The 227,290-nt window shown below is 67.6% G+C and carries 200 protein-coding genes, 1 pseudogene and 1 riboswitch (2 of these 202 cut by a window edge); of the genes and pseudogenes, 111 read left to right on the forward strand and 90 right to left on the reverse strand.

Annotation, left to right across the window (positions count from 1 at the left end; all coding sequences use genetic code 11):
- The 7 genes in view from ACSFBM_RS16660 to ACSFBM_RS16690 are tightly spaced (at most 38 nt apart) and all read left to right on the forward strand, a layout consistent with a single transcriptional unit that may run on beyond the window.
- Nucleotides 1-71 carry the 3' portion of a DarG family dialkylresorcinol biosynthesis protein gene (locus tag ACSFBM_RS16660; protein WP_435440115.1) on the forward strand. 325 nt of this gene lie to the left of the window's left edge, so the window shows 71 of its 396 coding nt (coding positions 326-396); its start codon lies beyond the left edge, outside the window; the stop codon is at nt 69-71.
- The gene (gene darH / locus ACSFBM_RS16665) at nt 68-1,048 is read left to right on the forward strand and encodes a BtrH-related acyltransferase DarH (protein WP_435485323.1); all 981 of its coding nucleotides are present in this window, start codon (nt 68-70) and stop codon (nt 1,046-1,048) included. Before ACSFBM_RS16660 ends, darH begins: the two co-directional genes overlap by 4 nt.
- On the forward strand, nt 1,048-1,956 hold the full coding sequence (locus tag ACSFBM_RS16670) for an ABC transporter ATP-binding protein (RefSeq protein ID WP_435485324.1): 909 nt from the start codon (nt 1,048-1,050) through the stop codon (nt 1,954-1,956). The genes darH and ACSFBM_RS16670 overlap by 1 nt, the downstream gene beginning before the upstream one ends.
- Before the next feature lie 10 nt (nt 1,957-1,966).
- A complete protein-coding gene (locus ACSFBM_RS16675; protein WP_435485325.1) occupies nt 1,967-3,124 on the forward strand; it encodes an ABC transporter permease in 1,158 nt (385 codons plus the stop codon).
- Nucleotides 3,125-3,162: 38 nt separating this feature from the next.
- The gene (locus ACSFBM_RS16680) at nt 3,163-3,393 is read left to right on the forward strand and encodes an acyl carrier protein (RefSeq protein WP_435440197.1); all 231 of its coding nucleotides are present in this window, start codon (nt 3,163-3,165) and stop codon (nt 3,391-3,393) included.
- Nucleotides 3,390-4,460, forward strand: coding sequence for a beta-ketoacyl synthase N-terminal-like domain-containing protein (locus ACSFBM_RS16685; RefSeq protein ID WP_435485326.1), 1,071 nt, complete (start codon nt 3,390-3,392; stop codon nt 4,458-4,460). The genes ACSFBM_RS16680 and ACSFBM_RS16685 overlap by 4 nt, the downstream gene beginning before the upstream one ends.
- Nucleotides 4,457-4,960 carry a hypothetical protein gene (locus tag ACSFBM_RS16690; RefSeq protein WP_435485327.1) on the forward strand — a complete coding sequence of 168 codons (504 nt, stop codon included), beginning with the start codon at nt 4,457-4,459 and terminating at the stop codon, nt 4,958-4,960. Before ACSFBM_RS16685 ends, ACSFBM_RS16690 begins: the two co-directional genes overlap by 4 nt.
- Nucleotides 4,961-4,969: 9 nt before the next feature.
- Here ACSFBM_RS16690 and ACSFBM_RS16695 read toward each other — a convergent pair whose 3' ends face one another.
- The 5 genes from ACSFBM_RS16695 to ACSFBM_RS16715 are packed head-to-tail and all read right to left on the reverse strand — an operon-like array spanning nt 4,970 to nt 10,679.
- Nucleotides 4,970-5,602 (reverse strand): HD domain-containing protein, encoded by a 633-nt coding sequence (locus ACSFBM_RS16695; protein ID WP_435485328.1) that lies wholly within the window; start codon nt 5,600-5,602, stop codon nt 4,970-4,972.
- A gap of 5 nt (nt 5,603-5,607) precedes the next feature.
- Complete coding sequence (gene mltB / locus ACSFBM_RS16700; RefSeq protein WP_435485329.1) at nt 5,608-6,708, reverse strand: lytic murein transglycosylase B; 1,101 nt, start codon at nt 6,706-6,708, stop codon at nt 5,608-5,610.
- A 53-nt stretch (nt 6,709-6,761) separates the two neighbouring features.
- Entirely contained in the window at nt 6,762-8,783 is a 2,022-nt protein-coding gene (locus tag ACSFBM_RS16705; RefSeq protein WP_435485330.1) for a transglutaminase TgpA family protein, read from the reverse strand.
- Between the two features lie 13 nt (nt 8,784-8,796).
- Nucleotides 8,797-9,762, reverse strand: coding sequence for a DUF58 domain-containing protein (locus ACSFBM_RS16710; protein WP_435485331.1), 966 nt, complete (start codon nt 9,760-9,762; stop codon nt 8,797-8,799).
- Nucleotides 9,759-10,679 (reverse strand): AAA family ATPase, encoded by a 921-nt coding sequence (locus ACSFBM_RS16715; RefSeq protein ID WP_435485332.1) that lies wholly within the window; start codon nt 10,677-10,679, stop codon nt 9,759-9,761. Before ACSFBM_RS16715 ends, ACSFBM_RS16710 begins: the two co-directional genes overlap by 4 nt.
- A 102-nt stretch (nt 10,680-10,781) precedes the next feature.
- Here ACSFBM_RS16715 and ACSFBM_RS16720 point away from each other — a divergent pair, with 102 nt between their 5' ends.
- Together ACSFBM_RS16720 and ACSFBM_RS16725 are read left to right on the forward strand one after the other, a co-directional pair.
- Complete coding sequence (locus tag ACSFBM_RS16720) at nt 10,782-11,735, forward strand: histone deacetylase family protein (RefSeq protein WP_435485333.1); 954 nt, start codon at nt 10,782-10,784, stop codon at nt 11,733-11,735.
- Between the two features lie 43 nt (nt 11,736-11,778).
- Nucleotides 11,779-13,065, forward strand: coding sequence for a mechanosensitive ion channel family protein (locus ACSFBM_RS16725; protein ID WP_435485334.1), 1,287 nt, complete (start codon nt 11,779-11,781; stop codon nt 13,063-13,065).
- A gap of 52 nt (nt 13,066-13,117) precedes the next feature.
- Here ACSFBM_RS16725 and ACSFBM_RS16730 read toward each other — a convergent pair whose 3' ends face one another.
- From ACSFBM_RS16730 to ACSFBM_RS16760, 7 genes are all read right to left on the reverse strand, one after another.
- Nucleotides 13,118-13,825 (reverse strand): VIT1/CCC1 transporter family protein, encoded by a 708-nt coding sequence (locus ACSFBM_RS16730; RefSeq protein ID WP_435485335.1) that lies wholly within the window; start codon nt 13,823-13,825, stop codon nt 13,118-13,120.
- On the reverse strand, nt 13,822-14,412 hold the full coding sequence (locus ACSFBM_RS16735) for a cytochrome b (RefSeq protein ID WP_435485336.1): 591 nt from the start codon (nt 14,410-14,412) through the stop codon (nt 13,822-13,824). Before ACSFBM_RS16735 ends, ACSFBM_RS16730 begins: the two co-directional genes overlap by 4 nt.
- 11 nt (nt 14,413-14,423) lie before the next feature.
- Nucleotides 14,424-15,224, reverse strand: a complete 801-nt coding sequence (locus ACSFBM_RS16740) for a hypothetical protein (protein ID WP_435485337.1) — start codon at nt 15,222-15,224, stop codon at nt 14,424-14,426.
- Nucleotides 15,225-15,310: 86 nt separating this feature from the next.
- Complete coding sequence (locus ACSFBM_RS16745) at nt 15,311-15,772, reverse strand: hypothetical protein (protein WP_435485338.1); 462 nt, start codon at nt 15,770-15,772, stop codon at nt 15,311-15,313.
- A gap of 48 nt (nt 15,773-15,820) precedes the next feature.
- Entirely contained in the window at nt 15,821-15,943 is a 123-nt protein-coding gene (locus tag ACSFBM_RS16750; RefSeq protein WP_435485339.1) for a hypothetical protein, read from the reverse strand.
- A gap of 180 nt (nt 15,944-16,123) precedes the next feature.
- Nucleotides 16,124-16,939 (reverse strand): YoaK family protein, encoded by an 816-nt coding sequence (locus ACSFBM_RS16755; protein ID WP_435485340.1) that lies wholly within the window; start codon nt 16,937-16,939, stop codon nt 16,124-16,126.
- 39 nt (nt 16,940-16,978) lie between these two features.
- Complete coding sequence (locus ACSFBM_RS16760) at nt 16,979-19,351, reverse strand: phosphoketolase family protein (RefSeq protein WP_435485341.1); 2,373 nt, start codon at nt 19,349-19,351, stop codon at nt 16,979-16,981.
- 284 nt (nt 19,352-19,635) lie between these two features.
- On the opposite strand from ACSFBM_RS16760, the gene ACSFBM_RS16765 reads away from it, so the two are divergent.
- Complete coding sequence (locus ACSFBM_RS16765) at nt 19,636-20,016, forward strand: hypothetical protein (RefSeq protein WP_435485342.1); 381 nt, start codon at nt 19,636-19,638, stop codon at nt 20,014-20,016.
- A 237-nt stretch (nt 20,017-20,253) separates the two neighbouring features.
- Here ACSFBM_RS16765 and ACSFBM_RS16770 read toward each other — a convergent pair whose 3' ends face one another.
- Nucleotides 20,254-20,637: a hypothetical protein gene (locus ACSFBM_RS16770; RefSeq protein ID WP_435485343.1), complete on the reverse strand. Its 384-nt coding sequence runs from the start codon at nt 20,635-20,637 to the stop codon at nt 20,254-20,256.
- 139 nt (nt 20,638-20,776) lie between these two features.
- Nucleotides 20,777-21,484: a Crp/Fnr family transcriptional regulator gene (locus ACSFBM_RS16775; RefSeq protein ID WP_435485344.1), complete on the reverse strand. Its 708-nt coding sequence runs from the start codon at nt 21,482-21,484 to the stop codon at nt 20,777-20,779.
- A gap of 480 nt (nt 21,485-21,964) precedes the next feature.
- Between ACSFBM_RS16775 and ACSFBM_RS16780 the strand changes: the two genes are divergently transcribed.
- The 10 genes from ACSFBM_RS16780 (at nt 21,965) to cydX (ending at nt 34,285) form a co-directional block, all read left to right on the forward strand.
- Nucleotides 21,965-22,714, forward strand: a complete 750-nt coding sequence (locus ACSFBM_RS16780) for an electron transfer flavoprotein subunit beta/FixA family protein (protein ID WP_435485345.1) — start codon at nt 21,965-21,967, stop codon at nt 22,712-22,714.
- Between the two features lie 2 nt (nt 22,715-22,716).
- Nucleotides 22,717-23,649 carry an electron transfer flavoprotein subunit alpha/FixB family protein gene (locus tag ACSFBM_RS16785; RefSeq protein WP_435437974.1) on the forward strand — a complete coding sequence of 311 codons (933 nt, stop codon included), beginning with the start codon at nt 22,717-22,719 and terminating at the stop codon, nt 23,647-23,649.
- 74 nt (nt 23,650-23,723) lie between these two features.
- Nucleotides 23,724-25,514: an acyl-CoA dehydrogenase gene (locus ACSFBM_RS16790; RefSeq protein ID WP_435485346.1), complete on the forward strand. Its 1,791-nt coding sequence runs from the start codon at nt 23,724-23,726 to the stop codon at nt 25,512-25,514.
- Between the two features lie 80 nt (nt 25,515-25,594).
- On the forward strand, nt 25,595-26,557 hold the full coding sequence (locus ACSFBM_RS16795; RefSeq protein ID WP_435440084.1) for an NAD(P)H-dependent flavin oxidoreductase: 963 nt from the start codon (nt 25,595-25,597) through the stop codon (nt 26,555-26,557).
- A 56-nt stretch (nt 26,558-26,613) separates the two neighbouring features.
- Complete coding sequence (locus ACSFBM_RS16800; protein ID WP_435485734.1) at nt 26,614-27,726, forward strand: acyltransferase family protein; 1,113 nt, start codon at nt 26,614-26,616, stop codon at nt 27,724-27,726.
- 157 nt (nt 27,727-27,883) lie between these two features.
- Complete coding sequence (gene cydD / locus ACSFBM_RS16805) at nt 27,884-29,578, forward strand: thiol reductant ABC exporter subunit CydD (protein ID WP_435485347.1); 1,695 nt, start codon at nt 27,884-27,886, stop codon at nt 29,576-29,578.
- Complete coding sequence (gene cydC / locus ACSFBM_RS16810; protein WP_435485348.1) at nt 29,575-31,302, forward strand: thiol reductant ABC exporter subunit CydC; 1,728 nt, start codon at nt 29,575-29,577, stop codon at nt 31,300-31,302. The genes cydD and cydC overlap by 4 nt, the downstream gene beginning before the upstream one ends.
- 42 nt (nt 31,303-31,344) lie before the next feature.
- Nucleotides 31,345-32,970 carry a cytochrome ubiquinol oxidase subunit I gene (locus ACSFBM_RS16815; RefSeq protein ID WP_435485349.1) on the forward strand — a complete coding sequence of 542 codons (1,626 nt, stop codon included), beginning with the start codon at nt 31,345-31,347 and terminating at the stop codon, nt 32,968-32,970.
- Nucleotides 32,967-34,121, forward strand: coding sequence for a cytochrome d ubiquinol oxidase subunit II (gene cydB, locus ACSFBM_RS16820; protein WP_435485350.1), 1,155 nt, complete (start codon nt 32,967-32,969; stop codon nt 34,119-34,121). The genes ACSFBM_RS16815 and cydB overlap by 4 nt, the downstream gene beginning before the upstream one ends.
- Nucleotides 34,122-34,135: 14 nt before the next feature.
- Nucleotides 34,136-34,285: a cytochrome bd-I oxidase subunit CydX gene (gene cydX, locus ACSFBM_RS16825; RefSeq protein WP_435442607.1), complete on the forward strand. Its 150-nt coding sequence runs from the start codon at nt 34,136-34,138 to the stop codon at nt 34,283-34,285.
- Between the two features lie 19 nt (nt 34,286-34,304).
- Here cydX and ACSFBM_RS16830 read toward each other — a convergent pair whose 3' ends face one another.
- Nucleotides 34,305-34,880 carry a GbsR/MarR family transcriptional regulator gene (locus ACSFBM_RS16830; protein ID WP_435485351.1) on the reverse strand — a complete coding sequence of 192 codons (576 nt, stop codon included), beginning with the start codon at nt 34,878-34,880 and terminating at the stop codon, nt 34,305-34,307.
- Nucleotides 34,881-35,109: 229 nt separating this feature from the next.
- Between ACSFBM_RS16830 and ACSFBM_RS16835 the strand changes: the two genes are divergently transcribed.
- The gene (locus tag ACSFBM_RS16835; RefSeq protein ID WP_435485352.1) at nt 35,110-40,959 is read left to right on the forward strand and encodes an autotransporter outer membrane beta-barrel domain-containing protein; all 5,850 of its coding nucleotides are present in this window, start codon (nt 35,110-35,112) and stop codon (nt 40,957-40,959) included.
- On the opposite strand, the gene ACSFBM_RS16840 is transcribed toward ACSFBM_RS16835, so the two are convergent.
- The gene (locus ACSFBM_RS16840; RefSeq protein WP_435485353.1) at nt 40,925-42,040 is read right to left on the reverse strand and encodes an AraC family transcriptional regulator; all 1,116 of its coding nucleotides are present in this window, start codon (nt 42,038-42,040) and stop codon (nt 40,925-40,927) included. The genes ACSFBM_RS16835 and ACSFBM_RS16840 overlap by 35 nt on opposite strands.
- A gap of 110 nt (nt 42,041-42,150) precedes the next feature.
- On the opposite strand from ACSFBM_RS16840, the gene ACSFBM_RS16845 reads away from it, so the two are divergent.
- The 15 genes from ACSFBM_RS16845 to ACSFBM_RS16915 all read left to right on the forward strand — a co-directional run bounded on the left by ACSFBM_RS16845 (nt 42,151) and on the right by ACSFBM_RS16915 (nt 55,458).
- Nucleotides 42,151-43,710, forward strand: a complete 1,560-nt coding sequence (locus ACSFBM_RS16845; RefSeq protein ID WP_435485354.1) for a long-chain-fatty-acid--CoA ligase — start codon at nt 42,151-42,153, stop codon at nt 43,708-43,710.
- A gap of 52 nt (nt 43,711-43,762) precedes the next feature.
- A complete protein-coding gene (locus tag ACSFBM_RS16850; RefSeq protein ID WP_435485355.1) occupies nt 43,763-44,956 on the forward strand; it encodes a lipid-transfer protein in 1,194 nt (397 codons plus the stop codon).
- 11 nt (nt 44,957-44,967) lie between these two features.
- Complete coding sequence (locus ACSFBM_RS16855; RefSeq protein WP_435485356.1) at nt 44,968-45,408, forward strand: MaoC family dehydratase N-terminal domain-containing protein; 441 nt, start codon at nt 44,968-44,970, stop codon at nt 45,406-45,408.
- Between the two features lie 10 nt (nt 45,409-45,418).
- Entirely contained in the window at nt 45,419-45,838 is a 420-nt protein-coding gene (locus tag ACSFBM_RS16860) for a MaoC family dehydratase (protein WP_435485357.1), read from the forward strand.
- A gap of 25 nt (nt 45,839-45,863) precedes the next feature.
- The gene (locus ACSFBM_RS16865; protein ID WP_435440071.1) at nt 45,864-46,694 is read left to right on the forward strand and encodes an SDR family NAD(P)-dependent oxidoreductase; all 831 of its coding nucleotides are present in this window, start codon (nt 45,864-45,866) and stop codon (nt 46,692-46,694) included.
- 61 nt (nt 46,695-46,755) lie between these two features.
- A riboswitch (cobalamin riboswitch) is annotated at nt 46,756-47,017 on the forward strand.
- Between the two features lie 153 nt (nt 47,018-47,170).
- Nucleotides 47,171-48,028, forward strand: a complete 858-nt coding sequence (gene cobM / locus ACSFBM_RS16870; protein WP_435485358.1) for a precorrin-4 C(11)-methyltransferase — start codon at nt 47,171-47,173, stop codon at nt 48,026-48,028.
- Entirely contained in the window at nt 48,025-49,011 is a 987-nt protein-coding gene (locus ACSFBM_RS16875; RefSeq protein WP_435485359.1) for a sirohydrochlorin chelatase, read from the forward strand. Before cobM ends, ACSFBM_RS16875 begins: the two co-directional genes overlap by 4 nt.
- Nucleotides 49,011-49,700 carry a precorrin-8X methylmutase gene (locus ACSFBM_RS16880; RefSeq protein WP_435485360.1) on the forward strand — a complete coding sequence of 230 codons (690 nt, stop codon included), beginning with the start codon at nt 49,011-49,013 and terminating at the stop codon, nt 49,698-49,700. Before ACSFBM_RS16875 ends, ACSFBM_RS16880 begins: the two co-directional genes overlap by 1 nt.
- Nucleotides 49,697-50,800, forward strand: a complete 1,104-nt coding sequence (locus ACSFBM_RS16885) for a cobalt-precorrin-5B (C(1))-methyltransferase (protein WP_435485361.1) — start codon at nt 49,697-49,699, stop codon at nt 50,798-50,800. The genes ACSFBM_RS16880 and ACSFBM_RS16885 overlap by 4 nt, the downstream gene beginning before the upstream one ends.
- A gap of 14 nt (nt 50,801-50,814) precedes the next feature.
- Nucleotides 50,815-52,122 (forward strand): precorrin-6y C5,15-methyltransferase (decarboxylating) subunit CbiE, encoded by a 1,308-nt coding sequence (gene cbiE, locus ACSFBM_RS16890; RefSeq protein ID WP_435485362.1) that lies wholly within the window; start codon nt 50,815-50,817, stop codon nt 52,120-52,122.
- A complete protein-coding gene (gene cobI / locus ACSFBM_RS16895) occupies nt 52,119-52,916 on the forward strand; it encodes a precorrin-2 C(20)-methyltransferase (protein WP_435485363.1) in 798 nt (265 codons plus the stop codon). Before cbiE ends, cobI begins: the two co-directional genes overlap by 4 nt.
- A complete protein-coding gene (locus ACSFBM_RS16900; RefSeq protein WP_435485364.1) occupies nt 52,906-53,643 on the forward strand; it encodes a cobalamin biosynthesis central domain-containing protein in 738 nt (245 codons plus the stop codon). The genes cobI and ACSFBM_RS16900 overlap by 11 nt, the downstream gene beginning before the upstream one ends.
- Nucleotides 53,640-54,044, forward strand: coding sequence for a cobalamin biosynthesis protein (locus ACSFBM_RS16905; protein ID WP_435485365.1), 405 nt, complete (start codon nt 53,640-53,642; stop codon nt 54,042-54,044). Before ACSFBM_RS16900 ends, ACSFBM_RS16905 begins: the two co-directional genes overlap by 4 nt.
- Before the next feature lie 71 nt (nt 54,045-54,115).
- Nucleotides 54,116-55,105: a precorrin-3B C(17)-methyltransferase gene (gene cobJ / locus ACSFBM_RS16910; protein WP_435485366.1), complete on the forward strand. Its 990-nt coding sequence runs from the start codon at nt 54,116-54,118 to the stop codon at nt 55,103-55,105.
- On the forward strand, nt 55,102-55,458 hold the full coding sequence (locus ACSFBM_RS16915; protein ID WP_435440061.1) for a (2Fe-2S) ferredoxin domain-containing protein: 357 nt from the start codon (nt 55,102-55,104) through the stop codon (nt 55,456-55,458). The genes cobJ and ACSFBM_RS16915 overlap by 4 nt, the downstream gene beginning before the upstream one ends.
- An 8-nt stretch (nt 55,459-55,466) precedes the next feature.
- On the opposite strand, the gene ACSFBM_RS16920 is transcribed toward ACSFBM_RS16915, so the two are convergent.
- Nucleotides 55,467-56,366 (reverse strand): LysR family transcriptional regulator, encoded by a 900-nt coding sequence (locus tag ACSFBM_RS16920; protein ID WP_435485367.1) that lies wholly within the window; start codon nt 56,364-56,366, stop codon nt 55,467-55,469.
- 103 nt (nt 56,367-56,469) lie between these two features.
- Between ACSFBM_RS16920 and ACSFBM_RS16925 the strand changes: the two genes are divergently transcribed.
- Nucleotides 56,470-57,348 (forward strand): aldo/keto reductase family oxidoreductase, encoded by an 879-nt coding sequence (locus ACSFBM_RS16925; protein ID WP_435485368.1) that lies wholly within the window; start codon nt 56,470-56,472, stop codon nt 57,346-57,348.
- A 133-nt stretch (nt 57,349-57,481) separates the two neighbouring features.
- On the opposite strand, the gene ACSFBM_RS16930 is transcribed toward ACSFBM_RS16925, so the two are convergent.
- From ACSFBM_RS16930 to ACSFBM_RS16990, 13 genes are all read right to left on the reverse strand, one after another.
- Nucleotides 57,482-58,210, reverse strand: a complete 729-nt coding sequence (locus ACSFBM_RS16930; protein WP_435485369.1) for a site-2 protease family protein — start codon at nt 58,208-58,210, stop codon at nt 57,482-57,484.
- Between the two features lie 10 nt (nt 58,211-58,220).
- Nucleotides 58,221-59,264 (reverse strand): DUF2167 domain-containing protein, encoded by a 1,044-nt coding sequence (locus tag ACSFBM_RS16935; protein WP_435485370.1) that lies wholly within the window; start codon nt 59,262-59,264, stop codon nt 58,221-58,223.
- An 86-nt stretch (nt 59,265-59,350) separates the two neighbouring features.
- Nucleotides 59,351-60,895, reverse strand: a complete 1,545-nt coding sequence (locus tag ACSFBM_RS16940; RefSeq protein ID WP_435485371.1) for an amidase — start codon at nt 60,893-60,895, stop codon at nt 59,351-59,353.
- Between the two features lie 58 nt (nt 60,896-60,953).
- Nucleotides 60,954-61,646 carry an urea ABC transporter ATP-binding subunit UrtE gene (gene urtE / locus ACSFBM_RS16945; RefSeq protein ID WP_435440055.1) on the reverse strand — a complete coding sequence of 231 codons (693 nt, stop codon included), beginning with the start codon at nt 61,644-61,646 and terminating at the stop codon, nt 60,954-60,956.
- Nucleotides 61,640-62,398 (reverse strand): urea ABC transporter ATP-binding protein UrtD, encoded by a 759-nt coding sequence (gene urtD, locus ACSFBM_RS16950; RefSeq protein ID WP_435440054.1) that lies wholly within the window; start codon nt 62,396-62,398, stop codon nt 61,640-61,642. Before urtD ends, urtE begins: the two co-directional genes overlap by 7 nt.
- Nucleotides 62,395-63,519, reverse strand: a complete 1,125-nt coding sequence (gene urtC / locus ACSFBM_RS16955) for an urea ABC transporter permease subunit UrtC (RefSeq protein WP_435485372.1) — start codon at nt 63,517-63,519, stop codon at nt 62,395-62,397. Before urtC ends, urtD begins: the two co-directional genes overlap by 4 nt.
- Before the next feature lie 3 nt (nt 63,520-63,522).
- A complete protein-coding gene (urtB, locus tag ACSFBM_RS16960) occupies nt 63,523-64,416 on the reverse strand; it encodes an urea ABC transporter permease subunit UrtB (protein WP_435440052.1) in 894 nt (297 codons plus the stop codon).
- 66 nt (nt 64,417-64,482) lie between these two features.
- A complete protein-coding gene (locus ACSFBM_RS16965) occupies nt 64,483-65,730 on the reverse strand; it encodes a transporter substrate-binding domain-containing protein (protein WP_435485373.1) in 1,248 nt (415 codons plus the stop codon).
- A 266-nt stretch (nt 65,731-65,996) separates the two neighbouring features.
- Nucleotides 65,997-66,596, reverse strand: coding sequence for an ANTAR domain-containing response regulator (locus ACSFBM_RS16970; protein ID WP_435440050.1), 600 nt, complete (start codon nt 66,594-66,596; stop codon nt 65,997-65,999).
- 12 nt (nt 66,597-66,608) lie between these two features.
- The gene (locus tag ACSFBM_RS16975) at nt 66,609-67,754 is read right to left on the reverse strand and encodes a transporter substrate-binding domain-containing protein (RefSeq protein WP_435440049.1); all 1,146 of its coding nucleotides are present in this window, start codon (nt 67,752-67,754) and stop codon (nt 66,609-66,611) included.
- A 130-nt stretch (nt 67,755-67,884) separates the two neighbouring features.
- Nucleotides 67,885-68,571, reverse strand: coding sequence for a Fe2+-dependent dioxygenase (locus ACSFBM_RS16980; RefSeq protein ID WP_435485374.1), 687 nt, complete (start codon nt 68,569-68,571; stop codon nt 67,885-67,887).
- 21 nt (nt 68,572-68,592) lie between these two features.
- The gene (locus ACSFBM_RS16985; protein ID WP_435485375.1) at nt 68,593-70,866 is read right to left on the reverse strand and encodes a TonB-dependent receptor; all 2,274 of its coding nucleotides are present in this window, start codon (nt 70,864-70,866) and stop codon (nt 68,593-68,595) included.
- Nucleotides 70,867-71,086: 220 nt separating this feature from the next.
- The gene (locus ACSFBM_RS16990; RefSeq protein ID WP_435440048.1) at nt 71,087-71,509 is read right to left on the reverse strand and encodes a cupin domain-containing protein; all 423 of its coding nucleotides are present in this window, start codon (nt 71,507-71,509) and stop codon (nt 71,087-71,089) included.
- 126 nt (nt 71,510-71,635) lie between these two features.
- Between ACSFBM_RS16990 and ACSFBM_RS16995 the strand changes: the two genes are divergently transcribed.
- The 29 genes from ACSFBM_RS16995 to ACSFBM_RS17135 all read left to right on the forward strand — a co-directional run bounded on the left by ACSFBM_RS16995 (nt 71,636) and on the right by ACSFBM_RS17135 (nt 113,907).
- Nucleotides 71,636-71,950, forward strand: a complete 315-nt coding sequence (locus ACSFBM_RS16995; protein ID WP_435440047.1) for a UBP-type zinc finger domain-containing protein — start codon at nt 71,636-71,638, stop codon at nt 71,948-71,950.
- A gap of 167 nt (nt 71,951-72,117) precedes the next feature.
- A complete protein-coding gene (locus ACSFBM_RS17000; protein WP_435485376.1) occupies nt 72,118-73,893 on the forward strand; it encodes a ShlB/FhaC/HecB family hemolysin secretion/activation protein in 1,776 nt (591 codons plus the stop codon).
- 13 nt (nt 73,894-73,906) lie between these two features.
- On the forward strand, nt 73,907-82,855 hold the full coding sequence (locus tag ACSFBM_RS17005; protein WP_435485377.1) for a hemagglutinin repeat-containing protein: 8,949 nt from the start codon (nt 73,907-73,909) through the stop codon (nt 82,853-82,855).
- Between the two features lie 170 nt (nt 82,856-83,025).
- On the forward strand, nt 83,026-84,582 hold the full coding sequence (locus tag ACSFBM_RS17010; protein ID WP_435485378.1) for an MFS transporter: 1,557 nt from the start codon (nt 83,026-83,028) through the stop codon (nt 84,580-84,582).
- Between the two features lie 88 nt (nt 84,583-84,670).
- Nucleotides 84,671-84,868 carry a hypothetical protein gene (locus tag ACSFBM_RS17015; RefSeq protein WP_435485379.1) on the forward strand — a complete coding sequence of 66 codons (198 nt, stop codon included), beginning with the start codon at nt 84,671-84,673 and terminating at the stop codon, nt 84,866-84,868.
- 31 nt (nt 84,869-84,899) lie between these two features.
- The gene (gene aroC / locus ACSFBM_RS17020; protein WP_435485380.1) at nt 84,900-86,012 is read left to right on the forward strand and encodes a chorismate synthase; all 1,113 of its coding nucleotides are present in this window, start codon (nt 84,900-84,902) and stop codon (nt 86,010-86,012) included.
- A 17-nt stretch (nt 86,013-86,029) separates the two neighbouring features.
- Entirely contained in the window at nt 86,030-87,205 is a 1,176-nt protein-coding gene (locus ACSFBM_RS17025) for an MFS transporter (RefSeq protein ID WP_435485381.1), read from the forward strand.
- Nucleotides 87,206-87,506: 301 nt separating this feature from the next.
- Nucleotides 87,507-90,557 carry a type VI secretion system Vgr family protein gene (locus ACSFBM_RS17030; RefSeq protein ID WP_435485382.1) on the forward strand — a complete coding sequence of 1,017 codons (3,051 nt, stop codon included), beginning with the start codon at nt 87,507-87,509 and terminating at the stop codon, nt 90,555-90,557.
- Between the two features lie 51 nt (nt 90,558-90,608).
- Nucleotides 90,609-95,465 carry an RHS repeat-associated core domain-containing protein gene (locus tag ACSFBM_RS17035; protein ID WP_435485383.1) on the forward strand — a complete coding sequence of 1,619 codons (4,857 nt, stop codon included), beginning with the start codon at nt 90,609-90,611 and terminating at the stop codon, nt 95,463-95,465.
- 28 nt (nt 95,466-95,493) lie between these two features.
- On the forward strand, nt 95,494-95,826 hold the full coding sequence (locus tag ACSFBM_RS17040; protein WP_435485384.1) for a hypothetical protein: 333 nt from the start codon (nt 95,494-95,496) through the stop codon (nt 95,824-95,826).
- A gap of 33 nt (nt 95,827-95,859) precedes the next feature.
- Nucleotides 95,860-96,354 carry a pentapeptide repeat-containing protein gene (locus ACSFBM_RS17045; protein ID WP_435485385.1) on the forward strand — a complete coding sequence of 165 codons (495 nt, stop codon included), beginning with the start codon at nt 95,860-95,862 and terminating at the stop codon, nt 96,352-96,354.
- 15 nt (nt 96,355-96,369) lie between these two features.
- Complete coding sequence (locus ACSFBM_RS17050; RefSeq protein WP_435485386.1) at nt 96,370-101,061, forward strand: RHS repeat-associated core domain-containing protein; 4,692 nt, start codon at nt 96,370-96,372, stop codon at nt 101,059-101,061.
- Between the two features lie 10 nt (nt 101,062-101,071).
- Nucleotides 101,072-101,590 (forward strand): hypothetical protein, encoded by a 519-nt coding sequence (locus ACSFBM_RS17055; RefSeq protein WP_435485387.1) that lies wholly within the window; start codon nt 101,072-101,074, stop codon nt 101,588-101,590.
- A 239-nt stretch (nt 101,591-101,829) separates the two neighbouring features.
- Nucleotides 101,830-102,306 carry a hypothetical protein gene (locus tag ACSFBM_RS17060; protein WP_435485388.1) on the forward strand — a complete coding sequence of 159 codons (477 nt, stop codon included), beginning with the start codon at nt 101,830-101,832 and terminating at the stop codon, nt 102,304-102,306.
- The gene (locus ACSFBM_RS17065; protein ID WP_435485389.1) at nt 102,293-102,859 is read left to right on the forward strand and encodes an RHS domain-containing protein; all 567 of its coding nucleotides are present in this window, start codon (nt 102,293-102,295) and stop codon (nt 102,857-102,859) included. Before ACSFBM_RS17060 ends, ACSFBM_RS17065 begins: the two co-directional genes overlap by 14 nt.
- Nucleotides 102,787-103,317: an RHS repeat-associated core domain-containing protein gene (locus ACSFBM_RS17070; RefSeq protein WP_435485735.1), complete on the forward strand. Its 531-nt coding sequence runs from the start codon at nt 102,787-102,789 to the stop codon at nt 103,315-103,317. Before ACSFBM_RS17065 ends, ACSFBM_RS17070 begins: the two co-directional genes overlap by 73 nt.
- Entirely contained in the window at nt 103,314-103,703 is a 390-nt protein-coding gene (locus ACSFBM_RS17075; RefSeq protein WP_435485390.1) for a hypothetical protein, read from the forward strand. The genes ACSFBM_RS17070 and ACSFBM_RS17075 overlap by 4 nt, the downstream gene beginning before the upstream one ends.
- A gap of 428 nt (nt 103,704-104,131) precedes the next feature.
- Entirely contained in the window at nt 104,132-104,515 is a 384-nt protein-coding gene (locus ACSFBM_RS17080; protein WP_435485391.1) for a VOC family protein, read from the forward strand.
- A gap of 385 nt (nt 104,516-104,900) precedes the next feature.
- Entirely contained in the window at nt 104,901-105,194 is a 294-nt protein-coding gene (locus tag ACSFBM_RS17085) for a hypothetical protein (RefSeq protein WP_435485392.1), read from the forward strand.
- A 111-nt stretch (nt 105,195-105,305) separates the two neighbouring features.
- Nucleotides 105,306-105,794, forward strand: a complete 489-nt coding sequence (locus ACSFBM_RS17090; RefSeq protein ID WP_435485393.1) for an RHS domain-containing protein — start codon at nt 105,306-105,308, stop codon at nt 105,792-105,794.
- Between the two features lie 388 nt (nt 105,795-106,182).
- Nucleotides 106,183-106,638 carry an SUKH-3 domain-containing protein gene (locus tag ACSFBM_RS17095; protein WP_435485394.1) on the forward strand — a complete coding sequence of 152 codons (456 nt, stop codon included), beginning with the start codon at nt 106,183-106,185 and terminating at the stop codon, nt 106,636-106,638.
- A gap of 202 nt (nt 106,639-106,840) precedes the next feature.
- On the forward strand, nt 106,841-107,131 hold the full coding sequence (locus tag ACSFBM_RS17100) for a hypothetical protein (RefSeq protein ID WP_435485395.1): 291 nt from the start codon (nt 106,841-106,843) through the stop codon (nt 107,129-107,131).
- Between the two features lie 78 nt (nt 107,132-107,209).
- On the forward strand, nt 107,210-107,605 hold the full coding sequence (locus tag ACSFBM_RS17105) for an Imm50 family immunity protein (RefSeq protein WP_435485396.1): 396 nt from the start codon (nt 107,210-107,212) through the stop codon (nt 107,603-107,605).
- Between the two features lie 141 nt (nt 107,606-107,746).
- Nucleotides 107,747-108,103, forward strand: a complete 357-nt coding sequence (locus ACSFBM_RS17110; protein WP_435485397.1) for a hypothetical protein — start codon at nt 107,747-107,749, stop codon at nt 108,101-108,103.
- A 480-nt stretch (nt 108,104-108,583) separates the two neighbouring features.
- The gene (locus ACSFBM_RS17115) at nt 108,584-109,621 is read left to right on the forward strand and encodes a sugar ABC transporter substrate-binding protein (protein ID WP_435485398.1); all 1,038 of its coding nucleotides are present in this window, start codon (nt 108,584-108,586) and stop codon (nt 109,619-109,621) included.
- A 26-nt stretch (nt 109,622-109,647) separates the two neighbouring features.
- Nucleotides 109,648-110,610 carry an ABC transporter permease gene (locus tag ACSFBM_RS17120; protein ID WP_435440023.1) on the forward strand — a complete coding sequence of 321 codons (963 nt, stop codon included), beginning with the start codon at nt 109,648-109,650 and terminating at the stop codon, nt 110,608-110,610.
- Entirely contained in the window at nt 110,610-111,407 is a 798-nt protein-coding gene (locus tag ACSFBM_RS17125) for an ATP-binding cassette domain-containing protein (RefSeq protein WP_435485399.1), read from the forward strand. Before ACSFBM_RS17120 ends, ACSFBM_RS17125 begins: the two co-directional genes overlap by 1 nt.
- Nucleotides 111,400-112,626 (forward strand): ROK family transcriptional regulator, encoded by a 1,227-nt coding sequence (locus ACSFBM_RS17130; RefSeq protein ID WP_435485400.1) that lies wholly within the window; start codon nt 111,400-111,402, stop codon nt 112,624-112,626. The genes ACSFBM_RS17125 and ACSFBM_RS17130 overlap by 8 nt, the downstream gene beginning before the upstream one ends.
- A 132-nt stretch (nt 112,627-112,758) precedes the next feature.
- Nucleotides 112,759-113,907, forward strand: coding sequence for an ATP-binding protein (locus ACSFBM_RS17135; protein ID WP_435485401.1), 1,149 nt, complete (start codon nt 112,759-112,761; stop codon nt 113,905-113,907).
- A gap of 9 nt (nt 113,908-113,916) precedes the next feature.
- Here the strand turns inward: ACSFBM_RS17135 and ACSFBM_RS17140 are convergent, their stop codons facing one another.
- From ACSFBM_RS17140 to ACSFBM_RS17170, 7 genes are all read right to left on the reverse strand, one after another.
- Nucleotides 113,917-114,558, reverse strand: coding sequence for an FHA domain-containing protein (locus ACSFBM_RS17140; RefSeq protein WP_435485402.1), 642 nt, complete (start codon nt 114,556-114,558; stop codon nt 113,917-113,919).
- 188 nt (nt 114,559-114,746) lie between these two features.
- Nucleotides 114,747-114,917: a hypothetical protein gene (locus tag ACSFBM_RS17145; protein ID WP_435485403.1), complete on the reverse strand. Its 171-nt coding sequence runs from the start codon at nt 114,915-114,917 to the stop codon at nt 114,747-114,749.
- Between the two features lie 134 nt (nt 114,918-115,051).
- The gene (locus ACSFBM_RS17150; protein ID WP_435485404.1) at nt 115,052-116,065 is read right to left on the reverse strand and encodes a Bug family tripartite tricarboxylate transporter substrate binding protein; all 1,014 of its coding nucleotides are present in this window, start codon (nt 116,063-116,065) and stop codon (nt 115,052-115,054) included.
- 13 nt (nt 116,066-116,078) lie between these two features.
- Nucleotides 116,079-117,488, reverse strand: a complete 1,410-nt coding sequence (locus tag ACSFBM_RS17155; protein ID WP_435485736.1) for a sensor histidine kinase — start codon at nt 117,486-117,488, stop codon at nt 116,079-116,081.
- 108 nt (nt 117,489-117,596) lie between these two features.
- Nucleotides 117,597-118,262, reverse strand: coding sequence for a response regulator (locus tag ACSFBM_RS17160; protein WP_435485405.1), 666 nt, complete (start codon nt 118,260-118,262; stop codon nt 117,597-117,599).
- 131 nt (nt 118,263-118,393) lie between these two features.
- Nucleotides 118,394-119,398, reverse strand: a complete 1,005-nt coding sequence (locus ACSFBM_RS17165) for a Bug family tripartite tricarboxylate transporter substrate binding protein (protein ID WP_435485406.1) — start codon at nt 119,396-119,398, stop codon at nt 118,394-118,396.
- A gap of 73 nt (nt 119,399-119,471) precedes the next feature.
- Nucleotides 119,472-120,278 (reverse strand): IclR family transcriptional regulator domain-containing protein, encoded by an 807-nt coding sequence (locus ACSFBM_RS17170; protein ID WP_435485407.1) that lies wholly within the window; start codon nt 120,276-120,278, stop codon nt 119,472-119,474.
- 198 nt (nt 120,279-120,476) lie between these two features.
- Between ACSFBM_RS17170 and ACSFBM_RS17175 the strand changes: the two genes are divergently transcribed.
- The 6 genes from ACSFBM_RS17175 to ACSFBM_RS17200 are packed head-to-tail and all read left to right on the forward strand — an operon-like array spanning nt 120,477 to nt 125,969.
- Nucleotides 120,477-121,400, forward strand: a complete 924-nt coding sequence (locus tag ACSFBM_RS17175) for a shikimate dehydrogenase family protein (protein ID WP_435485408.1) — start codon at nt 120,477-120,479, stop codon at nt 121,398-121,400.
- Nucleotides 121,401-121,429: 29 nt separating this feature from the next.
- Complete coding sequence (locus ACSFBM_RS17180; protein WP_435485409.1) at nt 121,430-122,263, forward strand: shikimate dehydrogenase family protein; 834 nt, start codon at nt 121,430-121,432, stop codon at nt 122,261-122,263.
- Nucleotides 122,264-122,279: 16 nt separating this feature from the next.
- Nucleotides 122,280-123,494, forward strand: coding sequence for a 3-carboxy-cis,cis-muconate cycloisomerase (gene pcaB / locus ACSFBM_RS17185; RefSeq protein ID WP_435485410.1), 1,215 nt, complete (start codon nt 122,280-122,282; stop codon nt 123,492-123,494).
- Nucleotides 123,491-123,958, forward strand: a complete 468-nt coding sequence (locus ACSFBM_RS17190) for a carboxymuconolactone decarboxylase family protein (protein WP_435485411.1) — start codon at nt 123,491-123,493, stop codon at nt 123,956-123,958. The genes pcaB and ACSFBM_RS17190 overlap by 4 nt, the downstream gene beginning before the upstream one ends.
- Nucleotides 123,955-125,208 (forward strand): multidrug effflux MFS transporter, encoded by a 1,254-nt coding sequence (locus tag ACSFBM_RS17195; RefSeq protein WP_435485412.1) that lies wholly within the window; start codon nt 123,955-123,957, stop codon nt 125,206-125,208. The genes ACSFBM_RS17190 and ACSFBM_RS17195 overlap by 4 nt, the downstream gene beginning before the upstream one ends.
- Nucleotides 125,205-125,969 (forward strand): alpha/beta fold hydrolase, encoded by a 765-nt coding sequence (locus ACSFBM_RS17200; RefSeq protein ID WP_435485413.1) that lies wholly within the window; start codon nt 125,205-125,207, stop codon nt 125,967-125,969. Before ACSFBM_RS17195 ends, ACSFBM_RS17200 begins: the two co-directional genes overlap by 4 nt.
- A gap of 20 nt (nt 125,970-125,989) precedes the next feature.
- Here ACSFBM_RS17200 and ACSFBM_RS17205 read toward each other — a convergent pair whose 3' ends face one another.
- Genes ACSFBM_RS17205 through ACSFBM_RS17220 form a run of 4 tightly spaced genes read right to left on the reverse strand, consistent with a single transcriptional unit; the run spans nt 125,990 to nt 129,705 of the window.
- Nucleotides 125,990-126,838, reverse strand: coding sequence for a fumarylacetoacetate hydrolase family protein (locus ACSFBM_RS17205; RefSeq protein WP_435485414.1), 849 nt, complete (start codon nt 126,836-126,838; stop codon nt 125,990-125,992).
- Nucleotides 126,839-126,875: 37 nt separating this feature from the next.
- Nucleotides 126,876-127,631 carry an IclR family transcriptional regulator gene (locus tag ACSFBM_RS17210; protein WP_435440006.1) on the reverse strand — a complete coding sequence of 252 codons (756 nt, stop codon included), beginning with the start codon at nt 127,629-127,631 and terminating at the stop codon, nt 126,876-126,878.
- 27 nt (nt 127,632-127,658) lie between these two features.
- Nucleotides 127,659-129,155 carry a bifunctional 3-(3-hydroxy-phenyl)propionate/3-hydroxycinnamic acid hydroxylase MhpA gene (gene mhpA / locus ACSFBM_RS17215; RefSeq protein ID WP_435485415.1) on the reverse strand — a complete coding sequence of 499 codons (1,497 nt, stop codon included), beginning with the start codon at nt 129,153-129,155 and terminating at the stop codon, nt 127,659-127,661.
- Nucleotides 129,148-129,705, reverse strand: a complete 558-nt coding sequence (locus tag ACSFBM_RS17220; protein ID WP_435485416.1) for a VOC family protein — start codon at nt 129,703-129,705, stop codon at nt 129,148-129,150. Before ACSFBM_RS17220 ends, mhpA begins: the two co-directional genes overlap by 8 nt.
- Before the next feature lie 148 nt (nt 129,706-129,853).
- Here ACSFBM_RS17220 and ACSFBM_RS17225 point away from each other — a divergent pair, with 148 nt between their 5' ends.
- The 7 genes from ACSFBM_RS17225 to ACSFBM_RS17255 all read left to right on the forward strand — a co-directional run bounded on the left by ACSFBM_RS17225 (nt 129,854) and on the right by ACSFBM_RS17255 (nt 138,650).
- Entirely contained in the window at nt 129,854-130,834 is a 981-nt protein-coding gene (locus ACSFBM_RS17225) for a Bug family tripartite tricarboxylate transporter substrate binding protein (protein ID WP_435485417.1), read from the forward strand.
- Between the two features lie 159 nt (nt 130,835-130,993).
- Nucleotides 130,994-132,877 carry a bifunctional sugar phosphate isomerase/epimerase/4-hydroxyphenylpyruvate dioxygenase family protein gene (locus tag ACSFBM_RS17230; RefSeq protein WP_435485418.1) on the forward strand — a complete coding sequence of 628 codons (1,884 nt, stop codon included), beginning with the start codon at nt 130,994-130,996 and terminating at the stop codon, nt 132,875-132,877.
- Between the two features lie 48 nt (nt 132,878-132,925).
- Nucleotides 132,926-134,341 (forward strand): MFS transporter, encoded by a 1,416-nt coding sequence (locus ACSFBM_RS17235; RefSeq protein ID WP_435485419.1) that lies wholly within the window; start codon nt 132,926-132,928, stop codon nt 134,339-134,341.
- A gap of 50 nt (nt 134,342-134,391) precedes the next feature.
- On the forward strand, nt 134,392-135,066 hold the full coding sequence (locus ACSFBM_RS17240; protein ID WP_435485420.1) for a DsbA family oxidoreductase: 675 nt from the start codon (nt 134,392-134,394) through the stop codon (nt 135,064-135,066).
- Between the two features lie 130 nt (nt 135,067-135,196).
- On the forward strand, nt 135,197-135,679 hold the full coding sequence (locus ACSFBM_RS17245) for a hypothetical protein (protein ID WP_435485421.1): 483 nt from the start codon (nt 135,197-135,199) through the stop codon (nt 135,677-135,679).
- Between the two features lie 32 nt (nt 135,680-135,711).
- Entirely contained in the window at nt 135,712-137,277 is a 1,566-nt protein-coding gene (locus tag ACSFBM_RS17250; RefSeq protein WP_435485422.1) for a DUF1800 domain-containing protein, read from the forward strand.
- A gap of 161 nt (nt 137,278-137,438) precedes the next feature.
- Nucleotides 137,439-138,650: a DUF1501 domain-containing protein gene (locus ACSFBM_RS17255; protein ID WP_435485423.1), complete on the forward strand. Its 1,212-nt coding sequence runs from the start codon at nt 137,439-137,441 to the stop codon at nt 138,648-138,650.
- Nucleotides 138,651-138,683: 33 nt separating this feature from the next.
- Here the strand turns inward: ACSFBM_RS17255 and ACSFBM_RS17260 are convergent, their stop codons facing one another.
- On the reverse strand, nt 138,684-139,130 hold the full coding sequence (locus tag ACSFBM_RS17260) for an SRPBCC family protein (protein WP_435485424.1): 447 nt from the start codon (nt 139,128-139,130) through the stop codon (nt 138,684-138,686).
- 188 nt (nt 139,131-139,318) lie between these two features.
- Between ACSFBM_RS17260 and ACSFBM_RS17265 the strand changes: the two genes are divergently transcribed.
- Nucleotides 139,319-139,531 carry a hypervirulence associated TUDOR domain-containing protein gene (locus ACSFBM_RS17265; RefSeq protein ID WP_435485425.1) on the forward strand — a complete coding sequence of 71 codons (213 nt, stop codon included), beginning with the start codon at nt 139,319-139,321 and terminating at the stop codon, nt 139,529-139,531.
- Nucleotides 139,532-139,659: 128 nt separating this feature from the next.
- On the opposite strand, the gene ACSFBM_RS17270 is transcribed toward ACSFBM_RS17265, so the two are convergent.
- On the reverse strand, nt 139,660-140,868 hold the full coding sequence (locus ACSFBM_RS17270) for an MFS transporter (protein WP_435485426.1): 1,209 nt from the start codon (nt 140,866-140,868) through the stop codon (nt 139,660-139,662).
- Nucleotides 140,869-141,009: 141 nt separating this feature from the next.
- On the opposite strand from ACSFBM_RS17270, the gene ACSFBM_RS17275 reads away from it, so the two are divergent.
- From ACSFBM_RS17275 to ACSFBM_RS17285, 3 genes are read left to right on the forward strand one after another with little or no spacing between them, the layout of a single operon-like run.
- Nucleotides 141,010-141,903, forward strand: coding sequence for a LysR family transcriptional regulator (locus tag ACSFBM_RS17275; protein ID WP_435485427.1), 894 nt, complete (start codon nt 141,010-141,012; stop codon nt 141,901-141,903).
- 27 nt (nt 141,904-141,930) lie between these two features.
- A complete protein-coding gene (locus ACSFBM_RS17280; protein ID WP_435485428.1) occupies nt 141,931-142,422 on the forward strand; it encodes a helix-turn-helix transcriptional regulator in 492 nt (163 codons plus the stop codon).
- Nucleotides 142,419-142,826: a VOC family protein gene (locus ACSFBM_RS17285; protein WP_435485429.1), complete on the forward strand. Its 408-nt coding sequence runs from the start codon at nt 142,419-142,421 to the stop codon at nt 142,824-142,826. Before ACSFBM_RS17280 ends, ACSFBM_RS17285 begins: the two co-directional genes overlap by 4 nt.
- Nucleotides 142,827-142,857: 31 nt before the next feature.
- Here ACSFBM_RS17285 and ACSFBM_RS17290 read toward each other — a convergent pair whose 3' ends face one another.
- Nucleotides 142,858-144,195 (reverse strand): aspartate aminotransferase family protein, encoded by a 1,338-nt coding sequence (locus tag ACSFBM_RS17290; protein ID WP_435485430.1) that lies wholly within the window; start codon nt 144,193-144,195, stop codon nt 142,858-142,860.
- A gap of 96 nt (nt 144,196-144,291) precedes the next feature.
- On the opposite strand from ACSFBM_RS17290, the gene ACSFBM_RS17295 reads away from it, so the two are divergent.
- Both ACSFBM_RS17295 and ACSFBM_RS17300 read left to right on the forward strand, forming a co-directional pair.
- Nucleotides 144,292-145,179 (forward strand): LysR family transcriptional regulator, encoded by an 888-nt coding sequence (locus ACSFBM_RS17295; RefSeq protein WP_435485431.1) that lies wholly within the window; start codon nt 144,292-144,294, stop codon nt 145,177-145,179.
- Between the two features lie 85 nt (nt 145,180-145,264).
- Complete coding sequence (locus tag ACSFBM_RS17300; RefSeq protein ID WP_435485432.1) at nt 145,265-146,095, forward strand: tRNA-uridine aminocarboxypropyltransferase; 831 nt, start codon at nt 145,265-145,267, stop codon at nt 146,093-146,095.
- Here the strand turns inward: ACSFBM_RS17300 and ACSFBM_RS17305 are convergent.
- Both ACSFBM_RS17305 and ACSFBM_RS17310 read right to left on the reverse strand, forming a co-directional pair.
- Nucleotides 146,092-146,310, reverse strand: a complete 219-nt coding sequence (locus ACSFBM_RS17305; RefSeq protein ID WP_435485433.1) for a hypothetical protein — start codon at nt 146,308-146,310, stop codon at nt 146,092-146,094. The genes ACSFBM_RS17300 and ACSFBM_RS17305 overlap by 4 nt on opposite strands.
- 238 nt (nt 146,311-146,548) lie before the next feature.
- Nucleotides 146,549-146,839 carry a DUF1330 domain-containing protein gene (locus ACSFBM_RS17310; RefSeq protein WP_435485434.1) on the reverse strand — a complete coding sequence of 97 codons (291 nt, stop codon included), beginning with the start codon at nt 146,837-146,839 and terminating at the stop codon, nt 146,549-146,551.
- A gap of 404 nt (nt 146,840-147,243) precedes the next feature.
- Here ACSFBM_RS17310 and ACSFBM_RS17315 point away from each other — a divergent pair, with 404 nt between their 5' ends.
- The 6 genes from ACSFBM_RS17315 (at nt 147,244) to ACSFBM_RS17340 (ending at nt 150,639) form a co-directional block, all read left to right on the forward strand.
- The gene (locus ACSFBM_RS17315) at nt 147,244-147,741 is read left to right on the forward strand and encodes a GNAT family N-acetyltransferase (RefSeq protein ID WP_435485435.1); all 498 of its coding nucleotides are present in this window, start codon (nt 147,244-147,246) and stop codon (nt 147,739-147,741) included.
- A 66-nt stretch (nt 147,742-147,807) separates the two neighbouring features.
- On the forward strand, nt 147,808-148,122 hold the full coding sequence (locus ACSFBM_RS17320) for a toxin-antitoxin system YwqK family antitoxin (RefSeq protein ID WP_435485436.1): 315 nt from the start codon (nt 147,808-147,810) through the stop codon (nt 148,120-148,122).
- A gap of 92 nt (nt 148,123-148,214) precedes the next feature.
- A complete protein-coding gene (locus ACSFBM_RS17325; protein WP_435485437.1) occupies nt 148,215-148,844 on the forward strand; it encodes a DUF2268 domain-containing putative Zn-dependent protease in 630 nt (209 codons plus the stop codon).
- Between the two features lie 67 nt (nt 148,845-148,911).
- The gene (locus tag ACSFBM_RS17330) at nt 148,912-149,331 is read left to right on the forward strand and encodes a hypothetical protein (protein ID WP_435485438.1); all 420 of its coding nucleotides are present in this window, start codon (nt 148,912-148,914) and stop codon (nt 149,329-149,331) included.
- Nucleotides 149,332-149,660: 329 nt separating this feature from the next.
- Nucleotides 149,661-150,074: a hypothetical protein gene (locus ACSFBM_RS17335; protein WP_435485439.1), complete on the forward strand. Its 414-nt coding sequence runs from the start codon at nt 149,661-149,663 to the stop codon at nt 150,072-150,074.
- A gap of 178 nt (nt 150,075-150,252) precedes the next feature.
- A complete protein-coding gene (locus ACSFBM_RS17340) occupies nt 150,253-150,639 on the forward strand; it encodes a hypothetical protein (RefSeq protein WP_435485440.1) in 387 nt (128 codons plus the stop codon).
- Nucleotides 150,640-150,727: 88 nt separating this feature from the next.
- Here ACSFBM_RS17340 and ACSFBM_RS17345 read toward each other — a convergent pair whose 3' ends face one another.
- The 10 genes from ACSFBM_RS17345 to ACSFBM_RS17390 all read right to left on the reverse strand — a co-directional run bounded on the left by ACSFBM_RS17345 (nt 150,728) and on the right by ACSFBM_RS17390 (nt 161,207).
- Entirely contained in the window at nt 150,728-150,964 is a 237-nt protein-coding gene (locus ACSFBM_RS17345; protein WP_435485441.1) for a hypothetical protein, read from the reverse strand.
- A gap of 110 nt (nt 150,965-151,074) precedes the next feature.
- Nucleotides 151,075-151,965, reverse strand: coding sequence for an NAD(P)-dependent oxidoreductase (locus tag ACSFBM_RS17350; RefSeq protein ID WP_435485442.1), 891 nt, complete (start codon nt 151,963-151,965; stop codon nt 151,075-151,077).
- Nucleotides 151,966-151,974: 9 nt separating this feature from the next.
- Nucleotides 151,975-153,423 (reverse strand): aldehyde dehydrogenase family protein, encoded by a 1,449-nt coding sequence (locus tag ACSFBM_RS17355; protein ID WP_435485443.1) that lies wholly within the window; start codon nt 153,421-153,423, stop codon nt 151,975-151,977.
- Nucleotides 153,424-153,466: 43 nt separating this feature from the next.
- Nucleotides 153,467-154,867 (reverse strand): amidase, encoded by a 1,401-nt coding sequence (locus tag ACSFBM_RS17360; protein WP_435485444.1) that lies wholly within the window; start codon nt 154,865-154,867, stop codon nt 153,467-153,469.
- 4 nt (nt 154,868-154,871) lie between these two features.
- On the reverse strand, nt 154,872-156,365 hold the full coding sequence (locus ACSFBM_RS17365) for an ABC transporter substrate-binding protein (RefSeq protein WP_435485445.1): 1,494 nt from the start codon (nt 156,363-156,365) through the stop codon (nt 154,872-154,874).
- A 46-nt stretch (nt 156,366-156,411) separates the two neighbouring features.
- Nucleotides 156,412-157,230: an ATP-binding cassette domain-containing protein gene (locus ACSFBM_RS17370; RefSeq protein ID WP_435485446.1), complete on the reverse strand. Its 819-nt coding sequence runs from the start codon at nt 157,228-157,230 to the stop codon at nt 156,412-156,414.
- Complete coding sequence (locus ACSFBM_RS17375) at nt 157,227-158,243, reverse strand: ABC transporter ATP-binding protein (RefSeq protein WP_435485447.1); 1,017 nt, start codon at nt 158,241-158,243, stop codon at nt 157,227-157,229. Before ACSFBM_RS17375 ends, ACSFBM_RS17370 begins: the two co-directional genes overlap by 4 nt.
- 7 nt (nt 158,244-158,250) lie before the next feature.
- Nucleotides 158,251-159,126, reverse strand: coding sequence for an ABC transporter permease (locus ACSFBM_RS17380; RefSeq protein WP_435485448.1), 876 nt, complete (start codon nt 159,124-159,126; stop codon nt 158,251-158,253).
- A complete protein-coding gene (locus ACSFBM_RS17385; RefSeq protein ID WP_435485449.1) occupies nt 159,123-160,073 on the reverse strand; it encodes an ABC transporter permease in 951 nt (316 codons plus the stop codon). The genes ACSFBM_RS17380 and ACSFBM_RS17385 overlap by 4 nt, the downstream gene beginning before the upstream one ends.
- A 39-nt stretch (nt 160,074-160,112) precedes the next feature.
- Nucleotides 160,113-161,207: a tartrate dehydrogenase gene (locus ACSFBM_RS17390; RefSeq protein WP_435485450.1), complete on the reverse strand. Its 1,095-nt coding sequence runs from the start codon at nt 161,205-161,207 to the stop codon at nt 160,113-160,115.
- 370 nt (nt 161,208-161,577) lie between these two features.
- Between ACSFBM_RS17390 and ACSFBM_RS17395 the strand changes: the two genes are divergently transcribed.
- Nucleotides 161,578-162,435 (forward strand): aldo/keto reductase, encoded by an 858-nt coding sequence (locus ACSFBM_RS17395; RefSeq protein WP_435485451.1) that lies wholly within the window; start codon nt 161,578-161,580, stop codon nt 162,433-162,435.
- A 15-nt stretch (nt 162,436-162,450) separates the two neighbouring features.
- Here ACSFBM_RS17395 and ACSFBM_RS17400 read toward each other — a convergent pair whose 3' ends face one another.
- The 7 genes from ACSFBM_RS17400 to ACSFBM_RS17430 form a co-directional block, all read right to left on the reverse strand.
- Nucleotides 162,451-163,947, reverse strand: a complete 1,497-nt coding sequence (locus tag ACSFBM_RS17400; RefSeq protein WP_435485452.1) for a nucleobase:cation symporter-2 family protein — start codon at nt 163,945-163,947, stop codon at nt 162,451-162,453.
- Nucleotides 163,948-164,116: 169 nt separating this feature from the next.
- Entirely contained in the window at nt 164,117-165,892 is a 1,776-nt protein-coding gene (locus ACSFBM_RS17405; protein ID WP_435485453.1) for an EAL domain-containing protein, read from the reverse strand.
- Between the two features lie 105 nt (nt 165,893-165,997).
- Nucleotides 165,998-166,762: a GntR family transcriptional regulator gene (locus ACSFBM_RS17410; protein ID WP_435485454.1), complete on the reverse strand. Its 765-nt coding sequence runs from the start codon at nt 166,760-166,762 to the stop codon at nt 165,998-166,000.
- A 13-nt stretch (nt 166,763-166,775) separates the two neighbouring features.
- On the reverse strand, nt 166,776-167,513 hold the full coding sequence (locus tag ACSFBM_RS17415; protein ID WP_435440773.1) for an aspartate/glutamate racemase family protein: 738 nt from the start codon (nt 167,511-167,513) through the stop codon (nt 166,776-166,778).
- Between the two features lie 26 nt (nt 167,514-167,539).
- Nucleotides 167,540-169,036: an NCS1 family nucleobase:cation symporter-1 gene (locus tag ACSFBM_RS17420; RefSeq protein ID WP_435485455.1), complete on the reverse strand. Its 1,497-nt coding sequence runs from the start codon at nt 169,034-169,036 to the stop codon at nt 167,540-167,542.
- A gap of 273 nt (nt 169,037-169,309) precedes the next feature.
- A complete protein-coding gene (locus ACSFBM_RS17425) occupies nt 169,310-170,254 on the reverse strand; it encodes an SMP-30/gluconolactonase/LRE family protein (protein WP_435485456.1) in 945 nt (314 codons plus the stop codon).
- Between the two features lie 376 nt (nt 170,255-170,630).
- Complete coding sequence (locus ACSFBM_RS17430; protein ID WP_435485457.1) at nt 170,631-170,924, reverse strand: AraC family transcriptional regulator; 294 nt, start codon at nt 170,922-170,924, stop codon at nt 170,631-170,633.
- Nucleotides 170,925-171,455: 531 nt separating this feature from the next.
- Here ACSFBM_RS17430 and ACSFBM_RS17435 point away from each other — a divergent pair.
- From ACSFBM_RS17435 to ACSFBM_RS17455, 5 genes and pseudogenes are all read left to right on the forward strand, one after another.
- A pseudogene (locus ACSFBM_RS17435) lies at nt 171,456-171,521 on the forward strand (ESPR-type extended signal peptide-containing protein); the annotation flags it as partial.
- Nucleotides 171,522-171,806: 285 nt separating this feature from the next.
- Nucleotides 171,807-177,734: an autotransporter-associated beta strand repeat-containing protein gene (locus ACSFBM_RS17440; RefSeq protein WP_435485737.1), complete on the forward strand. Its 5,928-nt coding sequence runs from the start codon at nt 171,807-171,809 to the stop codon at nt 177,732-177,734.
- 489 nt (nt 177,735-178,223) lie between these two features.
- Nucleotides 178,224-179,870, forward strand: coding sequence for a patatin-like phospholipase family protein (locus tag ACSFBM_RS17445; protein ID WP_435485458.1), 1,647 nt, complete (start codon nt 178,224-178,226; stop codon nt 179,868-179,870).
- A 447-nt stretch (nt 179,871-180,317) separates the two neighbouring features.
- Entirely contained in the window at nt 180,318-181,499 is a 1,182-nt protein-coding gene (locus ACSFBM_RS17450; RefSeq protein WP_435485459.1) for a carboxylesterase family protein, read from the forward strand.
- Nucleotides 181,500-181,607: 108 nt separating this feature from the next.
- Nucleotides 181,608-182,522, forward strand: a complete 915-nt coding sequence (locus ACSFBM_RS17455; protein ID WP_435485460.1) for a LysR family transcriptional regulator — start codon at nt 181,608-181,610, stop codon at nt 182,520-182,522.
- Between the two features lie 25 nt (nt 182,523-182,547).
- Here the strand turns inward: ACSFBM_RS17455 and ACSFBM_RS17460 are convergent, their stop codons facing one another.
- From ACSFBM_RS17460 to ACSFBM_RS17495, 8 genes are all read right to left on the reverse strand, one after another.
- The gene (locus ACSFBM_RS17460; protein WP_435485461.1) at nt 182,548-183,495 is read right to left on the reverse strand and encodes an acyltransferase domain-containing protein; all 948 of its coding nucleotides are present in this window, start codon (nt 183,493-183,495) and stop codon (nt 182,548-182,550) included.
- Nucleotides 183,492-184,382 (reverse strand): triphosphoribosyl-dephospho-CoA synthase MdcB, encoded by an 891-nt coding sequence (mdcB, locus tag ACSFBM_RS17465; protein ID WP_435485462.1) that lies wholly within the window; start codon nt 184,380-184,382, stop codon nt 183,492-183,494. Before mdcB ends, ACSFBM_RS17460 begins: the two co-directional genes overlap by 4 nt.
- Nucleotides 184,379-185,062 carry a malonate decarboxylase holo-[acyl-carrier-protein] synthase gene (gene mdcG, locus ACSFBM_RS17470; protein ID WP_435485463.1) on the reverse strand — a complete coding sequence of 228 codons (684 nt, stop codon included), beginning with the start codon at nt 185,060-185,062 and terminating at the stop codon, nt 184,379-184,381. Before mdcG ends, mdcB begins: the two co-directional genes overlap by 4 nt.
- The gene (gene mdcE, locus ACSFBM_RS17475; protein ID WP_435485464.1) at nt 185,037-185,774 is read right to left on the reverse strand and encodes a biotin-independent malonate decarboxylase subunit gamma; all 738 of its coding nucleotides are present in this window, start codon (nt 185,772-185,774) and stop codon (nt 185,037-185,039) included. Before mdcE ends, mdcG begins: the two co-directional genes overlap by 26 nt.
- Nucleotides 185,761-186,690: a biotin-independent malonate decarboxylase subunit beta gene (locus ACSFBM_RS17480; protein WP_435485465.1), complete on the reverse strand. Its 930-nt coding sequence runs from the start codon at nt 186,688-186,690 to the stop codon at nt 185,761-185,763. Before ACSFBM_RS17480 ends, mdcE begins: the two co-directional genes overlap by 14 nt.
- A complete protein-coding gene (gene mdcC / locus ACSFBM_RS17485; protein WP_435485466.1) occupies nt 186,687-187,004 on the reverse strand; it encodes a malonate decarboxylase acyl carrier protein in 318 nt (105 codons plus the stop codon). Before mdcC ends, ACSFBM_RS17480 begins: the two co-directional genes overlap by 4 nt.
- A gap of 12 nt (nt 187,005-187,016) precedes the next feature.
- Entirely contained in the window at nt 187,017-188,663 is a 1,647-nt protein-coding gene (gene mdcA / locus ACSFBM_RS17490) for a malonate decarboxylase subunit alpha (protein ID WP_435485467.1), read from the reverse strand.
- Nucleotides 188,664-188,945: 282 nt separating this feature from the next.
- Nucleotides 188,946-189,851, reverse strand: a complete 906-nt coding sequence (locus ACSFBM_RS17495) for a LysR family transcriptional regulator (protein WP_435485468.1) — start codon at nt 189,849-189,851, stop codon at nt 188,946-188,948.
- Between the two features lie 222 nt (nt 189,852-190,073).
- Between ACSFBM_RS17495 and ACSFBM_RS17500 the strand changes: the two genes are divergently transcribed.
- The 3 genes from ACSFBM_RS17500 to ACSFBM_RS17510 are packed head-to-tail and all read left to right on the forward strand — an operon-like array spanning nt 190,074 to nt 192,633.
- Nucleotides 190,074-190,691, forward strand: a complete 618-nt coding sequence (locus ACSFBM_RS17500; protein ID WP_435485469.1) for an FMN-dependent NADH-azoreductase — start codon at nt 190,074-190,076, stop codon at nt 190,689-190,691.
- 34 nt (nt 190,692-190,725) lie between these two features.
- Nucleotides 190,726-191,484, forward strand: a complete 759-nt coding sequence (locus ACSFBM_RS17505; RefSeq protein ID WP_435485470.1) for an NADPH-dependent F420 reductase — start codon at nt 190,726-190,728, stop codon at nt 191,482-191,484.
- 27 nt (nt 191,485-191,511) lie between these two features.
- Complete coding sequence (locus ACSFBM_RS17510; RefSeq protein ID WP_435485471.1) at nt 191,512-192,633, forward strand: sensor histidine kinase; 1,122 nt, start codon at nt 191,512-191,514, stop codon at nt 192,631-192,633.
- A gap of 76 nt (nt 192,634-192,709) precedes the next feature.
- On the opposite strand, the gene ACSFBM_RS17515 is transcribed toward ACSFBM_RS17510, so the two are convergent.
- Nucleotides 192,710-194,212, reverse strand: a complete 1,503-nt coding sequence (locus ACSFBM_RS17515; protein WP_435485472.1) for a sensor domain-containing diguanylate cyclase — start codon at nt 194,210-194,212, stop codon at nt 192,710-192,712.
- Between the two features lie 441 nt (nt 194,213-194,653).
- On the opposite strand from ACSFBM_RS17515, the gene ACSFBM_RS17520 reads away from it, so the two are divergent.
- Nucleotides 194,654-194,896 carry a hypothetical protein gene (locus ACSFBM_RS17520; protein WP_435485473.1) on the forward strand — a complete coding sequence of 81 codons (243 nt, stop codon included), beginning with the start codon at nt 194,654-194,656 and terminating at the stop codon, nt 194,894-194,896.
- 16 nt (nt 194,897-194,912) lie between these two features.
- Here ACSFBM_RS17520 and ACSFBM_RS17525 read toward each other — a convergent pair whose 3' ends face one another.
- Nucleotides 194,913-196,637 carry a CehA/McbA family metallohydrolase domain-containing protein gene (locus tag ACSFBM_RS17525; RefSeq protein ID WP_435485474.1) on the reverse strand — a complete coding sequence of 575 codons (1,725 nt, stop codon included), beginning with the start codon at nt 196,635-196,637 and terminating at the stop codon, nt 194,913-194,915.
- 188 nt (nt 196,638-196,825) lie between these two features.
- Between ACSFBM_RS17525 and ACSFBM_RS17530 the strand changes: the two genes are divergently transcribed.
- Entirely contained in the window at nt 196,826-198,868 is a 2,043-nt protein-coding gene (locus ACSFBM_RS17530; RefSeq protein WP_435485475.1) for a putative bifunctional diguanylate cyclase/phosphodiesterase, read from the forward strand.
- 48 nt (nt 198,869-198,916) lie between these two features.
- On the opposite strand, the gene ACSFBM_RS17535 is transcribed toward ACSFBM_RS17530, so the two are convergent.
- From ACSFBM_RS17535 to ACSFBM_RS17550, 4 genes are read right to left on the reverse strand one after another with little or no spacing between them, the layout of a single operon-like run.
- Entirely contained in the window at nt 198,917-200,143 is a 1,227-nt protein-coding gene (locus ACSFBM_RS17535) for a M20 family metallopeptidase (RefSeq protein WP_435485476.1), read from the reverse strand.
- 25 nt (nt 200,144-200,168) lie between these two features.
- Entirely contained in the window at nt 200,169-201,956 is a 1,788-nt protein-coding gene (gene uraD, locus ACSFBM_RS17540; RefSeq protein WP_435485477.1) for a 2-oxo-4-hydroxy-4-carboxy-5-ureidoimidazoline decarboxylase, read from the reverse strand.
- Nucleotides 201,953-202,915 carry an allantoinase PuuE gene (gene puuE / locus ACSFBM_RS17545; RefSeq protein ID WP_435485478.1) on the reverse strand — a complete coding sequence of 321 codons (963 nt, stop codon included), beginning with the start codon at nt 202,913-202,915 and terminating at the stop codon, nt 201,953-201,955. The genes uraD and puuE overlap by 4 nt, the downstream gene beginning before the upstream one ends.
- 14 nt (nt 202,916-202,929) lie before the next feature.
- Complete coding sequence (locus tag ACSFBM_RS17550) at nt 202,930-203,604, reverse strand: GntR family transcriptional regulator (RefSeq protein ID WP_435439488.1); 675 nt, start codon at nt 203,602-203,604, stop codon at nt 202,930-202,932.
- Nucleotides 203,605-203,696: 92 nt separating this feature from the next.
- Between ACSFBM_RS17550 and uraH the strand changes: the two genes are divergently transcribed.
- Entirely contained in the window at nt 203,697-204,047 is a 351-nt protein-coding gene (uraH, locus tag ACSFBM_RS17555) for a hydroxyisourate hydrolase (protein WP_435439489.1), read from the forward strand.
- Nucleotides 204,048-204,049: 2 nt separating this feature from the next.
- On the opposite strand, the gene ACSFBM_RS17560 is transcribed toward uraH, so the two are convergent.
- Nucleotides 204,050-204,559: a hypothetical protein gene (locus ACSFBM_RS17560; RefSeq protein WP_435485479.1), complete on the reverse strand. Its 510-nt coding sequence runs from the start codon at nt 204,557-204,559 to the stop codon at nt 204,050-204,052.
- Between the two features lie 53 nt (nt 204,560-204,612).
- Between ACSFBM_RS17560 and xdhC the strand changes: the two genes are divergently transcribed.
- The 4 genes from xdhC (at nt 204,613) to ACSFBM_RS17580 (ending at nt 209,878) form a co-directional block, all read left to right on the forward strand.
- Nucleotides 204,613-205,422, forward strand: coding sequence for a xanthine dehydrogenase accessory protein XdhC (gene xdhC / locus ACSFBM_RS17565; RefSeq protein WP_435485480.1), 810 nt, complete (start codon nt 204,613-204,615; stop codon nt 205,420-205,422).
- Between the two features lie 214 nt (nt 205,423-205,636).
- Nucleotides 205,637-206,842: a urate hydroxylase PuuD gene (locus ACSFBM_RS17570; RefSeq protein ID WP_435439492.1), complete on the forward strand. Its 1,206-nt coding sequence runs from the start codon at nt 205,637-205,639 to the stop codon at nt 206,840-206,842.
- A gap of 68 nt (nt 206,843-206,910) precedes the next feature.
- Entirely contained in the window at nt 206,911-208,260 is a 1,350-nt protein-coding gene (locus tag ACSFBM_RS17575; RefSeq protein ID WP_435485481.1) for a glycerate kinase type-2 family protein, read from the forward strand.
- A 175-nt stretch (nt 208,261-208,435) separates the two neighbouring features.
- Nucleotides 208,436-209,878, forward strand: a complete 1,443-nt coding sequence (locus ACSFBM_RS17580) for an NAD-dependent succinate-semialdehyde dehydrogenase (protein ID WP_435439494.1) — start codon at nt 208,436-208,438, stop codon at nt 209,876-209,878.
- Between the two features lie 26 nt (nt 209,879-209,904).
- Here the strand turns inward: ACSFBM_RS17580 and ACSFBM_RS17585 are convergent, their stop codons facing one another.
- The 5 genes from ACSFBM_RS17585 to ACSFBM_RS17605 all read right to left on the reverse strand — a co-directional run bounded on the left by ACSFBM_RS17585 (nt 209,905) and on the right by ACSFBM_RS17605 (nt 215,433).
- Nucleotides 209,905-210,621 (reverse strand): MgtC/SapB family protein, encoded by a 717-nt coding sequence (locus ACSFBM_RS17585; protein WP_435485482.1) that lies wholly within the window; start codon nt 210,619-210,621, stop codon nt 209,905-209,907.
- 142 nt (nt 210,622-210,763) lie between these two features.
- Nucleotides 210,764-213,532, reverse strand: coding sequence for a magnesium-translocating P-type ATPase (gene mgtA / locus ACSFBM_RS17590; protein WP_435485483.1), 2,769 nt, complete (start codon nt 213,530-213,532; stop codon nt 210,764-210,766).
- 209 nt (nt 213,533-213,741) lie between these two features.
- Nucleotides 213,742-213,939, reverse strand: coding sequence for a hypothetical protein (locus tag ACSFBM_RS17595; protein ID WP_435485484.1), 198 nt, complete (start codon nt 213,937-213,939; stop codon nt 213,742-213,744).
- A 370-nt stretch (nt 213,940-214,309) separates the two neighbouring features.
- Nucleotides 214,310-214,810, reverse strand: coding sequence for a glutaredoxin domain-containing protein (locus ACSFBM_RS17600; protein ID WP_435439497.1), 501 nt, complete (start codon nt 214,808-214,810; stop codon nt 214,310-214,312).
- Between the two features lie 101 nt (nt 214,811-214,911).
- Nucleotides 214,912-215,433, reverse strand: a complete 522-nt coding sequence (locus ACSFBM_RS17605; protein WP_435485485.1) for a Slp family lipoprotein — start codon at nt 215,431-215,433, stop codon at nt 214,912-214,914.
- Between the two features lie 222 nt (nt 215,434-215,655).
- On the opposite strand from ACSFBM_RS17605, the gene ACSFBM_RS17610 reads away from it, so the two are divergent.
- Nucleotides 215,656-216,117, forward strand: a complete 462-nt coding sequence (locus ACSFBM_RS17610) for a low molecular weight protein-tyrosine-phosphatase (protein WP_435485486.1) — start codon at nt 215,656-215,658, stop codon at nt 216,115-216,117.
- Nucleotides 216,118-216,124: 7 nt separating this feature from the next.
- On the opposite strand, the gene ACSFBM_RS17615 is transcribed toward ACSFBM_RS17610, so the two are convergent.
- From ACSFBM_RS17615 to ACSFBM_RS17645, 7 genes are read right to left on the reverse strand one after another with little or no spacing between them, the layout of a single operon-like run.
- Nucleotides 216,125-216,544 (reverse strand): acyl-CoA thioesterase, encoded by a 420-nt coding sequence (locus tag ACSFBM_RS17615; protein ID WP_435485487.1) that lies wholly within the window; start codon nt 216,542-216,544, stop codon nt 216,125-216,127.
- On the reverse strand, nt 216,544-217,845 hold the full coding sequence (locus ACSFBM_RS17620) for a TRAP transporter large permease (RefSeq protein ID WP_435439504.1): 1,302 nt from the start codon (nt 217,843-217,845) through the stop codon (nt 216,544-216,546). The genes ACSFBM_RS17615 and ACSFBM_RS17620 overlap by 1 nt, the downstream gene beginning before the upstream one ends.
- The gene (locus ACSFBM_RS17625) at nt 217,842-218,366 is read right to left on the reverse strand and encodes a TRAP transporter small permease (protein WP_435485488.1); all 525 of its coding nucleotides are present in this window, start codon (nt 218,364-218,366) and stop codon (nt 217,842-217,844) included. Before ACSFBM_RS17625 ends, ACSFBM_RS17620 begins: the two co-directional genes overlap by 4 nt.
- Nucleotides 218,367-218,424: 58 nt before the next feature.
- Nucleotides 218,425-219,477: a TRAP transporter substrate-binding protein gene (locus ACSFBM_RS17630; RefSeq protein WP_435485489.1), complete on the reverse strand. Its 1,053-nt coding sequence runs from the start codon at nt 219,475-219,477 to the stop codon at nt 218,425-218,427.
- A 37-nt stretch (nt 219,478-219,514) separates the two neighbouring features.
- Nucleotides 219,515-220,756 carry an alpha-hydroxy acid oxidase gene (locus ACSFBM_RS17635; protein WP_435485490.1) on the reverse strand — a complete coding sequence of 414 codons (1,242 nt, stop codon included), beginning with the start codon at nt 220,754-220,756 and terminating at the stop codon, nt 219,515-219,517.
- A 16-nt stretch (nt 220,757-220,772) separates the two neighbouring features.
- Nucleotides 220,773-222,398: an indolepyruvate oxidoreductase subunit beta family protein gene (locus ACSFBM_RS17640; RefSeq protein ID WP_435485491.1), complete on the reverse strand. Its 1,626-nt coding sequence runs from the start codon at nt 222,396-222,398 to the stop codon at nt 220,773-220,775.
- A gap of 11 nt (nt 222,399-222,409) precedes the next feature.
- Complete coding sequence (locus ACSFBM_RS17645) at nt 222,410-224,569, reverse strand: thiamine pyrophosphate-dependent enzyme (RefSeq protein WP_435485492.1); 2,160 nt, start codon at nt 224,567-224,569, stop codon at nt 222,410-222,412.
- Nucleotides 224,570-224,666: 97 nt separating this feature from the next.
- Here ACSFBM_RS17645 and ACSFBM_RS17650 point away from each other — a divergent pair, with 97 nt between their 5' ends.
- The 3 genes from ACSFBM_RS17650 to ACSFBM_RS17660 form a co-directional block, all read left to right on the forward strand.
- A complete protein-coding gene (locus ACSFBM_RS17650) occupies nt 224,667-225,587 on the forward strand; it encodes a LysR family transcriptional regulator (RefSeq protein ID WP_435439510.1) in 921 nt (306 codons plus the stop codon).
- Between the two features lie 55 nt (nt 225,588-225,642).
- Nucleotides 225,643-226,896 carry an NRAMP family divalent metal transporter gene (locus tag ACSFBM_RS17655; protein ID WP_435485493.1) on the forward strand — a complete coding sequence of 418 codons (1,254 nt, stop codon included), beginning with the start codon at nt 225,643-225,645 and terminating at the stop codon, nt 226,894-226,896.
- Nucleotides 226,897-227,076: 180 nt separating this feature from the next.
- Nucleotides 227,077-227,290, forward strand: partial view of a TSUP family transporter gene (locus ACSFBM_RS17660; RefSeq protein WP_435485494.1) — the beginning only. It continues 566 nt past the right edge of the window; 214 of the gene's 780 nt are visible here — the first part of the coding sequence; its start codon is at nt 227,077-227,079; the stop codon falls past the right edge of the window.

Here is a 227,290-nt window from a genome sequence, read left to right on the forward strand (position 1 = left end):
CGCCGGCCCAGCTCGCGCGCTACGGCGAAGCGCTGGGCCTGCCCGTTTCCACCTTGCAAAGCCTGCCGTGAACTTTCAACACCAACAGGCGGCGCACTGCGAAAGCGGCGTCATCTCCAGCCTCATGCGGCACCACGGCGCGCCGATGAGCGAGAGCATGGCGCTGGGCCTGTCGTCCGCCATTTCGTTCGCGTACCTGCCCTTCATCAAGCTGTCGGGCCTGCCGCTCATTTCGTACCGCATGCCACCCAGGGCGATCATCAAGGGCCTTTTGGCCCCGATGGCCGCGCGCTTTCGCTTCGAGACCTTCCGCAGCCCAGAAGCCGGCCAGAAGCGGCTCGACGCCTTGCTGGCCGACGGCCAGCTGGTGGGCCTGCAGACCTCGGTCTACTGGCTGCCGTACTTTCCGCCGAACATGCGCTTTCACTTCAACGCGCACAACCTGCTGGTGTACGGCAAGGACGGCGACGACTACCTGATCAGCGACCCGGTGTTCGAGGAGCCCGTGCGCTGCCCGAGCGGCGACCTGGCGCGTGCACGCTTCGCCAAGGGCGTGCTCGCGCCCAAGGGCCTCATGTACTACCCGCAGGCCATCGAGCGCAAGGCGGTCGACGCCGCCTCGGTCACCAAGGCCATCCGCAAGACCGTGCGTACCATGCTCGCGCCGATTCCGATCGTCGGCGTGCGCGGCATGCGCACGCTGGCCAGGCGCATGCAGAAGCTGTCGCCCACCGACCCGCGCAGCGTCGACTTCATCGGCCATGTGGTGCGCATGCAGGAAGAAATCGGCACGGGCGGGGCGGGCTTTCGCTTCATCTACGCGGGCTTCCTGCAGGAGGCAGCGCAGCTGCTCGACAAGCCGCAGCTGCAGCAGATGTCCGAGCGGCTCATCGCCATCGGCGACGGTTGGCGCGCCTTTGCGCTCAAGGCGGCGCGCATGGTGAAGGGGCGCGAGGCGGTCGACCCTGCGGCGCTGGCGGACAAGCTGCGGGAGCAGGCGCAGCAGGAAGAGACTTTCTTCCGCGACCTCAAGGCTGCCGTCGCCTGATGCTGGCATTGCAGCAGCTCGGCTACCGCTATCCGCACGCCGAGGCGGCGGCGCTCGCCGACGTGTCGCTGGAGGTGGCCAGAGGCTGCGTGCTGGGCTTGCTGGGCCCGAACGGCGCTGGCAAGACCACGCTCATCTCGCATCTGTCGGGCGCCCTTGCGGTGCAGTCGGGCGAGATCCTCATCGACGGCCAGCCGCTGCGCCAGGTGCGCGCAAGAACGCCCACGCGCATCGCCGTGGCGCCGCAGGAGCAGGCCTTCTATCCGATGCTCACCGTCGCGGAGAACCTCGCGGTGTTCGCGGCGGCGGGCGGCCTGTCGGGCGCGCGCAAGAAGCAGCGCGTCGATGCCTGCACGCAGTTCGCCCAGCTGGAACAGTTCGCAGGCGTTCGCGCCGAGCGCCTCTCGGGCGGTCTGAAGCGACGGCTCAACCTGGCGATCGCCTTGCTGCCCGAGCCTGAACTGATGCTGTTCGACGAACCCACCGTGGGCGTCGATCCGCAATCGCGCGCCTTCATCCTCGACGCCATCAAGAGCCTCGCGCAGGCCGGCGCGGCCGTCATCTACGCGTCGCACTACATGGAAGAGATCGAGGCCATTGCCGACCGCGTCGCCATTCTCGATCGTGGGCATGTGCTGCGCGAAGGGGCGCTCGATGACTTGCTCTCGAAGAGCGCCATGCTGCTCACGCTGGCCGCCGACGGGCTCGACGCCGACATGCTCTCGCGCTTCGGCACCGTGGAGCGGGACGGGGTGCAGTGGCGCATTCATTTGAACCCGCGCACCGGCCCCGCCACGGTGCTGGCCGCGCTCGAAGCCGCCGGCATCGAAGTGCGCCACGCCGAGTTCGGCCGCCACGACCTCGAGCAGCTGTTCATGGCGCTCACCCACCGCTCGCTGCGCGACTGAACGCCCACCCATGCTCCTCGCGCTCGTCAAGAAGGAACTGCTCGCCCTCGTGCGCGACATGCACGGCCTGGCCGCGTTGTTCCTCATGCCCATGGTCTTCATCGTGCTCATGTCGCTCACGCTGAAAGACATCTACCGCCCGCCGCTGGCCGAGCTGAGCTATGCGGTCGACATGCGCGACACGGCCACGCCCGCACAGTGGCTGCAGCAGCTCTGGCAGCGCAACCACGGCGCGCCGCAGCCGCTGGGCGCCGATTGGCAGGCGCGGCTGCGCAACGGCTCGCTGAAGTACGTGATCGTGATGGAGCCGGGGCTGTCCGAAGAGCTGGAGTCGGCCGCGCTCTCGACCCAGGCGCGTGTGCAATTGCTGACCGAACCCGGCATCGACGCCAACCTGTTCAACGCGCTGCGAGCCGAACTCATCGGTGCGTCGGGTGAGCTGAAGGCGCGGCTCGCACTGGCGGTGCCGGGCACGGCCGGCCCCGCGCCCGATGCGTCCATCCAGGCGATGGTGCGCGCCGAACGTTTCTCCACCGCCGGCCCTCGGCCGACCTCGGTGCAGCAGAACGTGCCGGCCTGGCTGGTGTTCGGCATGTTCTTCGTGGTGGCGTCGCTCTCCAGCCTGTTCGTGCAGGAGCGCAGCTCGGGCGCGCTTGGCCGGCTGCAGAGCCTGGGCGTGTCGCGCACCATGCTGCTGGCGTCGAAGGCGCTGCCTTACCTCGGCGTCAACGCGCTGCAGGCGGTGCTGATGCTGGCCGCCGGCATCTGGCTCATGCCGCTGATCGGCGGCGACGCGCTGTCGCTCGCGGGCATCCATTGGGGCGCGCTGCTGCTGTCGCTGGCAGCCGTGAGCCTGGCGGCGGTGAGCCTGTCACTCGCGCTGGCCTGCCTGGTGCGCAGCCATGCGCAGGCCGCCACCATCGGGCCCATGGTCAATGTGCTGATGGCGGCGGCGGGCGGCATCATGGTGCCCAAGTTCGTCATGCCGGGCTTCATGCAGCGGCTGGTCGAGATCTCCCCGATGAACTGGGGGCTCGAAGCGCTGCTGACCGTGCTGCTGCGCGGCGGCGGCGTGGCCGATGCGCTGCCGCAGATCGGCCGGCTGGCCGGGTTCGCGGCACTGATGTTTCTTCTGGCCGTTTTTCTGTTTCGCAGGCGCACACCGTGAGCACCGTCACCCCTGAATTCATCGCCGGCCTGAAGGCCATGGTGCTCGAAGCCGTTGAAAAAGATGCGCCCCCGGGCGGTCTGGGCGACGACGAGCCGCTGTTCGGCCCCGAGGCCCGGCTCGACCTCGATTCGCTCGATGCCCTGCAGGTGTCGATGACCATCCAGCAGCGCTTCGGCCTGCGCATGCCCGACAGCAAGGAAACGCGCCGTGCGCTGACCTCCATCGCGCACCTGGCGCAGCACCTCGCGCAAGCGGGCAAGGCATGAAAGATGTCTTCCTGGCCGGCATGGGCCTGGCCAGCGTGCTGGGCGACGACATGCCCGCCGCACTGGCGGCAATGCAGCGCGGCGGCGTACCACCGACACCGGTGACGGTGGCGCACGGCGTGTGCTGGCCCGTCTACAAGCTCGCGGCACAAGAGGGTGACTGGGCCGAGCGCGTGCGCCGCACCGTGCGCAGCGTGGTCGCGCAGACCGGCGACTGGGGCGCGCGCACTGCGCCGTTGTTCGTCGCCTCGTCCTCGCTCGACATCGGCGGCATGGAACACGTACCGCAGGATCAGCGTTTCGGTGGCGACCTGCAGGACTTTTCGGATGTGGTCGCACGCGCGCTCGACTGGCAGGGCCCGGTGTTCACCGTGTCCACCGCCTGCACCTCGGCGCTCAACGCCGTGCTGGCGGCCGCCGACCTGGTCCGCGGCGGCGATGCCGCGGAGGCGCTCGTCATCGGCGCCGAGATGGACAACCGCTTCACTGTGGCCGGCTTCGGCGCCATGCAGCTGCTGGCACCCGACCGCGCGCAGCCCTTCGGCGCGCAACGCAAGGGCCTGGTGCTTGGCGAGGCCGTGGCGGCGCTGCGCCTGCGTTGCGAGCCCGCGCGCTGGCAGGTCATGGGTGGGTCGAACGTGGTCGACGGCCGCAACCCGTCGGGCACCGAGGCCTCCGCCGTGCGCGCGATGTGCCGGGAGGCGCTGGCGCGCAGCGGCCTGCAGCCCGGCGACATCGACCTGATCAAGGTGCAGGCCGCGGGCAGCCCGGTCAACGACGCCATCGAGGCCGAGGCGCTGAAGCAGGTGTTCGATGCGTTGCCGCCGCTGGTGTCGCTCAAGTCGGCCCTCGGCCACACGCTGGGCGCCGCCGGTGCGGCGGAGCTGGCCTTGCTGATCGGCTGCATCGAAGGCCGTGCATGGCCCGTGCGGGACTACCCGCTCGACGCGTCGCTGGGCATCGCCTTGAGCGAGCAGGCGCCGCGCACGCTGCGCCACTTGCTGCTCAATGTGGTCGGGTTCGGCGGCGGCCATGCGTCGCTCGTGGTGAAGGACTGCGCCGCATGACGAGCGACACCGAGAGCGGCTGGCGCACCGTCGCCCACTTCGTGGCCGATCCGCTGTCCGAGGCATGGCGCGACGACCTGGCGCAACGACTCGGCCGGCGGCCGCGCCGTGTCGGCCTGTGGACCGAGCTGGCGATGTACGGCGCGCGAAGCTGCGTCGATGCGGCCGGCGAAGCCGCCTTGCCGGCCGGCGCGCGCATTCGCGTGGCGAGCCTGCGCGGTGCGTGGAGCGCGATGCATGCAGGGCTGTCGCAGCTGGACATGGGCCTGCCGATGCCGTTCACCTTCATGCAGAGCCAGCCCGCGCTGATGCTGGCCGAGGTGGGCCGATGCCTCGAATGGCAGGGCGACGCGAGCTTCATGCTGTGCCGCGATCCGCAGCGCCTGCTGCAGCTTGCGAAGCGGGGCGCTGCGCGCGACGGATTGCTGTTCGGCGTGGTCGAGGAGGCGCTAGACGGCACGCCGGCACGCTCCGAGTGGTGGCGGCTGGTGCCCGCCTGAGCGGATCGCTCAGCCCGCGATCGAGCGCTGCAGGTTGAGGCGCGCCCGCGCCTCGAGCAGCGCACGCATGCGCGGCGTGGCGTAGAGGGCCGGGCGGTCTAGAAAGCGCTGAAGAATCTCGCGCCGGCGCGGCAGGCGCACCTCGAGCGGCACGAAGGCGTATTCGACGCCCACCTGCTGCTCGTATTCGTCGAAGCGCGCGCGCTCGGCGCCGAGGATCGACAGGTCGATGTCGATCAGCAGCTCGGCATCGCGGCCTTCGGGCACCGCGTCGTGCCGCGTGGCCATCACCAGCGCATGAACCCGGTCGGCTGCTGCGTCGCCCGCGCCCGCCGCCCGCAAGGCCTGCCGCGCCCAGTCGGCGCTGCGCGCTTCGTTGTCGTGCGCGCGCACGTCGTAGACCGCGTCATGGAACCAGAGCGCCAGCGCCACTTCGCCGGGGCGCTCGGCCAAAGCCTTCTCGCGCTCGAACCAGGCCAGGCATTCGCCCAGGTGCTGCATCGTGTGGTAGTGGCGCTGGGGCTCGCCGTAGCGGCGCTGCAACTCCGCGCACAGCGCATCGTTCGGCGCGTTGTTCGTTGCGGTGACGCCCAGCGCCTGCCAGGCCTCGTTCCAGTTCGCGCGCAGCGCCTCGGGCGTCATGGCGTCTACTGCTCCATCGCCGCCTTGACCTCTTGCCCGAGGTCGAGCACGGACATGGCGTAGTAGCTGCTCCAGTTGTAGCGCGTGATCACGTAGAAGTTGCGTGTGCCGGCCACGTAGCTCGGCGGCGCGTCGGCGCCGTTCTGCAGCTCGATCAGCGCGAGCAGGCCCTTGTGCCGGATGCCGTCGCCCTCGGGCACGGCGCCGGCGGCCACGAAGCTGTCGGTGCTGAAGGTCGGCAGGATGTCGGGCGCCATCAGGATCGCCTTCTGCAGCCGCGCCTCGTCGAAGTGCACAGGGTAGATGGCCGGCATGCCGGGCTTCCAGCCGAAGCCCTTGAAGTAGTTGGCGACCGAGCCGATCACGTCGGCCGGGTTGTTGACGAGGTCGATGCGCCCGTCGCCGTCGAAGTCGACCGCGTACTTGGCGATGCTGCTGGGCATGAACTGCGGCATGCCCATGGCGCCGGCGTAGCTGCCCAGCGGCGTGAGCGGGTTGTCGGCGGTGCGGCTCTCGGTGCTCAGGAAGCTTTCGAGCTCGCCGCGGAAGAAGGCCTGGCGCTCGGCCGCGCGCGGGTGGCCGTCGGGAAAGTCGAAGGACAGCGTGGCCAGCGCGTCGATCACGCGGAAGCTGCCCATGTTGCGCCCGTAGATCGTTTCCACGCCGATGATGCCGACGATGATTTCCGGCGGCACGCCGTACACCTGCTCGGCGCGTGCCAGCGTGTCGGCGTTGGCGCGCCAGAAGCGCACGCCCGCCGCGATGCGCACCGGGTCGATGAAGCGGCTGCGGTAGGTCTGCCAGTTCTTCACCGTGCCGACCGGACCGGGCAGCATGAGCCGTGGCACGTTGGGCAGGAAGCGCGCGCTGCCGATGGTGGCGCGCACCCAGTCGCGGTCGAGGCCGCGGCGCGCGGCCACCTCGTCGGCGAACTGCATGGCGTCGTCTCGCGTGGCGTACGGCGTGCTGCCGCGCACCGGGTTGACCGCGGCCGTGCGGCCGTTGGAGGACTTCTGTGCTACAGCCCCCGTGGACCAGGCGCAGCAGGCGGCGAGGAGTGCGGCTGCCGCAGCGGCGCGCGACGGCGTGGGGAGAAAAAATCGCATGGGCCGATTGTGCCGCCCGCTCGCGCGGCGCCCGTTCGGGGACACAAGTGGTTTCAGCCGCGCGGGTCGGCGCTGGGCCAGGCGAGGCGGCGGAACTCGGCGCGCAAGGCGGACAGCGAGCCGGGCGTGGCCGCGGCGTAGCGCTGCGCCTCGAGCTTCAGCAGCCAGTCGCGCACGGCGTGCGCGGCGGGGCCGAAGCGCGCGTCTGCGGCCTGCGCCATCTGCCGCGGCGGGGCCGTCTCCGGCAATGGGAGGCCGGCCTTCGCGAGCCTTGCACGCGCCTGGCCCAGCAGGCGCAGCCAGGGGTCGTGGCGGCTGCGCTCCCACAGCGTCCATGCCGCGCCGGCCAGGCTTGCGCCGATCAGCAGGTAGAGCAGCACATAGGCCAGGTCCTCGAGGCTAGGCGCCTCGAAGCCGATGTTCTTCAGCAGGTTGAGCTGGCGGCTCTGGGTGTAGTTGAGCACCCACTGGTTCCAGCCGTTGTTGACGGCATCCCAGGCGGCGCGGATGTTCTGCGCGAGCGTGGGGCTCATGGCGCCGATGGCGCCGGCGAACAGGCCGGGCTGCGGTACCAGGCGCTGTTGCTGGCCGATGCGCCCGGGCGCGACCGACGCTGTCGGGTCGACCCGTGTCCAGCCGGTGCCTTCCTGCCACACCTCGGCCCACGCATGGGCATCGCTCTGGCGCACCACCCAGTACTTGTCCAGGCTGTTGAACTCGCCGCCCTGGTAGCCGGTGACGATGCGCGCCGGCACGCCCAGGTTGCGCATCAGCACCACGAAGGCCGAGGCGATGTGCTCGCAGAAGCCTTCCTTGCGGTCGAACCAGAACTCGTCGGCGGTGTCGTTGCCGTACACGCCGGGCTCCAGCGTGTAGGTGTAGCCGCCGGTGCGCAGGCGGCGCAATGCGGCCTGCACGAAGGCCTGCGCATCGGCGTGGGCCAGCGCGGGGTCGGTCCGCATGTCGGCGGCCAGCGCGGCGGTGCGCGGGTTGGCGCCCGGCGGCAGCGCCAGGTAGGCCTGCAGTTGGCCGCCGGTGCGCTTGAGCGGGCCGCTCGTGAACCGCGTGTAGCTCTCGGCGCGGTAGCGCACCAGGTCGTTGAGGGGGCGGTTCGCCAGCCATTGCAGGTCGGGCGTGCCGCTCACTTCGAAGCCGGGCGCATCGGGCGCCTTCTGGGCGGCGTCGAGCGTCAGCAGCCAGGGCCGGTTGCTGGCTTCGAGCGTGACCTCGTAGCGCACCGGCTCGCCGCTCACGCGCAGGTTGGAAGACCATTGCCCGCCGCGCGCCCACGACGGCAGCGCAGTCCATTCGCGGCCGTCGAACTGCGCGAGCACCGGGCCGCGAAAGTACAGCTGGCTTTGCGCAGGGGGGCGGTCGCCCTCGAACTTGATGCGCGCGGCGATGCTGTCGTCCAGCGCCAGCTCGGCGATGGTGCCCACGCGCATGGTGTTCGACAGGCCGGTGCGCCCCGTCATGGCGTCGCTCGGCGTGCCCCACAGCGGCGCGAAGCGCGGGAACAGCAGGAACAGCGCCAGCATGATCGGCGCGCCGGCCAGCGCCATCCATCCGGCGGTGCGCGCGGCCTGCATCAGCGGCGGCCGCCCCACCGGCATGTGCGCATTGACCAGCGCCGTCAGCAGGCCCAGCAGCGCCAGCAGCATGGTGAAGGCGGTCAGCAGCGACTGCGAGTAGAAGAAGTTCGTGAGCATCGTGAAGAAGCCCAGGAAGAAGATCACGAAGGCGTCGCGCCTGGCTCGCAGCTCCAGCGTCTTCAGCGCCAGCAAAATCACCACCAGCGTCACGCCCGCGTCGCGGCCCAGCAGGGTGCGGTGCGTGGCGTAGGTGGCGCCCAGCGTCATCGCCAGCAGCGCGATGCGCCACCACTTGCCGGGCAGCGGCTGCGCCTGCACCGCAAGCATGCCGCGCCAGAACAGGACCATCGCGGTGATGGCGGTGCACCACCAGGGAAGGTTCTCGACCTGCGGCAGCACGATCAGCGCGATGACGGCCAGCAGGAACAGCGTGTCCCTCGCGTCTCGCGGCAAGGCGGCCAGCCGGGTCATGAGCTTGTTCATGCGCGCGCTTTCTTCAGCACAGGGCCAGCGCCTCGAGGCATGCGCGCTTGTGCGCTTCGCCCTGCGACGGTTTCACGACGCGGCCCGCCACGCGCACGCCGTAGTCCACGCCCAGGCGGTCGGCCATCAGCACCCAGGCGCACAGGCGCGAGATGCGGGCTTCGGGGTCGGCGATGCCGGTGTGCTGCGCATCGAGCCAAAGCTCCTCGCGCTGCGTTTGCTGCGTGTCGCGGCTGACGAGGTCTTCCGAGCCGGCCGCCTGCGCGCGGGCCGCCTTCTTCCAGACGACCAGCTTCAATGGATCGCCGCGCCGGTAGGCGCGCACGCCGTCGTACTCCCCGGCGCTGTGGGAGCGCAACGCTGCGGACATCGCGGCCGCGCCCGACAGCGGCTCGCCCGGCGGCAGCGGCGGCGGATGCGCTTCGGGTGTGGGGTACACCAGCATCCGAGCGGCCGGGCGCCACACCGTCCACACGCGAAAGGTGCCGAGCGGAAAGCGGGTCTCCGCCGTCAGCGGCGGCACCGCATGCAGGCCCCGCCGCTCGGGCTGGAAGGCGATCTCCACGGTCGACGTGCCTTCGGCCGGCACGTCGGTCCAGGCCCATTGCCCGCTGCCGCGCACTGCCATGCCGATGCCGTAGCGCACGCTGCGCCGCGTGTTGTGCAGCACCACGCGAAAGACCGCGGCGGCGCCCGCGTAGTGCGCCTCCGGCGCCACCATGTGCATCGCCAGCCCGCGCAGCGTGCCGTGGCACACGTGCATGCCCACGGCCACACTGCCGGCCAGCAGGAAGGTCAGCAGGTAGCCCAGGTTGAGCTGGTAGTTGATGGATGCGACCAGCAGCACCAGCAAGGTGGCCGCGAGCGTCCAGCCGGCCCGCGTGGGCACGATGTAGACGTTGCGCTGCGTCAGCTCCAGCGTGTCCGACGGCGGGCGGCGCGACAGGAACCAGCCGTCGATGCGCGAGCGGAGGCTCACGGCAAGGGCACGGCGGCGATCATGGCGCGCACCTGCTCGACGGCGCCCCGGCCCGCGTCGCCCACGGGCGTCAAGCGGTGCGCGATGGTCTGCGGCAGCACGGCCTGCACGTCGTCGGGCGCGACGTAGCTGCGGTTGGCCAGCAGCGCCTGCGCCTTGGCCGCGCGCAGCACCGCGATGCCGGCGCGCGGCGACAGGCCCTGCAGGAACCAGCGGCCCGAGCGGGTGGCGGCGATCAGGTCCTGCACGTAGTTGAGCAACGCATCCGCCGCATGCACCTGCTGCACGCGCTGCTGCAGGGCGGTCAGTTCCTCGGCGGTCAGCAGGGCGGGCAGGGTGGCCAGCATTTCGCGGCGGTCGGCGCCTGCCAGCAACTGTCGCTCGGCGGCGCGGTCGGGGTAGCCCAGCGAGATGCGCATCAGGAAGCGGTCGAGCTGCGACTCGGGCAGCGCGAAGGTGCCGAGCTGGTCCTGCGGGTTCTGCGTGGCGATCACGAAGAAGGGCGTGGGCAGCGGACGGGTTTCGCCTTCGACGGTCACCTGCTTTTCTTCCATCGCCTCGAGCAGCGCGCTCTGGGTCTTGGGGCTGGCGCGGTTGATTTCGTCGGCCAGCAGCACCTGCGCGAAGATCGGGCCGGGGTGGAACACGAAGGCCTGCTGGGCCCGGTCGTAGATGGCCACGCCCGACAGGTCGCCCGGCATCAGGTCGGCCGTGAACTGCACGCGCGAAAAATGCAGCCCGAAGGTGTGCGAAAGCGCGTGCGCCAGCGTGGTCTTGCCAACGCCCGGCACGTCCTCGATCAGCAGGTGGCCGCCCGCCAGCAGGCAGGCCACGCAGTCACGCACCTGGGCCTCCTTGCCCACGATCACCGTGTTAAGCTGGTTTAGCAATGTGGCTAGCTTTGCGGCGACGTCCATATTTGTATCCATATGCAAACGATACCGTAAGACTTGCCAGCCCCATGCCGCGTGAGGTCTGGACGTGGCGGCAGAGACACAGGGGCACGTGGCGAGAGACACATGGGCAAGACCGGCTACTTCACACACCGCGACTTCTGGAAGCACGACATGGGCGAGGGGCATCCCGAGTGCCCCGGCCGGCTGGACGCCATCGAAGACCGCCTGCTGCTCACCGGCGTGGGCGATGCGCTCGAGCACTGCGAGGTGCCGCTGGCCACCCTGCAGCAGATCACCCGGGCGCACAGCGCGGCGCATGTGGAGAACCTCGAGGCCCTGCACCAGCGCCTGGTGGCCGACGAGCCTGCCGGCGGTCCCGACCACGCGCAGGTCGACCCCGACACCGTGCTCACCCGTTTCACCCTGCTGGCCGCGCGCCGCGCCGCCGGCGCCGCCATTGCCGCGACCGACGCCGTGATGGCCGGCGAGCTCGAGAACGCCTTCTGCTCGGTGCGCCCGCCCGGCCACCATGCGTGCCGCGAGCAGGCCATGGGCTTTTGCTTCTTCAACAACGTGGCCATTGCGGCGCGGCATGCGCTGGACGTGCACGACCTGGAGCGCGTGGCCGTCGTCGACTTCGACGTGCACCACGGCAACGGCACCGAGAACATCCTGTCGAACGACCCGCGCGTGCTGATGGTCGGGTTCTTCCAGCACCCGTTCTATCCGTTCAGCGGCACCGAGCACCCCGCGTCGAACATGCTGAACATGCCCATTCCGGCCTACACCCGGGGCATGGACGTGCGCGAGATGATCGAGGCCGCCTGGATGCCGCGGCTCGAGGAATTCAAGCCGCAGATGGTCTTCATCAGCGCCGGCTTCGACGCGCACCGAGAAGACGACCTGGGCCAGCTCGGGCTCAACGAGAACGACTTCGCCTGGATCACCGCTCGCGTGCACGACGTGGCCAGGCGCCATGCCAAGGGCCGCATCGTCTCGATGCTCGAAGGCGGCTACAACCTCGACGCCCTGGCGCGCAGCGTGGAAGCCCACATCCGCGTGCTGGCGGACCTTTAGCGCGGCCGGCGCACGCTGGTGCGCCCCGATTTTTTCTCCAGAGATGAATTTCAACGACTTCACCCAACGCCTGAGCCAGGTCGATGCGCGCGGCCTGGGCATCGAACTCGCCGCACTGGTGGCCTGCGTGGCGCTGGCCTGGGCCCTGTGCAAATGGTTCGGACGCGACCAGCCCAAGGACTCCATCTGGTTCGGCGAGCGCACCTTCGACGGCGTGCTGTTCCCGCTGCTGGCGCTGGTGCTCACCGAGGTCGCCCGGCGCGTGGTGATCGACTTTCAGACCGTGCTGGTGCTGCGCATCGCGGTGTCGGTGTTCCTGTCGCTGGCGGTCATCCGGCTGTTCGCGCGGGTGCTGCGCGCGGTGTTCCCTGCGTCCAACCTCGTGCGGCTGCTGGAGCGCACCATCTCCTGGCTGGCGTGGATTGCGGCGGTGCTGTGGATCGTGGGCCTGCTGCCGCCGGTGCTGGCGGAGCTCGACGACATCACGCTGGCCTTCGGCAAGACGCGCGTGAGCCTGCAGACCATCTTCCAGGGCGTGCTGTCGGCCGGCCTGGTGCTGGTGATCGCGCTGTGGATTGCCAGCACCATCGAGAAGCGCATCCTGCGCGAGGCCGTCACCGACCTGTCGATGCGCAAGGTGGCGTCGAATGCGGTGCGTGCCTTCCTGCTGCTGGTGGGGCTGCTGTTCGCACTGTCGGCCGTGGGGGTGGACCTGACGGCGCTGTCGGTGCTGGGCGGCGCGCTGGGGGTGGGCCTGGGCTTCGGCCTGCAGAAGCTGGCGGCCAACTACGTGAGCGGCTTCGTGATCCTGCTGGAGCGCTCGATCCGCATCGGCGACAACGTGAAGGTCGACACCTTCGAGGGCCGCATCACCGACATCAAGACCCGCTACACCCTCATTCGCGCGGGCAACGGGCGCGAGGCCATCGTGCCGAACGAGTCGCTCATCACCAGCCGGGTGGAAAACCTGTCGCTGGCCGACCGCAAGTTCAACATCACGACCACCATCGTGGTCGGCTACGAGAGCGACGTGGCGCAGGTGCAGTCCATTTTGTGCGAGGCCGCCAAGGCGCAGCCGCGCGTGATGACCGACCCGGCACCCGTGGCCTTCCTGATGAACTTCGCGCCCGACGGGCTGGAGTTCACGCTGAACTTCTGGGTGGCCGACCCCGACAAGGGCAAGGACAACCTGCGCTCGGCGATCAACATCGCCATCCTCGACGGGCTGCGCGCCGCGGGCATCGACATTCCCTATCCGCAGCGCGTGGTGCGTGTGGAGTCCTTGCCCGCCGCCCCGGAGCCCATGGCGCCGAATTCCGCCGACCGCTGATCCTGGCGCGGCGGCCTGGGGACATACATCCGCTTCCTTCGGGCCGGGCGGCTTACGCCGCCACGCCGAACAGGGTTCCCACCCCGGCCGTGATGCCCATGGCCAGCGTGCCCCAGAAGGCGACGCGCCAGACGCTGCGCGCCACAGGCGTGCCGCCGATCCTTGCCGCGACAGCTCCCAGCAGGGCGAGAAAGGCGATGGCGGTTGCGATGGTCCAGGGCAGCAACGACGCCTGCGGTGCCAGTGCCACCACGGCCAGCGGCAGCGCGGCGCCTACGGAAAAGCTCGCCGCCGACGCCAGCGCGGCCTGCAGCGGGCGTGCACTGAGCGCGTCCGAGATGCCCAGTTCGTCACGTGCATGTGCGCCGAGTGCGTCGTGTGCCATGAGCTGCGTGGCGACCTGGCTGGCGAGCTTGTACTCGAGGCCGCGGCGCACGTAGATCGCGGTCAGCTCACGCTGTTCCGCCTCGGGCTGCGTTGTCAGCTCGACGCGCTCGCGCTCCAGATCAGCCTTTTCCGTGTCGGCCTGGGAGTACACCGAGACGAATTCGCCCGCGGCCATCGACATGGCGCCGGCCACCAGGCCGGCCACCGCCGTCGTCAGGATGCTGGCGTGGCTGGCATGCGCCGCCGCCACGCCGACGACCAGGCTGGCCGTGGAGATGATGCCGTCGTTGGCGCCGAGCACGGCGGCGCGCAGCCAGCCGATGTGTTCGGTGCGGTGGCGCTCGGGGTGGGCGCGGTAGTGGAATGACTTCATCGCTGTTCGTTCGCTCGTTGATGGATGGGTTGGTGGGTGTCGCGCCCGGGCAGCATGCGCAAGAGCGTGTTGTCGCGGGTGATGTAGTGATGGGCCAGCGCTGCCGCCGCGTGCAGGCCGATCAGGAAATAGCCCGCCGTGGCCAGCGTTTCATGCACGTCCTGCAACTGCTCGGACAGCGTCTTGTCCGCGCCGAGGAGCGACGGCACGTGCAGGCCGAACAGGACGATCGGCCGGCCTTCGGCGCTCAGCGTCAACCAGCCCAGGATCGGGGTGGCGATCATGAAGGCGTAGAGCGCGAGGTGCATCAGCCGCGCCAGCCTTTCCTGCCAGATCGGCGCCGGTGGTCGGATGTCGGGCGCCGCGCCCGCGCCCCAGCGCACCGCCAGCCGGACCGCGACGAGCGCAAGCACGCTCAGGCCGAGCAGGAAGTGCAACGGTTTGAGGCTGGCGCGCAGGTCGCTGCCCTTGGGTGCGAGCCCGCGAAGCTCCATGCAGGCGTACACGGCGGCGAGCAGCACCAGCATCAGCCAGTGCAAGCCGATGACCCACGAGCCGTAGCGGACGTCCGAATTCTTGAATGCCATGTTCTTCTCCTTCAGAAGTGCGTGCCGACGATGAACTTGAGCGTCCAGCGGTCAGCGTCGTGCGTCAGGCCCTTGCCAAGCCCGAGGTTGACGTCGAAATGCTCGAACTCATGGTCCACCACGGCAAAGAGCGTCTTGCTGTTCTTGCTCAAGGAATCGGGTCGTGACAGCGGGCCCAGTTCGTTGTAGGTCTCGAAGCCGACCTGGGTCTTGTCATTCACTGCGTAGGCGACCTTGGCATCCACGTCGAGCGTCACGGGGCCGCCCCCTCGGGACAGGCTCCAGTCGATGTTCGGGTTGACGGCCAGCGTCCATGCACCTGTGCGGTAGCCGAGGATGCCCTTGAGTTCGGCGTTCCACGGCGTGGACGAAACGCGCAGGCTGGTCTTGCCGACCTCCAGGTTCGCCCCCCAGAAGAAGCCCTGCGTCTTGTCGTGCGGCGCGATGTACTTGATGCGCACCTTGCCGCCGTCCACCTTCGGATCGGCATTGGGCGCGCGGCTGGTGAGCACGTAGAGGCCGAGCTCGACCGTGTCGCTCAGGCCGTAGTAGAACTCCGGCGTCAGGCGGAAGACGTGCGACGGCGGCTGCTCGCCGGGGTAGCTCGGCGTGGATGCGCCGGAGACGACATGGTTGTTGTGCACGTCCACGCCGAACTGGCCGGGAGCGCTCATGTCGTCCAGATAGACCTGTATCTCCTCGGGGGCCGCGATGGCCGGCGTGGAAAGCAAGCCAGCAACGCAAAGAAGCAGCGGTGTGAAGAAGCGCGGCGCGAAGAAGCGGCGCACGTGCGCATGAGTCGATGAAATCACGATAGACCTTTGGACCAGAAACAAGAAGGGCTGCCGCCCGCGAGAGCGGGCAGAAGACGGCGGCCGTCAAGGGACGACGGCGCTTGTCAGGTCGTCAAGGGTGGTGCGGTCTTGGGCGGAGAGCGCCGCCACAGCGACGTCGGCGGTGGCGCCCGGATGACGGCGCGCACGCGCACGCGCAACGCGCACGGCACGGGCTGTGCGAACGAGCGCAATGCCACGAGCAGCGGCAACATGGCCAGCACGAGCCCCATCAATCCGTCCAGTCCGTGCTGGAAAACATTCGGCAGGTCGATGCTGGCACCCGAGGGAACGAACACGGTGGTCTCGCGACTGGTGGCATGGTCGGGCCGCTCGTCGGGTTCGAACTGGACTGTGGTGCTGAGCGCGCGTATGCGAAAACCTGGCTCGTCCTCCCAGCCGTCATCGCGGAAATGAATTGCGATGAAAGGCTGCAACGCTGTCAGCATGATGGCGAGCAGCAACCACCAGGCGATGCGCGATCCTGCGAGCTGACGCACGTGCGGGTCGGGAACGACGCGATTCAATTCAATGGCCCTCGAAAGGGAGCGTTGGCGCGCGACGCCGCGGCACCTTCATTCGATGTCGAACCAGAACACGAGCCATGCCCCGAGCGCGACAAGCATCGATAGAAATGCCAGGCGGCCATGCGTGTGGTCCAGCATCCAGCGCTGCAACTGCTCAGTGTTCTTAAACATCTGGCACCTCGATCGAACGGTGGTGATGCAACGACCCGAGGGTCCGATGCGCAATTCAAATGAGCGCAGGGTAAGCGGTCGGAGCGAAGAAGCAAAGCGAGGCATGCCAATACACGGGCGATGCCAAAGCGAATCAGTCTTGTTGGCTCCGGCGCGTGCGGCAACGCACAGACCCGGGCGTCAGTCCGGTCGCCTCGAGGCCTGCGCGTCGCCTGCAGCACGCGCGTGCCAGCCGAGCCGCCGCGCGAGCGACTTCGAGCGCGGCGCGTCGCGCAGCAGCGGCGGGATCGACAGCGCCAGCAGCAGCGCGGCAAAGGGCACGACGCAGATGAAGCCGACGTACTTGAACCCCAGCGCCCCCACCGCCCCGCCCAGCACGAACATGCACACCAGCCCGCCCGACCTGCGCAGCCGGGCGCGGTCATGGCGAACCGGCACCGGGGCCGGGGCGGTGCCCGCGCGCCGATTCCAGTAGAGCATCTTGCCCAGCTCGATCCCCACGTCGGTGATGTTGCCCGTCATGTGGGTCGTGCGGATGCTGCCTCCCGAAGTCTTCGACGCCACCGCGTTCTGCAGGCCCATGATGAAGGACAGCAGCAGCACGGTGAGCGGCACCGCGAACGGCGTCGGCCACGTCAGCGTGATGGCGCCCATCAGCCCGAACGGGAACATGAGCGCGGCTTCCAGCAGCAGCGGCAGCGCGTACACACCGTGCAGCCGATGCTGCCGGCTCCAGTTGACGAGCATCGCGCAGACGGCGGCCCCGCTCATGAACGCGAGGATGGCGCCCAGCGCATTCAGCAGCAGGGTGGCGTTGCCCAGCACCATGCCGTCGGCCAGCTGCGAGGCGAAGCCCGTCATGTGCGAGGTGTACATGTGCAGCACCAGGAAGCCGCCCGCGTTGATGGCGCCGGCATTGAAGGCCAGCAGCAGGCCGAGCGCCAGGTTCGTCGACGGCGCGCGGTGGCGGTTGGTAAGAAAGCGAAGTCTGCGCATGGACACCTCGAAGGCCGAAGCCGGCCGGCCTTCGGATTGTCAGCGCTGCGTCCAGCGCCAGTGCTCGATCTCCGGCATGTCCTTGCCGTGGCGCACGATGTAGGCCCGGTGCTCGAGCAGACGGTCGCGCAGGTGCTGCTGCACATGGCCGGCGGTGTCGCGGATGCGCGGCACGCGGTCGATGGCGTCGGCGGCCAGGTGGAAGCGGTCGAGCCGGTTGAGCACCGTCATGTCGAAGGGCGTGGTGGTGGTGCCTTCTTCCAGGTAGCCGTGCACGTGAAAGTTGCCGTGGTTGCGCCGCTTGTAGGTCAGCCGGTGGATCAGCGCGGGGTAGCCGTGGAAGGCGAAGATCACCGGCGCGTCGGTGCTGAAGATCGAGTCGAACACCGCGTCCTCCAGCCCGTGCGGATGGCCCGAGGGCGACTCCAGCGCCATCAGATCGACCACGTTCACCACGCGCACCTTCAGCTCGGGCAGCAAGGTGCGCAGCAAGTCGACCGCGGCCATGGTCTCCAGCGTGGGCACGTCGCCCGCGCAGGCCATCACCACGTCGGGCGCCACGCCGTTGTCGTTGCTGGCCCAGTCCCAGATGCCCAGGCCCACCGTGCAGTGGCGCTCGGCCGCGGCCATGTCCAGCCACTGCGCCTCGGGCTGCTTGCCGGCCACGATCACGTTGACGTAGTCGCGGCTGCGCAGGCAGTGGTCCGTGACGGACAGCAGCGTGTTGGCGTCGGGCGGCAGGTACACCCGCACCACCTCGGCCTTCTTGTTCACCACGTGGTCGATGAAGCCCGGGTCCTGGTGGCTGAAACCGTTGTGGTCCTGGCGCCAGACGTGGCTCGTCAGCAGGTAGTTCAGCGACGCGATGGGGCGGCGCCACGGAATGTGGCGCGTCACCTTCAGCCACTTCGCATGCTGGTTGAACATCGAGTCGACGATGTGGATGAAGGCCTCGTAGCACGAGAAAAAGCCATGGCGCCCCGTCAGCAGGTAGCCCTCGAGCCAGCCCTGGCACAGGTGTTCGCTGAGCACCTCCATCACGCGGCCGTCGGGTGCCACGTGGTCGTCGCCCGGCAGGATCTCGGCGGTGGAGGTGCGGTTGCTCACATCGAACACCGCACCGAGGCGGTTGGACGCGGTCTCGTCGGGCCCCATGAGGCGGAAGTTGCTGTCCGCCGCGTTGAGCCGCATCACGTCGCGCAGGAACTCGCCCATGACGCGTGTGGCCTCGGCGTCCACCGCGCCGGGCTTCGCCACCGCCACGGCGTAGTCGCGGAAGTCGGGCAGCTTGAGGTTCTTCAGCAGCAGGCCGCCGTTGGCGTGCGGGTTCGCGCTCATGCGGCGCGTGCCCTGCGGCGACAGGGCGGCAATGTCGGCGCGCAGGGCGCCTTCGGCGTCGAACAGCTCTTCGGGCCGGTAACTCTGCATCCATTGCTGCAGCAGGGCGATGTGCCCGGGCTTGTCGGCAAAGCCGGTCAGCGGCACCTGGTGCGCGCGCTGCGTGCCCTCGATGGGCACGCCGTCCACCGTCTTCGGCCCGGTCCAGCCCTTGGGCGAGCGCAGCACGATCATCGGCCAGCGGTGGCGGCGGCTGAACCCGTCCGATCGCGCTTCCACCTGAATGGCGCGGATGGCGTCGAGGGACGCGTCCAGCGCGGCCGCCATCTGCCCGTGCATCGGCGCGGGGTCGTGGCCCGACACGAAGCGCGGCTCATAGCCGTAGCCGCGCAACAGCTGCGTGAGCTGTTCGTCGCCGATGCGCGCGAGCACGGTGGGCCCGGCGATCTTGTAGCCATTCAGGTGCAGGATCGGCAGCACCGCGCCGTCGCATGCGGGGTTGAGGAACTTGTTCGAATGCCAGCTGGCCGCGAGCGCGCCGGTCTCGGCCTCGCCGTCGCCGATGACGCAGCAGGCCAGCAGGTCGGGGTTGTCGAACACCGCGCCGTGCGCGTGCAGCAGGGAATAGCCGAGCTCGCCGCCTTCATGGATCGATCCCGGCGTTTCGGGCGACACATGGCTCGGGATGCCGCCGGGGAACGAGAACTGCGTGAAGAGGCGCTTGAGGCCTTCCGCGTCGCGCGAGATGTGCGGATACACCTCGCTGTAGGTGCCTTCGAGGTACGTGCTGGCCACCACGCCCGGCCCGCCGTGGCCCGGCCCGGCGATGAAGATCGCATCGAGGTCGCGAGCGTTGATGGCCCGGTTCATGTGCGCATAGATGAAGTTCAGGCCCGGCGTGGTGCCCCAGTGGCCGAGCAGGCGCGGCTTGATGTGCTCCAGCGTCAGCGGCTCGCGCAGCAGCGGGTTGCCCATCAGGTAGATCTGGCCCACCGAGAGGTAGTTGGCCGCGCGCCACCAGGCGTCGAGCAGGGCGAAGTCTTCCAGGGGCGGGTGAACGGCGGGGTTGGGCATGCGGCGGGCTCCGGTCAGGGCGTGCGGGCGCCTGCGATGGCAGGCGTTGTCTTGAGCGCGACTGTGCGCGCACGGTGGGTGCCGGTCTGTTCGACGTCGTACAGACGAGGCACGGGGGCAAGACCTGTCGCATCTTGTAGGCGTAAGTGGCTTCGCCATGCACTTCGTCTTGGTGGGCCAGCGCACGGACGCTCGCGGCGATTGGGCGCACCGTTGCAGGTCAACAGCTCTTCTTCTTCAAACCAGCGGTGCCGTCCTCGCATCGCGTTCCCGAGGGTATTCACATGTCGCTATTCCACGCCGTTGTCTGGGCCGACCATCACAGCGCCCAGATCCTGCAGTTCGATGCCACGCAGGTGCTGGAAAAGCAGGTCAAGTCGAATGTTCACTACACCCGCCAGCACGGCAGCCAGGTGCGCAGCGAGCATGAGTTCTTTGGTGACGTCTGCGACGCGCTGGCAGGCGTCACGCAGGTGCTCATCGCGGGCTCACACACCGTGCAAACCGACTTTCGCCACTACGTTGAAAAGCATCGCCCCGACGTGGGCAACCAGATCGTCGGCTGGCAGACGCTGGACCATCCGACCACCAATGAACTGGTCGCCCTGGCACGGCGTTATTTCTCCACACACGAGGGAATGGCAGCGCCCATGAAAGCAAATTGAATATCCAGGCTTACGAAGTTCCAACATCGACGAATCAAAGACCGTGATCCGAGACTTGCAACTCCAGGACGCCGCAGCATCGCCTTCACGGCGCTGAACAGCGGGTCGGGCGTTCCGCGGGCGTCTAGACTGCCGCCGCCGTGGCGGGCTTCCTCCAGCGTCTCGACCATGCTGTAGGCCTCGAGATATTTCTCCTCGGGGCCTGTGATCCCGCCGAATGGGGTCCCGCCGACGGGATCAGCCGAAAATGCTGTGGAGCGCGGATGCCTTCTTGTCCGACCTCGGGTTGCCGTTGGTCGACGTCATCGGAACAGAGGACTCGCCGATGTCTGCAATCGCACGCGCCACGGCCTCGGTCAAACCGCCGACGTGCGATTCGAGCTTGCGCCGCTGCACGCCTTGGGCCTGCAGGGCGACGTGCAGCCGGTCAAGGTCCACGGCGCATTCCAGAACGACATGCTGGATTCGGTGTGCTTGGGTGTTCGACGCCGACGAGCCTGCTTGCTGACCGACCGCCGATCGCAGACGCGCGGTCAGGGCTGTCAACAGAAGGTCCCAGTCGTCGGCGGCATCGGGCGGCATGCCGACGCAGGGAAAGCCGGTAGAGGGCGGATGGATCATGGGGGCCGACATGGGTTGTGTTGCGAGGAGCGGTCAAGTCGGTTGTAGACGCGCCCCCACGAAACGTCTGTTCGCCACCCCACCTAGGCACGAAAAGCATGGCGCCTCGAAAGCGGGGCAACGCACTCGTTGTGGAATTTCACGCGCCGGACGGCTGGCCCAGAAGCTCGGCATAGGCACGGCGGTCCGCGTCGTAGCAGGAGCATGCGGCCTTTGCGAGCCCGCTGCGGTTCAGCACATGGACCTCTCCGCGGTGGTATTCGATCAGCCCGTCGCGTTGCAGAGCGCTTGCCGCATTGGTGACACCCACTCGTCGAACCCCGAGCATGTAGGCAAGAAACTCCTGCGTCACATGGAAGGTCTCGGCCTGCGCCCGGTCCTCACTCATCAGCAGCCACCGGGCCAACCGGGCATTGACCACGTGGAAGCGCTGGCATGCGGCCGAGTGGGCCAGTTGAATCATCAACACGTAGACATAGCGCTTGAGCAGGCGTCGAAGAGCGGGGCTCAGTTCCATCTCATGGGCAAAGGCGTCCGTACCGACGCGCAATGCGACGCCGGGCCCTTGAACCAGTGCATGCAGCGGCGCGGTGGGAACATCCAGCGAGAGTTGCGCGCCCAGCATGCCCTCCCGGCCGATCATGCCGACTTCTACACCCATACTTCCCTCGACCTTCGCCACCAGCGAGATGAATCCTTCGGTCGGAAAGTACACATGGCGGGTGAGGGCGCCAGGTTCGCAAAGAACCTCCGCCAGGTCCAGCTGTACCGGCTCGCAGGCCGCGACAAGGCGTTCGCGATCCCTGGCCGGAAGCAACTGGATGAGGTGATTTTCGTTCGATGGCATGTGTGGGGCTCCGCAGGCTGCAAGGCAATATTGAGTTGCAGCCTGCACGTGTCGATGTCGCTCGACTGTCTGTCAGCGCACATAGAGGGAAGAGGAGGCGGGAGCTCCAGATACGGCTTCGCCGGAGGCGGTCGATGGCGGGCTTGAAGTGGCGCACGCGGATCCATAGGCATCAAAAAGATCAAATGCGGTCGACGAGGCGATAGTTATCCGCCCTGCACGGGCCGAGCCTGTGCAGGCGCTAGGTTCGGGCTGGACGGCAGCGAGAGGGTGTTTACGGTCGGCAAGGTGTGCCAACATCGTTACCAGTCGGCGTTGCCCCACGCGCCCGACGCTGCTTTATAATCGCAGAAAAGCACGATCGTTCTTTTTATCGGCGCCGATGCCGTCGAGAAGAGCGCAGAGGCTTCAAAGGTCGCGTCCTAGAATGACCGGTTGCCCTCAAAAGCCCCCTTTTTGCAATCCAATGGAGTCAAGTCAATGAAGGTTCTTGTACCTGTCAAACGGGTCGTCGACTACAACGTCAAAGTGCGCGTGAAGAGCGACGGCACCGGGGTGGACATTGCCAACGTGAAGATGAGCATGAACCCGTTCGACGAGATCGCTGTCGAAGAGGCGGTTCGCCTGAAGGAAAAGGGCGTGGTCACGGAAGTGATCGCCGTGTCATGCGGCGATGCCAAGTGCCAGGAAACCCTGCGCACCGCGATGGCCATCGGTGCGGACCGCGGCATCCTGGTCGAGACCACCGAAGAACTGCAGCCGCTGGCTGTCGCCAAGCTGCTCAAGGCGCTGGTCGACAAGGAACAGCCCTCGCTGATCATCCTGGGCAAGCAAGCCATCGACGACGACGCCAACCAGACCGGCCAGATGCTGGCTGCGCTGGCCGACCTGCCGCAAGCCACCTTCGCCTCGAAGGTCGACCTGGCCGCCGACAAGGTCACCGTGTCGCGCGAAGTCGACGGCGGCATGGAAACGCTGACCCTCACGCTGCCGGCCGTCATCACGACCGACCTGCGCCTGAACGAGCCGCGCTACGTGACGCTGCCCAACATCATGAAGGCCAAGAAGAAGCAGCTGGACACCTTCAAGCCCGAAGACCTGGGCGTGGACGTGAAGCCCCGCCTGAAGACGCTCAAGGTCAGCGAGCCGCCCAAGCGCGGTGCCGGCATCAAGGTGCCTGACGTTGCGACGCTGGTGGACAAACTGAAGAACGAAGCGAAGGTGATCTGAACATGACCGCACTTGTTATTGCCGAACACGACCACGCCAGCATCAAGCCGGCCACCCTCAACACCGTGACTGCAGCCCTGGCTTGCGGTGGCGAAGTGCACGTTCTGGTTGCTGGCGCGAACGCCGCTGAAGCCGCCAAGGCCGCAGCCCAGATCGCAGGCGTGACCAAGGTCATCGCCGCCGACAGCCCCAGCCTCGCCGAGAACCTCGCAGAGAACGTTGCTGCCCAAGTTCTGGCGATTGCCAGCAACTACAGCCACATCCTGTTCCCCTCGACCGCCAACGGCAAGAACGTGGCGCCCCGCGTCGCCGCCAAGCTGGACGTGGCCCAGATCAGCGACATCACCAAGGTGGACAGCCCGGACACCTTCGAGCGCCCGATCTACGCAGGCAACGCCATCGCCACCGTGCAGAGCAGCGACGCCACCAAGGTGATCACGGTTCGCACGACCGGCTTCGATGCTGCAGCGGCCACCGGTGGCACTGCAACCGTCGAAACCGCTGAAGGCGTCGCCGACAGCGGCAAGAGCAGCTTCGTCGGCCGTGAAGTCACCAAGAGTGAACGCCCCGAGCTGACCGCCGCCAAGATCATCGTCTCCGGTGGCCGCGCCCTGGGCAGCGCCGAGAAGTTCACCGAAGTGATGGCGCCTCTCGCCGACAAGCTCAACGCGGGCCTGGGCGCCAGCCGCGCAGCCGTCGACGCGGGCTACGCCCCCAACGACTGGCAAGTGGGCCAGACCGGCAAGATCGTCGCCCCGCAGCTGTACATCGCAGCGGGCATCTCGGGCGCCATCCAGCACTTGGCCGGCATGAAGGACTCGAAGGTCATCGTCGCGATCAACAAGGACGAAGAAGCGCCGATCTTCAGTGTGGCCGACTACGGCCTCGTCGCCGACCTGTTCGTGGCCGTGCCCGAGTTGGTCAAGGCGCTCTGACCGCATCGCTGCAATGAGCCAGAGGGCATCGTTCGCGATGCCCTTTTCGTATCCGCTGTATCTGGAGACAAGACATGAGCTACACCGCCCCCATCAAGGACATGCTGTTCGACATCGAGCACCTGGCCAACATCGGCGAGATCGCCAAGCTGCCGGGATTTGAAGACGCCGGCCTCGAAACCGCACAGGCCGTGCTCGAGGAATGCGCGCGCTTCAACCAGGACGTGGTCGCGCCGCTGAACGTGGCGGGTGACCGCAATCCCTCGTCGTTCAAGGACGGCGTGGTCACCACCACGCCGGGCTTCAAGGAGGCCTTTGCGCAGTACGTCTCCGGCGGCTGGCAGGGCCTGCAGCATCCGGCGGACTTCGGCGGCCAGGGCCTGCCCAAGACCATCGGCGCGGCCTGCGGCGAGATGCTCAACTCGGCCAACATGAGCTTCGCGCTGTGCCCGCTGCTGAGCGACGGTGCCATCGAGGCGCTGCTCACGGCCGGTTCCGACGAGCTGAAGGCGGTGTACCTCGAAAAGCTGGTGAGCGGCCAGTGGACCGGCACGATGAACCTCACCGAGCCGCAGGCCGGCAGCGACCTCGCCATGGTGCGCAGCCGCGCCGAGCCGCAGCCTGACGGCACCTACAAGGTGTTCGGCACCAAGATCTTCATCACCTACGGTGAGCACGACATGGCCGAGAACATCGTGCACCTGGTGCTGGCCCGCGTGAGCGGTGCGCCCGAAGGCGTGAAGGGCATCAGCCTGTTCGTGGTGCCCAAGTTCATGGTCGGCAAGGACGGTGCGCTCGGCGAGCGCAACGACGTGCACTGCGTGAGCATCGAGCACAAGATGGGCATCAAGGCCTCGCCGACCGCCGTGCTGCAGTACGGCGACCACGGTGGTGCCGTGGGATACCTCGTGGGCCAGGAGAACCGCGGCCTCGAGTACATGTTCATCATGATGAACTCGGCCCGCTACGCCGTGGGCATGCAGGGCATCGCGATTGCCGAGCGGGCCTACCAGCATGCCGTGGCCTATGCAAAAGACCGCGTGCAGAGCCGCCCTGTCGACGGCTCCATCAACGCCAGCGCGCCCATCATCCACCACCCCGATGTCAAGCGCATGCTGATGACGATGCGCGCCTACACCGAAGGTTGCCGCGCGATGGCCAGCGTGGCCGCCGCCGCCTACGACGCCGCGCACCACAGCGCCGACGCCGATGCGCGCAAGCAGAACCAGGCCTTCTACGAATTCATGGTGCCGCTGGTCAAGGGCTTCAGCACCGAAATGAGCCTGGAAGTGGCCTCGCTCGGGGTGCAGGTGCACGGCGGCATGGGCTTCATCGAGGAAACGGGCGCGGCGCAGTATTACCGCGACGCGAAGATCCTGACGATCTACGAAGGCACCACCGCCATCCAGGCCAACGACCTCGTGGGCCGCAAGACCGCGCGCGACGGCGGCCAGACCGCGAAGGCCATCGCCGCGCAGATCGAGAAGACCGAAGCCGAGCTGGCCAAGAGCGACCACCCGGCGGCTGCTGCGGTGCTCAAGCGCCTGACTGCCGCGCGCCTGGCGTTCATCGACGTGGTCGATTTCGTCGCCGGCCAGACCAAGGCCTCGCCCAACGCGGTGTTCTCGGGCAGCGTGCCCTACCTGATGCTCGCGGGCAACCTGGTGGCCGGCTGGCAGCTCGCGCGCTCGCTGATCATTGCGCAGGACCTCGCCTCGCGCAGCTTCGACACCGACTTCATGCTGGCCAAGATCGCCACGGCACGCTTCTACGCCGAGCACATCCTGAACAAGGTGCCTGGCATTCGCGACAGCATCGTCGACGGCGCCGAGAGCGTCACGGCCCTGGCGCTCGACGCGTTCTGACACGGCCGCCGCTGTCGCGAATCTGACGGGCGCCGGCGGCCTCCTGCTCTTATAAAACCCGACCTACATCCGGAGACAACATGTCCAAGCTCCCTCCTGTCCTCGCGAACCTGCCGCTGCCCATCATTGGCTCGCCGCTGTTCATCATCAGCAACCCCAAGCTCGTGATCGCGCAATGCAAGGCCGGCGTGGTCGGCTCGATGCCCGCGCTCAACGCACGCCCCGCGGCGCAGCTCGAAGAGTGGCTGATCGAGATCACCGAAGAACTCGCGGCCTACAACAAGGCCAACCCGGACAAGCCCGCCGCGCCCTTTGCCATCAACCAGATCGTGCACAAGAGCAACGACCGCCTGGAGCACGACATGGAGATGGTCGTGAAGTACAAGGTGCCGATCGTCATCACCTCGCTGGGCGCGCGCACCGACGTGAACGACGCCGTGCACAGCTACGGCGGTGTGACGCTGCACGACATCATCAACAACAAGTTCGCGCAGAAAGCCATCGAGAAGGGCGCCGACGGCATCATCGCCGTGGCGGCCGGTGCCGGCGGCCATGCGGGCGTGAAGAGCCCCTTCGCGCTGGTGCAGGAAATCCGACAGTGGTTCGACGGCCCCATCGCGCTGTCGGGCTCCATCGCCACCGGCGGAGCGGTGCTCGCGGCGCAGGCCATGGGTGCGGACTTCGCCTACATCGGCACCGCGTTCATCGCGACCGAGGAAGCGCGTGCGAGCGACGACTACAAGCAAGCCATCGTCGACGGCAACTCGGACGACATCGTCTATTCGAACCTGTTCACGGGCGTGCACGGCAACTACCTGGCGCCCAGCATCGTGGCCGCCGGCATGGACCCCGCGAACCTGCCCGAAGGCGACCTCAAGACCATGAACTTCGCCAGCGGCGAAGGCAGCAAGGCCAAGGCCTGGAAAGACATCTGGGGCTCGGGCCAGGGCATCGGCGCCGTCACCGAAGTGGCCAGCGCCGCGGCCTTCATCGAGAAGCTCAAGCGCGAATACCAGGAAGCAAGGCAACGGTTGGCGCTTTGAGCGCCATTGCGAGCGGCGCGGCGGCTGCAGCCGCGCCGTCGTCTTCGCTGGGGCGCATGCCGCTGCTCGACGCGGCCAAGGGCATCGCCTGCGCGGTGATCGTCGGACACCATCTCTCGCGCTACGGCCCGATGCCGGCCGGCGCGTACGCGCTCGCGCCCGGCCTCTTTGCCTGGCTGGCCGACCAGGGCCGCCTGGCGGTGCAGGTGTTTCTGGTGATCGCCGGCTTCCTCGCGGCGGCCAGCCTCGCGCCCGACGGCATGCTGCGCGGCGAGCGGCCGGTGGCGCGCATCCTTCAGCGTTACGGTCGGCTCGTGATGCCCTACTTGGCCGCGCTCACGGTGTGCGTGCTGGTGGCCGCGGTGGTGCGGCCGTGGCTCGACGAAGACATCGTGCCCGCGTCGCCGACCTTCGGGCAACTGGTGGCGCACGGCCTGCTGCTGCAGGACCTGCTGGGCTACGAGTCGCTGTCGACGGGCGTCTGGTACGTGGCCATCGACTTCCAGCTGTTCGCGCTGGCACTGGCGCTGGTCGGCTTGCCGACGTTGCTGCAACGCTCGAGCGGCGCCGCGCCGCCGGGCCTGCGGGCGCGCTGGTTGCCGGTGGCGCTGGTGATCGGCCTGGCGGTGGCCTCGCTGGCGCTCTTCAACCGCAATGCGGGACTGGACGACACCGCCTTCTATTTCTTCGGCACCTACGGCCTCGGCATGCTGGTGTTCTGGATCGGGCGCGCCACGCGCTTCAGCACCTGGCAGAGCGCCATCGCGCTGCTGGGGCTGGTGGGTGCGGGCGCGCTGGCCATCGACTGGCGCAGCCGAATCGCCACCGCGCTGGTCACTGCGCTGCTGCTGGCGGTCGCGCAGCGCCGCCACTGGCTTTCGCCGCCGCACTGGCCGGCGCTGGCCGTGCCGCTGCAGCGCCTGGGGCGCATGTCGTATTCGCTGTTTCTCATTCACTTTCCGGTGCTGCTCGCCATGAACGCGGCGGTTGGCAACGCGGGGCCGCACGGTGCGTGGTTCGACGCGGCGGGGCTGGTGGCGACCTTCGGGTTGTCTGTGGCGGCCGCGGCGCTGCTGTACCGCTGGGTGGAAGTGCGGCCGGCGTCGTGGCGTGCGGTGTTCATGCTGTTTGCCGCGCTGCTCGTCAGCGGTCTCGCCGTCTCGCTCTGAACGGCCCGGCGCCCGCTGCGGCGCCGTGACTTGATTTTTCTCAACGGGGCGCTTCAGGGCCCCGCAGCGCGCAGTTCCCTGGCTCTTAAAGTGGTTCCGTCTCTTCGGTATGATCGTGGAGATTTCAGTAATTACTGAAAATACACGAAACCAAGGAATGACCAAGCACCCGCCCTCCCGTTCGCCGTTGCGGGCTTTCGCGTCGCCCGACGTGGGCGGCGTGGTGCAAGGCGCGGCCGCACTGTTCTGGCTGCCGCAGGCCGCGTTCCTCGCGATGGCGGTTCAGGGGCTGGCGTCCGGCGAAGGCTTTTCAGCCGTGCTATGGCCGGCCGGCGCGATATTGCTGCTCGGCTTGCTGCGTGCGGGCTGCGAGGCCTGGGGCTCGCGCCGAACCTTCGGCCGCGCCAGGGCGCAGCTCACCGCGCTGCGCGCGCAGACGGCGGCGGCGCTGGCGGGCGCATCGCCGCTCGACCGCGACCGTGCGCCCTCGGGCCTGGCGGCCAGCGTGCTCGCCGAGCAGGCCGAGGCGCTGGTGCCGTACCTCGTGCGCTACCAGCCGGCGCGCTGGCGCGCGACCGTGGTGCCGCTGTTCATCCTGTGCGCGGTGGCGGCCTTCTCGTGGGTGGCCGCGCTGGTGCTGCTGTTCGCGGCGCCGCTCATTCCGCTCTTCATGGCCATCGTCGGCTGGCGCGCCAAGGCCGCGAGCGAGGCGCAGATGGTGGAGATGGGCGGCATGAACGCGTTCCTGCTCGACCGGCTCCGGGGCCTGGCCACCCTGCGCGCGCTCGGCGCGGTGGACGCCACGGCGCTGCGCCTGGGCGACGCCGCGCAGTCGCTGCGCCGCCGGACCATGGCGATGCTGCGCATCGCGTTCCTGTCGTCCGCGGTGCTGGAGCTTTTCTCGGCGCTCGGCGTCGCGATGGTGGCGGTGTATGTGGGCTTTCACCTGCTGGGCACACTCGGGTTCGGCGCGTGGGGGCGGCAACTGAGCCTGGGCGAAGGGCTGTTCGTGCTGCTGCTGGCGCCGGCCTTCTTCGAGCCGCTGCGCGAGCTGTCGGCTGTCTGGCACGACCGGGCAGCGGGCGAGGCGGCATTGCAGTCGCTCGAACAGCTGCAGCACGAGCGGCTGCCCTTGCCTGGCGCCAACGCCGGCGCCGCGCTGACCCGCATCGCCGCAGGCCCGAAGACGGCGCCGCCGGCGCTCGTCGTTCACGACCTGCACTTTGCCTGGCCGGGCGAGCCGCAAGAGGTTGTCGACGGGTTCGAACTGCGCATTGCCGCCGGCGAGCATGTCGCGCTGATGGGCCCCAGCGGTTCCGGCAAGACGGCCCTGCTGTCGCTGATCGCGGGCCTGGTCCCGGCGCGCAGCGGCGAAATTTCGATCGGCGGCGTGGCACTCGGCGAGCGCACCGTCGCCGCCTTGCGCCAGCGCATGGCGTGGCTGGGGCAGGCGCCGCACGTCTTCGCCGGCTCGGTCGCGGCCAACGTGGCGTTGGGGCGCGTGGGCGTCGACACCCCGCAGGTGGCCGCCGCGATGCGCTTCGCCGCGCTCGAAGATGTGGTGCAGGCGCACCCCGGCGTGGCGCTGGGCGAAGGCGGCCAGGGCCTGTCGGGCGGCGAAGCCGTGCGCCTCGCGCTGGCACGCATCGCCGTGCACCGCCACGCCGACCTGCTGCTGGTGGACGAGCCCACGGCCCACCTCGACACTGAGACCGCCGGCCGCGTGGCCGACGCGTTGGTGGCCTTGGCGCGCGGCAAGACCCTGATCGTCGCCACGCACGACCCGGTGCTTGCCGCGCGCATGCACCGCACGGTGAGCCTGGTCGCTGAAACGATGGAGCAGGCCGCATGAAGACCGCCCGAGCCGCTTCCAACTGGCGCGACCTGCGCCGGGTGCTGCGCCCCTTCCTCGCCGCGCAGCCGCGCCCCTTGCTGCTGGGATGCCTGCTCGCGGCCCTCACGGTGCTCGCCGGCATGGCGTTGCTCGGGCTCTCGGGCTGGTTCATCACCGCGACCGCGCTGGCCGGGCTGCACGCCGCCACGGCCTTCACCTTCGATGTGTTCATGCCGTCCGCCGGCATTCGCCTCCTTGCGCTGGGCCGCACGGCGTCGCGTTACGGGGAGCGCCTGGTGACGCACGACGCGAGCTTCGCGGTGCTTGCCGCGCTGCGCGTGCGCCTGTTCCGGGGCTGGGCGAAGGCCGGCGCGGCGCGCGAGCTGCTGATGCGGCCGGCCCGCCTGCTGTTTCGCCTGACCTCGGACATCGACGCGCTCGAGTCGCTCTACCTGCGCCTGTTCGTGCCGGCCGCTGCGGCACTGGGCGCGGCGTTGCTCGCCGGCGCGGTGCTGGGCTTCATGCACCTCGGCGTGGGCCTGGCGCTGGGGGGCTGGCTGGTGGCCGTCGGCTGGGGCATCGCCTTTGTCGTGGCACGAAGCGCGCGCCGCCCGGCCCTGCGGCGTGCGCATGCCATCGAGGCGTTGCGCGCACGCGCCGTCGACCTCGTGGCGGGCCAGACCGACCTGGTGATGGCAGGCCGCATCGACGCCCAGCGCGACGCGCTGATGAACGCCGACATGCACCTCGCCAAGGCCGACCTGGCGTTGAACAAGCTGGAAGCCGCGGCCGGCTTCGCGTACGGCAGCGCGGGCACCCTGACGCTGGTCGGCGTGCTGCTCGCGGTGGGCGCGCTGGCCGGCGAAGGCGTCATCGGCGCACCGGCTGCCGCGCTCGCGCTGCTCGTTGCACTCACGGCCACCGAACCCTTTGCGGCCTTGCGCCGCGGCGCGCTCGATGCGGGCCGCACATGGCTGGCGGTTCGCCGCCTTGCGCCGCGCATGACCGGCGAGAACGACGCGCAGGACGACCCGCATGACGACGAGGCCGTGCGCCAGAACGAAAGCGCTTTCGCGCTGCGCGTGCAGGGCGTGAGCTTCGCGCACGCCGGCAGCCGCAACCCGGTGCTCCGCGACGTGTCGCTGAGCCTGGCCCCTGGCGAGCGCATGGCCCTGATCGGTGCGAGCGGCGCCGGCAAGTCGACGCTGCTCGCCGTCGTCGCCGGTGAAATCACGCCGCACGCCGGCCACGCGCGCGCGGAACTCGCCTGCCTGCTGACCCAGCGCACCGAACTCTTCCAGGACAGCCTGCGCGACAACCTGCGCCTTGCCGACCCCGAAGCCACCGACGAGCAGCTCTACACCGCACTGCGCGCCGCCGGCCTCGACGCCGACGTGCGTGCCATGAAGGCGGGCCTGGCCACGCGCCTGGGCGAAGGCGGCCTCGGCCTGTCCGGCGGCCAGTCGCGCCGCCTCGCACTGGCCCGCCTGTTGTTGCGCCCGGTGCCGCTGTGGCTGCTCGACGAACCCACCGAAGCGCTCGACGCCGCGACCGCGCACGACGTGCTGCAGCGCCTGGCGCAGCACGCCGGCGCGCGCACCTTGCTCATCGCCACGCACCTGCGCCGCGAGGCCGCATTGGCCGACCGCCTCGTGTGCATGGCACAAGGCCGCATCGTGGCCGACCTGCGGCGCGGCAGCGAGGCCTTCGACGCCGCGCTGCGCAACCTGCGCCCCGACTGATTTCAGAGAACAAGAAAACAGGAAATACAAAAGGAAGACCCCATGGACCTCGACATCGTTGCGCTATCGCGCCTGCAGTTCGCCGTGACGGCGCTGTATCACTTCCTGTTCGTGCCGCTCACCCTCGGGCTCTCGGTCATCCTCGCCATCATGGAGACGGTCTACGTGATGACCGGGCGCGTGATCTGGCGCGACATGACCAAGTTCTGGGGCGTGTTGTTCGGCATCAACTTCGCGATGGGTGTGGCCACCGGCATCGTGATGGAGTTCCAGTTCGGCATGAACTGGAGCTACTACAGCCACTACGTCGGCGACATCTTCGGCGCGCCGCTGGCCATCGAAGGGCTCATGGCCTTCTTCATGGAGGCGACCTTCGTGGGCCTGTTCTTCTTCGGCTGGGACAAGCTCTCCAAGGTGGGCCACCTCACCGCGACCTGGGCGGTGGCCATCGGCTCCAACTTCTCGGCGCTGTGGATCCTCATTGCCAACGGCTGGATGCAGAACCCGGTGGGCGCGGCCTTCAACCCGCAGACCATGCGCATGGAAGTGACCGACTTCGCCGCGGTGCTCACCAACCCGGTGGCGCAGGCCAAGTTCGTGCACACCGTGTCGGCCGGCTATGTGTGCGCCGCCGTGTTCGTGCTCGGCGTGTCGGCGTGGTATCTGCTCAAGGGACGCCACATCCAGCTGGCCAAGCGCTCGATGACCGTGGCGGCCTCGTTCGGCCTGGCCGCCGCGCTGTCGGTGGCGGTGCTCGGCGACGAAAGCGGCTATCTCTCGGGCGAGCACCAGAAGATGAAGCTGGCCGCCATCGAGGCCATGTGGGAGACCCAGCCCGCACCCGCCGCCTTCACCGTCATCGGCTTTCCCGACCAGGAGGCGCGCGAGACGCACTACGCCATTCACGTTCCGGGCGTGATGGGCCTCATCGGCACGCGCTCGCTCGACACCGTGATGCCCGGCATCGACGAGCTCGTGAAGCGCGCCGAAGCCCGCATCCGCGAAGGCCTCAAGGCCTACGACGCACTGCAGAAGATCCGCGAGGCCGGCGGAACGGACAAGGTGACGCAGGGCGTGCGCGGCGACTTCGAGGACAACGGCATCAACATGGGCTACGCGCTGCTGCTCAAGCGCTACGTGGACGACCCGCGCACCGCCACCGACGCGCAGATCGCCAAGGCCGCATGGGACACCGTGCCGCAGGTGGCGCCGCTGTTCTGGCTGTTTCGCGTGATGGTGGGCATCGGCATGCTGCTGATCCTGCTGGCGGGCACTTTCCTCGTGCTTTCCGCGCGCCGCAAGCTCGACAGCCACCGCTGGTTGCTCCAGCTCGCCGTGCTCGCGATTCCGCTGCCGTGGCTGGCCATCGAGGCCGGCTGGCTGGTGGCGGAGTTCGGCCGCCAGCCCTGGGTGATCGAGGGCGTGCTGCCGACCGCGGTGGCCGTGTCGAACCTGGGCGTGAAGACGCTGCTGCTCACGATCGCGGGCTTCGTCGCCATCTACACCGTGCTGCTCGTCATCGAGCTGAAGCTGATGCTCAAGGCCATCCGCAAGGGCCCCGACGTGGAGCATGCGCCCGATGAAGGCGACACGCACTCGCACGTTCCGCCGGCGCATGCAAGCCCGACTGCAGCCGCCGCCATTTCTGCCACCCGGAGCGCCGCATGACTCTTCACACACTCCTCGACTACGACACCCTGCGCTTCATCTGGTGGCTGCTGATCGGCGTGCTGCTGGTGGGCTTTGCGGTGACCGACGGCTTCGACCTGGGCAGCGGCATGCTGCTGCCCTTTGCGGCGCGCAACGACATCGAGCGCCGCGTCGTCATCAACAGCGTGGGCCCGGTGTGGGAGGGCAACCAGGTGTGGCTGATCCTGGGCGGCGGCGCCATCTTTGCCGCATGGCCGCAGCTGTACGCGGTGTCCTTCTCGGGCTTCTACCTGGCGATGTTCGTGATTCTCACGGCGCTGATCCTGCGGCCCGTGGCCTTCAAGTTCCGCAGCAAACGCGAGTCGCCGCAATGGCGCGCGCGCTGGGACTGGGTGCTGTTCTTCAGCGGCTTCGTGCCGGCGCTGATCTGCGGCGTGGCCGTGGGCAACGTGCTGCAGGGCGTGCCGTTTCGCTTCAGCCCCGACATGCACATCTTCTATGACGGCGGCTTCTTCGGCCTGCTGAACCCGTTCGCCATCCTGTGCGGGCTGGTGTCGGTGGCCATGCTCGTGATGCACGGAGCGGCCTGGCTGCTGCTCAAGACGGCGGGGCCGTTGGCCGAGCGTGCGCGCACCTACGGCATGGTTGCGGCAGTGCTCACCGTTGCGCTGTATGCGCTGGCCGGCGTGCTGCTCGCAACGCGCATCGGCGGCTACCGCATCAGCAGCGTGGTCGACGCCGTGGGGCCGTCGAACCCGATGTTGAAGACGGTCGAGCTGCACGCCGGCGCATGGATGGTCAACTACGCGGCGCACCCCTGGACGCTGGCCGCGCCCGTGCTCGGCTTCGTCGGCGCGCTGGGTGCGTTGCTCGGGCTCGTGCTGCGCCGTCCGGTGCTGGCGTTGCTGACCGCGGCGCTCGGCATCGCCGGGATCATCCTGAGCGTGGGCGCGTCGATGTTCCCTTTCATCCTGCCGTCGTCGATCGACCCGCGTGCCAGCCTCACGGTGTGGGACTCGTCGTCGAGCCACCTCACGCTGTTCATCATGCTGGTGGTGACGGCGTTCTTCATTCCCATCATCGTGGCCTACACCAGCTGGGTCTACCACGTGCTGTGGGGCAAGGTCGACGAACAAGCGATCCGCGACGAGAGCGGACACGCGTACTGAACGGAGAAAAAGACATGTGGTACTTCGCCTGGATCCTTGGCCTGCCGCTGGCAGCCGCTTTCGCCGTACTCAACGCCATGTGGTACGAACTGATGGACGACGACGCCGTGCGCAAGGCCAAGTTCGACACGCCCGAGCCTGCGCAAGGGCAGGAGAGGCTCTAGCGTTCGCCCCGGGGCCTTCTCAAGGCTTCTTTTTCGACGCTCCGCCGCCGGTGATGCGGTCCTTGAGCGTCAGCACCTTCGTCACCGTCGCGCCCATCCCCATGAGCTTCATGGCGGTTTCGGGCGCGAGCCGCTGCACATCGTCGAACCACGTCATGAGCCGGTCGATCAGGTCGTGCATCTCGCGCATGCGCTCCTGCGCGTGACGCTCGGCATCGCTCGTCGGCGATTCGAGCAGCGCATTGCGCAGCATGGACAGCGTCGGCTCGATCTCGCGGCGGCGGCGCTCTTCGGCCAGCACCCTGAAGATCTCCCACACGTCCGACGGTGCCTCGAAATATTCGCGCCGATCGCCCGCCTGGTGCCGCAGCCGCACCAGCCGCCAGGACTGCAACTCCTTCAAGCCCATGCTCACGTTGGAGCGTGAGAACTCCAGCAGCTCGGCGATCTCGTCGGCATTGAGTGCGCGCTGCGACAGAAAGATCAGCGCGTAGATCTGCCCGACGGTGCGGTTGATGCCCCATTTGCTGCCCATTTCACCGAAATGAGCGACGAACTGGCGGTTGAGGGGAGGGAGGTCGATGGAAGAGGCCATGCGCGGATTGTCGCGCCGGCTTGCTGGGATTTCGGAAGATTCCGAAAACTCCAGAAGCGGAGAAAGTCGAATAAATACCCGGTTCGGGGGATAGGTGAGAAACACTTAGTTAACAAAAATGAACACTCCCTGACTCCTTACGCTTTTTTGCGCGCGATTCGGTCAGGCGGCATCCAGCTTTTGCCACTGCCCTGATTTTGGGGCGCCAAAAAAACGAGGAGGAGACAAGATGAACACCAATTTCCGCAGCATGTGGAATGCATCCATCGGCGCATGGGTGGCCGTTTCTGAAACCACCAAGGCGCGAGGAAAGCGCAGCGGCTCGAGCGCAACCACGAAGGCCGGCGTGCTGCTGGCGGCAGCGCTGTTCGGGTCGGCCGCTCCTGCATTCGCCGGCTGCGCCCTGAGCGGCAGCATCAACCTGTGCACCGACGACTCCGCAGGCAGCATCTTTGTGCCGACCGGCACCGAACTGCGCAACGAAGGCACCATCGGCGTCGTCGGGGTCGGTGGGTTCGCAGCCTTTTCGAACGTTGCCGACGTGACGGTCACCAACGCCGCCGGCGGCATCATTCAAGGCGGCGGAATCGTTTTTCTGACCGGCGCCAACAGCACGTTCCAGAATCTCGGCGGCTATGCATACGGCAGCGACGCGGGTGTCATTCTTGGCGACCCGGCAAGCTTCGTCATCAACCAGCAGGGCGGCACGATCGGCAGCAAGGGGAGCTACGGCATCCAGCTGCTAAACGGCGGCGAGATCCTGAATACGGGAAAGAGCCAGATCCTGGGAAGCACCTACAACGCCATCCTTTCGCAAGGCGGCACCACCAAGATCACCAACGAGAGCGGGTCGCTGATTTCCAGCGCCAACACCGCCATCGGCACGCGCGGCGCCACCACGCTGCTCAATTCGGGCCAGGTCAGCGGCAACGTGATCCTCGGCGGCAATGGCGCCAATGACGTGCGCTTGTTCACCGAGGGCCAGATCGCGGGCCACCTGAACATTGCGGGAACCGACTCGGCGCTCACGCTCGACGGCGCGAGCGGCACCACCCGTGCGTACTCCGATGCGGTGACCGGAGACACGACCTTCTCGGGCAATCTCGTGAAAGTCGGCGCCGGTCGCTGGGAACTGGATCGCACGACCTCGCCGGGCAGCCCGTCGTTCGCACCGGGCAGCGTGTCGGTCGCGCAGGGAACGCTCAGCGTCGGGTCGGCGGTCAGCTTCGGCGCCGCTGCAGCCGTTCAGGTCGGTGCGGGGGCCACCCTCGAACTTCGCGGCGCCAAGCTCGCGAACGCGATCAGCGGCGCGGGCGCCGTCGTGGTGAACGGCCTCACCACGAGCAGCCTCTTGGGCGACAACGCGGCCTTGACGGGCGGCGTCACGCTGGCTTCCAGCGCGCTCCTGCTCGGCCATGAAGCCGCACTTGGCAGCGGTGCGCTGACGGTTTCGGGGGGCGGCAGCCTCGACTGGACTTCGGCCGTGAATGCCCTGAACAACGACGTGAGCATCGCCACCGGCGGGAACCTCGCGCTGCAAGGCAAGGGTTCGCTGACGATGCCGGGCGCGTTGTCGGGCGACGGCTCGCTGACGAAGAGCGGGACCGGCACGCTGGTGCTGACGGGCGCCAACACATACAGCGGCGGCACGACCGTCAGCGCGGGCACGCTGCAGCTCGGCAATGGCGGCACCACCGGCAGCATCGCGGGCAATGTGCTGAACAACGCAACGTTGGCCTTCAACCGCTCGAACGGCGTCGACTTCACCGGCGTCGTCAGCGGGTCAGGCAATGTGACGAAGTCCGGCGGCGGCATGCTGACCCTCTCCGCCGTCAACTCCTACACGGGCGGCACCTCGATCAACGGCGGCGTGGTGAACGCCGCAGTCAGCGGTGCCCTGGGCACCGGCGCCGTAGCCGTGAACGGCGACGGCGGCCTGTACTTCAGCGGTACCGCAGATGCGGGCGACCTGAACATCACGACGGCGGCGCGCAACGGCGTCATCAACGGCGGCTTCGTGCAGTTCAACGACAAGAGTTCCGCGGGCAGCGCCACTTTCGTCACGAACACCGACTCGGGCGTGACTTTCCGCGACAACTCGACCGCGGACAATGCCACCTTCGAGAACCGCGACGGCGACACCTCGTTCTGGTCCAACGCCAACGGCGGCAACGCGCGCATCACCAACTTTGCGGGCGGCTGGACGAACATCTGGGACGACGCCTCCGCCGGCCACGCCACCATCACCAACGAGACAGGCGGTGTGCTCGACCTGCAGAACAACGCCACGGCAGACCAGGCCACCGTGCTGAACAAGGCGGGCGGCACGGTTCGCATCAGCAAGCTGGGGGCAGCCGGCGCGTCGATCGGTTCGCTCGACGGCGCGGGCAATGTGATCCTCGGCAACAAGGCACTGACCGTCGGCGGGCTGAACAGCAGCACCGAAGTCTCCGGCGTCATCTCAGACACGGGCGGCTCCATCGTCAAGGTCGGCACCGGCACGCTCACGCTCTCCGGCGCCAACACCTACACCGGCGGCACACAAGTGAACGCCGGCACGCTGCGCGTGAACAACACCACCGGCAGCGCCACCGGCACGGGCAACGTGCAGGTCGCAAGCGGCGCCACGCTGGCCGGCGGCGGCATCGTCACGGGTGCGGTCACCATCGCCGACGGCGGCTCGCTGGCGCCCGGCAACAGCCCCGGAACCCTCACCACCGGCAACCTGACGCTCAACAGCGGCGCGCTCCTGCGCTACGAGCTCGGCGCCACGGGAGAAAGTCCGCTGAACGACCTGGTCCAGGTCAATGGCAACCTGGTGCTGGACGGCACGCTCAACGTGACAACGTCGGCCGGCGGCAGCTTCGGCCCGGGCCTGTACCGTCTCATCAAGTACACCGGCTCGCTGACCGACAACGTTCTGAACCTGGGCACCACGCCGGCCCTGCCGGCCGACCTGTACGTGCAGACGCGCGTGGCGAACGAGGTGAACCTGATCAACAGCACCGGCGTCTCGCTGAACTTCTGGGACGGCAACGACGCGCCCAATAACGGCACCGTGGGCGGCGGCTCGGGCACGTGGCGCATCGGCAACCCCGGCGACGGATGGGCCGACGCCAACGGCAGCGTCAACAGCACCTGGAAGCAGGACCAGTTCGCAATGTTCGGCGGCAGCGCCGGCACCGTCACCGTGGACAACGGCGGCGGCAACATCCGCATCGGCGGCGCGCAGTTCTACACCGACGGCTACATCGTCAACGGCGATGCGCTCACGCTGAGCAATGCCGAGACCCTCGTCAAGGTCGGCGACGGCTCGCTGTCGGGCGCCGGCATGACGGCCACGATCAACGCGCCGCTCACCGGCGCGGGCGGCCTCACCAAGGACGACTACGGCACGCTGGTGCTCACGGGCGCGAACACCTACACGGGCGGCACGGTCGTGCGGGCCGGCGTGCTGCAGGGCAACACCACGAGCCTGCAGGGCACGGTGGTCAACAACGCCAGGCTCACGTTCGACCAGGGGGTCGACGGCACCTTCGGCGGCACGATGAGCGGCTCGGGCGTGTTGCGCAAGACCGGCGGCGGCGAGCTGCGGATCGCATCGGCCAACACCTACACCGGCGGCACGCAGGTCGACGGCGGCACGGTGAACGCCATGGTGAGCGGCGCACTGGGCACCGGCGCGGTGGCTGTGGCCGCCAGCGCCGGGTTGCTGTTCACCGGCAACGCGGATGCGGGCAGGCTGAGCATCTCCGCCGCTGCAGGCAGCACGGGCGTCAACGGCGGGTTCATCCAGTTCGCGGACGACAGCTCCGCCGGCAGCGCCACGCTGACCACGCAGAAGCAGGCAGCCATCGATTTCCGGGGCAATGCCACGGCCGGCAACGCCGTCATCGAGAACCGCGGCGACACCACCATCTGGTTCAACGCCAATGCGGGCAAGGCGACGATCACCAACCTCGCGGGCGGCCAGACGAACTTCCTGGACGACGGCGCGGCCGCCCAGGCCACGTTGATCAACGAGACGGGCGGGCTCATCGAGTTCTTCGACCGCGCGACCGCCGACCAGGCCACGGTGGTGAACAAGGCGGGCGGTCGGTTGAGCATCAGCAAGATGACCACCGCGGGCGTCTCGGTCGGTTCGCTCGAAGGCGCCGGCAATGTGATCCTCGGCAACAAGGCACTGACGGTCGGCGGGCTGAACACCAGCACCGAAGTCTCCGGCGTCATCTCCGGCGCAGGCGGCTCCGTCGTCAAGGTCGGCACCGGCGCGCTGACGCTGTCGGGCGCCAACACCTACACGGGCGGCACCGCGCTGCGCCACGGCCGCCTGAACCTGGGCCACAACCAGGCGCTGGGCACCGGCGTGCTCGCGATGGACGACGACACCACGCTGGGCTTCAGCGCCGACGGCCTCACCATTGCCAATGCGATCCGGCTCACGGGCAACCAGGACCCGGTGATCGACACCGGCAGCTTCAGCGAAACGCTGGGCGGCGCCATCAGCGGTGCCGGCTTCATCACCAAGCAGGGCACCGGCACATTGACGCTCTCGGGCGCCAACACCTACACCGGTGCCACCAACGTGGCGCAGGGCACGCTGAAGGCCGGCGCGGCCAACAGCTTCAGCGCCGCCTCCGCGCACAGCGTGGCCTCGGGCGCCACGCTGGACCTGGCGGGCTTCAACCAGAGCCTGGTGTCGCTGGCCAACAGCGGGACCGTGTCGCTGGCGGGTGCCGTCGCGGGTACCACGCTGACGGTGAACGGCCCCTACGTCGGCAACAACGGCGTGCTGAAGCTCGGCACTACGCTCAACGGCACCGGGCCGTCAGACCGCCTGGTGCTCAACGGCGCCACCGCCGTGGCCAGCGGCAAGACCCGCGTGCAAGTCGTCAACCTCGGCGGCCTGGGCGCGGCGACCACGGGCAACGGCATCGAGGTGATCACCGCGCTGAACGGCGCGACCACGACCGCCCAGAGCACCAAGGACGCCTTCTCGCTGGCCGGCGGCCATGTGGATGCCGGCGCGTTCGAGTACAGCCTGTACGCCGGCGACAGCGCGGGCCAGGGCGAGAACTGGTACCTGCGCTCGGTGCTGGGCGGCGTGACCTACTACCGGCCGGAAGCCGCGCTCTACGCCGCGCTGCCCGGTCAGCTGCGCCAGGGCAACCTCGCGATGCTGGGCGACCTTCGCAAGCGCGTGGGCGACGACGATGTGAAGGGCGCCGCGACCACCCAGAGCGGCTCCGAGCGCCGTGCCTGGGCCCGCGTGCTCTCCACCGACATCGACATCCAGCAAGCCGGCGCCGTCTCGCCCAGGAGCAAGGGCCGCCTCACCGGCTTCCAGGCCGGCACCGACCTGCTCGCCACACCCGACTGGCGCGCCGGCCTGTACGTCGGCCAGCTCGACGGCGATGCACGCGTGAGCGGCTTTGCCAGCGGCATCCAGAACCTGGGCGTGGGCCGCAATGACCTGCGCAGCCAGTACGTGGGCATCTACGGCACCTACACCGGCAGCAGCGGCTTCTATGCCGACGCCGTGGTGCAGTCCGGCCGCCACCGCTACACCGTGGAGCCGATGATGAGCGCGGGCACGGGCGGCAAGGGCAACAGCCTGCTGGGCTCCATCGAGGTGGGCCAGACCTTCCCGATCGGTGCCGGCGGCTGGAGCGTGGAGCCGCAGCTGCAGCTCATTCACCAGCACATGGACCTGGGCAACTCGGCCATTGCCGGTGCGGTGGTGCAGCCCCAGGCGGACAACGGCTGGATCGCCCGCGCGGGCGTTCGCGTGAAGGGCCAGCTCGACACCGGCGTGGGCATGCTGCAGCCGTATGGCCGGTTCAACGTGTACAAGACCTCGAGCGGTGCGGACATTGCGCGCTTCGTCAACGGTGGCACCGTCACCGACATCGCGGCGCCCACGGGCGGCACGAGCACCGAGCTGGCGGGCGGCTTCACGCTGGCCCTGGGCGCGTCGACCAGCCTCTATGGCGAAGTCGGCAAGCTGTGGGCGTCGGGCGGCAATGCGAAGGTGAACAGCGGGATCAACGGCTCGCTGGGCGTGCGGGTGAAGTGGTAACTGCCGCAACTGCCGTGCCGGATTGCGGCTGAGCGGGCGCCTCGTCGGCGCCTGCTGAATCCGCCTCGCGGCGCCGCCGGTACGACCCCGGCGCGCCGCCGGTCCAGGCCTTGAAGGCCCGCTGGAACGCCGCGCTGTCCGCAAAGCCCAGCTCTTCTGCCAGCACCGCGAGCGGCACGGTGCTGGTGTTGAGGCGCACGATGGCCAGGTCGCGCCTCAGCTGGTCCTTCAGCGACTGGAACGACGTGCCTTCGGTCGCCAGGTGCCGCTGCAGCGTGCTGACCGACATGTGCAGCACGTTCGCCGCGGTCGCCAGGTCGGTCCATGCCGGCCGGTGCTGCTGCAGCACCGCGCGCACCCGCGCGCTCACAGCCTGCTCCGCCATGCGCGGCAGGATCACGTTGGCCGGCGACGCGGCCAGAAAGGCCTGCATTTCCTGCGCGTCGCGGTGCACCGGCGTGTCCAGCGCGCCGGCGTCGAACCACACGGCCGACAGCGGCTGGCCGAACTGCAGCGGCCCCGGAAACACCTTGGCGTAGCCGTCGGCATAGGGCGGCAGCGCAAAGCCGAAGTCGAAGCGGCGCGCCACCAGCCGCCCGCCGTGCAGCCAGGCGAACAGCCGCCAGTACACGCGCAGCATCAGCTCGTGCAGAAAGTTCTGGTGGGTGGCGGGCGGGTGGTTCAGCCGCAGCCCGAAGCCCGCGAGCGGGCCTTCGCGCAGCAGCACCAGCGACAGGTCGTCCTGCAGCAGGCCGAAGGTGTGGGCCACGCGGCGCAGCGCCACCCCGAAGGTGCGCGCGCCCAGCGTGGAGCGCGTCATCAGCGCGAAGCTGCCGCAGCGCAGCGGGCGCGACAGGAAACCCAGGGCCTCGTCGTCCATGCGCTGCATCAGCAGCGCGAACAGCGCCACGTACTGTTCGGCCGTGACGCGCGCACCCACCTCGCCCAGCAGCGCGGGCGCGATGCCCGCGTCTTCCAGGGCGGTGTCGATGCACACCGCCGCCGCACCGCCCCGCGCGCGAACGCCCGACAGCATGCCCTGCACGAAGGCAATCGGAATGGTCACTGGCGGTTGCAGCATGTGTCTGTCGATTGACGTTTTCTGCCATGCGATCGAAGCGAAGTGCAATCGCCGGGCAGTGGCCGGATTTCTACCATGCGCCTACACAAGAACGAGATGGAGACAAACCCATGTACCTCACCCAGGGCCTTCACCGGGCCGTGCAGCAGCGCCCCGATGCCATTGCCGTGCGCTTTGCCGGTCGCGCACCCAGCTTTCGCGACTTTGCCGACCGCGTGGCGCGCCTGGCCGGCGCGCTGCAGGGGCTCGGCATGCAGACGGGCGACCGCGTCGCCATGCTGTCGCTCAACTCCGACCGATACCTGGAATACCAGATGGCCGTGCCCTGGGGCGGCGGCGTGCTCAACCCCTGCAACATCCGCTGGTCGCCCGCCGAAATTCTCTACTCGCTGGAAGACTCGGGCTCCACCATCATGCTGGTCGACGAGACCTTCCGGCCCGTGGTCGAGCAGATGCGCGGCCAGTCGAAGAGCCTGCGCGAGGTGATCTACTGCGGCGACGGCGCCGTGCCCGCCGGCATGCACGGCTACGAGGCCCTGATCGACACCACGGCGCCGGTGCCCGACGCGGTGCGCCGCGGCGAGGACCTGGCCGGCATCTTCTACACGGGCGGCACCACCGGCTTTCCCAAGGGCGTGATGCTCAGCCACACCAACATCTGCAGCTCGGCACTGGCCGCGCAAGCCGAGGGCCTGGCCCCGGCCGGCGGCTGCTACCTGCATGCGGCGCCCATGTTCCACCTGGCCGACATGGGGCTGGCCACGCCGCACTGGTTCACGGGCAACACGCACGCCATCCTTCCCATGTTCACGCCCGAAGGCGTGCTCGACGCCATCGAGCGCGACCGCGTGACCAGCCTGCTGCTGGTGCCCACCATGATCCAGATGCTGGTCGACCACCCGGCCATGCGCAAGCCGCGCGACCTGAGCAGCCTGAAGGGCATCACCTACGGCGCGTCGCCCATTTCCGAAGCAGTGCTCAACCGCGCCATGGAAGCCTTTCCCGGCGTCGACTTCGTGCAGGCCTACGGCATGACCGAGCTGTCGCCCATCGCCACGCTGCACCCGGCGTTCTTCCACACGGTCGAGGGTCGAAAGACCGGCAAGCTGCGCGCGGCCGGCCGAGCCAGCGTGTGCATGGAAGTGCGCATCGTCGATGCCGACGGCACCGAGGTGCCGCGCGGCACCGTGGGCGAGGTGGCGGTGCGCGGCCCCAACGTGATGCAGGGCTACTGGAACAAGCCCGAGCAGACGGCGGCCGCGCTGCGCGACGGCTGGATGCACACCGGCGACGGCGCCTACATGGACGCCGACGGCTTCATCTTCGTGGTCGACCGGCTGAAGGACATGATCATCAGCGGCGGCGAGAACGTGTACTCCGCCGAGGTCGAGAACGCCATCAACCAGCATCCCGCGGTGGCGGCCTGCGCGGTCATCGGCATTCCCAGCGAGGAGTGGGGCGAGGCCGTGCACGCGGTGCTGGTGCTCAAGCCGGGGCAGGGCATCCGGCCCGATGAACTGATCGCGCACTGCAAGACGCTGATCGCCAACTACAAATGCCCGCGCAGCGTGGCCGTGACCGACGCGCTGCCGCTGTCGGGCGCCGGCAAGGTGCTGAAGACCAGGCTGCGCGAACCGTTCTGGCAGGACCGCCAGCGCAGCGTGGCCTGAGCCGCGTCCGGCACTCCTTTCTTTCAACCCATCACCTCCAAGAGCCATTCCAATGAGTCAAGACGTCTACGTGGTCGGGGTCGGCATGATCCCCTTCACCAAGCCGGGCGCCAACCAGCCCTATCCACAGATGGCCAGCCACGCCACCAACGCCGCGCTGAAGGACGCCGGCATCGGCTACGAGCTGGTGCAGCAGGCCTACGTGGGCTATGTGTACGGCGACTCCACCGCCGGCCAGCGCGCGCTGTACGAGGTGGGCATGACCGGCATTCCGGTCGTCAACGTCAACAACAACTGCTCCACCGGCTCGACCGCGCTGTTCCTCGCGCGCCAGGCGGTGGCCAGCGGCGCGGCCGACTGCGTGCTCGCGCTCGGCTTCGAGCACATGAGCCCCGGCGCGCTGGGCGCGGTGTTCAACGACCGGCCGAGCCCGTTCGACCAGTTCGAGCACATCACCGACGAGCTCGTCGGCAACGAGCAGGTGCCGCTGGCGCTGCGCTACTTCGGCGGCGCGGGGCTGGCGCACATGCAGCAGTACGGCACGCAGATGTCCACCTTCGCGAAGATCCGCGCCAAGGCCAGCCGCCATGCGTCGAACAATCCGGTGGCGCTGTTTCGCACGGTGATCACCGAGGACGAGGTCATGGCCGCACCGGTCATGTGGCCCGGCGTGATGACGCGGCTCATGGCCTGCCCGCCTACCTGCGGCGCGGCCGCGGCCATCGTGTGCTCGCCGCGTTTCGCCGAGCGCCACGGCCTGGACCGCAGCGTGCGCATCAAGGCGCAGGCCATGACCACCGACCGGCCCATCACCTTCGAGAGCCGGGACATGCGCGAGGTGGTCGGCTTCAGCATGGCGCAGGAGGCCGCGCAGAAGGTGTACGACGCGGCCGGCGTCGGCCCGCAGGACGTTGACGTGGTCGAGCTGCACGACTGCTTCGCGCACAACGAACTGCTGAGCTACGAGGCGCTGGGCCTGTGCCCCGTGGGCGGCGCCGAGAAGTTCGTGCTCGACGGGGACAACACCTACGGCGGCCGGGTGGTCACCAACCCGTCGGGCGGGTTGCTGTCGAAGGGGCACCCGCTGGGCGCCACCGGCCTGGCGCAATGCACGGAGCTGGTCCAGCAGCTGCGCGGCACGGCGGACAAGCGCCAGGTCGAGGGCGCGCGGATGGCGCTGCAGCACAACCTCGGGCTGGGCGGCGCCTGCGTGGTCACGCTGTACGAACGCGTCGAACGCGCGTGAAGGCCGGCACCATGATCGACAGGAAATGGATCGGTCACACGCTGCCGCCCTCGGTGCTGCCCATCGAGCGCAGCCGGCTGCAATTCTTCGCCAAGGCCATCGGCGAGACCGACCCCGTCTACACCGACGCCGCCGCCGCGCGTGCCGCCGGCTACCCCGACCTGCCCGCGCCGCCGACCTTCCTGTTCGCGGCCGAGCTCGACTCGGGTGCGTCCAGCCAGCTGCTGGCCGACCTGCAGATTCCGCTGTCGAAGCTGCTGCACGGCGAGCAGAGCTTCAGCTACCACCGGCCGGCCTGCGTGGGCGACACGGTGACGGTGCGCTCCACCATCACCGACATCTACGACAAGAAGAACGGCGCGCTCGAGTTCGTCGTGAAGACCTCGCGCGCCACCAACCAGCGCGACGAGCTGGTCGCCGAACTGCGCGCGGTGATCGTCTGCCGCCACTGAAGGAACACCGATGAATGCCCTGACCTGCGACGCCGTTCAAGTCGGCGACGAACTGCCCGCGCTGCAGCTGCCGCCGGTGAACCGCACCGCACTCGCGCTGTTCGCGGGTGCCTCGGGCGACCACAACCCGATTCACATCGACACCGACTTCGCGCGCAAGGCGGGCATGCCCGACGTGTTCGCGCAGGGCATGCTGGGCATGGCCTGGCTCGGGCGGCTGCTCACGCAGTGGGCGCCGCAGTCGCAGCTGCGCCGCTTCGACGTGCGCTTCCAGGGCATCACGCACCTGGGGCATGCGGTGCGCTGCACCGGCCGCGTGGTCGAGAAGCTCGAGCACAACGGCGAGCCCTGCGTGCGCATCGAGGTGCTCAGCGCCAACCAGTACGGGCAGACGCGCATCGCGGGCGAAGCGCTGGTGGCGCTGCGCTGACATCACTTCAGGAAAGACAAGAGACATGACACCCAAACTCGCCGGCAAGGTCGCCCTCATCACCGGCTCGGGCCGCGGCATCGGCCGCGCCATTGCCTTGAAGCTCGCCTCCGAAGGCGCGCGCATCGTCGTCAACGACCTCGACGCCGAGCCGGCCGAAGACACCGTGCAGGCCATCCGCGCGGCGGGCGGCGAGGCCGTCGCCTGCGTCGGCAGCGTGGCCGCGCCGGATTTCGCCGAGCGCTTCGTCGGCACGGCGGTGAGCGAATACAAGGGCCTGGACATCGTCGTCAACAACGCCGGCTACACCTGGGACAGCGTGGTGCAGAAGATGACCGACGAGCAGTGGTACGCCATGATCGACGTGCACCTGACGGCGCCCTTTCGCATCCTGCGCGCGGCGCAGCCCGTGATCCGCGCGCTGTCGAAGGCAGAGACCGAAGCAGGGCAACGCGTGGTGCGCAAGGTGGTCAACATCTCGTCGGTGGCGGGCCTCTTCGGCAACGCGGGCCAGGCCAACTATTCGACCGCCAAGGCCGGCATCGTCGGGCTCACGCAGACGCTGGCCAAGGAGTGGGGACGCATGAACGTCACCGTCAACTGCGTGGCCTTCGGCTTCATCCAGACGCGGCTGACCGCCAGCACCGCCGAGGCGTCCACCGCGAACATCGAGGGCCGCGAGATCAAGGTCGGCATCAACCCCGGGCTGCTGGCGATGATGGAGCAGTCCATTCCGCTGGGGCGCGGCGGCACGCCCGAAGAAGCGGCCGGCGCGGTGTACCTGCTGTGCGCGCCGGAGTCCGACTACGTGAGCGGCCAGACGCTGATGTGCACCGGCGGCCTCACCGGCATCTGAGCGCGCTGCCGGGCGGCGAGGGCAGGTCCTTGCGGGGCGCGCCGCGGCATGCGGCTGATACACTCCGCCCGCGTTGTCAGGTGTCCTGGCGCCCCGTGGAAACGGCGGGGCGGCCAGGGTGAAACGGGAAGTCGGTGCGCGGCGGTGGAGAACACCGCGCCATGCCGACGCTGCCCCCGCAACGGTAAGCGAGTCAGAAGCAAGACCCCGGGATCCGGTCCCACGCCACTGTGTCACGAACGGCACGGGAAGGCGGTCTTTGCAGGAGAGCCGACGGCCCTCCGCTCGCGAGCCCGGAGACCGGCCTGACGACCAGCGCATGACCTTGCGGTGGGCGAGGATCGGCGGGCGACGCATTGCGTCCGGCTCGATGCATCAGGTCATCCGCCGGAACAGCATTCGCTGACGCCTCCGATTTCTCCCCCCCGCCGGGTCTTAACGACCATCAGTCGCGCGGCGGGCGCGGAGGAAACATCATGAACGAGCGAGCCATCGCTCCAAGCAGCGCTCCGCAGGGAGCGTGCACGCCGGGAACCGTGTGGTTCGTCGGCGCGGGTCCGGGCGACCCGGAACTCATCACCGTCAAGGGCCGAGGCCTTGTCGAACGCGCAGGGGCCATCCTGTTCGCGGGCTCGCTCGTGAGCGAAGCCGCCACGCGCTGGGCGCCGCCCGACTGCGAAATTGCCGACAGCAAGGACATGACGCTCGAGCAGATGTCCGCGTGGCTCATTGCGCAGGCCGCACGGTGCCATACCGTGGTGCGCCTGCAGACCGGCGACCCGGGCCTGTACGGTGCGCTCATCGAGCTGGTGCAGCCGCTGGATGCGGCGGGCGTGCCGATCGGCGTGGTGCCGGGCGTGTCTTCCGCCATGGCCTCGGCGGCGGCGGCGGTGGAGAGCCTCACGCTGCCCGAGGTCACGCAGACCGTGATCTTCACGCGCGTCGAGGGCCGCACACCGATGCCCGAAGGCGAATCGCTGGAGGCGCTGGCCGCGCACCACAGCACGCTGTGCATCTTCCTGAGCATCACGCTCATGGGCAAGGTCACGGCCGCGCTGACGGCCGCCGGCTGGTCGCCCGACGCCCCCGTGGTGGTGGTCCACAAGGCGAGCTGGCCGGGCGAGGAAAAGATCGTGCGCGGCACGGTCGCCACCATCCAGGCGCTGTGCCGCGAGGCCCGCATCGTGAGCCAGTCGATGATCATCGCGAGCCCCACGCTGGGCGCGCGGCAATGGACCACGCTGGCCAAATCCAAACTCTACGACGCGAGCTTCACGCACCGCTTCCGGCGCGCGAGCGTTCCCGTCCAGACCCTCCTGCAGGACCTTCCATGAGCACCGAAACCATTCTCCTGGTGGGCCACGGCTCGCGCGAAAAATCCGGCAACGACGAGATCGAGGCCTTTGCGGCGCAGTGGCGCGAGCGCCGGCCGGGCTGGCGCATCGAGGTGTGCTTCATCGAGTTCTCCGAGGTCACGATGAGCGAGGGGCTGCGCCGCGCGGCCAAGGGCGCGCAACGCGTGGTCGTGGTGCCGCTCATCCTGAATGCGGCGGGCCACGTGAAGATGGACATTCCGCAGGCCATCGACGGTGCGCGGCTCAAGTTCCCGATGGTGCAGTTCCTGTATGCGCCGCACCTCACGGCCTGCGACCCGATCCTGGCGATCCTGCGGCGGCGCCTGAAGGGCGCGATGCAGGCGCTGGACATGCCCGACCCCACCACCACCGGCGTGGTGATCCTGGGCCGGGGCTCGTCGGACCGGCAGGCCAACGGCGACATGGCGAAGATGGCGCGCTGGCTGCTGGAGGAGACCGACCACGAGCTGGTGGACCTCGCCTTCACGGGCATCACCTACCCGCGCCTGGAGAAGGCCGTGCAGCGCCAGAGCCTGCAGGGCATGAAGCAGGTGGTGGTGCTGCCCTATTACCTGTTCAACGGCACGCTGGTCGAGCGCATTGCGCGCCAGGTCGAGAACCTGAAGGCGCAGTACCCGACGATCCGCTTCGTCTCGACCCGGTACTTCGGCTTCGAGCCCGAGATCTTCGCGCTGCTGGAGCAGCGCGTGAACGACCTGCGGCGCGGCGCGCCGATCGCGCTCATGCCCTGCGACGGCTGCAAGTTCCGCGACTTCGCGGTGGAACACGGCCTGGGCGGCCACCACCATGACGATGCCGTGCCGCACAGCCATGGCGACGAGCCTCCGCATCCGCATCCGCATCCGCATCCGCATCCGCATCCGCATCCGCATCCGCACGATCACGAACATGCGCATGACCACGCACATGGCCACGCGCACGGCACGGCGCCGGCACCGTGATGAACCCGACGACTTCCATGGCGGCCAACGTCGTCACCGAGCAGCTCACCGCGGCCGGCCGCGCCATCGAGCACGACTCCTTCGCGGTGATCGACCGTGAGGTCACGTCGCACCCCTACACCGCCGACCAGTGGCCGGTGGTGCGCCGCATGATCCATGCGAACGCCGACTTCGACTTCAACGGCCTGACCGACTTCCACCCCGACGCTGTCGACGCCGCCATCGCCGCCATCCGTTCGCGCGAGAGCCGCGTGGTGGCCGACGTGGAGATGATCTGCGTGGGCCTCTCGGCGCCGCGCCTGGCCCACTTCGGCATGGGCACGCACCAGTTCATCAGCGACGAGGACGTGATCGCGCAGGCCAAGGCCGAAGGCACCACGCGCGCCGTGCAGGCCATGCGCAAGGCACACCGCCTGGGCCTGGTCGACGGCGCGATCGTCGGCATCGGCAATGCACCCACCGCGCTGATCGAGATCGTGCGGCTGATCCACGAAGAGGGCGCGCGCCCCGCGCTGGTGGTCGGCATGCCGGTCGGCTTTGTCTCGGCGGCCGAGTCGAAGGACCTGATGGCGCTGGAGGCCGGCGTGCCCTGGGTCGTGATTCGCGGCCGCAAGGGCGGCTCCACGCTGGTGGTGGCCGCGATCCACGCGCTGCTGGGCCTGGCGGAGGCGCGCGAGCACACCGCATGATGGACAAGGGCGCGCCCCGCGGCACCCGCACCGGTTTCACGACCGGTGCGTGTTCGGCCGCGGCGGCGCGCGCGGCGGTGATCGGCCTGGTCACGGGCCAGGTGCCCGACGAGGTCGAGTGCCTGCTGCCCAACGGCGACCTGGTGCGCTTTGCGGTGCAGGACGGCCGCGTCGACGGCACGCTCGCGCATGCACATGCGATGGTCATCAAGGACGCGGGCGACGACCCCGACTGCACCGACAAGGCCCACCTCACCGCCGACGTGCGCGTGCTGCCCGAACTGGCCGGGCAGGTGCTGCTGAAAGGCGGCGTCGGCGTGGGCACGGTCACCATGCCGGGGCTCGGCCTGGCGGTCGGCGGGCCGGCCATCAACCCGGTGCCGCGCCGCAACATCGAGGCGAACGTGCGCGCGGTGGGCACGCCGCTGCTCGACGAAGTCGGCCTCGAGGTGGCCATCTCCGTGCCGCAGGGCGAGGAGATGGCCAAGAAAACGCTCAATGCGCGCCTGGGCATCCTCGGCGGCATTTCCATTTTGGGCACCACCGGCATCGTCAAGCCCTATTCCACCGCCGCCTACCGCGCGAGCGTGGTGCAGGGCGTGCAGGTGGCGGGCACGCTGGGCCACGGCGTGGTCGTGCTCACGACCGGCGGGCGCACCGAGAAGTTCGTGATGGCCGAGATGCCCGAGCTGCCCGAGCCGGCCTTCGTGCAGATGGGCGACTTCCTGCGCTATGCGATGGGCGCGGCCGTGAAGGCCGGGATCAAGAAGGTCGTGATCGGCGGCATGGTCGGCAAGCTCACCAAGATCGCGCAGGGCGAGACCATCACCCACGCCGGCCGGGCCGAAGTCGACACCGGCCTGCTGGCCGACCTGGCGGCAGGGCTCGGCGCGCCGAGCGACGTGTGCGACGCGATCCGCGGCAACGAGACCGCGCGCTACGCCGGCGAGCGCATGGACGCGCTCGGGCTCGGCACGGCTTTTCACACGGCGCTTGCGCAGCGCGTCATCCAGACGCTGCGCACGCGCTACCCCGACCAGTTCGAACTGAAAGTGCTGGTCTGCGACTTTGAAGGTCGAAAGATCGCGGAGGCCTCCTGAACACCGACGACAACATGACGAACAAATGCCGCATCCTCGGCGTGCTGGACGACGGCGATGCGAGCCTCGGCCGCAGCGCGCTGGCGCATCTGCAGCACGCGCAACTGGTGATCGGCGCCGCGCGCACCCTGGCCCTGTTCGCCGCGCACATCGCACCCGACGCGGTGCAGCGCGACCTGGCCGGCGGCCTGTCGCAGGTGCCCGAATGGATTCGCGCCGCGCAGGCCGAGGGCCGGCGCGTGGTGGTGCTGGCCACCGGCGATCCGCTGTGCCACGGCATTGCGGCCTTCCTGGCGGCGCGCCTGTGCCTGGAGGCGATCGAGGTGCTGCCCAACGTGTCGACGCTGCAGCTGGCCTGTGCGCGCCTCGGCCTGCCATGGCAGGAGATGAAGTTCGCCTCCGTGCACGCGAAGGACGCGGGCGACTGGCTGCCGGGCTCGCCGCCCGCGCACGGCCTGTATGCGCTGCTGCGCGACATTCGCCAGCACGACCGCCTGGCCGTGCTCACCAGCCCCGACAACACGCCCGACCGCATCGCGCGCATGCTCGTGGCCGAAGGCCTGGCCGACGACTTCGAGATGGCCGTCGCCGAGCGCCTGTGCCAGCCCGAGGAGCGCGTGGTCAGCGGCATGCGCATCACGGCCGCGGCGCAGATGCGCTTTGCCGACCCCAACGTGGTGCTGCTCTGGCGCACCCGGCTGCGCGCGCCGCAGGTGCTGTTCGGCCTGCCGGACGCCAGCTTCGAGCAGCGCCATCCCGAGAAGGGGCTGATCACCAAGAACGAGGTGCGCGCCGTCTCGCTCGCGCGCATGCAGTTGCGCACCGACAGCGTGGTGTGGGACATCGGCGCGGGCTCCGGCTCGGTCGGGCTCGAGGCCGCACGGCTGTGCTGGCGCGGCCACGTGTACGCCATCGAGAAGAACGCGGACGACAGCGCCATCGTCGCGCGCAACCGGCAGGCCATGGGCATCAGCAACCACAGCCTGGTGCACGGCAAGGCGCCCGAGGGCCTGGCGGCGTGGGCCGACCCGGACGCGGTGTTCATCGGCGGCTCCGGCGGCGAGCTGGCCGAGCTCATTGCGCTGGTGCTGCGGCGCCTGCGCCCGGGCGGCTGGCTGGTGATGAACTTCGTGACCATCGAGAACCTCGCGGGCGCGGTCGAGGCACTGAAGGCGCAAGGCGCGCGCTGGGACGTGCTGCAGCTGCAGGCCTCGCGCAGCAAGCCGATCCTGCACATGCACCGGCTGGCGGCGGAGAACCCGGTGTGGCTGGTCTGCGCGCAGGCAGCCGTGGCCATCCCCGAGACGGGCGCTGCGGCATGACGGCGCCCGGCATGCTCCACGGCGTGTCGCTCGGCCCCGGCGACCCCGACCTGATCACGCGCCGCGCGTGGTCGCTGCTGATGCGCCCCGACGCCATCTGGACCTACCCCGTGCGCAGCCTGCGCAAGGAAAGCTACGCGCTGGACATCGCGCTGCGCGCCGGCCTGTCGACGCCCGCGCAGCACCAGGCCCTGCTGTTCCCGATGACGCACGACGCAGAGAAGCTCGCGCGCCACTGGCTCAAGGCCGCCGAGACCGTGCAGGCGATGCTCGCGACCGGTCAGGACGTGCTGTTCCTGGTCGAGGGCGACGCCTCCACCTACGCGAGCTTCTGCTACCTGGCGCGCGTGCTGCGCGCGCTCGACCCGGCCGCGCGCATCGAGGTGGTGCCCGGCGTCACCTCTTTCAACGCGGCCTGCGCACGGCTGCAGCTGCCGCTGTCCGAGCAGGACGACACCGTGGCCATCGTGCCCGCGGCCTACGGCATTGCCGCGGTCGAGAAGATGCTCGACGACTTCGACACGCTGGTGCTCATGAAGGTCAAGCCGCTGCTCGACGACCTGATCGACCTGCTGGCGCGGCGCGGCCTGCTCGAACACAGCCGCTTCATCGAGAAGGCCGGCTCGCCGGTGGAGCGCATCGTGCACGACGTGGCCAGCCTGAAGGGCACCAAGGTCAACTACCTGTCGCTGCTGCTGGTGAAGAACCCCGGCCGCGAACGCGGCGAGCTGGTGCGCGGCTGCCGCAAGAAAACCAGCGCTGAAATCGAAGAGGAATCCCCGAATGACGAATGAAGCCGCACCCCGCGTGGTGCTCGTGGCCATCACCAAACATGGCGCGCAGCAGACCGCAGGCCTGGCGCGCCTGCTGCCCGAGGCCAGCGTGTGCGTGGCTGACAAGTTCGCACCGCTCATGGCCGGGCTGCCCAACCCCGTGCGCGCCTATGCGGGCGCGTTTCGCGACGAAATTGCCGCGCTGTTCGCCGACTTCGACCAGGTCGTGTTCTTCGTTTCGCTCGGCGCCGTGGTGCGCCTGATTGCGCCGCATCTCAAGAGCAAGGACGAGGACCCGGGCGTGCTGGTGGTGGACGACGCCGCGCAGTTCGTGATTCCGGTGCTGTCGGGCCACGTGGGCGGCGCCAACGCCATGGCCGAGCAGGTCGCCGCGCTGCTGGGCGCGACCGCCGTGCTGACCACCGCGTCGGACGTGGGCAAGACCATTCCCGTGGACATCCTCGGGCGCGAGCTCGGCTGGAAGGTGGAGGCGCCCAAGATCAACATCACGCGGGTTTCGGCCCATGTGGTGAACGGCGAGCCGATTGCGGTGGTGCAGGAGGCCGGCAGCCCCGACTGGTGGACCCGCCCGACGCCCCTGCCGGCCAACATCCACCGGTTTGCGCGTTTCGACGAGGTCGACCTCGAGCGCTTCAAGGCCGTGCTGTGGATCACGCAGGCCGAGGTGAGCGCCGAGCGCTGGAGCGCGCTGGTGGAGCGCCTCGTGGTGTACCGGCCGCCGCAATGAGCCCGGTGCGCTATGCCATCGGCCTGGGATGCGACCGCGGCACGCCGCAGGCCACGCTGCAGCAGGCGCTCGACGAGGCGCTGGCCGGCATCGGCGCGCAGCCGGCACAGGTGGCCGCGGCGGCCAGCATCGACCTGAAGGCCGACGAGCCGGGCCTGCTGGCGCTGGCCGCTGCCCAGGGCTGGGCGATGCATTTCTATCCCGCCGCGCAACTGGCGCAGGTGCCCGTGCCGCATCCGTCGGAAACGGTGCGCAGGCACACCGGCACGCCCTCGGTCAGCGAGGCGGCCGCGCTGCTGGCCGGCGGCGGCCTGCCGATGGCGGCGCTGGTCGTGCCGAAGCACAAACACCGCGGCGCCGACGGGCGCCACGCGACGATCTCGATCGCGCGCATGTCCTGAACCCACGTCAACCCCCGAACGGAACCCGCAATGAACGCCTCCGCACACCCCACGCGCCGCGTGCCGACCCCATGAGCGGCAAGATCTCGCTGGTCGGCATCGGCCCCGGCAGCCACGACCACATGACCCAGCGCGCGCTGGCCGCCATCGCCGAGGCCGACGTGGTGGTCGGCTACAGCACCTACATCAAGCTGGTGGCGGACCTGCTCGAGGGCAAGGAAGTGATCCGCAAGGGCATGACCGAAGAACTCGACCGCGCGGTCAACGCGCTCGAGCGCGCCCGCGAGGGCAAGAAGGTCGCGCTGATCTCCAGCGGCGATGCCGGCGTGTACGGCATGGCCGGCCCGACCTACGAGGTGCTGTTCCAGGCCGGCTGGACGCCGGACTCCGACATCGCCGTGGAGGTGGTGCCCGGCGCGTCGGCCATCAACGCCTGCGCGGCGCTGGTGGGCGCGCCGCTCACGCACGACTTCTGCTCGATCTCGCTGAGCGATCTGCTCACGCCCTGGCCGGTGATTGCCCGGCGGCTCGACGCGGTGGCGGCGGCCGACTTCGTGGTGGCCCTCTACAACCCCAAGAGCGGGCGGCGCACCCAGCAGATCGTGCAGGCGCAGCAACTGTTCCTGCGGCATCGGCGGGCGGACACCCCGGTGGCGGTGGTCAAGTCGGCCTACCGCCGGCGCGAGCGCATCGAGTTCACCACGCTGGCCCACATGAGCGAGTGCGACATCGGCATGCTGACGACCGTGCTCATCGGCAACAGCCACACCTTTCTGCAGCACGGCCTGATGGTCACCCCGCGCGGCTATGCCAACAAGTACGACCTGGACAACGGCGGCAGCACGCGCAGCGGCGAGAAGCCCGGCCGTTCGCTGTCCACCGGGCTGCTGGGCTGGATGACCAACCTGCGCGCCGACCACGCCGACGGCATGAGCATTGCCGCGCTGGCGGCGCAGCACCGCCTGCCGGTCGACTACATCGAGGCCGTGCTTGCCGCACCGGTCGAGGAGCAGCCGGCCGTGGCCGCACCGCTGGAACCGGCAGAGGAAACACAGGAATGACCGAAGTCGTCAAGCCGAAGATCGGCGTCTACAAGCGCCACCTGCTGGTCTGCACCGGCCCGCGCTGCAGCCCCGACGGCGCCTCGCAGGATCTGTTCGACAGCCTGGGCGACAAGTTCAAGGCGGCGGGGCTCAACGAGGGGGAACTGCGCGTCAAGCGCAGCCGCGTGGGCTGCTTCGCGGCCTGCAAGGGCGGGCCGGTGATGTGCGTGCAGCCCGACGGCACCTGGTACTACAACGTCACGCCCGAAAACATGGACCGCATCGTGGCCCAGCACCTGGTCGGCGGGGTGGTGGTGGAAGACCTGGTGTTTCACCAGGGGCCTGGTCTGGGGGCGGGCGAGGACGGCTGAGAGGGTGCTCAGCGCGGCTCCTGGATGAAATCGACGAAGGCGCGCAGCGGTGCCGGCAGCAAACGCCGGCCCGGGTAGTACAGGAACGGGCCGGAAAAGCGCGGCCACCACGGCTCGAGGATCGGCTCGAGCGCGCCGCTGTCCATGCAGGGGCGCAACCAGTCCTCGAACAGATAGATCACGCCGGCCCCGGCCACCGCCGCATCCACCGCCAGGTCGGTCGCGGCGCCGAGCCGCACGATCAGCTGTCCCGTCACGTCCACGCGAAGCACTTCGCCGTCGCGCTCGAACTCCCATGGCGGCATCGATCCGCTGGCGAAGCGCCCGCGCAGGCATTCGTGGCCGAGCAGGTCGCGCGGGTGCTCCGGGCGGCCGCGGCGCGCCAGGTAGGCGGGCGAGGCCGCCACCGCGAAGCGCTGGGTGCGCGGACCGATGGGCACGGCGATCATGTCCTGCTCCAGCCGCTCGTCGTAGCGGATGCCGGCGTCGCAGCCGACCGCCAGCACGTCGACGAAGCCGTCCTCGGCAATCACCTCGAGCGCGATGTCGGGGTAGGCGGCCAGGAAGGGCGGCACGATCGAGGGCAGCACGAGCCGCGCCGCGCTGACCGGCACGTTCAGCTTGAGCGTGCCGGCCGGCCGGTCGCGAAAGCCGTTCACCACGTCCAGCGCGGCCTCGACTTCGGTCAGCGCGGGCCGCAGGCGCTCCAGCAGCCGCTGCCCGGCCTCCGTGGGCAGCACGCTGCGCGTGGTGCGGTGAAACAGCCGCACGCCGAGCTGCGTTTCCAGCCGGCGCACCGCCTCGCTCAGGCTCGAAGCGCTCACGCCGCTCAGGCGTGCCCCGTCGCGAAAGCCCTTGGCTCCCGCCACCGCCACGAAGGCGTTCAGATCACCGAGGTCGACTTTCATTGTGTGGAATTCCGTACAGCCTGTGCCGATTGTGACGACTTATCAAGCAGCGGTGCGCTGCCTAGACTGGCCTCGTCCCGTCAAGCTTCATGAAAGAAACACCATGTCCAGCACGCAAAACCACACCTCGTTCGCCCTTGGCGATCGCACCGTCCGTCGCCTCGGCTACGGCGCCATGCAACTCGCCGGCCCCGGCGTGTTCGGCCCGCCCAAGGACCGCGCCGCGGCGCTGGCCGTGCTGCGCGAAGCGGTGGAAAGCGGCGTCGACCACATCGACACCAGCGACTTCTACGGCCCGCACGTGACCAACCAGCTCATTCGCGAGGCGCTCGCCCCGTATTCCAAAGACCTGGTCATCGTGACCAAGATCGGCGCACGGCGCGACGACAAGGGCGGCTGGCTGCCCGCGTTCTCTGCGCAGGAACTGGCGCAGGCGGTGCACGACAACCTGCGCAACCTGGGCCTTGACGTGCTGGAGGTCGTGAACCTGCGCATCATGTTCGACACCCATGGTCCGGCCGAAGGTTCGATCGAGGCGCCGCTCACGGCGCTGGCCGAACTGCAGCGCCAGGGCCTGGTGCGGCACGTCGGCCTGAGCAACGTGACCGCCGCGCAGGTCGCGCAAGGGCGCGCCATCTGCAGCGTTGCCTGCGTGCAGAACCACTACAACCTGGTGCATCGCCATGACGATGCGCTCATCGACCAACTGGCGCGCGACGGCATTCCCTATGTGCCGTTCTTTCCCTTGGGTGGGTTCACCCCGCTGCAGTCGTCCGCGCTCTCCGGCATCGCCGAAAGCCTGGGCGCGACGCCGATGCAGGTGGCGCTGGCCTGGCTGCTGCGCCGCTCGCCGAACATCCTGCTGATTCCGGGCACCTCGTCGGTCGGCCACTTGCGCGAGAACCTGGCGGCAAGCACGCTGCAGCTGCTGGCCGATGCGATGGCCGCGCTGGACGGCGTGGCGGCGCCGAAGGGCAACTGAGCTTCAGCGTGAGATGGAGCGCGCCGGAGCGGGCGTGATCGTCCGCGCCAGCCGCAGGATCGTCCGCGTGGCGCACCCATCGCACGCAAACGCTCAACCGCTCAACCGCTCAACCGCTCAACCGCTCAACCGCTCAACCGCCCAGCACGCGAGCGCTGCCCAGCATCTCGTGCGTGTCGTGCGCCATCACGGCCAGGAACGCGAGCAGCCCGATGTAGTACACGCCGTACGTCAACCGCGTCTCGCCCGACACCGCGTAGTACTGCTGGTTGGCCGGGTCCTTCGGGTCGTACTTCCACGCGTGCATGACCTGCGGCGCGGCCAGCACGGCCACCAGAACGAGCATCGGGCTCGGGCGCCAGAAGAACAGCGCCACCAGCACCGGCACACCCACCAGCCACACGCGCGGCGTGAGCACCGCGGTGATGCGGCCGCCGTCGAAGGGCGACAGCGGAATCAGGTTGAACAGGTTGATGAAGAAGCCCGCGTACGCGAGCGCCAGCAGCAGCCGGCTGTCGGTCTCGCGCGCCGCGAAGTAGCAGGCCAGTGCGGCGAGGCTGCCGAGCAGCGGGCCGCCCAGGCCGACCCACGCCTCGGTCTCCACGTCGTGCGGCTGCTGCTTCAGGTCGATCCACGCGCCCACGAAGGGAATGAAGGTGGGCAGCCCCACGTCGAGGCCGCGTTGCCGCGCCGCAAGGAAGTGGCCCATCTCGTGGACGAAGATCAGCGCCACGAAGCCCACCGCATAGCGCCAGCCGAACACGAAGGCATAGGCCAGCACCGACACCAGCATCGTGCCGCCCGAGAGCGCCAGCTTGCCGAGCTTGCCCGCGCTCAGCAGCAACAGCAGCAGCTTCACCATGGCGCGTGCCTCAGGTCGCCGGGGGCTTGGGCGGCTCGTTGAAGGTGGCGGTGTCGTTCGGCGGCGGCGCCACCGTCGCAGCGGGCGCGGCCACCACCTCGGGTTGCTTCTTCTTGAAGATCTTCGCAACGCCCCACAGCGCGGCGCCCACCGCCACGATCGCCAGCTTGGCGAACTTGGCCGCGAACGCCAGGATGATCGCGAACAGGCCCAGCTTCTTCACCGCCACGCCCGCCACCAAGGCGGCCAGGCCGTAGGCGGCGACCTTGTCGGTGGACGCGTTGAAGTCGGCGTACTTCTTGCCGTCGTCGTACTGCAGCGCGGTGAGCAGCCTGGCCGCGTCGGGCTTGTACTTGTCGATGTCCTTGGCGTTGGTGATGAGGTTCAGGCTCAGGTAGCCGTCGCGGCCCAGCGCGTAGGTGTTGTAGTTCACGCCCTGGTTGTCGTCGGCGCCGCCCTTTCGCTTGGACAGTGCCGACCACACGAGTCGGTGCGTGCCGGCCTCGTACTCGGGCTTCTGCGCCCAGCCGGTCACCTCGATGGCGGGAATGCCGCGCTTGGCGCGCTCTTCGTTCGCGGCCTCGGTGCCTTCCTTCAGGCTCTTGAGCAGGTCGTCGGCGTTCCACTCCTTCGCGTCGTCGTCCTTGATGTAGCCCTCCTTCACGAACTTCACCACCGCCATCCAGTCGGCGTCGTCGGCGGGGAAGATGGCACCCAGGAAGGTGTCGTCGGTGCGGTTGCCCATGGCGCGCATCAGCTGCGCGGCAGCGGGCGTGGGCACCCACACGTAGCCTTCGGGCAGTTTCAGGTGGGCCTGGTCGCGCAGCGCGATGTCGGCGGGGCCGGTTTTCTGCACGGCCTTGGCGGCCTTGAATGCGGCCTCCTGCTCGGCTTGCGGCGACAGGGCGGTCGAGGCCGGTGCGGCGGTGGTGGAAGCACCAGTGGAAGCACCAGTGGAGGTGCTGGTCGGGGATGCGGCGTGAGCGGTGTGCGCCACGAAAGCGGCGCACGCGAGCAGCAGGCCGGCCGTCAGGCGGGTGGTTTGAATACGCAAGTTCTCTCTCCTCGGTTGTTATGAATCTGGCGAGCGAGAAGAGTGTAAATAGCCCGCGTGCGGGCCCCTGCGTTCGACCCGCGCGCTCAGCTTCTGGCGAGCGCTGGAGGCCTGCGGTGCTGCGTGGCGGTCTCGTAGTCGTAGGCGTAGGCCAGCAGGTCGGCCTCGCTCCAGAGGCGGCCCACGAACAGCAGGCCGAAGGGCGCGCCGGACGCGTAGTAGCCGGCAGGCATGGTGACCGCAGGCAGGCCTGCAATGTTGATTTCGCCCACAGTCGTTTCCTGGATCGTCTGCCCCGTGCCCGCCGGCGGAAGCTCCTCGCGCATCTGCGGAAACACCAGGCCATCGAGCTGCTCGCGCGCGAACACCTCCTCGACGATGCGAAGGTAGGCCTCCTTCAACGCGATGAAGGCCGACAGCACCGGGGGCGTCGTCGGCGACGCGAGGGACGCCACGAACTCCGGCAGGTTGTGCATGAAGCCCAGCACGCCCTGCGCACCGAAGGCCGACTCGCTCGCCGTGGCCGCGGCGAATTCGCCGAAGGTCTTGAGCGCGGCGTTCGGGCCCAGGCGCTCCAGGTACCTGTGCAGGTCGTAGGGCACCGACTCCATGCCGCGCGCATCGAAGTTCGCAAGCGGCGGCGTGGTCTGCCGGAGCGCCGCGAAGCCGGTGCCGGCGAAGGGGTCGTCCACCAGCACCGCACCGCGCGCCCTGAGTTCGTCCGCGGCGCGCGCATACAGGCGCTGCGTTTCTCCCGACAGCGGCTGGGTACGCCAGCCCGGGCCGTAGAGACCGAGCCGCACGCCCTGCAGCGACTGGCTCCCGAGCTTCGACGTGTAGCCCAGCGCCGGCTTCTTGCCCACGCCCGCGAGCGTCTTCGGGTCTTCGGCGGTGTAGCCCGCCAGCACGTCCAGGCACAGCGCGGCGTCGCGAACGCACCGTGCGATGGGGCCCACCACGTCGCGGTTGCCGGACAAGGGCATCACGCCCGCATTGGGCACCAGCCCGATGGTGGGCTTGATGCCGACCAGGTCCTGCGCCGAGGCGGGGTTCTGGATGGAGCCGCCGGTCTCCTCGGCCAACCCCAGCACCGCCATGCCGGCGCTCACCGCGGCGGCGGTGCCGGCGCTGCTGCCGCCGGGCACGCGGCCGGGCATCGCCACATTCAGTGTCGGACCTGCCCAGCTGTCGTCGGCATGCGTGCCCGTGTGGCTCAGCACCGGCACGTTGGTCTTGCCCAGGATGACCGCGCCCGCGGCCCGCATGCGCGCCACCACGGGGGAGTCGGTCGCGGGCATCAGGTCGACACCGCCCGTCTTGCTGTAGAGCAGCGACCATCCTGCCGTGGTCGGGAACCCGACCATGTCCATCGGGTCCTTCACCACGACCGGCACGCCCGCCAACGGCCCCAGCGCTTCGCCGGCCAGGCGGCGGCGGTCGATGGCACGCGCGTCCTCGATGGCCTCGTCGTTGATGAAGATGATGGCGTTGTAGTGCGCGTTGAACGCGTCGATCTGCGTCATGCAGGCTTCGGCGAGGCTTTGCGCGGTGAACGCGCCTGTCCTGAAGCCTTCCTGGACCTGGGCCACGGTCAACGTGCTCAGGTCGGGCGCCGATTCGAGATTGCTCATTCTTGAACTCCTGGTGAAATGGATGGGTCGATGCGCATGCCCGCGAAGGGCCGCGCGCTCAGAAAGTCATGTGCCGGTCGACGACCTCGTCGGTCAGCTGTTCGATGGGGCCGCTCTGCACGATCGACCCCTTCTCGAACATCGCGAAGTGGCTCGCCACGCGGCGGGCGAAGCCGATGTTCTGCTCCACCAGCACCATGGTCATGCCGAACTCGCGGTTCAGCCGCGTGATGGCCGCCTCGATCTCTTCGACCACCGAAGGCTGGATGCCTTCGTTCGGCTCGTCGAGCAGCATCACCTTGGGGTGCGCCGCCAGCGCGCGCGCCAGCGCCAGCTGTTGCTGCTGGCCGCCCGACAGCACGCCCCCGGCCCGGTGCAGGTTGGCCGCGAGGTACGGGAACAGCTCCAGCGCGAGCGGTGGAATGGTCTGCGGCCCGCGGCCGGCGAAGGCCCCCATCAGGATGTTCTGCCGCACGCTGAAGTCCGCGATGATCTCGCGGCCCTGCGGCACGTAGGCGATGCCGCTGCGCGCGCGCATGTGGGTCGGCAGCCCGTCGATGCGCACGCCCTCCAGCTCGATGGCGCCGGTCGAGCGCACCATGCTGCCCATCAGCGTGCGCAGCAGCGTGGTCTTGCCCATGCCGTTGCGCCCGAGGACGGCGGTGATCTTGCCGGCCGGTATGGCCAGGCTCACGTCCTGCAGGGCGTGGCTGCGGCCGTAGAAGCCGTTGACGTTCGATAGTTTCAGCATGACGAAGCGATCCCGTGAGAGCCGAGGTAAGCCTGCCGCACATGGGGGTCGCGCTCGATCTCCGCGACATTGCCCTCGGCCAGCACGCGGCCCAGGTGCAGCACCGTGATGCGCTCGGCGATGTCGCGCACGAAGGCCATGTCGTGTTCCACCACCAGGATGGTGTGGCTGCCGCGCAGCGCCTTCAGGATCTGCGCCGTCTTGCGGGTTTCCGCCTGCGTCATGCCGGCGGTGGGCTCGTCGAGCAATATCACCTTGGGGCGCTGGGCGATCAGCAGGCCCAGCTCCAGCCATTGCGTGTGGCCGTGGCTCAGGTCGGCGGCCTGGCGTTGCTGCACGCCCTCCAGCCCGATGAGCGCCAGGATCTCGTCGACCCGGGCCTCGTCCTGCCGCGCGAAGCCCCAGCGCAGGTTGCGAAGAATCGACGGCTCGCGCGTGGCCGCCACGCACAGGTTCTGCCGCACGCTCAGTTCCCTGAACACGCTCGGAATCTGGAACTTGCGCCCGATGCCCGCGCGCGCCACGCGGTACTCGGGCCAGTGGGTCACGTCGGTGCCGTACAGCTCGATGCGCCCTTCGGAGCTGCGCGTCTTGCCCGACACCAGGTCCATCAGCGTGGTCTTGCCCGCGCCGTTGGCGCCCAGCAGCACGCGCAGTTCGCCCTCGGCCACCTGCAGCGACACGCCGTCCACCGCCTTGAAGCCGCCGAAGCTCACGCCCAGCGATGTGAGTTGAAGAGCGGTCGCGGTCATTGCGCGCGCTCCAGCTTGCGTTGCGCCGAGCGGCTGCTCCAGCGCTCCAGCATGTCGTGCGCCCAGCCGCCGATGCCCTTGGGCAGGTAGAGAACCACCAGCACGAAGGTCAGCCCCACGATCACGCGCCAGGCCTCGACCAGCGACTGCGTCTCGCTGGCGGTCGCCTCGAGCATGTTGATCAGGATGGCGCCCACGCACGCGCCCAGCAGCGACGCGCGCCCGCCCACGGCGGCCCACACCACCATGCTGATGGAGAAGGCCAGGTCCATGAAGGTGGGGGAGGCGAACTCCGCCACCACCACGTAGAGCATGCCGGCCAGCGCGGCAATGCCCGCCGACAGCGCGAAGAAGAAGGTCTGGTAGTGCGCCACGTCGAAGCCGAGGTAGCGCGCCCGCTGCGGATCGCCCGAGGTCGCCCGCAGGATGAGCCCGGCGCGCGTGGCCAGCAGCAGCCGCGCCCCGACCAGCACCACCGCCAGCAGCCCGGCGACGAGGTAGTAGGTCGACGTGTTGTAGGGGTCGAACTCGTGCGCCGCGATGCGCAGCCAGGCCAGGTCCGACAGGCCGTTGAAGCCGTTGGTCAGCGGCTGCGCGTCCACCAGCAGCAGCCGCACCAGCAGCACCAGCGCCAGCGTGATGATCGAGACGAACACGCCCGCGATGCGCTTGCGGAACACCACCGCCCCCAGCACGAACGCCACCGCCACCGGCAGCACCACGCCCATCAGGATGCCGAACCACTGGTAGCGGAACGGCAGCCACAGGAACGAGCCCTGGTTGATGCAGCACAGGTCGACGAGCGCGCCCGGCTCGGCGTTCGACAGCATGAAGTCGGGCACCGGCCCCTTGCCGCCGTGCTGCAGGCTGGCCGGGCTCGCCATCTTCAGCGACATGGCCAGCATGTAGGCCCCGAGCCCGAAGAACAGGCCCTGCCCCAGGTTGAGAATGCCGGCATAGCCCCAGCACATGGCGATGGCGATGCCGAGCATGCCGTACACCAGGTACTTCGCGAGCCGGTTGAGCCAGAAGCCGTCGAGCACCAGCGGCGCGGCGGCCACCAGCACGAGAAAGATCGCATAGGCCGCGAAGGTCGCGCGCCGGTCCAGTTGGGCCACCATGTCTTACCGTCCCTTGAACGAGAACAAGCCCTGGGGGCGGATGACGATCAGCCCGATCACCAGGCCGAACACCGCCGCGCGCGCCACGATGTCGTTGGTGATGGCGGCGACCACGCCGTTGACTTCGCCCAGCCCGAGCGCGACCACCACCGCGCCGAGCAGGCTGCCGACACCGCCGGCCACCACCACCAGGAAGCTGTCGACCACCAGCGCCGTTCCCATGTCGGGCGACACGGTCTTGAAGCCGGCGACCAGCACGCCCGTGATGCCCGCCAGGCCGGCGCCGAAGGCGAAGGTCCAGGCGTTGACGCGTTCCACGTCGATGCCGCAGGCCGCAGCCATGCGCGGGTTGCGAATGATGGCGCGCACCTGCATGCCGATGCGGGTGCGGTAGAGCAGCAGCCAGGTGGCCAGCGTCAGCACCACGGTGCTGGCGACGATGAACGCGCGGTACGCGTTGATCGACGTGCCGGCGATCTGGAACGCGCCTTGCAGCTCCGGGGGAACGGGCATGTTCTGCAGCCCCGGCCCGAGCCCTTCGATGTGGATGCCGAAGAACGCCAGCCCGCCCTCCAACCGCACGAACTGCTGCACCAGGATGGCGACGCCCCAGGTCGCGAGCAGCGTGTCGCCCAGCCGGCCGTACAGGCGGCGCACCACGCAGCGCTCGATCAGAAAGCCCAGCGCCGCCGTGAGCACGAAGGCGATCGGAATGGCCGCGTACAGGCCCCATCCCAGCCAGATGTGGGTCATGACGGCGGCATAGGCGCCCACCATGATCATCTCGCCGTGCGCCATGTTCACCACCCCCATGGCGCCGTAGATGATGACCAGGCCGAGCGCGGCCAGCAGAAGAATCGAGCCCACGCTCAGGCCGATCAGAAGTACATCCAGCATGTCTGAAGTTCCTTGGACGACGCGCGCGGCTCACCCGCGCGCAGGGGCGCGGTGAGCCGCAAGGCGTCAGATCTTGGTGGTGTCGGCGCCCTTGCGCGTGCAGATCAGGTTGGCGTCGGTCTCGCCGTAGGCCGAGTACGGCAGCGGCCGGATCGGCTGCGCGCTGGCGTCCACCACCTTGCTCTGGCCGTCGGCCTGCCATTGGCCGATGCGCGGCGTGACCCAGGCGTGCAGGCTCTCGGGGTCGATGCGCACCTTGCCGCCGGGCGCGTCGAAGCTCTGCCCGCCGATGTGGGCGCGGATGGCGTCGGCCGTGGTCGCCTTGCCGGCTTCGACCGCCTGCTTCCAGAGAAACACCTGGAAGTAGGCCGCCTCCAGCGAGTGGTACGTGACGGCCTTGGGGTCGTTCACGAACTTGCGGTAGCGCTCGATGAACGACTTGTTCGCCGGCGTGTCGATGGACATGAAGTACGGCACCGAGGTGTAGCTGCCCGCCGCGTACTCGGCGCCCATGGCGGCGATCTCGATCTCGCTGGTCACGGTGGCGCAGATCGGCACCGTGGCCTGCGACATGCCCTGGTTCTTGTACTCGCGGTAGAAGGCCACCAGCGAATCGCCGACGACGTTCGACAGCACCACGTCGGCGCCCGACTCCTTGATCTTGCGCACCATGGTCGCCCACTCGGAGTGGCCGAGCTCGAGGTACTCGTCGGCCACCCACTTCGCGCCGGACTGCTCGATCAGCTTCTTGCTGACCTTGGCCATTTCACGCGGATAGACATAGTTGGAGCCGACGATGAAGAACTTCTTCTTGCCCAGCTTCTGCACGATCCAGGGGATGTAGTTGCCGAGCTGCTGGTTGGCGACGGCGCCGCTGTAGACGACGTTCTTCGAGCACTCGTAGCCTTCGTAGTGCGTTTGATAGAACAGCATGGCGTTGCGCCGCTCGAAGACTGGCAGCACCGCCTTGCGGCTGGCCGAGGTGTGGCAGCCGAACACCGTCTCGATGCGGTCGCGTGTCACCAGCTTGGAGGCTTTCTCGTTGAAGGTCTTGGGGTCGGAGGCCCCGTCCTCGAGCACCACCTCGACGGAGCGGCCCATCACGCCCCCGGTCGCGTTGATTTCCGCCACCGCCATGCGCACGGCGTTGGCGAGCATCTTCTCCACGATGGAGAGGCCGCCCGTCTGCGAGTACAGCGCGCCGACCTTGATCGGGTCGGCTGCGAATGCGGATCGCATCCACGCGGGGGAAGACAGTGCGGCGGCCGATGCGGCCGAAGAGACGAGGAGGCGGCGACGTGAAGTTGTCAGCATGGCGGAACCTTAAGACGTGAGGCAGCACTGCATGGCTGCCGAATGGTTGATGAACCGTGTCAAGCGATACCAGCCGACGGCACTGTCGGGCGCGGGCAAAAAAAAACCCACTCCGCAGCGATGCACTGCGGTGTGGGCTTCATTGCCAGCATTCAGGAGAACACACATGGTTCCCTGAAAGAACCGCACCAGCGCCTGAAGATCAAGGGTGGTGCAGCCACTGCGCCGAACGGATGGCGCCGACGCAGTGCGGTGATGCTAGCCGGTTAGTTTGTGGCTTGCAACAGTGTTTCCATGTTGATGATCGAACTCGCGATCTGCTCCATGGACAGCCGCTTGGACATGGCCTGCGCGCGAATGGCCTGGTAGGCCTCGACCTCGCTGATGCCCTTGGAGGCCATGAGGATCGTCTTGGCGCGGCTCATGGCCTGGTCGCTCGTGATCTTGCGGCGCAGCTTGCGGTTTTCCTTCAGCAGCGCCTGGCGCTCCATCCAGATGCTGCGTGCCGCCACCAGGTTCGCGAGCAGGCCGAACGGCTTGATGGGCTTGTGCACGACGGCGAATGCACCGCTCTCCAGCACGAGCTGCAGCGTCGTCGGGTCCTCGTAGTTCAGGATCGCGATGACCGTCGGCTCCGGCTTGGGCAGAGACTTGAGCAGCGCTTCGGTCGCGTGCCGCGCCTCGCCCTCGATCAGCAGGAACAGCACGTCGGCATTCGACACCAGGTTGGCCGGCACCGGCCAGACCACGCTGACCATGCAGCCGACCCGGCGCAGGTGGCTGACCAGCGCGTCCCCTTCTTCGTCCGGCGGATGAACGACCACAACCTTCAGCTCGGGCAGCTCGCGCAGCAGGGATATCGCCATGACGCTCTCCGGTCAGGCCGAGCGGCCCGCAAGTGGATCGAACCGGCTCTCGTACATGTAGGGGTCGGGCTTGACGCGAATGCCCGGGTCGTCCACCACCTGGAAGGTGCCGCTGGCATCGACCCTGGCCACGCGCGGCCAGAGGTAGGTGTGGTGGTTCTCGGGGTCGATGCGGACCTTGCCCTGCGGTGCGTCGAACTCGTGTTCGTGCAGGTGCGGCAGCATCAGGTCGAGCCGGTCGTCGCCTGCGCGTTCCAGCGTCTGCGCGTAGAGCTTCACCTGGAAGTAGGCCGACTCCGCGCAGGCGGTGATCGGCAGGTCGGGGCCGAAGCGCTTGCGGTACGCCGCCACGAACTTCAGGTTCGCGGGGCTCTGCAGCGTCGAGAAGTAGGGCGCCGCGGTGATGCTGCCTTCGGCCGTGCCGGCGGGCATCTGGGCAATTTCCGCTTCCTGTGTGGACTGGCTCGCGATGGGGTGGGTGCGCTGGTCGAAGCCGGCCTCCCGGTAGGCGCTGTAGAAATGCGCGATGCCGTCGCCCACCACGGTCGAATAGACCACGTCGGGCCGGGCCGCCTTGATGCGCCGGATGACCTTCGCCATGTCGATGTCGGCCACGCGCAGCGGCACGTACATCTCGTCGAGCACCTCGCCGCCGGCCTGGCGGAACAGGTCCGCGATGATGCGGTTCGATTCGTAGGGATAGACGTAGTCCGAGCCGATCAGGAACAGCCGCTTGCCGAAGTTGCGCGTCAGGTAGCGCACCAGCTGCACCGAGTTCTGGTTGGGCGCCGCGCCCGTGTAGACGCAGTTCGGCGAGTACTCGAAGCCCTCGTACAGCGTGGGGTAGAACAGCAGCGCGCGATGCGCCTCGACCACCGGCAGCACCGCCTTGCGCGTGCTGGACATGTAGCACCCGAAGATCACCGCCACGCCGTCCGTGTCGCACAGCTGCTTGGCCAGCTCGCGGTACCGCTTGGGGCGCGAGGCCGGGTCGTAGATCACCGGTTCGATCCGTCGTCCGAGCACGCCGCCGGCCTCGTTGATTTCCTCGATCGCCAGCAGGGTGGCCGCCTGCTGCGTCTGTTCCACCGCCGCGGTCACGCCCGTGGTGGAGAACAGGACACCGACCCGCCAGGTTTGCGCTGTGAATGTGCTCACGATGGATCTTTCAAAAAAAAAGCTCCCAACGGTCGCGAGGGGACCGTTGGGAGCTTCACTGCTCCGGAGTTTCAGGGGGGCGCCGCACCGCAGCGCCGATGCGGCTCACTGTACCAGCACCGCGGCCAATCTAGGTGTCGCTCCACTTGCGAAGCAGGTTGTGGTACGTGCCCACCAGCGTGCGGCGTGCCGCTTCGTCGGCGCCGCTCTGGTTCAGCCGCTGGATCGCGTGGTCCATGTCGAACAGCAAGGCACGGTCGCCGGCGTCGCGCACCAGGCTCTGCACCCAGAAGAAGCACGCCACGCGCACGCCGCGCGTGATGGGCGTCACCTGGTGCAGGCTGGTGGCGGGGTACAGCACCATGTCGCCGGCCGCGAGCTTGACGGTCTGCATGCCGTGCGTGTCTTCCATCTGCAGCTCGCCGCCGTCGTAGCTGTCGGCGTCCGACAGGAACAGCGTGGCCGACAGGTCGGTGCGCAGCTTGCGCCCCGTGCGCGGGTCGATGCGCACGCCGCCGTCCACGTGCAGGCCGAAGTGCATGCCTTCGCCGTAGCGGTTGAACATGGGCGGGTACAGCAGGTTGGGCAGGGCCGCGCTGATGAAGGTCGGGTGGCGCTCCAGCGCGCTTGCGACGATGGCCTGGCACTCGTGCGCCACCGCCGAGCCTTCGTCGATCTGCTGGTTGAACTTGACCGGCGCGCCCTGGTGGCCCGCGGTGACGCGCCCGTCGACCCAGGCATCGCCGGCCGCGTCGAGGCGCGCGCGAACCGCCGCGAGCGCTTCGCGGTCCAGAACACCGGGGATGCAGACCAGCATGGGAGAAGGCTCCTGGGCAACTCAGAGGCGGTAGGTGAGCGACAGCGTGGCGGCGCGGCCCGAGCCCGGCACCGCACGCCCGCCGTCCGAAGGAATCAGCGCGTCGTAGTAGTGGCGGTTGGCCAGGTTGAACAGGTTCAGGCGGATGTCGTACTTCGGCTGATGGTAAGCCACCATCGCGTCCAGCCGCGCATAGCCGCCGACCTGCACGAGGTCGGTGTTGTTCGCGAAACGCTTCGCGCTGTAGGTGGTGCCGCCGCCGATCTCCCACTCGGGCGTGAGGGCGTAGGTGGCCCACAGGCTGGCCGCGTCCTTCGGTGTGTTGGCCGGCGTCTTGCCGAGCGTGCCGGGCGCAATGCCGTCGACGATGGTCGCGTCCAGGTGCGTGTAGGCGCCGAACAGCTGCAGCTTGTCGGTCACGCGGCCCGCCACGCCGGCGCGCGCGCCGTTCACCCGCACCGTGCCGGTTGCGCTGTAGGTGCCGTCGCTGTTCTGCGAGCGTGCGTTGGTCTGCGTGATCTGGAACGCCGCTGCCGTGAACGACAGGTTGCCGTCGTTCATGTCCCACTTGCCGCCGAGCTCGTAGGCCTTGTTCTTCTGCGGCGGCAGCGGTTGCGTGCTGCCGGTGGTGGCCACCAGCTGCTCGAGCGACGGGTTGAACGACGTGCTGTACGACACGTAGTACGACTGCGCGGGCGTCGGCTGCCAGATGGCGCCGGCGCGCACGCTGGTGAAGTCGACCGTCTGGCTTTCGGCGGCGAGCGTGGTCGCGGTCGTGATGCTGTTGGCGATGTTCGCGCGGTAGTGGTCCTGCCGCACGCCGGCCACCAGCTTCCACTCGGGGCTGAGCTCGATGGTGTCGTTCACGTAGCCGGCGACGGTCGTCGCGCTGGCCGTGGCCAGGTTGCCGGGCAGCGTGGGCGCGGTGCTCGGGGTGTTGCCCTGGTAGGGCGCGAGCAGCGGCGAGCAGGTGGCGTAGCCGCTGGTGCTGCCCGCGGCGTTCAGCGGCACGCCGGCGCAGGTGCCGTTGCGGTAGTAGGCCTGGTTGTCGTAGGTGTCGTGGCCCAGTTCCAGGCCCGCGAGCAAGCTGTGCTTCACGGAGCCCGTCTGGAACCTGGTGCTCAGCTCGGTCAGGTTGAACAGCGACTTGTCGTGGATCGTGCGGTCATGGCTTTGCTGGCGCACCCACAGGCTGCTGAGCGGCAACGACGAGAAGGCGGCGGTGGGCGCGGCCGTGGTGCCGGTGGAAAGCGGCGTGAACACGCCCTTGGCCGACAGCGTGCCGATGCTCTGCGGCGCGGTCTCGCGCGCGTCGGTGGTCACGTCGTTGTACTGCGTCTGGTTGCGGATCGACGTGTCGGGCGTGAGCTTGTGCTGCACCACCGCGCTGAAGGCCTGGATGTCGGAGATGGTGCGGTCGTCGCTGAAGCCGTAGGCCGTGTCGCGGTCGACCTTCACCGGATGGCCGTTGAGCGGCGGCACGCCGTAGTCGGGCTGGTCGCGGTTGTGCTGCACCAGCGCGGAGAGCGTGACCTGCGTGGGCGTGTTGATGCCGAACTTCAGCGAGGCGTCGAGCCCGAAGTCTTTCAGCTTCGTCTGCTCGCGCGTGCTCGCGTCGCCCTGCTGGCCCATGGCCGCGATGCGAAAGGCCGAGGTGTCGGACAGCGGGCGGTTGATGTCGACGGTCGAGCGCACAAGGCCCGTGGTGCTGGCCGACACCGACACTTCGCCCGCGGGCGTGAGCGACGGCTTCTTGGTGACCTGGTTGATCACGCCGCCGGTGGAGCCGCGCCCGAAGAGCATCGACGAGGGGCCCATGAGCACCTCGACCGAGTCGAGTGCGAAGGTGTCGCGGTAGTACTGCGCGCGGTCGCGGGCGCCGTCCAGGTAGATGTCGGTGCGCGCGGAAAAACCGTTGAGGTTGATGTTGGTGCCGATCTGCCCGCCCTCGGCGCCGCCGATGGTCAGGCCCGGCACGTTGCGCAGCGCGCTCGCCAGCGAGGTCGCGCCTTGCGACTGCATCACCGCCTGGTTGATCACGGTGATCGACTGCGGCGCGTCGCGCAGGTCGGCCGGCAGGCGGCTGAGGGAGGCGGGGTTGGCGCCGAAGCCGGTCTTGTCCTGTGCGCCTTGCACCTGCACCTCGCGCAGCGTGGTGGGCACGGAGGTGCCGGCGGCAGGGGCCGCGGCGGGAGCAGCGGTGGGCGTGGGCGCCTGCTGGGCGTATGCGGCGGGCAGCGAGGCGCAAAGGCCGAGCAAGGCCAGGGCCACGGGTGTGCGGGAGGAGCGAGTCATGGGCGGATTTCCGATCAGTGCGCGGGCTGCGACGCCCGCGCCGTGAGGTGCAAACGAAAGCACCAGCGAAGTGGAAATTCTGGCCGCGAATGACTCTTATTTGGCGTTTTTGCCGACGGGTGTCTGGCCGGCGAGACAGCCTCGCGTCTTTACCTGCGGAGTCAGGTGAAAGGCAGGTTTCTTCAAGCCGGCGCGGTGAGCGCCATCGGGAACTGCCGGATCACTCCCACGGCGTGGCCGCCGGAATTTCGCACACCGGCTCCACGTCGATGCTCTTGAAATCCGCCGGCGAGACGATCTCCAGGTACTCCATGTCCGGCGAGTAGTCGAACAGGTAGTGCCGGATGCCCGGGCGCTGGTGCACCACGTCGCCGGCCTCGACCAGCGTTTCCTTGTCCTCGTACATGAAGCGGGCCCAGCCCTTGACCATGATCACGATCTGGAAGTCCGCCTCGTGGCGGTGCCAGCCGGTGCCCGTTTCCGGTGCCATGTTGGCCTTGACCAGATGCGCGATGACCTTGCCGTGGGTGGCTTCGGCAATGCCCAGGTCGCGGTAGAGAAAAAAGTCTCGCAGACCACCCGGCACGAACTCCGTGTCGCCGGGTTTCACATGGGAGAACTGGGTGGCAGTACGGTCCAGCATGGGGCGCTCCTTCGCAGGGGGTGGGTGTTGCGGCGCAGCACGCATAAAGCGTTCCTGCCGACGCCGAAGCCGCCATCGCGGTAGCCTTTGTCCATCGACCTTTCTGCACTTCATGAGGAACACCGGATGAGCAAGCCCAAGCAATGCACCCACACCGACGGCATCCACCACGTGGTGCCCAGCGCCAAGGGCTGCGAGGAGTGCCTGAAAACCGGCAGCCCCTGGGTCCATCTGCGGCTGTGCCGCACCTGCGGCCATGTGGGCTGCTGCGACGATTCGCCGAACCGCCATGCGCGGGCCCACTTCCATGAGACCTCGCACCCGATCATCGAAGGCTACGACCCGCCCGAAGGCTGGGGCTGGTGCTTCGTGGACCGCGTGGCGCTCGACCTCGGCGACGACACCACACCGCAGGTCGGGCCCATTCCCAGGTTCGTCTGACACGAACGCGGCCGCTGGCCGATACCGTGAATAAGTCAAAAATACCCAGTTCTAGGGATGTAGCATTTGCTTGCGCGTGTAACAGTCCGGACGCATTTCCAAGCATCGGTTAACTCTGCAGCGATTCATTCCGAATACGGCAGCCGGCTTGGCAACCAAGTCGACCTATGCGCCTTTTCTCCTTGCGGCTGCCTTCCGGCGGTCTTTTCGCACGCGGCACCCGCTCCTTCCTGAGGCACCCGCTCGCACTGCTGGGCACCGCGTTGCTCGGCATGTCGGCCCAGGCCCAGGTCAACCCGGCGGCGGTGGACCGGCAGAACCAGATCATCGAGCGCCAGCAGCAGGACCGGCTGCGCGAGGAGCAGGACCGCGCCATGCGCGCGCTGCCGCCGCCCGGCGGCACCAACCTGCAGGAGGTCAAGCCGCAGGTGTCGGTGCCCGACCTGGGCGTGCAGTGCCGCGACATCCGCGAGATCCGCTTCGTCGGCGACACCCAGCACCTGCCGGACGACCTGAAACGCAGCCTGCAGAACGCCAACGCCGGCCGCTGCCTGGGCGTGAGCGACCTCGAAGCCGTGCTGGCCACGCTCACCAAGAGCTACATCGACCGCGGCTACATCACCACGCGTGCCTACCTGCCCGCGCAGGACCTGCGCAGCGGCGTGCTCGAAGTGACGGTGGTCGAGGGCAAGATCGAGCGCTTCGAGGTCACCGGCGGCAGCGAGCGCGCCCAGTGGGTGCGCGGCGCCTTTCCGGCCAGCCCCGGCGACCTGCTGAACCTGCGTGACCTGGAGCAAGGCATCGACCAGATCAACAGCCTGGCCGCCAACAACGCCAAGCTCGACCTGCGCCCCGGCAGCCAGCCCGGCCAGACCGTGGTGGTGGTGGAGAACCCCGCCAGGTTCCCCGTGCATCTCTACACCTCGCTGGACAACTCGGGCACGCGCGCCACCGGCACCGACAACGCCTCGGCCACCGTCAGCTTCGACAGCCTGCTCGGCCTGAACGAGCTGATTTCGCTCACCAAGCGCCAGTCGGTGCTGCCCGAGCGCTGGGACCACAAGTCGGACTCGACCGGCCTGCGCGCCGTGCTGCCCTTCGGCTACAACACCTTCAGCGTGGACGCGAGCGAAAGCAACTACCGCAACGTGCTGCGCCTGCCCAGCGGCCAGTTCCTTGCGTCCGAAGGCACCACCATCAGCAAGAGCTTCACGGCCGACCGCGTGGTGTACCGCGACCAGGCCAGCCGCGTCTCCCTGTCGGCGCGCGTGGGCACCCAGTCCAGCCGCAACTGGCTGGGCGGCGAATTCCTGCAGGTGGCCAGCCGCGACCTCAGCACGCTCGACGTGGGCGCGAGCGCCTTCACGCAGGTGGGAGGCGGCATCCTCAATGCCCGCGTGGGCTACGTGAAGGGCCTGCGGGCCTTCGGTGCGCTGCGCGACGCCAGCGACCTCGACTCCGAGCTGCCGCATGCGCAGTTCCGCAAGGCAACGCTCGACCTGGGCTTCTCGCGCCGCTTCGAGTTGGCGAGCCGCGCGTTCTCGTTCTCCAGCCAGTTCAGCGGCCAGCACGCCTACGACACGCTCTACGGCACGCAGCAGATGCTGATCGGCGGGGGCTCTTCGGTGCGCGGTTTTCTCAACACCGTGCTCAGCGGCGACAGCGGTTTCTTCCTGCGCAACGAGCTGTCGATGCCCTGGCAGCTGGCGCTGGGCGACGGCGCCCCGCTGCAGGGCCGCGTCTACACCGGCTTCGACGTGGGCCGCGTGAGCAACCGCGCCCGCGGCGTGCCCTCGGGTTCGCTGTCGGGCGCCACGCTGGGCGCCGCCTTCCAGTGGAAGACGCTGAGCCTGGACATCTTCGCCTCGCGCGCCGTGCACGTGCCCAGCACGCTCACGCGCGAGGGCACCCTTTACGGTTTCCGCCTTTCGGCTTCCCTCTGAGATCGACCGCACCATGAATCACATCTACCGAGTCGTCTGGAACGCCGTGTCCGCCACCTGGACGGCCGTCGCGGAAACCGCGCGGGGCCACGGAAAGAGCAGGAAGGCCGCCATGCGCCGACGCAATGTCATGGCCCTCGGCGCGCTGGCGCTGGTTCCGCCTTTTGCGCTCGCGCAGGTCGCGTCCGTCGTCGTCGCGCCGGGCAGCAACCTCAACGCCTACGTCGCGCCCAACGGCGTGACGGTGGTGAACATCAACCAGGCCAACGCGGCCGGCCTGTCGCACAACCAGTACAACAGCTTCAACGTCAACGCGATTGGCCTGATCCTCAACAACACCACCAGCGCGGCGCAGATCGCCTGGCAGTCCCAGCTTGCGGGCCAGGTCACGGCCAACTTCAACCAGACCAGCGCCGCGCGCGTGATCCTGAACGAAGTGGTGTCCAACAACCGCAGCCAGCTGGCCGGCTTCACCGAGGTGCTGGGCGGCAGGGCCGACGTGGTGCTCGCCAACCCCTACGGCATCACCTGCTCGGGCTGCGGCTTCATCAACACCGACCGCGTGACGCTCACCACCGGCAACCCGTTCCTCGCCTCGAACGGCGGACTGGGCGGTTTCAGCGTGGGGCAGGGCGACATCCTGATCACCGGCACCGGCCTGAACGCCACGGCGCAGCAGGTGCTCGACCTGGTGACGCGCTCGGTGCGCATCGAAGCGCCCATCAACGGGCAGGACGTGAGCATTGCCGCCGGCACCAACAAGTGGAGCTACGACACCCGTGCCGTGACCGGCGCCGCCACGCTCACCGGCAGCGCACCGGCCTACTCGATCGACACCGCCGCGCTCGGCGGCATGTATGCCAACCGCATCCGGCTGACCTCGACCGAGGCCGGCGTGGGCGTGCGCATGCTGGGCGACGCGGCCGCCAGCGCGGGAGACTTCACGCTGACGGCGGCCGGCAAAGTCGAGCTGCAGAACCGCATCTCGGCCACGACCGACGTGAACGTGAGCACCACAGGCACCGACACCGTCGCGCTCGCGCTGACCGATGCCAGCCTCACGTCGGCCGGCAAGCTGGCACTCGCGTCGGCGGGCGGCACGTCGATCTCGGGCAGCGCGCTCGTCGCGGGCACCGACCTCGCGGTGAGCGCGGGCAGCCTGCTCGACACGGCCAGCGCCTCGGGCATTGCGAACAACAACCTGCGCCATGCGGGCGGCGCGCTGACGCTGGCCGTGGGCAACGCGGCTTCGCTCGGCGCCACCGAATGGAGCGCGGGCGGCGCGTGGAACGGCACCTTCGGCAACCTCGTGACCACGGGCGCGACCAAGCTCTACAGCAGCGGCGGCACGCTGATCGCCAGCGCCGGCAACGGCGACCTCGCGCTCGGCCTGGCCGCGCTGCAGTCGGCCGGCAACATGACGCTCACGGCCAGCGGCGCGATCGGCACGGCCACGGGCGGCGCGCTGCAATCGCTAGGCGGCAACCTCGCACTGACGGCGGGCAAGGGCCTCGACAACGCGGGCGCAATCTCGGCCGACAAGGGTGCGGTCACGGTGCGCGCCGGCGGCGCCATCGCCAACAGCGGCCAGATCCACGCGGCGCAGAACCTCGACATCGCCGACAGCAAGGGCGGCGCCACGGCCAGCCTCACGAACAGCGGCGCGCTGCTGACCGAACAGGCGCTGGCGCTGAAGGCCGCCGCCGTGAGCAACACGGCCACCGGGCGCATCCAGGCGCAGACCGGCAGCACGGTCAACGCGGCCAGCATCGACAACGCCGGCGCATGGCTGCTGTCGCAAGCGGCCGGCGCGAGCGACAAGCTCAGCGTGACGGGCGCGCTCGCCAACAGCGGCACGCTGCAAGGCGCGGGCGCCGTGGCGGTGGGCGCGGGCAGCGTGAACAACAGCGGCACCCTCCTCGCAGCCACCGACCTCACGGCGACGACGACCGGCGACATCGCCAACAGCGGCATCGCGCAAGCGAGCGGCACGCTCGGCCTGACCAGCGGCGGCGCCGTCTCCAACACCGGCACCGGCGTGCTGAAGGCCGCGGCGCTGAACCTCACGGCCGCCAAGGGCCTCGCCAACGCGGGCATCGCCACGGCCGACAGCGGCAATGCCACGCTGCGCGTGGACGGCTCGCTGACCAACAGCGGCCAGCTGCACGCAAAGGGCAACATCGACATCGCCGACCGCACGGGCGGCGCGACACAGGCCGTGGTCAACAGCGGCAAGCTGCTGGCCGAGCAGGCGCTCGCGCTGAAAGCCGCGTCGCTGGGCAACACGTCCACCGGCTGGATGCAGGCCGCCGCGGGCAGCACGGCCACGCTGGGTTCGCTGGACAACGCGGGCACGTGGCTGCTCTCGCAGAACGCGGGCGCGAAGGACCAGGTTGCGGTGTCGGGCGTCGCCACCAACAGCGGCACGCTGCAAGGCGCGGGCGACCTCGGCGTGACGGCCGCGAGCCTGGTCAACAGCGGCAACGTGCTCGCCGCCGGCAAGATCGACGCAACCACGACCGGCAACCTGAACAACAACGCAGGCGGCGCCGTGCAGGCCGGCAGCGCGCTCACGCTCACGAGCGGCAATGCGCTGGGCAACGCCGCCACGGCTTCGCTCAAGGGCCAGACCGTGGCCCTCGTTGCGGCCAACGGCCTGACCAATGCCGGCGCCATCGAAGCCGGCGCGGGCGCCGCCACGCTGCGCGTGAACGGCACGCTGACCAACAGCGGCACCGTGCATGCGACGACCGACATCGACATCGCGGACCGCAACGCGGCGGCCACGCAGACCGTGATCAACAGCGGCACCTTGCTGGCCGACCGGGCCTTCGCGCTCAAGGCCGCGGGCATGACCAACACGGCCGCCGGCCGCGTGCAGGCCAGCACCGGCAGCAACGTCGCCGTGGGCAGCCTCGACAACCAGGGCACCTGGCTGCTGTCGCAGCAGGCCACGGCCGCCGACACCGTCTCGGTGACCGGCACGCTCGCCAACAGCGGCACGCTGCAGAGCGCGGGCGACGCGACCATCGGCGCCAACCAGCTCACCAACACCGGCAAGCTCATCTCAGCGGGCAATCTCACGGCCAACGTGACGACGGGCCTGAACAACAACGGCGCGGCCGCGACGGTGCAGGCCGGCAAGCAGCTGTCGGTGCAGGGCACCGGCGCTGCGCTGGCCACCACCGCCGGCAGCAAGATGCTCGGCGACGGCCTGGTGCTCAACGTGGCAAGCATCGACAACGCCGGCACGGTCCAGGGCGGCACGCGCAGCGACAGCACGGTCACGGTGGCCAACACGCTCACCAACCGCGCCGCCGGTGTGCTGACGCTGGCCACCGCATCGGGCGGCGCCGGCACGGTCACGGCCAACACGGTGACGAACGACGGCCAGATCCAGTCGAGCGGCGCGCTCACGCTCGGCGTGGGCACGGGCGGCCTGACCAGCGCGGGCACCGCCATCGCCGAAGGCAATCTCACGCTGCAAAGCCGCAGCGGCAACGCCTACACCGCCACCGTCAACGGCCTGCTGCAAAGCCGCGGCGGCACGCTGGCGGTGAACGGCTCGGGCGCGAGCACGCTGAACATCGGCGCCGCCGGCACGGTGGTCGGCCAGCAGCTCACGGGCACGCTGGGCACCATCGGCCTGGCCAACGGCGCCACGCTGTCTTCGGACCGCGACATGACGCTCACCCTCGGCACGCTGACGATCGGCGGCGCGAACGCGGCGGTGCTGGGCTCGACCGACCAGAGCGTGCCGTCGCAGACGCGCATCACCACGACCAACGCGCTGACCAACAACGGCCTGCTGTTCTCGGGCAACGACCTGACCGTGAGCGCGCCGTCGGTCACCAACGGTCTCACGGGCGGCATCTCCGCCTTGCATGACCTGAGCGTGACGGCCACCACGGGCGACCTGATGAACCAGGGCGCGCTCTATGCGGGCAATGCGCTCTCGGCCTCGGCCAGCGCGGGCACGCTGACCAACGCGGCCACGCTCACGGCCTACCAGGGCACGATCAGCGCGGGCAAGTCGGTCACCTTGAGTGCCGACACGCTGGTCAACAACAGCACGATCGACAGCAACGGCGCCATCACGCTCACCGCACGCGAGCTGCGCAACGAGGTGCTCGGTGGCGACACCCGCGCCTACGGCGCCGAGTCGACCCGCGTGCAGGTGGAAACCGGCCACGACAGCCAGGGCTACAACGGCCATGGCTGCTGCGACCAGTACGAGAGCTGGTACTACAAGCAGACCTGGTACAAGGACCAGTCCTACGTGGGCGGTGCGCCGACCATCAAGCCGCAGATCACGGGCGCCGGCGCGGTCAGCCTGAATTTCAACATCGGCAAGAACCTGGGCGGCGTGATTTCGGGCGACACAGTGACGTTGACGGGCACCGGCAGCGGTGCCACTTTCACCAACGACGACCTCGCGCTGCAGCGGACCTCCTACACGCGCACCTGGACCGAAGAAACCAAGTACATCGCGGCCGGCGGTGCCACGTACTACAAGCGCAAGGTCATCAACGACAACACCACCAACGCCGTCACCGAAAACAGCAACATCGGCGCCGGCATCTACGCCCGCCTGCTGAGCGGCAGCAACTTCGCGCTGACCAACAACGGCTCCACCACGGCGCAGACGCAAGACATGAAGAAGGGCGGCGCCAAGACCGCCGCGGTCTCGGCGCTCAACGGCGGCAACGCCACCAAGGGCACGGTCAGCGGCGCGGCCGCGGGCACCACCGGCGCGGCCACCGGCAGCGTCACGCCCGTCACCACGCTCAACGGCCGGCCCGCCATTTCGTTCGTCGCGGTGAATGCGGCCAACGGCGTGAAGGGCACGTCCTTCGGCGGCATCAACATCCCGCTGCCGACCAACCCCAACGGCCTGTTCGTGATCGCGAGCGAGCCGGGCGCCAAGTACCTGGTCGAGAGCAACCCGCGCTACCAGATCGGCTCGTCCACCGTGGGCTCGGACTACCTGTCCAAGCTCCTGGGCTACGACGCCGACACGCTCGTGCGCCGCCTCGGCGATTCGAGCTACGAGGCCTACCTGATCAAGCAGCAGCTCATCGCGCAGACGGGCAACTCGCTGCTCGCGGGCGTGAAGGACGCGGCCGCGCAGGTGCAGGGCCTGATGGACTCGGCCGCCGGCGAAAGCAAGGCGCTGGGCCTGGTCTACGGCCAGGCGCTCACGCCCGAGCAACAGGCCAAGCTCACGCACGACATCGTGTGGATGGTGCAGACCGAGATCGACGGCCAGGTGGTGCTCGCGCCCGTGGTGTACCTGTCGGCGCAGACCAAGGCCGGCCTCACGCAAGGCGCGGTCATCACGGCGCAGAACGCCAACCTCAGCCTGGCCTCGCTGACCAACACGGGCGGCACCATCGCGGGCACGCAGACACTGAACGTGGTGTCGGTGGGCGACGTGACCAACACCTCGGGCACCATCAAGGGCGGCAACGTGGCGGTGACGTCCACGCAGGGCAGCATCGTCAACCAGACCACGGCCACGGGCTCGGGCGGCGACCAGCGCTACGCGACCGACATCGGCAAGACCGCGTCGATCGAGTCGACCGGCACGCTGTCGCTGGATGCGGCGAAGAACATCACCAACACCGGCGCCAACATGACGGCCGGCGGCAATGCGAGCCTGAAGGCCGGCGGCAACGTGACCTTCGACACGATCCAGAACAAGAGCGCCGACACCACGCACAGCAGCTACAACACCGCCTTCAGCAGCGGCTCGACCACCACCACCACGACCACGGTCAACCAGGTGAAGTCGGGCCTCACGAGCGGCGGCAACCTGTCGATCGATGCGGGCAACAACATCACGCTGGCCGGCACCGACACCAAGGCCGCGGGCAACGCCGACCTCAAGGCCGGCGGCAACCTCGACATCATTGCGCGCGAGAACAGCAAGACCACGCACACCGAGAGCAATTCGGCCGGCATGGGCCAGAACAACTCGGTGTACGGCACCACCGCGGTGACCACCGACTCGAACTCGGTGCGCAACGTGGGCAGCACGCTGCAGGTGGGCGGCAACGCGTCGCTCACCGCGAAGAACGACATCACCGTGCAGGGCTCCAGCGTCGACGTGAAGGGCAACGGCACCGTCAGCGCCACCAACGTCAACGTGCTCGCCGGGCGCAACTACGACGAGACCAACACCACGGTCAAGCAGAGCGGCATCCTGCAGGTCGGCGCGTCGAGCGGCAGCTCGGCCAGTGCCGGTGCGGGCGCGGCGTCCGCGTCGAAGAGCGACCACAACGGCGTGTCGGCCTCGGCGTCGGCGCAAGCCAGCGCGCAGGCTTCCGGCCAGGGCTCGGCGGGGCTGGCGTTCAGCTCCGAGACCACCACCAAGACGCAGACCACCGACCTCAAGTACGTCGGCTCCAGCATGAACTTCGGCGGCGACCTCACGGTCAACGCGAGCAAGGACGTGACGCTGCAAGGCTCGTCGGTGAACGCCGGCGGCAACGCGACGGTGAACGCGAAGAACGTGAACCTGCTCGCGGCGGAGGACAAGTCGACCTCGACCACGAGCGTGAGCACGACGCGCGTGGGCCTCATGGCCAGCACCGACAACACCGCGAAGGCCGAGGCGCAAGCCGGTGCCAGCGCGGCGGCGGGCAAGGGCATACCGAACGCCAACGCGCAGGCCTCGGCCGGCGTGTCGGCCACGAGCGAGAACCATCTGGACCTCGTCCAGAAGAGCGACACCACCACCAGCACGCTCGACACGAAGAACCAGGGTTCGTCGATCAGCGCGGGCGGCAACCTGGCCATCAAGGCGACCGACACGCTGAACGTCGAGGGCTCCAAGCTCGCGTCGGGCGGCGACATGACGCTCGCGGCCAAGGACATGACGTTCAAGGCCGTCGACGACAAGCACGAAGTCAGCACCAGCAGCAGCGTGACCACCGCCGGCCTCTATGCCAGCGGCAAGGCCGAAGCCGGTGTGGAGGGCGGCGCGTCGGCGGGCCTGGGCGCGCAGGCCGGCGTGTCGGCCAAGGCCGAGGCGTCGGGCGAAGTCGGGATCTATGGCTCGAACACGCGCAGCAGCTCGGTGGACGGATCGACCACGGCGCAGACCTCGGGCATCTCGGCCGGCGGCAGCATCACGCGCACCGCCACCAACAACATCACCGACGTGGGTACGCAGATCGAGGCGGGCGGCAACTTCACGCAGTCGGCCACCACGATCACCAGCAAGGCTGCGGCCGACACGACGTACAGCGCGTCGAGCAAGGCGACCGACACGGCCAAGCTGGGCGTCTATGCCGAGGCTTCGGCCGAAGCCGGCGCCAGCGCCAATGCGGGCCCCGGCGCCGGCAAGCCCACCAGCACGTCGACCGATGCCGGCGCGGGCATTCGCGCCAGCTACCAGCACGACGACGCCAGCGAAAAGTCGGCCAGCAGCAATGCGGTGGTGTCGAACATCAAGGTCGGCGGGAACGTGAGCAGCACCTCCACCGGCGCCACCACGATGGAAGGCACCCACATCGCGGCCGGCAAGGACGTGACCCTGGGCGCTAGTTCGCTGGACTACTCGGCCGCGAGGAACACGGCCAGCGGCAGCAGCAACAGCACCAGCGCGGGCGGCAGCGTGAGCGTGGACCTCGTGAACAAGAGCGCGGCCGTGGGCGTCAACTACGCCGGCAGCACCGCCAGCGGCAGCAGCAGCACGGCGGTGGTGGGCGGCATCACGTCGGGCGGCAACCTCAGCGTGACCACCACGGGCGACACGCGCCTGGAGGGCACCAACATCGCGGCCGGTGGCGGCGCCAGCGTGACGACGGGCGGCAAGCTCGACTTTGCGGCGGCCAAGAACACCAGCACCTCGAGCAGCCAGGACGTGGGCGTGGACGTGGCCGTGTCGGCCGGCGCCAAGGGCGGCAGCGGTAGCGCGGCGGTCAACTACGCCAAGTCGAGCGCCAGCAGCAACGATGACGTGGCCGGCAGCATCACGAGCGGCAGCGGCCCGCTCACGATCAAGAGCGGCGGCGACGCCACCTTCACGGGCACCACGCTCGCCAGCAAGAGCGATGTGTCGGTGGCGGCGGGCGGCAACCTCGCGTTCAACGCGGCGCGCAGCGTGTCGAGCAGCGAATCGCTGAGCGTCGACGTGTCGGCGGCGGCGTCGGGCGGCAAGAAGGAGAACGTCGGCGGCACCACCACGGCCGGCAAGACCACCGGCGGCAAGACGATGGACGAGCGCAGCGGCGAAGCCTCGGTGGGCGTGGGCTACAGCAAGGCCGACAGCAACATCGCGACGGGCGCGAGCATCACGAGCAGCGGCGGCAACATCGCGCTGTCGTCGGGCAAGAACACATCGCTCGAAGGCACGCAGGTGGCAGCCACCGGCGCGGTCGGCGTGAGCGCCGGCGGCAAGGTGACGCAGACCGAGGCGAAGAGCAGCTCGAGTTCGCTGGGCGTGGACGTGGGCGTGTCGGCTTCGGGCTCGAGCCTGCAGCCGGAGAAGAAGGCGGGCGGCACAGGCACTGGCACTGGCACTGGCACTGGCACCGGCACCGGCACCGGCACCGGCACCGGCACCGGCACCACGCCAGCCAAGGATCCGCTCGCGCAGAAAAAGGGCAGCGGCGTTGCCTCCGTCGGCGTCGAGACCGAGTCCAGCAACACCAGCCAGAAGACGTCGCTGAGCGGCGGCCAGGGCGTGACCGTGACGCAGGGCACAGCGATCCCCGCGACGCGCCAGATCACGGCCAGCGTGCCCATGCCCGACAAGCTGCCCGCAGGCAAGACCGTCGCGGCCACCACCGCCGACGGCAAGCCGCTGCCGACGTGGCTCAAGCTGGACCCCGCCACCGGCAAGTTCAGCGGCAACCCGCCGGCGGACTTCAAGGGCGAGCTGAAGGTCAAGGTCAGCGTGCCGCAGGCCGACGGTTCGGTGAAGACCGTGCCGATGAGCTTCTCGGGCAAGTAGCCGAAGACGGGCGAGACGCCGAAGACGCGCTCGCGGGGGTGTCACGGCCGGGGCTGCGCTCGCCCCGGCCGGCGTTCGTGTCGTGGAAGCCCTTCGCAGGACACCGGTATCGGCCGACTCTGCATGATCCACGGCTTCGACGACCCCGCGCGTCCTCTCTTGCCCGTGACATGCACATTCCTCCGAACGCAGCCCCCGACTCCTCTACCGCTCGCGCCACGGCGCGCGAATGGACCGGCCTGGGCGTCATCGCGCTGCCGTGCATGCTGTATTCGATGGACCTCACGGTGCTGAACCTGGCGATCCCGTCGATCAGCGAAGACCTCAAGCCTACCGCCTCGCAGTTGCTGTGGATCGTCGACATCTACGGCTTCTTCGTCGCCGGCCTGCTGGTCACCATGGGCACGCTGGGCGACCGCATCGGCCGGCGGCGCCTGCTGCTGATCGGCGCGGCGGCCTTCGGCGTGGCCTCGGTGCTGGCGGCGTTCTCCACCAGCGCCAACATGCTCATCGCCACCCGCGCGCTGCTCGGTGTGGCGGGCGCCACGCTGGCGCCGTCCACGCTCTCGCTGATCCGCAACATGTTCCTCGACCCGGCCCAGCGCACCGTGGCCATCGGCGTGTGGATCTCCAGCTACTCGGCCGGCGCCGTCATCGGCCCGGTGCTGGGCGGTGTGCTGCTGCAGTACTTTGCGTGGGGCTCGGTGTTCCTGATCGGCGTGCCGGTGATGGTGCTGCTGCTGGTGCTCGGGCCGCTGCTGCTGCCCGAGTACCGCAACCCCGACGCGGCCCGGCTCGACCTGGCCAGCGCCGCGCTGTCGCTGGGCGCGGTGCTGGCGGCGATCTACGGCGTGAAGCAGATCGCGGAGCATGGGGTGCATGCGCTGCCCCTGTTGTCGATCGCTGTCGGCGCGGTGCTCGGCTGGGTGTTCGTACGTCGCCAGAAGCGGCTGGCCGACCCGATGATCGACCTGCGCCTGTTCGTGCTGCCGGCCTTCAGCGTCTCGCTGGGCGCCTACATGCTGGCCTGCTTCGTGATGTTCGGCATGTTCCTGTACAACGCCCAGTACCTGCAACTGGTGCTCGGCCTGTCGCCGCTGCATGCGGGCCTGTGGAGCATGCCGAGCGCGGGCGCCTTCATCGTCGGCTCGATGGTGGTGCCGGTGCTGGCGCGGCACATGCAGCCGGCCTTCGTGATGGGCGGCGGGCTGGCGGTGGCGGCGCTGGGGTTCGGCATGCTGGCGGTGCTGCCCGCGCAGGACGGGCTGGCCTGGATGGTGGCGAGCGCGGTCGTCTCCTCGCTCGGCCTCGCGCCGGTGTTCACGCTGGCGACCGACCTGGTGGTCGGCAGCGCACCGCCGGAGCGCGCGGGCGTGGCGTCGGCCATCTCGGAAACCAGCTCCGAGTTCGGTGGCGCGCTGGGCATCGCGATCCTGGGGAGCATCGGCGCGGCGATCTACCGCGCAACGATGGGCGATGCGGTGCCCGCCGGTCTGGCGGGCCCGGTGGAGCTGGAGGCCGCCCGCAGCACGCTGGGCGGCGCGGTGGCCTTGGCCGGCCAGCTCGCGGGCGGTGCGGGTGCGCAACTGCTCGACGCGGGGCGCGAGGCCCTGATGCACGGCCTGCGCCTGACGGGCGGCATCTGTGCTGCGGTGCTGCTGTCGGTGGGTGCGCTGGTGGCGGTGCGGCTGCGCGGCGTGAATGCAGGCGCAGCACCGTCCCCCTGAAAACCCCCATGCGGGCGCATTGCCGCGGCGCGGGCGAAACCCCATACTGGGCTTCCCACGACGCCTTTGCCTCTCACCGGAGCCTTCCATGAGCAACGAACTGCGCAAGAAGCTGCACGACCTGGCCGAACTCTGCGACAACGCCCCCGACCCGCAGACCCGGGCCATCATCGAGGCCATCCGGCTGCAGACCGCGGTGCTGAACGAGCGGCTGTTCTCCATCGAGCTGCAGCTCGGCACGCTCGCCAAGCGGCTCGACAGCGCGCCCGAAGGCACGACGAACTGAGGGGCGACGCTTTGTAGGGATAATCCCCGCCATGAGCGGCAACACTTTCGGAACACTCTTCGCGGTCACCAATTTCGGCGAATCGCACGGCCCGGCCATCGGCTGCGTCATCGACGGCTGCCCGCCCGGCATGGCACTGAGCGAGGCCGACATCCAGGGCGACCTCGACCGCCGCCGCCCCGGCACCAGCCGCCACGTCACCCAGCGCAACGAACCCGACGCGGTGCAGATTCTTTCCGGCGTGTACGAGGGCAAGACCACCGGCACCCCCATTGCGCTGCTGATCCAGAACACCGACCAGCGCAGCAAGGACTACGGGCAGATCGCCCAGCAGTTTCGCCCCGGCCATGCCGACTTCACCTACTGGAAGAAGTACGGCATTCGCGATCCGCGCGGCGGCGGGCGCTCTTCGGCGCGGCTCACGGCGCCCATGGTGGCGGCCGGCGCGGTCGCCAAGAAGTGGCTGGCCGAAAAACACGGCATGGTGTTTCGCGGCTGCATGACGCAGATCGGCGAGATCGCGATTCCCTTCGAGAGCTGGGAGCACGTTCCCCACAACCCCTTCTTCGCCCCCATCGCCGACGTGAGCGCGCTGGAGGACTACATGGACCGCCTGCGCAAGGCCGGCGATTCGTGCGGCGCGCGCATCCGCGTCACGGCGACCCACGTGCCCATCGGCCTGGGCGAACCGCTGTTCGACAAGCTCGACGCCGAAATCGCCTACGCCATGATGGGTATCAACGCGGTGAAGGCGGTGGAAATCGGCGCCGGCTTCGACAGCGTCACCCAGCGCGGCACCACGCACGGCGACTCGATCACGCCCACCGGCTTCGCCACCAACAACGCGGGCGGCATCCTGGGCGGCATCAGCTCGGGGCAGGACCTCGAGGTCAGCATCGCCATCAAGCCGACCAGCTCGATCATCAGCCCGCGCCAGTCGGTCGACATCCACAACAACCCCGTCGAAGTGATCACCAAGGGCCGCCACGACCCCTGCGTGGGCATCCGCGCGACGCCCATCGCCGAGGCCATGCTCGCACTGGTGGTGATGGAGCATGTGCTGCGCAACCGCGCGCAGTGCGGCGACGTGCAGGCGCAAGCCGACAAGACCGAGGCCGCGTCGCCGCAGGCGTCTTTCCTGTAGTGCAAGGCCCGCCACCCGTGGCCGCCGGGCGCGGCCACCTGCTGGCGTTCGCTGGTCTGTCGGCCAGCTATTTCGCGCACATCGGTTTCTTCAACCCCTACCTGCCGCTGTGGCTCAAGGACCTGGGGCTGCCGATCTTCACCATCAGCCTGCTGGCCTCGGTGCAGTCGATCACGCGGGTGTTCGCACCCTATGCCTGGGGCGCGCTCAGCGACCACACCGGGCACCGCGTGAAGCTGCTGCGCTTCAGCGCGGCGGTGGCGCTCGTCAGTTCGTTCGGCCTGTGGTGGCACGGCGGCGCCTGGTGGCTCGCGCTGGTGCTGCTGGTCATGTTCACCCACACCAGCTCGATGATGTCGCTCACCGAAGCGGCCATGGCCCAGCTGGTGGCCGGCGACTGGGGGCGCTACGGACGCATCCGTCTGTGCGGTTCGGCCGGTTTCCTGCTCACGGTGTTCGTGGCGGGCGAGTGGTTCGAGCGCTTCGGCATGAAGCACTTTCCGGCGTGGGCTGCGGGCACGCTGGCCATCGTGCTCATCGCGACGATGAAGCTGCCCGACGTGCGCGAGCCGGTGGCCGCGCACGGCAGTGTCAAGCCGCCCATCGGCCCGGTGCTGCGCAACCCGGCGGTACGGTGGTTCTTTGCCGCGCTGTTCTTCCAGGTGATGTCGCACTTTTCGGTGTACGCGTTCTTCTCGCTCTACCTCGATTCCATCGGCTACGGCAAGAGCACCATCGGCCTGCTGTGGGCGCTGTCGGTGGTGGCCGAGATCGTGTGGTTCTTTCTGCAGGGCCGGCTCATCGGCCTGATGCCGATGCCGCGCTGGATGCTGGTGTGCGGCATTGCGGCCGTGGCGCGGCTCGGGCTGACCGCGGGGCTGGGCAGCTCGATTGCGGCGCTCGTCGTCGCGCAGTGGCTGCATGCGCTGAGCTTCGCGGCGCACCACACCACCTGCATCGCGATGGTGTCGCGCCGCTTTCCCGGCCACCTGCGCGGGCGGGGGCAGGCGCTGTTCACCGTGATCGGCTACGGCTTCGGCGGCGTGCTGGGCGTGTTGCTCGGCGGAGCCGTGGCGCAGGTCTTCGGGTACCGCACGATGTTTGCGGCGGCTGCCGTGCTTGCGGCGGCGGGCAGCCTGTGCGCGTGGCGGGTGGTGACGCTCGAACGCAGGGAGCGGGCGGCTCGGGCCTGAGCACCGGTCTTGGCCGGCATTGCCGGTATTGCCGGCGCCGATGAGCCTGCGTGCAGAGCCAACCGCTCGCCGCTCAGGCGGCATTCCTGCGACCTGTTGCTTGACCTTCAATTGAGGAGAACTTTTTACTGAGCCTTGTGGTTCTCAATGATTGGAATTGTTATTTACGGTAAATCAACATTTAAAATAATTGTGAAAACAAGCAAGGGGAGGTGAGCGTGAAGCTCAATTTGCAAACGATATTCGTATTTGATCAATTCCAATTAGGCGTTTTTTCTTATAAGCAGTTCGCGGCGTTGCAATGAGCCGCCGCGTCAGCATCCAGACCCCGCTGGGCGAGGCGTTGCAGCTGCGCCAGTTGGTGGGCCGCGAAGCGCTCAGTCAGCTGTACGCGTTCGACATCGACCTGCTGGGCAACAGCAATGGACTCGAGCCCAAGGCGCTGCTGGGCAAGGCGGCCACCGTGGTGCTGGAAACCGAGGGCGGTGTGCGCTACCTGGGCGGCATCGCCACGCGCTTCGGCCTGCAGGAGGAAGACGCGCGCAGCTCGTTCTACCGGCTGCGCCTGCGCCCCTGGCTGTGGCTGGCCACCCGGCGCAGCGACTTTCGCATCTTCCAGGGCAAGAGCGTGCCCGACATCCTCACCGAGGTGCTCGGCAGCTACGGCCATCCCGTCGAGAAGAAGCTCACGCGCGCCGACTACCGCCGCTGGGACTACTGCGTGCAGTACCACGAGAGCGACTTCGACTTCGTCTCTCGCCTGTGCGAGCTCGAAGGCATTTACTACTACTTCCGCCACGAGGCCGCGCAGCACGTGCTGGTGTTCGCCGACGACATGGCCGGCTCGCACAGCCCGCTGCCCGGCGGCGAAGAGGTGCGCTACCACCCGCTGGAAAAGTCGGGCATGGGCCAGCGCGAGCGCATCTATGCGTGGGAGATCGCGGAAGAAGTGCGCCCCGGCCACCACTACAACGACGACTACGACTTCGAAAAGCCCAAGGCCGAGCTGTCGCACCTGCGGCAGATGCCCCCGGGGCACGACCACGACAACTACGAGCAGTACGAGTGGCCCGGCGGTTTCACGCAGCACGCCGACGGTGAAACCTACGCGCGCATCCGCAACGAGGAGCAGCTGAGCCAGCGCAGCCGCGTCACCGGCCGCGCGAACCTGCGCGAGCTGGCCCCCGGCTACACGCTGCGCCTGAGCGGCCACCCGAAGGCCGACCAGAACCGGCAGTACCTGCTGGTGGGCGTGAGCTACCACCTGCAGGAGACCCTGCAGGCCAGCGAGGGCGCGCAAGGCACCGAGGGCTCGGTACAGCGCTTCGCGTTCGACGCGCAACCCACCAGCTACCCCTGGCGCCCCGCGCGCACCACGCCCAAGCCGCGCACGCGCGGGCCGCAGACCGCGATGGTGGTGGGCCCGCAGGGCGAGCAGATCTGGACCGACGCGTACGGGCGCATCAAGGTGCAGTTCCACTGGGACCGCATCGGGCAGGAGAACGAGAACTCCAGCTGCTGGGTGCGCGTGTCCACCGCGTGGGGCGGCGCCACCTTCGGCATGACCTCGGTGCCGCGCATCGGCATGGAGGTGATCGTCGACTTCCTGAACGGTGACCCTGACCACCCCATCGTCACCGGCTGCGTGCACAACGCGGACACCATGCCTGCGTGGGAGCTGCCCGGGCAGAAGCACCTGTCGGGCATTCGCAGCCGCGAGCTCGGCGGCGGGCGCAGCAACCACCTGGTGCTGGACGACACGCAGGGCAAGATCCAGGCGCAGCTGCGCAGCGACCACCAGGCCAGCCAGCTGAGCGTGGGCCACATCGGGCGCATCGAGGACACCGCGGGGCGCCAGGAGCCGCGCGGCCAGGGCTTCGAGTTGCGCACCGACGGGCACGGCGCGGTGCGCGCGGCCCGGGGCCTGCTGCTGACCACAGAGCCGCGTGCCAATGCACAGGCGCACACCACCGACATGGGCGAGACCGTGGCGCGGCTCACGCAGGGCCGCGACCTGCACGAGGGGCTGAGCCAGGCGGCGCAGGAAGCCAAGGCCCACGAGGCCGGCGACCAGGACGAGGTCACGCAGGAGCTGAAGGCGCAGAACGAGGCCATCAAGGGCCAGGGCACGGGCGACCGCGCGCAGGGCGAGTTTCCCGAGTTCCAGGCGCCGCACCTCACGCTGGCGAGCAAGGAGGGCATCCAGACCGCGGCGCAGGGCTCCACCCATGTGGTGAGCAACGAGCACAACGCGCTCACCAGCGGCGGCCACACCAGCGTGAGCGCGGGCAAGAGCTTTCTGGCGAGCGCGAAGAACGCGGTGCGCCTGTTCGCCCACAAGGCCGGCATGAAGCTGGTGGCGGCGGGCGCCGACATCGACATCTCGGCGCTAAAGGACAGCGTGAACGTGCTGGCCAAGCTCAACATCACGCACACGGCCAGCCGGATCACCATCAGCGCGAAAGAGGAGGTGGTGATCAACGGCGGTTCCAGCTACAGCCGCTGGAGCGCCGGCGGCATCGAGCACGGCACCTCGGGCACCTGGCGCGAGCATGCGGCGGTGCACAGCCTGGTGGGGCCGGCCAGCGAGGGCAAGCCGTCGCTGCCCAACCCGGCGCCGCTGCCCAAGGGGCAGCTCGACCTGTACCACCAGTACGTCAAGCCGACCGGCGAAAAGCGCCAGGGCGTGGCGCAGGGCGACTTCACGGTGGTCGACTCCGAAGGCGGCTCGCACGCGGGCACCCTCGACCGCAACGGCTTCGCGAGCGTGGCGGGCCTGCCCATCGGCACGGCCAAGGTGACCTTCGGAAAGGACCCACGCGATCCGTGGGACGAGGGCAGCTACTTCGGCACGCCCGAAGACTGGAAGGCCAGGAGTGCCGGTAGCGCGGAGCCGACCGGCGCGGGCGGCGGGGTGTCGGGCACGGGCGGCGCGGCGGGCCTGCTGGCCGGCGCCTTCGGGTTGCTCGGCGGTGTGGGTGGTGTGGGCGGTGTGGCCAGCGTGGGAAGTGCCGCCGGCGCCGCGGCTGCGCTGGCCGGCGTCGCCGGCGTGGGCAGCAGTGCGGCGGGCGCGTTGGCCAGGGTCACGCAGGCGGCGAGCCTGGCGCAGCAGACCGTGGGGGCCGCGCAGTCGTTCCAGCAGGGCGGCGCGAAGGCGCTGCTCGGGCAGGCGAGCCAGGCCGCCACGGGCATGGCGATGCAGGCGGCCGGCGCCCGGCTGGGGCCGATGGGTGCGCCGGTCACCGGTGCGGTCACCGGGGCCCTAGGTGGCATGAAGCTGCCGAAGCTCGATGCCGCGCCGGCTTCAGCCGCCGTTGCGACCGCGGGCCGCACACCCGGCTTCACAGGCTGACGCGCCGCACCTCCACAACCGAACACATCAGCCTCCAGAGCACAGGAAAAAATGGCAGGACAGGAAGCAGCGCCGACGCCGCAGGCGGCGGAGCGCGAACCCCAGACGGCGGTCGCGCCACTGAACACCATCGTGCCGGAAGACATCGCCGCGTCCAGCAAGGCGGTGGACGACTGGCTGCGCTCCTTCACCGGTGGCTACGTCACGCTGGAGCGCCTGACGATGGTGCTGGGCAGCATTCCGGTCATCGGCAACATCATGGCGCTGGTGGATGTGTTCCTGGACATCATCAACATCGTCGAGAAGAAGGCCAAGGATGGCATCGAGGCCTTCCTGCTCTGGGTGAGCCTTGGCATCAACCTCATTGGCCTGATTCCGCTGCCGCCGAGCATGGCGGCCGCGCGCATGAGCCTGCGGCCCACGCTGCACCTGGTGCGGCAGGAGCTGAAGAACGCCGCGTCCAACCTGGGCGAGGCCATCGTCACCACGCTGGTGGGCCACCTGAACGCCACCATCGCCGGCGAGCTGGAAGTCTTCATCGACGGCGCGATCGCCAAGCTCGGCGACATGCTGCAGGGCTGCGCGCGGCTGAGCGACAGCATCGTGGACAACCTGGTCGACACCCTGCAGCGCGTGCTGGGCCAGAAGGACATGTTCACGGTCGCCACGCCCGTCGCGGCCGAAACCCAGGTGCACGACCCCCAGACCCAGAGCACCTGGCGCCGGTTGTGGGGCACCGCCGTCAAGTACGGCAAGCAGTCGGCCAACTACGCGGCCAAGGTGGCGGCCAACCGGCTGCCCGACAGCGTGGCGGGCGAGGTCAACCGCGTCATCGCGAGCCTGCTGGACTTCAAGAAGACCTTTCGCAACCAGCTCGTTCAGCTGGCCGACAAGGAGGCGCAGGCCAGCATCATGTGGCTGCTGCACAAGCTGCTGGCCGCCATCGCGCGCAAGAAGGGTCAGCGCGGCGCCGTCGTGTCGCCGCAGGCGGGCGCCAAGGCCGAGAAGGACAAGCCGGGCACCCAGCTCGAGCACGTCAACAAGCAAGCCGACGCCAAGAAAGACGCCGGCTGCAAGAACTGCCCCGCGCCCGTGGCGCTGGGCAAGTCGATCAGCTTGGTAACGGGCTGCGAAAGCTTCACCCACACCGACTTCGTGCTCGCCGCGCCGCTGCCCATCGAATGGGCGCGCACCTACCGCAGCCAGCTCGACGCCTACGACCGTTCGCCCCTGGGCGCGCGCTGGCTCACGGCCTACAGCACGCGCGTGGACCAGGCAACGCCGGCCCGCGGCGAGCGCCAGGGCCAGCCCAGCCTGGTCTATCGCGCGGCCGACGGCCGCAGCCATGCCTACCCGTTGCTGGCGGTGGGCCAGGTGTACCGCGATCCCGTCGAAGAGGTGACGGTGTCGCGCCTGAACGAACGCCTGCTGACGCTGGACTTCGGCAAGCCGATGCCCGCCGGCGAGCAGGGTGCCTGGCGCGAGATCTACGAGCTGGTGCCTGGCGAGCCGCACACGCACTACCGGCTGGTCACGCTGCAGGCCAGGGACGGCCTGTCCATCGGCCTGCGCTACGACCACGTGATCGCGGCCACCGGCGAGCAGGTGCTCAGCGACATCATCAGCAAGCAGGGCGACGTGACGATGGCGCACGTGGGCACGCTGCCCGATGCGCAGACCGGGCTCATCCGGTCGCTGTGGGAACTGAAGGACGGCCAGGTGCTGCGCCAGCTCGCCGCCTACACGCACGACGCCCAGCGAGACCTGGTCGAGGCGCGGGACGAGGACGGCGCCGGCTGGCACTACAGCTACAGCCACCACCTGGTGACCCGCTACACCGACCGCACCGGCCGCGGCATGAACCTCGAATACGACGGCACGGGCCCCGATGCCAGGGCCGTGCGCGAATGGTCCGACGACGGCAGCTTTGCGCTGAAGTTCGAGTGGGACAAGAACATCCGCCTCACCTACGTGACCGACGCGCTGGGCGGCGAGACCTGGTTCTACTACGACATCCTGGGCTACACCTACCGCGTCATCCATCCCGACAAGCTGCAGGAATGGTTCTTCCGCGACGACGCGAAGAACCTCACCCGGCACGTGCATGCGGACGGCAGCACCGACGACTACAGCTACGACGTCGACGGCAACCTGCAGGTGCACACCCGTGCCGACGGCAGCCGCGTGCATTTCGAATACGACGCACTGAACCGCATGACGGGCCTGCGCGACGCCGAAGGCCACATCTGGAAGCGCAGCTACGACGCGCAGGGGCACGTCACCGAAGAAATCGACCCCCTGGGTCACAAGACCGAATACGCCTACGACAAGGCCGGCCGGCCCACCGGCATCACCGACGCCAAGGGCGGCGCCAAGCGCCTGACGTACACCTCCGCCGGCCAGCTCGCCAGCTACACCGACTGCTCGGGCAAGACCAGCCGGTGGGAGTACGACAGCCGCGGCCGGTTGAGCCGGACCATCGACGCGGCCGGGCAGGCCACGCGCTACCGCTACACCGCGACGGGCGAGCAGGCTTCGGGCAGCGACGCCAATCACCCGGGCCGGCTGGAGGAAGTCTCGCTGCCCGACCAGACCCGCGAGCACTTCGTGCACGACGCCGAAGGGCGGCTGCTCGCCCACACCGACGCGCTGGGCCGCCGCACCCGCTACAGCTACAACCGCGCGGGCCTGGTGGCCGGGCGCACCGACGCTGCGGGCCGGACCTTGCGCTACCACTGGGACCTGGCGGGCCGCCTCGCCGAGTTGCACAACGAGAACGGCAGCCACTACAGCTTCCGCTACGACCCGGCGGGGCGACTGCTGGAAGAAACCGGCTTCGACCGGCAAAGCAGGCAGTACGTGTACGAGGAAGCCACCGGCGCGCTGCTGCGGGTGGTGGAGGCCGGTGCGTACACCACGGCATTTCAGTTCGACGCGATGGGCCGCCTGGTGCAGCGCACGGCCGGCGAGGCAGGCAACGCGCAGACCGAGCGCTTCGCCTTCGACCGCAACGGCCGCCTGACGGAGGCCGCCAACGGCGACGCCAAACTGCAATGGTTCTACGACGCCGCCGGCAACCTGACCCGTGAGCACCACCACCACCTGGCCCGGTCGCAAACGGCGGTGTGGCAGCACCGCTACGACGAGCTCAACCAGCGCATCGCGACCATTCGGCCCGACGGCCATGTGACGCAATGGCTGACCTACGGCTCGGGCCACGTGCACGGACTGCTGGTCGACGGGCAGGACATCCTGGGCTTCGAGCGCGACGACCTTCATCGCGAAACCGCCCGCGCGCAGGGCAACGGCCTGAACCAGCGCCTGCGCTACGACCCCGTGGGCAGGCTGCTGGAGCAGCAGGTGTCGCCCGCCAAACCGGCCAGCGCCGGCACGGCCGAGGCGCTGAGCCTGCGCCGCAGCTACGGCTACGACAAGGCCGGCCAGTTGACCGACATCGGCGACAGCCGGCGCGGCAACCTGAGCTATCGCTACGACCCCGTGGGCCGCCTGCTCGAAGCCAGCAGCCGACTGGGCCGCGAGACCTTCGCCTTCGACCCGGCCGGCAACATCGCGGACATCGCCGCCGCCGAGCCCAGGCACCCGGGCCCGCACACCGTCAACCGCGTGCTGGACAACCTGCTCAAGGAATACGCGGGCACCACCTACCGCTACGACAAACGCGGCAACCTGTGCGAGCGCGTGAAAAACGGACGCAAGACAACGTTCGAATGGGACGGCTTCAACCGCATGACCGCCGCCACCGATGCACAGGGCAGCACCCGCTTCAGCTACGACCCGATGGGCCGGCGCATCGCCAAGCGCTCGCAGCACAGCATCACGCTGTTCGGCTGGGACGGCGACACGCTGGCCTTCGAGAGCACGCAGAGCCTGGCCGGCGACAGCGAGCGGCAAGGCCGCGGCTGGAGCGTGCACTACATCCACGAGCCGGATTCGTTCGTGCCGCTGGTGCAGGTCAGGCAGGCGAAGGCCATTGCGCTGAGCACCACCACCGACGTGAAGGCGCTGATGCAGGCCAACGGCGGCTCGTACGACATTGCGCAAGACCCGCTGTGGAACGGCGAGCAACTGCCAGCGCCGACCGCCTTCGCGAGGGAAGAAATTGCCTTCTACCAATGCGACCACCTGGGCACGCCGCAGGAGCTCACCGACCACAACGGCCAGGTGGCCTGGTCGGCGCAGTACAAGGCATGGGGCGAGGCCAGGGAGGTGATCAGCGAGGCCGGTCGAAGAGCCGGCTTTGCCAACCCGATCCGTTTCCAGGGGCAGTACCTGGACGAGGAGACCGGGCTGCACTACAACCGGCACCGCTACTACGACCCGCAGGCCGGCCGATTCGTCAGCAGCGACCCGCTGGGCCTGGGCGGCGGCATCAACACGCATGCCTACGTGCCCAACCCGGTGGCCTGGGTCGACCCACTGGGCCTGCAGGCCGCGCCGGCCTGCAAGAAGCCCAAGGGCGGGCGCTTTGCCACGGCCGACGGCGCGGCCAAGGCGGCCATGATGCGCTACAACGACAAGTCCATTCGCGACAACGTGGAGTACGGCGGCCTGGTCTACCAGACGCCCGACGGCAAGTACGACTACACCAAGGCCACCAAGGGCGAGAAGGACACCGTCAACCCCTGGAGTCCGCTGTCGCCGAGCATGCCCCGGTGCGCGCAGGAAGTGGGCTACTGGCACACCCATGGCGACCACTCCGACCGCGACGGAAACCGCACCACGCGCGCCAAGGACTACTACGGGAGCAACAACTTCTCGCCCGAAGACAAGGCCGCGGCCAAGCAAGGAATGGAACATGATCACCCCGATTACCGAGGCTACCTGGGCACGCCGAGCGACGGCTACAAGGGCTACGACCCGAAGGCCAATCAAACCTACAGGCTGTAAGGGCCTGATCATTGCGTTGGGAATCTTTATGAACATCCATGCCTCCGCCGCGCCGCTGTTCGAAGTCGAGGCGCCCGACCAGCTGCTGCTGGACACCCCCGTGGTCGCCGCGCTGAACAACGCGTACAGGCTCTTCGAGAAGACCGGCCAGGACCTGAACAACTTCACCGTTCGCATCGCCGAGCGCAAGAAGGAAAACGGCGAAGACGAGAACGGTGCAACCGCCATCGGCATCGCGTTCTCGGCCAAGCTGCCGCCGGGGCAGAAGGGGCTTGGCAACGCCAGCAAGCTGGGGCGTTCGGTGCTGTACATCGCCTCCAGGACGACGGGCGAAATCCTGCGGGAGCAGGGCAGCCGCTAGCGCGCCGCCCACGCGCTGCGCACCGACCCTTTCATGTCTTCCCAGATCATCATCCTCGCGCACGACCTGTGGCGCAAAGGCGCGGGCGGCGCCCCCGCCGGGCTGGTGGGCCAGGCCGACAGCTTTGCCTACGCGGGGCTCGACCTGGGCCTGGCCCAGTTCGCCGCCACCACCTTCACGGGCACCAGCTTCACTGCCACCAGCTTCAGGCAGGCGGGCTGGAGCGCCTGCCAGTTCACCGGCTGCAGCTTCACGCAGTGCGACTTCGGCGGCATCTCGGTCTCCGGCTGCACCTTCGTCAACTGCAGCTTCGCGCGCGCCAACTTCGACGGCGCCAGCATCGGCACCAGCACCTTCACGCAATGCCATTGGGACGACATCAGCTTCGCGGGCGGCCGCTGGACCGACGTGGGCGTGCTGAACTGCAGCGGCACCGTGGTGCATGCGCAGGGCCTGCAGGGGCGCAGTGTCGACTTCACGGGCAGCACCTTCGAGCAACTGGAGTTTCAGGGCGCCAACATCAACTGAGGGAGAGACCACGAAATGGCAGGGACGGAAGAAAAGAACGCGCCGGCGCAGCGCGAAACCCAGACGGCCGTGGCGCCGCTGAACACCATCGTGAAAGAAGACGTTGCCGCCGCCAGCAAGGCGGTGGACGACTGGCTGCGCGGCTTCAGCGGCGGCTACGTCACGCTGGAGCGGCTCACCATGGTGCTGGGCAGCATTCCGGTCATCGGCAACATCATGGCGCTGGTGGATGTGTTCCTGGACATCATCAACATCGTCGAGAAGAAGGCCAAGGACGGCATCGAGGCCTTCCTGCTCTGGGTGAGCCTTGGCATCAACCTCATCGGCCTGATTCCGCTGCCGCCGAGCATGGCGGCCGCGCGCATGAGCCTGCGGCCCACGCTGCACCTGGTGCGGCAGGAGCTGAAGAACGCCGCGTCCAACCTGGGCGAGGCCATCGTCACCACGCTGGTGGGCCACCTGAACGCCACCATCGCCGGCGAGCTGGACACCTTCATCGAGGGTGCCATCGCCAAGCTCGACGGCATCCTGAAGAGCTGCGCCGACCTGGCCGACAAGATCATCGACAACCTGGTGGACATCCTGCGACGCGTGCTGGGGCAGAAGGACCTGTTCAACGTGGCCACGCCCGGCGCGGCCGAAGCCCGCGTGCATGACCCGAAGACGGAGAGCACCTGGCGCCGCATGTGGGGCACGGCCGTGCGCTACACCAAGCAGTCGGCCAACTACGTTGCCAAGACGGCCGCGAGCCAACTGCCCGCGGGCGTGGCCAGCCGGGTGGACGGCGTGATTTCGCAGATGCTCGACTTCAAGCGGCAGCTGCGCAGCCAACTGTCGGCGCTGGCCAACAAGGAGACGCAGGCCAGCATCATGTGGCTGCTGCACAAGCTCATGGACGCGCTGCTGCGCAGGAAGGGCAAGCAGCACGCGATGCTGTCGCCGAACACCGGCGCCAAGGCCGAGAAGGTCAAGCCCGGTGAGCCGCTCGAGCACATCACCAGGCAGGCGCCGGCGCAGGGAACGGGCGGCTGCAAGACCTGCCCTGCCCTGCCGCGCGTGGGCAAGTCCATCAGCCTGGCCACCGGCAACGAGAGCTTCACGCACACCGATTTCGCGCTCGCCGCGCCGCTGCCCATCGAGTGGTCGCGCACCTATGCGAGCGACCTCGACGCCTTCGACCGCGGCAGCCTCGGCGCACGCTGGATCACGCCGTTCAGCATGCGGGTGGACGTTGCCACGCCCGTGCGCGGTGCGCGCCAGGGGCAGGCCAGCTTCGTGTACCACGCGGCCGATGGCCGCAGCCACGCCTATCCGGTGCTGCAGGTGGGGCAGAGCCACTTCGATGCCATCGAGGAACTCCGCATCTCGCTGCTGAGCGAGAGCCTGCTGGCGCTGGACTTCGGCAAGCCGCTGCCCGCCGGCGAACAGAGCGAATGGCGCGAGATCTACGAGCGCGTGGACAGCCGCCAGCCGCACTACCGGCTCGTGGCGCAGCAGGCGCAGCAGGCGAAGGACGGCAAGTCCATCGGCCTGCGCTACGACCATGTGATTGCGTCGACCGGCGAGCGCGTGCTCAGCGACATCGTCAGCAAGCAGGGCGAGGTCGTCATGGCGCACGTGGGCACGCAGCCCGATGCGCAGACCGGGCTCATCCAGTCGCTGTGGGAGCTGAAAGACGGCCAGGTCGTGCGCCAACTGGCCGCCTACACGCACGATGCGGAACGCGACCTCGTCGCCGCACAGGACGAAGACGGCGCGAGCTGGGCCTACACCTACGCGCACCATCTGGTCACCCGCTACACCGACCGCACCGGCCGCGGCATGAACCTCGAATACAACGGCACGGGCGCCGATGCCAAGGCGGTTCGCGAGTGGTCCGACGACGGCAGCTTCGCGCTCACGCTGGAGTGGGACCCGAACATTCGCCTCACCTACGTGACCGACGCAGTGGGCGGCGAGACCTGGCACTACTACGACATCCAGGGCTACACCTACCGCGTGATCCACCCCGACAAGCTGCAGGAATGGTTCTTTCGCGACGACGCCAAGAACATCACCCGCCATGTGCACACCGACGGCAGCACCGACGACTTCACTTATGACGAAGACGGCAACCTGCAAACCCACACGCGCGCCGACGGCAGCCGCGTGCATTTCGAGTACGACAAGCTCAACCGCCTGACGGGCATCCTCGATGCCGAAGGCGGCGTGTGGAAGCGCGACTACGACGCGCAAGGCCACCTGACGGAAGAGATCGACCCGCTGGGCCACAAGACCGAGTACGCCTACGACAAGGCCGGCCGGCCGGTGCGCATCACCGATGCGAAGGGCGGCGTGAAGTCGCTCGCCTATTCGCCCTCGGGCCAGTTGCTCAGCTACACCGACTGCTCCGCCAAGACCAGCCAGTGGGAATACGACGCGCGCGGCCGCCTCACCAAGGTCACCGATGCCGCGGGCAACGCCACCGGCTACCGCTACGCCGCCGGCCAGCTCGAACAGGTCGTGCAGCCCGACGAGACCGTCGAGCACTTCGTGCACGACGCCGAAGGCCGGCTACTCACTCACACCGATGCGCTCGGGCGCGCCACGCGCTACGGCTACACCCGAGCCGGGCTGATTGCCGGCCGCACCGACGCCGCGGGCCGCTCGCTCAAATACCACTGGGATCTGCAGGGCCGCCTGACCGAGCTGCACAACGAGAACGGCAGCCGCTACGACTTTCGCTACGACCCGGTGGGCCGCCTGCTCGAAGAGACCGGCTTCGACCGCAAGACCACGCAGTACATCCACGAAGCGACCACCGGCATCCTCGCCGAGGTGGTCGAAGCCGGCCACCGCACGGCGCTCGAATTCGATGCGCTCGGGCGCCTGAGCGAACGGCGGGCCGGCAAGCAGGCGGAGCGCTTCGGCTACGACCGCAGCGGCCGGCTCATCGAGGCCGCCAACGGCGACGCGCGCCTGCAGTGGTTCTACGACGCGGCCGGCAACCTTACGCGCGAGCACCACGACTACCTCGAACGCAAGCGCACGGCCGTCTGGCAACACCGCTACGACGAGCTCAACCAGCGCATCGCCACCGTGCGGCCCGACGGCCACGTCACGCAGTGGCTGACGTACGGATCGGGCCATGTGCACGGCCTGCTGCTCGACGGGCAGGACATCCTCGGCTTCGAGCGCGACGACCTGCACCGCGAGGTGGCGCGCGAGCAAGGCAACGGCCTGCGCCAGCACCTGAAGTACGACCCCGCCGGGCGCCTGCTCGAACAGCAGATCTCGCGCACCAGGCCCGGCGCCGTCGAGGCTGCGAGCGCGGCCGGCATCCAGCGCAGCTACAGCTACGACAAGGCCGGCCAGCTCGTGGGCATCGGCGACAGCCGTCGCGGCAACCTCAGCTACCGCTACGACCCGGTCGGGCGCTTGCTCGAAGCCAACAGCCGCGTGGGCCGCGAGGTGTTCGCCTTCGACCCGGCCGGCAACATCGCCGACCCCGCAACGCCTGGAGACGCGGACCAGCGCGCAGTCGGCAAGCTGCTGGACAACCTGCTGAAGAACTATGCCGGCACCAGCTACCGCTACGACGAGCGCGGCAACATGACCGAGCGCGTGCGCAACGGCTGGCGCACCGTCTTCGCCTGGGACGGCTTCAACCGCATGACCGCGGCGACCGACCCGAGCGGCATCACCACCACCTTTGCGTACGACGCGCTGGGGCGGCGCATCGCCAAGCGAACGGGCGAGGCGACCACCCTGTTCGGCTGGGACGGCGATGTGCTCGCGTTCGAGAGCACGCAGAGCCAGTCAGCGATTCAGGAGGGCGGCGAGCACGGTTTCAGCGTGCACTACATCCACGAGGCCGGCTCCTTCGTGCCGCTGGTGCAGGTGCGCCAGGCGCGCGCGATGGCGCTGAGCGAGACGACGGATACGAAGGCGCTGATGGAGGCCAATGGCGGCGTCTACGACATCGAGCAGGACCCACTGTGGAACGGTGAGCAACGCAGCGGCGCAGTGCTGCGTGCATTCGACAGGAAGGAGATGGCGTTCTATCAATGCGACCACCTTGGCACGCCGCAAGAACTGACGGACCATGAAGGGGTGGTTGCGTGGTCGGCGCAGTACAAGGCGTGGGGAGAGGCGCGGGAGGCGATCAGCGAGGCGGGGAGACGAGCGGGGGTGCGGAATCCGATACGGTTCCAGGGGCAGTATTTTGATGAAGAGACGGGGCTGCATTACAACCGGTATCGGTATTACGACCCGCAGAGCGGTCGCTTTGTCAGCCACGACCCGATTCGGCTGGCGGGCGGTATCAATTTGCAAGAGTATGCGTTTAACCCGTTGGAATGGGTCGATCCTCTCGGACTGGTAAAGACGGGAAAAGCCGGCCGATATCACGGACCAAAGCCCGAGTACACAAATCCAGGCCATCACGACACAACGTCGCCCGATTTCCGCGGAGGACGAAAAACATCCAAACTGCCTTGTCACCATGAAGAATTGGCGTCCCGGGCGGTGCCTGATGCAGAAGGAAAGCACTGGTACGCTGTTGATGACAAAGGCGTCTATCACCGTTTTGGAAATAGCAATGATGGGACCATGCATTGGAATGGTGACTCGGTCCAGAATGGAGGTTTTCCTGTGCCTCCGACTGTTCAGAAGCGCTTGGACGCATTGTTGAAAGATGGTCGATCAGTTAAATCAAATTGCCCATGAGCAGTGAATAATGAAAAATTCAATTGAAATTTCTACTCGAAAATCGAGCGATGGCAAATACGTTTTTGTGGATCGAATGCTGATCTCTATAGGCGATTTGACTTTTGGAGATGGGGGAGCGGTTTCCGTTTCAGGATTGATGGTGGGAGCGATTGATGATTTGCTGTCCAATATCGAGAGACAAAAGAATAATGTCGACTTCGCCGAACGAGTTTTCGATCAAACATTGCCCCCGGCGCATTTTTTTCAACTGCTGCACGATGCTTGTTGGGTGGACGGTGAGTGGTCTAAAAATTTAGGCGATAGCTTGCTGGCGCCCGACGCATATATTGGGCTTCCAAGTGGCACTGAGATATTCGATTCGAGTGAAGCTTATTTTGTTGTTGTTGATTTTGAGAAGGCATTTTTGTTCGCTAACGACGAGGCAAAGAATGAGGTTGTCGCGCTGAGGATGGATGTGATTGACTATGTAAAAATTTGGGAGCAGGCAAGGGCAGAGATTGTGTTTGGAAAGAATGGAGTTGCCTAAAAAATTCGATCGGGCAATTTCGCAAGCATATAAGTTGGCCCTCAAGAGCTAGTTCTGAATTGCGACCGCTGGCGCAAAAACGTAGCTGTGGAGCTAAGATTTTTTCAGGCTATGCGTGAAATTTGATGGGTGGCGAATGTCGGCTAACTCGTTGTGGCTTTGGCTTGCTCGAATAATTAGGTGTTGACCCCAGTGAATCAGTAAGGACGGGTTGTGTGTTTCAATGTGAGAGGGGAAAAGTGGTTGAGCCGTACAGCGAAGAAGAAATTAGTGAGTTCGATGCTATTGAAGAGCAACTGATGGACAGGCAGGTGCCCTTCAGCCGAATCATGAAGATGTATGCCGAGTTTTTAAGCCGCTCCATCGGGACCGGTCGGTTTGATCAGGCTATTCCGCTTTCGCAGCTGAATTTCATTGCCAAACAACTTCAGGATGCAGTTGTCAGCTTTGATGCGCGTGATGGCGACGAGCTTCGCAGGCCGGGCAAGCTTGCTCTCTGGGCGTTGTCTAATCATTCCGAAAAAGAAAACCCGACCCTTGCCGCGTTGAGCCGATGCGCCGTCTGCTGCTTCTATGAAGACACAGACTGGGATCCGGACGAAAACGAAAGCCCAACGCCCTTACCGTTCTATCTTTTTTTGCTTAAGCGGCTTGCCCCCGAAATGGGCATGGAGTTTTTGAAGTACGCCCGGAAATATTTGCTTGATCCTCTGTGATTCGGCGCCAATCGACTGGGACAGCGCCCTGCTCGGGTTCGAGAGCACGCAGAGCAAATCAGCGATTCAGGAGGGCGGCGAGCGCGGCTGGAGCGTGCACTACATCCACGAGGCCGGCTCGTTCGTGCCGCTGGTGCAGGTGCGCCAGGCGCGCGCGATGGCGCTGAGCGAGACGACGGATACGAAGGCGCTGATGGAAGCGAACGGCGGGGTCTACGACATCGAGCAGGACCCGCTGTGGAACGGCGAGCAGCGCAGCAGCGCGGTGCCGCGTGCGTTCGACAGGAAGGAGATGGCGTTCTATCAATGCGACCACCTTGGCACGCCGCAGGAGCTGACGGACCATGAAGGGGCGGTTGCGTGGTCGGCGCAGTACAAGGCCTGGGGGAAGCGCGGGAGGCGATCAGCGAGGCGGGGAGACGGTCGGGGGTGCGGAACCCGATACGGTTCCAGGGGCAGTATTTTGATGAAGAGACGGGTCTGCATTACAACCGGTATCGGTATTACGACCCTTACAGCGGAAGATTCATCTCTAAGGATCCAATCGGACTGAATGGTGGAATTAACGTACTGTCATTCGCGCCGAATCCAGTGGAGTTTATTGATCCACTTGGTTTGCAGGGAAATCGAGCTAATCGTAGGGCAGGAAAAATTCTGGCCGACAATGATGCGGCAACGGGCGGTCATGCTTACTCTCGACATGGCGCTCATACAACAATGCCGCAGCAGGAAAGGCGTGCTACTACAGGGGTGCCACCAGATAATCCATGTAAGGTCCCGCAAAATCATCGCCCTGATTCAACTAGATTCTTAAGCAATATAGATCAGCTCGATGCTATTCAAAAAGGGCGGGAGATTATGAATGCATCTGGTCTTAATTACGCGACATTTGATATGGGCAGAGCGGTTGGTGAGGGATATCGCAGTGGAGGAGGATGTCCCGTCACTACTTCGCGCGTTACTGTTCGAAGAAATAACACTGGCGAGTATACTGCTTATCCTCAATTATGAATTCAATCAACCTTAATTACATCCGTGGCCTCTATAATTCATTATTCGATAAAAGTGACGAGGAGCTGGAGAAATTTGATATCAATCTGCCTATAAATCAGGCTATTCTTTTTGAAGCAATGGCGCGCAGTTTCGAGGGTTTTGGCCCAATTTCAAAAAGAAATATTGTTGACGGGCTAAATTTCATTTGGAATAATTTTTCCTCCGAAGAATTGTGGAGAAATGCTATCCCGCATGATCTTCCTCTCAGTTATGTTTTGGATCGGCGAGGTTATTTGGAGGGAGTTATTCTTGCATTGACAAATAGTCCCCCAAAGTTTTTTAACGTCGGGGAGTTTGCGTTGTTAGATGAAATAGGACCGCAGGGATTGGATTTTTCTAAATAGTCAACGCTGCGTAGTTTGACGAAAAGCATTTAGTGGTGTCGGGCATCGCTGCTGACGACTCAGAAGGTGCAGAGTCAGTATGCGGGGAAGATGGGAAAAATGGCGAGGTCTGCAACAGCCGCCGGTGCAGCGCGCGAAAAATTCTGAAGCGAGGAATGGGAGCAGAAGTCGGTTGCCGGCAATGCGCGCTGGATTCGTCAACGTGCCGCGGAAAACTACGAATTCATCGACATCGGGATCGATGGTTCCTGTAATCGCAGTCCGTTCTACGCGGCCGAGAAAAAGGCCCTGGGCCGCACCGGTGCCAAAACATATCGCTCCAACCGGTGCGCCACCGCTGCGGCCCGGGCGGGCGCGCAGGAAAGCTCGCGACCTAAGGCCAAAGGAAGGTACGGAAAATCATGAAGCCATTCACTCTTCACATACCGATGCCGCGCAAGAAGGGAATGTTCGAACGAATGAATGCTTTCTACGAAGGCGTTCTGGGCTATGTGCAAGACCCTACGCTCGACGTGCTGCGAGTTCCAGGCCACGACAACTTGGCAATCAGCTTCAAGTACTTCGATTCCAAACGAAAGGAAAACGACAAAGAAGCAGATGCGATTTATGAGTTCTTCATCGACAAGAACTTTCCGAGCTTCTGCCTCAGGCTGAAAGAAAAGGGCGTAGCGTTCGACACGATTGCGCGCACGCCGGGCTTTTACCTTGCGCGATTTTTCGACCCGTCGGGCAACACCATCGAAGTGATATCAGAGAGTTTCGAAGACGATGCCAAGGCCGACATTCCGGGTGGGAAACCTACCGAAGCCTGAAATGAGGTTCGATTGATACCCTTAAGCGCGAGCACCACGAGTACCTCGAACGCAAGCGCACGGCCGTCTGGCAACACCGCTACGACGAACTCAACCAGCGCATCGCCACCGTGCGGCCCGACGGCCAAGTCACGCAGTGGGTGACGTATGAATCGGGCCATGTGCCCGGAGTTGGTGTAGCTAAGTATTCTAGAGATCCAAAGGATGGGAGTTGGTATTCCATCGATCAAACTGTTCACGGGGCAGTGCATTTAAAAAATTCGATAAAAAAGTCCTGTACTAGATGCCCTTGATTCGGATGGCCTTGGAGATCGAATGGGAAAGCACGAAGGTAATGCTGGGAAATCTATCGACCTGAATCGTTGAAATGAAAGGATCCAATATCATGATTGCTTCAGCAGGCGAATTCTTGTCATTGTGCGCGTCCGAGCAACTTGTTGACATAAATAGATTTCAAGATGAAGCTTCTCTAGAGGTATGGATGGAGTTGGTTTCGAATTTTATTTCTCATCGAATCGATGTTGTGCAAAATCGAACAATTCCACCGAAGATAATTAGAATATTGGCCAATCAAGGCGATGAAGTTGTTCGGGAAATATTGACGGAGAAAAGAAGATTGCCAGTGGATTTTTTGGCTTATTGGCAAATGGCCCCAACGAATTGGTTCGAAGAAAAATAGCGGCGAACCAAAAGACGCCGATCGAAATAGTAGAAAACCTTGCAAATGACGAAAACGAAGATGTTTCCCGGCTCGCAAAGCGCAGATTGAGTTCCCAGTCATGATGCTTTGGTGCCGCTGGTGCAGGTGCGCCAAGCGCGCGCGATGGCGCTGAGCGAGACGACGGATACGAAGGCGCTGATGGAGGCGAACGGCGGCGTCTACGACATAGAGCAGGACCCGCTGTGGAATGGCGAGCAACGCAACAGCGTGGTGTCGCGTGCGTTCGACAGGAAGGAGATGGCTTTCTATCAGTGCGACCACCTGGGCACGCCGCAGGAACTGACAGACCATGAAGGGGGAGTTGCGTGGTCGGCGCAGTACAAGGCCTGGGGAGCGGCGCGGGAGGCGATCAGCGAGGCGGGGAGACGCGCGGGGGGCGGAACCCGATACGGTTCCAGGAGCAGTATTTTGATGAAGAGACGGGCTGCATTGCAACCGGTATCGGTATTACGACCCTTACAGCGGAAGATTCACGTCCAGCGACCCAATCAAACCTATTGGAGGCCCCAAATTCGTATGAATACGCGCTCAATCCGATCCAGTGGATCGACTTATTAGGGCTTCAAAGATCTAAGGGATGCCCCAATGCGCTTGAAGATGCAAAGCGAGAAGCAGCAAGGCTCAGGGCGATAGGCGGAAAATTACCCACAGCCACTTGTGCAATGGTGAACCGTAGAACCGGAAAGATCTATACCGGAACCAGTGAAACAAAACTCAAAAACATTAATGGAGAATTGGGAGTTGGCATGCCAGCATCTTCGTTGGAAAGCTGGGGCGCAAACAATTGCGCGGAAATTCATGCGGAAAATAAAGCATTAAAAGATGGGTCGTCCATTGTCGACCTCGATGTCGCTACGGTCTACACGAGGTCAGGAGAGCCGATGCCCTGTTGTAAAAATTGTTCGGTGACATTCAAGAAATTCAAGGTTCTGACAGGCAATAGATCATGGCTTATCAATTAAATCCAAAATTGACTGCTGCTCTGGGGCGTTTCGGTTGGAATTCTGCGCGAAAGATCGAAACGAATCAGTTTGCATTTGACTGGAAGAAAGATGGCTACAAGACATTTCGGGAAGCATTGGATTTTGCTGGATCTTTTGGAGGTATTAAATTAGTGCATCCCGCCTACAGCGGAGAATTATCCGATGAAAGCCATTTTGATCCTTCCGCGGCTACGCGTCGCTTAGACCGCGCTTGGATCGTTGAAGATTATGAACGACTCGCTGGCGAGGTGTTAATTCCGATCGGGCAAGGCTATTCCGGGCATTTGACGTTCTTAATTGGCGATTGCGGTGGCTTTTTTGGGGGGTATGACGATTACTTTTGCAGGATGGGGAAAACGGTAGAAGAAGCTTTGGACAAGATTATGTTTGGCGGTAAGTTTCAGAAGCTCTCGGAGTAAGACGGGTCTATTTGGTGCAAGGCCTGGGGGAGGTGCGCGAGGCGATCAACGGGGCGGGGAGACGGGCGGGGGTGTGGATCCCGATACCGTTCCAGGGGCAGTATTTTGATGAAGAGACGGGGCTGCATTACAACCGTTTCCGATACTTCGTGGCGATATTTTTGTGGGCCGCCCCACCCACTGTCCTTTGGCAAGGAAGAAAATGGATGACGCAGAATTAATTGCCAAAATTGAGTCAATAGTTAAATCAAAAAAGGTCTATTGGGTTCAGGATGACTATATTCGCGCCGGCGAAACGGTTCATTGGGAGTGCTTTATCAGGCCGCTTGAAGACTCTGTTGCGGTAGGCTTTGATGAGTATTTGGATAAATACGAGGATGCCGTAGATATGTATGATGCGTATATTAGAAATAAGCTCCCAAATATCAAGGCGGCCGTGGATTTTGTTCTGAGCTCATTTCCTCTGGCTGCTGAAAAAATGCGTGTGCGCTGATCACTGCGTGACTAGAGAAGCAAGCTTGGCCTAGGGCGTGCGCAGGCGCTGTGTTGCCCACTCGTACGAGTTAAAAAAATGAATGACTACCAGAAGATCCTAAATCCTCAGGCTTTGTTGGCGCCGTATGGAGATTTTTCGCCCCTGAGTGATTCAAAAGTATTGGAAATACTATTGAAGCGAGATGAACCCAGATTTTCCATAAAACTAATGACCGAGAAAAGGCCGAGAAATCCCCCGGCCAGATGGGCCAGGGCCTACGATGTTATTTATCTGGGCGTATCGTTTCTCGGGGTTAAAAAGTTGGTTGCGACTGACTGGGATCATAAGAACACAGTGAGTCGACTCAGCATCCAAACTTCCAACGGCTTGGCCTCGGTGCACATGCATTGCATAGAAGGTTTTTCGATGATCTTCGATTGCGAGTGGATCTCGATCGACAGTCTGGTTCCGGGAAGTATCGGAACTGCGTAGGCGGCAAATTAATTATTGATCGATGGTGTTTGCGTCGGCTATACGTGCCAATAAAGTGAAGATATTTAAATTTGGCGTGGCATCTTGTTCTCGGGATTAAAGGTGATAATTTTCAATTTTGGGCCGTTGAGCAAGGATGAGTTGACGATCACACTCGACGACGAGGGCGCCAGACTGTTGCGCTCTCGAATTGCCGCGCTGGCTCACTGCGCATCACTTGTTGAACGCGTCGACTGTTTTTGCTATTCGGGTGAAAATCTGGAGCGCGCGCAAATCGAACTTCGTGCGGAGAATCCAGATCTCCTTGAAAGGGGTAAAGGCAAATTGCTGCTGCGATTGAGTGGCGATGCAATCGAGTATGCAGATCATCAATTGGAGGTATTCTTGGAAAAAGGGTACTTCTTTCCTGCAGAGTATTGGTCTTTCTCGCGATCGGATCGAAAATATGATACTCAGGTCTTTTTCGAAAAATTTGCTGCGACCAATGCCGTCGCGTAAATGATGATCGAATTTGCGTCCATTGCTGTTTCTAATTTTGACTGGGGTAATTACGAGACGGTTCAAGGGTCTGCTGACCGAATCCCGCAAGCATTGCGCTCGTTGCTTGATGCTTCGTTGGCGCAAGCCGATAGCTACTATTGGGAAATTGAAAATCAAGTTGTAGTGCAAGGGCAATTGTTCAGTGCCGCCGAGCCGACGCTTCAAGTACTTGTCGCATCCCTTTTGGATCCAAGGCCTGGCTTATGTCCGTACGCATCTGCTTGCTTCGCGTTAGTCCGAGGCATTGGCGAAGGACGCCCGCGACGGATTGTTCCGCTACCAACCCCCGGGTTTCCGATAACTAAACCCACTTGATTTAGTCCTCCCGCTGGCCGATAGTCCCCCTGCGCCCGGACGCCGCGCCCCCTGGCCGTAACGCGATCCGGTTCCCAAGCCCGCAGGCACCACTTCCCCAGCCTGCCCACGGAGACAAAAATCATGCAACGCAGCAGCATCAGCCGCACCCGCTCCCTCCTGGCCCTGGCCGCCACGACCCTGGCCGTATCGGCCGCATTCACCGCCACCACCGCCGCCTTCGCCGCCGACCAGCCCATCATCGGCCTGGTCACCAAGACCGAAACCAATCCCTTCTTCGTGAAGATGAAGGAAGGCGCGCAGGAAGAAGCCAAGAAGCTCGGCGCCAAGCTGCTGTCGGGTGCGGGCAAGGCCGACGGCGACAACGCGGGCCAGATCACCGCGATGGAAAACATGATTGCGGCGGGCGCCAAGACCATCCTGATCACGCCGAGCGACGCCAAAGCGATCGTGCCGGCGATCAAGAAGGCGCGCGACAAGGGCGTGATGGTGATCGCGCTCGACAGCCCGGCCGATCCGCCGGACGCGACCGACGCACTGTTCGCCACCAACAACTACACGGCCGGCGTGCTGATCGGCGAATACGCCAAGGCCGCGATGGCCGGCAAGCCCGCGAAGATCGTCGCGCTCGACCTGCTGCCGGGCCACCCGGTGGGCGCGCAGCGCCACAACGGCTTCATGAAGGGCTTCGGCCTGGCCGCGAACGACGCCAAGTCGAACGAGCTGTCGAAGGCGCCCGAAATCGTGTGCATGGCCGACAGCTACGGCGACCAGGCCAAGGCGCAGACCGCGATGGAAAACTGCCTGCAGAAGGCGCCCGAAGTGAACCTGGTCTACACCATCAACGAACCCGCCGCGGCCGGTGCGTACAACGCGCTCAAGCGCGCAGGCAAGGAGAAGGGCGTGCTGATCGTCTCGGTGGACGGCGGCTGCCAGGGCATCAAGGACACCAACGCCGGCGTCATCGCCGCGACCTCGCAGCAGTACCCGCTGAAAATGGCCGCCATGGGCGTGGCCGCGGGCGTGGAGTTCGCCAAGACGGGCAAGAAGGCTTCGGGCTACGTCGACACCGGCGTGACGCTGATCGCCGGCAAGAGCGTGGCTGGCGTGGACAGCAAGGACACCAAGACCGGCGCCGACCTGTGCTGGGGCAAGAAGTAAAAGCGTAGCCCGGGGAGCACACAACGATGGCGACAAAACCTGCAACGCACCACATCCCCTGGGGTGCCCTGGGGCCCTGGCTGGCCCTGCTGGGCGCATGCATCTTCTTTGCGACCCAGTCCGACCGGTTCCTGACCGGCGGCAATCTCTCGCTGATTCTTCAGCAGGTGATGGTGGTCGGCGTGATCGCCATCGGCCAGACGCTGATCATCCTCACGGCCGGCATCGACCTGTCGTGCGGCATGGTGATGGCGCTGGGCAGCATCATCATGAGCAAGTTCGCCACCGAACTGGGCATGCCGGTGCCGCTGGCCATCTTGTGCGGCATCGGCGTGACCACGCTGTTCGGCCTGCTCAACGGCCTGCTGGTCACGCGCATCAAGCTGCCGCCGTTCATCGTGACGCTGGGCACGCTGAACATCGCGTTTGCCATCACGCAGCTCTACTCGTCTTCGCAGACCATCACCGACTTGCCGGGCGGCCTCACCGGCCTGGGCACCACCTTCACCATCGGCAGTGCCGAGGTGGCGTGGGGTTCGGTGCTGATGGTGGCGCTGTATGCGCTCGCGTGGTTCGTGCTGCGCGAGACGGCCGCCGGCCGCCACATCTACGCGGTGGGCAACAACGCGGAGGCCACGCGGCTGGTCGGCATTCCGACGCAGCGCGTGCTGCTGGGCGTGTACGTGGCGGCGGGCGTGCTGTACGGCATTGCCTCGCTGCTGTCGGTGGCGCGCACGGGCGTGGGTGACCCCAACGCGGGGCAGACGGAGAACCTGGACGCCATCACCGCCGTGGTGCTCGGCGGCACCAGCCTGTTCGGCGGGCGCGGCATCGTGCTGGGCTCGCTGATCGGCGTGCTCATCGTGGGCGTGTTCCGCAACGGTCTCACGCTGATGGGTGTGTCGTCGATCTACCAGGTACTGGTGACGGGCGTACTGGTCATCCTGGCGGTGGCCGCGGACCAGCTCTCGCGCAAGGGAGCACGCTGATGAACGCGGTTGCCAACCCCAAGATCGTGATGCAGGCCAAGGGCCTGGTGAAGCGCTACGGCCAGGTCACGGCGCTCGACGGCGTCGACTTCGAGCTGCGCGAGGGCGAGATCCTCGCGGTGATCGGCGACAACGGCGCGGGCAAGTCCTCGCTCATCAAGGCGCTGTCGGGCGCGGTGGTGCCCGACGAGGGGCAGATCCTGCTCGACGGCAAGCCGGTGCACTTTCGCAACCCGCTGGACGCGCGCCGCGCGGGCATCGAGACGGTGTACCAAGACCTGGCCGTGGCCCCAGCCATGACCATCTACGAGAACCTGTTCCTCGGGCGCGAGCTGCGCCGCCCCGGCTTCTTGGGCAACGTGCTGCGCATGCTCGACAAGAAGAAGATGCTGGTCGAGAGCACCGCGCGCATGGCCGACCTGAAGGTGGGCATCCAGTCGATGACGCAGGCAGTCGAAACGCTCTCGGGCGGCCAGCGCCAGTGCGTGGCGGTGGCGCGCAGCGCGGCTTTCGCGCGGCACGTGGTCATCATGGACGAGCCCACCGCCGCGCTGGGCGTGAAGGAAGGCAACATGGTGCTGGAGCTGATTCGCCGGGTGCGCGAGCGCGGCCTGCCGGTGGTGCTCATCAGCCACAACATGCCGCACGTGTTCGAGGTGGCCGACCGCATCCACGTGGCGCGGCTGGGCAAGCGCGCGGCGGTGCTCAACCCGAAGAAGATCAGCATGAGCGACACGGTCGCCGTGATGACCGGCGCGATGACGGCCGATCAGTTGCCCGCGGAGGCGCATGCCTGATGCCGACGCAGCACCTGCGCGCATGCCCGACCTGCTGCGGCCCCGCGGCTCGAACCAGGTCGGCATGCGCCAGTTCAACGAGCGCACGGTGCTGCAGGCACTGCGCGTTCACACCAGCCTGCCCAAGGCCGACCTGGCGCGGCTCACCGGGCTGAGCGCGCAGACCATCGGGCTCATCACCGCGCGGCTGGAGGAAGACGGCCTCATCGTCAAGCAGAGCCGCGTGCGCGGACGCATCGGCCAGCCCTCGGTGCCGCTGGCGCTGAACCCCGACGGCGCGTTCTCCATCGGCATCAAGGTGGGCCGGCGCGGCGCCGAGTGGCTGCTGATCGACTTCACCGCGCAGGTGCGCGAGCGCCACGCCATCAGCTACGACTTTCCCGACGCGGACGAGTTGCTGCCCGCGATTGCGCAGCACATCCACCGGCTGCGCGACGGGCTCGGGCCGCTGGCCGCGCGCAACGTGGGCGCGGGGCTGGCCGCGCCGTTCCAGCTCGGCGGCTGGCACCGCACGCTGGGCCTGTCGAAGGCGCAGGCCGACCTGTGGAACCAGATGGACCTGGCCGCCGAGGTGCGCGCGCGCACCGACGTGCCGGTGAGCTTCGCGCGCGACACGGTGGCCGCCTGCGTGGCCGAGCTGGTGGCCGGACGCGGGCACGACCTGAAGAGCTTCCTGTACATCTTCGTGGACACCTTCGTGGGCGGCGGGCTGGTCATCAACTCGCACCTGCACGCGGGCGCGCACGGCAATGCGGGCGCACTCGCGTCATTGCCGATGCAGCCGCCGACGAGCGGTGGTGCGCTGCCGACGCAACTGATCGCACAGGCCTCGCTGTGGGAGCTGGAGCAACGCCTGGCCGGCGAGGGCCTGGACGCCACGGCCGCCTACGACGACCGGGCGTTGCAGCCGCCCTTTGCCGCCAGCACGCAGGCCTGGCTCGAAAGCGCATCGCATGCCTTGGCACACGCCATCGTGAGCGGCGCCGCCATGCTCGACCTGGCCGACGTGGTGATGGACGGCTCGATGTCGCGCCTGCTGCTGCAGGCCCTGCTGGAGCGCACGCGCGCCGCGCTGGACCGCTGCAACTGGGAAGGCCTGTGGCACCCGCAGGTGCACGGCGGCAGGGCGGGAGCGCTGGCGTGTGCGCTGGGCGGCGCGATGCTGCCGCTGCACGTCAACTTCGCGCCGGACCACGAGGTGTTCCTGAAGGCGGCCTGAAGACGCTGCGTGAGGCAATCGCCAGCGGACTTGGCTCGTTCGTCCTACGTGGAACTCGCCCGGGGTGCGGGAGGATTCAGCGAATGCCTGGATGACTGGATGACTGTTAGCCCGGCGAAAAACTAGGTACGCATGAAGCTTTCCCGCTTTCTCACGGAGCGCGCCGAAGACATCCTGGTGGACTGGGAGGCCTTCGCCAAGACGTTGAAGCCCGCCGCCACCCTGATGACCAGCGAGGCATTGCGCGACCACGCGCACCAGATCATCAAGGCCATTGCACTGGACATCGAGAGCTTCCAGAGCAAGGCCGAACAAAGGGCCAAGTCGCATGGTGACTCGGATGACGAGGGAAGTTTTCACAGCGCTGCCGCGGTCCACGGCACGTTGCGGGAGGTCAGCGGCTTTTCACTGACGCAGCTCACGGCGGAGTTTCGCGCGCTGCGTGCGAGTGTTCTGCGCCTGTGGCTGCCCACCGTCCAAGAGTTCAACCGGGAGGTCGTGGACGAAATGACGCGCTTCAACGAGGCGGTGGACGAGGCCCTGGCCGAGTCGGCAATGACCTTTTCCGAGCACACGAACCACACGCGCGAGCGCTTCCTGGCCATCCTCGGCCACGATTTGCGCACGCCCCTGGCCGCCATCAGCATGACCGGCCTGCTGCTGGAGCGGTCGAAGAACCTCGACGGCAACGCCGTCACCGGCAAACGGCTGGTCCGAAGCGCCGCCACCATGACGACCATGGTCAACGACCTGCTGGAGTATTCGCGTACGCAACTCGGCGGCAAGATGCCCATGGCACCCGCAGCGGCCAACATGGGCGACATTGTTCAGGCCGCCCTTCACAACGCGTCTTCGGCAAACCCCGATTGCGTGTTCGACTTGAACACGCGCGGCGACCTGTCGGGCGATTTCGACGACGTCCGGCTTCAACAGGTGGTCGTGAACCTGCTCGCCAATGCAGCCCAGTACAGGGCGAAGGGGACAAGCGTCCTGCTCGACGTGGCCGGCGAGACGAATGACGTGCTGGTCTGCGTGACCAATCGCGGCCCCGCGATTCCGGCCGAATCGCTCAAGACGATCTTCAGCGCGATGGTGCAGCTGCCGCTCGACGGAGAGCAGCCCGGGCGCCCGCGCACGAGCCTCGGCCTGGGGCTGTTCATCGCGCGTGAGACGGTCCTGGCGCACGGTGGCTCGATCCACGTGGCGTCGACCGACGCGGGGGGCACGAGTTTCTCGGTCCGCATTCCTCGCGCCGTTGCGGCGCCGAGAGCGCCGAACTGAGAAGCGCATTCACACTTCGATGAATGCGAGGCGCGTGGCCCGATCGAGTTCAAGTACGTCGTGCTCTTTCAACGGCATCGCTTCGGTGTCCAGCAGCTTGCCGTTGAGCGTGACCACACCCATCACGCTGGCAGCGACGTAGCCTTGCCGGCGTCGTGTGACCGCGGCCACGGCCACACCGGGCGTACCGACGGTGGTGACGACCTTGCGCAGCGACAGCTCCCGGCCTTCCCCCTGCCCTGACAGCACGCGCAGCACGGGCACGCGCGGCATCCCGGCTTCGGCAGGTTCCGTCGGTGCAAATTCCGTGGGCATGGGCCGATCCGCGGTCGGCTCGCTGCCCGCGCCGTGTCTATCAGTGCCGGCGCCGGCGTCCAGAAAGAGGATCTGACAACCGCCCATTTCGATGAAATCGTTGTCCTCGAGCGCCTTCTGGACAACCGGCACACCATTGACGAGGGTCCCATTGGTGCTGCCCAGGTCTTCGATGAACACCTGGTTGCCGCGCAAATGCAGCGCCGCATGACTCGCGCTCACGGTCAACCTGTCGAGAACGATGTCGCAGTCCGTACGGCGGCCGATCGTCGTACGGCGTTTGACCAGTGCCACCTGCGACAGGTTGGCACCGATTGAAATTACCAGCTCCGGCATTCGTATTTCCTGTGAAGACAACTGTGCCCGTGCGGGCGAAGCAATGCACCATGCCCCGCCGGGCTGATCGGAAAATGAGCGCTTAGGTATACGTCCGATGTAGTCGCAGGGCTTGAAACCCCGTCCCCCGACGGATCCGCCACGCTGAAAAGAAAGCCCCGGAACCGGGGCTGACGGGGAGCGGAGGATCAGTTCGATCCAGGGGCATCGCCCTCGGGAGGCTCTGCGTCCTCATGCTTCAGCGCAGGCTTCTGCCCGGGCTGCGGCGCATGGATGGCGCCAGGTGCGATTTCTTCGCCGTGGTGTTTCTTTTCCTGCTGCACTTTTTTGTCGTGCGCGACATTGCGTGGATCGGTCATGCACGCAGGTTGGACGCTCGCTGGCCGCTGAACGTGGGACGGGGCGCCTATTGCGGGTCAGCGTCGGGGGATGGACGAGCCGTGCATGAGGCGTTCGCCGCGACCGACCGTTGTGGCGTCGGCAAGCCGGCGGGTCAGGGCTTCCAGCGGCGCAGACCGAGCTCGTCGGCGAGCACCCGGTATGCGGTGATGCGCGCCTGCACGTAGCCGTCGAGCGCGGCGCCGGTGAGCGTGAAGGGGTACAGGCCATGCTGCTCGCGCAGCGCGGCAAAGCCGGGTGCGGCGGCCGCTTCGCGGAAGGCGGCGGCCCAGGCGTGCACGGCCGGCTCCGGCACGTCCGCGCTCACGTAGAGGCCGCGCACGGTCGGCCACACCAGGTCCACGCCTTGCTCGCGCGCCGTCGGCACGCCGGTGAGCGCGCCGCCCAGGCGCTGGTCCGACAGCACAGCGAGCAGCCGCACCGCCGCGCCGCCGGCCATGGCCTGCAGCGCTTCGGCTGCATCACCGGGGAAGGCATCGACATGCTTGCCCTGCAACGCGCTCAATGCGTCGCCACCGCCTTCGAACGACACGAAGCGCATGGCCTTGTGGTCGCGCCCCGCCGCGCGCACCAGCAGTGCGGCCTTCACCCAGTCCTGGCTGCCGACGGTACCGCCCGCGCCGAAGGCAATGCGCGACGGGTCTTGCCGCAGCGCGGCGACCAGGTCCTGCAGGCGCTTGTAGGGCGAGTCGCGGTGCACGGCGACTACGCCGTAGTCGGTGCCCAGCGTGGCGATCCAGCGCACGGCTGACGGCGGGTGCGGGCCGAAGCGGCCCTGCGCCAGGTTGAGCAGCGAGCCGCTCGAAAACGCCACCAGCGTGCCGGGCCCGCCGAGTTGGCCGGTGGCGATGCGGTCGAATGCGACGGCGCCGATGCCGCCCGGCAGGTAGCGCTGGCCCAGCGGCGGACGCGCGGGGCGCACGGCTTGCAACGCATCGCGCGCAAGGGCGCAGGTCAATGCGAAACCGCCGCCGGCCTTGGCGGGAATGACGCAGTCGGCGGGGTCTTCGGAAGGGTCGTTGGCAGCCAGCGCGCGCGTGCCGAGCCAGGGCATCAGCAGCGCGGACAGCGTGCGAAGTGCATGGCGGCGGGAGGTCTGCAAGGGCATGGCGGCAGTCGCGTCAGGTGGCGGTGGGAGCCGATGTGCGCGGCCACCAGATGATCGCATGCAGCCCGCGCCCGGCCTCACGCGCTTCGAGCCGCAGCTCGCCCTGGTGCCGCTGCGCGATCGAACGCGCAATGGCCAGCCCGAGCCCGAAGCCGCCCTTGCCCGCGCGCGCACCGCGCCGGAAGCGCTGGCCCAGTGCGGTGCGTTCCTCGTCGCTCAGGCCCGGGCCGTCGTCATCGACGTTGAGGCTCCAGCCTGCGGCGTCGCCCGCCGCGAAGAGCGTGATCGTGCCTTCGGCCGGCGTGTACGTGATGGCGTTCGTGACCAGGTTGCCCAAGGCTTCGCGCAGCAGGCCGCGGTCGGCCACAGCAAGGAATTCGGGCGTGGGCGAATGAATGCCCAGGTCGATCCGCTTGGCGCGCGCCAGCGGCAGCAGGTCGAGCGCCACTTCGCGCAGCAGCGCGGCCATGTCGAAGGCGGCGGGCTCCACCGACACCGTGTCGCTGCGGCCCAGCGCCAGCAGCTGCTGGGCGCTGCGCGTGGCGCGTCCGATCTCGGTGCCCAGCGCATCGAGCGCCACCTGCACCTGCGCCGGGTCTTGCTCGCGCCGCGCGTAGTCGGCCTGCATCTGCAGCGTGGTGAGGTGCGTGCGCAGCTGGTGCGAGGCGTCGTCCAGGAACTGGCGCTGCTGCGTCACCAGTGCCTGCGTGCGCGACATCTGCTGGTTGACCGCGGCCACCAGCGGGCGCACCTCGGCGGGCAGGTCGGTCTCGGCGATGCGCGTGAGGTCGTCGCTCGTGCGGGCCTGCACCTCGCGCGCGAGCCGCGACAACGGCCGCAAGGCGGCCGCCAGCGCAAGCGCGGTGCCGCACAGCAGCATCGCCAGCACCAGCCCGTCGCGCAAGGCCGCGCTGCGCACGAAGCGCGCGCTGAACTCCTGCCGCGAGCGCGTGCTTTCTCCGACCTGGATCAGCACGCTGCGCCCGGTGCTGCCCGCCGGCGCGCGGTCGAGGTCGCGCCGGTAGGCCGCCAGGCGCACGGCCTCGCCGAAGTAGGTGGCGTCGTAGAAGGCCGGCACGCCCATGGCGAGCTCGGCGGGCGGCGCGGGCAGGTCGGCGCTGCCCAGCTCGACCAGCCCGTCGGAGGTCGCCACGCGAAAGAACACCTGCCCGCTGGCCGTGAGCTCGAAGAACTCGAACATCGTGTACGGCAGCTCGACCGACAGCCCGCCCGAGGCGGTGGAGATGTTGGCATCGATGGACTTGAGCGCGCCCAGCAGCGAGCGGTCGTAGGCCGCGTTGGCGGCGGCCAGCGCGTCATGCCGCGTCATCCACAACTCGATGCCGGTCACGAGCAGCAGCGCGGGGAATAGCAGCAGCGCCAGGCGCTGCCAGAGGCTCGCGCGCTTGAGCCTCTGGCGCATGCGCGCAATGCGGCTCACGCCGTGGCTCCGCCGGGCCGCGGGTGTTGCCCCCGGCGAGGCGGGAGTAGAAGCGACACGAAGTGCGCGAAGCCTGGGGGTGAGCCCATGTCAGTCGGTTTCCAGTACGTAGCCCAGGCCGCGCAGCGTGACGATGCGCACGCCGCTGCCGTCCAGCCGCTTGCGCAGCCGGTAGACGAACACCTCCACCGCCTCGGGGTGCACCTCCTCGTCGTCGGAGAACACGCGCTCCAGGATCTGCTGCTTGGACAGCGGCTCGCCGCTGCGTTGCACCAGCACGCGCAGCACGGCCAGCTCGCGCGGCGACAGGGCGAGCGCCTCGCCGTTCAGCGTGAAGTGCTTGCGTGCGCCGTCGTACACCAGCGCGCCGCAGGCCAGGCGCGGATGCTCGACGCCGCGTGCGCGCCGCACCAGCGCGTGCAGGCGCGCCTCGAGTTCGGCCAGCGCGAAAGGCTTGGCGAGGAAATCGTCCGCGCCCGCGTTGAGCGAGGCCACCCGCTCGCTCAACGAGTCGCGCGCCGTGAGGATCAGTGCGGGCAGCCGCTGGTCGCGCTCGCGCAGCCGCTGCAGCACCGTGTGGCCGTCCATGCCCGGCAGGCCCAGGTCGAGCACCAGCGCGTCGTGCTCGCGCTGCTGCAGCGCCCGGTCGGCCAGGCGGCCGTCGTCCACCCATTCGACCTGGATGCCCGCATGCTCCAGTGCCTTGCAGAGCCAGGTGCCCAGGGTGTGTTCGTCTTCGGCAAGAAGGATGCGCATCGACTGATCCTAGTGGCGCCGGGTCTTTTCGGGGAACACCGCGGAACCGGCTTTGCCGGGCCGCAGGTGTTGCCCTCTGCAAGGGGGTTGGCGAAGCGATACGAAGTGCGCGAAGCCTGGGGGTTTGCCAATCAATCTGGTTTGATGTTTGCCCGGGCGATGACTTTTTGCCACCGGGTCTGTTCGGCCGTGATGAACTGCGCGAACTGCTCCTGCGTGCCGCCGACGGCTTCGGCCGCGTCGGCCGTCAGGCGCTGCATCGAGTCGGGCGACTTCACGGCCTTCATGGTCTCGGCCGAGAGCTTGGCCAGGTTGGCCGGCGTGAAGTTGGCCGGCGCGAGCATGCCGTACCACTGCGTCATTTCGAAGCCCGGAAAGCCCTGCTCGGCCACGGTGGGCACGTCGGGCAGCTGCGCCAGGCGTTTGGCCGAGCCGGTCGCGATGCAGCGCACCTTGCCCGCCTTGATGAACGGAATGATCGCCGCCGCGCCGATGGCCGAGGCGTCGAGCCGGCCCGAGAGCAGGTCGGTCACCATCGGGCCGGTGCCGCGGTAGGGCACGTGCAGCATGAACACGTCGGCGGTCATCTTCAGGTACTCGAAGGCCAGGTGGCCCGCGCTGCCGTTGCCCGCCGAGCCGTAGCTGAGCTTGCCGGGCCTGGACTTGGCGTAGGCGATGAACTCCTTCAGGTTCTTCGCGGGCACGTCGGGGTGCACCACGTACAGGCTGGGCACCTTGGCCAGCAGGCTCACGGGCTTGAAGTCCTTGTTGGCGTCGTAGGGCAGCTTGGCAAAGATGTACGGGTTGACCGCCAGCGTGCCGATGTGGCCCAGGATGATCGTGTGCTGGTCGGTGCTGCGCGCCACTTCGCTCATGGCGATGTTGCCGGCCGCGCCCGGCTTGTTGTCGACGAACACGCTTTGGCCAAGGGTGCGCGAGAGCTCGGCGGCGGTCGAGCGCGCGACGATTTCAGAGCTGCCGCCGGGGGCAAAGGGGACGACGAAGCGAATCGACTTGCTGGGCCAAGTCTCTTGCGCCGAGGCCAGCGAAGGCAGCAGGCCGCCCAGAGTGAGTGCGCCGCCGGCTTGCAGCCACTGGCGGCGGGTGTGTGCGTCGTTCAGGAAGGGTTCCGACATGGTGCGTGTCTCCGTCTTTTTGGGGAAAGTGCGCATCCTGCACTGTGGATGCTGTCGGAATGCTGTCAGTGCATCAGATCAGGTTGCGCATCGCCTGCGCCGTCTCGCGCAACACCGGCAACACCCGCGCCACCGCGTCTTCCGAGCTCTCATGCCCCATCGGCATCGTGATGTTCAGCGCGCCCACCAGCGTGCCGTGCCTGTCGCGCAGCGGCGCCGCGATGCCGCGCGAGTTCAGGTCGAGCTGCTGCTCCGACAGCGCCCAGCCCTGCGCCCGGATGCGCGCGAGTTCCAGCCGCATGCGCTCCATGCTCGCGATGGTGTGCGAGGTGAACACGGTCAGCGTCTTGGTTGCCAGCCATTCGTTGAGTTCGGCGTCGCTGCGCAGTGCAAGCATCAGCATGCCTGAGGCCGTCACCTGCGCCGGCACGCGCGCGCCCAGCACGTAGCCGGTGCTCATGCTGCGGTTGGGGCCGTTGCGCGCGATGTAGACCACCTCGTCGCCGTCCATCACGCTCAGGTACGCAAACTCGTTGGTGCCGGCCGCCACGCGCTGCAGAAAGGGCTGCACCACGCGCGGCAGGCGGGCCGACTCCAGGTACGACTGCCCCAGCCGCAGCACGCGCGGCGTGAGCCAGAAGAGCTTGCCGTCGCTCGCCATGTAGCCCATGTGTTGCAAGGTGAGCAGATAGCGCCGCGCGGCGGTGCGGGTCATGTTCGTGCGTTGGCCGGCCTGGCTGGCGGTGAGGCGCGGGTTGGCGTCGTCGAAGGCCTCGATGATGCTCACGCCGCGCTCCAGCCCGGCGATCCAGTCGCGCTTGTCCAGCCCCGCGGGCGGTGCGGCGTCGTCCTTGTCCAGGTCCTTGCTGTCCTTCGTCATGGCGGAAGTGTGCCTTCGGTAGAGGGGGCGATGGGCGCCAGCGGTACCCCTGAAAACCCTTGAATTGAACGATGATCGATTTTTACAGTTCGATAATCGCACGTTTGAAGCGCCCTAAGACAGCAAGGGTGAGGCGAAGGGTCTATAAAGCGAGGCATTCGGTCTCGAAACGAGCGATTGACGAACGGAAGCAAGCACATGAGCCATTCCATCCGCGGCAGCACCCAGGCGTACCTGATTCCGGGCGACCCGGTTCGCAATGTGCGGCTTCCGCGCATGTTCAACGCCGCCTTCGAGCGCTACGAGATCGACGCCGTGCTGCTGCCCATGCAGGTGCCGGTGCGCGACTTCGCGGTGTTCTTCAAGTCGGCCTTCCTGGCGCGCAACCTGCGCGGCATGGTGATCGCGCCGCCGCACAAGCCGCTGGTGGTCGACCTGCTCGACGGCTGCGGCCTGTTCGGGCGCGTGGCGGGCTCGGTCAACGTGGTGCGCCGCACCGAGGGCGACCAGCTCGAGGGCGACCTGTTCGACGGCGAAGGCCTGATCGGCGCGCTGGACCACTGCAACATTCCCTTCCGCGGCAAGCGCGTGCTGATCCTCGGCGCGGGCGTGAGCGCTGCGGCCATCGGCGTGGCACTGGCCGAAGGCGGCACAGTGAACGGCGCGGAGCACATCGCCTTCTTCGACAGCGCGGCCGGCAAGGCGGCCGGCGTGGCGGCCAAGCTGAATGCCTTCTTCGACGCGACGGTGGTCGCGGTGGAGAGCAATGCGCCCGAGGGCTACGACCTGGTCATCAACGCCACGCCGCTGGGCCTGGTCGAAGGCGACGCGCTGCCGGTCGACGTGACGCGCATGGACGCCCATGCCGCGCTGTTCGACATCCTGCTGCGCAACCAGCCCACGCCGCTGGTGCGCGCGGCGCGCGCACGCGGGCTCAATGCGCAGGCGGGCTTCGAAATGCTCATTCAGCAGATGCCGCACTACCTGCGCTACTTCGGCCACCTCGACGCGGCGAGAGCGCTGCAGGCCGACGCGAACTTCCTGCGCGAAATCATCTACCCGCCGGCCATGCAAGCGGAGATTGCGCAGCCCCTGCGCTATCACTCGCCCAGCGTGGCCTGAGCCTTCCATTTTTCAAAGAAACGAGCCACATGATTTCCGGCAAGACCACGCTCATCGCCCACCTGGGCTTTCCCACCGAGGCCTTCAAGGCCCCGATGATCTACAACCCCTGGTTCGACAAGCAGGGCATCGACGCGGTGGTGGTGCCCATGGGCGTGAAGCCCGAGGACTACGCGGCCTCGCTGCCGCAGATCTTCAGGTTCAGCAACCTGCGCGGCGCGCTGGTGACCATGCCGCACAAGGTCACGACGATGTCGCTGGTCGACGAGGTGACGCCCACCGCGCGCGTGGCGGGCGCGTGCAACGCCATCCTCAAGCGCCCCGACGGCACGCTGCTGGGCGACCAGTTCGACGGCGCGGGCTTCGTGCGCGGCGTGGAGCGCAAGGGCCGCCTGTTCAAGGGCACGCGGGTGCTGGTGTCGGGCACGGGCGGCGTGGGCTCGGCCATTGCCGCATCGATTGCGGCGGCCGGCGCCGCCGAGCTGATGCTGTTCGACATGAGCGAGGCGTCCGCCAACGCATTGGCCGCGCGGCTGCGCGAGCACTACCCGCAGATGAAGGTCGCCACAGGTTCGAAGGACCCGGCCGGCTACGACGTGGTCGTCAACGCCACGCCGCTGGGCATGAAGGAGACCGACCCGCTGCCCTTCGACGTGGAGCGCATCGATGCGTGCACCTTCGTCGGCGAGGTCGTGATGAAGACCGAGTTCACGCCGCTTCTGCTGGCCGCCAAGGCCAAGGGCTGCCAGGTGCAGGTGGGCACGGACATGCTGTTCGAGATGATTCCGGCGTACCTGGAGTTCTTCGGATTCGGCACAGCGTCCCCGGAGGAATTGCGCGCCGTGGCCCAATTGAAATATTGAAAGAGCAGGTTTGCGCATGAGTATTTTCGAAGGCTTTCTCTCCACGTCCGAAACGCTCGGTGCTTTCAGCGACCGCGCCTTCGTCGACGCCATGCTTCGCTTCGAGGCCGCGCTGGCGCGGGCGCAGGCCGCCGAGGGGCTGATCCCCGAGAGTGCCGCGCACTCCATCGTCAGCAGCTGCAAGGTCGAGCTGTTCGACGTGCCGAAGATCGTGCGCGAAAGCGGGCGTGCCGGCAGCGTCGCCATTCCCCTGGTGAAGGCGCTGCGCGACGCGGTGGGCATGTTCAATGCCGATGCCGCGCCCTTCGTGCACTTCGGCAGCACCAGCCAGGACGTGATCGACAGCGCCATGTCGCTGGTCACGCGCGAGGCCGTGGCACTCATTGAAACCGACCTGGCCAAGGCCGCCGACGCGCTGCTGCGCCTGGCCGTCACGCACGCCGAAACGCCGATGCTCGCGCGCACGCTGATGCAGCCGGCTTCGGTCACCAGCTTCGGTTTCAAGTGCGCGGGCTGGGCCGCGCCGCTGGTGCGCAGCCGCATCCGGCTGCGCGAAGCTGCGAAGCACGCGCTGCAGTTGCAGCTGGGCGGCGCCGTGGGCACGCTCGCGCAGATGAAGGGGCAGGGCCCGGCCGTGCGCAAACGCATGGCCAAGGAACTGGGCCTGGGCGACCCCGGCGCCACGTGGCACACGCAGCGCGACGAGTGGGTCGCACTCGGCTGCGAGCTCGGCCTGATGACGGGCAGCCTCGGCAAGATCGCGGTCGACATCGCGCTGCTCGGCCAGTACGAAGTGGCCGAAGTGGCCGAGCCCAGCGAGCCCGGCCGTGGCGGCTCGTCGGCCATGCCGCACAAGCGCAACCCGGTGGCCTCGATGGTGGCCATCGCCGCCGCGCACCGCGCGCCGCAACGCGTGGCCGCGCTGCTCGGGGCCATGCCGCAACAACACGAACGCGCGCTCGGCGCCTGGCAGGCCGAGCTGGCCGAATGGCCGCAACTGCTGATGTCCGCGCACGGCAGCACGCGCGCCATGGCGGGTGCGTTGCCCGGGCTGCAGGTCGACGCCGCGCGCATGCGCGCCAACATCGACCGGCTGCGCGCCGAACTCCCGCGCGACGCGGCCGACGAATGGTTCGACCCCGCGCTCGCCCACCATGCCGGACAGACCGCGCTCGCCGAAGTGAAGGCGCTGCAGGCCCGGCTCACCGAACACAAGGAACTCTCGCAATGACCGCCCCCGAATTTCCCGCCGCGCCAACGGCCTCCGAGATGCCCGCCGAAGGCTACGAGTCCGGCCTGCTCAACCGCCGCCGCGTGCTCGGCGATGCCTGGGTCGACAAGTCGCTCGCCAACCGCAACGAGTTCAACGCCGAGTTCCAGGAACTCATCACGCGCCATGCCTGGAACGACATCTGGGGCCGCCCCGCGCTGGGCGACAAGACGCGCCGCTACATGGTGCTGTCGATGATGCTGGGCATCCACGCGTACGAGGAGTTCGCGATGCACGTGCGCGCCGCGCTCGACGGCCCGCCCGAGTCGCGCCTCACGCCGCAAGACATCAAGGAAGTGATCATGATGGCCGCCATCTACTGCGGCGTGCCCGTGGCCAACCATGCCTTCGGCATTGCGACGAACATCCTGCGCGAAAAGGGCCTGCTGGCCGCCGCTTCGTCACCGCAACCCGCCACCCGGTGAGCGCGCCGGTCGCCCGCAAGGGCCGGTTCGACGTCAGCTTCACCTTGCTGCTGCCGCTGCTGCTCGCGGCGCAGCCGGTGGCCACCGACAGTTATCTTCCCGCGCTCCCGGCCATTGCCAGCGAGCTCGGCTCGGCCAGCACCAGCCTCACGCTGTTCGTGCTGGCCTTCGGCTTTGCGCAGCTGCTGTGCGGCCCGCTGGCCGACCGCTTCGGCCGGCGGCCGGTGCTGCTGGCGGGGCTCGCCTGCTATGTGCTGGCCGCATTGGGCGGCGCGTTCGCGGGCAGCGTGGCGTTGCTCGCGGGCTGGCGCACGCTGCAGGGCTTTTCGATGGCGGCCATCCTGGTGTGCGCGCGCGCGGCGGTGCGCGACCTGTACCCCGCGCACGAAGGCCCGCACGTGATGGCGCGCGGCCTCACGGGGCTGGGCGTGGTCGGCCTGGCCGCGCCGCTGCTGGGCGCCTGGCTGGTGCAGGGGGCGGGCTGGCGCTGGGTGATGGTGGCGATGGCGCTCTACGCCTCGGTGCTGCTCGCGCTGTGCTGGCGCTCCTTCGGCGAAACGCGCCGGCCGTTCGCACAGGGCAGCGGCGAATCTTCCGCGCCGCGCGGCAGCACGCGCGCCGTGTTCGCGAGCCGGTCGTTTCGCGCCTGGGCCTCGCTGGCCGCGACCACCTACGGCGGCCTGTTCTGCTTTCTGCTGCTGTCGCCCATGGTCTACATCGGCTACCTGGGCTGGTCGCCCGCGTGGTACGGGTGGATCCCGGCCGGCGGCTCGCTGGTCTACATCTTCAGCACCACCATGTGCCGCACGCTGCTGCGCCGCTACGGGCCGGTGCGCACGGTGCGGCTGGGCGCATCGCTGAGCCTGGCAGGGCCCGTCATCCAGGCGCTGGGCTGCCTGCTGCTGCCGCTCAGCGCGGTGCCGCTGCTGGTGGGCCACGCCGTGTACTGCCTGGGCCACGGCATCCATCAACCCTGCGGGCAGGCGGGCGCCGTGGGCGACCTGCCGCACCTGGCGGGGCGGGCGGTGTCGTGGTCGGGCTTCGGCATGATGATGGTCGCGTTCTGCGTGGGGCAAATTGCCGCGCTGTTCGTCGACCCCGGCTACTCCCATGGCGCCTGGCCGATGGTCGTGCCCATGCTGCTGGCCGGCTGCGTGCTGATGGCCATTGCGTTCTTCTGGCTGCCGCGCCTGCAACACTTCCAACCTGCTGCACACCCTGCACATCCGACAAAGGAAACCACACCATGACCCGTTTGAACGTCGTTCGCGAGGGCAACGGCCCCATCGTCGTGCTCAGCCATGCGCTCGGCTGCGACCTGCACATGTGGGACGCCGTGGCCGCGCTGCTTTCGCGCGCCCACACCGTGGTGCGCTACGACCACCGCAACCACGGCGCATCGGACGTGGTGCCCGGCGCGCTGCGCATCGAGACGCTGGCGCAGGATGCGGCCGAGCTCATCGCGCGCGAGGCGGGTGGCGAGCCGGTGCATTTCGTCGGCCTGTCGATGGGCGGCATGACCGCGCAGGCGCTGGCCGTGCGGCACCCCGAGTTGCTGAAGACCGTGGTCATCGCCAACTCGTCGTCCCACTACCCCGACCAGGCGCCCTGGCGCGCGCGCGCCGAGACGGTCAACGCCAAGGGCGTGGCCGCCATTGCGCCCGGCGCGGTGTCGCGCTGGCTCACGCCGGCCTTCGCGGGCACGGCCGAAGGCGCGGCGGCCGCCAAGGCGCTGCACGACACGCTGGTGCGCACCGACGCGCAGGGCTACATCGAGAGCTGCAACGCCGTGGCCGCCATCGACTTTCGCGAGAGCAACCGCCGCATCGCGGTGCCCACGCTGGTCATCGGCGGCCTGCAGGACGAGGCCACGCCGCTGGCCATGTCCGAGGCCATGGTGGCCGCCATTCCGGGTGCGCGCCTGGCCACCATCGACGCGGCGCACGTGAGCGCGGCCGAGCGGCCGGTGGAGTTCACGCAGCTGCTGATCGATTTCTGGCGCAGTCTCTAATCAAGAGAGCGCTGTCGCGCTCACTCCGCGCGAATGCCGTTGCGCAGGATGCCGATGGCGTCGACCTCGATCTCGACCACGTCGCCCGGCTTCATCCACACGGGCGGGGTGCGTTTGGCGCCCACGCCGCCCGGCGTGCCGGTGACGATCACGTCGCCCGGCGCCAGCGGCATGAACGTCGAAATGTGCGCAATCTGGCGCGGAATGCTGTGAATCAGCTTGTCGGTGGTCGTGCGCTGCATTTCCTGCCCGTTCAGCCGCGTGACCAGCGTCATGACCTGCCCGTGCGCGATGTCGTCGCTCGTCACCAGCCAGGGGCCGAAGCCGCCGGTGCGCCAGAAGTTCTTTCCGGCGGTCCATTGCGGCGTGGCGGTCTGCCAGTCGCGGATGGAGCCGTCGTTGTAGCAGGCGTACCCGGCAATGTGGTCCCAGGCGTGCGCTTCGTCGATGCGCCGCCCGCCTTGCCCGATGACGATCGCGATCTCGCCCTCGAAGTCCAGCTTGCCCGACTCGGGCGGCATGACGATGTCCTGCCCATGCGCGACCTGCGATTCGGCGACGCGCAGGAACAGCGTCGGCTTCTCGGTGATCTCGCGCCCCGTTTCCCGCACGTGGTCGCCGTAGTTCAGCCCCACGCACACGATCTTGCCGGGGTTGGGAATCACCGGCAGCAGCGTCACCTCACTCATCGGCAGCGTGGTCTTGGCGCTCGACGCGGCCTGCGCCGCTTCCCCGAGCAGTCCGGCGGCGATGAGCGCCTTGAGGTCCGTGGCGCGTGCGCCGAAGACTTCGCGCAGGTCGACGATGCGTTCGCCGAGCACGGCGCCGTAGCTGTCCTGGCCGTTGTGTTGGTAGCTGATGAGTTTCATGGTGTGCCTCCGAGGGCAGTGGGGTTGAAGAAACGGTTTACCGGGCCAGTCGACCTCCAATGCGCGCGGCGCCTTCGGTGATCAGCTGAACCAGCTTGTCCAGGTCGACGATGGACAGGCGGGCGGTGTCGAAGACCAGCGAAATCGCGGCCCATGCACCCCCGTCGGCCTTGGGAATCGGCGCGGCGACGGCCGCCAGTTGCGGCTCCAGCTCGCCGATCGACACGTAGTGGCCCGCCTTGCGGATGGCCGCGTAGTGTTTGCGGAAGTCGCTCCACTCCGCCGGCAGGCCGCTGCGCACCGCCTCTTCCTGGCGTGCATCGAACACCTTGCGCAGCTGCGGTGGTGTGAAGCTGGCCAGCAGCACCTTCGGCGCGCCGCCCAGGAACAGCGGGCGCGGCCGGCCGCGCCCGTACGACAGCGTGGGCGGCGTGCTGCCCATCTCGCGGTGCGTGTCCAGCACCTGCATGCCGAACACACCCGAGGCGACGCAATCGAAGCCCGTGGCCGCGACCAGCTCGCGCATCACCGGAATGCCTTCGCGCAGCACGGGGTCGGCCTTGCGGATGTAGTGGTCCAGCAAGATGATGCGCGGCCCCAGCGCGTAGTGCGAATCTTCCACGCGCTGCAGCAGCCCGGCCTCCAGCAGGAGGCGCACGTAGCGGTAGCCCGTGGGCAGCGACACCTCGAGCTGCACGGCGATGTCGTCCGCGGTGCGCGTGAGGTGCCTGTCGTCGAACAGGTCCAGCACGGCCAGCATGCGGCCCAGGCTGGACATGGATTTTTCCGGCACGCCAATTCCTTCCGAATGGTTTGAACTTCATGGCGCGGCGGGAAGGTATTGCGAGATGCGATCCAGATCGAGCCCCGTGCGCGCAACGCCGACGATGTATCGGTCGGGCCGCAGTATCACCGCTTGGGCTTCATTGCTGGCCAGCCAGGCGCTCAGCGACGCGTCGGGGCGGTCGATGACGACGGCGCCGGCACGGCGCCACAGCTCGGCCGTGGCGGGTGCCGCGCAGGCCAGCGCCCGCGCATGGCCGATGACGGCGCTGCGCGGGCCGAGCGCTTCGTCGAGCAGGCGGCCGTCGTCGAGCCGCGGCTGCGGAAAGGGCCGCCCGGCGGGCGTGCCGGGCGTGGCGTCGAACGCGCCCGCGCCGAGCATCTGCGGCGGCAGCTCGAAGATCTCGGGGCGGCCGGTGCGAAACCTGGCGTCGCGCTCGGCGGCCAGCGCAGGGTCGGTGGTCTGGATGATGTTGCCCAGGCGCACGGCCAGTTCGATCAGGGCGCGCACGTGCGGGGCGCGCTCCGACTCGTAGGTGTCGAGCAATGAAGGCGCAGCCTTGCGCCTGAGCACGGCTTCCAGCTTCCAGGCGAGATTGGCCGCGTCGCGGATGCCCGCGCACATGCCTTGGCCGAGGAAGGGCGGGGTCTGGTGGCAGGCATCGCCGGCCAGCAACAGGCGCGCGCTGCGCCAGCCTTGTGCGATCACCGAGTGAAAGGTGTAGATCGCAGCGCGTTCGAGCCGAGCCTGGTCGGGCCGCAGCCACGGCGCGACCAGGCGCCACAGCGCCTCGGGCCGCAGCATCGCTTCGCGGTCGTCACCGGGCAGGACCATGATTTCCCAGCGTCGTCGGTTGCCGACGACGTTGCAATACGTCATGGGTCGCGCCGGGTCGCAGTGCTGGACCGTGTGCTGCGGCAGCGCGACGTCTTTCTCGAGCACCACGTCGAACACCAGCCACGGCTGCTTCAGGCCGAGGTCGGTCATGGGGCTGCCCATTCGCGCCCGCACGGGGGAACGCGCGCCGTCGCAGCCCACCACGTAGCGGGCGCGCACGCTCGATGTGCGGTCCGCCTCGATATTGCGCACCTGTAGCACGGCGCTGTCGGCGTCCTGGTCGACGCTCAGGACTTCGTGGCGCAGGCGCACATCGACATTGGGGAAGCGCGCGAGCCCTTCGCGCAGCACCGCCTCGAGCTGCGGCTGGTGAAAGTAGTAGTTGTTGGCGCCGCCGTGCGGCCCCAGTGCGGTGGCGCCGCCGCGAATCAGCATCGTCTCGCCCGCGCCGTTGACGAAGTGCATGCCCTGTTCGCCGGGCCGCGCGATGGCCAGCGCCGCGTCGCGCAACCCCGCGCCCTGAAGAATGCGCAGCACCTCGCCGTCGAAATGAATGGCGCGCGGCAGCGCGAAGATGCCGCTCTCTTTTTCCAGCACCACCACCGACAGCCCCGCCGCGCCCAGCAGGTTGGCCAGCATCGCGCCGGTCGGCCCGAGGCCGACGATGGCCACGTCGTGCACGGCGCGCTCAGTCACGTTGGTCTTCCTGCATGCGGCGCGCCACGTCGGCCTGCCATTGCGCGCGGCTCATGAACCTGGGCAGGCGCTTGGCGATGGCCTCGGCCTGCGCAAGGATCGCCTCGTCGGGCTGCGACAGATCCACGGGTTCACGCAGCGGCTGGTCGCAGTACCAGGGCGTGTCCATGAACAGTTCGAGGCGGTTGCCTTCGGGGTCGCGGCAGTACACCGAGACGGCGTTGCCGTGCGTCACGGGGTGCATGTCGCTCGCGCCCCCGGCCAGCATGCGGTCGTGGTACCGGCGCAGCGTGGCGATGTCGGGCACGCGGAACGAAATCTGGTTCACCACGTTGAAGCCCATGTCCGCGGGCCGCCCGGTGGCCAGCACCAGCTGATGGTGCTCGCGCGGGTCGCGGCTGAGGAACACGAGCTGCACCGTGCCCAGGTCGCCGGCGTCGGTCTGCGTGAAGCGCAGCGCTTGCTTGTAGAAGCCGGCCATCAGGGGCAGGTCGCTCACATACAGGCCGATATGGCTGAACTGCAGGTCGGAGGGGGTCTGGTCGAGCATCGGTTTTGTCTCCACGCGAAAAAGCCCGAGCCCGTTCTGGCTCGATACACTGAAATAATATCAATATTCTCACATATTGACAATGAATGGTGTGTTTGTATGATTAGAACAGGTTTCTAACACATGAAATCACACCAGGAGACAATCCATGAAATTCAGAAATTTGGCTGTTGGCCGCTGCATGGCGCTCGCGTTGTGCGTGTCGGCGGGCGCAAGTGCGTGGGCACAGTCCGACTACCCGACCAAGGCGGTGCGCATCATTGCCCCCTTCCCGGCGGGCAGCGGGCCCGATGCGAATGCGCGCGAGATCGCGGCCGAGCTCACCCGCATCCTGGGCCAGACCTTCTATGTGGAGAACCGCCCCGGCGCGTCGAACATCATCGGCACCGAGGTCGCCGCCAAGGCCCCGGCCGACGGCTACTCGCTGTACATCGGCACGACCAGCTCGCTGTCGGTGGTGCCGCATCTCTATTCGAAACTGCCCTTCAACGCCGAGCGCGACTTCGCACCCGTGAGCCTGCTGGGCGTGCTCAACACCGGTCTGGTCGCCACGCCGGGCATCGCGGTCAAGGACGAGCGCGCGCTCGTCGCCGCGCTCAAGGCCAAGCCCGGCAGCGTGGACGTGGCCACGGCCGGCATCGGCAGCTATTCGCACCTGTCGGCCGTGTGGTTCAACGCCGCCGCTGGCGTTGCCACCAACCTGGTGCCCTACAACAGCAGCAGCCCGTACACCGACCTCATCGCAGGGCAGGTGCAGCTCATGTTCGACGGCCTGCCGGCCGCGGCCAGCAACATCCGCGCGGGCAAGCTCAAGCTGCTGGCCATCACCGGCAAGGAGCGCCACCCAAGCTTCCCCGACGTGCCGACTTTTGCCGAGTCGGGCCTGCCGGACTACGCACCCATCGCGTGGCAGGGCATCCTGGCGCCGGTCGGCACGCCCAAAGCCATCATCGACAAGGTCAACGCCGCGATGCAGAAGGCCTGCACTTCGCCGGAGCTCATCAAGAAGTGGCGCGACTACGGCGGTGAACTGCGCTGCAACACGCCTGCCGAGTTCAAGGCTTTCATCGACGCCGACCGTGCGATGTGGGGCAAGGTGATCAGTGCCGCCAAAGTCAAACTCGACTGAACGCTGGGGCCCGCGGGTGGCCGGCCGGATCACCCCAGCCCCCGGGATCCTAGGTGTATCCCGTATTACGTGCGATTAACGGACGTATTTGATCGCTGATCGATCAGCGGGCCTCTGAATAGATTGTGGCGCGGGCCGGGTGTTTCTAAAGTCCACCCCATGCACCGCTCCATCGCCACCGTATCGCTCAGCGGCACCCTCCGCCAGAAGCTCGAAGCCGTCGCGGCCGCCGGCTTCGACGGCATCGAGCTGTTCGAGGCCGACTTCATCAACTTCAAGGGCACTGCCGGCGACCTGCGCCGCATCACGGCCGACCTCGGCCTGACGATCGACCTGTACCAGCCGTTTCGCGACTTCGAGGCCATGCCCGAGCCGCAGTTCCGCCGCAGCCTGGAGCGCGCCGAGCGCAAGTTCGACCTGATGGAAGCCATGGGCGCGCCCCTGGTGCTGTGCTGCTCCAACACGTCGCCGCTGTGCCTGAACGACCCGGCACGGGCTGCCGCGCAGCTGCACGAGCTGGCCGAGCGCGCCGCGCGCCGCAACCTGCGCGTGGGCTTCGAGGCGCTGGCCTGGGGACGCCACACCTCGCTGTACGGCCAGGCCTGGCACATCGTGAAGCAGGCGAACCATCCGCACCTCGGCTTGATTCTCGACAGCTTCCACACGCTGTCGCTGAAGGACGACCCGGCGGGCATCGCCGACATTCCGGGCGACAAGATCTTCTTCCTGCAGATGGCCGATGCGCCGCTGCTGGCCATGGACGTGCTGCAGTGGGCGCGCCACCACCGCTCGTTTCCGGGGCAGGGCGACTTCGACGTCATCGGCTTCTTCGAGCAGGTGCTGCGCGCGGGCTACACCGGGCCGCTGTCGCTGGAGATCTTCAACGACATCTTTCGCGAGACGCCCAACCGCCGTACCGCCGTGGATGCGATGCGCTCGCTGCTGTACCTCGAGAGCGAGGCGCGCCAGCGCATGGCGGCCGCCGAGCCCGTGCAGCCGCAGCGCGTGGAGCTGTTCAACCCGCCGCCGGCACCGGCGCTGTCGGGCCTGTCGTTCATCGAATTCGCGGCCGACGAGGCCTCGGCCCCGACGCTGCACACCGTGGTCTCGCAGCTGGGCTTTCGCCGCATCGGCAAGCACCGCTCCAAGGCCGTGACGCTGTACCGCCAGGGCCAGATCAACCTGATCGTGAACGCCCAGCCCGACTCCTTCGCGCGGCAGCGCTTCGACGCGCACGGCACCTCGGTGTGCGCGCTGGGCGTGCGCTGCGACGACCCGCTCGCCGCCGTGGGCCGCGCCACCGCCATGCGTTCGCAGCGGCACGACAGCCCGGTCGGCCCGAACGAGCTGCGCGTGCCGGCCATCGTGGCGCCGGGTGGCAACCTGATTCACTTCGTGCCCGAGGCGCTGGGCGCCAACGGCCTGTACGAGGCCGACTTCGTGCTCGAAGACGCGGGCACCGATGCGAACGACGCCGGCCTGCAGCGCATCGACCACGTGGCCCTGGGCCTGGCGCTCGACCAGCTCGACACCTGGGTGCTGTTCACCCGAGCCGTGCTGGGGCTCGAACCGGGCGAAAGCCTGGAGCTGGCCGACCCCTTCGGGTTGATCCGCAGCCGCGGCGTGGCCAACGCCGAGCGCAGCCTGCGCCTGGTGCTGAACGTGTCGCTGAGCCAGCGCACCCGCACCGCGCGCACGCTGAGCGTGACCGGCGGCGGCGCGGTGCACCACATCGCGCTGAGCTGCGCGGACATCTTCGCCACGGCCGCGAAGCTGCGCGCCAACGGCACGCGCTTCGTGCCCATTTCGGACAACTACTACGACGACCTGGCCACGCGCATCGACCTCGCACCCGAGCTGCTGGCGCGCATGCGCGAAGCGGGCGTGCTGTTCGACCGCTCGCCGGCCGGCGACTACCTGCACATCTATACCGAGAGTTTCGAGGGCGGACTGTTCTTCGAGGTCGCACAGCGCGTGGGCCGCTACGACGCGTACGGTGCCCTCAATGCACCGGCGCGCATGGCGTCGCAGGCGCAGGACTGATTCGCCGGGTTTTTCTGATTACTTACCTGTCAACACTGGAGACAACACATGGCCACCAACACAGCCCATGAGCCGCAAGGCAGGCACCAGTCGAAGAAGGCCGCGGCAAGCGGCTGGATCGGCTCGGCGCTGGAGTACTACGACTTCTTCATCTACGCCACCGCGGCGGCGCTGATCTTTCCGCAGATCTTCTTTCCCAAGGGCGACCCCAAGACCGCCATCATCGCGTCGCTCGCGACCTACGGCGTGGGCTACGTCGCGCGCCCCATCGGCGCCTTCGTGCTCGGCCACTGGGGAGACACGCACGGGCGCAAGCAGGTGCTGGTGCTGTGCATGTTCCTGATGGGTTTCTCGACCGTGGCCGTCGGCCTGCTGCCGACCTACGACCAGGTCGGCCTGCTGGCACCCGCGCTGCTGGTGCTGCTGCGCCTGGTGCAGGGCTTTGCCGTGGCCGGTGAAATCTCGGGCGCGAGCTCGATGATTCTGGAACACGCGCCGTTCGGGCGTCGCGGCTTCTTCGCGAGCTTCACGCTGCAGGGTGTGCAGGCCGGCCAGATTTTGGCGGCCGCCGTGTTCTTGCCGCTGGCGCACTACATGCCTGAAGACGCCTTCAACTCGTGGGGCTGGCGCATTCCATTCCTGCTGAGCTTCCTGGTGATCGTGGCCGGCTACATCATCCGCCGCGAAGTGGACGAAACACCGGCCTTCGCCGAAGTCGACAAGAAGGGCGAAGTGGCCAAGGCGCCGATCGTCCAGGCCTTCACGGACAGCTGGGCCGACATGCTGCGCGTGGTGTGCATGGCGCTGATGAACGTCATTCCGGTGGTGGCCACGGTGTTCGGCGCGGCCTATGCCGTGCAGGCCGCCTACGGCATCGGCTTCCAGAAGGACGTGTACCTGTGGATTCCGGTGCTGGGCAACATCCTCGCCGTGATCGTGATCCCGTTCGTGGGCAACCTGTCGGACCGCATCGGCCGCCGCCCGCCCATCATCGTCGGCGCGCTGGCCTCTGGCCTGCTGTCGTTTGCCTACCTGTATGCCATCAGCATCCGGAACGTGCCGCTGGCCGTGTGCATGTCGCTGCTGATGTGGGGCATCGTGTACCAGGGCTACAACGCCACCTTCCCGAGCTTCTATCCGGAGCTGTTCCGCACCCGCAACCGCGTGTCGGCCATGGCCATCTCGCAGAACGTGGGCACCACCATCACCGCGCTGCTGCCGGCCCTGTTCGCCGCCGTCGCGCCTCCGGGCTCGACCAACGTGTGGCTCACCGTGGGCGCCATCTCCTTCGCGGTGACCATTCTTGCGGCGCTGGCGGCGATGAGTGCGCGGGAAACGTACCGCATCCACATGAAGGACCTGGGCAACCCCAACGCCGTGCCGGTGGACAAGCAGGAATACGACCGCCTGCGCGAGCAGACGCTGTCGGACGCCCGCATGGCCAAGGCCACGGCCCGCGCCTGAGCGAAAACCTTTCGCGCACCAAGGGTTGGGGGGCCGTGAAGAATGGCGCCATGACCTCCCACCTCAAGATCGATTTCGTCTCCGATGTGTCCTGCCCCTGGTGCGCCGTGGGCCTGAGTTCCCTCGAAGCGGCCATCCGGCGGGTGGCGCCCGACGTCACCGCGGAGCTGCACTTCCAGCCCTTCGAGCTGAACCCGCAGATGCCGCCCGAAGGCCAGGACACCTTCGAGCACCTGAACGAAAAGTACGGCTCCACGCGCGAGCAGCAGGCGCAGTCGCGCGAAATGATCCGCCAGCGCGGCGCGGCCGTCGGCTTCGAGTTCAGCCCCGAAGGCCGCCCGCGTGTGTACAACACCTTCAACGCCCACCGCCTGCTGCACTGGGCCGAGCTGGAAAGCCCGGCCAAGCAGGCGACGCTGAAGAAGCTGCTGCTGAAGGCCTATTTCACCGACAGCCAGAACCCCTCCGACCCCGAGGTGCTGGTGCGCGCGGCAACCGAAGCGGGGCTCGACGCGGCACGTGCGCGCGAGATATTGAACAGCGACGCGTTCGCGCAGGAAACCCGCGAGCGCGAGCGCATGTACACCGACGCGGGCATTCACTCGGTGCCCGCGATCATCATCAACGACCAGCACCTCATCTCCGGCGGCCAGCCCGTCGAGGTGTTCGAGCGCGCGCTGCGGCAGATTGCCGGGGCTGCACCGGCGAGCCTGTCCGTGGCCTGACTTCGGGGGCGCCGCGGCGTCATCTTTGCGCAGCGTTACGAAGGTAAAGAGCGTCAACGCGGCGCGGGTTTCAGCGGTTGAGGAGGCATCCTTGAATTTGCTGTCACCCTCAGGAGCCCCGAAGATGTTGATGAAGAAGAAAAGCCTCATGGCCGCCTCGGCCGTCGCCCTTGCCCTCATGGCGGCGGTCTCGCTGCCCGCGCAAGCCGACGAATACGGCAAGCATCCGTTCTACCTGCACGCCTTGTCCGACCTGCGCACCGCTGCGTGGCAGGTGGAGCACCGCCGCCCCGAAGACGGGCAGGTCTCGCGCGACGAACAGGTGGTGGTCGACGAAATCCATGCCGCCATCGGCGACCTGCAGCACGCCGCATGGCTCGACGGCAAGCCCGTGCAATGGCGCGAGCCCACCGATGCATGGCTGCCGCGCGAAGGCCGCCTGCACGTGGCGGCCGACCTGCTGCGCAAGGTGCGCTCCGACGTGGCGCGCGAAGAAGACGACCCGCGCTCGCGGCCGTTCCAGCAACGCGGCCTGGCGCACGTCGACCTGGCGCTCGCCACCGCGCAGCACGCCATCGGCGACGTGCGCCACCACGACATGCGCAGGGAGTGAGGGCGGTGCCTGGCACTGCTTCGTGCTTCTCCATGCGCCGCGCGTCGATGGCGCTTGGCGCGTGCGCGCTGGCCCTGCTCGCGGCCTGCGCGAGCGCACCGGGCGACCGGCGGCCGCTGGTGTCGGTGTCGCTGCCCTCGGCACCCGTGAACGAAGCCACGCGCCTGCGTTGGCTCGACCGCGTGAGCTGGGGCGCCAACGCCAGCAGCGACGCGCAGCTTGCGCAGCGCGGGCTGTCGTTGTGGATGCGTGACCAACTCAACCCGCGCCCCACGCTGCTGCCGGCTGCCGCGCAGGCGCAGATCGACGCCATGGCCATTTCGCGCACCCCGCTCGACCAGCTCGTGACCGAACTCGACGCGCAACGCAAGGCCGCCGATGCGCTGCCCGACGAAGACCAGAAGAAGGCCGCGCGGCAGGCCTACCAGCAGCAGCTCAACAACCTCGCACGCGAGGCGCAGACGCGCTTCGTGCTGCGCGCCCTGTATTCGCCCAACCAGCTGCAGGAGCAGATGACGTGGTTCTGGATGAACCACTTCAACGTCAACCTGCGCAAGGACAACATCCGCGCGATGGTGGGCGACTACGAAGAGAACGCCATTCGCCCGCACGCGCTCGGCAAGTTCCGCGACCTGCTCGGCGCCACGCTGCATCACCCGGCCATGCTGCGCTACCTGGACAACGCGCAGAACGCGGCCAACCGCATCAACGAGAACTATGCGCGCGAGCTCATGGAGCTGCACACGCTGGGCGTGGGCAGCGGCTATTCGCAGGCCGACGTGCAGGAGCTGGCGCGCGTGCTCACCGGCGTGGGTGTGAACATGCAGCCGCTCGATGCACCGCCGCCGAACGTGCGGCCTGCGCTGCGCGCCGACTACGTGCGCAAGGGCCTCTTCGAGTTCAACCCGAACCGGCATGACTACGGGCCGAAGACGCTGCTCGGGCAACCGATGCAGAGCCGCGGCCTGGCCGAGGCCGACGAGGCGCTCGACCGCCTGGCGCGCGCGCCGGCCACCGCGCGCTTCGTGTCGCGCAAGCTGGCCGTGTACTTCGTGTCGGACGATCCGCCGCAGGCGCTGGTCGATCGCATGGCCGCGGCCTTCACGGGCAGCGACGGCGACATCGCCGTCACGCTGAAGGCGCTGTTCGAGTCGCCCGAGTTCACGGCCTCGCTGGGCCGCAAGTTCCGCGACCCGGTGCACTACGTGATGGCCGGCGTGCGGCTCGCGTACGACGACCGCGTGGCGCTGAACGTGAACCCGATGCTCGGCTGGATCAACCGCATGGGCGAGCCGCTGTACGGCCACGAGACGCCCGATGGTTATCCGCTGAACGAGGCGGCCTGGGCCAGTGCGGGGCAGATGAACACGCGCTTCGAGATTGCGCGCGCCATCGGCACGAACGGCGCGGTGCTGTTCCGCGCGGACGACAAGGCGCCGCTGGAGAAGCCTGCGTTTCCGCAACTGGCCGAGTCGCGCGCGGTGCGTGCGATGCAGGGTGGGCTGAGCGCGGACACGCGCGAGGCGCTGGCGCAGGCGAAGAATCCGCAGGAGTGGAACACCTTCCTGCTCGCGTCGCCGGAGCTCATGCGCCGCTGAGGTTGGTTTTGGTTTTTCTCCCTCCCCCGCTGGGGGAGGGCAGGGGTGGGGGCAAGCGGCGCTCGATGAAGCGCTGCGGCGAAAGCAAGCGCCGCCGTGCCCCCATCCCAGCCTTCCCCCAAAGGGGGAAGGAGCAAGGCAAGAACAAAGGACACATCGTCATGCAACGTCGAGAACTCTTGCGGCTCATGGCCGCCGCTCCCTTCGCAGGTGCCGCCGGCCAGCTCATGGCCGCGCCCGCGGCCGAAGGTGCCAAGCTGCTGGTCGTGTTCCTGCGCGGCGCGTACGACTGCAGCAACCTGCTCGTGCCCACCGCCAGCGACTTCTACTACGCCTCGCGCCCCAATATCGCCATCGGGCGCCCCGGCACGCCCAACGGCGCGCTGCCGCTCGACGGCAACTGGGGCCTGCACCCCGCGCTCGCGCAAAGCGTGATGCCGCTCTTCCAGCAGAAGCAAGCCGCCTTCATCGCCTTCGCCGGCACCGACGACCTCACGCGCAGCCACTTCGAGACACAAGATTCCATCGAGCTCGGCCAGGCGCTCGACAAGCGCCGCGACTACGGCTCGGGCTTCCTCAACCGGCTGGCCGGCGTGCTCGGCGCCGGGCCCGTCACCGACGTGTCGCCCATCGCCTTCACCGACCAGTTGCCGATCTCGATGCGCGGCAAGGCCAAGGCCGCCAACATGGCGCTGGCGGGCAATGCACGCTCGGGCATCGACGCGCGGCAAAGCCAGGTCATTGCGGCCATGTACCGCAACACCGCGCTGGCCCAGCCGGTGGCCGAAGGCTTCCAGGTGCGCGACGAGGTGATGCGCGCCGTGCAGGCCGAGATGGACGCCGCCAGCCGCAACGCCATGACCGCCAAGGGCTTCGAGCTGGTCGCGCGCCGCATGGCGCTGCTGATGCGCGACCGCTTCGACCTGGGCTTTGTCGACGTCGGCGGCTGGGACACGCACGTGGGGCAGGGCGCCGCCACCGGCTACCTCGCCAACCGCTTCGAGGAACTGGGCCGCGGCGTGGCCGGCTTCGCGCAGGAAATGGGCGACGACGCCTGGCGCCAGACCGTGGTGGTCGTCATCAGCGAGTTCGGCCGCACCTTCCGCGAGAACGGCAACCGCGGCACCGACCACGGGCACGGTACCGTCTACTGGGTGCTCGGCGGCGGGCTCTCGGCGCAGGCCGGCGGGCGCATCGTCGGCGAGCAGCAGGCGCTGACGCAGGCCACGCTGTTCCAGAACCGCGACTACCCGGTGCTCAATGAATACCGGGCGGTGTTCGGCGGGCTGTTCCAGCGGATGTACGGGCTGTCGCCCGCGCAGCTGGCGCGCGTGTTCGACGGCGTCGCGCCGAAGGATCTGCAGTTGGTATGAATTGAAGGGCGCGGGCGCCGGCCCCGTGCGCCCTCACCCCGGAATGTTCGGCTCCACCAACTGCGCCAAGGCCACGAGCGACTCCTGCCAGCCCAGGTAGCACATCTCGGCTGGAATCACCTCCGGAATGCCTTCCTGCACGATGGAAATTTCAGTGCCGCAGGACACCGGTGTCAGGCTCACGGTGGTCTTCATGGTGCCGGGAAGGTTGGCATCGTCGAAGGTCGCGTCGTAGGCAATGCGCGCGTCGGGCACCAGCTCCAGATACTTCCCGCCGAACGAGTGGCTGTGGCCTGTACCGAAGTTGGTGAAGGACATGTGCCAGGCGCCGCCCACCACGGGCTCCATGGTGTGGACCTTGCCGGTGAACCCGAACGGTGGCAGCCAGCGCTCGAACGCGCCGGGCTCGGTGAATGCGCGGTAGATCCGGCTGGGCGGGGCGCGAAGAACGCGGTGCAGACGCACGGTGTTGGTAGCCATGGATGTTTTCTCCCAGGAACAGAAGATGACCCCCGGTGGGCGTCGAATGAGCCCGTCAACAACAGGCGTGCCGCAATACTAGGTTCCTGTACCGCTCCGGTGAAGAAGCGGTTTCTACCTACATGCGTGGACGCAGCCGCAGATAGTTTTGCCTTGTGCATTTGCACATGTAGCGCTGTGGAGCTGTCATGCAAAAAAAGCCGAAAGTGGGCGATGCCGTCGATTGGAAGACGCCGCAAGGCGAAACCACCGGCAAGGTGGTGCGCAAGGTGACGAAGTCGGCGCGCGTGAAAGGCCATGTCGCGAAGGCTTCCGAGGCCGCGCCGCAATTTGAAGTAAAGAGCGACAAGACGGGCAAGACCGCGATCCACAAGGCTTCTGCTTTGAAGCGCCACGCGTGAGAGAAGTGCTGAGCGCATAGACGGGGTTGGGTTTGACAGCCAGCTCCTGATGCGCAATCCGCTCACCGGCGTGCAAGAGAAAGCGCCGCTCTTGTCGATGTGGCTGACGATCCCGCGAGTGCGCTCCATTAGCGCCGTGCCCGGCGAGGCGCGCCCACCCAATGCACCGCTGCGGCGACGAGCCCCAGCACGATGCCGAAGATCACGATGCCGCTCCAGCCGTAGCGCGCCATCAGCCAGCCGCTGGCCATCACGCCGAGGGCGCCGCCGGAGAACGTGGCGGTCATGTACAGGCTGTTGATGCGGCCTTGCGCCTTCGGATCGACGGCAAAGGCGCGGGTCTGGTTGGCCACCAGGCCCGACTGCACGCCGATGTCGAGCACGATGACGCCCAGCACCAGGAACACCAGCGACGACTCCGCGCCGGCCAGCAGCAGGAAGGCCGCCGTCACGATGCCGATGCTGGCCGCGATGACGCTGCGCGATCCGAGCCGGTCGGTGGCGCGGCCGCCGAGCGATGCGGCCATGGCCCCGGCCGCGCCGATGATGCCGAAGCCGCCTGCCCAGGCGCTGCCGAGGTGCCACGGGCCGCTCGCCAGCAGCGCTGCCAGGTTGACCCAGAAGGCATTGAAGCAGGCCCACAGCAGCGCCTGCACCATCATCGATTCGCGAATCGCGCGGTGATCGCGGGCCAGCGGCCACAACGAGGCCAGCAGGCGTCCGTAGGACAGGTCGGTGCTCGGCACGCCGCGCGGCAGCAGCATGGCGGCCGCGATCCACACCGGAATCATGAACGCCGCCTCCAGGCCGTAGACGGCGCGCCAACCGTAGGCCGCGCCCACCACGCCGCTGATCGTGCGGCCCAGCAGGATGCCGACCATGATGCCGCTGACGACCGTGCCGACCGAGCGTCCACGCTCGCCGGGCAGCGACATGACGGCGGCGAAGGGCACCAGCTGCTGGGGCACGCAGCTGACGATGCCCAGCGCAAAGGAGGCCGCGATCAGCGCCCAGATGCCGGGCGCCAGCGCCGCCGCTGCGGCGAAGACGAAGGCACCCGCGATCTGGCCCAGCACCAGCTTGCGGCGGTCGAAGCGGTCGCCCAGCGGCAGCAACAACGCCAGCCCCACGGCAAAGCCGAGCAGCGCCGAACCCGCGACGAGGTCGACCGTTGCCACGTCCACCTCCATGCCCGACGCGATCAGCGGCAGGATCGGCTGGGTGCAATAGATGTTGGTGATCACCGCGCCGGCAATGATCGCCATCATGAGGATCTTGCCGCGCGATGCAACCACGGGCGCTGGCGGACTGGCGGGTGTGATGAACGGGCTGCTCACGGCGTTCTCCTTCGATGCGTGCCTCCGGTTGCGGCGGGATGCCACGCTCCGGAGAGAGCGATGCCCTAAGTTACTTGTTTGCACGCACAGAGAGAATCCTGCAAGATTGAGAATGATTCTTCCGAAATTTGGTAGTGACGAATGAACCGTCTCGAGTCGATGTCCATCCTTGTCGCCGTCGTCGATGCGGGCAGCCTGTCGGCCGCCGCGCGTTTTCTCGACATGCCGCTGGCGACGGTCAGCCGCAAGGTGGCGGAACTGGAGGCGCACCTGAAGACGCGCCTGCTCCACCGCACGACGCGGCAGCTGTCGCTGACGGAAGCCGGCATCTCCTACGTGGCGGCGTGCCGGCGCATCCTCGAGGAAATCGGCGAAGCCGAGCGCGCCGCGACGGGGGAGTACGCCTCGCCCAAAGGCGAACTGGTGGTCACGGCGCCCGAGATGTTCGGACGCCTGCACGTCGTGCCCGTGGTCGCGGAATTTCTTGCGCACTATCCGCAGATCGGCGTCAGCCTGATGCTCACGGACCGCGTCGTGCATCTGATGGACGAGCATGCCGACGCGGCGGTACGGATCGGCCAGCTGCCCGACAGCACGCTGATGGCAACGCGCGTCGGCACGGTGCGGCGCGTCGTCTGCGCCAGTCCGGCCTATCTGGCGGCGCACGGCGTGCCGGCCAGGCCGCAGGACCTTGCGGCGCACGCATGCATCACGTTCGAAGTTCTTGCGTCCATGCGCGCCTGGGTGTTCGGCGCCGGCAAGTCCGAGCTGTCGGTGCCCGTCCAGTCGCGGCTGACCGTCAACACGGCGGAGGCGGCCATCGCCGCCGCAACGCTGGGCGTCGGACTGATACGCGTGCTGTCTTACCAGGTCGCGGATGCCGTGCGCGCGCAGGCGCTGCGCGTGGTGCTCGACGAGTTCGAGTCGGCGCCGTTGCCTGTCAGCCTGGTGCACACGGGTCAGGCGCCGTTGCCGTTGAAGCTGCGCGCCTTTCTGGACTTCGTGACGCCGCGCCTGCGCGAACGCACGGCCTGAACCGACCCCAAAAGGATTCACTGCGAAATGAGCGAAGCCCCCGCCCCCCAGGACCCCGACGTGCTGCGCCGGCTGCTGCGCGCGAAAGACCGCATGGACGCCGCATCGCACGAGCAATGGCCCGTGCAGCGGTTGGCGCAGGCGAGCGGAATTTCCGAGGCCCACTTCGCGCGATCTTTCAAGCAGGCCTTCGGCATTCCGCCGCACAGGTACCTGCTCACGCGGCGCATCGAGCGGGCGATGACGCTGCTGCGCGAAACCGAGTTGTCCATCACCGACATCGCCTTCGACACGGGCTGGGCGAGCCTGGGCACCTTCGGGCGCACCTTTCGCGACATCACCGGAAGCAGCCCGAGCGCGGTGCGCACGGGCGGGCGCGCGACGGCGCACGCGCTCGCCCGCGTGCCGGCCTGCATCGTCAGCGCCGCGCGCCGGCCCGACCTCAGGACCGCAGTTTCGGAGAAGCGGCGCCAGGCAACGGACGGTACAAACGAGCCCGAACAACAGGAGATTCCATGATGCAGGGCATTGAAGTGGTTGGTTTGTACGTGCGCGATCAAGACGAAGCGCTCGCGTTCTATGTAGACAAGCTGGGCTTTCGCGTGCACACGGACGTGGGCAACGGCGACTATCGCTGGCTCACGGTGCAGCACCCGGAGCAGCCGTCGTTCCAGCTCGGCCTGTTCAAGCCCGGGCCGCCGGCGCTCGATGCGGCAACTGCGCAGGCGGTGCGCGCCATCGTGGCCAAGGGCGCCATGCCGCCGCTGGTGCTGACCGTGGACGACTGCCGCGCCGCCCATGAACGGATGCTGGCGCTGGGCGTGGAGTTCACGCAGGAGCCGACGGAACGCTACGGCACGGTGGACGCCGGCTTTCGCGACCCGTCGGGCAACGGATGGAAGATGATCCAGGCGCGCCGCTGACCGGCGCGCGACCGGTCGGCCTTGGCTGCTGCTACGCGACGGCTTGCAGCTTGCGCGGCGCCGCTCGCACGGCAGTGTCTATCGCCTTGTCGAGCAGCTCCAGTCCAAGGTCGAGCTCGCTGTCGCTGATCGTCAGCGGCGGTGCGATGCGGAACACGCCGCCCATCGACGGCAGCTTCACGATGTTCATGCTCAGCCCGAGCCGCATGCACTCGCGCGTGATGGCCTCGCCGAGTTCGAAGGCCGGCTCGCGGGTTATGCGATCGGTGACCAGCTCCAGGCCCAGCAGAAGGCCGCGCCCACGCACATCGCCGATGCACTCGTGGCGTTGCTGCAAGCTTCGCAGCCCCTGCGCCAGGCGCTCGCCTGCGGTGCGTGCGCGTTCGACAAGTCCGTCGCGCTCCACCACCTCCAGCACTTTCAGGCCGACTGCCGCGGGCAGCGGGTCGGAGACGTGCGTCGTATAGAACAGGAAGCCGCGCGCATGCGCCTCTTCCTCGATGGCGGCGGTCGTCACCATCGCGGCCAGCGGCAGGCCCGCGCCCAGGGTCTTGGAAAGCGTGAGGATGTCGGGGGCAACGCCGTCGCGATCGCAGGCGAACATCAGGCCGGTGCGGCCGACGCCGGTCTGCGCCTCGTCGACGATCAGCAGCATGCCGCGCTCTTCGCACTTGTGCTTCAGCGCCGCCATGTAGCCCGGCGGCAGTTCGAGGATGCCGCCGCTGCTGAGGATGGGTTCGGCGATGAACGCGGCGAGCGCGCCGGTCGACTGCCGGTCGACCTGCTCGAAACCGTCGTCGAGTTCGCGGCGCCAGTCGAGCGCGCCGTCCGGCGTCGTGAAGCGCGGCCGGTAGGCGTTGGGCGCCGGTAGGGCGAACGAGCCCGCGGCTGTCGGGCCGTAGCCCTTGCGGCCCGCGCTGTAGGTGGCCGCCGCCGCGCTGCCGGTCATGCCATGCCATGACTGCGTGAAGGCCACCACCTCGTGGCGGCCCGTGACCAGCTTGGCCATGCGGATGGCCGCTTCGTTCGACTCGGCGCCGGTGCTCAGCAGCAGGCAGCGCTCCAGGTCTCCGGGCGCGTGCCGCGCGATCTGCGTGGCCAGCTCGACGACCGGGCGCGACAGCATGCCGCTGAAGAGGTGGTCGAGCGTGCGCACATGTTCCGAGACGACTGCCACGATGTCCGGATGCGAGTGCCCCAGCAAGGCGCTCATCTGCCCCGACGTGAAGTCGAGGATGCCCCGGCCGTCCGCGTCGTAGACGAAGCAGCCCTGCGCACGCTCGATGATCAAGGGCTCGAAGCTGCCGCCGTAGCGCACCAGGTGCCGTTGGGCCTGCTGCCAGAACTGGGGGTCGTTGTTCCTGCTCATGTCGATGCTTCCCGATCAAAATGACGCACCTTACGCAGCACCGCCCGCGCCGGGAAGCGAATTGTTTTGAACTCAGCTATCAGGAGAATTCATCCCGTGAGCCAATCCCTGGACATCGACCTGCTTCGCAGCTTTGTCGCCATCGCGGAGACCGGCGTGCTGGGCCAGGCTGCGCTGCGCGTGGGGCGCACGCAGTCGGCGCTCAGCATGCAGATGCAGCGGCTCGAAGGCATCGTGGCGCAACCGCTGCTGCATCGCACCGGGCGAGGCGTGACGCTCACGGCCACCGGCGAGCGGCTGCTCGTGCGCGCGGGGGAACTGCTGCGCAAGCACGACGAAGCCCTGGCCGAACTGCGCGGCGAGCAGCTGTCGGGCGTGCTGCGCTTCAGTTGCCCGGACGACTATGCCGTCGTGTTCCTGCCGTACCTGCTGCAAGGCTTTGCGAGCCTTCACCCGCGGGTGCAACTGGAAGTGATGTGCGCGCCGACGCCCCGCCTGCACGAGCTGCTGGCCCGGCATGCGGTCGACCTGGCGCTGGTGTCGGTGTCGGTGGCCGAGGCGGGCGGTGCGGTGGGCGGCGACGTGATCCGCCACGAGCCGCTGGTCTGGGTGGCGCAGCGCGGCGGCGCCGCCGCGTCGATCGATCCGCTGCCGTTGGCGCTGGGCGCGCCCGATGCGCTCGACCATCTGCTGCCCAGGCAGGCGCTGGAGGCCGCGGGTCGTGCTTACCGGCTCGCCTATGCCAGCAGCAGCCTGTCGGGCCTGGTCGGCATGGCGCGCTCCGGCCTGGCCGTCATCGTGCTGACGCGAACCGCCGTTCCCGACGATCTGGAGATCCTGACGTCGGCGCAGGGGTTCCCCGATCTGCCGGGCGTCGGGGTCAAGCTTGCTTTCGCTCGTGACGAGCCGACGGCGTTGACGGCTGCATTCGCGGCGCATGTCAGAAAGTTTCTTCCGGAGGCCGGCCCGCCCGCGATTGCCTAGCCGCTGGCGCTGTTCGAACGCAACGCGGCGGGGCGGGCCGGCTTTCGACCGCTGCCCCGGTTCAGACACCGCCGAGAATCCCTGCATGCCCCACGCCGTTTCCCTCCTTCGCGCCGCGCGCCTGGCGCGGAGCGCCAAGCCCTTTCTTGCCCGTGGCGGCTTCAAGCGCGAGCGCTGCGCCGGCTGCCGGCTGGTGCCCAGCCATTGCATGTGCGCCTTGCGGCCCCTGCTGACCACGCGCGCGGGGGTGTGCCTGCTCATGGCCGACATCGAGCCGCTCAAGCCGACCAACACGGGCTGGCTGATCGCCGATGTGGTGGCCGACACCTTCGCCTTCGGCTGGGCACGCACCGAGACCGACCCCGCATTGATGGCCTTGCTGGGCGACCCGCAGTGGCAGCCGTACGTGGTGTTTCCGGGGCAGTACGCGGCGCCCGAGCGCGTGGTGCATGCCGTGCCCTTGCCCGACCTCGCCGACCCCACCCACTCCTCCAACCCCGCCGGCGGCGAGCCCGCGAAGCGTCCGCTCTTCATCCTGCTGGACGGAACCTGGGGCGAGGCCCGCAAGATGTTCAGCAGAAGCCCGTATCTCGATCCGCTGCCCGTGCTGAGCCTGCAGCCGGACCAGATCACGCAGTACCAGCTGCGCCGCTCCGGGCGCGACGACCACTTCTGCACCAGCGAGGTGGCGGCCCTGTGCATGGACCTGGCAGGCGAGCACGTCGCCGCGCAAACACTGGAGGCCTACCTGGCCGTGTTCACGCACCACTACCTGCGTGCGAAGAACCAGCAGCCCATTGCGTGGGAGGGGGCTGCGCACGAGCGGCTGCGCGGGGTGGCAGGCTTGCCGCCATTGCGCACCGCAGATGATCCGCACGCCGAACCCGACGCGCGGTGCCCGGCCGCGGGGGATTAGCCGCAGCGCAGCGCGAATCGGCGGTCGTGTGCTTGCCTGCGTTGGTCCTTGAGCCGGTCCTGCTCGAGCGGCGGCTGCGGCTGGCGGGCCGCGGCGTCGATCGAGGTGATCAATGCGTTCAGCTGGACGCACTCCGAAGTCGAGCTGTCGACGTTCATGACGACCCGACGCTCGTGCGCCAGCACAGACTGGGCCACGGCGCTGTTCTCGCGCATTGATGCTTGCCTCGCATCCTCGGACATTCCATCGGCCAGATTGAGATCGGGCCTTACCCACACTTCACCGGCCTGTGTGCCTTGGGGGCATGGTCCGTCCGAATAGGTTGTTGCGCCTGCAGGAGACGTGCATTTGGCGATGCGCTGCGTGCGCTGCGGCGGCGACTCGGGCGCCGTCTGTGGCGGTTCGTTCCGCTGCGCGGACGGAGGTGCGACCGGAGCGTCGCGCTCCCGCCGTTCAAACGCCTTCGATGATGCGAATCTCGCGGTCGGCTCCGTCGCCCAGTGCAGCCAGTGCGGCCTGGTACGCCGGGCTGTCGTGCGCGGCAACTGCTTGTTCAACGCTATCGAACTCAATCAGTACGGTGCGTTGCATCACGCCGAGTTCATAGACCTTAGACGGTTCGCCGCGCGCCAGGAAGCGCGCGCCGTTGGCAGTGAGTGCCGGGCCGGCCAGCTTTGCATAAGCGGCAAGTTTTTCGGAATCGTTGACCGCGCGATACGCGCTCACCCAGTAGGCTTTTGGCATTTGATCTTCTCTTCGGTGCGCTGAAGGTAAAGATGTGACTGTGCCGCGTGTGTTGATTTGTAGCAAGCTCGGTCACATCACGTGAAGGCAGGATTGGCGCTTCCATCGAAGCGCCCGGCGACAGGGGCTATGCGAAGCGGTACGTAGCTGTGTATCGCGCGGTCAAGCACTCACTCGCGGCCCCAAGCGTTCTGGCACTCTCATCTGGCTTTCTGACGTACCGAGACTGCGTTGCAAATCGAGCGATTTGTGCGCGCGTGTCGGGACACCCTGAGCGGGGGCAATAGCGAGAGGGAGAATGCGGCCACAACCAGTCTCTCGCGGCGCAGTGCAAATTTGGCAGAAACCGGCATTCGGCCGCGAAACTGTAGACATTAAGGTGCGAACTTTCCCAAGGAAACGGAATGCATGTCGATTTGGTGTCCGAGGCCCAGCATGAGTCGCTCATCGATCTCCTGATCGAACTGCATGGTTTTTATAGCGAGAGCGCCCCCGTCTCGCGTGAGATTGTTCATGACCACCTCATTGCCAATTTGCTCGCGCCAAGTTCTCCTCACCAACTCGTGGTCGCCGGGACAGGTGGTCGGGTCGTCGTTGGGTTGGCTGTTGTCACCTGGGTCTTTTCATTGGTCGACTTCAGTGCCGAAAAACGCAAACACTGCCAGCTGAAAGAGCTATACGTGAGCTCGTCCCACCGCAGTGCCGGTGTAGGGCGAGCGCTCATGTCATGGGTGGCAAGAACTGCTATGGCGAGGGGTTGCAATCGCATCGATTGGCCAGTCAAAGCGGCAAACACGCGCGGCATTCTTTTCTACGAAGGGCTCGGCGCGGCTCAGGTGCGCGACAGAATCAGCTTCAGGCTGGAGGGTCCGGCATTGGCCAAACTTGCAGGCCGTGTCTAGAGACCGCAGTCGATCATAACCTCACCTTCACAACCGCCTACCAATTCGCCCGTCAACGCCAAAAGCATGACCATCGACGCTGACCTCGACATCGCCGAGATTCCATATGATTCGGGAGCCATCAGGTTCCGCTATGCCAGGGTATTGGCCCCAGACAGGACGCGATGGATACGGCACGGTCTCTTCGTTGAGTACCACGAGAACGGCACGGTGGTGTCCGAAGGCCGCTACGTTGATGGCAAGGAGGACGGGCTTTGGCGGGACTTCCATCCGAACGGCCAGCCTGCAGCCGAGGGAAGCTATCGCGACGGCAAGGAAGTCGGTGTGTGGCGGTTCTGGAATCCCGACGGGACCGAAGAGCAGAGCACGAGTTTCAACTGACGATGGCAGCGGACGGTCGGGTGCGATTTCCGAAGCACATGCGCACTGCCCGCAAGGCGGCCAAGAGTCGGCCAACTTGTATTGAAAGCAACATGACCATCACCTTTCACTTCCTTGACGCCGGCGGGCAATTAGCGCCGTGGTTGCCGCGGGCGCGCGAACTGCTGTCATCAGTGGAGGGTGATGTAGCGAGATTGCTCCATGCAGGTCAAAATGATGTTGTGACTTACGCGTCTGATGAAGTGATTCCCGAGCTTGGTGTCAATGGGTTTGCCGAGGGGCGGCACCTCCTGCACCTGAAGCTGAACCCCAAAAATACCAACTTCGTAAAGCATTTCGAGACGGCGACTCCAGCTCTGTTTGCCCACGAGGTTCATCATTGCGTGCGGGAGGGGAGCGTTGGCTACGGCGCAACGTTGCGCGGTGCATTGATATCCGAAGGCCTCGCATGCCACTTCGAGGCTGAGGTCACGGGACGCACGCCCTTTTACGCGACCGCGCTGTCGCCTGCGCAAGTTGATGCCATGCTGCAACGCATGTTGCCGCAATTGGATGCCGCTTGGTACAGCCATGCCGCGTGGTTTTTCGGCAGTCCGCGCGAAGAGATTCCAAGGAACTGTGGCTACTCGGTGGGATTCAGCCTCGTAGGCAACTATTTGACGCGCAATGGCTTGACGGCGAGTGGCGCGGTTGAAGTGCCAGCAGCGGCTTTCTTTGGCTAGAACGCGCGCTGTGCAGAAGGCAGAAGGCAGAAGGCGGCCCAAAGCAGCCACACGAATAGGTTCACCAGTGCCTCGAAAAATCACTTCCATCGCCCGCGACATCGCTAAGTTTGCGCCCACCGAGGACGGTGACTGGCGCCGCTTGGATGCCCTACTTGTTGAGCTTTGGCAAGTCGACGGTGCAGAACGAGCGATTCCTGAAATGCTGAGCGTTTTCGAGCGCTACCCCGAGGAAGATGGACACGGGGTGATGTGGAGCATCGTTCACGGATTAGAAGGGCTCCCGAACTACGAGCCCGCTCTTCTCGGTTCCTTGAGGCGGCAGCCAAGCGACCTCGGCATTGTCATGGTAAGCCGCATGTTGAACGCTGGTATCACTGAGATCGATGGCGTTTCGTTGCTGTTGACACTGGAGGAGATCGCGACCACCGCGTCGTCGCCGTACCTCAGAGAAGCGGCGCTCAGTGCGGCGTCGCGGCCACATTGATCGAGCGCTGTGGAGTACATCGACTGACTGCTTGGGGCCCATTGCACCGGGCCTATGACAGGCTACAGTCGGCCAGGAGAGTATTTTGACGTGAGCCGGTGTCCGTCCGCTCCAAGTTGAACGTGGAGTTGCAGCGTTCTTGACGCGCCTTCGTGCGGCCTCAAGATAAGCGGGCAGATCCGAATGGCACCATCATCGGAACAATCACACGAGGGAGGTCGAGTTTGTTGGTCATACGTCCCAGTAGCCACATCGCGGCGGACCTAAGTTCGTGCGATCGCGCATCCGTCACCATTTCCCGGAAGTCTCGAGAAGTACTTGCGGCATGCTTGCCCGCCGACTATCTGTCCTTGGTCGACGTCGTTGGCGCGCAGGAACTTGCGGGGGACTTCGTACTGCTGGATCTGGCGGAGATGCTGCATGAGACTGCTGGCAGAGATCATCCAATGATTGACCTTGGGAAGACTTGGTGGGTTATTGGCACCTCAGGCACTGGCGATGCATGGCTGCTGAGGCGAACGGAATTCGCCTCCAGGGTTGCGTTTCTCGACCACGACCAGGGAACCAGTGCGCAGGGGATCGATATGGGCATCGACTTCATGCAATGGCTTCAGTTGGCCGACCTGATGGCACAGGTGGAGGAATCTACGTGCAGTCCCCCACACGTTGGCGAAATTGCTTTGGCAATGAACAGTTTGTCCATGGGCTTGTCAGAGCGCTATCCGTACAAGCTGGACGTTTAATTCGCAGAGGGGGCGGCGCTCGATGACTGCTGCCGCTGCGAGGCAGCGCTTCGGCGAAGTCCAGTCACGGACAGCTCCAGGCCCTGCGCCGCTGGCAGTGTTCAGGTTACAGTCGGCGGCGGATTCAACTGGTCGGTGCAACCTACTAACCACTGCTTAGGCAGAAGGAGTGTTGCATATGACTACGCCTACAGCTACCTACATCACTGTGGACTACGACAAGGTCGGCAACCGCACGCACGTTCACACGCGGCTGCGCGACCACTCGCTGGACGTTCGCCTGAACGAGAACCTCGTCGAGCAGGAGAGCGACCGGTACTTCCGGTACGACGCGATGAACCGGCAGACGGTGGTGAACGCGCGCAGCGCGGACGGGCAAGACCTGGGCCCCGAGGGCCACCGCATCCAGTACAACGCCAACGGCAACCGCGAGAGCGACACGCATGCGGGCGTGCGCATCGTGGAGCAGGGTGGTGAGGGCAGCGGGCAGCGGGCAGTGGGCGATGCAGAACGGCGAGATCACCGAGCGCTACGGCTACGACAACCTGAACCGGCTCTCAAGTGACGTGCTGACCCGCGTGTCGACGCTGTCCGATAGCCGCATCTGAGAATGGCTGCCGCATAACTGGATATCGGCCGACCATTCTTTGCCATCATGGGAAGGTCAAGTCCAAACCGAGCATGCTGCTGAGGCCGAAGGTGAGGAGCGAGAGGCCCAGGAGCGATAGCACGAAGATTGCGGCCACCTTGCCGCCCGCGCGTAGCACCGCGCTCTGCTTGTCCTTCTGCTTCTTCTCTCGCTCATAGTGCCACTTGATGGCGAAGAACATGCCCGTGCCGAACACGAGGACCTTGAACGTAACGAAGACTACAGGGACCCAATCCATCATTTGGAGTATTTCCAGGCTATGACTTGACACTAGCTATTGTGACGAGCACTGGTCTGCAACTAGCCACAGCCGCATGCGCCCCGAACAGGGGCGATGCACAGGGCAAAGAATCAGCGCAGCGCTTCGACCAGATCCAGCACCATCCGGTCGCCACCAAACTTCTCGACGGCTTGAGTCAACAGCGCATCGACAGCCTGCGCAATGCCATGGCTGGAAGCAGACTGCTCCGCCATGTCGTTGTAGTACCCCAGGTCCTTCTTCGCATTGGCCATCGAGAACTTCAGCGAATCGGTGCTGCCCGTCAGCAGCTTGGGCTTGACGCGTTCCAGTGCCACGCCGTTGCCGCCGCCCTTGGCCAGCACGTCCACGAACACATCGGGCTTCACGCCCGCGCGCTCGGCACACGCAGCCGCTTCGCACAGCAACGCGACCGTGCCCAGCGACACGAAGTTGTGCAGCAGCTTCATTGCGTGGCCCGCACCGGTGCCGCCCACGTGCGTGATGTTCTCGGCAAAGCAGCGCAGCAGCGGCAGGCAAGAGTCGAGCACGTCGGCGTCGCCACCCACCAGGAGGTTCAACCGGCCTTCGGCCGCTTCCTTCGCGGTGCGCGTCATCGGCGCATCGAGAAACTTGCCGCCCTTGGCGCTTACCGCCTCGGCCACCTTGGCGGTGGAGGTGGGCACGGCCGTCGAGCAGTCGATCACCACCGTGCCCGGGCGCAGCGCGCTCAAGGCGCCCTTGTCGCCCAGCATCACAGCCTCGACCTGCGGCGTACCCGTGACGCACAGGATCAGCACGTCGACCTGCGCGGCCAGCGCGGCCACGTCTTTCACCGACGTGGCGCCCGCCTTCAGCAGGCCGTCGATGGGCTGGTTGCCCGCGTGCTCCAGCACCGTCAGCTGGTGGCCGTGCTTGACGATGTTGCTCGCGATGCCGTGGCCCATCAGGCCGACGCCGACGAGGCCCACGCGGCGTGGGGTTTGTTGTTCAGTGGTGGTCATGGGTGAGTGTCATCCGTGCTTGATTGCGATCGTCTTGAGGGTCGTGAAGCCGAGCAGGGCCTCGAAGCCCTTCTCGCGGCCGAAACCGCTCGATTTCACGCCGCCGAAGGGCAGTTCTACACCACCCGCCGCACCGTAATTGTTCACGAAGACCTGGCCGCAGTGCAGCTTGTGCGCCATGCGCAGCTGGCGCGCGCCGTCGCGCGTCCACACGCCGGCCACCAGGCCGAAGTCCGTGCCGTTGGCCAGGCGCACCGCCTCGGCCTCGTCCTTGAAGGGCATCACGGCCAGCACCGGGCCGAAGACCTCGCGCTGCGCCAGGTCGCTGTCGTGCGGCACATCGCGAAACAGCACCGCCTCCTGGTAGTAGCCGGTGGCCGATGCATTGGGCGACACCGTGCCGCGCGCGGCCACCTTCAGCCCGCTGGCCTCGGCCGTCGCGACCATGTCGCGCACCTGACGGAACTGCTTTTCGTTGATGAGCGGGCCCATGTCCAGGTCTTCCGCCGGCGTGCCCGCCTTCACGGCCGTGAAGCGCTTGGCGAGCCGCTGCAGCACTTCTTCATAAACCGACTGCTCCACCAGCACGCGGCTGCCCGCCGAGCAGGTCTGGCCCGCGTTCTGGATGATGGCGTTCACCAGCACGGGCTCGGCCGCGTCCAGGTCGGCGTCGGCGAACACGATCTGCGGCGACTTGCCGCCCAGCTCCAGCGTCACCGGGCAATGGCGCTCGGCGGCGGCCAGGCCCACGCTGCGGCCCGTCATGGTCGAGCCCGTGAAAGAAATGTGGTCGATGCCGGGGTGCGCGCACAGCGCCGCGCCGGCTTCCTTGCCGTAGCCCGTCACCACGTTGAGCGCGCCCGCTGGAAAGCCGACCTCGGTGGCGATCTCGGCCAGGCGCAGCAGCGAGAGGCTCGCGTCTTCGGCCGGTTTCACCACGCAGGCGTTGCCCGCGGCCAGGGCTGCGCCCACGCTGCGGCCCGCGATCTGCATCGGGTAGTTCCAGGGCACGATGTGGCCCGTCACGCCGTGCGGGTTGCGCACGGTCAGCACGGTGTAGCCGCGCTCGTAGGGCAGGGTGTCGCCGTGCAGCTTGTCGCAGGCGCCGGCGTAGTACTCCATGTAGCGGGCCAGCGCGGTCGCGTCGTTGCGCGCCACGCGCAGCGCCTTGCCGGTGTCGCGGGCTTCGAGCTGCGCAAGCTCCTCGTGGTGCTGCAGCACGGCGGCGCCGAGCTTGGCGAGCAGCCGGCCGCGCTCCAAGGCGGTCGTGGCGCCCCAGGGGCCGTCGAAGTTGTCGCCGATGGCCCGGCGCGCGGCGCGCACGGCGGTGTCGACGTCGGCGGCGGTGCCGCGTGCGATCTCGCCGAATTTCTGGCCGTCGCTCGGGTCGATCACGTCGATGGTGGCGTGGCCTTCGGACGGCGCGCGGCGCGCGTCGATGTAGTGGGTTGCGTTCATGTGTCTTGTCTCCTTGCGGTCGGCGTCATTGGACGCCGAGCTGTCATTTCGGTTCCGGCCAGGGTCTTTGCGCGTCGCGGATCTGCTCGAACGCGCGGCTGAACTGCAGCACGCCCAGGTCGTCGAAGCGGCGCCCGGCAATCTGCAGGCCGATGGGCAGGCCCTCGGCCGAGTAGCCGCAGTTGATCGACGCGGCCGGCTGCTCCGACATGTTGTACGGCACCGTGAAGCCGATGTGCTCCAGCGGGCGCATCGGGTCGTTGGTGGGCGAGGCATGCTCGGCGGGCGCGGGCAGGTTCGGCGACACCGGCGACAGCACGAAGTCGTAGGCCTTGGTGGCAGCCACCGTGGCCGCGCGCGTGGCCACGAACTGGCTGTAGCCGTCGAAGACCTGCGCGCCCGAGAAGCCGGCTGCGCTCTCGGCCCAGTCGCGGATATACGGCAGGATCCTGGCGCGCTGCTCGGCCGTCATGGCCTGCATGTCGAGGCACGAGCGCATGCGCCAGAAGTGGTCCATGCCCTGCAGCATCGCCGGCGTCATGAAGGCCGGAATCTCTTCGATGTGCGCGCCCGCGGCCTCGATGCGCTTGGCGGCACGGCGAACGGCATCGGCGATCTGCGGGTCCAGCGGCAGGCCGCAGCCCGCGTCCATGTGCAGCGCCACGCGCTTGCCCTTGATGAACGACGGGTCGACCTCGAAGGCGTTCCAGTCGATGGTGGGCGTGGGCAGTTCCGAATAGTCGCGGTCGTCGGGCTGCGCGACCGAGGCCATCATCAGCGCCGAATCGGCCACGGTGCGCGTCATCGGACCGGCGCAGCGGCCCATGTAGGGCGAGCTCAGCGGAATGCGCCCGAAGCTGGGCTTGAGCGTGTAGATGCCGCACCAGCTCGCCGGCAGGCGCAGCGAGCCGCCGATGTCGGTGCCCACGTGCAGCGGGCCGTAGCCCGCAGCGGCGGCCGCGCCGGCGCCCGCGCTGGAGCCGCCGGGCGTGCGCGACAGGTCCCACGGGTTGCGCGAGAGTTCATGAAAGCTCGACAGGCCCGACGAGAGCATGCCCAGGTCGGGCATGGTGGTCTTGGCGACGAGCACGGTGCCGTCTGCCTTCAGGCGCGCAGCCGGGGGCGAGTCCTGCGCCTGCGGCACGAGCGCGTAGGCGGCGGTGCCCAGGGGCATCGGGTCGCCTTCGGTCGCGAGGTTGTCCTTGATGGTCACGGGCACGCCGTCGAGCGTGCCGCGCGGGGTGCCGGCCAGCCAGCGTGCCTCGGACGCGCGCGCCTGCTCGAGCGCGAGTTCGGGGCGGAACAGCCATGTCGCGCGCAGCTCGGGCTCATAGGCCGCGATGCGCTCGTTGACCGAACGCGCGACCTCCACCGGAGACAGCTCCTTGGCGGCGTAGGCTGCGTGCAGTTCCTGCACGCTCAGTGAATACAGAGGCTTGGTCATTGCATCAGCTCCACGAAATGGCGGCCAGGTCGTTCACCACGATCGGCATGCTCGGCCACAGGCCCTTCACTTCCTTGCGCGCGATGGTCGGGAACACGGCCTGGTACAGGAAGCCGTTCACCGCGTCGGTCGCCAGCTGGCGCTGCGCTTCGGCCAGCAGGTCGGCGCGGCGCTTCTTGTTCTCTTCGTTCTGGATGGTCACGAACAGGTCGCGGAACTTCTTCGAGTCGTAGCCCCAGTAGTAGTCGGGCTCGGTGTACTTCACCAGGTCGAAGGGCTCCACGTGGGCCACCATGGTCAGGTCGAAATCGTGCGCGCCGCCGAAGGTGCCGCTGAGCCACTGGGCCCATTCGACGTTCTGAATCTTCACGTTGATGCCGATCTGCGCGAGCTGCGCTGCGATCATCTCTCCGCCCTGGCGTGCATACGAAGGCGGGGGCAGCTGCAGGCGCAGTTCGAGCGGCGTCTTCACGCCGGCCTCTGCCAGCAGCTTCTTCGCCTTCTCGATGTCGAAGGGGTTGATCGCCGTGGTGTCGATGAAGCCCGGCGCGCCCATGGCGTAGTGGCTGCCCAGCGGCTTGCCGAAGCCGTCTGCCGCGCCCTGGATGATCGCGTTGCGGTCGATGGCCGCCAGGATGGCGCGGCGCACGCGCACGTCGTCCAGCGGCTTCTTGCGGTTGTTGATCGTCAGGATCACCTTGCCGCGTGTGCCCACTTCGATCACCTGGAAGCGCGGGTTGCCCTTGAACTGCGCCACCGAGCGCGTGCCCGCGCGCGGGAAGATGTCGATGTCATTGGCCATCAGCGCGGCGGTCTGCGCCGCGGTGTCCGACATGAAGCGGAACACGAAGCGCTCGGTCTTCGCCAAGTTCGGGTCGCGGTAGGTCGGCGACTTCACCAGCGTGCACGAGGCGCCGCGCTGCCAGGCCGCGAGCTTGTAGGGGCCGGTGCCCACCGGTGCGGTGGCGTTGGTGTCGGCGCTCTTGGGCTCGACCAGGCAGGCGGTCGACTGGCCCAGCATGAACGGCAGGTCGGGGTTGGGCAGCGTGCTGTTCACGCCCACCGTGTGCTCGTCGAGCACCACGGTGCCGATCTCGCTGAAGAAGCGCTTGTCCTTGTTGGTGCTCTTGGCGCCGCCTGCGCGGTCGAACGAGAACTTCACCACTGCCGCGTTGAAGGGCTGGCCGTTCTCGAAGCGCACACCCTTGCGCAGCTTGAAGACGAAGGTCTTCATGTCGGGCGACGAAGACCAGCTTTCGGCCAGCATCGGCGTGACGGAGCCGTCGGCGTTCACCTTGGTGAGCGTCTCGAAGATGTTGTATTGCGTGATCTCGGCAATGGCCGACGCGGCGCCGGTGGTCGGGTCCAGGCCTGGCGGTTCGAGCGGCATGCCGATCGTCAGCGTGTTCTTGCCCGCCTGCGCGCGCGCCTGGGGCAGAAAGACACCCGGGATTGCCGCGGCCATGGCGGAAGTCATGAGTGTGCGTCGCTTCAACATTCGGTAGCTCCTGGAGGTTGGATGGAAAAGAGAGCGCCGGCCGCGGCTAGCGGGACGGCGTGTGCAGCACGGCCGACAGCAGCGTGCGCGTGTACTCGTGCTGCGCGTGGGCGAACAGGTCGGCGGGGCGGCCGCGCTCCACGATGCGGCCCTTGAAGACCACGCAGACTTCGTCGCACAGGTGGTTCACCACCGCGAGGTCGTGGCTGATGAGCAGGTAGCTGATGCCGAACTGCTGCTGCAGGTCCTGCATGAGGTTGAGCACCTGGGCCTGCACCGACACGTCGAGCGCGCTCACGGGCTCGTCGGCGACGATGAGCTTCGGCCGCGTGATGAGCGCGCGCGCAATGGCGATGCGCTGGCGCTGGCCGCCCGAGAACTCGTGCGGGTACTTGTCCATGTCGGTGGTGCGCAGGCCCACTGCGGCCAGCGCTTCGGAGGCGCGTTCGCGCTGCTCGGCGCGGCTGGTTTCGGCCAGCGCCTCGAGCGGCTCGGCCACGATGCGTGCCACGGTCTGGCGCGGGTCCAGCGAGCCGTAGGGGTCCTGGAACACCATCTGGAAGTCGCGCCGTGCGGTGCGCAGCGCGTCTTTCGACAGCGTGTGCAGGTCGCGGCCTTCGAGCGAGACGCTGCCTGAGGTCGGTGTGTCCAGCGCCATCACCAGCCGCGCGATGGTCGACTTGCCCGAGCCCGATTCGCCGACGATGCCCACGCTCTGGCCGGCGTGCACGTCGAAGCTCACGCCGTTGAGCGCCTTCACGGTGGGCGGCGGGCCGAAGAGCTTCTCGCGCGGCAGCGCGTAGTGGCGGTAGAGGTTGTTCACGGACAGCAGGGGCTGGCCGGGGGTGATCGTGGACTGGCTCATGCGGAGAGAACCGTGGTGGCGGCCTGGGCGGTCCTGGCCTCCAGGGCTGCAATTTCACCCAGCCGCAGGCAGCGCACGGTGTGGTCGTTCGGCAGCAGCGTGGGTTGCGGCCGCGTGCTGTGGCACAGGTCGATGGTGTGGGCACAGCGCCCTGCGAAGGCGCAGCCGCGTGGCATGTCCACCAGCTCGGGCACGCTGCCGCGGATGGTGGGCAGCCGCCCGGCGCGCACGGCGCCGAGGGCAGGGCGGGCCGCGAACAGGCCGCGCGTGTAGGGGTGGGCGCGGCCGGCGAAGACCGTGTCGGTCGGCCCGCTTTCCACGGCGCTGCCGCCATACATCACGAGCATGCGTTGCACGCTGTTGGCGATCACGCCGAGGTCGTGCGAGATCAGGATCAGCGCCATGCCCATTTCCTTGACCAGGCCCTGGATCAGGTCGAGCACCTGCTTCTGGATGGTGACGTCCAGCGCCGTGGTGGGCTCGTCGGCAATCAGCAGGTCGGGGCCGCAGGCCAGCGCCATCGCGATGCCGATGCGCTGGCGTTGGCCGCCGGAGAACTGGTGCGGGTAGGCGTCGAGCCGCGAGGCCGCATCGGGAATGCCCACGCGGTCGAGCAGGCCCAGTGCTTCCTTGCGCGCCTGTGCTTTCGTCAGCCCGCGGTGCAGCTGCAGCGGCTCGCCGACCTGGCGCGCGATGGTGTGCACCGGGTTCAGCGCGGTCATGGGCTCCTGGAAGATCATGCCGATGCGGTTGCCGCGCACCTGGCACATCTGCTTTTCGGGCAGGCCGACGAGCTCCTGCCCGTCGAGCTTGATGCTGCCCGTGACCTTGGCGGTCGAGGGCAGCAGGCCCATGAGCGACATCACGGTGATCGACTTGCCGCAGCCCGACTCGCCGACGATGCCCAGCGTTTCGCCGCGCTCCAGCGAGAACGAAATGCCGCGCACGGCCTGCGCCGGCCCGCGCTGGGTCTGCAGGCCGATCTGGAGGTTGTTGACTTCGAGGAGGGGCATCGTGTTCTCAGCGTGCGCGGGCAAGGCGTGGGTCGAGCAAATCCCGCAACCCGTCGCCGAGCAGGTTCAGCCCCAGCACCGCGAGGGCGATCGCCATGCCGGGGAAAACGGCCAGCAGCGGCTGCTGGAACATGAGGGTTTGCGCCTCGCTGAGCATGCGGCCCCACGAAGGCTGCGGCGGCTGCGTGCCCAGGCCCAGGTAGGAGAGCGCGGCCTCCGCGAGGATGGCGATGGCGAAGCGAATGGTGATCTGCACGATCAGCACGGCCGAGATGTTCGGCAGCACGTGCTGCATGGTGATGGCGAACGACCCCTTGCCGCAGGCGCGCGCCGCGGCCACGTACTCGCGCGACCAGATGGCGTTGGCCGATGCGCGCGTGATGCGCGCGAAGGTAGGGATGTTGTAGATGCCGATGGCCACGATGGCGTTCACGATGCCCGCGCCGAACACGGCGGTCATCATGATGGCCGAGAGAATGGCGGGAAACGCGAGCGTGAAGTCCGACAGGCGCATCACCGCTTCTTCGACCCAGCCGCGCTTGGCCGCCGCCAGCAGGCCCAGCGCCGTGCCGACCACGAGGCCGATGCCGACTGCGATCACGCCCACGAGGATGGACGCGCGCGCGCCCACCAGCAGCAGCGAACCCACGTCGCGACCGAATGCATCGGTGCCGAGCCAGTGCGATGCGGAAGGCGCCTGCATCTTGTTGGCCATGTCCATCGCATAGGGCGACCACGGTGTCCACACGAAGGAGAGGAGTGCGGCAATGAGCAGCAGGGCGGCGAGCACGCCGCCGATGACGAAGCTGCGATGCTGCAGCGCACGACGCCAAAAACCGGGAACCTTGAGCGCCGCAGCGCTCGGAGCTGTGATCGCGTTCATATGTCGCTGGCCTTGATGCGCGGGTCGATCACGGCGTACAGCACGTCGACCACGAAATTCACGATGACCACCATGGCCGCGAGCAGCATCACGCAGTTGCGCACCACGATCAGGTCGCGGTTGCTGATGGCCTGGAAGATCAGCCGGCCCAGGCCCGGCAGGTAGAACACGTTCTCCACCACGATGGTGCCGGCCAGCAGCTCGGAGAACTGCATGCCCATGACGGTGATGACCGGGATCATGGCGTTGCGCAGCACATGGGTCCACAGCACCATGCGCTGCGACACGCCCTTGGCACGCGCGGTGCGCACGAAGTCTTCGCGCATCACTTCGAGCACCGCCGAGCGCGTGATGCGCGCAAGGATCGCGGCCTGCACCACGGCCAGCGACAGGGCAGGCAGCAACAACGACTTGATGCCCGCGAAGAAGCCTTCGCCCCAGCCCTCGAAGCCACCGGCGGAGAACCACTGCAGCTGCACCGAGAACACGAGGATCAGAAGAATCGCGAACCAGAAATTGGGAATGGCGATGCCGACCTGGGCCATGCCCATGAGGCCGACGTCACCCATCTTGTTGTGGCGCGCGGCGGCCGTGACGCCGACCAGCAGCGCGATCACGACCGTGAGGGCCATCGCCATCATGGCGAGCGGCACGGTGAGCGCCAGGCGTTCGAGGATGAGGTCGAGCACGGGCGAGCTGTAGGCGTAGCTGTCGCCGAGGTTGCCGGTGAGCAGGCCGGCGATCCAGTGCCAGTAGCGCGTCCATGCGGGCAGGTCGAGGCCCAGCTTGGTGGCCAGGGCGGCCACGGCCTCTGGCGAGGCATCGGGGCCCATGAGCATCTGCGCGGCGTTGCCGGGCAGGATCTCCAGCACCAGGAACACGATGATCGATGCGCCGACCAGCGTGCCGAGCAGCGTCAGCGTGCGCTTCAGCAGGAACAGGCCCATCTCAGTCTCCTCGGCCGCGAAGGGATGAGGGGCGTTGCATCATGCGGAGTTGCCGGCCGAAATGCATTCAGCAATCGCCCGGCCCACATCCACCGTGTTGGCCGTGCCGCCCATGTCACGCGTACGCGGACCTTCGCTCAGCACGGTCTCGATGGCCGAGATGACGGCGGCCGAGGCCTGGGCATACACCGGGTCGTTGTTGCCCAGGTGGTCGAGCATCAGCGCGGCCGACCAGATCTGGCCGATGGGGTTGGCGATGCCCTTGCCCGCGATGTCGGGCGCCGAGCCGTGCACGGGCTCGAACAGCGACGGGGACTTGCGCTCCGGGTTCAGGTTGGCCGACGGCGCAATGCCGATGGTGCCCGTGCAGGCCGGGCCCAGGTCGGACAGGATGTCGCCGAACAGGTTGGAGGCCACCACCACGTCGAACCAGTCGGGGTGCTGCACGAAGTGCGCGCACAGAATGTCGATGTGGTATTTGCTCGTCTTGATGTCCGGGTGGCGCTTGGCAATTTCGGCCAGGCGCTCGTCCCAGTAGGGCATGGTCACCGAAATGCCGTTCGACTTGGTGGCTGCCACCAGGTTCTTGCGCGGGCGGCGGCTGGCGAGTTCGAACGCGTATTCGATGATGCGGTCCACGCCCACACGCGTGAACACCGACTCCTGGATCGCCATTTCGCGCGGCGTGCCTTCGAACAGCCGCCCACCCACCGAGGTGTATTCGCCCTCGGTGTTCTCGCGCACCACCAGGAAGTCGATGTCGCCCGGCTTGCGGTGCGCCAGCGGGCCGGGCACGCCCGGCATCAGCCGCACGGGGCGCAGGTTGACGTACTGGTCGAAGTCGCGGCGGATCTTGATCAGCAGGCCCCACACGGCAATGTGGTCGGGCACCTTGTCGGGGTCGCCCACGGCGCCGAAGTAGATGGCGTCGTGGCCCTGGATCTTCTCGGCCCAGTCGGCCGGCATCATCAGGCCGGTGCGCACATAGTGGTCGGAGCCCCAGTCGAAATGGTCGTACGAGAAGTCGATGCCGAAGCGTCGGCCCACGGCGTCGAGCACGCGCAAACCTTCGGGCATGACCTCGACGCCGATGCCGTCCCCGGGAATGACGGCAATCCTGTGCTTTTTCTGCATTCGCTCAACCTGTTCCAAATTCGTTGCATGACCGTTGCGAGGGGCGCCCGCGCTCGTGGCACGGGGCAGGTGAAAAATTCTAGGAGCGGGCAGTGGGCGGATCGATGGGGTTGGCACCCAAACGACCTTGACAAAATCAGAAGGCCTGGAAAGCGGCCGTCACTCTGGAAGTCGGCGATTGGCTGTCACGAAACTGACTTGGACTTCGCAAAATGAGAAGGCAAACAACGCGTCGGGGCGGTTGGGCACACCGGCCGCCTGCACGATTCATGGACGTGCCGGCCCCGGCCATCGTGCGAGCTGCGAGCGCCCCTGTGGCTGGCGTTGTCGACCGGCTGACGCGGTCTTGCGCCGCCCGTACCATGGGCCGATGCGAACACTTCCACTCCCCACCGGCGGCGAGATGCCGGTTCTCGGTCTAGGCACCTGGCGCATGGGCGAAGACCCGGGCCATCGCGCGGCCGAGGTGAAGGCGGTGCGCGAGGCCATCGCGCTGGGCTACCGCCTGATCGATACCGCCGAGATGTACGGCGAAGGCGGCGCCGAAACCGTGGTCGGCCAGGCCATCGCCGAGGCGCTGCGCGCGGGCGATGTGCGGCGCGACGAGCTCTTCGTCGTGAGCAAGGTCTACCCGCACAACGCCAGTCGGCGCGGCACGCGCGAGGCCTGCGAGCGCAGCCTGCAGCGGCTGGGGCTCGACGCCATCGACCTCTATCTGCTGCACTGGCGCGGCAACCATCCGCTGCGCGACACCGTCGCGGCAATGCACGCGCTGGTGTCCGACGGGCGCATCGGCCACTGGGGCGTGAGCAACTTCGACACCGACGACATGCAGGAGCTGGCGCAGTTGGTCGGCAGCGGGCCGGCCTGCGCGGCCAACCAGGTGTACCTGTCGCTGGGCGAGCGCGGTCCAGAGTTCAGCCTGCTGCCCTGGCAGCGTGAGCGCGGCATGCCGCTGATGGCTTACAGCCCCATCGACCAGGGCGCGCTGGCCGGCGACGATCGGCTGGGTGAGCTGGCTGGTCGCCTGGGTGTGACGGCGGCGCAACTTGCGCTGGCTGCGGTGATTGCGCGGCCCGGCGTCGCCGCGATTCCGAAGGCGGTGCGCAGCGCGCACCTGAAGGAGAACCTGGCCGCCGCCGAGCTGCAACTCGATGCGGCGACCCTGGCCGAACTCGACCGTCTGCACCCACCGCCGCGACGCAAGTCGCCGCTGGCGATGATCTAGGGCCCTAGCAGGAACTCAGTGCGCCTCGGCCTGCTTGGCCGCTGCAATGACAGCCTGCTCGTCGTGCTTGGCGCCGTTCAGGAACAGATTCAGCAGCACCGCCGCAATCGACGCCAGCAGGATGCCCGACTCGATCAGCGAATGAATGGCGTGCGGCATCCACTGCTTGAAGTTGGGCGCAATGAGCGGGATCATGCCCACGCCGATGGACACGGCCACGATCATCGCGTTGTGGCGATTGGTCTTGAAGTCCACGCCCGACAAGATGCGGATGCCGGTGGCGGCCACCATGCCGAACATGACGAGGCCCGCGCCGCCCAGCACCACGGTGGGCAGCGACTCGATCAGCGCGGCCATCTTCGGCAGCAGGCCCAGCACGATGAGGATCGCGCCGCCGGCCACGCACACGTAGCGGCTCTTGATGCCGGTGACGGCCACCAGGCCCACGTTCTGCGAGAAGCTGGTGTACGGAAAGGTGTTGAAGATGCCGCCGATGAGCGTGCCCAGGCCGTCGGTGCGCAGGCCGCGGGCCAGGTCCTTCTGCGTGATCTTGCGATCCGTCATGTCGCCCAGCGCCAGGAACATGCCGGTCGATTCGATCATCACCACGATCATGATGAGCGTCATGGTGAGGATCAGGATCGGGTCGAACTGCGGCATGCCGAAGTGAAAGGGCAGCACGATGTCGACCCACGCGGCCTTGCCCACCTTCTCGTAGGTCATGAGGCCGGTGACGGACGCCACCACCGCGCCGATCACGATGCCCAGCAGCACCGAGATGTTGGCGATGAAGCCCTTGGCGTACTTGACGATCAACAGAATCGACACCAGCACCAGCGCGGCCACGCCGAAGCCCGAGAGGTCGGCGTACTTGGGGTTGGGCACGGTCGGCATGATGGCGAAGCCCTTGGGCACCGCGGGAATGGAACTGCCGGGGGAGGTGACCTCGGCCAGCCACTTCGCATACACCGGGTCCACCAGCGCCGGCGCCGTGGGGCCCACCGGGTTGCCGAAGATCCAGTTGATGCCCACGCGCATCAGGCTGATGCCGATGACCGCGATGATGGTGCCGGTGACCACCGGCGGAAAGAAGCGCAGCATGCGGCTCACCAGCGGCGCGATGAGGATGGACACCACCCCCGCGCCGATGATGGCGCCGAACAGCAGCTGCGCGCCGTTCTGTCCGGGGTTGGCGTTGGCGATGGCCACCATGGGTGCGACGGAGGCGAAGGTCACGCCCATCATCACCGGCAGCTTGATGCCGAAGAACTGCGTGGCGCCCAGCGCCTGGATGAGCGTGGCGATGCCGCAGCAGAACAGGTCGGCCGAGATCAGCAGCGCGACCTCGTCGGGCGAGAGCTTGAGCGCGCGCCCGACGATGAGCGGCACCGCGACGGCCCCCGCGTACATCACCAGCACGTGCTGCAGGCCCAGCGCCGCGAGCTTGCCTGTGGGGAGCCGCTGGTCCACGGGATGCACCGCAGGGACTGGGGAGGAAGTGTCGGCCGTCATCGTGTATCTCCAGTGAGAGAGAAGGCGTGGACGGCGCGTTTCAGGGCGGCGTCCACACATCGTGTACGCGAAACTGTATACAGTTTATGCTCACAACTGCTTCAGGAAAACCCGAGGAGGCTGTCGCCCGCAAGCACGGTGGCCGGTGCATGCCGCACCGACGCAAGGATCAGGCCGGCCGTGCGCGCGCCTCGCGCACCGTGAGGCCGGACGGTGCCTGCTTGGCATCGTGCTTCGCGATGGCCGCCTCGCCGGCCACGTCTTCGGCATGCCGGAACATGCCCGGCGGGATGCGCACCGCGCCGATGGCCAGCGTGGAAAAAGGCGTGAAGCGGACCACGCCCTGGCGGTCCTCGCCTTCGATGCCGCCGGCCTGGCGGTCTGCCTCGTCGTAGAGGTCGCGCGCCAGGCGGTTGAAGTCGTCGATCACGGCGGTGCAGCGCCGCTGCCAGTCGGGGCTCTGGAACAGCACCAGGAAGTCGTCGCCGCCGATGTGGCCCACGAAGTCGCGGTGCGGGTCTGCGTGCTGCGCCGCCACGCGCGCAAGCAGCAGGATCATTTCGTCCCCGCGCCAGTAGCCGTAGTGGTCGTTGAACACCTTGAAGTGGTTCAGGTCGGCGTAGCAGGCGGCAAAGTCGGCGCCGCTGCCGAGCAGGCGGGCGATATGGATGTTGATGGGAATGTTGCCCGGCAGGAAGGTCAGCGGGTTGGCATGCCGCGCGGCCTCGATGCGCGCCTCGGTCACCGCGCGCACCAGCTGGTCGCCCCTGCCCAGGCCGATGTAGTGCTTCTTGTGCGTGACGATGAAGCCCTCGCTCAGGTAGCGCTGGTCTTCCGACATCAGGATGCCCAGCAGGCTCTCGACGTTGTCCTCCCGCTCCACGATGCGCGGCGACTGGCTGCCGTAGGACAGGCAGGGCCGGCGCCCGTGCACCTCGCGGAAGTACATGCGCGCGTAGTCGTTCATGAACGACTGGCGGTTGATCAGCGCCACGGGGCGGCCCTTGTCGACCACCGCGAGGGCATGCAGCTCGGGGTGCTTCTGGAAGAGGGCCGAGACTTCGTCGATGGGCGTCTGCGGGCTGAGTGCCGGTGCGTGGATGACCGACAGGCTGCGCAGCACGTGGGGCTGCGAGGGCTGGGCGGCGTGCGGCATCACCGCGATGCGGGTGTCGCGCACGAGCTGCGCCACGGGCGCGGGCAGCGTCGGCTGCAGGGCCGGCGCCGGCTGGCCCAGCAAAAAGCCCTGGCCGTAGGCAATGCCCAGGTCGCGCAGCACGCGCAGGTCTTGGGCGTCTTCCACGCCCTCGGCGATGAGCTCGGTGCCCATGGCGTGGCCGAAGGCGACGATGGCGCGCACCAGTTCCACGCTCTGCGGGGAGCTCGCGATGCCGCGCGTGAGCTGCTTGTCGAGCTTGACCAGATCGGGCTGCAGGTCTCTCCAGCGCCGAAGGTTGGAATGGCCTTCGCCGAAATCGTCCAGCGCAATGCGCGCACCCATGGCGTGCAGCGCCTGCACGGCGCGCTGCAGCGCCTCGGCGCTGCCGGTGGCGCGCTGCTCCGTGAGCTCGACCGTGATGTCGCGCGCGGCGATGTCGCAGCGCGCGAGCATGCGTTCGAGCCAGCATGCCGAGCCCACGCCGCCCATGGCCGCGGTCAGCGCATCGGGGCTCAGGTTCACGAAGAGCCGGCCCGGATCGTCCAGACGGCTCCACTCGGTGAGGACGATCTCCACGCAATGCAGCTCGAATTCGGTCAGCCGTGACTCGCTGGCAGCCAGCGCGAGCAGGGCCTCGGGGTTGTGCAGCGCCGTGCTGGCAGGCCCCCGCACCAGGGCTTCGTGCCCGAAGATCGTGCCCTGGCGCAGATCCACGATGGGCTGGAAGAAGGGAAGGATGGCGGGGTGCGAGGCGGGCGCGTCGCTGGACCGAGGATGCCGGGGCATGGGTGTGAGTCGGTTCAGCGGAGGTGTATCCGCGGGAAACTCGGGGCCCATCCGGGGTGCAGCATGACGGGATTGTGTGACGGTCGGGTCGGCTGCCGTTGCCGCTCAGGCCAGCAGGGCCTTGACGAGGTCGAGCTGGCGGTCCGGCTTGCCTGTGCCTAGCTCCAGGCTGGCCTCGATGCGCAGCAGGTGCTCGTTCATGTGGGCGACCGCGCCTTCCACCTCTCCCTTGCGGCACAGGCGCAGGAACTCGGCGTGTTCGTCCGACGAGCAGTGCGGGTCGTTCGACGAGTGGTAGAGCATGGCAATCAGCGAGCTGCGCGCCACCAGTTCACGCACCAGTCCGGCCAGCGTGCGGTTGCCGGTGGCCTCGGCCAGCGCCACATGGAAGTCGCCGAGCAGCTTTTCGCGCACGGTGCCCGTGGTGGTGGTCTGGCGCAGCGCGGTGCGCTCGAACTTGATGTGCTGCTCCAGGGCCTGGTAGTCGCGTGGCCGCGCCGCGGCGATGAACAGGCGCACCACTTCGCTCTCCAGGATGCGGCGCACCGCGAACACCTCGCGCGCCTCTTCCACCGAGGGCTGGCAGACGAAGGCGCCCTTGTCGGGAATCATCTCGATGAGCTTGTCCTTCGACAGCATCAGCAGTGCGGCGCGCACCTTGGTGCGGCTCACCGAATACACCCGGCCCAGGGCTTCTTCGCGCAGCCAGGTGCCGGGCGGCAGGCGCTTTTCGACGATCGCGGTGGCGATGTCGTTGGCGATGCTTTCGATGGAGCTGGTCTTGTCGGCAACGACCGCCCCGGTGTCTGCCGGGACGGGGGCGGCCGGTTCGGCAGGAGGAGGGGAAGATTTGGAACTGGCGCGGGGCATGCAGGATTGTGGCCTAGCGCGGGAGGGTAAAGCCCTCCAGCGCGCCGATCATCCGTTTGGGCAGGGGCGTTGCCAGTTCTCCGCGCTTGCTGGTGCGCAGCTTCAGGGTGACGAGCGACTCGATGAGCTTGGTACCCGCGGCCACGCCGTCGATCACCGGCACGCCGAGCACGCGCTCGATGTGTTCGCACAGGTCGGTCATGCCTGCGCAGCCCAGCACGATGCAGTCGGAGCCGTCTTCTTCCAGTGCGCGCCGGCATTCCTCGACGATGCGCTCGCGGGCGTTGGAGCCGGGTTCCTCGAGCTCCAGCACCGGCAGTTCGCAGGCGCGCACGTTGGCGCAGAAGCGCTCCATGCCGTAGATCTCTGCCAGGTGCCAGGCCTGGCCGATGGTGCGCCCCAGCGTGGTCACCACGCTGAAGCGGCTGCCGACCATGCTGGCCAGGTGCATGGCCGCCTCGGCGATGCCCACCACCGGGCCGCGTGCCAGTTCGCGCGCGGCCTTCAGGCCCGGGTCGCCGAAGCAGGCGATCACGTAGCCGTCGATGCCGTCGCGCTCGCCCGCCGCGATTTCCTGCAGCAGCCCCGGCACGGCCAGCGCCTCGTCGTAGTGGCTCTCGATGGAAACCGGGCCCATGGCCGGGCTGACCGCGACGATTTCAGTGCCGGCGTGCGCCACCGCGCGGGCGCAGGCCCCGATCTTCTCGGTCATGCTCCAGGTGGTGTTGGGGTTGATGATCTTGATGCGCACGGGGCGTCCCTTTCTCTTTCAGTGTTTCAAGTCTTGTTGTTGCGGTTCAGCAGCGCGTAGAGCACGAAGCCCAGGCCCATGCCGATGAACCATGCATAGTTCGCGCCACCGCGCAGCGCCGGCACCATCACGCACAGGATCGGCACCAGCGCCGACGGCACCAGCGCCATGATCGCCTTCGGGTTGTAGCCCCCGCTGTACCAGTACTCGCCCTGCGGGCTCATGGTGTAGAGCGCGTCCACGTCGATGCGCTGCTTGCGCACGATGTAGTAGTCGGCAATCAGGATGCCGAACAGCGGGCCGATGAACGAACCCAGCACGTCGAGCGTGTAGTGAATGACCTCGGGGCTGTTGTAGAGGTTCCAGGGCGTGAGGAAGATCGAGCCCACCGCGGCGATCATGCCGCCCGTGCGCCAGCTGATGTGCTGCGGTGCCACGTTCGAGAAGTCGAAGGCGGGCGAGACGAAGTTGGCCACGATGTTGATGCCGATGGTCGCGATCATGAAGGTCAGCGCGCCCAGCACCACCGCGGTGGTGCTGTCGATCTTGCCCACGGTGTGCACCGGGTCGGTGATGAGTTCACCGAACACCGGCAGCGTGGCGGCCGTGGTGATCACGGTCAGCAGCGAGAAGAACACGAAGTTCACCGGCAGGCCCCAGAAGTTGCCCTTCTTCACCGCGTCGAAGCTCTTGCCGTAGCGCGAGAAGTCGCCGAAGTTGAGCATCGGGCCGCTGAAGTAGCTCACCACCAGCGCAATGGCCGAGAGCATGACGGGCAGCGCGTCCCAGCCCTGGAACTTGATGCCGCCCAGGTTCAGGTCGATCTTGCTCCAGCCCGCCTTCCACACCAGCCAGCCGCACAGCACCGCCATGACGATGTACACGGCCGGTCCGGCCCAGTCGATGAACTTGCGGATGGCTTCCATGCCGTGCCAGAACACGAAGGCCTGCAACACCCACATAACCATGAAGGCGACCCAGCCCAGCGCCGACAGGCCCACGAAGCCGTGCTGCGACACCTCGGCATACGGCGCGAGGTTGGGAAACATGTGCAGCGCCAGCACCATGAAGGCCGCCGAGGCGAGGTACGTTTGCACGCCGTACCAGGCCACCGCGATCAGCCCGCGGATGATCGCCGGGATGTTGGCGCCCAGCACGCCGAAGGACGCGCGGCACACCACGGGGTAGGGCACGCCCGTTACCTGGCTGGGCTTGGCCACGAGGTTGCAGAAGAACTGCACGATCACGATGCCCACCAGCAGCGACACCAGCACCTGCCAGCTCGACAGGCCCAGCGCGAACAGGCTGCCGGCGGTGATGTAGCCGCCCACGCTGTGCACGTCGGACATCCAGAACGCAAAGATGTTGTATTGGCCCCAGGTCTGCTTCTTCAGCGGCGCGAGGTCCTCGTTGGTCAGGCGCGGGTGGTAGCCCGGCTTGATGAGGGCGTTCGATGATTCCGCGTGCGGCGCAATGCCGGCTTCGCTCGCCCCCGCGGGGGCCTGGCTGACGACTGTGCTCATGGTCTTTCCTCGTGCGGGTGAGTTGGGTTTGGAAACCCGTTTTGACGCAAATCTCGCGCCGGATTGTCGGATGCGATATTTGTATACAAAAACTGCACGCAATCAAGACCATTCGGGGAATCATATATCCGTAGATTCCCTGATGCGCTGCTGATGCGCATGGCGCGCGGGCAACCCGACGTGGCGCCCTGGGATGAGGATTCGGGAGCGATGGGCGAACCACGAATTCTGGCCATGCTCGATGAACAGGGCCGGCCGGCCCGCAGTCGCTAGTTACTTCGCAAACTGATTCGCCACCTGGTACAGCCCACGGGACGGCCCTGCCGCGTCTTGCGAAATCGTGCCGAACACCTGTCGCTCGTCCGGCGACAGGGCCAGACTGGTGTGGTGCGCGCCGGGCAACGGCACAGTGGCCAGCAGCCCGCCGCCGGCTTCGAATACAGCAAATCCACCGCCGTTGTAGAGACTGACGAACAACCGGCCCTCGCGGTCGGTGCGGATGCCGTCGGGCGTGTGGCGCGGTGCCGGTGTGGCAGCCAGCGCCGTGTCCAGCGCCAGGAAGTCGCGCCGGTTGCGCAGCGACCCGTCGCCCGCGATGTCGAACAGCAGGATCTTGTCGGTCGTGCTTTCTCCCACGTAGAGCAGTTGGCCGTCGGGCGACACGGCGATGCCATTCGCGTTGCGGATCGAGGTGGCCACTTCGCGCGGCGCGCTCGTGCCGTCGGGCGCAATCCGGTAGACCTTGCCCGGCGTGCCGTTGTCGCCGCCGGATGCCGTGAAGTAGACCGCCCCCCCGGCGTTGCCGCTGCCGTTGCCGCGCGCGAGGTCGTTGGGGCGGTCGAAGGGCGCGCCGCCGCTGTCGCGATCAATGGTGCGCAGCGTGTGGCCGTCGGGCGTAATCTGCACGATCTCGCCGCTGTCGTAGCAGGCCACGAACAGGCTGTTGTCCGCGAGCACGACAAGGCCGTTGGTGCCGCTGCCGGCACGGTGCCAGACGGGCAGGGCGCGCCGGCCGCCGTCGAGGCGATAGACCGTCGATGCGGCGTAGTCCACGAAATGCAGATCGGCATCGACGAACACCGCGCCTTCGCCGAACTGCAGTCCAGTGACGACGATTTTTGCAGTTGTAGTTGTAGTTGTAGTTGTAGTTGCAGTTGCAGTTGCAGTTGCAGTTGCAGTTGCGGCGGAGGCCGTCCCCTGCAGATAGAGGATGAGCAAGGCAAGGAGAGCGGGAAGAGTGCGTATACGCATGATCAGAGATCCTCATTGCGGCCCAGCTGAAGGGTCACGAAGACGTGCCTGCCTGGGCCGCGCGGATTCGAATTCGTTCGGTAGCAAGAGGGTCGCCTTCTGCGGCTGTTCGACGGCGCGCAGCGCAATCAGCTTGTGGCGCCGATTGCGCCATGACTTGCTCGGCCTCTTCGTGCGGACTGCATAAAAAAGGAACTGAACTTGAGTTGCTGAGCTAAGGCGACGCGTGCGCTACATCAGCCGTTCGAGGACAGGTTCGGCACGCGTGATGCGCCGATTCAGGCACGCAGGTGCTCGACCGACAACTGGCTGGTCACGATCGCGGGCGCTTTGCAAATGGGGCTCAGGCGGCATTGGCCTGGAAGCGTCGTGCGGCCCAGTACGTTGCGCCATCGACGCCGTAGCGTTCGGAGTGCACGGTTTCATGGTCCATTTCGAACGTGTCGCCCACCACGAGATGGCGCGTGTCGCCGTTGACCGTAAGCCACATCTCGCCGCGAACCACAAGCGCCTTCACGGCGAAATCGTGCGTGTGATTTGCAGCTTCGGTGGCCTCTGGATAATCGCGCACGCCGATGTCGGCAAAGCCCGCCGCGCGCATGGTTGTTTCGAATTCAGAAAAGGTCGCAAGGGTCATCGCGGAACTCCGTCTTGGGGGAAAAATGATGCTAGCGAGATTCGGAACAATTAGCTGTGGCTCGCTCGAAGTCCTGATGCGCGTGAACGGCTTTGGCGAAAGCAGAGTGAAAGGCGTTGCGTTCCTTGCCGGTTCGTGCGCGCCACGCGCCAGATGACTTGGCCGCGCCGGCATGGCCAGTGGTCATGGGTTCGCTGGAAGCTTGCATGTCTCGCTAAGCACGGTCGGCCCGTTTGGATCGCACGCGCGGAAGAAGACAATTTTTCGGCCGACGCCAGGCAGGGCGCGCGGCCCTTTGCCTGGTGCTCAAGCCCGACGATTCCGCGAGCGTTGCCCATGGGAGTGCTTGCGATGTCGATCGAGGTCGCACCTCTTCCAGCGGTGTTTAAGACTTTCGATTTGCCTTCCAAAGACCGCGTTTTCTTGTCTCTTCCGATGTGATGCGTGACGCCAACAGAAGCGCGCAAAAAGTGATGTTGCTGGAAGCATTGCTACCAATAATCCGCGCTCCTAAGACCGAGAGGAGACCTGATGAACCGCATTCACCGCGTCGTGTTCAATCGCAAGCTGGGACGCGCCCAGGTCGTCTCCGAAACAGCGCGCGCGTGCCACGGCAGCGGTGGATGCAGTGGCAGCAGCACTGCGGGTTCGGCCAGCGCGTGGCAGCACAAACCGAACACTGCCGCTTCGTTGATCGCACTGGCTGCGCTCGCAGCGCTGCAGTTGCACAGCGGCGATGCGGCTGCGGCGTGCACGCCCGCGGCGCCGTCCGATGGCGACACTGTGAGCTGCACCGGCGTGCCGATCCTTCTTCCGCCAAACACGAACAGTTTTCTCAGCAACGCGAGCAACCTGAACGTCACCGTGGAGACGGGCGCGATCATGAGCACGTTGCCGGGCGGCACGGCAATGACGCTCGGCGGCACCGGCATCACGCTCACCAACAAGGGCAGCATCGACTCGAATGCGGCGGGGTCCCTCGTGCTCACGCGCGCTCTGGCCATCGGCAACCTGGGCGCACCAACCAGCGGCAACGTCGTGGTCAACAACCAGGGCACGATCGAAGGAACGTTCGACGGCACCTTCGGCCTGCTCGGCGCGGCGGCGGTCATCGCCAACAGCGGCACCACGACGTTTAACAACAGCGGCACCATCGGCATGAGCGCGCTGGGCAAATTCGATCCCTTCAACTCGATCGCCGTGGCCGTCTACGGTGGCGGCAACGTCAACTTCACGAACACCGGAACGATCACCGGGCGCGTGGCTTTCGAGAGCCCCACCGCCGGTGGCAACACCTTCACCAACGCGGGCACGATCAACGGCAGCGTCACGCTGGGCACCACGCTCAGCAACGACACCTTCACCGCGGTGACAGGTTCGTCGATCAGCGGCGGGGCGACGCCGCTGCCTGGCGTCACCATTCCCACGCCCACGCTGCCGTCGGGCTCCCTGACTTTCGCGGCGGGGGGCACGGTCGATGCGGGCGTCGGAGGCACCGACACGCTGGTGCTGCAGAACACCGTCAATCCGCCCGGCTCGGGTAACGGCGGCACAGGAAGCGTCTCCGCACTGCAGTACCTCAACTTCGAGAACCTCCTCGTCAACAGCGGCACCTGGACCTTGCAGGGCGCTTTGGTGAGTGGCTCCGCCGTGCTCAACGGCGGCACCGCGATCTTCGACAACGCGCTGTCTTTCGGCACCGGCACGATGACCGGGAGCGGCGGCGCCATCGAGGCGTCCGTGGGAGGACTCACGCTCGCACAGAACGTCAACCTGACCGGTGGGCTGTTCGTGCAGGGACCCAACAGCCTGACGCTCGGTGGCACGATCAGCGGGGGCGGCGGTCTCATCAAGAACGGTGCCGGCACCCTCACGCTGTCGGGGAACAACGATTTCAGCGGCGGCTTGGCGCTCAATGGCGGCGGGCTCACCCTGGGCTCGGCCAGTTCATTGGGTGCAGGCCTGTTCCTGGTGGGCGGCCCGGTCTCGCTCAACACCGCCTTCACCGGCACGCTGACCAACCAGGTGCAACTGAACGGCGCGCTCACGCTCAACGGCGCGGGCACCCTGACATTGGGCGGCAACGTCAGCGGCGCCGGCAGCTTGACACTCGCCAGCGGCAACCTGTCGCTGGCCGGCAGCAACAACTACGGCGGCGGCACCACCTTGCAGGCCGGCGCGATCGATGTGGGCAGCAGCGGTGCGCTCGGCACCGGCGACCTGACCGTCGACGGCGCAGGGTCGCTGACCGGCGCGGCCGGCGTTGCGCTGGGCAACAACATCGTGCTCAACAGCACGCTGAACTTTGGCGGGGGCGGCGGCGGTGGCGCGCTCACGATCAACGGCAAGATCAGCGGCGCGGGCGGCATCAGCCTGGCCGGCGCGCCGGGGCTCACGCTCAACGGCGCAAACACCTTCACCGGCGGCATGAACCTGGGCGGCGGCGCGCTCACCGTCGGCAACGACACCGCGCTCGGCCAGGGGGCGGTCACGGTCAGCGGCGCCAGTTCGCTCTCGGCGAACACGCCGGTGGGCGTGGGCAACAAATTCAATCTCAACGCCCAGCTGACCGTCGGCGGCGGTAGCGACCTGGCAATGAACGGCGCGATGAGCGGCCTCGGCGGCATCGTGAAGACCGGCAGCTCGCGGCTCACGCTGGGCAATGCGAACAACTTCTCGGGCGGCGTGAACCTGCAGGCCGGCAGCGTGCGCCTGGGCACCAACACGTCGCTGGGCGTGGGCGCGCTCACTGTCAACGGCAATGCGGCGCTGGACAGCAGCGCCAACGTGGCCGTGGGCAACGCGGTGGTGCTCAATGCGGGCCTGGCCGTCGGCGGCGCCAGCAACATCGCGCTCGGCGGTACGGTGTCGGGCACCGGCGCGCTAGGCTACGACGGCACGGCCACGCTGGCCCTGAACGGCCCCAACACGTTCAAGGGCGGCGTCAACCTGGGCAGCGGCACGCTCAGCGTGGGCAACAACGGCGCGCTGGGCACGGGCGGGCTCGCCGTCGGTGCCAATGCGACGCTGACCGCAGGCGTGCCGGGCATCGCGCTCGGCAACAGCGTCGGGCTGGGCGCGAGCGCCACGCTGAGCCTGACGGGCCCGAACGCGCTCGCGCTGAACGGCGGCATCGGCGGCGCGGGCAAGCTCGCGATCAGCGGCGCGGACGTCACCCTGGGCAGCGCCAACAACTTCGGCGGCGGTGTGACGCTGGCGGGCGGCAAGCTGTCGCTGGGCACCAGCACATCGCTGGGCACCGGCACGCTCGGCGTGACCGGCAATGCCACGCTCGCGAGCACCGGCGGTGCGCTCACGCTGGCGAACGCCGTCTCGCTGGGCGCCACGCTCACGGTGGGCGGCGCACCGGAAATCGCGTTCGACGGCGCGGTGACCGGCGGAGGCTCGCTCGTCAAGAACGGCACCGGCACGCTGGCGCTGAACAACGCCAACAACTTCGGCGGCGGCATCGACCTGCAGGCCGGCACGCTCAGCGTCGGCAACAACGCGGCGCTGGGCACCGGCGCGCTGACGGTGGGCGGCACCTCGACGCTCGCCGCCAGCACCGACGTGACGCTCGCGAACAACGTCGTGCTTAACGCTAACCTGGGCATCGCAGGCGCCAGGAACATCACCCTGGGCGGCACGATCAACGGCACCGGCGGGATCTCGATGGGCAGCACCGGCACCCTCGCGCTGAACGGCGCCAGCAACTACACGGGGCCGACGGTGGTCAGCAGCGGCACGCTGCAGGTGGGCAACGTGGCGGGCAGCGCGACCGGGAACGGCGCGGTCACGGTACAGAACGGCGGCACGCTGTCGGGCAACGGCCGCATCGGCGGCGACGTCACGCTCAACGCCACGGCCGTGCTGGCGCCGGGCAACGGAGCCGGCGCGATGGGCACGCTCACCATTGGCGGCAAGCTGTCGCTGGCCAACGGCAGCGTGTTCGACTACCAGTTCGGCGCGCCCGGCCCCGACTTCGCCACGTCCGGCCAGAGCGACAGCGTGAGCGTGGGCGGCGACCTGCTCATCGCGGGTAACACCACCCTGAACGTGACGAATGCCGGCGGCTTCGGCCCCGGCGTGTACCGGCTCGTGGACTACGGCGGCGCGCTCACCGGCGGCGGCACGCTGGCGCTGGGCGGCGTGCCGGGCGGCAGCGCCCTTTCCCTGCAGAACCTGGCCGCCGACAAGCGCTTCATGCTCGTCAACACCACCGGCATGACGCTGAACTTCTGGAACGCGAACGGCCTGGCGAGTCCGACGCAATCGGGCGGCGGCACCGGCACCTGGTCGACCACCGCGCCGGTGTGGACCGACACCGTGGGCACCGTCAGCGCGCCGATGCAGCCGCAGCCGGGCTTCGCGATCTTCACCGGCGCGCCGGGCTCGGTGACGGTGGACAACACCGGGGGCGCGGTACAGGCCGCCGGCATGCAGTTCGCGAGCAGCGGCTACACGCTGGCCGGCGATGCGCTCACGCTCACCGGCGCGGGCGGCGGTGCCCGCGCCGAGATTCGCGTGGGCGACGGCGGCGCAGGTTCGGCCGGCTACACCGCCACGGTGAACAACGCCATCGCCGGCACCGCGGGCATCGCGAAGACCGGCGACGGCACGCTGGTGCTGGGCGGTGCCAACACCTACAGCGGCGGCACCGCGGTGCAGGCGGGCGTGCTCTCCGTGTCCGCGGACAACAACCTCGGCGCTGCCGCCGGCAACGTCGTGCTGGAAAGCGGCGGGCGCCTGCGGGTCACGGGCACCGGCTTCACCGGCACCGCGCGCAATCTGGACATCGGCGCGGGGGGCGGCAGCATCGAGATCGCCGACGCGGGCCTGGACCTGGTCGCCAGCGGCGCCCTTAGCGGCAGCGGCAACCTGGTCAAGTCGGGCGCGGGCACGCTCACGCTCGCAGGCACGAGCACCCGCACCGGCGCTACTGCCATCGCCGAGGGCACGCTGCGCCTGGGCGCGCCGGGCCTTCTGAACGCGGCGGCACCGATCGCACTGGCCGACAAGGCAGGCGCCACGCTCGACCTGAACGGCTTCGACCAGAGCATCGGTTCGCTCGCGGGTGGCGGCAGCGCGGGCGGCGAGGTCAAGCTCGGCAGCGCCACGCTCACGACCGGCGGCGACAACACCAGCACCACCTTCGCCGGCGCCGTGACGGGTGCCGGCGGCGTGGTCAAGCAGGGCACGGGCAACTTCAAGCTGACGGGCGCCAACACCTATGCGGGCGCGACGCAGGTGAACGCGGGCACGCTGAGCGCGGGCACGGCCAACGCACTGAGCGCGGCCTCGGCGCACAGCGTGGCGGCCGGCGCCACGCTCGATCTGGGCGGCTTCAACCAGACGGTGGCCTCGCTGGCCAACAGCGGCACCGTCTCGCTGGCGGGCGCCGCACCGGGCACCACGCTCATCGTCAACGGGCTGTACAGCGGCAACAACGGCGTCCTGCGGCTGGCCACGGTGCTCAATGCCGCGGGCCCTTCGGACCGGCTGGTGCTCGACGGCGCCGGCGCCACGGCGAGCGGCCGCACCACGGTGCAGATCGTCAACCTGGGCGGCCTGGGCGCGCTCACGAGCGGCAACGGCATCGAGGTGATCAGCGCGCTCAACGGCGCGACCACCACTGCGCAGACCACCAAGGACGCCTTTGCGCTCGCCGGCGGGCACGTCGATGCAGGCGCCTACGAATACCGGCTGCACGCCGCGGACGCCAGCGGCGCCGGCGAGAACTGGTACCTGCGCTCCACCACCGCCAGCGGCGGCACACCGGGCGGCCCCGGCAACCCCGGTGGCCCGGGCGTTCCCGGCGGCCTGCCCACCTACCGCATCGAAGTGCCGATGTACGCCGCCCTCGCGCAGCAGCTGCGCGGGGGCAATCTCGCGATGCTGGGCAACCTGCACCTGCGCGGCGGAGAGGATGCGCGAAGCGTTGCGAGCGACGCCGCCGACCGCCTCGAAGGCACCGCCCCGCGCGGCCGCCGCGCCTGGGGCCGCGTGATCAGCACCGACATCGACGTGAGCCAGCGCGGCACCGCGAACGCGCGCAGCGATGGGCGCCTGAACGGCTTCCAGGCCGGCACCGACCTGTGGGCCGATGCGGACTGGCGCGCTGGCGTCTACGTCGGCCAGCTTCAGGGCAATATCCGCGTGAGCGGCTTTGCGCGTGGCATCCAGGGGCTGGACGTGGGCACCAACGACCTGCGCAGCCGCTACATCGGCGCGTACGCCACATGGAGCGGTGACAGTGGCTGGCACGCTGATGCCGTGCTGCAGGCTGGCGAGCACCGCTACAGCGTGCAGCCGATCGCGAGCTTCGGCAGTTCGGGCAAGGGCAGGAGCCTGCTGGCCTCGCTGGAGGTGGGCAAGGCCTTCGGCATCGGCGGCGGCTGGACCGCGGAGCCGCAGCTGCAACTCGTCCACCAGAGCCTGCGCATGGACGATGCGGGCATCGTGGGTGCGCTGGTCACGCAGGACTCGAACGACGGCCTCATCGTGCGCGCCGGGGTGCGCGTGAAGGGCGAGATCACTACCGGCGCCGGCACCCTTCAGCCCTACGGCCGCATCAACGTGCTGCACGCGTCGGGCGGTGCAGACGTGGCGCAGTTCCTGAGCCTGGGCGGCAGCACGGCCATCCGCAGCGAGACCGGATCGACCAGCACCGAAGTGGCCGGCGGCGTAACGCTCGCGCTCGGCGAGCGCACCGCGATCTACGGCGAGCTCGGCAAGCTGTGGGCCACAGGCGGTGCGGCGCGCGTGAAGAGCTCGGTCAACGCGTCGGTGGGCGTGCGGGTGCGCTGGTAAGGGGGGGAGGCGAGTGTCGCAAGCAGGTCGTCGACGCCACGATCGGTCGGGTCGAAGAATCGACGACGGCTGTTGTCCGCCCCTGCAGTACAGCTCGCAGCTGCGCCTGCCATGGCGCTTTCCTTCCTGCCTCACAGCATCGCGAGCTTCACGAGTGAACACCCGAGACGCTCGGCTCCATGCACACGCACAGCACTGCCACCGTGATCGATAGGGTTCAAAGTGGCCGCTGCGACCTCGGCTTCGCGATGTTGAACATGCGCAAGACACTGCACGGCAACAGCGTGTTGCTGGTGTCGGCAAGGATGGTGGGAGTGGTGCCGATCCACCATCGCCATAGAGGTGGCTCTGCCCGCCTCGCGCAGTGCATATCGCATCTGCTGGAATTACGACACTCTTCTTCAGCGGGATTCCGAGCGTATCGACGTGAAGCACGTTGCCGGACACTTCGCTCCCCGTCTTGGGGTTGACCCCGCTGAAGGAGTGCTCGTGGACCCATCGAAACCCGTCTATACCATTCTGTCGTTCGTCGGCGGAGGCATTCGTGGCCTGATGTCGGCCACCATCCTGGAGCGGCTCGATGCCGTGCACAACGGCGTTCTGAACCGGACCCAGATGCTGGCCGGATGCTCGACGGGCGCGATCATCACGAGCGAGCTGCTTGCTGGCAAGTCGCCGAAGGACCTGGTCGACCTGTTCACTGGCGGGGAACTTGGCTTCTACGACGCCATGAATCCCGATCCGAGTACCCCCGCTTACTCCATCGACAAGGTTCTTGCCTCCCAGGAAGACGCCTACCTGAAACTGGGTCGCAAGGTTCCGACAGTTGCCGAGCTCGAGCGGGATGTACTTCTTGTGTCGTTCAACGTCGGCAAGGTCACGACCGACATCGACAACAAGATGATGCCCACGCCCTGGGGTCCGATGATGTTCACCAACATGCTCGGAACCGAGCGCGACAAGCTTGACGGCCTGTTCGGGAACAGCGACACGACGATTGCGAAGGCGGCAACGTCCAGCGGCGCGATGCCAGGTCAACTCGGATCGATGGACGGCAACGTCGATGGGGCTTTCTTCAACCACGATCCGACAGTCGCTGCGATCTGCCTGGCAGTACGCAACGGCCATCCGCTCGAGAACATCGTCGCCATCACGATCGGCACCGGACTCATGCCCTATTGGTTGCAAAGCGACACGCACGACTGGGGCGCCAGGCAGTGGATGCAGGGCGATGGCAACCCGTTCGACAACGTGACGCCATTTCTCATGAACCAGAGCGTCTCTTCGCCGGTTCTGGACCTCAGCCTTAACGGCACATCGGCGGAGGTCATGCCGAACCTCGCCAAGATGCTGCTGGGCGAACGCTACGTCAACATCAACCCGCGGCTGCCCTGTTTCATTCCCGAGAATTCGACCAACGCCCAGGCGATCGCCCTGCTGCAGCGCCACGGCAAGGAAGTGAACATCGACGACGCGGTTGCGTTGATCGGGACGTACTGGAACATCGACAGCCAGACGCCGAAGCCTGTGACCAGGTCGGTTGCAGGTACCCCCGCGCCGACGGCCAGAACGCCATCCGCTCCTGAGAGCGATGTGAAACCCAAACCGACTCCCGGTCATGGGCAGCAGTTCTTCATCCAGCACAAGGGTGGAGACAACCAGGTGCTCGACGTCGACGCTGCCAGCAGCAAACCCGGCGCGGACGTCATCCTCTACGCCAAAAAAGGATTGGGGGATCCCGGCGTGCACAACCAGCTCTGGGAGTTCATTCCCTCGCTCGAAGACTCCGGGTGGTGGTACCTCCAGACCACCATGGGCTCGGGCCTCGTCATGACCATCCAGGCCAGTGACGCACAGGCAAGCGACGCACTGGCCGAGCCGAAGATCACGATGGAGTCCGCCGCGGAGGCCATCAAGGATCGGCAGCTCTGGAACTTGGTCTCTACAGAGGAACTCGGCTACTTTTTCATCCAGAGCAAGTACTTCGCCAGCAACACACCGATTGCCAATCCGGATTCCTACGTTCCCAACGTGATGGGCGTCCACGGGAAGACCCAGCCTCCGCGCATCGTGGGGCTCCCGCTTGATTTCGAACTCGATGCGCCCATGGCGTTTTCTTTCATCCCGTACAACTGAATCGAGTTGCCGAACGTCGCAGACGGTGCTGCGCATCCCGTTTGGACTCACCGCTGCAGCGTGTAGATTCCGGCGGGCGAATTTTGCTGTAGCAGTCCCTCGGGGCCAGCTGCCGTGTAGCGTTCCGCAAAGGGTCAAGTTGATCCCCCTGCAGCCCAGGGACCTGCTGCGTCAGCGTGTCGTTCTCGGCTTTCTGCGCACAAGGGAGCGCGATCCCAATCTGCTGGCCTTGCTCGCCGTGCGTCGCAGCATGAGGGCTGCGACCCGCTGAGTGCGCGCGCACGGGCGGCGCTTCTCGAACGCCCGAACCGTTTCTCTCAAGCTAACTTTCCGGCCGGAACCGATATTGATGGCATCGCGCCGGGCCGGCACGATCGTGTTCAGGAAAAGCCAACTGCGCCGCGTTGCCGGCGTTTCCCAAACCTCAATGATCGTGAAGGACGAGCAATGACCACCGAAGTCGAGATTTTTCGCAACATCCGATATGCGCATGCCGAGCGATTCGAGCAGCCCGAAGTCCTGGCCTGGGACGGCAGGCGTCACACCGAACGCGGTCCGATCTGCCCGCAGTCGCCTTCGCGCCTGGAAGTCGTGCAAGGACCGCTTGCACCCATGGACGTCGACGAGCACTGCCAGGTGCTGTCGGTGTTCACGCCGGGCGCCGTGGGCCGGCGCCCGGTGATGGTGTTCATCCATGGCGGGGGCTTCGTCACCGGCGGCGGCGAGTTGCCGTGGCACGACGGGGACAAACTGGCCGCGGAGCAGGACGTCGTCGTGGTGTCGGTGACCTACCGCCTCGGCGTGTTCGGTTACCTGCAGTTTCCGTCGAGCACCGGACCCAGCCCCGCAATGGCGGACCAGGTTGCGGCGCTGCAATGGGTCAAGACGCACATCTCGCAATTCGGTGGCAATCCGGACAACGTGACGGTGTTCGGGCAGTCGGCAGGCGGGTTCTCGATCGTGGCGATGCTGGCCTGGGGCCACGGAGGCAGCTTGTTTCAGCGTGCCATCCTGCACAGCGGAGCCAACGGCGCCGCCCGCACGCGGGACGAAGCAGACCGGGTCTCGGCGATGTTCCTCGCCGAACTCGGGCAGGACCCTCGCGCCGCGGGCGTCGACGACCTCATTGCAGCCCAGGGCCGGCTCGCTGCAACGTTGAACCAGCTGATCGTCTGGGCCCCTGTCTCACCCGACACGCCTTCGGGGTCTGCCGTCGACACCATCGCTGGATGGTGCAAGGACGACGCGCTGCCTTTCGTTCTTCTGAACAAGCACGTTGCCGCGGCACCCGGGACCGAAGTGCGCTACGCGGCCGAGACGACCCAGATGAACGTGCTGTTCGAAGGAGGCGCGCGCAGCCTGGTTCAGGAGGTCGCCGCGAGGGGCCGCAATGCCTACCTGTTTCGCTTCGACTGGCAATCGCCGGAGACCGGATTCGGTGCCTGCCATTGCATCGATCTGCCCTTCCTGCTCGGCAGCGCGCAAGCCTGGTCGGCGGCGCCGGAACTTGGCAAGGCCCGCTGGACAGACATCGAAGCACTCGGCAGGGGCATGCGCCAGATCTGGGCGGACTTCGCCCGCGGGTCGACGCAAGGCTGGCAGGCCGGAACGGTGAGGCATTTGCCTTGAGCGAGTGCGCGAACCGCCGGGTGCGCCGGCAGCCGATGGGGCCTGGCCTTCGACACCTCAGGAAACACCTCGAATCGCTACGATGCGCCATTCACTCCCGGGCCCAGCATGCAACCTCGCATCGATGAAGAAATCACCTTCCGCAAGCTCGAAACGCTGATCGCGTTCATGGAAACGGGCAACCTGGCGCGCGCCGCCGAGCTGCTGGACGTAAGCCCCGTGAGCGTGCATCGTGCCCTGCACTCGCTGGAGTCGGGCGTGCGCTGTGCGCTGTTCCGGCACGAGGGCCGCAACCTGCATCCGACCGAGGCCGCGCAAACGCTGGCCGAGGTGGCACGCGAGGTGCTGCAGACGCTGGCGCAGGGCGTGCGGGCCACGCGCGAGGTGGCCGGCTATTCGGCCGACCGCATCCGCATCGGGTCGCTCTATTCGCTCACCATCCGCACGGTGCCGACGGTGCTCATCCACATGAAGGTGCGCAAGCCGGCGCTGGAGACCGAACTCGTGCTCGGCTCCAACGCCGACCTGCTGCAGAAGCTGCGCGACGGCGCCATCGACGCGGCCCTGATGGCGTTGCCCGAAGGCGAGGCCGACCTGGTGTCGGAGCCGCTGTTCGACGACGAAATCCATTTCGCCGCCCCCGTGGGCTCGCGCTATGCGCGACACAAGCGTGTGGACCTGAGCACCTGCGCCGAAGAGAAGTTCGTCAGCCTGAAGGAAGGCTTCGCCACGTACAACGGCTTCGTGGAGGCGTTTCGCGTGGCCGGCTTCACGCCGAACGTGGTGATGCAGACCGGCGACATCTTCTCGCTGATGAACCTGGTGAGCGGCGGCATCGGCTGCACGCTATTGCCGGGGCGCGTACGAGACGTGTTCTCGCAGAACGTGCAGCTGATTCCGGTGCAGCCCAAGTACCTGATGCGCCAGACGCTGGCGGTCAGCTTCCTGCGCACGCGGGAGCGCGACCCCAACCTGCTGGCGCTGCTGGCGGTGTGCCGCGGCGCGAAGGCCGAGCTCTCCTGAGCCCATGCTGCCTGTGCCGCCTTTTCTACGCGCGTGACTGCGTGCGCACAAGCCAGTCGCGCGCGCCCTGCAGCGTCTTGAAATCGTCGAGGCTGCGCGCATCGACGCCCGCGTACGCACCGGAAACCATCTCGCTGAGTGCGCGGCCCGGACCGAGTTCGAAGAAGGCCGTGGCGCCGGCTTCGACGCAGGCTTCCAGGCACGAGGCCCATTGCACGGTCTGGGAGATCTGCAGTGCCAGCTTCTCTGCGCCTTGCGCGGCGCCCAGCACCACTTCGCCGTCGATGCCGCTGAACAGGCGCGCACCCGGGCGCGGGGAGCGTGCCATGGCGGTGCCCGCGAGGGTGTTCCTGAAAGAGGCCGTGGCCTCACCCATCAGGAATGTGTGCGAGGCCACCTTCACATCGACCGGCACGACCCGTGCCGCACCTTGGGCCAGAGCCTGCGCAGCGATGTCCGCGAGCGCGTCGCGCATGCCGCCCAGCACCCATGCGTTGCCGGGGTTGACGATGGCGACCGCAGCTTGACGGTGTGCGCAAAGCCGATCGATGTTGGCCCGTTCGAGGCCGCGCACGAACAGAAGACCTTGTTCCCCTTGCTTGGCTCGTTGTGCGGCGTCCATGGCGTCGGCGCGCGCGGCGACGAGGTCGAGCGTGTCGGTCGCGGTCGTCAAGCCTGCGATATGCCACGCTGCCATTTCGCCCACGCTGTAGCCCGCGATGCAGCAGCGCGGCGATAACGCGTTCGACAGCGCGGCCCAGGCGCAGAGGGCCTGCAGCGTGCACAGCAACTGCGCCGAGCGGTTCTCGTGCAGCGCTTCGGTGGCGGCTTCGCGCACCCAGGTGCGCGGGTCGTGCCCGAGCAGGTCGGCAGCATGGGTGAAGAGCCCTTGCGCTTCGGCGGCCGCGCCTGTCAACGAGAACATGCCGGCGTTCTGGCTGCCTTGCCCCGGGCACAGGATGGCGAGTGTCACGCGGCGGGCTCCTGTTCGATCGCCATTGCAAAAAGGCTCATCGCCAGCAGGTCCGCTGCGCCGCCCGGGCTCAGCCGGCGTGCCACGAAAGCGCGGTGAATCTTCTCCGCGACCTGGCGCCAGCCGGTGCGCCCGACGCCGCCGGCGGCCAGGAAGGCGAGCGCGCTTCGCTGGGCGAAGCGCAGGCCGGCGGCACCGCCGCGGTGCAACAGGTTGGTGTCCTCCAACTGGGCAATCAGCGCAAAGCATGCCTGCACCCTTGCGGCCTGTGCATCGTGCGGTGCCAGTTGCGCGGCGCGGCGCAAGGCGGGCATGCCGACGTTGTAGACGCTCGGAAAGCCCAGGGCAGCTTCCTGCCGGGCGCCGCCTGCGCCGTAGCGGCGCTTCACAGCCTCGCCATGGCTGTCGCTGGGCCGCGGCCCGGCAAGAATGTCCGGGCCCCAGCGGCGCGCTACGGTGTCGCCCAGGGACTGCCGGGCTTCACCCTCCATGCCGCGACGAGCCCGCAGGCCGGCTGCGGCGCACAGCAGGCCCAGCCCGAAGATGGCCCCGCGATGTGTGTTCACCCCACCGGTCGCGGCCGTCATCGCACACTCTGCGCGCAGGCCGATCTTTCTCAGTGCGGTCATGCCCTGGTCCTGCAGGCCGGCCTCGGCCAGTTCCACGAAGAATGGGCGAAGTGCCGCGGCGCTGCGGTGAAAGGTCCCTGCGTCCATGTCCGTGTGGCTGCCCGCGTCGACGTGGCTGACCAGCCCCGGCTTCGGCCAGGTGCGCACCTCCAGTTGAAGGCTGCGCTCGGCTACTGCACCTACATGTTCCGCATAGGCGCGTGCTCCGTCGTGGCGAACCGCGGCCGAGCCGGTCGCTGCCGTCGCTGCCGCGTTCATGCGACGGCCTCCAGGAATTGCGAACGGGAGCACAGGAGCGGGTCGGTCGCAGTCTTGAGCATCACCTCCGCGCTGCGCGCATGCAGTTCGCGCCAGTTGACGCCCGTTCCGTCGGCTCGGACCAGCTCGCCGTCCACGCGCATCGGTGCTGTGGCGTCGATGTCGGCCACTGCCCCCAGAAACTCCTCGATGCGCTCGCTGCGGGGCAGCGTCCAGGTCAGGTCGATGTCCGAGCCCTGGTTCAGATAGTCCAGCCCGGTCAGCCATTGCCAGGCAAGGCTGCCGAACACCCGGGTCTGCACGCCGAAATGATCACTGACAGCCAGGAGCTGCTGCAGGGCAGGGTGCCACGCCTGCGGGGCCGACGTGACGACCTCGCACAGCTGTGGCAGCGCCGAGACCGAGGCGATGTGGCTGGCCTGCACCTGCAAGGCGATGCGCCGCTTGCCGGCGCTGGGGGGCAGGGGCAGGCCCAGCGGCAGCCACGATGCGTCGCCGCGTTCGCCCGGTGAGCGGCGCCGCACGATGAGTGGCCAGCCACGGTGTGCCCAGCTGTCGATCAGGGGTTCGTTGGCCAGGTCGTTGCGCGATGCCACCAGCACGGCCCAGGCGGGCGGAGCAACCCGCACCAGATGGTGCCGCGGCAGGCGCACGTCAGAGGGCAGGGTGGGCCAGTTCATGCACACGCCTTGCAATGTCGACGGCCTTCGGGCGGCCATTGCGCGCCTTGCCAAGCTGGTCGCGCAGGTCCGGTGACTGCGCGCCTTGCGGGGGCAGGGCTTTCAGCACGTCGTCGAGCTGGCGGTCGAGCGGGCGCCCGGGGTCCAGCACGGACGCCACCGCACCGGTCTGCATCAGGTTGTCCAGGCCGGGCGCGAAGACCGGGGTGGACTTGGCTTTTTCCTGGAGCACTTCGATGGGCAGCTTGGTCACGCGCGACATGGACGGCAGGTCCATCACCGTCGGCTCCGCCCCTGGCAGTGCCAACAGCGTTCGGGTCGACAGCGCGGTGGCAATGAAGGCCCCCGCAGCGGTATGGCCGTAGAGGAGGCCGACGGTCGCGTGGCCGCGCGCGTCGGCGAGGTTCAGGCACTTGGCGAGGTGCGCAAGGTACTCGCTGAGTCCCAGCATCTCGTCGCGCTTGCTCATGCGCTGGCTGTCGCTGTCGATCAGCACCAGGATCGGTGTCGTGCCCCCGGCTCTGAGCGTGTCCAGCACCTTGCGCGCGAGCCAGGCTGCCTCGTCGATGCCGATGGCCTTGCGGCCGTCGACGCCGATGACGGCGATTTCCGTGCCGTCGGCACGCGGGCCCTTGCCCGACAGCAGGCCGTCCTCGAGCGCCACCTGGTGGCCCTTCGGAAAGAGCGAAGCGAGAATTTCAGCGAGCGTCATGGCAAGGCTCCTGCAGTCGGTTGGCCAGGGCGACGAATGCCTCGAAGGGCATGCCGGGAATGGCGGCGGGGTGATCGGCGCCCAGCGCCTGCCAGACGTCCAGTGCGTCATGGCATTCGCCGAAGCGTTCGATGCGCCGCTCCAGGCGGGCCTGCTCGGCCTCGAGGGTGGCCTCGTCGGGTGTCGAGGCGAGCCGGACCAGCTCGCCCGCCGCCGTGCGAAAGCTGTCCATGGTGTCGTCCACGAACCGCTCGGCGCCACCGATCAGCCGCCTGTGCTTGCCGCCCATGGTGCGCCACACCAGCGCGCGGTCCCTGGCATCGAACTCTTCCACGCCGCGGTTGGTCTCGATGACCTCCGGGCCGGACACGCTGATGCGGCCCTGTTCGGAGACGGCCAGCGCAGAGCAGCACCCCGCGATCAGGCCGCCGCCGCCATAGCAGCCGGCGCGCCCGCCGATCAGGCCGACCACCGGCACGCCGGCCAGGCGCGCGTCCAGCAGGGCCCGGATGATCTCCGCGATCGCGAGTTCGCCTGCGTTGGCCTCCTGCAGGCGTACGCCGCCGGTGTCGAACAGGATCAGCACCGGCACCGTGCCGATGTCGCGCGCGGCGCGCAGCAGGCCCGTGAGTTTGGCGCCATGCACCTCGCCGAAGGCGCCGCCCATGAAGCGGCCCTCCTGCGCGGCCACCAGCACCGGCGCACCGTCGAGTCGGCCACGGCCCACGACCATGCCGTCGTCGAACTGCTGCGGCAGGTCGAACAGCGGCAGGTGTGGGCTGGTCTCGCGCAGTTCGGGGCCGATGAACTCCTCGAAGCTGCCCGCGTCGAGCAGGCCGTCCACACGCTGTCGCGCGGACGCTTCGTACCAGCTGGCCGCAAGCCGCTGGTCGTCGTGGTGCACGAGGGCGTTCATGACGGGTCTCCTTCCACGGCGCGCACCGCCTGTGCCAGCCGAAGCGCGACGGTGTCGGGGCGGGCACCGCCATCGTTCACGGACAGCTTGAGCCCTCCCGGCGAACGGCGTTCGACGAAGTCCTGGACCACGGCCTGCCAGACCTCGGCGAAGCCTTCGGCCGCGGTGCGGATGTCGACCTCGCATTCGCTGTCGGGCAGCAGCCGCTCCACCAGCACTTCCAGGTTGCCGGAGGCGACCACGCCCACGATGGCCTGGGGCCTGGACCCCGCCGCGCGCTGGCGCGCCGCGTGCCGAAAATTGAGTTGTTCCATCGATCTGTTTCCTTACCAGTTTCTGAACTTGGAGGGGGGCGCATAGAGGCCGCCGGACCACTTCACAAGATCCTTGATGGAGCGCGCAGCGAGCATGCGGCGGTCGGCGTCCATCGGGTCGATGTCCAGGTCCTCCGGGCGGCGGATCACGCCGCGCTCGCGCAGGCGCTGGACCATCTTCGCGTCGCGCCGGCGGCCGATCTCGGTGTAGCCGGCAACCCCGCGGATGGCCTGCTCGCGCTCGTCGCGGTCGCGGCACAGCAGCAGGTTGGCGATGCCTTCCTCGGTCACGATGTGGGTCACGTCGTCGCCGTAGACCATCACCGGCGCCAGGTCCAGGTCGAGCTTCTCGGCCAGGCGCAGGGCGTCGAGGTGCTCCACGAAGAGCGGCACGTTCTTGTCGCCGAAGGTCTCGCCGATCTGCACCACCAGCTTGCGGCCGCGCCGCAGCGCGGGCGGGCTGTCGGGGTCGGCCTCCTTGCCGGCCTGCAGCCAGGGGGCGCTGGGGTGGCGCCGTCCGCGCGCGTCGCTGCCCATGTTGGGCGCGCCGCCGAAGCCGGCCACGCGGTCGGCGGTCACGGTCGAGGAGTGGCCCTGCAGGTCGATCTGCAACGTGGAGCCGATGAACATGTCGCAGGCGTAGAGCCCTGCCGTCTGGCAGAACGCGCGGTTCGAGCGCAGCGAGCCGTCGGGGCCGGTGAAGTAGATGTCGGGGCGCGCGCGGATGTAGTCGTCCATGCCCACTTCGGAGCCGAAGCTGTGGATCTGCTCGACCCAGCCCGATTCGATGGCCGGGATCATGGTCGGGTGCGGGTTGAGCGCCCAGTGGCTGGCCACCTTGCCCTTCAGGCCCAGGCGTTCACCGTAGGTCGGCAGCAAAAGCTCGATGGCCGCGGTGTTGAAGCCGATGCCGTGGTTCAGGCGCTTGACGCCGTAGGGCGCGTAGATGCCCTTGATCGCCAGCATGGCGGTGAGGATCTGCGTCTCGGTGATGGCGGCCGGGTCGCGGGTGAACAGCGGCTCCACGTAGAAGGGCTTGCCGCTCTCGACCACGAAGTGCACCCAGTCGGCCGGAATGTCGATGCGGGGCAGCTTGTCGACGACCTCGTTGACCTGCGCGATGACCACGCCGTCCTTGAACGCCGTCGCCTCCACCACGGTGGGCGTGTCTTCGGTGTTGGGGCCGGTGTAGAGGTTGCCTTCGCGGTCGGCGCTCACGGCGGCGATCAGCGCCACCTGCGGCGTGAGGTCGATGAAGTAGCGCGCAAACAGCTCCAGGTAGGTGTGCACCGCGCCGAGCTGGATCTTTCCGCCGAACAGCATCCTGGCGATGCGCTGCGACTGCGGGCCCGAGTAGGCGTAGTCCAGCCGCTTGGCGATGCCGCGCTCGAACACGTCCAGGTGCTCGGGCAGCACCACGCCCGACTGCACCATGTGCAGGTCGTGGACCTTGGCGCTGTCCACGGCTGCCAGCGCGGCCGCCAGCAGCTCGGCCTGCTTCTGGTTGTCGCCTTCCAGGCAGACGCGGTCGCCCGGCTGGAGCACGGCCTCCAGCAACGCCGTCGCGTCGCTGGCCGCGACGTGCTTGCCTTTGGCATACGGTGCGCCTGCCCGCAGCCGCGCGTTGCGCGCGAGTTGCGCGGTGTCCCATGTGGTCATTCGCTTTGCTTTCCGATGACGGCGCCCGGAACAGAAGGGGGAAAGAAAGAGCGCCGTGTCTGGGAATCGAAGTTACCCCTCTGCCTCCCCTCGATCAATTAAGGACCGCGTGGGACCCTTACGCTGCGCGAAACGATTCAGCGCATTGCCAAAGTGGCCGGCTCGATCCGTCGTAACAGGCTTGCAGCCCAGGCGCGCTGCATTCGCCGGGCAGACGGTCAAGTTCAAGGATCGCCTGGCGAAGGCTGGCAAGCGCGCGACGAGACGTCGGCCGCACGCGGGTCAGGAGCGGTCGGCACACTGCCGCTTCAGATGATCAATGAGCCATCTGCCTGCGGGGCCTGGCGGTTGGGCGGCGGGATAGACGGCGGAAGTCGTCAGCGGAAAGCCCCCGGGCGGGATGTCGTCGACATCGAGTACGACGAGCGAGCCTCGCGCGATGTCTCTGTCCACCATGTGCCTTGGCATGCTGCCGTAGCCCATGCCGTCCTTCAGGAATGCGTATTTGGTCGACAGGTCGCCCAGGCGCCAGGTCGTGGGCGACACCACGCCGTAGTCGCGCCCCGTCATCAGCTCGGAGCGGTCCGTGAGGACCAGCTGCACGTGCTTGCCGAGTTCGCTTCGGGGAATCCGGCGATCGAAGCTCGCGAGCGGATGCTCGGCCGCAGCCACCATCACAAGGGAGATTTCGCAGAGGCGCTCCCTGAGCAACGAGGGGAACTCCATGGGGAGCGCACCCAGGATGCCCATGTTGCAGCGCCCGTCGAGTATGGGTTGGTAGGCTGCGCCCAGCGCCTCGACAAAAAGCCTCAGGGGCGTGAACGGAAATCGGCCGGCGAAGGCCTTGATGGCTTCGCTGATGACGTCGGTGGGGAAGAACACATCCACGACAACGGAGAGTTCCGCTTCCAGCCCCGAGGACATGAGTTTCGCCCTGGCCTTCAGGGTATCGACGCCCGCGACCACGTTGCGCGCGTCGGCCAGCAGAAGCACGCCCTCGGGTGTGAGCCTGGGAAAACGCCCGGACCGGTCGAAGAGCACCACCCCTACCTGGTCTTCGAGCGACGCGATCCAGCCGCTCACCGCTGACTGCACGCGGTTCAGCTTTCTTGCCGCTGCGGAAAAGCTGCCTTCGTCGACCGCGGCGATGAAGGTTCTGAGTTGGTCGAGTGAGACGCCGTCGAGCATGGTGCGCAGAGTATCTCAAATACAGATGCTTTGTATCTCAATAAATCGTCTATTCAGATCGATGTGCGAAAAGCATCATTCCTGCCATCCAAACATCTCCACGAAAGATACATCGTGCCCTCATCCATCTCCGACCTTCTGCGCGCTGCGGCAGCGCGCGTTGGTTCACCGCGGTCCCGCTCCGGCATCCCTCCCATTCCGTCCACCCCCAAGGAGAACCCCATGCAGATCCTTCATCTCGACTCCAGCGTTCTCGGCCCCGCCTCGGCGAGCCGGCTTCTTTCAACCCGCATCGTGGAGCGCCATCGCGCGCTTCGCCCCACGGCGCACGTGGTGTACCGGGATCTGGCCGCCGATCCGGCGTTGCATCTGTCCGGCACGCACATGGCCGCGTGGCAAGGCATGGCCAGCGACGACGCCACCCTGAACGCCGACCTGCTCAAGGGCAACACCTACATGGAAGAGCTCTTCGCTGCCGACGTGCTGGTGATTGGCGCGCCCATGTACAACCTCTCGATTCCCACGCCCCTGAAGGCCTGGATCGACCGCATCGCCGTAGCGGGCAAGACATTTCGCTACACCGCGACCGGACCGGAAGGCCTGCTCAAGAACAAGAAGGCATTCATCGCGTCCTCGCGCGGCGGGGTGTATTCGGCGGGCAGCCCCGCGGCTGCACTCGAGCACCAGGAAAGCTACCTCATCGGCCTCCTCGGCTTCCTGGGCGTGACCGACGTCACCGTCGTGCGCGCGGAGGGCCTTGCCATCAGTGCGCAAGCCAGGGACGCCGCCATGCAACGCGCGCTGGACGACATCGGCGCCATCGGCGCCATCCCCGCGTAACACGCACATCTTCGACCATCCCAAGGAAATCACCATGACCTATTCCATCATCGGCGCCGGCAATGTCGGCACGGCCCTCGCACGTCAGTTCGCCCGCAGCGGCATTGCCGTGAGCATTGCGAACACCCGCGGCGTCGACTCGCTGGCAGAGCTTGCCAACGAACTGGGCAGCCACGTCACACCCGTGGCGCTGGAGGACGCGCTGAAAGCGGAGGTCATCATTCTTGCGCTGCCGTTTCGCGCGCATGCCAGCGTCGCGGCTGCTTTGCCGGACTGGTCCGGCAAGGTCGTGGTCGATGCCATGAACACCTATGGCATTTCGCCCGACGAACTGAAAGGCCAGGCGTCCAGCCATGTCGTGGCCGCCGCGTTTGCGGGCGCGGATGTCGTCAAGACCTTCAATCAGCTGCCGGCCAAGCTGCTCGCGATGAACCCGGCCGCCCAGGGTGGCCGGCGATTCGCAAGCCGCCTCGGGTGCCATCGCAAAGCTGGTGGACGACCTCGGCTTTGCTGCAGTGGTGTTGGGAAAGATCGCCGAAGGCGGAGCGCTGCTCGGCATGGGCGGCCCGTTGATTCTGCAGAACCTGGTCAAGTACTGAGCAAAGCCCGCGCGAACCCTGCGGCGCGCCGACCGATCGGGCCATGTGCGCGTCACCCGGCCGTGTGGACCGTGCGGGATGCCCGGGCAAATCAGTGCCTGGTCTGTCCGTTGCCGCACAGACGGGGCCAGCCTGCACGGGTAACGATGGAGCAATGCACTACTGGAGTACAGGCGGCGGTGTTCATTGGATGAAACGGCGAAAGCCATCGAGGTTCGAGCATGCGCAACTTCTTGACCAACAACCGGGATGAGCTGATTTCACGGTGCAAGGCAAAAGTTGCGCTCAGGCCTCGACGCGCCGCAACGGAACAGCAGCTGGCCAACGGCATCCCGTTGTTTCTCGACCAGCTGATCAGGACATTTGCCGCGGAAGAAGACGACAAGCAGGCGGAAAGCATCAGGATCTCGGGCCCCTCCGGCGGGGATTCGCAGGCCTTGTCGGAAATGGGGGTGACGGCCACCGCCCATGGCAAGGAACTGCTCAAGCTGGAATACACCGTCGACCAGGTCGTGCACGACTACGGCGACCTTTGCCAGGCCATCACGGACATGGCCTTCGAGCGCGACGCCCCCTTCGCTGTCGGCGAGTTCCGCACGCTCAACCGATGCCTGGACAACGCCATTGCCGATGCCGTCACCGAGTTCAGCTACCAGCGCGACGCAAAAATTGCGCGCCAGCAGGACTTAGACGCCAACGAGCGCCTCGGCTTCCTCGTTCACGAGTTGCGCAATTCCCTGGGGACGGCCACCCTTGCAATCCACGCCCTCGAGCTCGGCAACATGCCGGTGGGAGGGGCCACCGGAGCCGTCCTGAAACGCAGCCTGACGGCAATGGGCACCCTGATCAGCCGAGCGCTCGCCGAGGTGCGCAGCGGCACGGCGGAGCAGCGGCAGACATTTTCCGTCGCCTCATTCATCAAGGACACTGAAACCGCGGCCCAGCTCGTTGCGAGCGCCGCGGGCTGTCCCTTCGAGGTGGCCCCGGTCGACGCTTTGCTGGGCGTGCGTGGAAATCGTGAGCTGCTGCTTGCCGCCTTGGCGAATCTTCTGCAGAACGCGTTCAAGTTCACTCACCCTCGCACGGCGGTCGCCTTGAAGGCCTACGTACTCGACGAGCACGTGATGATCGAAGTCGAAGACCGCTGCGGAGGGCTGCCGCCGGGAAGCGCCACCACGATGTTCGCCCCTTTCAATCAGCACAGCCATGACAAATCCGGTCTGGGCCTGGGGCTCTCCATCGCGCGCCAGAGCGTCGAGGCCGACCTTGGCACGTTGACGGTTCGGGATGTGCCGGGCACGGGCTGCGTTTTCACCATTCGCCTGCAGCGCCATGCCCTTTGATGGCAAGCGCCCGACTTTCCCCGATCTCCACGAAGGCGGGCATGCGGCGCGGCGGGCTGCAGGCCGCTGAGACGGCTCAGACCATCGAGCGATTGCGCCCGCTTTCCTTGGCCCTGTAGAGCGCGCGATCGGCGGCCTCGATCAGCTGCAGCTCCGATCCTTGCGCCTGCGTGCCCTGCAGCATCGCGGCACCGACGCTGGAGGTGACGCGTCCGTGCGGGCTGGCGCGATGCGGGATGTTCAGTGCATGGATGCGCTCGATCAGCAGGTCGGCGACGTTGCGTGCGCCCTGCAGGTCGGTGTTGGGCAGGATGATCGCCAGTTCCTCGCCGCCGTACCGCGCCACCAGGTCGCCCGGGCGCCTGACGCGATGCTGAAGCGCCTCGGAAACAGCCTTCAGGCACCGATCGCCGGCCACATGGCCGTACGTGTCGTTGAAGCGCTTGAAGTAGTCCAGGTCGAAGAGCAACAGCGACAGGGCAGTCCCTTCCCTTGCCGCCCGTCGGGCTTCGACCGTCAGCGCCTCGTCGAAACTGCGGCGATTGGCCAGGCCGGTGAGCTCGTCCCGGGTCGCCAGCACTTCCAGCCGGCGGTTGGCCTTCAGAAGGGCCTCGCGAGTGGACATCAAGGAAGCTTCAGCACTGACGCGTCGCTGGATGTTGATGATCAGACGCCGGCCCACCGCCGCCACGGCTGCCAGCAAGGCGCCCACGACGGCCAGCGTCAGCAGTGCCTGGTGCCGCCAGGCCAGCAGCGCCTCGTCCCTGCCGAGCGCCACCGTGGTCACCACAGGGTAGCGGTCGCTCTTGCGGAAAGCATAGAGCCGCTGCGTGCCGTCCAGCTCGGAGCGAAAGGACGCCGTGCCCGACGTGCCGGTGTCGATGAAGTGGCGCAGGAAGTTCGGCGACTTGGACAAGTCGCGGCCCTGGTCCTGCTCGCGGTAGGGGTAGCGCACCAGCAACTGCCCGCCGGTGGTGGTCAGGCTGATGGCGCCGCTGCTGCCGATGTCGATCGCTCCGAACGGGCGCAGGAAGTTCTCGATGCCCAGCGTCACGACGACCACGCCGGTGAACTTGCCGTCGCCGTCCTCCAGGCGCCGGCTGACCGTGATCACCCATTCACCGGTGGCGGGGCTGCGGATCGGCGAGCCGATGAAGATGTCCCGCGACGGGTTGCTGTGGTGATGGGCGAAGTAGGCACGCTCGAGGCTGTCGGTTCCCGTGAGCAGGCCCACCCTGGATTGCATCACCCAGTCGCCTTGGGCGTCGAGGACGGACAGGCCGTTCAGCTGGTCCAGCAACTGCTCCTGGCGGCCGACCAGCAATTGCATGCGCCGCAGGTTATCGGGCCCCCGGCCCTCGGTTTCCAGGCGTTCGACCACGCCCAGCAGCAGCATGGCGCTCTGGGCAAAGATGCCCTCGGCATAGATATTCAAGGCCTGCGCCAGGTTGAGGTTGTTGGTGTCGATCTCGCTCAGCGTGCGCTTGCGCGTTTCCCACACCTGCCACACGGTGGCCGACAGCACCGAGGTCAGGACAGCCACCAGCAGAAACCTGGCAAGGCGAACATCGCGCTTCACGTGCGCACCCTCTCAAACGAACTTGTTCTCATCGCTTCATGCCGCGCCCGTCCCGCGCAGCGTCTGGTTCGCGCTGTTGGTTGCCGTGCAAATGGACCTCGGACTCTATCCGATGGAACGATGTTCTGCGATCGCAAATGCCTGCGCGGCGGGTTGTGAACGGAATCCGTCCTTTGGTGCTAAACATTCACTTCGCATTGCCGATATCCCGGGAAGCCCCGAAACCCGGCCCCGTCAGAGCACTTCCGCTTTTTCGCAAGACTTTCTTTTGGAGCGCGCCATGAAACAGTTCAGGGATGCCGGGATCGGCACCCGCACGGTCGACAGGGTTCTCAGCCATCAGGGTCGCGAGCCTGGTGTGGTTGGTGCGCCTGTTCAGGCCCGCCGATGCGCGCCGACCCCCAGGCACGCGGGGCCTTTGTTTTCATCCAGAGGTTCACGATGAACCGGACAGAAATACTGGCGACAACGATCGACATGGCGCGCGCGGGCCTGGGCTTCACGCCGGCCGACGCGCTCGACTGCATCGCGGCCATGATCGGCGAGGCGGACCCGCAGAGCGACCTCCACGACGCCGAGGTCGAGAAGTTGCTGCGCCTGGCCGCCTGCATATGGAAACTGAAGCACGGGATGCTCGCATCGGCCGTTGCTTCACCGGCGAAGTCGCCGCCAGCCGGCGAATGAGCGCGTGTGTCGTGATCTACAGCGCCGCGACCTTCACGAACACCGGATTCGAATAGAACCACAGGTCGGCGTAGTTGCGCGCGTTGATGGCATTGAAGCGCGCCACGTTGTCGGTGCCGGTGGTCTGCGCGTCGGGCAGCGGTTCGCCGGCGGCGGTTTCGTTGGGCACGTCGGTGCCCAGGTTGGTGCCCCGCAGGCGGAAGTACTGGTTGCCGCCGGCCTTCACCGTGTAGCTGATCGCGAAGTAGCCGTCGGCGTCCAGCTTCCAGTCGCTGCGCGTGAAGCGCTTGACCACCCGGGTCGACGGGTTGGTGTCGCGCGCGTAGCCCGGCGTGCCCGGCGCCTCCGGGCCGGTGACGTCGCCGGCGATCAGGTCGATGTGGTCGACCACCGGCTTCACGTTGGCATACACGCCGCTGCCGAGCTGGTACTCGAAGTTGTTGCGCTCGGGGCTCTTGAAGCGGATGGTGATCTTCAGGTCTTCGCCCGCCTTGGCCGCCACGTCCGACCCCATCTCGCCCGCGCCCTTGGCGCTTTGCACCTTGAAGTCGAGCGCGTCGATCAGGCCGCCGTTCACCGCGAAGAGCTTGCCCGAGCGCATGGCCGCGAGCAGCGACTTCGGCTCCTTGATGTCGCCCCACAGGTGGTTCCTGGCGTACTCGCCGGGCGCGTAGCCGCTGCTGAACTTGCCTTGGGACGTGGTGAAGTGGTAGTCGGAGTCGGCCACGTTCCAGATATGGCGGCCTTCGGACAGCAGCGCGTCCCAGGTGCCGCCCAGCCTGGCCACCAGGTAGTCGACGCCGCCGTAGGTGCGCGAGGGCAGGTTGGCGGGGATGTAGGCACTGGTGTAGCCGCCGCGGTCGGGCTCCATCTGGTTGCCGACCATGCCTTCGAGCGTGAACACGATGTTCGGCGCCAGGTCGTTCATTTCACGCAGCTGCGCGGCCGTGTACTTGCCCGGGTTGCGCGAGGGGTGGTTGATCTGCAGGTAGCTGCTGTCGGGGTAGTTCGCCTTGAGCCACGCGATGGCCGCGAGCGTCTCGGCGTGGGTGCTGTAGGTGGTGCCGGCCTTCGGGCCCCAGGCGGTGACGTCGTCGGCCGGGAACAGGGCGGGGTCGCGGTTGGTGAAGAGGTACTCGAACTGGCTCGCCGCCTTCAGCGCGGCCGCCGACATGGGCGCGTCGGTCAGGATGCCCACGTTGCCGTGGTCGTGCGCGGGCATGTCCCACTCGAAGGACGCGAAGATCGTCTTGTCGGCGTACTTGCCGCCGGCCTGCAGCGCCTTGATGCGCGGCACCTGGTACTTGGCCATGCCTTCGGAGAACGGGATCTGCTTGGGCAGCAGGTTGCCGTCGTTGTCGTAGGAAGACAGGCGCAGGTGGTCGGAGATGGCGGCCCAGTCGAGCCCGAACTGGTCGAAGGCCTTGGCCAGCACCTGGTCGAGCGTGGAGATCTGCTGCGTGTCGTCCGACTGCATGGTGTGGATGTGCAGGTCGCCCACGGTCCAGCGACCGGGTGGGGTCGAAGGGGTGGGGTCGACCGGCGGCGCGGGCTGTGCGGGCGTGGCGGGTGCCGCGGCGGTGGGCGTGCCTGGTGTCAAGGGAACGAAGGCGGCGCCGTTGGAGCTGCCGCCACCGCCGCAGCCGGCCAGCATCAGCGTGCCGACGGCCAGGGTGGAAAAGAGGGTGCGGCGAAACGGCAGGGCGGCAGGGAAGGAAAGAGCGCTTGAAAGATGAGACATGGCGTTTGAAAAACGATGACGCGTGCGTGAAATGCACGCGTCCAGCGGAGCCGCCGAGTCTGGATTTGCGCCGTGACGCCCATATGAAAGCGAAACGAAAGTCCGCTGTCGGGGCTTTCTATATTTGGTCGCCAAAGGCCCGAAACGAGCCGTGTGCCGGTGCGCGCTCTATAAACTGTGGCCCTTCCATGAATTCCAGCGCGCCCACTCCTTCGCTCCCTGCTTCCGTCGACGGCGGCGTGCTGTCCCGCATGGTGCGCACCGATCAACTCGTGGCGGTGCGCCGCAGCGTGCTCTCGGCCATTCCGATCAACGTGGTGCTCAGCTTCACCGCGGCGCTGGTGGCCCTCAATTCGAACCGCGCCTTTGAAGGCTTGAGCTGGCTGCTGCTGGCGCTCGTGGCAAACGGCGTGCGCAGCTACATCTGCCGCTGGGCGTTCGCGCCCTCGCCGGGCGTGGTGACCGAGAACGGCGTGGCGGTCTCGGCCGCCGGCCGCCCGGTCGAGTGGCACCTGCGGCTGGCTGCCGTCATGGCCGCGGTGTCGGGCCTCGTCTGGGCGCTCATTCCGTTGCTGTGCAGCGGCTACTCGTCGCCGCAGGCCGTGTTCTATCTGACGGTGGTGTGCGGCATCAGCGCGGGCGCGGTCACCTACGGCAGTGCCTACGCGCTCGTGCCCATCAGCTTCATCACGCCGGCACTGTTGTCGGTGGTGGGTTGCCTGGTCTATGCGGGCGGCTTCGACAACCTGGCGCTGGCCGCCATGGTGCTGCTGTACCTCGGTGCGCTGGCGCGCGGGGCGCTGCAGAGCGAGAAGTCGTTCCGCGAAGGCAGCCGCCTGAGGAACGAAGCGACCGTCCTGGCCGCGCAATTGCGCCAGGTGCATGCGCTGTCGCTCGACGCCACGCAGCAGTTGGCCTTCCGCGCCTCGCATGACACGCTCACCGCCCTGCTCAACCGCGAAGGTTTCACCGAGGCCGCCACGCTGCACATCGCCGCGCCGGACGGCCGCCAGCACGGCCTGCTGCTGCTCGACCTGGACGGTTTCAAGGCGGTGAACGATGCCTTCGGCCACAAGGCCGGCGACCGCGTGCTGCAGGACGTGGCCGGCTGGCTGCGGCGCGAAACCGCCGACATGCAGGCCATCCTCGGGCGCTGGGGCGGCGACGAGTTCGCGGTGCTCTACACGCTGCAGGGGGAGCGGGAGACGCCCACGGCCATCGCCCAGGCGCTCATTCGCTCGATTTCGTTCGCCACGGCGCACTACGGCGGCCACCTGGGCGTGAGCATCGGCATTGCAGTGACGGACGATGCCGACATCGCCGACATGATCAGTTTTGCCGACGAGGCGCTGTACGAAGCCAAGCGCACCGGGCGCAACCGCTTCCAGGTGTTCGACACGGCGCTCAACCAGCGGCTGGCCACGCGGCGGGACGTCGAGCGCGACCTGCTGCACGCCATCGAGGCGCGCGCCATCGGCGTGTGGTACCAGCCGATCATGAGCTGCGACGCCCGCGAAGTGCACAGCCTGGAAGCGCTGATGCGCTGGCATCACCCGCGCCATGGCCAGATCGCGCCCGAGGAAGTCATCTTCGCGGCCGCCAACACCGGCCTGGCCGAGCCGCTGCTGCGCCACCTGGTGGACGAGGTCTGCCGCGGCATGCGCCAGCTGGAGGCCGGGGGCTCCAGCCTGGCCGGCGTGCCGATTGCCATCAACGTGTCGCCGCGCGAAATGGCGCAGCTGGCGGTGGACGACATCGTGCTGGGCCTGCTGAAGTCGCGCGGCATCGCGCCGCGCCGGCTGCAGATCGAGATCACCGAGGAAGTGGCGCTCGACACGCACGCCACGCGCAGCCGGCTCAGCGCGCTGTCGGCCGCGGGCGTGGCCATCGTGGTGGACGACTTCGGCGTGGGCTATTCGTCGCTGGCGTCGCTGCGCAGCGAGTATGTGCGCCAGGTCAAGATCGACCGCAGCTTCATCCTGGGGCTGTCGTCGTCGCCGGGCAACGTGGTGCTGGTCGATGCCATCGTGCAGCTCGGCCGGTCGCTGAACATCCAGGTCGTGGCCGAGGGTGTGGAAACGCAGGACGAGCTCGATGCACTGCGCGCCCTGGGCTGCAAGCTGGTGCAGGGCTACCACCTGGCGCGCCCGGCCCCATTGGTCGATGTGATGGCGTGGGACGCCGCGCGGGTGCTGCTGGTATCCGCCGGCGCCAGCGCAGACGCGGCCTGAGCCTGGCGCCGACCTGCACGCAGGTCAGGTCCAGGCCAGGCGCGGCGATCAGGCCAGCAGGTCGCTCAGCGTGCGCGCAATCACCTGGGTCGCGCGGCGCAGGTCTTCGAGCACCACGCGTTCGTCGCTGCGCTTGGCGTGCGATTCGAGCACGGTGCGCGGGCCGGCGCCGTAGATCACGCCCGGAATGCCGGCTTCGCCGTACAGGCGCACGTCGGTGTACAGCGGCGTGCCCATGGCCTTGATGGGCTCGCCGAACACGTCCTGGCCGTGCTTTTGAATGGCGTCGACCAGCGGCTTGTTGCCGGCCAGCGGCTTCATCGAGTTGGCCAGCAGCAGGCGCTTGATGTCCACCGTGATGCCCGCGCTTTCGGCTGCGGCATCGGCAATCACCTGGCGGATGTTCGCTTCGACCTCGACCGGGTTTTCTTCCGGGATCATGCGGCGGTCCAGCTTGAACACCACCTTGCCCGGAACCACGTTGGTGTTGGTGCCGCCTTCGATGCGGCCCACGTTGAGGTACGGGTGCGTGATGCCCTCGACCTTCGACGTCACCTGCTGGTAGAGCGTGTTCTGCGCGTAGAGCGCATTCAGGATCTTCACCGCGCCCTGCAGCGCGTCGATGCCGGTGCTCGGAATGGCGGCGTGCGCCATCTTGCCGTGCACCGTCACCTCCATCTGCAGGCAGCCGTTGTGCGCGGTGACCACTTCGTAGCTGAAGCCCGCCGCGATCATCAGGTCGGGCTTGGTCAGCCCGTTCTTCAGCAGCCAGCCCGGGCCCAGGATGCCGCCGAACTCTTCGTCGTACGTGAAGTGCAGCTCGACACTGCCCTTGGTCGGCTTGGCCACGGCCTCGAGGGCGCGCAACGCGAAGGTGAAGCTCGCGAAGTCGCTCTTGCTCACCGCGGTGGCGCGGCCGTACAGGCTGCCGTCGGCAATCTCGCCGCCGTAGGGGTCGTGCGTCCAGCCTTCGCCCGGGGGCACCACGTCGCCGTGGGCGTTGAGCGCCACGGTGATGCCGCCGCTGCCGTACTTGCGGCGCACGATCAGGTTGGTGATCGACTCCAGGCCGTAGTCCTTCACGTCCTGCGCGGGCACGGCGTGCTTCTCGGCGTCGAGGCCGAAGTCTTTCAGCAGCTCGGCGGTGCGCTCGGCGTGCGGTGCGTTGTTGCCCGGCGGGGTGTCGGTGGGCACGCGCACCAGCTGCTGCAGAAATTGCACTTCCTCGTCGAAGTGGGCGTCGATCCAGGCGTCGAGCTTGGTGTAGTCGGTCATGGTTGTTCTTCTGTCGGTCAATCGTTCAGTGGGCGTGTTCGGCGGCGAGGTTGTCGAGCAGGAGCTGGAAGGCCTGCACCGCCAATTGGATGTCGTCGTTGGTGCTCGATTCGAGCGGGTTGTGGCTGATGCCCGAGTTGATGCCGCGCACGAACAGCATGGCCTGGGGCATCACTTCGTGCAGCTTCATGGCGTCGTGGCCGGCGCCGCTGGGCATGCGGAACAGCGGAATGCCCAGCGCGTCGACGGCCTTTTCCCAGCGCTGCTGCCAGGCGGGCGCGCTCGGCGCAGCGGCGGCGCGCATGGTCTCCTCGAGCTCGTGGCGCACGCCGCGGCGCTCGCAGATGTCCTTCAGCGCGTTGACCACGTCGGTGGCCAGCGCGTCGCGCTGCGCGTTGTTGGGCGCGCGCAGGTCCAGGCTGAACTTGCAGCGGCCCGGCACCACGTTGATGGAGCCGCTGGGCACTTCGAGCATGCCGACGGTGCCGACCGAGTCGCCGTCCTTGGCTGCGCGCTGCTCGGTGTAGAGAATGAGTTCGGCCACGGCGGCGGCCGCGTCACGGCGGCGGTCCATGGGCGTGGTGCCGGCGTGGCTGGCCATGCCGATGACCTCGCCCACGTAGCGCACGCTGCCGTTGATGGAGGTGACGATGCCCAGCGGCAGGTCGAGCTCGGTGAGCACCGGGCCCTGCTCGATGTGCACCTCGACGAAGCCGAGATAGCGCGACGGGTCGCGCTGGATCTTCGAAATGTCTTCTTCCTTCAGGCCCGCGTGGCGCATGGCCTCGCGCATGGTGACGCCGTCGGCGTCCTTCTGCTCGAGCCAGCGCGCGTCGAAGTGGCCGATGAGCGCGCCCGAGCCCAGGAAGGTGGCCTTGTAGCGCTGGCCTTCTTCTTCCGCGAAGCCCACCACCTCGAAGGCGAAGGGCAGGCGCCGGCCCTGGCGCGCGAGTTCGCGCACGCAGGCCATCGGCACGAAGATGCCCAGGCGCCCGTCGTACTTGCCGCCGTTGCGCACGGTGTCGTAGTGCGAGCCGGTGAGCAGCGTGCGCGCGCCGGGCTGCGTGGCCTCGTAGCGGCCGACCACGTTGCCGACCGCGTCGATGTGCACCGAGTCGAAACCGCACTCGCGCATCAGCGCGCTGATCTGCGCGGCGCAGGCGCGGTGCGCGTCCGTCAGGTACGTGACGGTGAGCTGGCCCTTCTCGGCATAGCCCGGGTCGGTGTGCACCGAGAGCTGTTCCTGCCAGTCCCACACGTCGTTGCCCAGCGTGAGGTCGGCGCCGAACTTGTCGTCCAGGCGAATCTCGGCAATGCGATGGATGTTGCGCAGCGCCTCGCCCAGCTCGAAGGCCGGGTGGTGATGCAGCCGCCGCGCGAAAGTGTCGATGATCTCGCGCTTGGCCAGGCCCGTGCCGCGCGGCCCGCGCACCGCCAGGATGAACGGAAAACCGAACTTCGCGTTGTAGTCGGCGTTGAGCTGCTGGATCTGCGCGAACTCCTCGGGCGTGCAGTCGGTCAGGCCGGCCTTGCTTTGTTCGTTGGTTGACTCGGCCGTGAGCGTCTTGCTGACCATGGCCTTGCCGGCGAGCTCGGGGTGGGCGCGGATCAGGCCGATCTGCTCGTCGGTGGACGCCGCCGCCAGTGCCTGCACCATCGCATGCTTGAGGTGCACGAGCGAGCGGAAGGGCCGCGCGGCCAGCGCGCGCTGGGCGATCCACGGCGAATGCTCGTAGATGCCGTCGAGCAGCGCGACCGCCGCGGCGGGCACGGCGGCGTTGAGTTGGGCAATGGTGAGAGGGGTCAGGCTCATGATGCGGCTCCGGCTTCGAAGGGGTGCGCCTGCTTCCAGTGGCGCGCGATGTCCAGGCGCCGGCAGACCCACACGCGGTCGTGCTGCGCGATGTGGTCGAGAAAGCGCTGCAGCGCGGTGATGCGCCCGGGCCGTCCGAGCAGGCGGCAGTGCATGCCGATGCTCATCATCTTCGGGCTGTCGTCACCGTTCGCATCGCCTTCGGCGTACAGCGCGTCGAAGGTGTCCTTCATGTATTGGAAGAACGGGTCGGCGTGCGAGTAGCCCTGCGGCAGCGCGAAGCGCATGTCGTTCACGTCGAGCGTGTAGGGCACGATGAGCTGCGGCACCACCGTGCCGTCGGTCTTGCGCACCTTCATCCAGAAGGGCAGGTCGTCGCCGTAGTAGTCGCTGTCGTATTCGAAGCCGCCGTAGTCGGCCACGAGGCGGCGCGTGCGCGGGCTGTCGCGCCCGGTGTACCAGCCCAGGGCGCGCTCGCCGGTGAGCCGCTCGATGGCTTCCATGCCCAGGCGCATGTGCTCGCGCTCGGTGGCTTCGTCCAGGTTCTGGTAGTGGATCCAGCGCCAGCCGTGGCAGGCGATTTCGTGGCCCAGCTCCTTGAACGCGGCGGTCAGCTCGGGGTATCGCTGCAGCGCCATGCCCACGCCGAACACGGTGAGCGGCAGGCCGCGCTTTTCGAACTCGCGCAGGATGCGCCACACGCCGGCGCGCGAGCCGTACTCGTAGATGCCTTCCATGCTGATGTGCCGGTCGGGGTAGCTTGCCGGGTTGAACATCTCGGAGAGGAACTGCTCGGAGCCCGCGTCGCCGTGCAGCGTGGCGTTTTCGCCGCCTTCCTCGTAGTTCAGCACGAACTGCACCGCAATGCGCGCGCCGCCCGGCCACTGCGCATGGGGCGGGTTGCGGCCGTAGCCGACGAGGTCGCGGGGGTAGGGCAGGGTGGTGTCGTAGGCATTCATGGGGTCGTTGCGGGTCAGGCCAGCGCGAGCGAGATGTCGTTGGTGGGAACCTTGCGGTCGAACGTGAGGTTGGCCTCCACGTGTTCCAGGTGTTCGGTCATGAGGCGCACCGCGCGCTCTTCGTCGCGGGCGGCCAGTGCCTTCACGATGTCGGCGTGTTCGTCGTTGGAATGCTCGGCCGCGCTGGTGCTCTGGTACATCAGCGTGATGAGGGCGCAGCGCGAAATGAGCTCGCCCAAGATCTGCGCCAGCACCGTGTTGCCCATGAGCTCGGCCATGCGCACGTGGAAGTCGCCGAGCAGCTCGGTGCGGCCCGAGATGTCCTCGCCCGACACGGCGGATTTTTCGAGCGCCACGTGTTCCTTCAGCGCCTTGATCTTGGCGGGCGTGACGGTGCGCACGAACTCGCGCGTCATCTCGGCCTCGAGCATGCGGCGCACCTTGAACACCTGCTTGGCCTCGTCGACCGCGGGCGCCGCCACGAAGGCGCCGCGCGCGGGCTCCAGGCGAATGAGCTTGTTCTGCGACAGCTGGAACAGGGCTTGGCGCACCAGCGTGCGCGACACACCGAAGTGGTCGGCCAGCTTCTGCTCGGCCAGCTTGGTGCCGGGCTGAAGCCGGTGCTCGACGATGGCCTTGGTCAGCGCGTCGACGATCGAACGTGTGGTGGAGGACTCCATGTTTTTCATGATAGACCCAAAGGCGGGAACTGTATACACTTTTGTCCACCGGAATATCCCGCATCCACCGAACCGACTTTCGTACTTTCAAGGAGCGCCTCATGGGCCTGAGCACCCACGTACTGGACACGATGCACGGCGGCCCCGCCGCGGGCATGGAGGTGGCGCTGTACACCACCGAGGGCGACGCCGCGACGCTGGTGAAGCGTTTCACGCTGAATGCAGACGGCCGCAGCGACGGGCCGCTGTATGACAACCACTCGCTGAAGGCCGGCACGTACCGCCTGGTGTTCGATGTGGCGAGCTACTTCAAGGCCCGCAACGTGACGCTGCCGGAGCCGAACTTCCTGAACAAGGTGTCGCTGGACTTCGGAGTGGCGCACACCGACCAGCACTACCACGTGCCCTTGCTGGTGAGCCCGTGGAGCTACTCCACCTACCGGGGCTCCTGAGGTCAGTCGCCTTGCTGCTGTCCTTCGGTCAGGGTGTCGAGCTGGAAGCGCCCGCTCTTGTCCCACAGCCAGGTGTCGGTCCAAGTGACCGCGCCGAGGCGGGTGGCGGCGGGGAAGGGCGCGGCCTGCAGCACGGCGCGCTCGATCTCGGCAATGACCTCGGGCGCATGCTGCGGCGCGCGCAGCCAGTGCATCGACACCACCTTGCCGCCCGCGTCCAGGTTCACCTGCAACGTGCCGACCGCATAAAGAATGGGCGGCAGCTGGCCGCCGTAGATGCGCGAGCGGTTGATGTCGTAGATGTGGCGTGCCGCATCGCGGCGGTACTCGCGCGCGGTGGCGGCGCTCGAAGCGCGCGGCACGCGGCCGGAGGCGGATGCGACCGGCGCGGACGCACTGCTCAGCTGGCCGGGAACGGCCCCCGGGCCGGTGCTGCCGCAGCCGGCGAGCCACAGCGCGGAAAGAACGGAAGCAGCAAGTGCAAGGCGGCGGGGGGTAAGCTGGCGATTCATCGCCGGGTTTATACCGTGAGTCTTCATGGCCCGGGCAACCGAAGGTATCGCTCATGAGTGGCGCAGTCGACCAGTTGCTCGCGCGTCTTCGCCATGAAGACGCGGTGCTGGTGCGCGTCGAGTCCACCCAGGGCTCGGCGCCGCGCGAGGCCGGCACCTGGATGGCGGTGTGGTCCGACGGCCTCACGGCCACCATCGGTGGCGGGCAGCTCGAGTTCCAGGCCACGAAGGAAGCGCGCGACCTGCTGGCCGGCACGCGCGCACCGTTCGACGGCATCCAGCGCTACCCCCTCGGCCCGAGCCTGGGGCAGTGCTGCGGCGGCGTGATGTTTCTTTCTTACCAGCGCATCACCGCATCCGATGCGCCGGCGCTGCAGCGCGAGCTGGTCGCTCAGCTCCGGCCCGTGGCGCTGTTCGGCGGCGGCCACGTGGGTGCCGCGCTGGCGCGCCTGCTGGCCGCGCTGCCGTTCGCGATGCGCTGGATCGACAGCCGCGACGGCGTGTTCCCCGACGAACTCCCCGCGCAGATCGACACCGAGCATTCCGAGCCCGTGCAGGACGCCGTCGCCGCGCTGGCACCGGGCAGCCGCGTGCTGATCATGAGCTTCAGCCATGCCGAAGACCTCGACATCGTCATCGCCTGCCTGAAGCGCCTGCGCGAGCGCAACGACCTGCCGTACATCGGCCTGATCGGCAGCAAGACGAAGTGGGCCACCTTCAGCCACCGGCTCGAGGCGCGTGGGTTCACGGCCGAAGAGTTCGCCCGCGTCACCTGCCCGATCGGCGTGCCCGGCATCACCGGCAAGGAGCCCGAGGTGATCGCCGTGGCGGTGGCGGCACAGTTGTTGCAATCGCTCGGTTGAACAGGGTTTTCCCGGCGGCGACGCTTTTAAAAACCCACCCGTCCCTTGCCAAAACTGTATACACTTTCGGTCCACAACAAGCCGCAGCGGAGCGAGGCCCATTTCATGGAGCCTGCGTTCGCGGCACTTTCTCTGCTTACAGTGCCCGCGGTGGTGAGCAGGCTGAAACCCCTTACCGGCGCCCCCACGCGCCGGCTGGGTTGAGAGAGAGCACATGGAAAGCTACTACCTCGACTGGGCGAACCTGCTGCTGCGCTGGGTCCACGTCATTACCGCCATCGCATGGATCGGCGCCTCCTTCTACTTCGTGATGCTGGACAACAGCCTCGAGAAGCCGCAGGACCAAGAATCGCTCGACAAGGGCGTGGGCGGCGAGCAATGGGCCGTGCACGGCGGCGGCTTCTACAACATGCAGAAGTACGCGCTGGCGCCCAAGAAGCTGCCGGACCACCTGCACTGGTCGTACTGGGAAAGCTACAGCACCTGGATCACCGGGTTCTCGCTGTTCACCATGTCGTACCTGTGGAACGCGAGCACCTACCTCATCGACAAGTCCAAGATGGACTGGCAACCCGGCGCCGCCATTGCCGTGGCGCTGGCCTTCTTCGTGGTGTTCTGGATGGTGTACGACGGCATCTGCCAGATCTTCGGGCGCCGCAAGAACGGCGACACCATCGTCGGCGTGCTGATCGCCCTGTTCATCGTCTTCGCGACCTGGCTGGCCTGCCAGTGGTTCGCGGGCCGCGCGGCCTTCCTGCTGGTGGGCGCCATGATGGCCACGACCATGAGCGGCAACGTGTTCTTCTGGATCATTCCCGGCCAGCGCAAGAACGTGCAGGCACTGCGCGAAGGCCGCCCGGTCGACCCGGTGCACGGCCAGCGCGGCAAGCAACGCAGCGTGCACAACACCTACTTCACGCTGCCGGTGCTGTTCGCGATGCTGAGCAACCACTACAGCTTCACCTACACGCACAAGTACAACTGGATCGTGCTGCTGCTGATCATGCTCGGCGGCGCGGCCATTCGGCAGTTCTTCGTGGTGCGCCACCGCTTCAAGCTGGGCAATGCGGGCAACCCGCTGCCTTATGCGCTGGTCGGCATCGTGGTGCTGGGCCTGACCATCGTGTGGATGAAGCCCGAGCCCGTGGCGGCGCCGGTGGCATCTGCCGCGGCACCCGCGGTGCCGTTCTCGCAGGTGCAGAAGGTGCTCGAGCAGCGCTGCTTCATGTGCCACGGCCCGGCCGTGCAGATGAAGAACGTGCGCGTCGATTCGCCCGAGCAGGTGGCCGCGCATGCGCAGGCGATCTACCAGCAGGTGGTGGTCACCAAGATCATGCCGATGAACAACGCCACGGGCATCACCGACGAAGAGCGCGCCCTCATCAGCCGCTGGTTCCAGGCCGGCGCAAAGACCAACTAGACCCGACAGAAGACCGGCAGGTGCGGGTCACGGTCCGCAGCACAATCGCCGGACTGGAGACAAAGCAGATGACCGCACCGACACCATCCTTCGGCACCGCCCCCGATGCGCGCGAGGCCCCGCGCGCTTTTCTCGAACATCTCTACCGCGTGGCGGTGGACCGCGCGCTGCCGCTGTCCACCCTGGGCGCCCACCTGCCGCCGCCGCCGGACCCGCGCAAGGGCCGCACGCTGGTGCTGGGCGCGGGCAAGGCGGGCGGTTCGATGGTGCAGGCGCTCGAAGCGCTGTGGCCGGCCGATGCGCCGCTGTCGGGGCTCGTCGTCACGCGCTACGAACACATCCCGCCGCGCCCCGAAGGCGTGCCGCAGCGCATCGAGATCGTCGAGGCCGCGCACCCGGTGCCCGACGCCGCGGGGCAGCAGGCCGCCGAGCGCATGCTGGCGCTCACGCAGGGCCTGACGGCCGACGACCTCGTGCTGTGCCTGATTTCGGGCGGCGGCTCGTCGCTGCTGGTGCTGCCGGCCGAAGGCCTGACGCTGGCCGACAAGCAGCGCATCAACAAGCAGCTGCTCGACAGCGGCGCCGGCATCGGCGAGATGAACTGCGTGCGCAAGCACCTGTCGCGCATCAAGGGCGGCCGGCTGGCCGCGGCCTGCGCGCCGGCGCGCGTGGTGACGCTGACCATCAGCGACGTGCCGGGCGACGACGCCGCCGTCATCGCCAGCGGCCCGACGGTGCCCGACGCCACCACCTGCGCCGATGCGCTCGCCATCCTCGACCGCTACGCCATCGAGGTGCCCGCGCCGGTGCGCGCCCGACTGGCAAGCGGCGAACTCGAAACGCCCAAGCCGGGCGACGCGGTGTTCGAAGGCCATGAGACGCACATGATCGCCACGCCCCAGCAGTCGCTGGAAGCGGCCGCCAAGGCCGCGCGCGAAGCCGGTGTCGAGGCGCACATCCTCAGCGACGAGATCGAAGGCGAGTCGCGCGAAGTCGGCAAGGTGCATGCCGCGCTGGCGCGCGCCGTGGCGCACCGCGGCGAGCCCTTCGCGCGCCCCTGCGTGATTCTTTCGGGCGGCGAGACCACAGTGACCATTCGAGCGCGCCAGCCCGGCCAGGCCAAGGGCCGGGGTGGGCGGGCCGGCGAGTTCTGCATGGGGCTGGCGGGCGCTCTCATGGGCCAGTCGCAGGTGTGGGCATTGGCGGCGGACACCGATGGCATCGACGGCGTGGAAGACAACGCCGGCGCCTTCGTCACGCCCGACACGCTGGTGCGCGCCACCGCGGCGGGCCGCAAGCTGTCGGACCACCTCGACCGCAACGACGCTTACGGCTATTTCGACGCCGTGGGCGACCTTTTCGTGACCGGGCCGACGCACACCAACGTCAACGACTTCCGCGCATTGCTGATCCTGTAGGCGACAGGGGGCTTGGCCCCTGCCGGGCGAGCGTCGCGAACTCGGGTTAATCTATGCACCCGGCGGCCCCGGGGCCGTCTTTGCCGCCGTTGTCGCCAGCGCGCCCTTGCCGGGTGCCGCACCGCAGACCCAGATTCCCCTTTTTTCATCCCCAGTCCTCGAAGGAAAAATTCGCATGACCGCCTCCTACACCGACACCCGCCTGCTGATCGACAACGAATGGGTCGACGCCACCGGCGGCAAGACGCTGGACGTCGTGAACCCCGCCACCGGCAAGGTCATCGGCAAGGTGGCGCATGCCAGCATCGCTGACCTCGACCGTGCCCTGGCGGCCGCCCAGCGCGGCTTCGACAAGTGGCGCAACACCCCCGCCAACGAGCGCGCTGCCGTCATGCGCCGCGCTGCCGGCCTCATCCGCGAACGCGCCGGCGACATCGCCAAGCTGCTGACGCAAGAGCAAGGCAAGCCGCTGGCCGAAGCCAAGGGCGAAACCCTGGCCGCTGCCGACATCATCGAATGGTTCGCCGACGAAGGCCGCCGCGTCTACGGCCGCATCGTGCCCTCGCGCAACCTGGCCGCGCAGCAGCTGGTGCTGAAGGAGCCGCTGGGCCCTGTCGCCGCGTTCACGCCGTGGAACTTCCCGATCAACCAGATCGTGCGCAAGCTCGGCGCCGCATTGGCCACCGGCTGCTCGTTCCTGGTGAAGGCGCCCGAAGAAACCCCGGCGTCGCCCGCCGCGCTGCTGCAGGCCTTCGTCGACGCCGGCATTCCGCCCGGCACCGTGGGCCTGGTGTTCGGCAACCCGGCTGAAATCTCGAACTACCTGATCGCCCATCCGATCATCCGCAAGGTCACCTTCACCGGTTCGACCCCGGTCGGCAAACAGCTGGCCGCACTGGCCGGCTCGCACATGAAGCGCGTGACGATGGAACTGGGCGGCCACGCACCGGTGATCGTGGCCGAAGACGCCGACGTGGCGCTGGCCGTGAAGGCCGCCGGCGCCGCCAAGTTCCGCAACGCGGGCCAGGTCTGCATTTCGCCGACCCGCTTCCTGGTGCACAACAGCCTGCGCGAAGAGTTCGCCCGCACGCTGGTCAAGTACACCGAAGGCCTGAAGCTCGGCGACGGCCTGGCCGAAGGCACGACCATCGGCCCGCTGGCCAACGCCCGCCGCCTGACGGCCATGGCCCATGTGCTGGACGACGCGCGCAAGAAGGGCGCCACCGTGGCGGCCGGCGGCGAACGCATCGGCGACACCGGCAACTTCTTCGCCCCCACCGTGCTGACCGACGTGCCGCTGGACGCCGACGTGTTCAACAACGAACCCTTCGGCCCCATCGCCGCCATCCGCGGTTTCGACACGCTCGAAGAAGCGATTGCCGAAGCCAACCGCCTGCCGTTCGGCCTGGCCGGCTATGCCTTCACCAAGTCGATCAAGAACGCGCACCTGCTGAGCCAGAAGCTCGAGCTGGGCATGCTGTGGATCAACCAGCCTGCCACCCCCTCGCCGGAAATGCCTTTCGGCGGCGTGAAGGATTCGGGCTACGGCTCGGAAGGCGGCCCGGAAGCGCTCGAGGCCTACCTGAACACCAAGGCCGTGTCGATCATGGGTGTCTGAACCGGCTCACGCTGGGTTCGGTTTACTCACTCCTCGGCGGTGGCATTCCAGAACGCCTGCTGCACGCCGTCGAGGCTTTCGAGATCTTCAATGACACGGTCGAGCTCAGTGGGCTCGACCGCTGTCGCATACAGCGTCGCACCGATCTCGGTGTCGGCCGGCCCGAACGGGTGCTGGTCGACATCGCGCACCGGGTAGTTCGCGGCCTCCAGCAACAGCAGCAACTGGTCCATCACCTCGGGCCGGGCCGCGCGTGAACAGATCACGCGCACCACGTACGTCGCTTCGCTCGCTTCCTCGCTGATCGGCTGGCGGTTGATGCGGTTCACCACGGGCCGCAGCAACGTGTTGCTGGCCAGCACGAACAGCGCCGCAATCAATGCTTCGCCGAGCAGGTCCGCGCCCGCGCAGGCGCCCACGGCCGCCGACCCCCACAACGTGGCCGCCGTGTTCAATCCCGTGACGTTGGCGCCTTCCTTCATGATCGCGCCCGCGCCCAGGAAGCCGATGCCCGACACCACGTAGGCCACCACGCGCACCGCGCCGCCGCTGCCGTCGAGCCGGTTGGCCATGTCGACGAACACCGCGGCGCCCACGGCCACCAGGGTGTTGGTGCGCAGGCCCGCAGTGCGCTGGCGGACCTGGCGCTCCAGGCCGATCAGCGAGCCGAGGATGAAGGCGGCAGACACGCTCACGAAGGTGTCCAGCAGCGAGAGCAGGTTGATGTTCTGGATGGCTTGCATCGATGGTTTCCTTGCTTGTTCTTGTGTCTTCGATGTGCGACCGCCGTCGGCGGCTCGTCCGGTATCGGGCGCCCGTCAGTTTGCGAGGCTTGGGTGTCATGTGCGTGTCACAGGACCGCCCTGAACAAAGAGCGTCACATCGTCACTGCCACCCGTACCGCCGTGCATACCACCCCTTCACAGCCTGGGTCAGCACCGCATAGCCAACGAGCATCGCAACCAGCCAGGGGAAGTACATCAGCGGCAGCGCCTCCAGCTTGAAGTAGTGCGCCAGCGGCCCCATCGGCAGCCAGATGCCCACGGCCGCAATGGCCCCGCCCATGATCAGCAGCGGCCACGCCGCGCGGCTTTGCAGGAACGGGATCTTGCGTGTGCGGATCAGGTGCACGATCAGCGTCTGTGACAGCAGACCCTCGACGAACCAGCCCGACTGGAACAGCGTCTGGTGGCCGACCGTGTTGGCCGCGAACACGTGCCACATCACCGTGAACGTGAGGATGTCGAACACAGAGCTCAGCGGCCCGAAGAACACCATGAAGCGCCCCAGGTCCGCCGGGTTCCAGCGCTGCGGCGATTTGAGGAACTCGTCGTCCACGTTGTCGAACGGGATCGCGATCTGCGACACGTCGTACAGCAGGTTCTGCACCAGCAGGTGCAGCGGCAGCATCGGCAGGAACGGAAGGAAGGCGCTGGCCACCAGCACCGAGAACACGTTGCCGAAGTTAGAGCTCGCCGTCAGCTTGATGTACTTGAGCATGTTTGCGAAGGTGCGCCGCCCCTGGATCACGCCCTGCTCCAGCACCATCAGGCTCTTCTCCAGCAGGATGATGTCGGCCGATTCCTTCGCCACGTCCACCGCGCTGTCCACCGAGATGCCGATGTCCGCCGCGCGCAATGCGGGCGCGTCGTTGATGCCGTCGCCCATGAAGCCCACCACATGGCCGTTGGCATGCAGCGCGTGCACGATGCGCTCCTTGTGTGCGGGCGTGAGCTTGGCGAACACCTGGTGCGCTTCGACCACCAGCGCCAGGTCGGCGTCTGCCATGTCCTCGATCTCGCGCCCGAGCACGATGCGCCCGACCTCCAGGCCCACGTCGGCGCACACCTTGCGCGTGACCAGTTCGTTGTCGCCCGTCAGCACCTTCACCGCCACGCCGTGCTCGGCCAGCGCGCGCAGCGCGGGCGCGGTCGACTCCTTCGGTGGGTCGAGAAAGGCCACGTAGCCCAGCAGCGTGAGCCCCGACTCGTCGGCCACACCGTAGGCGGGCTTTTGCGCCTCGGTCTTCAGCGCGCGGCTGGCCACGGCCACCACGCGCAGGCCCATCGCGTTGAGCTCCGACGCCACGCGGTGGATGCGCGCGAGCACTTCGGCATCGAGTGCCAGCACTTCGGCGCCGCGCTCGACCGACGTGCACACCGACAGGATCTCTTCCAGCGCGCCCTTGCAGATCAGCAGGTGCTCGCTGCCGCCGTTGGCCACCACCACCGACATGCGGCGGCGCGAGAAGTCGAAGGGCACTTCGTCGATCTTGCGGTAGGCCGTCTGCAGGCGCGTCTCGAGCTGCATCTCGGCATGGCTCAGCACCGCCTTGTCGAGCAGGTTCTTCAGCCCCGTCTGGTGAAAGCTGTTGAGGTAGGCGAACTGCAGCACATGGTCGGAGTCTTCGCCCCAGGCGTTGGTGTGGCGCTCGAGCACGATGCGGTCCTGCGTCAGCGTGCCGGTCTTGTCGGTGCACAGCACGTCCATCGCGCCGAAGTTGTGAATCGCCTCCAGCCGCTTCACGATCACCTTCTGGCGCGACATCACGACCGCACCCTTGGCCAGCGTGGCCGTCACGATCATCGGCAGCATCTCGGGCGTGAGGCCGACCGCGATCGACAGCGCGAACAGCGCCGCCTCCCACCAGTCGCCCTTGGCCACGCCGTTGATCACCAGCACCAGCGGCGCCATCACCAACATGAAGCGGATCAGCACCCAGCTCACGCGGTTGATGCCGGCCTGGAAGGCGCTGGTGCCGCGGTCGGAGGCCGTCACGCGCTGGGCCAGCGCACCGAAGAAGGTGCGGTCTCCCGTGTGCACGATGAGCGCGCTGGCCGTGCCGCTGATCACGTTGGTGCCCATGAAGAGCAGGTTCTCGCGCTCGAGCACGCCGGCGTCGTGTTCGCCGCGGTCCGCCACGAACTTCTCGACCGGCATGGCCTCGCCCGTCAGCGCCGACTGGCTGATGAACAGGTCCTTGGCGGTGAGCAGGCGGCAGTCGGCCGGGATCATGTCGCCGGCCGACAGCGCGATGACGTCGCCCGGCACCAGGTCGCGCATCGGCACCTCGACGCGCACCGTGCCGGTGTGCGTGGTGTCGAAGCCCTCGTCGCCCGCGGTACCGGGCTTCTGGCCGGGCGCGGGCCGCAGCACCGTGGAGGTGTTGCTCACCATCGCCTTGAGCCGGTCGGCCGCCTTGTTGGAGCGCGACTCCTGCAGGAAGCGCAGCACGGTCGACAGCACCACCATGCTGCCGATCACGAGCGTGGCCTTCATGTCCTCGGTGACGTACGAAACCAGTGCCAGCACCGTCAACAGCAGGTTGAACGGGTTGCGGTAGCACTGCCACAGGTGCTGCCACCAGGGCAGGGGCTGCTCGTGGCGCACCTCGTTGCTGCCGAGGCGCTTGCGCAGCACCTGGGCGTGGCCTTCGCTGAGGCCGCGCGGCGAGCTGTCGAGGCGGACCAGCATTTCGCCGGCGTCGGTGCGAGAGGCGGTGTTCAATGCCTTCGCGATGTCGGGCGGCATCTGCAGCGAGCCGCCGGCGACCGGTTTCGAGCCCAGCAGCGATTGCCAGCGCTCGAAGTGATGCAGCATGTGGCGGCTGCGCAGGAAGCTTTCGAAGAAAGACTTCAGGACGTTCTTGTTCATGGGGTTCTCCTTCGGGGCGGCCGCCGCCCGCCCGGGGAGAACCTCCGGGCGTCAACGCGCGGTGGTCAACCCCTTGCGAAGCGCGGCGGCGGGCCGCGTGGTTGCAATCGATCGAAGCGAAGGGGGCGCGCTACGGCGCCAATGAGAGGCGGGGTCCACGGTGTGCTCCTGTGCTGTGCGGATCGGGAAAGAGAGGCGCGCGAACAGGCTCAGCGGCGCGTGCCGTGGGCGGGCTGGAGAACCAGGAAGTTGCGGATGCGCCGCGTGGTCCACAGCGCTGCGGCCTGGTCCAGCGCGGCATCGACGGCCGTTGCCTCTGCCGCAGCCGCGGGCGCACCGTTCGGCACGTGTGCCGAGGCGCGAACGAGTTGTTCGTGAGGCTGACGACGAAGATGAAAGTGACGCATGGCAAGGCTCCTTCGCGTTGAAGGAACCTCGCGCACGGACGCACGCAAGCTGACTGAAAAAGTCAGTGACGAGGACGACGGAATTCGGAAGGGGAGAACCGCTTGCCGCGAAGGGCAAGAGGGTCACGCTGCGTGCACCAGGGCCACACAGCGCGGGGAAGCCTGCGCTAGAGAGCCTGGGGTGTCACGCCTGCCGAGGCACGCGTCTTGTCACTGATCCAACTGGCACTGTCCACGCACGAGGCTCCGAAATGAAGATTGTCAATTGTTGCACTGCGGCACGTGGCGAGTCAACTCTTGAGATCGTTTCCCGCGATGTGGAGAGGGGCGTTGGCGTCGCCCGCCCTGCCAACCGTTCCGTCCTCTTTCTCTACCTGCGCGCCTGGAAGACGGCGTCGTAGGCGGCAGCGGTGAAGCCAGTGACCCCTCGACCGTTCACGAATAGCTGCGGCACGCCGCTGTTGCCTCCCAGTTGGGCATAGGCCAGTTTTCCGTCCGCCGTGTCGATGTCGATCTCCCGATAGCCGATCTGCTTGGCGGCCAGGTACGACTTCGCCTGGCGGCAATAGCCGCACCACTTGGCGGAAAAAAGCACGGTGTCGCGGGGCGGTGGGGCAGAGGCCCGTGCGTTCGCCGACTTGCGCAATTGCTCGACATACGCGAGGGTTTCAGCGGACAAGGCGCTGGCCGGCAGGTTCTTGAACGTCAAGGTCTTGGCGTCGCGCGCATGCGGCGGCGGGACGTCGCTGTAGATCGTCCTTCCATCGGGGCCGGTGGATTTGTAGAGCGTCGTTGTCGTGGCGGATTCTTCGGCCGCGGACACCGCGCTCGACATCACCAGCACCGTCATGACCAGGGGAAGAAGCCGCATCTGGAGTACCTGGAGTGAGGTCGGCGCGAAGAATAGCACCGGTCAATAGCACCGGCTCTGAGGCTGTTGGGGCGGAAGATCGAGCGTCGAGCGTCGAGCCGTCAGTGCTTCAGCGGTTGGAGGTAGCCCGCGTAGCACTCTGGGCTTTTCTCGCTGCCCTGCACACAGTCCGAGTGCCTGAACAGCGCATCGATCTCGATCACGGGGACCGGCTTGCCCGCCAGAACTTGTTGCCCGGCCACGCGGCCGTCGAAGGTCACCAGACTGAACTGGGTCACGAGCGCCCGGTCGTAGGGCCCCGCGCCGCAGGCGATGAACTGCTGCGCGTCCGCGGGCCACTGCAGCACGCCGAGCGCATCGAAAGTGGCGTGCAGCAGGGTGAAGCACTGGCGCCCGCCTTCTTGTGCATCGATGGCATTGATGCCACCGCTCCAGCGCACGCGCGCGCCCTGCGTCCCGGATGCCAATGCCTGGGCCGGCGAGAGGGTGGGCGCCAGGTTTTCAGGTGTGCGCCCAGGTCGATTGGCGTCGCGATCTGCAACGCGCGTCGGCGGTTGCGCAGCTGTCTTGTCGCCATCGGAAGGCGTGGCGCAGGCCGCCAGCAGGACGGTGGCACAGAGCATGGCGGTGATGTGTCGAGCTTGATGAAGGGGCATGGGTCCATCGTAGCGTCGCGATGTGCTGTAGCCTGCGCGCAGGGCCGCTGTCCATCCAAGTGCTCAGGCATCATTCAGCGCAGCAGGAACGCATGCGCAAGCGATGGATTTTGTTGGAGCGCGGTGCATCGTTTCAGCTTGCTCCAGACCCCTGTTGAAAATCATCCAAGTCTTCTTCGCACATAAAAAATGGCAGTTTTGTTCGTCTGCACCGGCAACATCTGCCGTTCCCCCACAGCCCACACCTTGCTCATGCACAAGGCCCGAGCCGCAGGCTTCGCCATCGAAGTCGACAGCGCCGCCATCTCCGACGAAGAGCGCGGCAACCCGCCGGACAGGCGCTCGGTGGCCGAGGCCAGGCGCCGCGGCATCGAGATGCACGCCCATGCCGCGCGTCAGGTGCGCAAGGCCGACTTCCAGCATTTCGACCTGATCATCGGCATGACGGCCCAGCACTGCGCCGCGTTGCGCAGGCTCGCGCCGGCGGGAACGGAACACAAGATCCATCTGTTCACCGAGTTCGCGCAAGGCGTCGAGGGCGATGTGCCCGACCCCTGGTACGGCGGCCAGAAAGACTTCGTCGAAGTCTTCGACCTGATCGACCTGGGCGTCGACGGCCTGCTCGCCAGGTTGCAAGCCCAGCCGCGCTGACCGGCCCCTATTCGCAGAGCGCGCGGATCGAAGGCGGAATCGCCACCGCCCGAATTCCGCCCCCTTCGCGCTTCGCCGCGAAGATGCGCACCTCTTCGCATTCGAGGATCAGGTCCTCGCCCCGCGTCACCCGGTAGGCCTGCACGAAGCTCTTGTCGCGCCACTCGGTGATGCGCACCGCAATCTGCAGCGTGTCGCCGTAGCTCGCCGTCTTCACGAAGCGCGTGTGCGTGTCCACCAGCGGCGTGCCGATCACGCCCAGCGTCTCGGTCGTCTCTTCCCAGCGCGGCACGCCGCACTCGGCAAAGAAGTGACGCGAGGCCGCATCGATCCAGCGGAAGAAGTTGGGAAACCAGACGATGCCGGCGGGGTCGCAGTCGCCGAACTCGACGCGCGCGGTGTAGGTGATTTCTTTGATACTGCTCATCAGCCCATTTTCGTCGGCAGCCACAAGGCAATGATGGGGAAGGCGATCAGGATCACCAGGCGCACGATGTCGGTCACGATGAACGGCAGCACGCCCTTGAAGATGGTGGTGAAGCTCACGTCCTTCACCACGCTCTTGATGACGAACACGTTCATGCCCACCGGCGGATGGATGAGCCCCAACTCGACCGTCATCACGATGATCACGCCGAACCAGATCGGGTCGAACCCCAGGTGCACGATCACCGGGTAGATGATGGGCACCGTGAGGATGATCATCGCCATCGCATCCATCAGGCAGCCCAGCACCAGGTACATGAGCATGATGAGCGCCAGCACGCCGTAGCGCCCGATGCCCAGGCCGGTGAGTATCTCGGTCAGCTTCTGCGGGCTTTGCGTGATGGTGAGGAAGTAGCCGAACAGCAGCGCGCCGATCAGCACGGTGAACACCGCCGCCGCCGTGCGCGTGGCCGACAGCAGCGCCTCGCGGATCTTCGGCCCGTCGAGCTTGCGCCGCACCAGCCCGAGGATGAACGCGCCGCTCGCGCCCACGCCGCCCGCCTCGGTCGGCGTGAAGAAGCCGCCGTACAGGCCGCCGATGACGAACACGAACAGCACCAGCGGCGCCCACACGTTCTTCAGGTCCTTGATGCGTTCCGGCCACGGCTTGACCTCGCCGCCGGGCAGCCAGTCGGGCCGCAGCTTGACGATGATCGCGATGGTCATCACGTACATCGCCATCGCCAGGATGCCCGGCACAATGCCCGCCATGAAGAGCTTGCCGATGTCCTGCTGCGTGAGGATGGCGTAGACCGCGAGCACGGTCGAGGGCGGAAGGATGGCGCCCAGCGTGCCGCCCGCGGCAATCACGCCGGTGGAGAACGACTGCGGATAGTTGAAGCGCCGCATCTCCGGGTACGCCACGGCCGAGAACGTGGCGGCCGTGGCCACCGACGAGCCGCAGATGGCGGCGAAACCGCCGCACGCGATGACCGTGGCCACGCCCAGGCCACCGCGCAGGTGGCCGATCATGGAGTTGGCGGCCTTGAAGAGTTCGCGGCTCACGCCGGACACCGACACCAGCGCCCCCATGAGCATGAACATCGGAATCACGCCGAAGGTGTAGTCGGTCACGGTGCGCATGGAGGTCTGGCCCACCAGCTTCAGCGCCGGGCCGGGGCCGACCAGGTAGCTGTAGCCGACCACCCCTACCAGTCCCATGGCCATGCCTACGGGCACGCGCAACAACATCAATACGAACAGGGCGACAAAGCCCAGCACTGCAACTGCATCCGGGCTCATTCGTCCGCCTTCTGTTCTGCGTGAACTTCTTCGAGTTGTTCGGGATGAAAGATCAGCCGGTACGTGCGAATGGCGATGAGCAGCACCGCGCACACATCGCCGGCCCAGGCCACGGCATAGAAGGGCCAGGTCGGAATGTTCAGGTCGTAGGTCTGCACGTTGTCGACGTAGGTGCCGCGCACCTTGTCGAACAGCATGGCGGTCTGCACCGCCACCACGAACAGCAGCACCAGCGTTGCGAAGACATCGATGACGCGCTTCATGCGCGGGCCCGCCGCGGTCCACACGAGGTCGACCGTGATGTGCCCGCCGCGGTAGCTGGTGGCCGCGATGCCCCAGAAGATCAGGATGCCCAGCAGCATGCGGCCGAAGTCGTAGGCGTCGGGGATGGAGGCGTCGAAGAACTTGCGCAGCACCACGGCCGCGAAGATGTTGAGCGCGACGATCCCCACGAAGATGGCGGCAAGCCACTCGATGGTGTTGATCGCGCGGTCCATGTAGCTGGCTGAGCGTGTCGCCATGGGTCTGCGTCTTTCGTTTGAAACGCCCCGCCCGAGGTGTCAGGCGAGGCGTGGGCGATCAGAGGGCGGACTTGTACTTGACGAGGCTGGCCTTCAGCGCGTCCATCACGGCCTTCGGGTCTTCGCCGACCTTCTTCACGCTGTCGGCCCACTGCGCTTCCGACGGTGCGGCCGCCTTGCGCCATGCGTCGAGCTGTTCCGGTGTGAGCTTGTAGATCTCGTGGCCCGACAGCGCGGCCATCTTGGCGTGCCCCGCGAACTCGAAGTCGGCCCACGGCCCGGCCACCTTCTGCGCCCATTCGCTGGTGCAGTGGTCGTCGATGACCTTCTTCTGCGCGACGGACATGGCGTCGTACTTGCCCTTGTTCATCGCCCACACGAAGGGCGTGACGTACAGCGGCGCGTCCATGTGGTACTTCACCACCTTGTCGATGCCGAACAGGCCGATGGAGCCCCACGGGAAGGTGATGGCGTCGGCCACGCCGCGCTCCAGCATGTCGCGCGACTCGGGCGCCGAGGCCTGCACGTTGGTGCCGCCCAGCGAGGTGATGAGCTGGCCCACGGTGCTGGTGGCCGGGCGCACCTTCATGCCCTTGATGTCGGTGGGCACGGTGATCTTCTTGCGCGCGTGGAAGGTGCCGGGGTCGTGCACGAACGCGAAGCAGTACTTCACGTCCTTCATTTCCTTGGCCGCGTAGTTGCGGTACCAGGCGTCGATGGCGGCCGAGCCTTCCTTGCCGTTGGCGAACAAGAAGGGCAGCGAGGCGCCCGCCATGATCGGGAAGCGGCCCGGCTGGTAGCCCGGGTTGATGTAGGCGAAGTCGGCGATGCCGTCGCGCGCCATGTCGTAGTGGTCGAAGGCCTTGCCGAGCTGCTCCGACGGGAACAGGATGGCGGTGATCGTCCCGCCCGATTCCTTCTTGATGTCGTCGGCCCACGCCTGCAGCGCGGGGTTGAGCGGGTGCTGCGCGGGCACCCAGCTCGACAGCTTGAGCTGCACGGGCTTGTCCTGCGCCTGCGCGGCGGGCATGCCGAGCGACAGCGCGGTGCTGGCCGCGATCAGGGCCAGGGCGGGGAACCGGGTACGGCGAGGGTGGTGGGCGGTTTTCATGGTCTCCTTCGTTATGTGTTTGAACTGGTTGCGCAATCTAGGCAGTCGCGTGCTTCGGGTATATGGAGGGTTTCCCGTGCGTGTTTTCCTTGAGGCCGGCTGCAGCAGCGGCTTGTTCGGAAGGCGAACGTGATTCGGGCCGGTCGACGTGGCGGCCGCCAAGTTCGTCGACGTGCGCTGCGCCCAGCAAGGTCATCGTGCGTTCGGTCTCCTGCGCCAGCAGTTGCAGCACCGAGAGCACGCCTTGCCGGCCGTCGCAGGCCAGGCCGTAGACCGGTGCGCGGCCCACCAGCGCGGCGCGCGCGCCGAGCGCCAGGGCCTTCACGACGTCGCTGCCGCGCCGGATGCCGCCGTCCATCAGCACCGGAATGCGGCCGTCGACCGCATCGACGATGCGCGGCAGCGCGGCGATGCTGGCCGGTGCCGCATCGAGCTGCCGGCCGCCGTGGTTGGAGACCACGATGCCGTCCGCGCCATGGCGCAGGGCGCGCTTCGCGTCTTCCGCGCCCAGCAGGCCCTTGAACAGCAACGGCCCGTCCCACAGCCTGCGCAGCCAGCCCAGGCTGTCCCAGGTCAGCGTGCGGTCCATGGTGCGCGAGAGCAGGGCGGCCTGGGTCTGCGCGGAGACGGGCGCACCGTCTTCGTCGGGCAGCAGGTTCGCGAACTGCGGCATGCCGCCGCGGGCCAGTCGCAGCAACCAGGCGGGATGCCGCGCCATGTCGAGCACGGTGCCCGGCGTGAGCCGCATCGGCACGCGAAAACCATGGCGCAGGTCGCGCTCGCGCAGGCCGCTGACCGGCACGTCCACCGTGAGCACCAGCGCCTCGAAGCCGGCGGCACGCGCGCGCCGCACGATGCGCTCGGCAATGGCGCGCTCGCCCATCACGTACAGCTGCATCCACAGCGTGGCGTCGGGTGCGGCGGTGCGCACGTCCTCGATGCGGGTGTTCGACGCGGTCGAGAGAATGAAAGGCACCCGCGCGGCTTGCGCGGCGCTGGCCAGCAGGGCGTCGGCACCCGGGCGCACCAGGCCCGCCAGCCCGATGGGCGCGACGGCGAAGGGCGCGTTCCAGCGGCGCCCGAAGAGTTCGATGCCGATGTCCATCGCGCTGGTGTCGCGCAGGCATTCCGGCACCAGCGGCAGGGCCTCCAGCGCGTCGCGGTTGCGCCGCAGGCAGCGCTCGTCCTCCGCACCGCCGTCGACGTAGTCGAACACCAGGCGCGGCAGCACCTGCCGCGCGCGGCGCCGGTAGTCCTCGACGTTGAGCAGTGGCGTCATCGCGGGGCGCTCCGTGTCAGGCGCCGCCGGTGGGCTTGCGCTTCATCCAGCGGATGGGCTGGGCCTTGACGGGGCGGGCGGGCGCGCCGTGTTCGACCAGCGCGGCGTCGAGCGCGCGGCCGGCATCGTCGGCGAGCGCGGCGGTGCGCGCCGCGGCCACGGCCTGCGCGCGCTCGGCGGGCGCCACGCCGGGCCGGGCGGCGAGGTGGTCGGTCATGTGCAGCAGGTTCTCCTTGCCGCGCTCGTTGGTGCTGCCGTAGCCCTTGATGAGCCGGCCGCACAGTGCCAGCTCATGCCCCAGCGCCCAGGCATCGCGGGTGCCCGCTTCCACGGCCGCGAGCCAGCGTTCGATCAGCGCCTGCTCCTCGGCGAAGCGGCTGCCGCGCCGGCGCAGCCAGCGCAGCGAGGCCAGCATGCGCAGCGACGCCATGCCGATCACCGAATGGCTGCCCACTTTCAGCGGCAGCGCCCACGGCGCCAGGCCGCGCGCCTGGCGGCCGCGGTCCCACGCCGTCACGCGGCGCGAGAGGCCTGGCGGCAGCAGCGCGGCGAACTCGGCGGCGCCGGGCTTGAAGTGGTCGTAGACCTTCACGATGTCTTCGTCGCCCGCGCGCACTTCCTGCCGCACGCGCTGTGCGCGGCTCGCACGGCCCTTGAGGGCGGCCACGCGCACGATGTCGTCGAAGGCCATCCACAGCGCGAGCCAGCGTGCGGCCTCGCGGGTGATGGCAAAGCCCTGCGCGCCGGCCGGGTCGGCGGCGCGCTCGGCGTCGAGCACGCGGCCCAGCCGCTCGGCGTAGAGCGCGGCGTAGGCGGCGTCCTGGTAGTCGAGCACGCGCGCATGGCCCAGCGTGAGCATGTCGTGCACGGCGGGCGGAAAGCGCCGCGCCAGCTCGGCGGGCAGGGCGCTCGCCGGCGGCGGCGCGTCGTTCGTGTCGCCGGCCAGCACGCTGCTGACGAAGGCGGCCTGCGCACGCGGCGCGCTCACCGCGTCGAAGGCGGCCGCAAAGCCGCGCAGGCTGGCCGCGGCCATCCTGCTCAGCTTTTCGGGCGCGTTGGTGTCGCCGCCGCGCACCACGTGCTCGTAGGCCTCGCGCGGGAACGGAAACAACCCGCTGCCCGCGACGGCGCCCAGCATTACCGCGCTGACCACCGTGCCGGCGTCGCGCGCCATCGCATTCATGTCGAACACATGGTGCTCGCGGCTGAAGGCCTTCACCACGTCGAGCAGGCGCTGCGCGTCGGCGCGGCCGTCGCCGGGCTCCATGCGTTCGGCCGTCGTGAAGATGCGCGCCGACGAGCTGATGACCAGCGTGCGCAGCGGCGCGCTCATGCCGTTGCCGACCTGGCGCGCGGTTTCCAGCAGTTCCGACGACACGATCGCGTCGAGCGTGCCGGGCACCGGGCTCAGGCTGAACACGGGGCGCTTGCCGCCGAGTTGCGCGAGCGGCACCGGAAACACCTCGATGTAGTACGTGGTGGCGCCGGTGCGCTGCGCCACGCCGGGAATGGAGGTGCTCTGCGCCGCGTAGCCGGCATGCCGCGCGATGTCGACCAGCCATTCGGTGAGCACGCCGCCGCCTTCGCCACCGAGGGCGCAGACGAGCAGGGTGATGGGTCGGTTCTGGCGGTTCTGTTCCATGTCGTCGCCCCTCAAGCCGGTTGCAACGCACGCACGACCGCACCGCGCAGACCGTGCAGCAGACGCTCGTGCCACTTCGGGTTCTGCACCACCTCGGCCCGGTAGAAGCTGGGGCACAGCGTGGCCGCATGCGCGTTCTCGCCGCACAGGCCGCAACCCACGCAGCCGTCGATCACGGTCGCCACCGGGTCCACCTTCAGCGGATCGGGGTTGTCCTTGAGCGTGAGCGTGGGGCAGCCCGACAGGCGGATGCAGGCGTGGTCGCCGTTGCACACGTCCTCGTCCACGCCGTACTTCACGCGCACCACGCGCTCGCCCTTTTTCAGGAGCCCGGCAATCCAGGGCTTGATGCGGCGCTGCCGCTCCAGCTGGCATTCGCCTTCCGCAATCACCACCTTCAGGCCGTTGAAGTCGCTGGTGAGCGCCTCGGTCAGCGTCTTGCGCATGCGCTCCACGTCGTAGGTGGTCACGGTGCGCAGCCATTTCACGCCCAGGCCTTTCAGGGTGTCCTCGATGGTCTGGTTCTTGTCGACCAGGCTCTGCTGCTTGTCGACGGCACGTTCCTTCGTTTCGTCGTCGGGCGTGGAGATGATGTCCTGCGTGCCGGTGGCCGAGGTGTAGCCGTTCTTGAAGATCAGCAGCACCGCGTCGTCGCCGTTGAAGAGGGCGCTCTGCACGCCGGTGAGCAGCCCGTTGTGCCAGAAGCCGCCGTCGCCCATGATCGACAGCGTGCGCCGGTTCATCATGGGCGCCACGCCCGCGCGGCTCGCCAGGCTCATGCCGTAGCCGAGGATCGAGTGACCCATCGAGAAGGGTTCGAAGGTGCCGAAGGCATGGCAGCCGATGTCGGCCGCGATGTGCACGGGGCCCGTTTCCTGCTGCGCCAGCTTCAGCGCCGAGAACACGGGCCGCTCCGGGCAGCCGATGCAAAAGCTCGGCGGCCGGTTGGGCAGCGGCGCGCTCAGCTGGCGGGCCACCGCCTCGCGGCGCTCGCGGTTGCCGGCCAGCCAGGCCTGGGCGGAGGCCGACGCATCGCTGGCCACGATGTACTTCGCGGCAAAGGCGCCGATGCCGCCCGACAGCACCTCCACGCCGTACTCGCCCGCCGCCGGCAGCAGGTCCTTGCCGTGCAGCGGCGTCTGGATGTCGCGCCGGCGCAGCAGGGTGGCGATGTCCTGCTCGATGTACTCGGGCTGGCCTTCCTCCACCACCAGCACCGCGCGCTTGCCCACGCAGAAGTCGGCGACCTGCTCGGGCACCAGGGGGTAGGTGGCGTTGAGCACGAGGATGGCGATGTCGGTGTCGCCGAAGGTGTCCGCCAGGCCTTGCTGCTGCAGGCTGCGGACCAGTGCGTTGTACAGGCCGCCCTGCACCACGATGCCCAGTTCCGGGTGGCGTCTGCCCGGCATCAGTTCGTTCAGCCCGTTCTCCACGATGTAGCGCCGCGCCGCCGGAATGCGCTCGTCGCCCTTGAGCTTCTCGTGGCGGAAGGTGACCGGCGGGTGCGCCAGGCGCATGTAGTCGAAGCCGGCCGGCTCCGTCATCGGTGCGCGGGTCGACACCGCGGGCGCGATGTTGTCCTTGCATTCGAAGCTGCCGCGCACATGGCAGGTGCGGATGCGCAGCTCCATCAGGCAGGGCATGTTGGAGGCTTCCGACAGGCGAAACCCTTCCTCGACCATGCGCACCATCACGCCCAGGTCGGGCCGCGGGTCGAGCAGGCACATGCTCGACTTGAGCGCATAGGCATGTGTGCGCTCCTGGATCACGCTGGCGCCTTCGCCGTAGTCCTCGCCCACCACCACCAGCACGCCGCCTGTGACGCCGGGCGACGACAGGTTCGACAGCGCATCGGCCGCCACGTTGGTGCCGACGATGGACTTCCAGGTGACCGCGCCGCGCAGCGGGTAGTGGATGGACGCGCCGAGCATCGCCGCGGCCGAGGCCTCGTTGGCGCAGGCTTCCACGTGCACGCCCAACTCGTCCATGTAGGCCTTGCCCTGGACCATGACGTCCAGCAGGTGCGACACCGGCGCACCCTGGTAGCCGCCGACGTAGGCCACGCCCGACTGCAGCAGGCCCTTGGTGATCGCGAGGATGCCCTCGCCGTGGAAGGTGTCGCCGGCGCCCAGGCGCAGCATTTCCACTTCCTTGCTGAATGAAACTTCCATCGTGTCTCGTTGTTGTTGGGCTCCAGGGAGGGAGCGGGGACAGGGGAGTGTGGTCACGCACGCGCCATACTTCAATAAAATAATCCGGCTATCCAATATGAAATCTGTGCATATCGATGCGGTCGACCTCAACCTGCTGCGGCTGTTCGATGCGGTCTATCGCACCCGCAACGTGAGCCGCGCGGCCGAGGCGCTCGGCCTTACGCAGCCGGCGGCCAGCCACGGGCTCACGCGACTGCGCCTGCTGCTGGGCGATGCGCTGTTCACCCGCGGCCCCGGCGGCGTGGCGCCCACGCCGCGCGCCGAGCGGCTGGCAGTGCCGGTGCAGTCTGCGCTGGCCACGCTGCAGCAGGCGCTGAGCGAGCCCGAGCGCTTCGACCCGGCGGCCTCGCGCAAGCTGTTTCGCATCCACATGAGCGACATCGGCGAGGGGCGCTTCCTGCCGGCGCTGATGGCGCGGCTGCGCGAGCTGGCGCCGGGCGTGCGCGTGGAGACCATGCCGCTGGCCACGGGCGACATCGCCGCTGCGCTGGACAGCGGCAAGGTCGACTTCGCCTTCGGCTTCCTGCCCCGCGTGAAGGACACCCAGCGCACCCAGCTGCTGCGCGACCGCTACATCGTGCTGCTGCGCCGCGACCACCCCTTCGTGAAGCGCCGACGCAGCGGGCAGGCGCTGCTCGAGGCGCTGCAGGAGCTCGACTACGTGGCCGTGCGCACGCACGCCGACACCCTTCGCATCCTGCAGTTGCTGAACCTGGAAGACCGGCTGCGCCTGACGACCGAGCATTTCATGGTGCTGCCGGCCATCGTTCGCGCCACCGACCTGGCGGTGGTGATGCCGCGCAACATCGCGCGCGGCTTTGCCGAGGACGGCCACTACGCCATCGTGGAGCCGCCGTTCCCGCTGCGCGACTTCACGGTGTCGCTGCACTGGAGCAAGCGCTTCGAGGCCGACCCGGGCAACCGGTGGCTGCGGCAGGTCATTGAGGCTTTGTTCTCGGACAAGGCAAAGGCATGAATCGGCGCGCGGTTCATGTGCAGGTCAGGCTGGTCATGCAACCATCGGGGCGAACATGAAAAAACGCATTCCCTCCTTCCTGCGCCACGTCGGCCCTGGCGTGGTCACCGGCGCGGCCGACGACGACCCGTCGGGCATCGCGACCTACACCCAGGCCGGGGCGCAGTTCGGCACCGGGCTGCTGTGGACGGTGTTCCTGTCGCTGCCTTTCATGGTGGCCATCCAGCTGGTGTCGGCGCGCATCGGCCGCGTCACGGGCAAGGGCGTGGCGGCCAACCTGCGCGAGCACATGCCGCGCAGCTTCCTGATCGTGCTGGTGGCGCTGCTGGTGGTGGCCAACACCATCAACATCGCGGCGGACATCGCGGCCATGGGCGAAGCGCTGCAACTGGTGGTGGGCGGCGGGGCGCACTTTCATTCGCTGGTGTTCGGCGTGGTCACGGTGCTGCTGCAGGTGTTCGTGCCCTACCGCAGGCTGGCCCACATCCTCAAGTGGCTCACGCTCACGCTCTTTGCCTACGTGGCGGCGGTGTTCGCGGTGCAGGTCGAGTGGGCGCATGTGCTGCACGACCTGGTGGTGCCCAGGCTGCAGTGGAACGGGGACTACTGGATGATGATCGTGGCGCTGCTGGGCACCACCATCTCGCCCTACCTGTTCTTCTGGCAGGCCTCGCAAGAGGTGGAAGAGCTTCGCCTGAAGGGCGGGCAGCGCGGCACCGACGTGGAGGTGCGGCGCGACCTGAAGCGCGTGCGGCTGGACACCTGGGTGGGCATGACCTTCTCCAACCTCATCGCCTTCTTCGTGATGGTGGTGGGGGCCTCGGTGCTGTTTTCGGCCGGGGTGCATGACGTGACCTCCGCCGCGCAGGCGGCCGAGGCGCTGCGCCCGCTGGCCGGCGACTTCGCGTTCTGGCTGTTCGCCGGCGGCATCATCGCCACCGGCCTGCTGGCGGTGCCGGTGCTGGCGTCTTCGGCGGCCTACGCGGTGGCCGAGGCCTTCGGCTGGGAAGAAGGGCTGGAGCGGCACTGGCGCGAGGCCAAGGAGTTCTACGGAATCATCGCCGTGGCCACGCTGGTGGGCACCGCGCTGGACTTCACGCCCATCGATCCCATGAAGGCGCTCTACTGGAGCGCGGTCATCAACGGCGTGGTGGCCGTGCCGATCATGGCGGCCATGATGATTTTGGTCACGCGCGAGAAGGTGATGGGCGTGTTCACCTCGGGCCGCCGCACCCGCTGGCTCGGCTGGGGCGGCACCGCGCTGATGGGCTTCGCGGCGCTGATGATGGGGTGGGACCTGGTGCGCTGAGCCCCCCGGCAGCCACGCGGTATCCACGCGGTAGCCACGAGGTATTCTTGGGCGGCCGGCGCGCCGCGCCTTTTCGCTCTTCCGATCCCCCCGCATGTTCGTTTCGCACCCGTTTTCTCGTCTCTTTCCGGCCTTGCGCCGCCGTCCCGCGTTCTCCACCTCCCTCTGACGACGTTTCCGGTGCAAGCGATCCTTTCCCAGGCCGGCCCCGTGGCGGTCTTCATGGCCTGCGTGGCGCTGGCCACCTACGCGCAGAACCTGACCGGTTTTGCCTTCAGTCTCATCCTGCTCGGGCTGGTGTCGGTGTTCGGCGTCGCCAGCGTCAGCGACACCGCCAACGCCGCGACGGTGCTCAGCCTTGTCAATGCCTGGACCTATTTCCGCGCCCGGCCCG

Source organism: Variovorax pasteuri (assembly GCF_051216435.1).
Classification (GTDB): Bacteria; Pseudomonadota; Gammaproteobacteria; order Burkholderiales; family Burkholderiaceae_C; genus Variovorax.

What these genes read in the sequence shown, in the direction of transcription:
- ACSFBM_RS16840 (WP_435485353.1), bottom strand. Translation starts at nt 42,040, where the DNA reads ATGCTGCAACCGCCAGTGACCATTCCGATTGCCTTCGTGCAGGGCATG.
- ACSFBM_RS17550 (WP_435439488.1), bottom strand. Translation starts at nt 203,604, where the DNA reads ATGAAAAACATGGAGTCCTCCACCACACGTTCGATCGTCGACGCGCTG.
- ACSFBM_RS17265 (WP_435485425.1), top strand. Translation starts at nt 139,319, where the DNA reads ATGCAAAAAAAGCCGAAAGTGGGCGATGCCGTCGATTGGAAGACGCCG.
- ACSFBM_RS17200 (WP_435485413.1), top strand. Translation starts at nt 125,205, where the DNA reads ATGACCCGTTTGAACGTCGTTCGCGAGGGCAACGGCCCCATCGTCGTG.
- ACSFBM_RS17610 (WP_435485486.1), top strand. Translation starts at nt 215,656, where the DNA reads ATGGCAGTTTTGTTCGTCTGCACCGGCAACATCTGCCGTTCCCCCACA.
- ACSFBM_RS17165 (WP_435485406.1), bottom strand. Translation starts at nt 119,398, where the DNA reads ATGTCGGAACCCTTCCTGAACGACGCACACACCCGCCGCCAGTGGCTG.
- ACSFBM_RS17095 (WP_435485394.1), top strand. Translation starts at nt 106,183, where the DNA reads ATGGCTTATCAATTAAATCCAAAATTGACTGCTGCTCTGGGGCGTTTC.
- ACSFBM_RS17630 (WP_435485489.1), bottom strand. Translation starts at nt 219,477, where the DNA reads ATGAAAACCGCCCACCACCCTCGCCGTACCCGGTTCCCCGCCCTGGCC.
- ACSFBM_RS16985 (WP_435485375.1), bottom strand. Translation starts at nt 70,866, where the DNA reads ATGACTCGCTCCTCCCGCACACCCGTGGCCCTGGCCTTGCTCGGCCTT.
- ACSFBM_RS16855 (WP_435485356.1), top strand. Translation starts at nt 44,968, where the DNA reads ATGATCGACAGGAAATGGATCGGTCACACGCTGCCGCCCTCGGTGCTG.
- ACSFBM_RS17170 (WP_435485407.1), bottom strand. Translation starts at nt 120,278, where the DNA reads ATGACGAAGGACAGCAAGGACCTGGACAAGGACGACGCCGCACCGCCC.
- ACSFBM_RS17410 (WP_435485454.1), bottom strand. Translation starts at nt 166,762, where the DNA reads ATGCCCCGCGCCAGTTCCAAATCTTCCCCTCCTCCTGCCGAACCGGCC.
- cobM (WP_435485358.1), top strand. Translation starts at nt 47,171, where the DNA reads ATGAACGAGCGAGCCATCGCTCCAAGCAGCGCTCCGCAGGGAGCGTGC.
- ACSFBM_RS16940 (WP_435485371.1), bottom strand. Translation starts at nt 60,895, where the DNA reads ATGAGCAATCTCGAATCGGCGCCCGACCTGAGCACGTTGACCGTGGCC.
- ACSFBM_RS17510 (WP_435485471.1), top strand. Translation starts at nt 191,512, where the DNA reads ATGCGCAACTTCTTGACCAACAACCGGGATGAGCTGATTTCACGGTGC.
- ACSFBM_RS17130 (WP_435485400.1), top strand. Translation starts at nt 111,400, where the DNA reads ATGCCTGATGCCGACGCAGCACCTGCGCGCATGCCCGACCTGCTGCGG.
- ACSFBM_RS16720 (WP_435485333.1), top strand. Translation starts at nt 10,782, where the DNA reads ATGGGCAAGACCGGCTACTTCACACACCGCGACTTCTGGAAGCACGAC.
- ACSFBM_RS17190 (WP_435485411.1), top strand. Translation starts at nt 123,491, where the DNA reads ATGACCGCCCCCGAATTTCCCGCCGCGCCAACGGCCTCCGAGATGCCC.
- ACSFBM_RS17570 (WP_435439492.1), top strand. Translation starts at nt 205,637, where the DNA reads ATGGAAAGCTACTACCTCGACTGGGCGAACCTGCTGCTGCGCTGGGTC.
- ACSFBM_RS17245 (WP_435485421.1), top strand. Translation starts at nt 135,197, where the DNA reads ATGAAGAAGAAAAGCCTCATGGCCGCCTCGGCCGTCGCCCTTGCCCTC.
- ACSFBM_RS16930 (WP_435485369.1), bottom strand. Translation starts at nt 58,210, where the DNA reads ATGGTGAAGCTGCTGCTGTTGCTGCTGAGCGCGGGCAAGCTCGGCAAG.
- ACSFBM_RS17040 (WP_435485384.1), top strand. Translation starts at nt 95,494, where the DNA reads ATGAACATCCATGCCTCCGCCGCGCCGCTGTTCGAAGTCGAGGCGCCC.
- mdcB (WP_435485462.1), bottom strand. Translation starts at nt 184,382, where the DNA reads ATGAACGCGGCAGCGACGGCAGCGACCGGCTCGGCCGCGGTTCGCCAC.
- ACSFBM_RS16860 (WP_435485357.1), top strand. Translation starts at nt 45,419, where the DNA reads ATGAATGCCCTGACCTGCGACGCCGTTCAAGTCGGCGACGAACTGCCC.
- ACSFBM_RS17125 (WP_435485399.1), top strand. Translation starts at nt 110,610, where the DNA reads ATGAACGCGGTTGCCAACCCCAAGATCGTGATGCAGGCCAAGGGCCTG.
- ACSFBM_RS17450 (WP_435485459.1), top strand. Translation starts at nt 180,318, where the DNA reads ATGACCACCGAAGTCGAGATTTTTCGCAACATCCGATATGCGCATGCC.
- ACSFBM_RS16705 (WP_435485330.1), bottom strand. Translation starts at nt 8,783, where the DNA reads ATGAACAAGCTCATGACCCGGCTGGCCGCCTTGCCGCGAGACGCGAGG.
- ACSFBM_RS17220 (WP_435485416.1), bottom strand. Translation starts at nt 129,705, where the DNA reads ATGCTCGACCAGACCCCCTCCGACCTGCAGTTCAGCCATATCGGCCTG.
- ACSFBM_RS16835 (WP_435485352.1), top strand. Translation starts at nt 35,110, where the DNA reads ATGAACACCAATTTCCGCAGCATGTGGAATGCATCCATCGGCGCATGG.
- ACSFBM_RS16765 (WP_435485342.1), top strand. Translation starts at nt 19,636, where the DNA reads ATGTCGCTATTCCACGCCGTTGTCTGGGCCGACCATCACAGCGCCCAG.
- ACSFBM_RS16925 (WP_435485368.1), top strand. Translation starts at nt 56,470, where the DNA reads ATGTCCAGCACGCAAAACCACACCTCGTTCGCCCTTGGCGATCGCACC.
- ACSFBM_RS17035 (WP_435485383.1), top strand. Translation starts at nt 90,609, where the DNA reads ATGGCAGGACAGGAAGCAGCGCCGACGCCGCAGGCGGCGGAGCGCGAA.
- ACSFBM_RS17225 (WP_435485417.1), top strand. Translation starts at nt 129,854, where the DNA reads ATGAAATTCAGAAATTTGGCTGTTGGCCGCTGCATGGCGCTCGCGTTG.
- ACSFBM_RS16690 (WP_435485327.1), top strand. Translation starts at nt 4,457, where the DNA reads ATGACGAGCGACACCGAGAGCGGCTGGCGCACCGTCGCCCACTTCGTG.
- ACSFBM_RS17255 (WP_435485423.1), top strand. Translation starts at nt 137,439, where the DNA reads ATGCAACGTCGAGAACTCTTGCGGCTCATGGCCGCCGCTCCCTTCGCA.
- ACSFBM_RS16830 (WP_435485351.1), bottom strand. Translation starts at nt 34,880, where the DNA reads ATGGCCTCTTCCATCGACCTCCCTCCCCTCAACCGCCAGTTCGTCGCT.
- ACSFBM_RS16725 (WP_435485334.1), top strand. Translation starts at nt 11,779, where the DNA reads ATGAATTTCAACGACTTCACCCAACGCCTGAGCCAGGTCGATGCGCGC.
- ACSFBM_RS17615 (WP_435485487.1), bottom strand. Translation starts at nt 216,544, where the DNA reads ATGAGCAGTATCAAAGAAATCACCTACACCGCGCGCGTCGAGTTCGGC.
- ACSFBM_RS16785 (WP_435437974.1), top strand. Translation starts at nt 22,717, where the DNA reads ATGACCGCACTTGTTATTGCCGAACACGACCACGCCAGCATCAAGCCG.
- ACSFBM_RS17045 (WP_435485385.1), top strand. Translation starts at nt 95,860, where the DNA reads ATGTCTTCCCAGATCATCATCCTCGCGCACGACCTGTGGCGCAAAGGC.
- ACSFBM_RS16865 (WP_435440071.1), top strand. Translation starts at nt 45,864, where the DNA reads ATGACACCCAAACTCGCCGGCAAGGTCGCCCTCATCACCGGCTCGGGC.
- urtE (WP_435440055.1), bottom strand. Translation starts at nt 61,646, where the DNA reads ATGCTGAAACTATCGAACGTCAACGGCTTCTACGGCCGCAGCCACGCC.
- ACSFBM_RS17480 (WP_435485465.1), bottom strand. Translation starts at nt 186,690, where the DNA reads ATGAACGCCCTCGTGCACCACGACGACCAGCGGCTTGCGGCCAGCTGG.
- ACSFBM_RS16815 (WP_435485349.1), top strand. Translation starts at nt 31,345, where the DNA reads ATGGACCTCGACATCGTTGCGCTATCGCGCCTGCAGTTCGCCGTGACG.
- ACSFBM_RS17350 (WP_435485442.1), bottom strand. Translation starts at nt 151,965, where the DNA reads ATGACCACCACTGAACAACAAACCCCACGCCGCGTGGGCCTCGTCGGC.
- ACSFBM_RS16735 (WP_435485336.1), bottom strand. Translation starts at nt 14,412, where the DNA reads ATGGCATTCAAGAATTCGGACGTCCGCTACGGCTCGTGGGTCATCGGC.
- ACSFBM_RS17050 (WP_435485386.1), top strand. Translation starts at nt 96,370, where the DNA reads ATGGCAGGGACGGAAGAAAAGAACGCGCCGGCGCAGCGCGAAACCCAG.
- mgtA (WP_435485483.1), bottom strand. Translation starts at nt 213,532, where the DNA reads ATGAACAAGAACGTCCTGAAGTCTTTCTTCGAAAGCTTCCTGCGCAGC.
- ACSFBM_RS16675 (WP_435485325.1), top strand. Translation starts at nt 1,967, where the DNA reads ATGCTCCTCGCGCTCGTCAAGAAGGAACTGCTCGCCCTCGTGCGCGAC.
- ACSFBM_RS16990 (WP_435440048.1), bottom strand. Translation starts at nt 71,509, where the DNA reads ATGCTGGACCGTACTGCCACCCAGTTCTCCCATGTGAAACCCGGCGAC.
- ACSFBM_RS16885 (WP_435485361.1), top strand. Translation starts at nt 49,697, where the DNA reads ATGATGGACAAGGGCGCGCCCCGCGGCACCCGCACCGGTTTCACGACC.
- urtB (WP_435440052.1), bottom strand. Translation starts at nt 64,416, where the DNA reads ATGCTGGATGTACTTCTGATCGGCCTGAGCGTGGGCTCGATTCTTCTG.
- ACSFBM_RS17500 (WP_435485469.1), top strand. Translation starts at nt 190,074, where the DNA reads ATGCAGATCCTTCATCTCGACTCCAGCGTTCTCGGCCCCGCCTCGGCG.
- ACSFBM_RS16915 (WP_435440061.1), top strand. Translation starts at nt 55,102, where the DNA reads ATGACCGAAGTCGTCAAGCCGAAGATCGGCGTCTACAAGCGCCACCTG.
- ACSFBM_RS17260 (WP_435485424.1), bottom strand. Translation starts at nt 139,130, where the DNA reads ATGGCTACCAACACCGTGCGTCTGCACCGCGTTCTTCGCGCCCCGCCC.
- ACSFBM_RS16760 (WP_435485341.1), bottom strand. Translation starts at nt 19,351, where the DNA reads ATGCCCAACCCCGCCGTTCACCCGCCCCTGGAAGACTTCGCCCTGCTC.
- ACSFBM_RS16695 (WP_435485328.1), bottom strand. Translation starts at nt 5,602, where the DNA reads ATGACGCCCGAGGCGCTGCGCGCGAACTGGAACGAGGCCTGGCAGGCG.
- ACSFBM_RS17455 (WP_435485460.1), top strand. Translation starts at nt 181,608, where the DNA reads ATGCAACCTCGCATCGATGAAGAAATCACCTTCCGCAAGCTCGAAACG.
- ACSFBM_RS16790 (WP_435485346.1), top strand. Translation starts at nt 23,724, where the DNA reads ATGAGCTACACCGCCCCCATCAAGGACATGCTGTTCGACATCGAGCAC.
- ACSFBM_RS17015 (WP_435485379.1), top strand. Translation starts at nt 84,671, where the DNA reads ATGAGCAACGAACTGCGCAAGAAGCTGCACGACCTGGCCGAACTCTGC.
- ACSFBM_RS17635 (WP_435485490.1), bottom strand. Translation starts at nt 220,756, where the DNA reads ATGACGCCACTGCTCAACGTCGAGGACTACCGGCGCCGCGCGCGGCAG.
- ACSFBM_RS17440 (WP_435485737.1), top strand. Translation starts at nt 171,807, where the DNA reads ATGAGCACGTTGCCGGGCGGCACGGCAATGACGCTCGGCGGCACCGGC.
- ACSFBM_RS17075 (WP_435485390.1), top strand. Translation starts at nt 103,314, where the DNA reads ATGAATTCAATCAACCTTAATTACATCCGTGGCCTCTATAATTCATTA.
- ACSFBM_RS17345 (WP_435485441.1), bottom strand. Translation starts at nt 150,964, where the DNA reads ATGATGGATTGGGTCCCTGTAGTCTTCGTTACGTTCAAGGTCCTCGTG.
- ACSFBM_RS17315 (WP_435485435.1), top strand. Translation starts at nt 147,244, where the DNA reads ATGCATGTCGATTTGGTGTCCGAGGCCCAGCATGAGTCGCTCATCGAT.
- ACSFBM_RS16750 (WP_435485339.1), bottom strand. Translation starts at nt 15,943, where the DNA reads ATGTTTAAGAACACTGAGCAGTTGCAGCGCTGGATGCTGGACCACACG.
- ACSFBM_RS17420 (WP_435485455.1), bottom strand. Translation starts at nt 169,036, where the DNA reads ATGAGCACAGTCGTCAGCCAGGCCCCCGCGGGGGCGAGCGAAGCCGGC.
- pcaB (WP_435485410.1), top strand. Translation starts at nt 122,280, where the DNA reads ATGAGTATTTTCGAAGGCTTTCTCTCCACGTCCGAAACGCTCGGTGCT.
- ACSFBM_RS17395 (WP_435485451.1), top strand. Translation starts at nt 161,578, where the DNA reads ATGCGAACACTTCCACTCCCCACCGGCGGCGAGATGCCGGTTCTCGGT.
- ACSFBM_RS16905 (WP_435485365.1), top strand. Translation starts at nt 53,640, where the DNA reads ATGAGCCCGGTGCGCTATGCCATCGGCCTGGGATGCGACCGCGGCACG.
- ACSFBM_RS16680 (WP_435440197.1), top strand. Translation starts at nt 3,163, where the DNA reads ATGGTGCTCGAAGCCGTTGAAAAAGATGCGCCCCCGGGCGGTCTGGGC.
- ACSFBM_RS17115 (WP_435485398.1), top strand. Translation starts at nt 108,584, where the DNA reads ATGCAACGCAGCAGCATCAGCCGCACCCGCTCCCTCCTGGCCCTGGCC.
- ACSFBM_RS17640 (WP_435485491.1), bottom strand. Translation starts at nt 222,398, where the DNA reads ATGGAACAGAACCGCCAGAACCGACCCATCACCCTGCTCGTCTGCGCC.
- ACSFBM_RS17355 (WP_435485443.1), bottom strand. Translation starts at nt 153,423, where the DNA reads ATGAACGCAACCCACTACATCGACGCGCGCCGCGCGCCGTCCGAAGGC.
- ACSFBM_RS17160 (WP_435485405.1), bottom strand. Translation starts at nt 118,262, where the DNA reads ATGCGCATCCTTCTTGCCGAAGACGAACACACCCTGGGCACCTGGCTC.
- ACSFBM_RS17175 (WP_435485408.1), top strand. Translation starts at nt 120,477, where the DNA reads ATGAGCCATTCCATCCGCGGCAGCACCCAGGCGTACCTGATTCCGGGC.
- ACSFBM_RS17005 (WP_435485377.1), top strand. Translation starts at nt 73,907, where the DNA reads ATGAATCACATCTACCGAGTCGTCTGGAACGCCGTGTCCGCCACCTGG.
- urtC (WP_435485372.1), bottom strand. Translation starts at nt 63,519, where the DNA reads ATGGTGGCCCAACTGGACCGGCGCGCGACCTTCGCGGCCTATGCGATC.
- ACSFBM_RS17280 (WP_435485428.1), top strand. Translation starts at nt 141,931, where the DNA reads ATGAGCGAAGCCCCCGCCCCCCAGGACCCCGACGTGCTGCGCCGGCTG.
- ACSFBM_RS16875 (WP_435485359.1), top strand. Translation starts at nt 48,025, where the DNA reads ATGAGCACCGAAACCATTCTCCTGGTGGGCCACGGCTCGCGCGAAAAA.
- cydC (WP_435485348.1), top strand. Translation starts at nt 29,575, where the DNA reads ATGAAGACCGCCCGAGCCGCTTCCAACTGGCGCGACCTGCGCCGGGTG.
- ACSFBM_RS17360 (WP_435485444.1), bottom strand. Translation starts at nt 154,867, where the DNA reads ATGACCAAGCCTCTGTATTCACTGAGCGTGCAGGAACTGCACGCAGCC.
- ACSFBM_RS17575 (WP_435485481.1), top strand. Translation starts at nt 206,911, where the DNA reads ATGACCGCACCGACACCATCCTTCGGCACCGCCCCCGATGCGCGCGAG.
- ACSFBM_RS17380 (WP_435485448.1), bottom strand. Translation starts at nt 159,126, where the DNA reads ATGAACGCGATCACAGCTCCGAGCGCTGCGGCGCTCAAGGTTCCCGGT.
- ACSFBM_RS17600 (WP_435439497.1), bottom strand. Translation starts at nt 214,810, where the DNA reads ATGCGGCTTCTTCCCCTGGTCATGACGGTGCTGGTGATGTCGAGCGCG.
- ACSFBM_RS17145 (WP_435485403.1), bottom strand. Translation starts at nt 114,917, where the DNA reads ATGACCGATCCACGCAATGTCGCGCACGACAAAAAAGTGCAGCAGGAA.
- ACSFBM_RS17505 (WP_435485470.1), top strand. Translation starts at nt 190,726, where the DNA reads ATGACCTATTCCATCATCGGCGCCGGCAATGTCGGCACGGCCCTCGCA.
- xdhC (WP_435485480.1), top strand. Translation starts at nt 204,613, where the DNA reads ATGAGTGGCGCAGTCGACCAGTTGCTCGCGCGTCTTCGCCATGAAGAC.
- ACSFBM_RS17560 (WP_435485479.1), bottom strand. Translation starts at nt 204,559, where the DNA reads ATGAATCGCCAGCTTACCCCCCGCCGCCTTGCACTTGCTGCTTCCGTT.
- ACSFBM_RS17230 (WP_435485418.1), top strand. Translation starts at nt 130,994, where the DNA reads ATGCACCGCTCCATCGCCACCGTATCGCTCAGCGGCACCCTCCGCCAG.
- ACSFBM_RS17370 (WP_435485446.1), bottom strand. Translation starts at nt 157,230, where the DNA reads ATGAGCCAGTCCACGATCACCCCCGGCCAGCCCCTGCTGTCCGTGAAC.
- uraH (WP_435439489.1), top strand. Translation starts at nt 203,697, where the DNA reads ATGGGCCTGAGCACCCACGTACTGGACACGATGCACGGCGGCCCCGCC.
- mdcC (WP_435485466.1), bottom strand. Translation starts at nt 187,004, where the DNA reads ATGGAACAACTCAATTTTCGGCACGCGGCGCGCCAGCGCGCGGCGGGG.
- ACSFBM_RS17375 (WP_435485447.1), bottom strand. Translation starts at nt 158,243, where the DNA reads ATGCCCCTCCTCGAAGTCAACAACCTCCAGATCGGCCTGCAGACCCAG.
- mdcE (WP_435485464.1), bottom strand. Translation starts at nt 185,774, where the DNA reads ATGACGCTCGCTGAAATTCTCGCTTCGCTCTTTCCGAAGGGCCACCAG.
- ACSFBM_RS17390 (WP_435485450.1), bottom strand. Translation starts at nt 161,207, where the DNA reads ATGCAGAAAAAGCACAGGATTGCCGTCATTCCCGGGGACGGCATCGGC.
- ACSFBM_RS17290 (WP_435485430.1), bottom strand. Translation starts at nt 144,195, where the DNA reads ATGAGCAGGAACAACGACCCCCAGTTCTGGCAGCAGGCCCAACGGCAC.
- ACSFBM_RS16900 (WP_435485364.1), top strand. Translation starts at nt 52,906, where the DNA reads ATGACGAATGAAGCCGCACCCCGCGTGGTGCTCGTGGCCATCACCAAA.
- mdcG (WP_435485463.1), bottom strand. Translation starts at nt 185,062, where the DNA reads ATGAACTGGCCCACCCTGCCCTCTGACGTGCGCCTGCCGCGGCACCAT.
- ACSFBM_RS17580 (WP_435439494.1), top strand. Translation starts at nt 208,436, where the DNA reads ATGACCGCCTCCTACACCGACACCCGCCTGCTGATCGACAACGAATGG.
- mdcA (WP_435485467.1), bottom strand. Translation starts at nt 188,663, where the DNA reads ATGACCACATGGGACACCGCGCAACTCGCGCGCAACGCGCGGCTGCGG.
- ACSFBM_RS16800 (WP_435485734.1), top strand. Translation starts at nt 26,614, where the DNA reads ATGCCGCTGCTCGACGCGGCCAAGGGCATCGCCTGCGCGGTGATCGTC.
- ACSFBM_RS17180 (WP_435485409.1), top strand. Translation starts at nt 121,430, where the DNA reads ATGATTTCCGGCAAGACCACGCTCATCGCCCACCTGGGCTTTCCCACC.
- ACSFBM_RS17405 (WP_435485453.1), bottom strand. Translation starts at nt 165,892, where the DNA reads ATGCCCCGGCATCCTCGGTCCAGCGACGCGCCCGCCTCGCACCCCGCC.
- ACSFBM_RS17495 (WP_435485468.1), bottom strand. Translation starts at nt 189,851, where the DNA reads ATGCTCGACGGCGTCTCACTCGACCAACTCAGAACCTTCATCGCCGCG.
- ACSFBM_RS17650 (WP_435439510.1), top strand. Translation starts at nt 224,667, where the DNA reads ATGAAATCTGTGCATATCGATGCGGTCGACCTCAACCTGCTGCGGCTG.
- ACSFBM_RS17400 (WP_435485452.1), bottom strand. Translation starts at nt 163,947, where the DNA reads ATGACGGCCGACACTTCCTCCCCAGTCCCTGCGGTGCATCCCGTGGAC.
- ACSFBM_RS17525 (WP_435485474.1), bottom strand. Translation starts at nt 196,637, where the DNA reads ATGTCTCATCTTTCAAGCGCTCTTTCCTTCCCTGCCGCCCTGCCGTTT.
- cobI (WP_435485363.1), top strand. Translation starts at nt 52,119, where the DNA reads ATGACGGCGCCCGGCATGCTCCACGGCGTGTCGCTCGGCCCCGGCGAC.
- ACSFBM_RS17325 (WP_435485437.1), top strand. Translation starts at nt 148,215, where the DNA reads ATGACCATCACCTTTCACTTCCTTGACGCCGGCGGGCAATTAGCGCCG.
- ACSFBM_RS16880 (WP_435485360.1), top strand. Translation starts at nt 49,011, where the DNA reads ATGAACCCGACGACTTCCATGGCGGCCAACGTCGTCACCGAGCAGCTC.
- ACSFBM_RS16980 (WP_435485374.1), bottom strand. Translation starts at nt 68,571, where the DNA reads ATGCTGGTCTGCATCCCCGGTGTTCTGGACCGCGAAGCGCTCGCGGCG.
- ACSFBM_RS17385 (WP_435485449.1), bottom strand. Translation starts at nt 160,073, where the DNA reads ATGGGCCTGTTCCTGCTGAAGCGCACGCTGACGCTGCTCGGCACGCTG.
- ACSFBM_RS17250 (WP_435485422.1), top strand. Translation starts at nt 135,712, where the DNA reads ATGCGCCGCGCGTCGATGGCGCTTGGCGCGTGCGCGCTGGCCCTGCTC.
- ACSFBM_RS17430 (WP_435485457.1), bottom strand. Translation starts at nt 170,924, where the DNA reads ATGACCCTTGCGACCTTTTCTGAATTCGAAACAACCATGCGCGCGGCG.
- ACSFBM_RS17150 (WP_435485404.1), bottom strand. Translation starts at nt 116,065, where the DNA reads ATGCCCTTGCAGACCTCCCGCCGCCATGCACTTCGCACGCTGTCCGCG.
- ACSFBM_RS17620 (WP_435439504.1), bottom strand. Translation starts at nt 217,845, where the DNA reads ATGAGCCCGGATGCAGTTGCAGTGCTGGGCTTTGTCGCCCTGTTCGTA.
- cydX (WP_435442607.1), top strand. Translation starts at nt 34,136, where the DNA reads ATGTGGTACTTCGCCTGGATCCTTGGCCTGCCGCTGGCAGCCGCTTTC.
- ACSFBM_RS16845 (WP_435485354.1), top strand. Translation starts at nt 42,151, where the DNA reads ATGTACCTCACCCAGGGCCTTCACCGGGCCGTGCAGCAGCGCCCCGAT.
- ACSFBM_RS16730 (WP_435485335.1), bottom strand. Translation starts at nt 13,825, where the DNA reads ATGAAGTCATTCCACTACCGCGCCCACCCCGAGCGCCACCGCACCGAA.
- ACSFBM_RS17605 (WP_435485485.1), bottom strand. Translation starts at nt 215,433, where the DNA reads ATGCTCTGTGCCACCGTCCTGCTGGCGGCCTGCGCCACGCCTTCCGAT.
- ACSFBM_RS16780 (WP_435485345.1), top strand. Translation starts at nt 21,965, where the DNA reads ATGAAGGTTCTTGTACCTGTCAAACGGGTCGTCGACTACAACGTCAAA.
- uraD (WP_435485477.1), bottom strand. Translation starts at nt 201,956, where the DNA reads ATGAGCCTGACCCCTCTCACCATTGCCCAACTCAACGCCGCCGTGCCC.
- ACSFBM_RS17285 (WP_435485429.1), top strand. Translation starts at nt 142,419, where the DNA reads ATGATGCAGGGCATTGAAGTGGTTGGTTTGTACGTGCGCGATCAAGAC.
- ACSFBM_RS17595 (WP_435485484.1), bottom strand. Translation starts at nt 213,939, where the DNA reads ATGCGTCACTTTCATCTTCGTCGTCAGCCTCACGAACAACTCGTTCGC.
- ACSFBM_RS17585 (WP_435485482.1), bottom strand. Translation starts at nt 210,621, where the DNA reads ATGCAAGCCATCCAGAACATCAACCTGCTCTCGCTGCTGGACACCTTC.
- cbiE (WP_435485362.1), top strand. Translation starts at nt 50,815, where the DNA reads ATGACGAACAAATGCCGCATCCTCGGCGTGCTGGACGACGGCGATGCG.
- ACSFBM_RS17275 (WP_435485427.1), top strand. Translation starts at nt 141,010, where the DNA reads ATGAACCGTCTCGAGTCGATGTCCATCCTTGTCGCCGTCGTCGATGCG.
- ACSFBM_RS17520 (WP_435485473.1), top strand. Translation starts at nt 194,654, where the DNA reads ATGAACCGGACAGAAATACTGGCGACAACGATCGACATGGCGCGCGCG.
- ACSFBM_RS16715 (WP_435485332.1), bottom strand. Translation starts at nt 10,679, where the DNA reads ATGGACGTCGCCGCAAAGCTAGCCACATTGCTAAACCAGCTTAACACG.
- ACSFBM_RS16795 (WP_435440084.1), top strand. Translation starts at nt 25,595, where the DNA reads ATGTCCAAGCTCCCTCCTGTCCTCGCGAACCTGCCGCTGCCCATCATT.
- ACSFBM_RS17530 (WP_435485475.1), top strand. Translation starts at nt 196,826, where the DNA reads ATGAATTCCAGCGCGCCCACTCCTTCGCTCCCTGCTTCCGTCGACGGC.
- ACSFBM_RS16920 (WP_435485367.1), bottom strand. Translation starts at nt 56,366, where the DNA reads ATGAAAGTCGACCTCGGTGATCTGAACGCCTTCGTGGCGGTGGCGGGA.
- ACSFBM_RS17365 (WP_435485445.1), bottom strand. Translation starts at nt 156,365, where the DNA reads ATGTTGAAGCGACGCACACTCATGACTTCCGCCATGGCCGCGGCAATC.
- ACSFBM_RS17105 (WP_435485396.1), top strand. Translation starts at nt 107,210, where the DNA reads ATGAATGACTACCAGAAGATCCTAAATCCTCAGGCTTTGTTGGCGCCG.
- ACSFBM_RS17055 (WP_435485387.1), top strand. Translation starts at nt 101,072, where the DNA reads ATGAAAAATTCAATTGAAATTTCTACTCGAAAATCGAGCGATGGCAAA.
- ACSFBM_RS16995 (WP_435440047.1), top strand. Translation starts at nt 71,636, where the DNA reads ATGAGCAAGCCCAAGCAATGCACCCACACCGACGGCATCCACCACGTG.
- ACSFBM_RS17155 (WP_435485736.1), bottom strand. Translation starts at nt 117,488, where the DNA reads ATGCGCCAGAGGCTCAAGCGCGCGAGCCTCTGGCAGCGCCTGGCGCTG.
- ACSFBM_RS17625 (WP_435485488.1), bottom strand. Translation starts at nt 218,366, where the DNA reads ATGGCGACACGCTCAGCCAGCTACATGGACCGCGCGATCAACACCATC.
- ACSFBM_RS16755 (WP_435485340.1), bottom strand. Translation starts at nt 16,939, where the DNA reads ATGCGCAGACTTCGCTTTCTTACCAACCGCCACCGCGCGCCGTCGACG.
- ACSFBM_RS17655 (WP_435485493.1), top strand. Translation starts at nt 225,643, where the DNA reads ATGAAAAAACGCATTCCCTCCTTCCTGCGCCACGTCGGCCCTGGCGTG.
- aroC (WP_435485380.1), top strand. Translation starts at nt 84,900, where the DNA reads ATGAGCGGCAACACTTTCGGAACACTCTTCGCGGTCACCAATTTCGGC.
- ACSFBM_RS17000 (WP_435485376.1), top strand. Translation starts at nt 72,118, where the DNA reads ATGCGCCTTTTCTCCTTGCGGCTGCCTTCCGGCGGTCTTTTCGCACGC.
- ACSFBM_RS17310 (WP_435485434.1), bottom strand. Translation starts at nt 146,839, where the DNA reads ATGCCAAAAGCCTACTGGGTGAGCGCGTATCGCGCGGTCAACGATTCC.
- ACSFBM_RS16770 (WP_435485343.1), bottom strand. Translation starts at nt 20,637, where the DNA reads ATGATCCATCCGCCCTCTACCGGCTTTCCCTGCGTCGGCATGCCGCCC.
- ACSFBM_RS16685 (WP_435485326.1), top strand. Translation starts at nt 3,390, where the DNA reads ATGAAAGATGTCTTCCTGGCCGGCATGGGCCTGGCCAGCGTGCTGGGC.
- ACSFBM_RS16775 (WP_435485344.1), bottom strand. Translation starts at nt 21,484, where the DNA reads ATGCCATCGAACGAAAATCACCTCATCCAGTTGCTTCCGGCCAGGGAT.
- ACSFBM_RS17140 (WP_435485402.1), bottom strand. Translation starts at nt 114,558, where the DNA reads ATGCCGGAGCTGGTAATTTCAATCGGTGCCAACCTGTCGCAGGTGGCA.
- ACSFBM_RS16670 (WP_435485324.1), top strand. Translation starts at nt 1,048, where the DNA reads ATGCTGGCATTGCAGCAGCTCGGCTACCGCTATCCGCACGCCGAGGCG.
- ACSFBM_RS17010 (WP_435485378.1), top strand. Translation starts at nt 83,026, where the DNA reads ATGCACATTCCTCCGAACGCAGCCCCCGACTCCTCTACCGCTCGCGCC.
- ACSFBM_RS16970 (WP_435440050.1), bottom strand. Translation starts at nt 66,596, where the DNA reads ATGGCGATATCCCTGCTGCGCGAGCTGCCCGAGCTGAAGGTTGTGGTC.
- ACSFBM_RS17645 (WP_435485492.1), bottom strand. Translation starts at nt 224,569, where the DNA reads ATGGAAGTTTCATTCAGCAAGGAAGTGGAAATGCTGCGCCTGGGCGCC.
- ACSFBM_RS17535 (WP_435485476.1), bottom strand. Translation starts at nt 200,143, where the DNA reads ATGACCGACTACACCAAGCTCGACGCCTGGATCGACGCCCACTTCGAC.
- ACSFBM_RS17030 (WP_435485382.1), top strand. Translation starts at nt 87,507, where the DNA reads ATGAGCCGCCGCGTCAGCATCCAGACCCCGCTGGGCGAGGCGTTGCAG.
- cydD (WP_435485347.1), top strand. Translation starts at nt 27,884, where the DNA reads ATGACCAAGCACCCGCCCTCCCGTTCGCCGTTGCGGGCTTTCGCGTCG.
- ACSFBM_RS17320 (WP_435485436.1), top strand. Translation starts at nt 147,808, where the DNA reads ATGACCATCGACGCTGACCTCGACATCGCCGAGATTCCATATGATTCG.
- urtD (WP_435440054.1), bottom strand. Translation starts at nt 62,398, where the DNA reads ATGACCGCGACCGCTCTTCAACTCACATCGCTGGGCGTGAGCTTCGGC.
- ACSFBM_RS17235 (WP_435485419.1), top strand. Translation starts at nt 132,926, where the DNA reads ATGGCCACCAACACAGCCCATGAGCCGCAAGGCAGGCACCAGTCGAAG.
- ACSFBM_RS17120 (WP_435440023.1), top strand. Translation starts at nt 109,648, where the DNA reads ATGGCGACAAAACCTGCAACGCACCACATCCCCTGGGGTGCCCTGGGG.
- ACSFBM_RS17205 (WP_435485414.1), bottom strand. Translation starts at nt 126,838, where the DNA reads ATGAAACTCATCAGCTACCAACACAACGGCCAGGACAGCTACGGCGCC.
- ACSFBM_RS16965 (WP_435485373.1), bottom strand. Translation starts at nt 65,730, where the DNA reads ATGCTGACAACTTCACGTCGCCGCCTCCTCGTCTCTTCGGCCGCATCG.
- ACSFBM_RS17080 (WP_435485391.1), top strand. Translation starts at nt 104,132, where the DNA reads ATGCCGCGCAAGAAGGGAATGTTCGAACGAATGAATGCTTTCTACGAA.
- ACSFBM_RS17340 (WP_435485440.1), top strand. Translation starts at nt 150,253, where the DNA reads ATGACTACGCCTACAGCTACCTACATCACTGTGGACTACGACAAGGTC.
- puuE (WP_435485478.1), bottom strand. Translation starts at nt 202,915, where the DNA reads ATGAATGCCTACGACACCACCCTGCCCTACCCCCGCGACCTCGTCGGC.
- ACSFBM_RS17305 (WP_435485433.1), bottom strand. Translation starts at nt 146,310, where the DNA reads ATGCGCGAGAACAGCGCCGTGGCCCAGTCTGTGCTGGCGCACGAGCGT.
- ACSFBM_RS17135 (WP_435485401.1), top strand. Translation starts at nt 112,759, where the DNA reads ATGAAGCTTTCCCGCTTTCTCACGGAGCGCGCCGAAGACATCCTGGTG.
- ACSFBM_RS16850 (WP_435485355.1), top strand. Translation starts at nt 43,763, where the DNA reads ATGAGTCAAGACGTCTACGTGGTCGGGGTCGGCATGATCCCCTTCACC.
- cydB (WP_435485350.1), top strand. Translation starts at nt 32,967, where the DNA reads ATGACTCTTCACACACTCCTCGACTACGACACCCTGCGCTTCATCTGG.
- mltB (WP_435485329.1), bottom strand. Translation starts at nt 6,708, where the DNA reads ATGCGATTTTTTCTCCCCACGCCGTCGCGCGCCGCTGCGGCAGCCGCA.
- ACSFBM_RS17085 (WP_435485392.1), top strand. Translation starts at nt 104,901, where the DNA reads ATGATTGCTTCAGCAGGCGAATTCTTGTCATTGTGCGCGTCCGAGCAA.
- ACSFBM_RS17300 (WP_435485432.1), top strand. Translation starts at nt 145,265, where the DNA reads ATGCCCCACGCCGTTTCCCTCCTTCGCGCCGCGCGCCTGGCGCGGAGC.
- ACSFBM_RS17100 (WP_435485395.1), top strand. Translation starts at nt 106,841, where the DNA reads ATGGATGACGCAGAATTAATTGCCAAAATTGAGTCAATAGTTAAATCA.
- ACSFBM_RS17240 (WP_435485420.1), top strand. Translation starts at nt 134,392, where the DNA reads ATGACCTCCCACCTCAAGATCGATTTCGTCTCCGATGTGTCCTGCCCC.
- cobJ (WP_435485366.1), top strand. Translation starts at nt 54,116, where the DNA reads ATGAGCGGCAAGATCTCGCTGGTCGGCATCGGCCCCGGCAGCCACGAC.